Source organism: Nocardioides marmorisolisilvae (assembly GCF_003725775.1).
Classification (GTDB): Bacteria; Actinomycetota; Actinomycetes; order Propionibacteriales; family Nocardioidaceae; genus Marmoricola; species Marmoricola marmorisolisilvae.
The window spans coordinates 113307-343992 of the sequence record NZ_RJSG01000003.1 but is presented as its reverse complement, the minus strand read 5'-3'; the positions used below and the strand labels follow the sequence as shown (position 1 = coordinate 343992).

Here is a 230686-nt window from a genome sequence, read left to right as displayed (position 1 = left end):
CAGGTTCACCAGCACCCGCTGGCCCGCCCGCCAGTTGCGCTCCATCCACTTGTAGTAGGTGCCCTCCTGCGTGAGGGCGTCCGGAGCCGGCCAGTCCTTGAAGGTCGGCCAGCCCTTCGGGTCCGCACCCGGCTTGCCGGAGAGGAAGCCGCCGACCGCGCCGCTGCCGACCGCGTCGACACCGGTGCAGCCCTTGAGCGCGACGGTCACGCCCCACGGCGACCACGGCCGACCGCAGTGCAGGTCGCCGCCGAGGAACTCGAACGCCATCCCGTGGGTGTGGGCGTCGATGTAGCCGCGGGTCTCCTGGAAGCTGGTCACGCCGGCGGTCGGGTCACCGACCACGTTGGTGCTGATCTCCGGGAACGCCGTGCACCCGGTACGACGGACCGGGGTGACCTGCGTGGTCGTGCCCGGCGAGGCGGCGAACGCCGCGATCCCGTGCGAGTTCGCCAGGTAGCCGGAGCCCGGCAGCTGCAGACGGAAGGAGCGGGCGCCGACCTGGGTCACGGTCCAGTTCACGCTCGGACCGGGCTGCGCGGTGCTGAAGGTGGCGAGGCCCTTGCCGCCGAGGAAGGTGCTCGACTTGGTCATCACCAGGTAGTGGCCCAGCGAGCTCGGCTTGAAGTAGAGCGGCGCGGCCGAGTCGCGGCTGGCGCCCTTGAAGCCCGAGGTGGTCAGCCACTTGCCGGTCGCGGTCGACTGGAGGCCGTAGCAAGCGTTGAACAGGTTGTAGCGGTTCGTCGGGATGCTCGGCTGGGACGGGTCGACGGCGACGTGCTTGAGCGGCGCCGGGGTCTCGGCGCGCTGGGCGGCCGCGGCGCGCATGTTGCGGCTGGCCTGCGCCGGGGTCGTCGGGTCGGCCGAGTCCTTGTCGGTGGTCGGCGCGGACCGCGACACCGAGTTCTTGGTGGCCGGGTCGTTGTCGTTGTGCGGCGGCGTGCCCGGGTCGTGGGCGTGGGTGCCGTCGGCGTTGTAGACCGTGTTGTCACCGGTCTTCTTGGTGGTGTTGGCCGCCGTGGCGGCGTACGACTTCTTCAGCTCGTCGGCGGAGCCGCCGCCTCCGCTCTTGTTGATCGCGATGGTCGCGGCCACGACCACGATCGAGACCCAGACCACGAGGGCGAGTCGGAGGTTTCCGCGCATGACGACCTGTTCCCTTGTTTCCGCACCGGTGAGTTCCTCAACTCAACGACGTGTAGCCAATCAGGGTCACGCGGGAATGTGAACTGGTCTCACTTTCCGGGAAGCAGCTTGCGAGCGACGCTGACCGGTGCGGTCGCGAGATTCACCAGCGGCTCGACCTTGTCGACGATCTCGTTGAGCCGGATCGCGACCGAATTGAGCTGGTCCGCGGCGTCCGAGAAACGGTCGAGGGAGTCGTTGAACCGGTTGAGAGCTGCGTTGAAGTCCGCGAGGGCAGCGCTCAGGGCGACCGTGGTCTGCCCGATGTCGGCCACCGTCTCGTCGACGGTGAGCAGGGTCTTGGCCCGGGTGCGCAGGGTGCGCCGACCGGCCTCGATGGGGTCGTTGTCGGGCGTCTCCATGCGCGGAGTCTGCCCGATCAGTGCCCGCCGACGCGACGGGTCAGCGTCGCGGCGGTGGCGCGGACGGCTTCGGCGACAGCAGCCCGGTCCACCGGCCCGTCCTCGGCGAAGGTGACCGCCACCCCGGCGAGCGGCAGGTCGTTGTGGTCGAGCACGGGCGCAGCGACCGAGGCGAAGCCGGTGGTGACCTCGCCGTTCTCGACCGCGTAGCCGCGCTGCCGGGCCTCGGCGAGGATCGTGCGCAGGGCACTCAGCGACTGCGGGCCGATGCCGGTCCGCTCGACGAAGGAGTCCTTGTCCGGGTAGAGCGCCCGGACCTGGGCCTGGGGCAGCGAGGCGAGGATCGCGCGGCCGCTGGCGGTCAGGTGGGCCGGCAGTCGTACGCCGACGTCGGTCACCAGCGACGGCTTGCCGTGCGCCCGCTCCTCGATCACGTAGAGGACGTCGCGCCCGTGCAGAACCGCCAGGTGCGCGGACTCACCGACCTTGTCGGCGAGCGCGGCGAGCGGCCGGCGGGCCAGGCGCTGAAGCGGTGCCTGGCGGGAGTAGCCGCTGCCGACCTCGAACGCGGCGACCCCGAGCCCGTAACGGCGTTCGTCGACCAAGTGAGTGACGAAACCTTCCTCGGCCATCGCGGTCATCAGGTGGTACGCCGTCGAGCGCGGCAGCGAGCAGGCCCGCATGATCCGGTCCAGCGGCACCGGGTCGGGCTGGCTGGCCAGGAACTTCAGCACGCGCATCGCCTTGGTGGCGGCGGGGACCTGACTCATGGTTCGGAGCCTAGGGCCGGTCTGGGATCCGAGACCAGAGTCTTGTCGGCGGGACCTGCCAGAGTGCGGTCATGGAGGACTTCAGCTTCACCGCCGAGCTCTGGCAGTGGGAAGCCCAGACGACGTCGTCCTGGTTCTTCGTGTCCCTCCCGGCCGACCTCGCCGACGACCTGCGGATGGAGGCCGGTCCACCACGCGGTTTCGGCAGCATCCGGGTCGAGGTCGTGATTGGCTCGTCGGTCTGGAAGACGTCGGTGTTCCCCTCGGACGGGACCTTCGTGCTGCCGGTGAAGAAGCCGGTACGGGTGAAGGAAGGGATCGATCCGGGCGACACCGTCGAGGTGAGTGTTCGCCCGATCGACGACTAGCTGAGGTCCTTGCCCTGAGGAGGTCGCGCAGCGACCGTCTCGAAGGGTCGCTCGTCCTTCGGCACGAACCCGAGCGCCAGCAGCGGGAAGACCGCACACAGCGCGAACGCGGTCGGGTGTCCCCACTGGTCGATGACCACTCCGGCGACCGGACCGGTGATCGCGGCCGTGAGGTATTGGGCGGTGTTCTGCACGCCGAGCGCCCGGCCCGACCAGAACGGCCCGGCCCGTTCGGCGACCGCGGTGAACGACAGCCCGTTGTCGGCGACGGTGACCGCGGTGGCCAGCAGCATCAGGGCCACGGCGATCGACCAGTGGCGGCCGGCGGTGAGTCCGAGCGCGGCCATGGTCAGTGCAGCCGCCACGGTGACCCAGCGCAGCACGCGCGTCCGGCTGCCGACGCGATCGGAGATCGCGCCGACGAGGATCCGCGAGCCGGCGCCGAAGACCTGGGCGAGCGCGACCATCGTTCCGGCCGCTCCCGGCGACCAGCCGCGGTCGTCGATGAGCCAGACCAGCGCGAAGGTCCACACCATGAACTGCGGCACCACCAGCAGCACCGAGACCCCGTGGATCCGGGTCAGGAAGCTGTCCTCGCGGTAGGGGTTGGGTGCGGTGCCCGCGGAGCGCTCGGGGCGCGGCGGGTCGAGGATGACGATGAAGACGAGGACCGCGGCGATCGCCGCAGCGAGGGTGGGGACCCACAGCGCCGTGTCGATGCCGTGTCGGTCGGCGATCACGGCGATGGTGATCGCGGCGACGCCGACGCCGATCGGCTGGGCGGTCTGACGGATCCCCATCGCCAGGCCGCGTTGACGCGGGGGGAACCAACCGACCACGACGCGACCGCTGGCCGACCCGGTGCTGGCAGCGGCCGCTCCGCCGAAGAACAGCACGACGCCGAGCACCCAGGTGCTGTGCACCTGGGTGCTGATCAGTCCGGCGACGAAGGTCGCGCCCAGGCCCGCGAGCAGCGCGAATCGCTCCCCGAAGCGGTCGACGATCCAGCCCCACGCGACCAGCGTCGACATCACACCGAACATCGACGCACCGGCGACCAGGGCCGCCGTCGGCAACGACAGTCCGCGCTGCTCGTGCAGTGCGGGGATCAGGAAGGCCGGTCCGTGGATGGTGACCGCGGCTGCCCCTTGGGCCGTCGTGCTCACCGCGAGCATGGCCCACCGGCGTCGGGTGCCGACGCTGGCGGGGTCGAGGACCGTGGTCACGTTTTCACGTTAGGGCTCGTTCCGGGCCTGCTCGGTCCGGATCTTGCAGAGTGGCCGGTGACATGTCTCTCGTGACGGGGATCGAACCGATCTCGGGTTTGAGACGTAGGAGGGGACGCCGCACTGGCCCGGACCGGTGCCGTCGCAGTTGGCTTGAACCATGACACCCACGCCTTCTCCGGTTCAGGTCGGCACCGGTCCGGTTTCCTTCGCGGACGTGATCGCCGTGGCTCGGGACGGCGCTCCCGTGTCGCTCACCGCCGAGGCACTGGCCGCCATCGAGCAGGCGCGCGCCGTCGTCGACAAGCTGGCCGAGGAGCCGACGCCGGCGTACGGGATCTCGACCGGGTTCGGTGCCTTGGCCACCCGGCACATCCCCACCGAGATGCGGGTCCAGCTGCAGAAGTCGCTGGTCCGCTCGCACGCTGCCGGGTCGGGTCCCGAGGTCGAGCGCGAGGTGGTGCGCGCCCTGATGCTGCTGCGGCTCTCGACGCTGGCGACCGGTCACACCGGCATCCGCTCGGAGACGGCGCAGCTGATCGCCTCGTTGCTGTCGCACGGGATCACCCCGGTCGTGCACGAGTACGGGTCTCTCGGGTGCTCCGGCGATCTGGCGCCCCTGTCGCACTGCGCGCTGGCGCTGCTGGGCGAGGGCCAGGTCCGCGACGCCTCAGGCACGCTGGTGCCGGCTGCCGAGGCCCTGGCAGCGGCCGGACTGGCGCCGGTCGAGCTCGGCGCCAAGGAAGGTCTGGCTCTGATCAACGGCACTGACGGCATGCTCGGCATGCTGGTGATGGCGCTGACCGACCTCGAGGTCCTGATGCGGACCGCGGACATCGCGGCCGCGATGTCGGTCGAGGGCCAGCTCGGTACTGACCGGGTCTTCGCGCCCGAGCTCCAGGCGATCCGGCCGCACCCCGGCCAGGCCGACTCGGCCGCGAACCTGGTCGCGATCCTGCGCGACAGCGGTGTGGTCGCCTCGCACCGCGGTCCGGACTGCAACCGGGTCCAGGACGCGTACTCGCTGCGCTGCTCCCCGCAGGTGCACGGCGCCGCCCGCGACACGTTGGCGCACTGCTCGACCGTGGCGACTCGCGAGCTGGCCTCGGCCGTCGACAACCCGGTCGTGATCGAGGATCGCGTCGAGTCCAACGGAAACTTCCACGGAGCACCGGTGGCGTACGTCCTAGACTTCGCCGCGATCGTCGCCGCCGACGTCGCCTCGATCAGCGAGCGGCGTACGGACCGGTTCCTGGACAAGGCGCGCAACCACGGGCTGCCGCCGTTCCTCGCTGACGACCCCGGCGTCGACAGCGGGCACATGATCGCCCAGTACACGCAGGCCGCGATCGTCTCCGAGCTCAAGCGGCTGGCCGCACCCGCCAGCGTCGACTCGATCCCGTCGAGCGCGATGCAGGAGGACCACGTCTCGATGGGCTGGTCCGCGGCCCGCAAGCTGCGCCGGTCCGTCGACGGACTCACCCGGGTGCTCGCGATCGAGGTGCTGACCGCGGCCCGCGCCCTCGACCTCCGGGTTTCGACAAGCTCAACCAACGAGATGTTGCCCGCGCCGGCGACGGCTGCCGTGATCGCCCTGCTGCGTGACCGAGGCGTGGCCGGCCCTGGACCTGACCGGCACCTGTCGCCGGAGATCGAGACCTGCGTCGAGCTCGTCCGGAGCGGCGCCGTCCTGGCAGCCGTCGAGTCTGTGATCGGAGACCTGCGATGACCAACCACCGCCTGCCCATCCACGCCGCCCACGGCACCGAGCTCACCGCGCGTTCGTGGCAGACCGAGGCGCCGCTGCGGATGCTCATGAACAACCTCGACCCGCAGAACGCCGAACGCCCCGAGGACCTCGTCGTCTACGGCGGCACCGGCAAGGCGGCCCGTAGCTGGGAGGCGTACGACGCCCTGGTGCGAACGCTGACCACCCTCGCCGACGACGAGACGATGCTCGTGCAGAGCGGCAAGCCGGTTGGCGTGATGCGGACGAACGAGTGGGCACCCCGTGTGCTGATCGCCAACTCCAACCTGGTCGGCGACTGGGCCAACTGGGAGGAGTTCCGGCGTCTCGAGGACCTCGGCCTGACCATGTACGGGCAGATGACCGCGGGCTCGTGGATCTACATCGGCACCCAGGGGATCCTGCAGGGCACCTTCGAGACCTTCGCCGCGATCGCGGACAAGAAGTTCGGCGGCACCCTGGCCGGCACGATCACGCTGACCGCCGGGCTCGGCGGCATGGGCGGCGCGCAGCCGCTCGCGGTGACGATGAACGACGGCGTCGCGATCTGCATCGACGTCGACCAGTCCCGGATCAGCCGGCGCATCGAGCACCGGTACCTCGACGTCCAGGCCGACTCCCTGGAGCACGCGGTCGAGCTCGCGGTCGAGGCTCGCGATGCCCGCAAACCGCTATCCATCGGCGTTCTCGGCAACGCGGCCGTCGACTTCCCGGCGCTGCTCGCCAGCGGTGCGCCGATCGACATCGTCACCGACCAGACCTCCGCGCACGACCCGCTGTCCTACCTCCCGGCAGGCATCGCGTTCGAGGACTGGCACGACGCCGCCGAGCGGGACCCGGAGGGCTTCACCAAGGAGGCGCAGGCCTCGATGGCCGCGCACGTGCGGGCGATGGTCGAGTTCCAGGACGCCGGTGCCGAGGTCTTCGACTACGGCAACTCGATCCGCGACGAGGCCCGCAAGGGTGGTTACGACCGGGCGTTCGAGTTCCCCGGCTTCGTGCCGGCGTACATCCGGCCGTTGTTCTGCGAGGGCAAGGGCCCGTTCCGGTGGGCCGCGCTCTCGGGCGACCCCGCTGACATCGCCGCGACCGACCGCGCGATCCTCGAGCTCTTCCCGGACAACGAGCGGCTGCGCAGATGGATCAACATGGCCGGTGAGCGGGTCTCGTTCCAGGGCCTGCCGGCACGCATCTGCTGGCTGGGTTACGGCGAGCGCCACCTGGCCGGGCTCAAGTTCAACGAGATGGTGGCCAGCGGCGAGCTGAAGGCTCCGATCGTGATCGGGCGCGACCACCTCGACTGCGGATCGGTGGCTTCCCCGTACCGGGAGACCGAGTCGATGCTCGACGGGTCCGACGCGATCGCCGACTGGGCGATCCTGAACGCCCTGGTGAACACCGCGTCCGGTGCGACCTGGGTGTCGTTCCACCACGGCGGCGGCGTCGGCATGGGTCGGTCGCTGCACGCCGGTCAGGTCTGCGTTGCGGACGGGACTGCGCTCGCCGCGCAGAAGATCGAGCGCGTGCTGACCAACGACCCGGGGATGGGCGTCATCCGGCACGTCGACGCGGGCTACGACCGCGCCACCGAGGTGGCGGGGTCACGAGGCGTGCGGATCCCGATGCGGGAGAGTGCGGCTTTCGACCACGCGGACGCCCTGGTCGACGAGATGGAGGACGAGTCCTTCCCGGGCAGCGACCCGCAGTCGAACTGGGCCGGTCCGGACCACCACTGACGTCGGTTCTGATCAACTCGGTCGTACGGCGAGGCCCTGGGCAGCCATCTTGATCAGAATCAGCCGGTACGGCGGCCGCGCCAGGCGGCGACCTCGGCCTCGATGTCGCGCAGCGGTGTGATCACCGGTGGCCCGCCCTGGAGCTGGCGCCGGGCATTCACCACTCTCCTGTTGAACGCTTCGAGCTCCTCGCGCACGCGTGTCTCGGTCGCGAGCTTGTCGAGCCGTGCGTCCAGCTCCCCGTCGTCCTTGCGCAGCTGCAGCGCCTCGGGCAGGACACCGGTGATGTTCTCGCGCTCGATGAACTTCTTCAGCCACCAGTTCGGGTCCGAGTCCATCGGCGGCAGCGGCTTGCCGGCGCCCGGCAGGTTGTCGAACTCGCCGCGGGCCATCGCCCGTTCGATCTGCAGGTCGACCCAGCGCGCCTGCTCGCGGATCCGCGCCACGGCTGCCGCGTCGCCGGTGCGGTCGTCGCGGTCGCGGGTGCGGTCCTGTGTCTCGGGTCGGTCGTCGTCGTTCACGATGGCAACGACGGTACCGGCCGACCCGAGACCTCCGAAGGGTCAGCTCTTACGAGCCGAGAACAGCAGGTACTCCCAGGCCATGGTGCCGTCGGCCTCGAAGTGCGTGCCGGCGAGCTCCGCCAGCTCGGCGTCGAGCGCCGCGACCTTCGCCGGGTCGTCAGCGATGTTCTTGTACACGCCGATCGTCGGTCCGTAGCAGGCCTTGAAGTAGTCGCGGAACTCCTCCGGCGAGGCGAACGCGGTGACCCGCAGACGCTCGACGACGGCCTTCACGTCCTCGACCCGGTCGCCGAGCAGCGCCGTCACGTGGTCCAGGTCGCCCCACAGCGGAGGCGGCTGGGCACCGGCCGGCGGCGGGGCGGCGTACGGCTTCATCGCGGCGAACATCTGGCCGATGAACCCCGACGGCGTCCAGCTGAGCAGACCGAGGGTGCCTCCCGGGCGGAGCACCCGGACCAGCTCGTCGGCCGACTCCTGGTGGTGCGGCGCGAACATGACGCCCACGCTGGAGATCACCGCGTCGAAGGACGCGTCGGTGTACTGCAGGTGCTCGGCGTCCGCGACCTCCCAGGTCAGCGAGACGCCGGCGTCGGCAGCCTTCTTCTCACCGGCGACCAGCAGCTCGGGCGTCAGGTCGCTGGCGACCACGTCGGCGCCGAGGGCAGCGGCCGGGATCGAGGCGTTACCGGAGCCGGCGGCCACGTCGAGTACGCGTTGGCCCGTGCTGATGCCGGCGAACTCGACCAGGCGGGGGCCGAGGTCGCTGATCACGTCGACGGTGAGCCGGGGGTAGTCGCCCCACGCCCACATCGTCGCGTGCTTCTTCTTCCGCTCGCTGTCCGCGAGCTCTGCCTGGTTCGTCGTTGAACCGATGTCCGTGGTTGTCATGCCTCCAATCTGCTGTCCGCGGCGGTCCGCAACTAGTTCACGATCTGTACTAGTGCGGGCCTCGAGACGGCGGTGTACTGGTTGTCGAAGGAGGTCGACCATGCCGTCGTACGGACAGTTCTGCCCGGTCGCCAAGGCGATGGAAGTGCTCGACGAGCGCTGGACGCTGCTCATCATCCGCGAGCTGCTGCTGGGCAGCACGCGGTTCAACGAGCTGCGTCGCGGAGTGCCGAAGATGTCGCCAGCGCTGCTCTCCAAGAGGCTGCGGGCGCTCGAACGCGCCGGGGTCCTCGAGCGCACCGAGGACAAGGGCTACGCGCTCACCGAGAGCGGCTTGGAGCTCAAGCCGATCGTCGACGCTCTCGGTGCCTGGGGCGTGCGCTGGATCCCGCAGATCGGTGAGGCCGACCTCGACCCGCACCTACTGATGTGGGACGTGCGCCGGACGGTTCCGGTCCAGAACTGGCCGCGCGCCCGCACCACGCTCGCCATCGACTTCGACGACGTGCCGGTGAAGAACCGGCACTGGTGGCTGGTCGTCAACGGCGACGAGGTCGACTCCTGCGACGCGGATCCGGGCTACGAGGTCGACGTCCGGATCGCGACCAGCCTGCGCGCCTTCACCGCGATCTGGCGTGGCGACCTGGCGTGGCCGGCGGCGCTGCGCAGCGGGGCGGTCACGCTCGAAGGCTCTGCGTCGCTGCGACGGCAGGTTCCCGACTGGATCGGGTCGTCGTTGCTGTCCGCGACGCCTCGCCCGGTCAGCGCCTGAGGGTCAGGTCGCCGGCTCGGAGTCGCCGTACATCGGCGAGGCGTACCAGATGGTGCGGTGGTACCAGTTGCCCGGACCGAGCCGGGGCGGCGAGCAGACGATCAGCGCGAGCTGCGGCGGGCCGTCCTGCACGTAGTACTCGTAGGAGCCCTGGGACGCGACGATCACCGTGCGCTTGGTGACCTTGTAGCAGAGCGTCTCCCACTTACCGAAGACGACGATCCGGTCGCCGACGTGCAGGTTCGCGAGCAGGTGGTTGCCCATCGCGCTGCCGTCGGGCCAGGTGTGCGCGTTGAAGAGCGCGTTGCCCTTGCGCTCGCCCGGCTTGATCGTCGGGGCGTCCCAGGCGAACTCGGTCTTGCCGACGTTCGACAGGGGCGGGGCCTGGGGGACGTTGTTGCCGTCCCTCGGCAGGGCCAGCACGTTGGCGTGGTCGGCCACCCCCGCGATCGAGATCTGCTTGGGGACGAACGGCTTCTGGGCCGGGTTGCCGCACACGTTCGGGCGCAGCGTGGTGCCGGCGACGATGTCCTGCGCGGCGGGGACGGGAGTCGGCTTGGCGACCGGGTCGGCCTTCTTGGCGTCCGGCCAGAGCGTCCAGGCGAGTGCGATCACCGTGGCGACGATCAGCGCCACCAGCGCTGTGCGCCTGGCGGCATCGTCTCGTCGGCTCATGGAACAAGCGTAAGAGGTCGCCGAAGGTCCCGCGGACGAACCGGGCCGATCGAGACGATCTCGTATGTGAGACCGGCCCCCGGCACGGCGCGTTGACCGTCGCCGGTCCTGACGGTGGACTTGGGAAGTGCCCGGTCGCGCTTCAGCCCCAGCTGCCGCGGTGCACCACGTCGTCGAGCGGCTTGCGTGCCCGGCGCGCCGGGGAGCCGGCGTTGCCGGTGTCATCGACCCGGTGCCCGAGCGTGATCACCCCGACCGGGTCGAAGGCGTCACCGATCGCGAACTCTGCGCGGACCGCCGGCACCCGCTCCGGCGGGATCCCGAAGAAGCAGGCGCCCAGGCCCTCGTCGACCGCGGTCTGCAGGATCAGCAGGGAGGCCATCGCCGCGTCCATGTGCCAGAACGGAACCGTCCAGCGGGCCTCGTCCTCGTCGGTCCAGCCCTTGTCCGCCTCGGCGTAGCGCTTGAGGTAGGCGGCCTTGCTCGAGCACGGCACGATCACCACGGGCGCGCGCATCATGCCGGTCAGCCAGTCGTCGGGTGCGGCCAGCGACGCGGGGTCGGTCGTCACCGTCCACCAGCGGCGCACGTCCTCCGGGGTGTCGAGCACCAGGAAGCCCCAGCCCTGGCTGAAACCGGCGCTGGGTGCATGGGTGGCGTTGCGCAGGGCACGGTCGACGACAGCCGGGTCGACCGGCCGCTCGGCGTAGTTGCGGATCATCCGACGGCGGTCGACCACGTCCTGGAACTCCATGTGGGTGAGCATGCCTGACGACTTCGAGCGGATGTGGAGCGACCTCGCGCCTCTCGGGCGGTCGCCGTCGAGCGGCGGCTACTTCCGGCAGCCGTTCTCGGGCTCCGAGCGCGAGTGCCACGCGTGGTTCGTCGAGCAGTGCGCCGCCCGCGGGCTCCGGCTCGAGCACGACGGGAACGGCAACACCGTCGGCTGGTGGGACGCCGGCGACGGGCCGGCGGTGCTGACCGGCTCGCACCTGGACTCCGTCCTCGACGGCGGCGCGTACGACGGACCGCTGGGCGTGGTCTCGGCACTGGGCGCGATCGACCTGATGCGCGAACGGGGCATCACTCCGGCGCGACCGATCGGTGTCGCCGTCTTCGCCGAGGAGGAGGGTTCGCGGTTCGGGCTCGCCTGCCTCGGCTCACGCCTCGCCACCGGTACGACGACCCCTGACCAAGCGCGCGCGCTGACCGACCGTGAGGGCGTGCGGATCGAGGATGCGATGGTCGAGCGCGGTCTGGAACCCCAGCTGGGCAAGGCCGACTGGCTCGACGACGTCGGGTGCTACCTCGAGCTTCACGTCGAGCAGGGCCGCGACCTCGTGCACCGCGACGCACCGGTCGGTCTCGCCTCCGCGATCTGGCCCCACGGTCGGTACCGGTTCGACTTCGCCGGCGAGGCCAATCACGCCGGGACCACCGCGATGGCGGACCGGCACGACCCGATGCTCACCTACGCGATGATGGCGCTGGCTGCGGCCAAACAGGCCCGCCTCGCCGGGGGTCGTGCCACCTTCGGGAGGCTCGACGTCGGTCCCAACGCGACGAACGCGGTGCCGTCGCGGGTGACGGCCTGGCTCGATGCCCGCTGCGAGAGCGACGAGGTCCTCACCGAGCTGCTGGCGGTGATCGAGAAGCAGGCGGGTGAACGCGCCGATCGCGACGGCACCACGGTCGCGGTCGCCGCGGAGTCGGTGACGCCCGAGGTGCGTTTCGACGAGGACCTGATCGCCAGGCTGGTTGCCGGTCGCCCGGTGATCCCGACCGCCGCGGGCCATGACGCCGGAGTGCTGGCGACGGCGGGCATCCCCAGCGCGATGCTGTTCGTGCGCAACCCCAGCGGTGTCTCGCACTCACCGGCCGAGACGGCGGAGACGGCGGACTGCCTGGTCGGCGTCGAAGCCCTCGCCGATGCTCTGGCGGAGCTGGCCCGGTGAAGTACCTCCTCGAGCACGCACTGGTCGACGGAGTGGTGCTGCACGACGTCGGCATCGAGATCGAGGCCGGGACGATCACCTCGGTCGACACCGCGCCGTGCCCGGACACGCTGAACGAGGTGGTGCGCGGACTCACGATCCCGGCGCTCGCCAACTGCCACTCGCACGCGTTCCACCGCGCACTGCGCGGACGGACCCAGGCCGAGCGCGGCACGTTCTGGACCTGGCGCGACCAGATGTACGCCGTGGCCGCGGAGCTCACCCCGGACAGCTACTTCGCGCTCGCGCGGGACGTCTACGCCGAGATGGTCGCGACCGGCATCGGCGCGGTCGGCGAGTTCCACTACCTCCACCACCAGCCCGACGGCACCCCGTACGACGACCCGAACGCGATGGGGCGGGCGCTGCTGGCTGCCGCCGACGAGGCCGGCATCCGGATCCGCCTGCTCGACACCTGCTACCTCGCCGCTGGCATCGGTTCCCCGCCCGAGGGTGTGCAGGCGCGGTTCAGCGACGGGGATGCGGCGCGGTGGGCCGAGCGCGTGGCTGCGTTCGACGACGACCGGGTCGGGATGGCGATCCACTCGGTGCGCGCGGTCCCGCGCGACCAGCTGGCGGTGGTGGTCGAGGCCGCCGCCGGACGTCCGCTGCACGTGCACCTGTCCGAGCAGGTCGCCGAGAACGAGGCCTGCATCGCGGCGTACGGGATGACGCCGACACAGGTACTTGCCGAGGCCGGAGCGCTCGGCCCGCTGACCAGCGTCGTGCACGCGACCCACCTGACCGCCGGCGACGTCGTGCTCCTCGGCGACGCCCGGGTCTTCGCCTGCTTCTGCCCGACGACCGAACGCGACCTCGCCGACGGGATCGGTCCGTCGCGGGCCTTGCACGATGCCGGTGCGCGCCTCACGCTCGGGTCGGACAGCCATGCGGTGATCGACCTGTTCGAGGAGATGAAGGGCGTCGAGATGCACGAGCGACTGCGCACCCAGCAGCGCGGCCGCTGGAGCGCGGCCGAGCTCGTCAGCGCGGCCGCGGCCGACGGCCACGCCTCGCTCGGGTTCGCCGACGCCGGCCGGATCGCGGTCGGGCAGCGTGCCGACCTGCGGGTCCTGGACCTCGACTCGTGGCGGCTCGCCGGCACCGGTGCCAGCGTCGAGTCGGTGGCCTTCGCTGCCACCGGGGCCGACGTACGGCCGTTCCCCGGAGGTCGGTGATGGGCGCCCTGCTGCTGACCGGCATCGGTGAGCTGGTCACCAACGACCCGACTCTGGGCGACGGATCGGCGCTCGGCCTGATCCACGATGCCGCCCTGGTCACCGAAAGTGGCCGGGTGACGTGGGTCGGCCGTGCAGCCGATGCACCGGCGGCGGACGCTGCGCAGGATCTCGCGGGCCGGGCGGTCGTCCCCGGCTTCGTCGACTCGCACTCCCACCTGGTCTTCGCCGGCGATCGCGGTCCGGAGTTCGTCGCCCGGATGGCGGGGGAGAGCTACGCGGCCGGTGGGATCCGCTCGACGGTCGCCGCCACCCGGTCAGCTCCCGACGAGCTGCTCACCGCGAACGTGGCCCGGCTCGTCGCCGAGATGCGTCGCCAGGGAACCACGACCGTCGAGATCAAGAGCGGCTACGGGCTCACCGTCCACGACGAGGCGCGAGCCCTGGCGATCGCCGGCGCGTTCACCGACGAGACCACGTTCCTCGGCGCGCACGTCGTCCCGGCGGAGTTCGCGGACGACCCGGCCGGCTACGTCGACCTGGTGACCGGCCCGATGCTCGAGGCCGTCGTCGAGCACGCCCGCTGGATCGACGTGTTCTGCGAGACCGGCGCGTTCGACGCCGACCAGGCGCGCGCGATCCTGCTCGAGGGGCGCGCTCGCGGTCTCCAGGGCCGGTTGCACGCCAACCAGCTCGGGCCGGGCCCGGGGGTTCAGCTGGCCTGCGAGCTCGGCCTGGTCGCGGTCGACCACTGCACCTACCTCGACGACGCCGATGTCGCAGCGCTGGCCGGGTCCGGAACCGTCGCCACCCTGCTCCCGGGCGTCGAGTTCAGCACGCGCTCGCCGTACCCGTCGGGGCGCCGGCTGATCGACGCCGGGGTGCGGGTCGCGCTGGCCAGTGACTGCAATCCGGGCTCCTGCTACACCTCCTCGATGCCACTCTGCATCGCGCTCGCGGTGCGGGAGATGGGCATGACGCCGGCCGAGGCGCTGGGGGCCGCCACGCTCGGCGGTGCCCAGGCGCTCGGGCGGGACGACGTGGGGCGGCTGGCGGTGGGCGCACGTGCCGACTACGCCGTTCTGGACGCTCCGTCGTACGTGCACCTGGCGTACCGGCCCGGGGTTCCGCTGGTCGCGGAGACCGTGGGCGGCTTCCGCGCTTAGACCGGCCTCCTGAGGTAGGTAAGGCACCCTCCCGCGAGGAATAGGGCACCCGCCCGATGTGACCGCCTACCTCAGACGACGAATCTTGCTGTCATCGAGCAACGAACGAGGAGCAAGATCATGCAGAACGTCACCGTCTTCTACCGGGCAGAGGTCGACTACCGCCACGAGCAGGTGGCCCGTGAGTTCCGGCCGACGCGTTCCCGTCGCGCCGTCCGGAAGGCCGACCGCAACCCGGTCGGTACCCGCACCGACGCCGCCTGAGGGTGGCCCGTTCCGAGCGCGGCACTCCGCTGCGCCTGGTCGGCGAACCCACCCCGGGCGGCGTCGGTTCTGCGGCTTCGGCTACCGGAACCGTGCCGCTGTCCGTCGTACCGGTCATGATGGGGGGCGTGCCGCTTCCTGAGTTGTCCGGTGAGGTCCGCGAGCTGATCGGCCGGGAGGACGAGCTCGACGAGCTCGCCACCGCCATCGGCGTGCGTGGCAGTGCTGCGCAGCGCGCGGTCCTGCTGTCCGGTGACGCCGGCGTCGGCAAGACCCGGATCCTCACCGAGCTGCGCGACGTCGCCTTCGACTCCGGCTGGCAGGTCGTCGCCGGACACTGCCTCGACTTCGGTGACAGCGCGCTCCCGTACCTCCCGTTCTCGGAGGTGATGGGGCGGCTGGCGACTTCAGACCCGGCCCTCCTCGACGACCTGGCCGCCAAGCGGCCGGTGCTGCGTGCCCTCCAGCCCGGGCGCCGCACCATGCAGGGCTCGGAGCAGGACACCTCGGCCGCGGTCGGTCGGGGTGACCTCTTCGACGCCGTGCACGCTCTTTTCGACGCAGTGGCGAGCTCGACGCCCCTGCTGCTCGTGATCGAGGACGTGCACTGGGCCGACACCTCGACGCGCGACCTGATCCGGTTCCTGTTCTCGCGCCCGTTCGAGAACCAGGTCGCGATCGTGGCGTCCTACCGCTCCGACGACCTGCACCGCCGGCACCCGCTGCGCACAGCGGCGGCCGAGTGGAGCCGGATGCCCGGCGTGGCGCGGATGCAGCTCGAGCCACTGGGACCCGGCGCGGTGCGTTCGCTGGTCAAGCAGCTCCACCCCGCGCCGCTGCGGGAGAGTGCGATGGCCGGCATCGTCGCCCGGGCCGAGGGCAACGCGTTCTTCGTCGAGGAGCTCGTCGGCGCCGCGTCGATGGACGGGCACCAGGTGCCGGACGACCTCGCCGAGCTGCTGCTGGTGCGCCTGGACCGGCTCGGACCGACCGCCCAGCAGACGGTCCGGGCGGCGTCGGTCTCCGGACGCCGGGTCTCCCACGGCCTGCTGGCCGAGGTGGCCGGCGTCAACGCCGCGGAGCTGGAGGCCTCGCTGCGCGAGGCCGTCGAGCTGAACATCCTGGTCCCGAACAGCAGCGACTTCTACCGCTTCCGGCACGCGCTCCTCGCTGAGGCCGTCTACGGCGACCTGCTGCCGGGAGAACGGGTACGGATGCACGCCGCGTACGTCGAGGCGCTGGCCTCGGGCCGGGCGAACGGCACCGCGGCCGAGCTGGCCCGGCACGCCCGCGCCGCCTACGACCTGGCCACGGCGGTGGACGCCTCGATCCGCGCGGGAGACGAGGCCATGTCGGTCGGAGGTCCGGACGAGGCGGCCGACCACTTCCAGACCGCACTCGAGCTGCTGGCCGACCCGGCCGCCCGGACCGAGGTCGTCGTCGACCTCGGTTACCTGGGGCACCGGGTCTCCGACGCGCTCATCGCCTCGGGCCGTCCCGGCCGGGCGATCCAGGTCGTGCGCGAGGTGCTCGAAGGCCTGGCGGTGGACTGGCCGCCCGAGCAGCGCGGTCGGCTGCTGGTCGCGATGGCGACCGCGGTGATGGTCGATGAGACCAAGCTGGACCCGTTGGAGTTCACCGAGGAGGCGCTCCGGCTGGTGCCGGACGAGCCGTCGCGGCTGCGCGCCACCGTGCTCGCGGCCCACGCCCGCGCCCACGCGTTCAACGACAACATCGACCAGGCCCGGGAGTACGGCGCCGAGGCGCTGACCTTGGCCGAGAGCCAGGACCTGCCCCGTCTGGCGACGGACGTGATCACCACCCTGGCCGGGCTCGGCGCGAAGGGGTCGGAGGACGTCCGTTCCGGCCTGGAGGAGGCGGTACGCCGCGCCCAGGAGACCGGGGCCGCCAACGCCGAGATGCGTTCGCTCTACCTGCTCGGCCGCTGGCACCAGGACCGGGCGGCGTTCGCCCCGGCCGTGGAGATGTTCGAGCGTGCCTACGAGCTGGCGCTCCGGGTCGGTCAGCCGTGGGCACCGTTCGCCTTCGACAGCCGCCTCTTGCACGCGCAGATCGCCACGATCACCGCCGACTACGACGACGCGATGCGGTTGGCCGACGTCAGCGGTCAGGCGCCGCCGGCGGTCCCCGAGACGCTGCTCGCCGCGCTCGTCGTCACGGTGAAGGCGGTCAGGGGCGACAAGTCCGCGCTCGACGTGCTGCCGCAGCTGCGTGGTCACTGGCGCAAGGACGGTCTGATCCCGATCACCGTCGGACCCGCCGCGATCGAGCTGTACGCGCAGGACGGGAACGTCGAGGGAATCATCGAGGAGCACGACGCGGTCGTCGAGGCGGTGACTGCGCTGTGGCGCGAGTTCTTCCACGCCCGGGTCCGGCTCGGTGCCGTCGCGCTCGGGGCGCTGGGTTGCTGCGCGGCGGTACTGCCGGCGGCCGACCGCGAGCGGATCGCCGTCGAAGCCGCCCGCATCGTCGAGGGCAGTCGTCGGACCCTGACGCTTCAGGCCGAGGAGGCCACCCACTGGGGACCCGAAGGTGTCGCCTGGGCGGCCCGGCTCTCGGCCGAGTACCTGCGGCTGCGCTGGTTGCTCGGCATCGACCCGCCGGGCGAGCAGGAGCTCATCGACGCCTGGACCCGCGCCCTCGAGGCGTTCGAGGCCTACGGCCACCGCTACGAGATCGCCCGCACCCAGACCCGGCTCGCCGCGGTGCTTCAGGCCGCCGGCGACCAGGCCCAGGCACGCGTGTATGCCGACCAGGCCAGGGCTGAGGCCAAGCGCATCGGCGCCGAGCCCCTGCTCGAGGAGCTGCGCACCCTCGGTGCGGGATCGCGCACCCGCGCCACGGCCGGGAGCAGCGAGGCGCTGACGGCGCGCGAGCACGAGATCCTCGGCCTCGTCGCCCAGGGTCGTTCCAACGGCGAGATCGGCAAGCAGCTGTTCATCGCCACCAAGACGGTCAGCGTGCACGTCTCGAACATCCTCGCGAAGCTGGGCGCCAGCACGCGCACGGAGGCGGCGGCGATCGCCCAGCGCCGCGGCCTGCTCTAGCGGTTCTCCACAGGCTGCACGAACCGGTTGACCTCGCGTCTGCCGGTGCTCACAGTGGAACGATCTTCTGCTTTGTTCCCTGTGATGCCTTGGAGTGCCATGAAGCTGTGCCTGGACGGTCTGACCCTGACGATCAACGACGGCGTGACGGCGCTCGTCGCCTCCGACGAGCGCGGCCGCCGGCGTCTGCGCCGAGCGCTGGTGCAGTCGGTGCACGGCCGGTGGGACCGGTTGCTGCTCGACGAACGGACCAGTCGGGTCGACGCGGTCGAGGGGCCGCCACTGGTGATGATCTGCGCCCACCGGATGCGTGGGGTCAGTCGGCTCGCCGACCGGGTCGTGATGCTCGAAGCGGCCGGGGTCCGCTTCGAAGGATCGCTCGCAGACTTCTGCACCCGACCGGACGGGAGCAGCGACGAGCCTGAGGATGCGTTCCTGCGGAGGCTCTTCGCTGCCGGTGCCTAGCGGCGCAGAGCCCGGCGGATCCAGCCCAGGATCCCGTTGGACTCGCTGGATCCCTTCGAGTGCCCGAGGGCGATCGCCGTGGCGGTCGCGTCGCCTCCCGCCATCATGCCGACCGCAGCGCCCGTGAAGGCATCACCGCAGGACTGGCACAGCCGTCGTCCGGTGGCGGTCGTCATACCTCCCCGCAGCTTCGCCCCGCACTGCTCGCAACGCTCCATGTCGTCTCCTCTGGTTCTCCCCAGGATCTCCTACCGCGGTAGGTACTGCACCCCTGCGATCCGCGCCTAGCATGGACGGCGAAGGGACGTGACCATGACGATCGACATCGACCCCCGCACCGAGGCTCGGTTCACCAAGATGCAGCCGTTCGGCTCGGGCAGCACCCAGCGCCCGGACCCGGCGATGCTTCCGGACGGACCGCGGTTCAACGGCCTGCTGCAGAGCATCATGCTGATGCGGTTCCGCCACCAGTGGATCCCGCGCCTGCGGCGCAAGTACGGCGACGTCTTCTCGATCAAGATCCTCCCCGAGGGCCGGTGGATGGTCTTCTTCCACAAGCCCGAGCACGTCCGCGAGATCTTCGCCGGTGACCCCGAGGTCTTCCACGCCGGCAAGGGCAACGCGATCCTCGGCCCGGTGATGGGCGAGCACTCGCTGCTGCTCGTCGACTCCAGCCAGCACAAGCGGGCGCGCAAGCTGCTGATGCCCGCCTTCAACGGCCACGCACTGCGCGGCTACGAGTCGATGATCGAGGGCATCACCAAGACCGAGGTCGGCACCTGGAAGCCGGGAGTGGCCTTCGAGTCCCTGGAGCGGATGAACGCCCTCACCCTCGAGGTGATCCTCCAGGTCGTCTTCGGCGTCACCGACGAGGAGCGGCTCTCCGAGCTGCGCCCGCTGGTGAACCGCACGGTGAACGTCAGCCCGGCGGTGTTCCTCGGCTGGGGCTTCCCGAAGCTCCAGCAGTTCGGGCCCTGGCGGCGGGCCTTCGAGAACCAGGCCGCTCTGGACCAGGTGCTCTACCGGATGATCGCCGAGCGGCGCCGCGAGACCGACCTCGACCAGCGCAGCGACGTGCTGTCGCGGTTGCTGCTGGTCCGCGACGACGAGGACCCGGCTGACACCGGCCTCACCGACGAGGAGCTGCGCGACCAGCTGGTCACCCTGCTGCTCGCCGGGCACGAGACCACGGCGACTGCCCTGGCCTGGACCCTGCACGAGCTCGGCAAGGACCCGGCGCAGGAGGCGAAGGCTCGCGACGCGGCCACCCGCGGCGACAACGACTACCTCGAGGCCGTCCTCAAGGAGTCGATGCGGCTGCACCCGGTGATCCCGATGGTGGTGCGACACCTGATGGAGCCGGCCACGATCGGCGGCATCGACCTGCCCGCCGGGGCGAACGTCGCCGCCTCGATCATCCTGGCCCACGAGTCCGAGGACGCCCACCCGGACCACCTGGCCTTCCGGCCCGAGCGGTTCACCGAGGGTCACGTCGAGACCAACACCTGGATCCCGTTCGGGGGAGGGGTGCGCCGCTGCATCGGTGCCGGTTTCTCGCTGATGGAGGGCGTCGCGGTGCTCCGTGAGGTGCTCTCGGTCTACGACGTCGCGCTGCCGCCCGGCACCCGCGAGGAAGCCAAGGTCCGCAACATCACCTCGGTGCCGAAGAACGGTGCCAAGATCGTCGTCACGCGTCGCTGACGAAACCGTCCACCTGGGCCGTGCGTCTACTCCACGGCGACAGGAGGCTGGAGATGGACGGACTCGAAGAACCTGTACGGCGGCGATCAGGTCGCGCCGTGCTCGGGGTGCTCGGCGTTGTGGTGCTCGTCGGTGCGATCGTCGGTGGGGCGGTCGCGCTGGGTCACCGGGACGACGACCCGAAGACCACCGCGCCGATCGGGACGGCGCCCGTTGCTGACCCGACCCCGACCGCGACGCCCACCCTGACCACGAAGCCCGACGTCGAGGCGCCGAACGAGGACTGCGGTCATGGCGACGGACTGATCAACGTGTTCACCACCGAGCCGCCGCCGATCGATCCGGCGTCGCTGGCCGAGCAACGAGCGGTGATCGACCGGATCAAGGCGAAGGACTGGTCCGGGTTCCGGATCATCGGAGCCGTACCGACCCATCTCGGGGTGTTCGCTGCGGTCGACAACTACGACGCGGCCAAGAAGGCCCTCGAGCCCGAGGGGGTCCGTATGGTTTCGGTCGCGGCCGACGAGCTGGGCGACCTGAACGGCCAGGCGGTCAACGCCATCCAGGAGCTCCTCGAGCCTGCCGTGAACGACATCACCCGCGCCACCAAGGGCGTCCCCGGGTACGCGTCGTTGGCCCTGTGGCAGGACGCCGGCGCCGTGGTGGTCGACTGGAAGGCGCCGATCCCCACTGAGATCGAGGCGCTCGCCGGCGTCCGGGATGACGGGGTCACCGTGATGATCCAGTCCGTCCGGTACTCCGAGAAGGAGACCCGGGCTGCCCAGCAGCGCGTGTCCGACGCGTTCGAGCATCACCGGGTGGACGCGAAATGGACGATGACGGACCGCTGCCAGGACGGCTCCGGCGTCGTCGTCGGGATCGAGCCGGACTCGATCGGGACGCGGAAGGCCGCGCTGGAGACCGAGCTGTCCGACATCGCCGGCGTTCCCGTTCACGTCGTCGCCGCCGGGCCGATCGCCCCCGCGGTCGGCCGGCTCGGCTAGGTACTAGAACCAAAGGGTCATCGTCCGGACCGCTCGGCCGGAGTAGCGTCGAACCATGCTGGACACCTTCCAAGGTCTGCCGGTCCACGCGCTCATCGTGCACGCGACCGTCGTACTGCTCCCGCTGGCCGCGATTGCCGTCGCCCTCGCCGCGGTCCACGCCCGCTTCCGTGCCTGGATCGGATGGATTGCTCCAGCCGCAGCGGTCGCCTGCGTCGTCCTGACGCAGCTCACCGTGATGTCCGGCAACAAGCTCTACGCCCGGTTCGAGCGGGTGCACGGAGTGAGCAAGGACCTCGAGCACCACAAGAGCCTGGCCCACCTGCTGATCTGGCTGGTCATCCCGCTCGCTGTGATCGCGGTTGCGAGCTACTTCCTGCACCGGCGGGAGGACGCCAGCAAGGCGGTCCTCGGCCTGGTCGGAGCCCTGGCGGTGGCCTCCGCCGTGTCGGTCATGGTCGACGTCGCGCTGATCGGTCACGCCGGTGCCACCTCGGCCTGGAAGCCGATCGTGGAGAACACCAACCGCTAGCGGTCGCGACCCGGCCCGTACGCTTCGGCCGTGAAGTTCGAACGCAAGCACTCCGTCTTCCTGCTCGTCGTCGCCGTCTGGAACGTGCTCACCTACGCACGGTTCACCAAGGCGCTGATCGACACCACCGAGGATCGCCCGACCGGCTACTACGTCGCGCACTCGATCCTGATCGTGGTCAACATCGCCATCGCCGGCGTGCTCGGCCGCTGGGGCTGGCAGGCGCTCAAGGCTGGGCGAGCGACCGCGGACTAGGGCAGGATCCCTCCATGGACTTCACCCACGAGGAAGCGCACGAGCTCGCTCGCGAGAAGGGCAGCAACCCGGTGCTGTACTTCATCCTCCGGGTGATCCTGGTCCCGGTGATGAAGGTCTTCTTCGGCCTCCAGGCCAAGGGCGTCGAGAACATCCCGAAGACGGGTCCGGTGGTGATCGCCCCGAACCACAAGAGCTTCTGGGACGCGTTCTTCCTGGCCGCGGTCGTCAAGCGCCGGATGCACTTCATGGGCAAGGCCGAGCTCTTCCAGGGCTGGCGCGGACGACTCTTCGTCTCCCTCGGCGCGTTCCCGGTGCTGCGCGGGGAGTCCGACGACCTCGCGATCGGCACGGCCCGCGCGGTCCTCGAGCGTGGCGACGTGCTCGCGCTGTTCCCCGAGGGCACCCGGGTCTCCGACCCGGACAAGCTCGGCGACCCGAAGCGAGGAGCGACCCGCCTGGCCATCGAGACCGGCGCGGTGATCATCCCGACGGCGATGAGCGGCACCGAGAAGCGCAAGTGGCCGTTGCCGCGCAAGGTGCGGATCGTCTTCGGTGAGCCGGTCCCGGTCACCGACCTCCAGGCGACCCCCGAGCACGCCGGGATGCTGCTCGACCAGACGGTCTGGCCGACGATCTCCGAGGAGTACGCCAAGCTGCGCAACACCCCGGGTCTGATCGCCGGTGGTCTCGCCGCTGCCGGTATCGGCTACGCGCTGTACCGGCGCAGCAAGAAGAACTGATGCTGCTTCCGCCCAAGGTCTCCGCGGGTGTCGCCGACGGCTCGATCACGCTCGCCTTCCGACGCTGGCGCGCCCAGGACGTGAAGCCGGGCGCCACCTTCAAGTCGGGTGGTCACGTGATCCGCGTCGACAAGGTCTCGGTCGTCGACCCCGCGAAGATCACCGACGCGGATGCGCGACGGGCCGGACTCAAGGACGCCGCCGACGTGCGCAAGCGACTCGCTCCCGATGAGTCCTGGAAGACCTACAAGGTCACGCTCGGCTACGCGGGTCCGGACCCGCGGATCGCGCTGCGGGAGTCGGCCGAGCTCACCGATGCCGACGTGGCCGCGATCGACACCCGGCTCGAGCGCCTCGACAAGGCCAGCAGCCACGGCGCGTGGACGATGCGGACCCTCGAGCTGATCCGGCAGAACCCGCAGCGGCGGGCGCCGGACCTGGCCGCGATCGAGGGCCGGGAGACCGCGCCTTTCAAGATCGACGTCCGCAAGCTCAAGGGCATGGGTCTGACGGTCAGCTTCCCGGTCGGTTACGAGATCTCGGCTCGTGGGCTGACGTACCTGCAGCGCACGAAGCGGCGCTAGCCGACGATCGCACCGTGTCGTTCGGCGAGGAGCATCGCGCCGGCGACGTCCAGCCGGGTCCCGCGCAGCCGGGCCAGCTCGAGGTCGACCCCGTCGAGCCGGGTCTCGCGCAGGTCGGCCTCCTCCAGCCTGGCCCCGCGGAGAAGAGCGCGGGAGAGGTCGCAGCCGCGCAGCGAGGACTTCGTCAGGTCGGCGTCGGTGAGGTCGGCCTCAGCGAGGACGACACCGTCGAGGACCAGCTCGCGCAGCTTCGCCCCTTGCAGGCTGACGCCGAGCCAACGGCCACCGGAGACGGTCAGCGGGCGCAGGGTGCAGTCGACGAAGGCGCTGCCGTCGAGCTTGCAACCGTTCAGGGTCGCGCCGAAGAACGAGGTCCGGTTGAAGGTGCACCCGACGAGCGCGACTCCGTTCAACACGCTCGCGTTGAATCGGCCGCCGTCGAAGACGCAGGACAGGAAGGTCGTCCCCTCGAGTCGTGCCTCGGTCAGGTCGACATCGGAGAAGCGGCACTCGGTGTACGTCCGGGCGCCCCACTCCTCGCCGTACCAGTCCTCGTCGCGGAAGCGCTCGCCCTCGAAGGTCTCGGTCACCTGTCGCATGCTGCCAGGCCTCACCGACGGCCGGTGAAGGCGCCGTGAAACCGCCGTGAAACCGCGATCTCCTACGTTCGTGGCGTGGCACCGGCCGTCGGTGCCCGACGAAAGGAGGCCGACATGACCACCACCCCCGAAGCCACCGCCGCGTCGCGGACCTACCCGTCGCTGCGGGCTGCCTGGATCCCGTTGGCCGCCCTGTGCCTGGCCTTCTTCGTCGAGATGGTCGACAACACGCTGCTCTCGATCGCGCTGCCCACGATCGGGCGCGACCTGGGCAGCGGCACCACCGCGCTCCAGTGGGTCACCGGCGCCTATGCGCTGACCTTCGGCGGTCTGCTTCTCACGGCCGGCTCGCTCGCGGACCGGTTCGGACGCCGACGGGTCCTGCAGATCGGGCTGGCTGCATTCGGTCTGATCAGCCTGGGTGTCGTCTTCGTGAACAGCTCAGGTGAGCTGATCGCCCTGCGGGCGGCCCTCGGCGTCGCCGCCGCCGCGATGGCGCCGATCACCAACTCGCTGGTCTTCCGGCTCTTCGACGACAAGGCCCTGCGGATGCGGGCCATCACCGTGATGATGGTCGTCGGCATGTCGGGATTCATCCTCGGGCCGGTGCTCGGCGGGTCGGCGCTCGCCCACGTCCGGTGGGAGTGGCTGCTGGTCGTGAACGCGCCCATCGCCGTCATCGCCTGCATCGGCGTGCGGCTCGGCGTCGCCCCCGACCACCGCGACGACCTCACCGACGACAAGCTCGACCTGCCGGGTGCGGCGCTGAGTGTGCTGACCATCGGCCTGGCCTGCTACGCGGCCACCTCCGGCGTGCAGCACGGCTGGTCCTCGCTGGCGACGCTCGGATCCATCCTCGGCGCGATCCTCGGCGGTGTCGCGTTCGTCATGCACGAGCGCCGCACGGCCGAGCCGATGCTCGACCTGAGCCTGTTCTCCGAGGGCACCGTCCGCGGCGCGACGATCGCGCAGGCCGGTACGGCGATCGCGATGGCCAGCGTCATGTTCGGCCTGGTGCTGCACTTCCAGTACGCCTACGGGTGGTCACCGATGCACGCGGGACTGGCCAACCTGCCCATGATCGCCACCATGCTGTTCGCGACCCCGTTGGTCGAGGGGCTCGTGAAGGCGTACGGCCACCGCGTCGCCTGCATCATCGGCGCCCTGTTCCTGACCGGCGGCGTCGGCGGGATGGCCTGGGCCGTCGAGCACGGCTACCTCGCGATCGTGGTCGCGATGGTGGTGATGACGATCGGGATCCGTGCCGTGATGACGATCTGCGCCGTCGCCCTCGTCGATGCGATGCCGGCGAACCGCACCTCGATCGGGGCGGCCCTCAACGACACCGCCCAGGAGGTCGGCACCAGCGTCGGCACCGCCTTGGTCGGCACCATGATCGCCGCTCTGGTGACCTCGACCCTCCCGGCGGGCACCTGGAGCCACGCGCTGGTGCAGTCGTTCTTCCACGGCGAGCGCATCACCTTCGCGGTGCTCGCCGGAGTCGTCGGAGTGCTGGCGGTGCTCGGCGCCCGGACCCTGACGGACTCGCACTCGGTCGAGGAGCCGGCTGAAGCCTGAGCTGCTGGCCGCCGCTCTCGAGTTCGTTTGCTACCGCACGGCTCTCGCGAGGGCCGTCTGACAGCGCAGGTGTAGCAAATGGCGAGGAGCGCCTAGCGGTCGAAGGCGTCCAGGACCTGCTTCTCGGTGAGCCCGTAGTCCTTGAGCTCGTAGGAGTGCTTCGGCGCCGCCTTGCCCTCCTTGGCCTCCCGGTCGATCTCGGTGACCGCGGCCTCGACCTCCGGCGTCCAGTCCAGACCGAACTGGTCGTAGACCCGCCGCGTCACGCCGATCTGGTCCTTGACCAGGTCGCCGAAGGAGATGTCGATGAACTGGTCCTGGTTGTACTTGCCGCGGTTGTCGTGGAAGTTGTGGAACGCCCGCGACCACAGGTCCAGCTGGGTGTGCCCGATGACACCGCCGACGTAGGTGTCGGACTGGCCGACGGTGGTCTCCGCCGACAGCGAGCACGACGAGGCGATGCAGGTGACCGGCTCGCGGTGGGTGTAGACGATCAGCGCGTCGGGGTAGACGGTCATCAACGCGTCCAGGCCGCTCATGTGCGACGGGTTCTTCAGCACCCAGCGCTTGTCCTGGTCGTTGAGACCGAGCAGCTGCAGGTTCTGCTTGTGCCGGGCATAGGCGTCGGTCCAGTCCTGGCCGTCGAGCCACTGCGAGTACCGCGGCAGGTTCGCCAGCGACTCGTAGGAGTTCGACTTGCCGGTCTGGCGCAGCAGCCGCCAGCACTCCTCGACCGTGGTCGCATCCATGTAGTGGATGCCCATGAACTCGGGCTGCTCGACGTGGTGAGCCGTGAACGCCTGCTGCATCGCGTTGAAGATCGGGTCGGACTCCCAGGTCTCCCGGGGCGGTCGCGGCTGCGGGTACTGGGTCAGCCACATCTCCAGGCCCTGCGAGCTCGGGTCGGCGTGCAGGAGCCGGTGCAGGATCGTGGTGCCGGTGCGGGGGAGGCCCATCAGGAAGATCGGTCGCTCGATCTTCACGTCCCGGTGCTCGGGGTGCGCGGCGAACTGCGCCTGCGTCAGCAGGACGCCGACCAGCGCGCTCTTCACCTCCGAGCGGTGGAAGTAGTTGCCGCGCGGGGTCAGGCCGGCCTCGGGGGAGGCGAGGTCCTCGACGAGGACCCGCAGGCCCTCCTCGTGGACGCCGTCACCGAAGTCGGTCATCCCGGTGGTCCGGGACGCGGCGGCGGCGATGTCCTCGTAGCTGCCGACGTCCGGGCGCTCCCGGGTCATCACGTTGTCGTTCATCAGTCTGCTTTCGGCTCACCGGGTTTCGACAGGCTCAACCGACCAGGGTCAGTCGTGGAACTCGCCGCAGTCGATCGTCAGCATCTGGCCGGTCACGGCTGAGGCCAGGTCGCTCGCCAGGAACAGGGTGCCGCGCGCGACCTCCTCGGAGGACGCGAGGCGCTTGAGGTCGGTCGGCGCCGCCTTCTCGGCGTACACCTCCTCGTGCGTCTTGCTCTCGACCGCGCCGAGGAAGTCGAAGTAGCCGCGGTTGACGTCCTCGTAGATGTAGGACGGCGCGACGCTGTTCACGCGGATCCCGCGCGGGCCGAGCTCGGTGGCCAGCGACGAGGCGAGGTGGGCGAGGGTGCCCTTGCTCAGCTTGTAGCCGGCGTACTCCGGCTGGCTCGAGAACGAGACGCAGGAGTTGAGCATGATGATCGAGCCCTTGGACTCCGACAGCGCGTCGGCGAACAGCGCGGAGAGGCGCAGCGGCGCGAACACGTTGGTCTCGTTCACCTTCGCCAGCTTGCGCGGGTCGATGGTGGTGATCGGGTCCATCGGCGGGATCGCGAAGGCGTTGTTGATGACGCAGTCGACGCGGCCGAAGGCCTCCAGCGTCTTGTCGCGCAGGTTCACCCGCGAGTCCTCGTCGGTCACGTCGGTGACCACGGTGACGGCGCGGACTCCGAACTCGGCGACCTCCTTGGCGAGCTCGTCGAGGCGCGCCTCGGTCCGGCTGGCGAGCACCAGGTCGGCACCCATCCGGGCGGCTTCGATCGCCAGCGACCGGCCCAGGCCCGGGCCGATGCCGGAAACGACGATGACCTTGCCCTTCAGCAGCGGCGCCGCGGTGTAGCGCTCCTCGATCGAGGTGTCGTGGGCTTCGGCGTAACCAAGTTCGTTGCTCAAGAGATCATCCTTCGTGCGATGCCGACCTGGCGGTCGGCGATTCGGGCGGCGTACTGCTCCGGGGTGACCCGGTTGTCCTCGTAGTAGGGGAGGTGCTTGGCGACCTCGTCGAACGCGACCAGCTCGACGCTGGGCCCGTCCTGCTCGGTCAGGTCGCGGGCGACGCGCTGCCAGCGCAGCATGATGACGCCCTTGTCGTGGCCGGTGGTGTCCAGCCAGTTCGCGATCTCCGGGTTGCGGGTGGAGATCACGTAGCGGAAGAACCCGTCGGGGTCGGCCTGGCTCTGCGCGCCGGTCAACGACGACTGGTAGTGCTCGTAGTCGGTGGAGACGTACCACTTCGAGCCGATCTGGATGGCCTGGTACGGCGCGACGTCGCTGACCGGGACGGTCACGACCAGCGCCTCGTCCTCGGTCAGGTCGTAGTGGCCGAGCGAGGAGAACTGCGACGCCAGGCCACCGGGGGTCGACTTGGGCACGGTCAGGGTGTTGACCGGCTCCTTGTAGGTGAACCACTCCGGGAACGAGAACCAGGTCTTGATCTTGCCGATCAACATCTTGGCCGCGACGCCGTAGCGCTTGGCGACCTTGTCCATCGCGAACGGCTCGCGCGGGGTGCCGGCGGTGTCGAGGCGCTGGATCCGCAGGGTGCCGCGCTCCTCGGTCGTCCAGTCGTTGTAGACCTCGCGGACGATCAGGGTGGCGCCCTTCTTCAGACCCATCTCCGGCCCGAACTTCCAGCTGAACGAGCCGTCGGCGGCGACGTCGAGCTCACGGTCGTCGAACGCGGCCAGCGAGGTCGGCGAGCCGTCGGCGGAGTAGTTGCCGTCCATCACCTGGAAGGACAGGTCGGTCGTGGTGCCGCGCACCCCCGAGACCTCGTACGTCGCGCCCTCGTCCAGGTAGGCGTTGAAGTAGATCGCGTCCGGGTTGTCGAGACCCTGGCGGGCGTACTGGTGCGTCGGATTGATCAGCACCGGGTGGACCAGGTCGTAGTCGAACGCCATCTGCAGCGACGAGCGGATCGAGCCGGCGAGGTAGTCGTACCCCTCGGCGCGCTCCTGCTCGCTGATCTCGAACGGCGGGTTCGCGATCAGCCCCTCGGCCTCGGCGACCGCGTCGCTGAAGACCTTCGTCACCTCGCTGGTTGAGCCTGTCGAAACCTCCGTCACAGGCTGACCTTGCTGATGATGTCCTCGGCGTACCGGTTGATGTTGTCGATCTTGGTCTGCAGGGGCTCGAGGTCGGGGCCCATGATGTACGGCACCCGGAAGCCGACGATCGCGTCGGTGACGCCCTTGTCCTCCAGGCGCTTGATGCCGTCGAGGGTGTAGGCGTCGTAGGAGATCACGTGGATCTCGAAGTCGTCGCGGTCATCTCCCTCCTCCTTGCGGATCTCGGCCAGGCGGGTGAGCAGCCGGTCGAGCTCCTCGGGGTCGCCGCCGGCGTGCATCCAGCCGTCGCCCTTGAGGACCGCACGGCGCAGAGCCGCGTCGGCGTGGCCGCCGACCAGGACCGGGATCTTCTCGGTCGGGGCCGGGCACTGCTTGAGCGACTGGATGTCGTAGAACTCGCTGTGGTGCTCGTAGAACTCGCCGCTGGTCAGTCCGCGCAAGATGTCGATGCACTCGTCGAGCCGCTTGCCGCGCTTCTCCCACGGAACGCCCAGGGCGTCGAAGTCCTCGGGCCACGGCGAGATGCCGACGCCGAGGCCGAGGCGGTTGTTCGACAGGTAGGCCAGGCTGCTGGCCTGCTTGGCGGTCAGCACCGGCGGCCGGATCGGCATCTTGAGGACGAAGGGCGTGAGGCGCAGCGTCTCGGTCACCGCGAAGATGTGGGCGCAGAGGATCATCGTCTCGATGAACTCCTTGCCCTCGAGGAAGTGCCGGTCCCCGGTGTCGGTGTAGGGGTACTTCGAGTCAGACTCTTCCGGGAAGATCAACGAGTCCGGGATGGTCATCGAGGTGTACCCGGCGGCCTCGCACGCCTGGGCCATCGGCGCCCAGTACTCAGTCTTGGTCATGCCTTCGGCGAAAGAAAAACGCATGGGCCCAAGACTAGAACGTGTTCCAGTTTCGTGGCTAGAGTGATCCGGTAGCCGAAGTCGCCTTTTTTCTGAAGGCGCCTCTACCGCTCACGCTCAGGAGTGCTCCATGGACCTGCAGGAACTGGTCGACCGGACCGAGATCCGCGACGCCATCACCAACTACACCTTCGGGATCGACCTCGGTGAGTGGGACCGGCTCGACAAGGTCTTCACCCCGGACGCCGCGATCAACTACGTCGAATCCGGCGGGATCGAGGCGACCTTCGTCGAGATCAAGCCCTGGCTCCAGGAGAACCTCGCGGTCGCGCCGAACCGGGTGCACATGATCGGCCAGATCGACTACGAGCACCTCGATGGGGGCGACATCCAGGCCAACGCCTACTTCCACAACCCGATGACGTTCGACTTCGGGCCCGACTCGAAGTTCCCCGTCGAGGTCACCGGCATCTACCGGCACACCTTCACCCGGACCGAGGCCGGCTGGCGCTCGCGCAAGCTGCACGAGACCGTGCTCTGGAAGCGCGGCTTCGAAGCGCTCGGTATGTGACCTGCGGCCATCGAGCCTGTCGCGATGCAGAACAAACCCAAGGGCCTCGACGACCCGGGCACCGTGAAGTTCATGAAGGTCATGGCGGCCGTGAACGTCTGGCTCTTCCGGCGTACCGGCGGGCGCCTCGGGTCGCACTGGCGGATCGGAGCCGGCTTCCGCAACCCGGTCCCGATCTGCCTGCTCGAGCACACCGGACGGAAGACCGGGCTGGCCCGGACCACACCGCTGGTCTACCTCGAGGACGGGCCGAACGTGGTGGTGGTCGCCTCCCAGGCAGGACGGCCCGAGAACCCGATGTGGTTCCTCAACGTCGTCGCGAACCCGGACGTGACGGTCCAGGTCGGACGCTCGCGGCGCGCGATGCGCGCCAAGGTCGCCGACACGGCGGAGCGGGCTGTGCTGTGGCCGCGCCTGGTCGACCTGTACGCCGACTACGCCAGCTACCAGTCCTGGACCGAGCGCGAGATCCCCGTGGTGGTGCTGGAGCCGCGCTGAGCCTGGGCGAGACGGGGCGCGCAGTTACCCGTGGGTTGCCTATTCTTGGCGCGTGACTGATCGGGAGTCGGACCGCGAGCGCCGGGAGCGGATCCTCAACGCCGTCCTCAAGGTGCTCGGCGTCGCTGTCGCGATCGGTATCGCGATCGGCATCGGCACCTGGGTGATGGTCAAGTCCCTCGGCCTGGACAACGCCGACACCTCGACCGTCGGTCCCGCGCCGGTCACCCCGATCAAGCCGCTGCCGACCACGGCCATCACGCAGACCCCCGACGGAGGCTCGCCGACCGACGAGCCCACGGACGAGCCCACCGACATCCCGACCGAGATCGTCACCCCGAGTGCTGGCAGCGGCGACCTCTTCCTGAGCGCCTCACCGGTCTTCGTGAAGTCGATGGAGCGGATCAACCTGACCGGTCAGTGGCCGGGCAAGGACAACGTGTCCCTGCTGGTGCAGCGCTTCGAGAACGGCGAGTGGGTGGACTTCGGCGTCCAGGTCACCGTCCAGGTCGGCACCTTCGAGACCTACGTGATGACCGGGCGCGAGGGCGACAACAAGTTCCGGGTCTACGACCCGGAGACCGGCACGTCGTCCAACGAGGTCAAGGTCACCATCGAGGGCTGATCCCCTCAGTCGGGGATCCAGTCGAAGGCGTCCGGGTTCGGCCCGCGCCGTCCGGCCTCCCCACGGCCCAGCGCCGTGATCGCGGCGTGGTCCTCGGCGGAGAGCTCGAAGTCGAAGATCGCCGCGTTCTCGCGCATCCGCTCCGGCGAGAGCGTCTTGGGGAACACGATGTCGCCGCGCTGGACGTGCCACCGCAGCGTCACCTGGGACGGCGTGCGGCCGAGCCGGTCCGCGATCGCGGTGATCACCGGGTCGTCGAGGACCGCGCCCTGGGCGATCGGGGACCACGCCTCGGTGAGGATGCCGGCCTTCTCGTCAGCGGCGCGCACGTCCTCGTTGCCGAAGTAGGGGTGCACCTCGATCTGGTTGACCGCCGGCACCACATCGGTCTCGGCGGCGAGGCGCTGGAGGTGGGCGACCTGGAAGTTCGAGACGCCGATCGACCGGGCGCGTCCGTCGTTCTTGAACTCGATCAGCGTGTTCCACGTCGAGACGAAGTCGCCGTCGTACCGGGTCGGCAGCGGCCAGTGGATGAGGAACAGGTCGACGTGGTCGGTGCCGAGGTCGGCGAGGGACTGCTCGAACGCCCGGCGGGCGTCGTCGGGGCGGTGGAAGCCGTTGTTGAGCTTGGTGGTCAGGTAGACCTCGTCGCGGGCCAGGCCGGAGGAGCGCAGCGCCTCGCCGACGCCCTTCTCGTTGCGGTACATCTCGGCGGTGTCGATGTGCCGGTAGCCGGCCTCGAACGCGTCGAGGGTGACCTTCGCGGTGTCGGCCGGGGGCACCTGGAAGACGCCGAAGCCGAGCTGCGGGATGGCGTTGCCGTCGTTGAGGGTCAGGTTCGGGATCGTCATACAGAGGTCGACACCGCGGGGGCCTCGACTATTCCCGCCGGCTTCTTCTGGGCGCGGCCGCCGAGCCGCTGTCCGGCCAGGACGCCACCGAGGACCAGGGTCATGCCCAGCGCCTGGGCCCAGCCGAAGACCTCGCCGGCGAAGACGATCCCCAGGACGGTGCCCACGACCGGGTTCACGAGCCCGACCAGAGCAGCCGCACCTGCGGGCATCCGGGACAGGCCGCGGAACCAGCAGAAGTAGGCGAGGCCGGTGCCGGCGATCGCGATCCAGCTGAAGCCGGCCACGGCCTGGGCGTCCAGGGCCGGCGGGGCGCCTTCGACGATCAGCGCGACCGGCAGCAGCGCAATGCCGCCGACGACGAGCTGCCAGGAGACCAGCGTCAACAGGTCGGTCGGGGCCGGCCAGCGCTTGATGAGCACGAAGCCGACCGCCGAGACGAGCACCGAGCCGAACGCGCCGACCAGGCCGAGGGTGTCGATGTGGCCGGGGTTGCGCAGCACCAGCAGTGCGACGCCGAGGATGCCGACCAGGCCGGCCGCGACGCGGACCAGCGGAGCGCGCTCGCCGAGCACCGGCCAGGCGATGGCCATGACCGCCAGCGGAGAGGTGGCCTGGAGCGTGGCCGCCAGGCCACCGGGCAGGTGGTACGCGGCCAGGAAGATCAGCGGGAAGAAGAGGCCGATGTTGCACAGCCCGAGGACGACGGCCTTCAGGCGCCAGCCCTTCGGCGGCAGCTGGCGCCGCAGTGCCAGCAGCACCAGGCCGACGGGGAGTGCCCGCACCAGCGCGGCGAACAGCGGCCGGTCCGGCGGCAGGTAGTTCTCGGTGACGATGTACGTCGACCCCCAGGCGGCCGGCGCGACCGCGGTGAGCAGCACCGTGCCGATGCCGTATCCCTGGTCCTGGGATTTAGTTTCCATGGAAGGTATATTAGTTTCCATGGAAGATATAGTCAAGCCATGAGCACCAGGGAAGAGGACGCCGTGGACCGGATCGTCGCCCAGTGGGCCACCGAGCGCCCGGAGCTCGACAGCAGCCCGATGGCGGTCGTCGGCCGTATCCACCGGGTCGCCGACCTGCTCGACGCCGCGCTGCGTCCGCCGTTCGCCGAGGAGGGCCTCGGCAACGGCGACTTCGACGTGCTCGCCTCGCTGCGCCGGGCCGGCGCGCCGTACCGGCTCACCCCGACCGAGCTCACCGCCACGATGATGGTCACCTCGGGCGCGGTGACCAAGCGGATCGACCGGCTCCAGGCGATGGGCCTGGTCAACCGGAGCGTCGCCGAGCACGACGCCCGCAGCCGGCTGATCGAGCTCACCCCGGCTGGTGTCGCGGTCGTCGACCGGGTCGTGGAGAAGCACTGGGCGAACGAGGAGAGGCTCCTAGCGCCCCTGTCCGGCGCGGAGCGGGCGGCCCTGGTGGCGAGCCTGCGCAAGCTGCTGCTCTCCCTCGACGGGTGATCCGGAAAGAATTTCCGCCGACCCGGAACATTTCCCGCTCAGCCGTGCGTTACCTCCACTGACAAGAGTTGAGTTGAATCGACTCAACTTATTTGTCAAACTCGGCGAGCAGCAGCACGATGGGCGGCTGCAGCCGAGAGCGGCACCAGAACTTGGAAACAACCGCCCGGAGAACCCGGGCCCACCACGGAGGTAGAACAACATGGCACGTGCGGTCGGCATCGACCTCGGAACGACGAACTCCGTCGTCTCCGTCCTCGAGGGTGGCGAACCCACCGTCATCGCGAATGCTGAAGGTGCGCGTACGACCCCGTCCGTCGTCGCCTTCGCCAAGTCCGGCGAGGTCCTCGTCGGCGAGGTCGCCAAGCGTCAGGCGGTCACCAACGTCGACCGCACCATCCGCTCGGTCAAGCGCCACATGGGCACCGACTGGAAGGTGAAGATCGACGACAAGGACTTCACCCCGCAGCAGATCAGCGCGTTCGTGCTGCAGAAGCTCAAGCGCGACGCTGAGGCCTACCTCGGCGAGACCGTCACCGACGCGGTGATCACGGTCCCGGCGTACTTCTCCGACGCGCAGCGCCAGGCCACCAAGGAGGCCGGCGAGATCGCGGGTCTGAACGTGAGCCGGATCGTCAACGAGCCGACCGCTGCCGCGCTGGCCTACGGCCTGGACAAGGGCGACGCCGACCAGACCATCCTGGTCTTCGACCTCGGTGGCGGCACCTTCGACGTGTCCCTACTGGAGATCGGCGAGGGCGTCGTCGAGGTCAAGGCCACCAGTGGCGACAACCACCTCGGTGGTGACGACTGGGACCAGCGGATCGTCGACTGGATGGTCAAGAAGTTCAAGGACGGCAACGGTGTCGACCTGAGCCAGGACAAGATCGCCCTGCAGCGTCTGCAGGAAGCGGCCGAGAAGGCGAAGATCGAGCTGTCGAGCTCGTCGGAGACCACGATCCACCTGCCGTACATCACCCACGGCGAGTCCGGTCCGCTGCACTTCGAGGAGAAGCTCACCCGCTCGGAGTTCCAGAAGCTGACCTCCGACCTGCTCGAGCGCACCAAGGCGCCGTTCCAGCAGGTGCTCAAGGACGGCGGCGTCGCGGTCTCCGCGATCGACCACGTGGTCCTGGTCGGTGGCTCCACCCGGATGCCGGCCGTCACCGACGTCGTCAAGGAGCTGCTCGGCGGCAAGGAGCCCAACAAGGGCGTGAACCCGGACGAGGTCGTCGCCGTCGGCGCCGCGCTCCAGGCCGGTGTCCTCAAGGGCGAGGTCAAGGACGTGCTGCTGCTCGACGTGACCCCGCTGAGCCTGGGCATCGAGACCAAGGGCGGCGTGATGACCACCCTCATCGAGCGGAACACCACGATCCCGACCAAGCGCTCGGAGATCTTCACCACCGCGGACGACAACCAGCCGTCGGTGGAGATCAAGGTCGCCCAGGGCGAGCGCCAGATGTGGGCGCAGAACCAGGCGCTCGGCAACTTCGAGCTGACCGGCCTCCCGCCGGCGCCGCGCGGCGTGCCGAAGATCGAGGTCACCTTCGACATCGACGCCAACGGCATCGTGCACGTCTCCGCCAAGGACCAGGGCACCGGCAAGGAGCAGTCGATGACCATCTCCGGCGGCAGTGCGCTGTCGAAGGACGACATCCAGCGGATGGTCGCCGACGCCGAGCAGTACGCCGAGGAGGACGCCAAGCGTCGCGAGGCCGTCGAGGTCCGCAACCAGGCCGACAGCCTCGTCTACTCGACGGAGAAGTTCATCTCGGAGAACGCGGACAAGCTGCCCGAGGACGTGAAGACCGAGGTCACCGCCGACGTCGACGCCCTCAAGGCGCTGCTCGAGGACGCCGAGGCGGACAAGGACGCGCTGGTCGCGGCCATCACCAAGCTCGGTGAGTCCAGCCAGAAGATGGGCGCCGCGCTCTACGCGGCCGACGAGGCCGCGGGCGAGTCCGTGGCGGAGGACGCCGACGCTGCGGGCACCGACGACGACGTCGTCGACGCCGAGATCGTCGACGAGGCGGGCGAGGACGAGACGAAGTGACCTCCGAGGAGAACTTCCCGGAGATCCCTGACGACATCAGTGGGATCGACAACCTCCTCGAGGAGGGTGGCCCGCTGGAGCCGCAGGACGTGGTCGACGTGGAAGGGGGGTCCGCAGCGGCGGACCCCCTGACCGCGGCGCGGCAGGAGGCGGCCGAGCGGACCGCCGACCTGCAGCGGCTGCAGGCCGAGTTCCTCAACTACAAGCGTCGCGTCGAGCGCGACCGCGACCTGGTGCGCGAGAACGCGATCTTCGCGGTGCTGGCGCCGATGCTCGACGTGCTCGACAACATCGACCGTGCCCGCGAGGCGGGCGAGCTCGAGGGGGGGTTCAAGGGAGTCGCCGAGCAGCTCGGCCGGATCGTCGAGGGCCTGGGTCTGACCCGCTTCGGTGAGCCGGGCGATGCGTTCGACCCGACGCTGCACGAGGCGCTCTCGCACGTCGGCACCGACGCCGAGGTGCAGGTGCCGACCGCGAAGCACATCGCCAAGGCCGGCTACAAGATCGGCGACCGCGTCGTACGGGCGGCCCAGGTCCTGGTCGTCGACCCGGCCGAGGGCGGCGCAGCCGACACCACGAACGGCGAGTGAGCCGACCACGAACAGGAGAGGGGGTGGATCCCGATGAGTCAGGCCGACTGGGCCAACAAGGACTTCTACAAGGTCCTCGGCGTCGACAAGGACGCTGACGCCGGCGCGATCAAGAAGGCGTACCGCAAGCTCGCCCGGGAGAACCACCCCGACTCCAAGCCGGGTGACTCCGCCGCCGAGGACCGCTTCAAGCAGGTCGCCGAGGCCTACGACGTCGTCGGTGACAGCGACAAGCGCCGCGAGTACGACGAGATGCGCTCGCTCTACGCCGGCGGGTTCCCCGGTGGCTTCTCCGGCGGTGGCGGCTTCGGTGGCCAGAACATCAACTTCGGCAACGCCGGAGGTGCCGGCTTCGACATCTCCGACCTGTTCGGCGGTCTGTTCGGGGGCGGTGCTCCCGGCCCGCAGGCGGGGCGGCGACGTCCGGTGCGCGGTTCCGACCTGGAGACCGAGGCGACGATCGGCTTCACCGACGCCGTCGACGGGACCACGATCTCGCTGCGGCTCTCCTCGGAGTCGGCGTGCGAGACCTGCCGCGGCACCGGCGGCAAGCCGGGCACCAAGCCGCACGTCTGCCCGACCTGCGGCGGTGCCGGCATGGTCGTGAACAACATGGGCGGCGGGTTCGCGATGAACGAGACCTGCCCGCAGTGCCACGGCAGCCAGGTCGTCTACGACGAGCCCTGCCCGACCTGCCACGGCTCCGGTCGTGGACGCTCGAGCCGGAACATCCAGGCCCGCATCCCGGCCGGGGTGAAGGACGGCCAGAAGATCCGGCTCAAGGGCAAGGGCGCTCCCGGCGAGTCGGGTGGTCCGGCAGGTGACCTCTTCGTCACGGTGCGCGTTTCCGGGCACTCCGTCTTCGGGCGCAGGGGTGACCACCTCACGCTGACCGCTCCGGTGACCTTCGACGAGGCCGCCCTCGGCGCCGAGATCAAGGTGCCGACGTTGCACGACGGTCCTGTCACCCTGCGGATCGCCCCCGGTACGCCGAACGGGCGGGTGCTCCGGGTTCGTGGCCGCGGCGCGCCGACGAAGGGCGGCGGCAAGGGCGACCTGCTGGTTACCGTCGAGGTGCAGGTCCCGAGCACGCTGGACGACGCGGCGAAGGAGCTGTTGCTGGAGTACCGCAAGGCCACGGCGGGCACCGACCCGCGGGCCGGTCTGTTCGAGCGCAGCTCGACGGGCCAGCACAGTGAAAGGAGCTCGTGATGCCGCGATCCCAACCGCGAACTCCGGGCCCGAGCACGCCGGTCTACGTGATCAGCGTCGCCGCTGAGCTCACCGGCCTGCACCCGCAGACCCTCCGACAGTACGACCGGGCCGGCCTGGTCTCGCCCGGTCGCACCGGCGGTGGCGGTCGGCGCTACTCGCTGAACGACATCGAGGCGCTGCGCGTGGTCGCCGAGCTCACCGCTGCCGGCATCGGCCTGGAAGGCGTACGTCGGATCATCGAGCTGGAGAACCAGGTGGCCGCGCTGCGCGCCCGGAACGCCGAGCTGCTCGAGCGGGCCCGCGCGCTGCAGGCGGCTCTCGACCAGACTGCGGCCGCGCTCGCCGAGCGCAGGCCGATCCTGCCGGCGCTGCGCCCGCGGGGCACTTTGCACCCGTTCGGGGAGTGATCAATCCCGGTTCGTCCCGTTCTGGGTGTCCGTGGCTGTTCTCTCAGTGACTCCGGTGCTGGTGAGCCGTTAGTCTCAGCGTCGGTCTCGTAACGGGGGGCCCGGACAGCGAATGTGGGGAGCCGTGACGGTGCCGCTGGAGATCGACTGGTTCTTCCAGGACGTGAGCGCGCACGGGTGGATCCACATCGCGACGATCCCGGTCTTCACCGGCGTGATCGGCTTCCTGATCAACTGGACCGGCCTGATCATGCTGTTCTCCCCGGTGCGCTTCCACGGGGTCACGATCCCCGGCTTCAAGCAGCTCGCCCGGGTCCTGCCGCGCAAGCTCCAGGAGGTCCCCGGCTTCCTTCAGGGCGGCGTCGGCTGGCAGGGCATCGTCCCCGCCCGCGCGGCCAAGATGGGCAGCATCGCGGTCGACAAGGCCATCGCGAAGCTCGGCACGCCCGGTGAGTTCTACCAGCAGCTCGAGCCGGACAAGATCGCCGAGCACATCGTCCAGGTCTTCGAGCCCGACATGCCGCGCATGATCGAGGACATCATGGAGCGCGAGCACCCGAACCTGTGGCGCGACCTCCCGGTCCCCGCCCGCAAGGCGATCATCGCCCGCGTGCAGGCGCAGATGCCGACCGTGGTGCACGGCATCACCGGCGAGATCGGCGTGCACATCGACCAGCTGCTCGACCCGAAGATCATGGTCATCGACCACTTCGAGGCGAACCCGGCCCTGGTGGTCCGGATCTTCCGCGACTTCGGTCAGAAGGAGCTGAACCTGATGGTGGCCTTCGGGTTCATCTTCGGGTTCATCCTCGGCATCCCGGTCGCGATGATCGACCACTGGTTCGGTCTGTGGTGGCTGCTGCCGATCCTCGGCATCATCGTCGGCTGGGTCACCAACGCGCTCGGCATGTGGCTGATCTTCGAGCCGCCGGAGCCCAAGCGGATCCTCGGGATCCGCTTCCACGGGTTGTTCCTGCGGCGCCAGGACGAGGCGGCCGAGGTCTACGCGCAGATCATCGCCGACGATGTGATCACCCTCGAGCGCATCGGCGACTTCCTGCTCGACGGACCCCGCGGCGACCGCACCCGGCAGATGCTGGCCACCGCGATGCGACCCGCGATCGACCAGGCAGCCGGCCCCGTGCGCGGCGCCGTGCGGATCGCGATCGGCACCAAGAAGTTCGACAGCATCCGCGACGCCGTCGCGAACGAGGCTGTCGACCGGACCATCACGCCGTTCCGCGACCCGGAGTTCAGCAAGCGCCAGGCCGACAAGATCCGCACGCTCGTATCGGCGCGCACCAAGGAGCTGCCTCCGCGCGACTTCGTGGACATGATGCGCTCGGCGATCAAGGAAGACGAGTGGATGCTCTACGCCCACGGCGCGATCATGGGCTTCGCGGGTGGGGTCATCCACCTGCTTCTCTTCGGGGTGGGTGGCAAATGAGTGAGCGGCAGGACAGGACGCCGGCAGTCTGGGAGGGCGCGGCTGAAGCGCTTCCCGGGGTGGCCCGGATCGCCGGCACCGCCTGGCTGCGCTCGGCCAGCTGGGTGGCCGGGTCCAGCGCCCGTTCGGCCCGCAACCTGGCGCGTGCGATGACCGACCCGAGCGCCGCCGGCGAGCTGGTGCGCGGCGTCGCGCACGACCTGGCCGACGCAACCCGGGCGATCTCGAACGTCGCCACCAAGGTCTCCAGCGGCGTACCGATCCCGGTGGCGCTGTTCGAGGCCAGCGTCAGCCTGACCTCGGTCATCGGCTCGGACGAGCCCGAGCGCAAGCAGCGCGAGCTGTCCCTGCGCGAACGCGGCGAGGAGCTGCTCCGGAAGTCCCGCGACGTGTGGAGCGAGGACGAGGCGCACCCGGCGTACGGGCGCATCCTGGACGAGGTTGCCCCCGACGAGGCGCGGATCCTGCTGCTGCTCCTGCGCGGGGGACCGCAGCCGTCGGTCGACGTGCGCACCGGCGGACCGGTCGGCATGGTCAGCTCGAACCTTCTCTCCGCGGGCCTGACGATGATCGGCCCGCGCGCCGGCGTCCGCTACCTCGACGAGGTCCCCGCCTACCTGAACAACCTCTTCCGGCTCGGGCTGATCTGGTTCTCCCGTGAGCAGCTCGAGGACCCGCTGGAGTACCAGGTCGTCGAGGCCCAGCCCGACGTTCTCGCGGCCATGCACTCGGTGCGCTTTTCCAAGGTGGTCCGTCGCTCGATCCACCTCACCCCGTTCGGCGTGGACTTCTGCAAGACCTGCCTGGTCGACGAGGAGCACCTCGGCGAGCTACCGACGCACGAGCTGCCCGACGCCGAGCAGTAACCGGACGGCCGCCGCTCCGCGAGCGACGGCCGCCGGTTGCGCTCAGTGGTGAGCCGGGCTGAGTCGAGCGGATCCAGGCGCCACCCGGGATGCCGTTCCCGTGACCGGCTGTGCGACCTTGGTCAGCGTGAGCTGCATGGGAGCACCGAAGTAGGAGTTCCAGGCGAACGACGGCCCGTCGTGGCACTCGAACATCACGGTCTGGTCGCCCGTCAGGGTGATGGCGCCGGTCATGTTGGGTGTGTAGAACCCGTCCGGGTTGCCCGGAATCCAGGACCACCGCGCCGTTGAGCTTCCGTTGCCGACAATCTGGCACTCGAAGCCTCCCGAGTTGGTCGGGCCATAGAGCCACCCGCTGCCGGTCACGAGGTACGTGCCCTCCGGGATCGTGGTGGTGGTCAGCCCGAACGACGTGCCCGCGGACCCCAGGGCGATCGACTTCGTGAACATCAGCGTGCGGTTGAGCATCCTGCTGCTGTCGTAGCCGTCGACCGTGTCCGCGTTGAGGTTCGTGACCTTGCCCGTGCCGTTGACGGACAACGGCGCGTTGGTCGATGACTTCGACTTCAGGCTGAGAACCGTCCCGGACGTCGTCCGGGTGATGGAGGTGTAGGTGTCCGCGCTGTTGCTCTTGCCGAGCAGCAGCGAGTGGCCGGTAGTCGCCAAGGCGACAGTGTTGCCGGCTAGAACCAGCACGGTCACCGCGCCGAGAACGGCGAGGGTTGTCTTCAGATAGCGCATGCTCTCTCCCAGGACAGGCCCGAGCGCCCTGCGCGCCCGAGATGGCTGGTTCCAGCAAAACCATTCTTTTGGCTGATGAACATGGCACGTACGGACTACGGACGGGGCCAGGCCTGCCCTTCAAGGGACTCGATGGAGAGGTTGAACTTCTCGAGCACCTGGTGCAGGTGATCGATCTCGTCGGGGTGCCAGTCCTCCAGGACCTGACCGATCTGACGGTTCCGGGTGCTGCGATCGGCCCGGAGCTGGGACAGGCCCTTGCGCGTCGGGCGCAGCAGCTGGGCGACGCCCCCCGCTGGGTCGGCGATCCGCTCGACCAGTCCCTTGCGGCGCAGCGAGGCGATCTGCCGGTTGACCGTGGAGACGTCGAGCCGGAACAGCTCGGCGAGCTGCTTCAGCGAGAGCGGCTCGAGCTCGAGACGACCGAGCAGCTGGTACGCCGACCGGTCCAGGACCAGGTCGGGGTTGTGGTGCGCCGAGCTGAGCTGGTGGCGCGAGAGCAGGGTCAGCTCCTGCTCGAGGAGCTCGACGACGCCGGTGGTGCTGGTCGGCATGTGTGGTGCTCCTCTCATTGCTCGGCTCGGGTATGTGCATAGTACACATCATGTGTACGATACACATCATGACGCAGACCGCTGTGCCCCACGCCGACACGACCCGCAAGGTCGCGCACCCCGGCGTTGTGGTGGCCATCGGCTGCTTCTGCGGGATCGTGGTCGCACTGACCCAGACAATGATCGTGCCGCTGATCCCGCTGCTTCCCTCGCTGCTGCACGCGAAGGCCTCGAACACCTCGTGGGCCGTGACCGCCACTCTGCTCACCGCCGCGGTGATGATGCCGATCTCCGGCCGGCTGGGTGACATGTTCGGCAAGCGGCTGATGCTGCTGGCCAGCCTGTCGTCCCTGGTCGCCGGCTCGGTCCTCTGCGCGCTGGCCGACAGCCTGGTCCCGATGATCGTCGGACGGGCCCTGCAGGGAGTCTCGATGGGAGCGATCGCGCTCGGGATCAGCATCATGCGCGACGAGCTGCCGGCCGAGAAGGTCGGTCCGGCCGTCGCCCGGATGAGTGCCACCCTCGGCGTCGGTGGTGCGATCGGGCTCCCGGTTGCGGCGCTGATCGTCGAGAAGGCCAACTGGCACGCACTGTTCTGGATCACCGCAGCACTGGGCGCGGCCTGCTTCGCCGCGGTGCTCACCCTCATTCCCGAGTCCCCGGTCCGGACGCCGGCCCGGTTCGACGTCCTGGGTGCCATCGGGCTCGGCTCGGCGCTGGTGATGCTGCTGCTCGCGATCAGCAAGGGCGGCGACTGGGGCTGGGGCCACCACCTCACGATCGGCATGCTCGTCGGTTCGCTGGTGGTCTTCGCACTCTGGGGCTTCTGGGAGTCGAGGGTCTCCGCGCCGCTGGTCGACCTCAAGACCTCGGCCCGCCCGCAGGTGCTGTTCACCAACGTCGCGTCCGTCGCGGTCGGCTTCGCGATGTACGGGATGTCGCTGATGCCGATCCAGCTGCTGCTGGCTCCCGAGGCGACCGGCTACGGCGAGGGCATGACGCTGATCAAGGCCGGCCTCGTGCTCGCTCCGAGCGGTTTCATGATGTACCTGTTCTCCGACGTCGGCGCGAAGATCTCGGCCCGCCGCGGCCCGCGCACCTCGCTGGCCACCGGCATCGTGGTGCTGGCGATCTCCTACGTGTTCATGCTGTTCCTGCGTGACGCCTGGTGGCAGATCGGCGTGGTCTCGGTGCTCCTGGGCGTCGGGGTCGGCATCGCGTACGCCGCCATGCCGGCGCTGATCATGGGCGCGGTCCCGATCACCGAGACCGCTGCGGCCAACGGCCTGAACGCGCTGATGCGCTCGGTCGGCACGTCACTCTCCGCGGCAGTCGTCGGCACGGTGCTGGCGCACCAGACGATCACCCTCGGTGGGCACGTGCTTCCGTCGAACCACGGCTTCACGATCGCGATCCTGATCTCGCTGGCGGCGTCCGTGGCCGCTCTCGGCCTGGCCCTGGCCATCCCGGCGCGGAGATCCGCCTAGGCAGATCTCGGAAACCCTTGCCGGACGGGCTCGGCGGGGGCGATGGTGTGCCCATCTGGGTCACTTCTCGAGGGAGTCCGTCATGACGTTCAGCCGAGCCCGCATCGTTCCTGTCCTGCTGCTCGCCCTCGCCGGAACAGGAGTCGTGCTCCTGCAGGCACCGGCGAGCTCCGTGGTGCCGACCACGAACATCACCTCGCCGCTCGACGGTGCCCACTACACCGTGACACAGCAGAACGGGTCGGTCCCGGACGTCACCGTGACCGGGACCAGCAACCTGACGACCGGTGACTTCATCGACATCCGCTGCTACGAGGTCGGCTCAAGCTGGTACCAGGGCGGACCGTCGCACGTCGCGGTCCAGGCTGACGGGACCTTCTCGGCGCAGATGTCCATCGGAACTCCGTACGGGACCTGTCAGCTCCTGGCCGTGCCGTACGGCTGGCCCAAGGGCTCGGGTCTGTCCGGGTACATCGGTCCGCGGGTGACGACCGAGTACCGCCGGGACTTCAAGACGACCAGCGGCCCGAACGTGGGCAGGACCTACGACTACTCGGTCGCCTACCAGGGCGCCCACGCGCTGTTCGACCTGTCGTCGGCGACTCACGGCGGTTACTGGGAGTCGCGGCTCAACTATCCCGAAGGCTCGTCGAGCGACTACTTCTGGGACACCTACGGCGCCGCGCTGGGTGCCTTCGCCGATCTGCCGCGGAGCCAGATCCGGGTCGACGGCCGCAACGCGTTCGGCCCGAACTCGGCGCACAATCTCGCCTCGAACATCCCGGGGAACCCGAGCCTGACCTGGACCGTGTGGCGCGATGGCAGCACCGGCATCACCCGGATCAAGGAGCACGACCCCCTCGTTGCCTGCCCCAAGGGTGCGCCGTACCCGCCGGTGCTCGCGACCTGCCCGAAGATGACCGGAGTCGGTGTCGACCTCGACCGCACCTACGTCATCGTCGACGGCGGTCGTCAGGTGCACGTGATCGACATCTGGAGAAGTGTCGACGGGAAGTCGCACCTGATCTCGCCGTACTACATGAACCAGGTGCACGGGTTCGACTACGTCGCGAACGCCGAGACCGACGTCGCGGTCAACCGCCGTTGGACCTTCGGCGGCTTCACGACGTACGCCGGGCAAGCCGTGTACGCCGGGCCGACCAAGCTCGCGAACTCGATCCTCGTGCGGGACAGCGACACCGCGAGCGACCCGAACTCCCTGCTGCCGCGCGGGGCGCTCACGTTCGACTTCCCCGGCAAGGTGGACCGGGCCGGCTACAACAACCTGGTCCTGCAGGCGAACAGCTTCGGGGTCTCGGCGGACGGCTCGCGCACGACGCGGCAGAGCTTCGTGATCGCCAACAACGAGGCCGACATGGTGTCCAAGGCGGCCGCGCAGCGGGTCCGGATCAACCCGTACCGTGCTGACGCGCAGATCGAGAAGCTGGGCTCGGGGTCGCTCAAGGGCAACAACGTCTACAACACCACGGCAGCCGGCCAGTCGGTGACCTTGGGTGTGCACCGCTCGAGCACAGCGACGTTCCTGGTCGCGATCCAGAACGACGGCACCCAGCCCGACACCTTCGTGATCAAGGGCGGCTCGGCCCCTGCCGGCTTCACCGTCAACTACCTCCTGGGTCGGGGCGGGCGCACCTCGATCACCACGGCGGTCGTCCACGGCAAGCAGGAGCTGAGCATCAGCCCGGGGGTTCGGAAGTACCTCAGGATCGAGGTCTCGGTGAAGGCGGGGACGTCGCTGGGCAAGGTCGCCAGCTGGCTGGTCACCGCCACCTCGCTCTCGGACGCGACCCGTAAGGACGCGGTGAAGGCAGTGGTCGAGGTCAGGTAGCGGCCGTTTGCAGGTTCGGCCCGCACCGGCGAGGGTGGGAGCCGAAGCTGGTCCCGTTCTCGAGGAGCGTCATGAGGTTCACCCGCGCACGTGTCATCCCGGTGCTGATGATCGCCCTGACCGGGGCCGGTGTCGTCGCGTTGCAGTCGCCGGCCAGTGCTGACGTCAGCACGACGACGATCACCTCGCCGCTCGACGGAGCGCACTACCTGGTCGACGACGCCCACAGCGATCCGGTCGAGACCGTCACGGTGACCGGGACCTCGGACGGGACCACGGGTGACACCGTGGACATCCGGTGCTTCGGAGTAGCGGGCTCGCGCGACTGGAACGGTGGTGCGTTCGCCGTGCCGGTCCAGGTGGACGGAACGTTCTCGGCCGAGATGCCCATCACGGCGGCGAAAGCTTCCTGTCGGCTCCGCGCCGTGCCGGACAGCTTTACCGACGGCGCCAGCCTGGCTGCGTTCTCCGGACCGACGATCACCACGGAGTACCTGACCAGCACCAAGGTGGCCAGTGGTCCCCATGCAGGGATGACCTACGACTTCGACGCAGTCTTCCAGGGGTCGAAGGCCTGGAACGAGTTCCACTCGGTCGGCCGCGGTGGACTCTTCGGTAGCCAGCTCAGCTACCCCGGCGGGATCAGCTCGAACTACCTGTGGTCCGGCGCCGCCGCCGGGCTTCCGCACCGCTCGGGCGCGGTGCGGAGTGCGGTGCGTATCGACGGCAAGGACGCTTTCAGCCCGTACACCGCGCAGGCTGCCCTGAACTTCGTCGACCGTCCTGGCGCTCCCGCCCTCACCTACAGCGCGCAACGTGACGCGTCGGGCGTGGTGACGATCCGCGAGACCGACCCCTACGTGCTGTGCTCGTCGGTCACCACCTACCCGCCGGACCCGGGAGCCTGCCCTGAGTTCAAGACCGCAGGTGTGCAGCTCGAGCGCACGTACACCACCGCCGACTCGGATCGCCAGGTGCGCGTCCGGGACGTGTGGCGCAGCACCGACGGCAAGGCGCACTCGATCTCCGGTATCTACGTCGAGAACGTCAACACCGTCGACGCCCAGTCGGGCGAGAGCACCGTGGTCGGGATGAAGCTCGGGCACGGCGGCTACTTCACGGACCCTGACCCCCAGATCACGCTCACCGCGCCGTGGCCGCTCGCGAACTCGGCCGAGCTTCGCGAGAGCAACACCGCGCCGGACGGCGACCTGTACGTACCTCGAGGTGCCGTCACGTTCGGCTTCCCGACCGGGGTGCAGTGGGAGCAGAACGGCCTGATCAATCTGGTGGCGGCATCGATCCGGGTACCGGGCGGCGACTACCGATTGATCCGGCAGAGCTTCGTGATCGGGACGACGGACGCCGAGGTTCTCGCCAAGGCCAAGGTCAATCAGTCCCTGATCACTCCGTACCGGCCGGACGCCTGGATCAGGCCTGCCGGTGGGACGTACCAGGGCAACAACGTCTTCAACACCACCGGCGCAGGGCAGACGGTCGCCGGCAAGAGGACCTTCCTCATCGTGATCCAGAACGACGGCAGCGGGTCTGACCGGATCCGGATTCGAGGGGCCGCGCACGTGAACGGCTTCGGCGCGACGTACCTGAAGGGCGCCACGGGTCATACCTCCATTACCTACGCGGTGACCCACAGCGACTACGTGGTGAACCTCGCGCCGCGCTCGTTCAGCTACCTCCGCCTCGTGGTGAGGCCGCCGAGCAGCGCGCACGGACAGGGCGCGACGTTCCCGTTCACGTTGATGTCGCTGAACAACGCATACCGCAGGGACGTGGTCGCAGCCCAGGTTCAGATGCCGATCTCCTAGGTCCTGGCTGGTTGTCCCTGGGTCGCGGCCGGCGGTCGCCTGACAGCCAGCTCGCCGAGCACCGAGGCGACCACACCGAACCCGAAGTAGAGCGGCGGCAGCCACGGCCCGACGCCGAAGAGTGAGTCGGAGTCGGGGGAGTACTTGAACACGTCCGCCTTCACCAGGGCGATCTCGATCGCCGGTCCGACGACGGCGGCCAGCACTCCGCAGACGACCGCGAAGCGGTCCCCGATGAAGCACCACACCAGAACGGCCGGCGCCGCGATCAGGGTCACCGAGACCGCATCCGGGAAGCCGCCCAGGGCCGTGGTGAACGCGTAGCTCCCCAGCACGGCCGCGATCCCGCCGACGGCGTACCGGGGTTCGACCGAGGTGCGGGGCGCACCGAGCCGGAGCCGCAGGTCGGCCAGGCCGGCGGTCCCCGCGCCGACCAGCACCGGGAACCAGATTGGGCTGTCCCAGAGGAAGGGGACGTCGTGCGCCCGGTCGAGGTAGGCGGTGGTCAGCGTGCTGACGTGGAAGTGGTCGCCGAGGAGACTCGCCGCGGCTCCGAGCAGGAACAGGGCGCCGAGCACCGGGAGTCGCAGCTTCATGGCCGGAGACTAGCGGCAGAAAAATCTCAGAGTTGAGTGGAATGGACTCAACTTTACGTTCGTTGAACCGATGACGGATGCGAAGAGGTCCGTCACCATGACATCAAGGGACCGGGAGAGAGGACCGCATGGACGGCTCCAAGTTCACCTCGCGCAGCGTCGAGGTCATCAACGCTGCCCACACCGCAGCGGTGACCGCCGGCAACAGCCAGATCGAGCCGGTGCATCTGGCGCTCGCGCTGCTCAACCAGGAGAACGGGCTCGCCCCGTCCCTGCTCGAAAAGGCGGGGGTCGACGTCGTCGCGCTCGGCCACCTGCTGGAGAAGGACGCCGCCAACCTGCCGAGCGCGACCGGCGCCACCGTGGCCACCCCGACCGCCTCGCCTGCCCTGACCCGGGTGCTGGCCAAGGCCGTCGAGCTCGCGACCGCGATGAAGGACGAGTACGTCGCCACCGAGAATCTGCTGCGTGCACTCGCCGCCGTGGAGAGCCCGGTCAAGACGGCGTTCGACGCCGCTGGTGCGACCGAGGCCACGCTGACCGAGGTCGTGCAGAGCGTGCGCGGTGACCGCAAGGTCACCAGCGAGGAGGCCGAGGCCACCTACGAGGCCCTGGAGAAGTACGCCGTCGACCTGACCGCGCGCGCCGAGGAGGGCCGGCTCGACCCGGTGATCGGCCGCGACGCCGAGATCCGCCGCGTCATCCAGGTGCTCTCGCGTCGTACCAAGAACAACCCCGTGCTGATCGGTGAGCCCGGCGTCGGCAAGACCGCGGTCGTCGAGGGCCTGGCCCAGCGCGTGGTCGCCGGCGACGTCCCGGACTCCCTGAAGGGACGACGGGTGCTCAGTCTCGACCTGGCGGCCATGGTCGCCGGTGCCAAGTACCGCGGCGAGTTCGAGGAGCGGCTCAAGGCCGTCCTCGAGGAGATCACCGCGGCCCAGGGCCAGGTGATCACCTTCATCGACGAGCTGCACACCGTCGTCGGCGCGGGCGCCAGCGGCGACTCCGCGATGGACGCCGGCAACATGCTCAAGCCGATGCTCGCCCGCGGCGAGCTGCGGCTGATCGGCGCGACCACGCTGGACGAGTACCGCGAGCGGATCGAGAAGGACCCGGCTCTGGAGCGGCGCTTCCAGCAGGTGTTCGTCGGTGAGCCGAGCGTCGAGGACACCGTCGCGATCTTGCGCGGCCTTCAGGAGAAGTACCAGGCCCACCACGGCGTGAAGATCACCGACGCCGCGCTGGTCGCGGCCGCGATGCTCTCCGACCGCTACATCACCGGCCGACAGCTGCCGGACAAGGCGATCGACCTGGTCGACGAGGCCGCGTCCCGGCTGCGGATGGAGATCGAGTCCTCGCCGGTCGAGATCGACCAGCTCCGCCGCGACGTCGACCGGATGAAGATGGAGCAGCTCGCGCTCGAGCGCGAGACCGACGACGCGAGTCGTGACCGTCTCGACCAGCTGCGCATCACCCTGGCCGACAAGGAGGAGGAGCTCCGCGGCTTGGAGGCCCGCTGGGAGCGGGAGAAGTCCGCGCTCGAGGGTTCCGGTGCGCTGCGCAAGCAGATCGACACGCTGCGGGTCGAGGCCGAGAGGCTTCAGCGCGAGGGCGATCTCGCCCAGGCCTCAGAGATCCTCTACGGCCGGATCCCCGCGCTGGAAAAGGAGATCGCTGACGCGGAGACTGTCGAAGCGGTCGAAGACCCGATGGTCGCCGAGGAGGTCGGACCGGCCGAGATCGCCGAGGTCGTCGAGGCCTGGACCGGCATCCCCACCGGCCGGCTGCTCGAGGGCGAGACCGCGAAGCTGTTGCGGATGGAGGAGATCCTCGGCGAGCGGCTGATCGGCCAGAGCACCGCGGTCGCCGCCGTCTCCGACGCCGTTCGCCGTTCCCGAGCGGGCATCTCCGACCCCGACCGACCCGCAGGCAGCTTCCTGTTCCTCGGTCCCACCGGTGTCGGCAAGACCGAGCTGGCCAAGTCGCTCGCCGACTTCCTCTTCGACGACGAGCGGGCGATCGTCCGCATCGACATGTCGGAGTACTCCGAGAAGCACTCGGTGGCGCGCCTGGTCGGTGCCCCGCCGGGCTACGTGGGGTACGACGAGGGCGGCCAGCTGACCGAGGCGGTACGCCGTCGTCCGTACTCGGTGGTGCTGCTCGACGAGGTCGAGAAGGCCCACCCCGAGGTGTTCGACATCCTGCTGCAGGTGCTCGACGACGGGCGGCTCACCGACGGGCAGGGTCGCACGGTCGACTTCCGCAACACCCTGCTGATCCTGACCAGCAACCTCGGCTCGCAGTTCCTCGTCGACCCGACCATCGACGACGCGGTGAAGCACGAGTCGGTGATGAGCGTGGTGCGGCAGTCCTTCAAGCCGGAGTTCCTGAACCGGCTCGACGAGGTCGTCATGTTCGACGCGCTGGGCAAGGACGAGCTGGCCCACATCGTCGACCTCCAGCTCAAGGCGCTGGAGTCGCGGCTCGTGGTCCGTCGGATCAGCATCACCGTGACCGACTCGGCGCGGGCGTGGCTGACCGACCACGGCTACGACCCGGCGTACGGGGCCCGTCCGTTGCGCCGCCTGGTGCAGACGGCGATCGGTGACCCGCTGGCGCGGATGCTCATCGGTGGCGCCGTCGGCGACGGCCAGCACGTGGTCGTGGACAGCGAGGGTGAGGGCCTGGCTCTCCGAGTCACGGACTGAGCCTCCTCGATCGGTCAATGAGCAATTCGGGGGGCGCGTCCGTCGCGCCGGATTCCTAGAATCCCGTCAGTGAGAGCAGCGGGGACCTACGCGAACCTGGTGGGCCGGGAGGTCGACCTGGCGGCTGCAGCCGCCCTGCTGCGCGAGTCGCGCGTGGTGACGCTCACCGGTCCGGGCGGTGTGGGCAAGACCAGGATCGCGGAGCAGCTGGTCAGCCAGCTCGCCGAGGACGAGGACGCCGAGCTGCTCCTGATCCGGCTCGAGGAGATCAGCGATCCGACCTTGATCGGCCACGCGGTCGCCGCCGCGGCAGGACTGCAGGCGCCGGGCGACCCCGGAGACCCGGAGTACCTGGTCGCCCATCTCAAGAGGCGCCGATTGACCGTCGTGCTGGACAACTGCGAGCACCTGATCGACGGCGTCGCGGCCCTGGTGGCCGCGCTGGTGGTCGGCTGTCCCGAGGTCCGCGTCCTCGGGACGAGCCAGATGCCGCTCGGCATCGGCGCGGAGGTCCTGTTCCAGGTGGAGCCGCTCACTCTCCCGGCTGCCGGGACCGAGCGCGAGATCGACCACCCAGCACCCGCGGTCGCCATGTTCGCCGACCGCGCCCGGTCCGCGGTGGCGGGCTTCACGCTGACGCCGGAGAACGTGGAGGCGGTGGAGGCGGTGGTGCGATCGGTCGACGGTCTGCCGCTGGCGATCCAGCTGGCCGCTGCCCGGCTGCGGGTGCTTCCGTTGGATGCGTTGGCGCAGCGGCTGACCGAGGCCCCGGCGGACCTCGCGCACGAGTTCCGCGACGCACCGCCTCGGCACCACTCGCTCGAGGCGTCCATCCGGTGGATCGAAGATCTGTGCAGTCCTGCCGAGCGAACCCTGTGGGAACGCTTGTCGGTCTTCGTCGGCGGGTTCGACCTGGGCGATGCCGAGCGGGTCTGCTCGGGCACCGGGATCGCGCACGAGGAGGTCCTCGGGCTGCTCGCCGGTTTGGTGGACAAGTCCGTGGTCCAGTTCGCCACCGACGGTTCCGACCGCTACCGGATGCTGGAGAGCGTGCGCCACGTCGGTCGGGAGCGGCTCGTCGAGCACGGGAGCCTCGGTGCCGTGCGGGACCGGCACCTGCAGTGGGTCGAAAACATCGCCGCCGACTTCCTGGCGACCTGGATCGGGCCGGAACAGCTTCGCTGGCTGCAGCGATTGGACGCCGAGGTGGGCAACGTCCGCGCCGCGTTCGAACACGCACTGGAACAGCCCGACACCGTTCCGGTGGCGCTGCGGATGGCTGCCCAGCTGAAGCACTTCTGGGCGATCGGCGGACACGTCGGCGAAGGTCGGTACTGGGCTGACCGGGCCCTCGCCGCGGGTGAGGGGTCCTCCCGGGACCGGGCGATGGCGGCACAGACCAGCGGGTTGATGGCGATGCAGCAGGGTGACCCGGCCCATGCCCGCGCCATGGTCGATCTGGCCCGGTCCTGCGACGTCGACGAGGCGGATCACCTGGTCCAGGGGGCCGTTGACCTCGTCGAGGGTCAGGTCCTGCTGTGGGAGGGCAGCACCTCGGACGGGTTGGACACCCTGCGCGAGTCGGTGCGCCGCCTCGACCTGGTCCCGTTCAGCAACGAGCTCGCCGGCACGCTCGTCCACGTGGGCGCGCACCTGGCGGAGTTCGAGGCGCGGGCCGAGGGTCGCGCGCTGCTCGAACGAGCCGTCGAGCTCGGTGAGCGGACCGGCGAGCGGGCGCTGCGGGGGCACGCGCTCGCCTGGCTCGCGATGCAACCGAGTGTTGACCCGGCCGAGGCCGAGCGCTTCGCGCTCACCGCGCTGCGCCTGTCCTGGGGGCTGCAGGACCCGAGGGCGATCGGAATCCAGATCCTCGCGCTGGCCCAGCTCGCACACCGGACCGGCAACGAGCAGCGTTGTGCGCTGCTCCTGGGTGCGGCAGCGCGGCAGTTCCGGCGGGCCGACCTCGGGTTCGAGAGGTTTCCTGCTGTCCGGAGAGATGGCTTCGAGCGTTTCGCGTTCCGGAAAACGGCTCCGCGGGAGCATCCCCAGGCGTACGAGCGCGGGTTGAGCCTGTCGTTGGAGGAGGCCGTGGAGGTCGCGCTCGACCTGTCGGCCGCGCCTGCGGAACTCGTGCCGGAGGTGACCGACGTGCTGGAGCCGCTCACCCGTCGCGAGACCGAGGTCGCCCGCCTGGTCGCGACCGGGCTCGGCAACCGCGAGATCGCCGGGCGCCTGTTCATCTCAGAACGCACCGCCCAGGGTCACGTCCAGAACGCGCTGCGCAAGCTGGACTTCGGCTCGCGGGCCCAGATCGCGACCTGGGTGGTGCGGCAGGACGGCTAACGCCCCCGGCTCAGACCAGGGCACGACCGTCGTGCAGGGCGAGCCTCTGCGCGACGGTCCGCTGGTCGGCCAGCCAGTTCTCCTCGGGCGTGGCCGGGAGCATGTCGTCGTACTCGATGGCGAACGAGCCCAGGATGCTGCCGAACCGGGCCGGTCGCGCGATGAACCAGACGTGCAGGTGGGCCGAACCGTCCCCGATCCGCATCACGTGGGCCCGGCCGACGTGGTCCAGGTGCTCCATGATCCGGGCGATCCACAGCGAGAGCCGGCCGAGCTCGGCGGCCTGCTCGTCGGACAGGTCGGTGTAGTCGAGGTGCTCCTTGGGCTCGAGCATCAGGATCAGCGGGAGACCGCCGCGCGCCATCGGGCGCAGCGTCCAGGCCTCGTTCTCCCAGATGGGCACGCTGTGGTTGCCGCCGGAGCACAGCGCGCAGGCCTTTCCGCCGGGATCACCCTCGCGCGGGTTCTCGACGGGCAGCGGTGCGGCGAGCACCTTCGGCACGATCGCTCCGTCGACGACCTCCCACGGGAATACGTCCCAGTCGACAGCCGGCGTCATCGGCAGCCGGCCGCCTTCGCCCACCTGCTCGGTGATCCGGGCGAACAGGTCCTCGGGTGACTCAGCCATGCGGCCACCCTGCCAGAGCGTCGAACCGATCGACCGATTGCCCTCAGGTCGGCGGCTTCGGTGCCGATAGGTGCGGGACTACGTGCACCCCAAGGACGGGGTGCCGCCGGGAAAGGAATCCGCATGCACCTCCTCGACGCTCCACTCGCGCGCCGTGTCCAAGGGGCCTTCTGCGCCCTCGCCGTGACCGCTGGGCTGATGTTCGTCCCGTCGCTCGCCGGTACGGCGAACGCCACCGACCTGCCGCCGGCACCGATGTCCTGCAGCGCCGCGAAGGCCCTCTGGAAGAAGTCCGGCCACCTGCAGAACCAGGCACGTCTGGACGCGCTCAAGGCGGCCAAGCGCCTCGCCAAGGCGACGGCCACCCACCAGGGCGCCAAGACGCGGGCCGCCCTCAAGGCATCGGCCGTGAAGGCGGCCAAGCACTACCGGTCGTTGGTCGCTGCCACCAAGGTGCGGCACACGAAGATGGGCGAGATCTGCTCGGCCGAGAACTCCGCGGCCAAGGCCTTCGGCGCTGGCAAGAAGCTGGCCCTGCTGGCGGTCGCGAACGGGCTCGACCTGTCGGCGATCAACACCGACCAGCTCACCGCGCTGCTCGAGGACCTGCTGCCCGGCGTCACCGATCACCTCACCGACGGTCAGCTGACCGCGCTGCTGAACGGCTTCAACGCCGCCTCGGCACTGTCGCCGACCGACGTGCTGGCCTTGTTCGGCGGGCTGTTCTCGACGGACCAGGTCACCGCGATCCTCGGGGGCCTGGCCTCGCCCGAGGTGCTCACGTCGTTGGTGAACAGCCTGGTCGGCCAGCTGAGCGGGATGGGCGGCGGACTGCCGATCCCGGGAGGACTCGACCTGTCGGCGATCCTCGAGACCGTGACCGGCATCCTCGGCAGCGACGGCGGCCTGTCGACGCTGTGCGGCCTGGTGCCGATCCCGGTGCTCTGCGGCTGACCTAGCCGGTCCGGCCACCCGCGAGGAGTGCGTCCAGCTTGGCCTCGAGCCGAGCGACGTCCGCGCGGGTGGCCGACTGCAGGTCCTCCCGGAGGGTCGCGATGATCGAGCCACCCGGCTCGATGGTGACCTCCTCGGTCTCGCGGACGTTGTTGGCGTTCTGCCGCCGTAGGGCCGCTTCCACCTCGGCGGTCCGCAGGCCCTCGCGCGCCAGCGCCTCCTCGTCCCACTCGCCGTCCTTGGCCAGCACGGTCGCCGTTCCCTCCAGGGCTCGGCTCACCCGGTCGCTGCGTCGCGACAGCCGGACCACCCCGGCGTTGAAGCCGAGCAGCACGACCGCGCCGATCAGCCCGCCCAGCAGGCTGTTGTCCGGGCCGATGATGGCGTTCTGGACGACGTTGCTCAGCAGCAGCACGACCACCAGGTCGAAGGCGTTGAGCTGGGCCAGGTCTCGCTTGCCGGCCAGGCGGATCAGCACCGCGATCGCCAGGTAGACCGCGATCGTGCGGACCACCTTCTCGGTCACCGACAGGTCGAGGTGCATCAGGTCGTTCCACATGGGGTTCATCCTGCTCCTGCGGCCACCGAGTTCGGGTCAGCCGGCGAGCGCGCGTCCGAGGCTGGTGAAGTACTCGGCGCGCAAACCCTCGCGGGCCCGGAGCGAGAGCTGCGCCGCTGCGTTCGGGCTGAGTCCCAGCGCCTGGGCGGTCTCGGCAAGGCTCCAGCCCTCGATGGTGCGCAGCCGCAGGACCTGCCGCCAGCGCTCCGGGAGCCGGCGGTACGCCTCTGCGGCTTCGCCGTGGGCCAACCGGTCGAGCCAGTCCTGGCTCTCCTCGGCGGTGTCCGCCCAACGAGCCACGTCCTCGACCAGGTGGACCGGGCGCTGCTTGCGCACGTGGTCGATGTTCAGGTTGCGGATCGTGGTGACCAGGTACGGGAGGAAGGACGCCTCCGGTCCGAGACCTCGGCGCAGCAGCTCGAGCACGCGGGTGAACGCCTCGGCTGCGTGCTCCTCGGCCAGGCCGTGACCGACGGTCGCCCCGGCGATGCGGACCGCCGTGCGGTGGTGCCGGCGGAACAGCACGCCGTACGCCGTCGGGTCGCCGCTGCGGACCAGGGTCAGCAGCTCGGTGTCGGTGAGGTCGTCGAGGTCGCGACCGGGGACAAGGGGTGAGGAGTTGTGCATCGGCTTCCAGACGGGTCGGTGGGTCGCGACCACTGTCGTGTTTTCCGGGTTCGTGCGGATGCGCCGAATTGCCTGTTTCTCATACCTGGTTCGCCGGACCGGCCGGGAGACCTGACACCATTCCGGGTGTGAGCGAAGTCCGCCCGAGGTCGGTGTACGCCGTCTGGCTGGTCGCTCTCGGCGTCTACCTGCTCGCCGTCTTCCATCGCTCCTCGCTGGCCGTCGCCGGCCTGGCCGCCACCGACCGGTTCGGCATCTCCGCCTCGCAGCTGGCGACCTTCACGATGCTCCAGCTGCTGGTCTACGCGCTGATGCAGATACCCGTGGGACTGCTCGTGGACCGGTTCGGCTCGCGCAGCGTGCTCACCGCCGGCGCTGTGCTCCTGACCTGTGCGCAGACCGGGTTCGCCTTCGCGGACAGCTACCCGCTCGCGCTGCTGGCCCGCGTCTTCGTGGGCATGGGGGACGCGATGACGTTCATCTGCGTGCTGCGCCTGGTCAACACGTGGTTCGAGCCGCGCCGGGTGCCGGTGATGATCCAGTTCACCGGTGTCCTCGGTCAGCTCGGCGCGATCATCGCGGCGGTGCCGATGACCTGGGCGCTCGGCCACCTCGGCTGGACGAAGTCGTACCTGATCGCCGCCTCGCTCGGCATCGTGATGACCACGCTCCTGCTGCTCGTCGTGCACGACGCCCCGGCCACCCGGAACCTGCGCGGCCAGGCGATGAACCTGACGGCGATGCGGGCCAGCCTGGCCGAGTCGTGGAGCCACCCCGGCACCCGGCTCGGTTTCTGGATGCACTTCACCACCCAGTTCAGCGCCACCGTCCTCGGGTTGCTGTGGGGGTTCCCGTTCCTGGTCAAGGGAGAGGGCCTGAGCAAGGACGCGGCCGGCGTCCTGCTGACCGTGATGGTGGTGGCGATCATGGGAACCGGTCCGCTGCTCGGCTGGCGCATCACGATCCGGCCGTGGCACCGCTCGACCCTGGTGCTGGGCATCGTCGCTGCGATCGTCACGGTCTGGACGATCGTGCTCAGCTGGCCCGGCGAGGCCCCGCTCTGGTTGCTGGTGGTGCTGGTCGTGGTCACCGGCGTCGGGGGCCCGGCCTCGGTGATCGGCTTCGACCTCGCCCGGACCTCGAACCCGCCGCACCGGCTGGCGAGCGCCACCGGGATCATCAACCAGGCCGGTTTCTTCGCGAGCCTGACGCTGGTGATCGCGATCGGAGTGATCCTCGACTGGCGCACCCCGGGGTCGTCGACCGACTACACGCCCGACGCGTTCCGCTGGGCGATGAGCTTCCAGTACGTCCTGTGGTCGGTCGGCCTGGTCCAGATCTGGCGCTACCGGGTCAAGGCACGGGCCCGGCTGCTGGCCGATGACCCGGACCTGTACGACGAGATGAAGCGGACGTTCTAGGCTCCACCGCATGCCCGTCAAGCCGCTCCTCGCCGCGCTCACGCTCGTCCTCGCCGTGGGCGCCACCGGCTGCGGCAAGGACGACCCGCAGCCGAAGGCCGATCCGACCTCGAGCAGCTCGGACCAGCCGACCGGCACCCCGACCGCGACCGACGAGCCGAGCGACGGCAGCACGCCCACCTCACCGGCAGTCGGCCTGCCGACGGACTTCCCGGCCCAGACGGAGGTGCCGGTGGTCTCGGGGGTGGTCACCAGCAAGAACAGCGGCACCCAGTCGACCGGACGGATGGGCTGGCAGATCGAGCTGCAGGCCGTAGGCACCCGGAAGGGCTGCTTCGACCGGGCTGCCGCCGCGCTGGTCGCCGCCGGGTTCGCCAAGCAGGCCGCGATGACCGCGGGCGACACCCTCCAGGCGCAGTACACCACCAAGAAGTGGGCGGTGATCATCTCGTCGCGCTCCGACGGGTCGAGCTGCCAGCTCGGCTACGAGGTCGGACAGCTCGCGGACTAGGTCGTCCCGCTTTGTAGGCTCGCTCCGTGAGCGGCGACCTGAACATCCCAACGGCCCCGGCGATCGACGGCGCCCAGCACATCCACTCCGGCAAGGTCCGCGACCTGTACCGGATGACCGAGGGCCCGCAGGCCGGTCGGCTGCTGATGGTCGCGAGCGACCGGATCTCGGCGTACGACTACGTGCTGGACAGCACCATCCCGGACAAGGGCACGATCCTGACCCGGATGTCGCTGTGGTGGTTCGACCAGCTGGCGAGCCTGATCCCGAACCACGTCGTCTCGACCGACGTGCCGGAATCGGTGCGCGGACGTGCGGTCTTCTGCGAGGAGCTCGCGATGTTCCCGGTCGAGTGCGTGGCACGCGGCTACCTGACCGGATCGGGCCTGCTCGACTACCGGGCCACCGGCGAGGTCTGCGGGATCGCGCTGCCCGAGGGGCTCGAGGACGGCAGCGCCCTGCCCGAGCCGATCTTCACGCCGGCCAGCAAGGCGGCCGTCGGCGACCACGACGAGAACGTCTCCTTCGACGCGGTGGTGACCGCGGTCGGAGCCGGAACCGCAGCGGCGCTGCGCGACCTGACCCTGTCGATCTACGGCCACGCCGAGGAGCTGGCCCGGATGCGCGGCATCATCCTGGCCGACACCAAGTTCGAGTTCGGCGCGCGTGCCGACGGGAGCATCGTGCTCGCCGACGAGGTGCTCACCCCGGACTCCAGCCGGTTCTGGCCCGCCGACCTCTGGCAGCCCGGCCGCGCCCAGCCGTCCTACGACAAGCAGATCGTCCGGGACTGGTTGACCTCTCCCGAGAGCGGCTGGGACCGGACGAGCGGCGAGCGTCCGCCGGCGCTGCCGCAACAGGTCATCGACCACACCCGGGCCCGGTACGTCGAGGCGTACGAATTGCTCACAGGCGAGTCGTTCTGATGGTTCTCCACAGGTCCGGTATCCGTGGTGGCCGAGCCCGACTGCCCGAACTTACGGTCCTGCCATGAACGACGCCCAGACGTGGACCTCACTCATCTTCCTGATGACGGCACTCATCAGTGTTCTCGGCTATGCGGCACGCAACATCGACCAGCGCTTCACCGAGGTAGGCCTCCGCTTCACCGAGGTTGACTGCCGCTTCACCGACGTTGACCGCCGCTTCACGGAGGTTGACCAGCGGTTCGACCTGGTCGACCAGCGGTTCGACCGTCTGGAGGCGCGCTTCGACCGGTTCGAGGCGAAGCTCGACGCGCGTTTCGATCGGCTGGATGCGCGGGTCGAAGGGCTGGATCGGGATGTCACTGCTCTGATGCGTCGAGGGCTCGGCGACCAATGATCTCGGTCCGCTTCGGCGTTCCCGCAGAGGTCGCCTTCGCCTTCCTCGTCGACCCGGCCAACCGTCCGCTCTGGCAGTCCTCGTTGCGCCGCGTCGAGGACGTCACGCCCGCCGAACCCGCCGTCGGTCAGACCTGGACCGACGTCACTGCGGCCGGCGTACGGCCTGCGATGGAGACCACCGAGCTGGTTCCGTCGACCCGCTGGACCGAGCGCGGCAGCTGGCACGGGATCATCGCCGAGCTGACCCTTCACGTCGAGCCTGTCGCGAGCGGATGCATCGTCACACCGGAGTTCCGGGTCCGCGGGAAGGGGCTGCTGAGTCCGCTCGGCCCGATGCTCACCTCGCTCGCCCGGCTCGCCGTACCGGGGGACCTGCGGCGCGCGGCTGGGCTGCTGGCACGCGAGCACGGCTGAAGATTGTTGCCGCTGCCCAAAGACTCCCGCCCCCTGCGTGGCTAGGTTTACCTCCATGCTGAACCTTTCGATCCTGCTCGAGGACTCCGCCCGCCAGTACCCCGACCGCGACGCCCTGGTTCTCGGCGACACCCGACTCACCTACGCCCAGGTCAACGCTGCTGCGAACCAGGTCGCGAACCTGCTCGTCGAGCGGGGGATCCAGCCCGGCGACAAGGTCGCGCTCAGCTGCCCGAACCTGCCCTACTTCCCGATCGTCTACTACGGGATCCTCAAGGCCGGCGGCGTCGTGGTGCCGCTCAACGTCCTGCTCAAGGGGCGCGAGGTCGCGTTCCACCTGACCGAGGCGGACGTGAAGGCGTACTTCTGCTTCCAGGGCACGCCGGACCTGGCCATCGGCGCCGAGGGTCACGCGGGCTTCGAGCAGGCCAAGGCCGACGGCAGCGGCATCGAGCACTTCTTCATGATCATGGCCGACCCGGCGGCGGCGTCCTCGATCGACGGCACCGAGACCCTCGGGCAGGCCCTCGCCGGGAAGTCGCCGGTCTTCGACGCGGTCGTCACCGAGGCGAGCGACACCGCGATCATCCTGTTCACCTCGGGCACCACCGGCCGGGCCAAGGGTGCCGAGCTGAGCCACTCGAACACGATGATGAACGTCGTCACGATGAACCGGCTCTTCGGCAACCAGCCGGCCAGCGACACCCACGTGCTCACCCTGCCGCTGTTCCACACCTTCGGCGCGACCGTGCAGATGCACGCCGGCTTCGCGACCGCGGCGACGCTGCTGCTGGTGCCGCGGTTCGATGCCGAGCAGGTGATCGGGCTGATGCAGAAGGAGGACGTCACCTTCTTCGCCGGGGTGCCGACGATGTGGTGGGGCCTGCTCGCCGCACTGGAGCAGGCCGGCGGCAGCGTCGACGTCGAGCGGATCGCGCGCAACCTGCGGATCGGTGCCTCGGGTGGTGCGAGCCTCCCGGTCGAGATCATCAGCAAGGTCAAGGAGAAGCTCGGCGTCACGATCCTCGAGGGCTACGGCCTCTCGGAGACCTCGCCGGTGGCGACGTTCTCCGACCCGGAGCAGGAGCCGCGGCCCGGCTCGATCGGCGTTCCGATCTGGGGCGTCGAGGTGAAGCTGATCAACGACGACTGGTCCGAGGTCACCGGCGTCGACGAGATCGGCGAGATCGCGATCAAGGGCCACAACATCATGAAGGGCTACTACGGGCGTCCCGAGGCGACCGCGGAGGCGATCCAGAACGGCTGGTTCCGCTCCGGCGACCTGGCCCGCCGCGACGCCGACGGCTTCTACTACATCGTCGACCGGTCCAAGGACATGATCATCCGCGGCGGCTTCAACGTGTACCCGCGCGAGATCGAGGAGGTCCTGATGACCCACCCCGACGTCTCCCTGGCAGCGGTCGTGGGCATCCCGCACGAGTCCCACGGCGAGGAGGTCAAGGCGTTCGTGATCCTGAACGCCGGGGCCGCGGTCACCGAGGAGGAGCTGGTGGCCTGGGGCAAGGAGCAGATGGCGTCGTACAAGTACCCGCGGCTGGTGACCTTCGTGGAGAGCCTGCCGATGACCGCCACCGGCAAGATCCTCAAGCGGGAGCTCGTCGACTGAGCGAAGGTTCGGACGACGCTTGGTCGAGCACTTAGGATTCTGGCGTGTTCTGGGGCTCGCAGGACGTCCCCGCGCACGTGGGGCGTCACAAGGCACCCCGTCCTGACCAAGTAGGGCGGGCGCTTCGGCGAGCCCTGATCGTGACGGTCGTACCGGGGCTCTTCCTCGGCCTGATCGGCTTCGGGGTGTTCTCGCTCAAGCGCGACAAGATCATCGACGTCGCGCTCGACCCGACCGCCCTGCTCTGGGTCGTCGTGGTGATCGGCGTGGTCTGGTCGCTGTGGGTCTCGCTGATCTGGAAGATCTACGCCCGCAACCGCTCGCGCACCGCGACGCTGCCGTTCCGCGTCCTCGGAGCCGCCGGCGTCGGCCTGATGTGCCTCGCGGTGAGCGCGCCGATGGCCGTCGGAGCCCGGTACGCCGTGGTGCAGCGCGACGTCGTGCACACCGTCTTCGGCACCCACGAGAGCGCCACCACTCCCAAGCAGGTCACCAAGGCCAACCCGTGGGGGCACCGCGACCGGGTCAACGTGCTCCTCCTCGGCGGGGACGGCGGCATCGACCGCCAGGGCATCCGCACCGACTCGGTGATCCTGGCGAGCATCTCGGTGAAGACCGGGAGCACCACGCTGTTCAGCTTCCCGCGCAACCTGCAGAACGTGCCCTTCAAGGCCGGGTCACCGCTGGCGAAGCTCTACCCCAGCGGTTTCACCGACGGGACCCCGAACAACGCCGAGTACTTCCTCAACGCGGTCTACCGGAACATCCCGGCCCTGCACCCGGGCGTCCTCGGCAAGACCGACAACGAGGGCGCGGACGCGGTCAAGCTCGCGGTCGAGGGTGCGACCGGCATCCCGGTCGACTACTACGTGCTGGTCAACCTCGACGGCTTCTCGAAGCTGGTCGACGTGCTCGGCGGCATCACGGTGAACATCAACGAGCCGATCCCGATGGGCGGCAACACCGACCTGCACATTCCCCCGAAGAAGTACCTCCAGCCCGGCCCGAACCGGACCCTGAACGGCTACCAGGCGCTCTGGTACACCCGCGGACGCTACGGCTCCACCGACTACAAGCGGATGGCCCGGCAGCGCTGCGCGATCAACGCGATCGTCAAGAAGGCCAGCCCGGCGCTGATGTTGCGCAAGTACGTCGCCCTGGCCGAGGCCAGCAAGGACATCGTCCGCACCGACATCCCGTCCCGCCTGCTCCACGCGTTCGTCGACCTGGCAGGCCTGGTCAAGGGGAAGCCGATCCGGTCCGTCGGCTTCGAGCGCAGTGCGGCCTTCGACCCCAACGACCCGGACTTCGCCTACGTGCGGGCGGCGGTCTACAAAGCGCTGCACCCGACCGTGCACCACTCCTCGACGGGCGGCGCGACGTCCTCGGGAGGATCGGGCGACAGCGTGGCGGGAGACCCGGGGGACACGACCCCGAGCAAGGCCAGCGACACCAACGCGGACTGCGCCTACCACCCGGTGGCCCAGTAGACCTAGGGTCGGGCCATGGGCAACGACTACTTCGTCTCCTCCTCCACGGTGGTACCGGTCACGCCGGACGTGGCCTTCCAGGGTCTGCTGGACGCACCGCTCGAGCGGCTCTTCCCGCACCGGTCCGGCCCACTGCCCTCGATCGCCCGGTGCGAGGGCCAGGTCGGCGCCTGGAGCGAGGTCGGCCAGACGCGCAACGTCGTGCTCTCCGACGGCACCGGCAACCTCGAGACGCTGGTCGGCCTGTCCCGCCCGAGCGACTACCGCTACCGGATCACCGGCATCGAGGGGCCGTTCAAGCTGCTGGTCTCCTCGATCGACGGGCGGTTCACCTTCGAGCCCGAGGGCGACGGCACCCGCGCCACCTGGAGCTGGACGCTGCACGGCCGGAACGTCGGGGCGCGGCTGGCCTATCCCGCGCTCGGATTCTTCTGGCGCCGCTGGGCCGCCCGGATGTGGCCGAACTTCGCCGGCCTGGTGACCACCTGACGGAGTGACCCCGCGGCGACCCTTAGACTTGGCGCGTCGCCCGTGTTCGTCCCTCCAAGGAGTAGCCCCGTGGCCCGTGTCGTCGTCGACGTCATGCCCAAGCCCGAGATCCTCGACCCGCAGGGCAAGGCCGTGCTCGGCGCGCTTCCCCGGCTCGGGTTCTCCGGAGTCACCGAGGTCCGCCAGGGCAAGCGGTTCGAGCTCGAGATCGACGGCGAGGTCACCCCGGAGCGGCTGGCCGAGGTCGAGAAGATGGCCGAGACCCTGCTCTCCAACCCGGTGATCGAGGACTTCGCCGTCCGGGTCGTCTCGTGAAGGTCGGGGTCGTCACCTTCCCCGGTTCGCTAGACGACGCCGACGCGCGCCGCGCGGTCCGGCACGCCGGCCACGACGCGGTCGCGCTCTGGCACGGCGACCACGACCTCAAGGGCGTCGACGCGGTGCTGCTCCCCGGCGGCTTCTCCTACGGCGACTACCTGCGCTGCGGCGCGATCGCACGGTTCGCGCCGGTGATGTCCGAGGTCGTCGACGCGGCCAAGGGCGGGATGCCGGTCCTCGGCATCTGCAACGGCTTCCAGATCCTCTGCGAGTCGCACCTGCTGCCCGGCGCGCTGATCCGCAACGACCACCGCAAGTTCGGCTGCCTCGACCAGCGCCTGGTCATCGAGAACAACAAGACCGCCTGGACGAACTCCTACGAGGCCGGCCAGGAGGTCACCATCGTCCTGAAGAACGGCGAGGGGTCCTTCGTCGCGGACGAGAAGACGCTGGACATGCTCGAGGCCGAGGGCCGGGTCGTCGCCCGCTACGTCGGCAACCCGAACGGATCGCAGCGCGCGATCGCCGGGATCAGCAACGAGGCCGGCAACGTCGTCGGGCTGATGCCGCACCCCGAGCACGCCATCGAGGACCTCTGCGGTCCCGGCAGCGACGGGCTCGGGTTCTTCACGTCCCTGTCCTAGACGCGCCCCTTCGCCAGGTAGCGCCAGGTCTTGGCCCCGACGGTTCCGGTCGCCCGGATCCCGACCCGGCGCTGGTAGGTCTTCACGGCCCGCTGCGTCGCGCGGTCGTAGCGCCCGGTGATGTAGACGCCGTACACCCCGGCAGCGTGCAGGGCGCGCTGCACGCGGACGACGTCGGCACCGCGCACGCCGCGCCTGAGCCACGAGGTGTGGTTGCCGGTGACGAGGAGCGAGACCCAGTCGCCGCGGGTCATCGTCGTACGCACCTTGCGGTCCGAGCCGGACTGCAGCTTGTTCACGCTGAACGCCGTACGACGTCCCCAGTAGCCGTTGACGTCGTGCGGGTACAGGCCGTTCTGCTTGAGCACGCACTGGAGCCGGGCGTGCAGGTTCTCGCGCCGGAACACGCCCGTCGAGAAGTAGGTCGCGAGGTTGAGCCGCCGGGTCGTGCAGAGGCGGTCAGCCACCGGGTTCTGCACCTCCGGGGTGCTGCCGCCGGGCAGGTAGACCCAGTGGGCCTGGTGCTTCCTCGTCGCGTGGTGCTTCGGGTGCTGCGCCTTGGTGTGGTGCTTCGTGGTGTGGTGCACCTTCGCGTGGTGGGTCGCCTTCCGCGTCCGGTGGACCCGCAGGTCGACGTAGTTGCTGTCGATGTTGATGGCGACGCCGCCGTGGCGCTCGGTGTGGCCGCCGCGGTACTGCTTGACCCGGGAGTTGGTCCAGCTGCCGGCGTGCAGGTAGGACGAGTGCGTGTTCGCCCGGCCGTTCCAGTCGGCGACCCAGATCTGCTGGGGGAGGGTCAGCCCGGAGCGAGCCCACCGGGCGCGGTCGAGGAGCTTGATCCCGGAGGATGCGCTGGAGTAGACGCCGGAGACGTACCCGTGCGACCGCAGCCCCTGCGTCCAGGACGACAGGAAGCGCAGCGAGGAGTTGCGGCACGACGCCGAGCGGGTGCTGAACGCCTCCAGGTCGTAGAAGATCGTGCTGCCGCGCGACAGCCCGAGCCTCCGGGCGGCGCGGACGGCCGACCTCGCCTCGGCGCGACCCTGGGCCCGGGCCCTGGCGTAGCTGCGGCGCGGGTTCGCGCTGATCCGGTGACCGCGCAGGTGGGCGTGCCGGTTGCACGAGGCCTGCGGGCCGACGTGGATCGGCAGCAGCTTCCACCCGTGGGCGAGCTGCTTCCGCACCCAGGTCCGGGTCAGGTGGCGCTGGTGGCAGGCGCGGGAAGCACCCGAGATGTAGACGCCCACGCCGCGGTACGGCGAGTGCCGGCGCCACACGTTCATCGCACGCTGCGATGGTGCGGAGCACTGGTCGAAGGCCTTGCCCGTGAAGTTGCCGGGCGTGGCCGGATTGCCGCCGGCGTCGGCGGTCGAGATCCCCGGTCCGAGCAGGACCGATCCGACGAGCAGGACGATGACGGCGGCGGAGATCCGCCGCGACGGTGTGAAAGACACTGTTCCCCCAAAAGCGACAAAAGCGCGTTCACGCTATGTCGCGTTCCGGGGTGCGGCTGAGGAATCGGCTATCTCGTCGTTATAACTCGGCCGCTCCGGAATTCGGTGACTGTCACCAGTGGCCGGCGACCAGGGAGCGCCAGGTGATCGCGGCGATGATGCCCGCGGACGGCGAGATGTGGTTCGCCTTCTGGTAGGCCGCCGCCGCCCGCTGGGTCGCCGCGTTGTAGGTGCCCGTGATCGACAGCTCCGCCGAGGTCGCGGCGTTCAGCGCGCGCTGGGCCCGGATCACGTCCCAGCCCTTCACCCCGGGCTTGAGCGTCGTGCGCTGGGTGCCGGCGCTGAGCAGCGCGACCCAGTCGGACCGGCTGAACGACGCCGCCTGGGTGTGGTGCACCTTGACCTGGAACGCCTGCACCGCGGTGGTGGTGGCGTTGTTCCAGGCGCCGGTCACGGTCGCGGTGTAATAGCCGTTCTTCTTCAGCAGGCACTGCAGCGGCGTGACCAGGGTGCGGTTGATGTCGGGGGTGGTGAACCGGTAGCTCGACCGGTTCATGTCGCTGCTCGTGCACTTCGGGAACCCGTGCAGGTCGAGGTAGTTGCTGTCGACGGTCATGGTCACTCCGCCGTACGACGCGCTGTGGCCTCCGTGGTACTGGTGCAGCCGCCGTCCCGGCCAGCCGTCGGAGCGGATGTAGGTCGAGGACGTGTTCCGCTTGTCGTTCCAGTCCGCGATCCAGATGTAGGTCGGGAGCGGGACGGTGTTGCTCGCACTGACCCGGGCGTCGTCGAGCATCTTGATGCCCGTCGATGCGCTGGAGTACATGCCCGAGGCGTAGCCGAGGCTCTTGAGCTCGGAGGTCCAGGCGCCGATGAACCGGAGCGCCGAGCTGCGGCAGGCCGAGTTCCCGATGTTGAAGCTCTCGAGGTCGTAGAAGATCGTGCTGTGCCGCGGGAGCGCGAGCTTCTTCGCGGCCGCCACCGCGGTCCGCGCCTCGTCGATCCCCTGGGAGCGCGCGTAGGAGTAGTTGTTGGCCGGCAACGCGCTGATCCGGTGAGCCTGGTAGCGCTCGACCGTGGTGCAGTTGGCCTGGCGACCGAGGTGGATCGGCAGCAGGCGCCAGCCGGCGGCGAGCTGGGTGTGCACCCAGGTGGGCGTCAGGTTCGGCTGGTCGCTGCAGTAGCGCAGCACCCCGGACATGTAGACACCGACGGCGCGGAAGGGCGAGGACTTGCGCCAGGCGGTCATCGCCGACTGGCTCGGGGTCTCGCAGCGGTCGAAGCCGTAGCCGGTGATCGGGCCGGGGGTGACCGGGTTCGCGTAGGCCACCGGAGCGAGCTCCGGGGTCGAGCCGGACAGCGCCAGGGCGGCTGCCAGGACGGCAGCGCCGACGACGGTCGTGGTGGTGGCCTGCCGCACCGAGGCGAACAGGGATGTGGGGGAAAGCACGAACCAGCTCCAAGCGGGGGAAGTCGCGGGGATCCCGGCCACGATAACCCGGGCCCGACCGGATAGATTTGGTGCGACATCCCCCGAGCCCGGAGCACTTTTTCGTGTCTGTAGCCCGCACCGCCCTCGACACCGTCGCCGCCGCTTCGCAGGATCCGGACCGGGAGCAGCCCTGGGCCGACCTCGGGCTGAAGGCCGACGAGTACGCCCGTATCCGCGAGATCCTCGGTCGCCGCCCGACCAGCTCCGAGCTGGCGATGTACTCGGTGATGTGGAGCGAGCACTGCTCCTACAAGTCCACCAAGGTGCACCTCAAGCAGTTCTCCGAGATCCCGCAGGAGACCCCGGTCGGCAAGATGCTGGCCGGCATCGGCGAGAACGCGGGCGTGATCGACGTCGGTCAGGGTTACGCGGTCACCTTCAAGGTCGAGTCGCACAACCACCCGTCGTTCGTGGAGCCGTACCAGGGTGCGGCCACCGGCGTCGGCGGCATCGTCCGCGACATCCTGGCGATGGGTGCCCGTCCGGTCGCGGTGATGGACCCGCTGCGCTTCGGCCCGCTCGACGCCCCCGACACGCACCGGGTGCTGCCCGGGATCGTGGCCGGCGTCGGAGGCTACGGCAACTGCCTCGGCCTGCCGAACATCGGCGGCGAGGCCGTCTTCGACTCCACCTACCTGGGCAACCCGCTGGTCAACGCGCTCTGCGTCGGCGTGCTCAAGCACGAGGACCTGCACCTGGCCAAGGCGTCCGGTGTCGGCAACCAGGTGATCCTGTACGGCGCCCGCACCGGCGGCGACGGCATCGGCGGTGTCTCGGTGCTGGCCTCCGAGACCTTCGACGCGGACGGTCCGGCCAAGCGCCCCAGCGTCCAGGTCGGCGACCCGTTCATGGAGAAGCTGCTCATCGAGTGCACCCTGGAGATCTTCGCGGCCGGTCTGGTCGCGGGCATCCAGGACCTCGGCGGCGCGGGCCTGTCCTGCGCGACCTCCGAGCTTGCCAGCGCGGGCGACGGCGGCATGCACGTCGAGCTCGACCGGGTGCCGCTGCGTGACTCCACGCTCGCCCCGGAGGAGATCCTGATGAGCGAGTCGCAGGAGCGGATGATGGCGGTCGTCGAGCCCGCCGACGTCGACGCCTTCATGGCGATCTGCGAGAAGTGGGACGTGGAAGCGGTCGTGATCGGTGAGGTCACGGACTCGGGCCGCCTGCACATCGACTGGCACGGCGAACGCGTCGTCGACGTGCCGCCGCGCTCGGTCGCCCACGACGGTCCGACGTACAACCGGCCCTACGCCCGCCCAGACTGGCAGGACGCGCTGCAGGCCGACGGCGCCGAGGCGCTGGCCCGGCCCGTCACCGGCGACGAGCTGCGCGCGACCGTGCTGACGCTGGCCGCCAGCCCAAACCTGTGCGACAAGTCCTGGATCACCGACCAGTACGACCGCTACGTGCTCGGCAACACCGTGCTCGCCCAGCCGAGCGACAGCGGCATGATCCGTATCGAGGAGGAGACGAACCTCGGCGTCGCGGTCTCGACCGACTGCAACGGCCGCTTCGCCAAGCTCGACCCGTACGCCGGCGCGCAGCTCGCCCTGGCCGAGTCCTACCGCAACGTCGCCACCGGTGGCGCCAAACCGCTGGCGATCAGCGACTGCCTGAACTTCGGTTCACCGGAGGACCCGGACGTGATGTGGCAGTTCGCCGAGGCGTGCCGGGGCCTGAAGGACGGCTGCCTCGAGCTCGGCATCCCGGTGACGGGCGGCAACGTCAGCCTCTACAACCAGACCGGCGAGACCGCGATCCTGCCGACGCCGGTCGTCGCCGTCCTCGGCGTCATCGAGGACGTCACGAAGCGCACGCCGACCGGCTTCCAGGCCGAGGGTGAGGTCGTCTTCCTGCTCGGCGAGACCCGCGAGGAGCTGTCCGGCTCGGAGTGGGCGCACGTCGTGCACGGACACCTCGGCGGCACGCCGCCGACGGTCGACCTGGCCGGGGAGAAGGCGCTGGCCGAGCTCCTCGCCGCCGGCGTCGGGATGCTGACCTCCGCGCACGACGTCTCCGAGGGTGGGCTCGCGCAGACCCTGGTCGAGTCGACGCTGCGCCACGACATCGGCGTGGTCACCACGCTGTCCGGGGACGCCTTCACCGCGCTGTTCAGCGAGTCGGCCGGCCGCGTCGTCGTCACCGTCGACTCCGGTGACGCGGACGCGCTGCGGACGCTCGCCTCCGACCACGGCGTGGTCGCGACCCCGATCGGTGTCACCGCCGGCGGTGCGCTGGTCGTCGACGGTCAATTCGAGATCCCGCTCGCCGAGCTGCGTGCTGCCTGGTCGGCGACCCTGCCGGCCGCCCTCGGCAGCTGACGTCCTGCGCTGGTTGAGCCTGTCGAAACCATGGACCGCGACGAGCAGAAGCGACTGACCAAGCACTACCTCGCCGTGCTCGCGGCCCGGGCGCCCGGCTACTCGGTCGAGGTGCGGGTGCCGCCGTTCGGCGCCGTGCAGGCCGTCGAGGGCGGCCGGCACACCCGGGGCACCCCGCGGGCAGTCGTCGAGACCGACCCGGAGACCTGGCTGGCGCTCGCCGAAGGAACGCTGTCCTGGGCAGAGGCGATCGGATCCGGCAAGGTGCACGCCTCGGGCGAGCGCACCGACCTGTCGGGCTACCTGCCCCTCAACGAGTGACGCGTCACTCGAGCACGTCGGCGTCGGAGTTGAGCGCCAGGTAGTCGGCGATCCGGTCCTGGCGCAACGCGTCCCACAGGGCCTGGTCCTTGGCCGGGTCCAGGTGGATCACGTCGGCGCCGTTCACCGTGCCGTTCGGCTTGGCCGCGACCGGCACCGTCAGGAACGTCGTGTTGGTGGTGCGCAGCTTCCGCATCGACCAGATCTGGCCGATCATCCCGGGGTACCCGAAGCCCTTCTCCAGGGTGAGGTGACCCGCGGTCGAGCGCAGCACCTTGTTGACCCGGAACGGGTTGGTCAGCTTGCCGCCGTCGACGGCGCCCCGCATCAGCGCGCGCATCACGCCCTGCTCGCGCTCGACGCGGTCGAGGTCCTTGCGCGGCAGGCACGGCTCGAGCGCCATGTAGTCCAGCGCCTGCTGGCCGTCGAGCCGGCGCAGCCCGGGCGGGATGCCGCACGCCTCGCGCGGAACGTCGACCACGATGCCGCCGACCTCGTCGGTGATCTCGCGCAGCCCGTTGAGATCCATCACGGCGACGTGGTCGAGGCGGACGCCGGTGAGCTGCTCGATGGTGCGGACGTAGAGCTTCTCGCCGCCGGTGTCGTAGGCCTGCCCGAGCCGGCCGTCGCCGTGGCCCGGGATCGGCACCAGGCTCGAGCCGGGGATCGAGATCACGAACATCGCCCGGTTGTTGCGGGTCAGGTGCAGCAGCATCACCAGGTCGCTGCGGTGCAGGGCGGCCTGCCAGCCGGTCCCGGTGGTGACGGCGTCCGGCTCGCTCGGGTTGCTGCCGACGAGCAGGATCGTCTCGCCCGGGGTGTTCAGGCCGGCCTGACCGGCGACCGCCGGCATCCGGCTGAGCCCGCCGAAGGTCCAGTAGAACCAGAAGCCGAAGAGCACCAGGAAGGTGGCGAAGCCGACGCCGGCGATCTTCCACCAGCGGCGGTGCCGGCGTTGGGCGCGGACCTTCGCCTTGTGCCGCTCCTTGCGCTCGTGGCGACGGTCGCGCTCCTCGTCGGAGAGCTGCGGGGCGTCGAGCCACTTGAGGTCGGCGTCGTTGATCAGCTCGACCTGCGGCGGGGCCTCGGGGAGCTCGTCGGCCACCGACGGTGTCGGTGCGGCACTGGCCTCGGGAGCGGCGTCGGGCTCCGGTGCCGGGACCTCCGCGTTCGGGGTCGGCTCAACGCCGTCCGTCTCCTCCGGCGGATCTTGCGTCACGGTGAGTGCCCCCCGTTGGGCGTTCAGGGTGGTGGTTTTCTGTCCGACGAAACCCTACGGCCTCGGGTGTGCGCGGTCGGTGAGGCCGTCCCGACCACAGCGAATCTCGTACCAGCACCTAATGTGTCGGGCATGAGTCTCGACGATCTCCGCGCCCGCGTGTCCGCGGTCCTTCCCGGCATCCGCAGCGACCTCGAGGACCTGGTCAGGATCCAGTCGGTCAGCGCGGACCCGGCCCGCTCCGGCGAGGTCGAGCGCAGCGCGCAGGCCGTGCTGGCGCTCTTCGAGGCGGAGGGCTTCACCGCCCGGATCGCGCGCGCCTTCGACGGCGCGCCGCCGGCCGTGATCGCGCACAAACCCGGCCCGGAGGGCTCGCCGACGGTGCTGCTCTACGCGCACCACGACGTGCAGCCGGAGAACGACCCGGCCGAGTGGGACAGCCCGCCGTACGAGCCGACCGAGCGCAACGGCCGCCTCTACGGCCGCGGCGCCGCCGACGACAAGGCCGGCATCGCCGCGCACCTGGCGGCGATCCGGGCCCTCGGCGACGACCTGCCCGTCGGCGTCGTGCTGTTCTGCGAGGGCGAGGAGGAGGTCGGCTCCGACACCCTGTCCGACCTGCTCGCGCAGGAGAAGGACTCGCTCTCGGCCGACGTGATCGTCATCGCCGACAGCGGCAACTGGGACATCGGCATCCCGGCGCTGACCACCAGCCTGCGTGGCCTGGTCCGGGTCGACGTCGAGGTCCGCACCCTGACGCACGCGGTGCACTCCGGCATGTGGGGCGGCCTTGTGCCGGACTCGCTGATGACCCTGGCGCGGCTGATCGCCAGCTTGCACGACGACGAGGGCAACGTGGTCGTCGAGGGTCTGAAGTCCGGCCCGGCCGACGACGTCGAGTACCCGGAGGAGAAGCTGCGCGCCGAGTCCGGTGCGCTGGCGAGCATCCGCTGGATCGGCTCCGGCCCGATCGTCGAGCGGCTCTGGACCAAGCCGGCGATCAGCATCACCGGTCTGGACGCCCCGCAGGTCTTCGGCGCCAGCAACACCCTGGTCCCCTCGGCCAGGGCCCGCATCACGCTGCGGACCGCTCCAGCGGACAACACCGAGAACGCGCTGGCCCGGCTGCTCGAGCACCTCGAGAAGCACACTCCGTGGGGCGCCGAGCTCACCGCGACCGTCGTCGACACCGGCGAGGCCACCGCGATCAAGGCCGACGGACCGGCGTACGACATCGCCCGGGACGCCTTCACCCAGGCCTGGGACGGGGTCCGGCCGATCGACATGGGGGTGGGCGGCTCGATCCCGTTCATCGCCGAGTTCCTGGACGCGTTCCCGCAGGCCAGCGTGCTGGTCACCGGGGTCGAGGACCCCGACACCCGGGCCCACGGAGCCAACGAGGGACTGCACCTGGCGGAGTTCGAGCGGGTCTGTCTCGCCGAGACGCTGCTGCTGTCCAACCTGGCCTCGCTGAGCAAGTAGACTCACTCCCGTGGCCCGCGGGGATGGACGACTGACGCACGAGCTCGACCCGACCGACCGCGGACCCCAGGACGCCTGTGGCGTCTTCGGTGTCTGGGCTCCCGGCGAGGACGTCGCCAAGCTCGCCTACTACGGCATCTACGCGCTCCAGCACCGCGGCCAGGAATCAGCCGGCATCGCCGTCAGCAACGGTCGCCAGATCCTGGTCTACAAGGACATGGGCCTGGTCTCGCAGGTCTTCGACGAGTCCACGCTGTCGTCGCTGAAGGGTCACCTCGCGATCGGCCACGCGCGCTACTCGACCACCGGCGCGAGCACCTGGCACAACGCCCAGCCGACGTTCCGGCCCACGGCGCACGGCTCCATCGCGCTCGGTCACAACGGCAACCTGATCAACACCCGCGACCTCGCGCAGATGGTCGCGGACCTGCCGAGCGACACCGGTGAGCTCGACATCCACGCCCGCAACCTCGAGACCAGCACCAACGACACCTCGCTGGTCACCGCGCTGCTCGCGTACCACCCGGACCAGTCGCTGGAGGACCGCGCGGCCGAGCTGCTGCCGCAGGTGAAGGGTGCCTACTCGTTCGTCTGGATGGACGAGGGCACCCTGTACGCCGCCCGCGACCCGCAGGGCATCCGACCGCTCGTGCTCGGACGTCTCGAGCGCGGCTGGGTGGTCGCCTCGGAGACCGCGGCGCTGGACATCGTCGGCGCCTCCTACATCCGCGAGATCGAGCCGGGCGAGATGGTCGCCGTCGACGAGGACGGACTGCGCAGCCGCCGCTTCGCCGACGCCGCGCCGAAGGGCTGCCTCTTCGAGTTCGTCTACCTGGCCCGACCGGACACGATCATCTCCGACCAGCGGGTGCACAGCGTCCGCGTGGAGATCGGCCGCAAGCTGGCCCGCTCGTTCCCCGCCGATGCCGACCTGGTGATCCCGGTGCCGGAGTCCGGTACGCCGGCCGCGATCGGCTACGCCGAGGCGAGCGGCATCCCCTACGGTGTCGGCCTGGTCAAGAACTCCTACGTCGGCCGCACCTTCATCCAGCCGAGCCAGACGATCCGCCAGCTCGGCATCCGGCTCAAGCTGAACCCGTTGCGCGACGTGATCGAGGGCAAGCGACTGGTCGTCGTCGACGACTCGATCGTGCGCGGCAACACCCAGCGCGCGCTGATCCGGATGCTCCGCGAGGCCGGCGCCCGCGAGGTGCACGTGCGCATCTCCTCGCCGCCGGTGAAGTGGCCGTGCTTCTACGGCATCGACTTCGCCACCCGCGCCGAGCTGATCGCGAACGGGCTCTCGACCGAGGAGATCTGCGCGTCGATCGGCGCCGACTCCCTCGCCTACATCTCCCTGGAGGAGCTCACCGAGGCGACGACGGTGGCCTCGCCCAACCTGTGCCGCGCCTGCTTCGACGGCGAGTACCCGATCCCGCTCCCCGAGCCCGAGCTGCTCGGCAAGCACCTGCTCGAGGTCGAGGCCGTCGTGCCCGACCGCGCCCTGGACGTCGACGGGCTGGCAGCGTCGCTGGCCGGCGGCGGCGCCGCTGACGCTCTCGAACGACCGTAAGGGAACCCATGTCCACGTACGAAGCCGCCGGCGTCTCGATCGAGGCCGGCGACAAGGCCGTCGAGCTGATGAAGGTCTGGATCGAGAAGGCGCGCCGACCCGAGATGATGGGCGGCATCGGTGGCTTCGCCGGCCTCTTCGACGCGAGTGCGCTGAAGGCCTACGACCACCCGGTCCTGGCGACCTCGACCGACGGCGTCGGCACCAAGGTCGCGATCGCCCAGGCGCTCGACAAGCACGACACGATCGGGTTCGACCTGGTCGGCATGGTCGTCGACGACCTCGTCGTGTGCGGTGCCGAGCCGTTGTTCATGACCGACTACATCGCGACCGGCAAGGTGATCCCGGAGCGGATCGCCGCCATCGTCCAGGGCATCGCGGAAGCCTGCGTCGAGGCCGGCTGCGCGCTCTCCGGTGGTGAGACCGCTGAGCACCCGGGCCTGCTCGCCGCCGACGAGTACGACGTGGCCGGCGCCGCGACCGGCGTGGTCGACAAGGACAAGATCCTCGGCGCCCCGCTGGTGAAGCCGGGCGACGTCGTCGTCGCGATGGCGTCCAGCGGCCTGCACTCCAACGGCTACTCACTCGTGCGGCACGTCCTCCTGAACACCGCCAAGCGGTCGCTCACCGAGCACGTCGACGACCTGGGCCGCACGCTGGGGGAGGAGCTCCTTGAGCCGACCCGGATCTACGCGAAGGCCTGCCTCGACCTGGCCCGGCGTACCGGGGTGCACGCGATGTCGCACATCACCGGCGGCGGCCTCGCCTCCAACCTCGAGCGGGTGCTGCCCGAGGACGTCACCGTGACCCTGGACCGCTCCACCTGGGCGCTGCCGCCGATCTTCTCGCTGGTCGCCGAGACCGGGAACGTGCAGCGGGCCGACCTGGAGCAGACGCTGAACTGCGGCGTCGGCATGGTGGCACTGGTGCCCGCTGACGAGGCCGACGCGGCCGTCCGCCTGCTCGCCGAGCACGACCTCCCGGCCTGGGTGGCCGGCGAGGTCAGCGCGGCCGTCGACGGCGCCGCAGGGGCGGTTCGGCTGGTCGGCGACCACGCCTGAGACGCGGATCTCACGAAGCGGGCGCGCCGCATCGCGGATCCGGTGTGCGGGAATGGTGCTCGGGCAGGTACGGTTGGCCCCACGAGAGATGAAACCCGCCGGCTGCGAGAGCGCCGGCCATGTGCGCGAGGGGGTCGACCCAATGGGACGCGGCCGAGCTAAGGCAAAGCAGACCAAAGTTGCCCGTGATCTGAAGTACCGCACTCACGAGACGGACTTCGGTGCGCTCGCGAGCGAGCTTCACGGCGAGGAGCGCACCTCCTCCGAGGCCTCCGAGACGGAGACCGACGGCTACGACGACTGGGCGGACTACTCGCCCTCGTCCTCGCGCGACTGACCCCAGGTCAGTTCCCGGGTGTGCCCGGGTCGTGCGGGACGTGCCGAAATAGGTACTGACCGGGCCCGTACGATCCATTACCGCCTGGGTTACGCGTGGTCTGCCCGTTTTGTTCCGCGGTCTAGACCGAAAACCCGATGTCCGTTTGGTCTGCTTTACACAAGTTCCCGCGAGTGTCATGCTCGTCGTGTCGTTCAGTAGTACAGACCCAGACGAGGTGCCCAAAATGCAGCACAACTCCGAAACCGAGACCCTCCTGACGCCTGCCGAGGTGGCCGCGATGTTCCGCGTCGACCCGAAGACCGTCACCCGCTGGGCCAAGGCCGGCAAGTTGAGCGCGATCCGCACGCTCGGCGGCCACCGTCGCTACCGCGAGGCCGAGGTCAAGGAGCTGCTCGGCGGCGTCATCCCGACGCAGCGCGGCGCAGCGGACTGATCTGCCAGCAACGCTCAAGTTCTTCAGCCGGACCCGACACCTGGTGGTGTCGGGTTCGTGCGTTTCAGGACGTAGGTCCCGGCCAACCTGTCCGCCGAAAGGTCACCCGCGTACGTCGAGAAGTCACCCGGGTACGTCGAACGGTCACCTCGCCGGACCTCCCGGCACCAGCACTGCCCTTGAGTCGTTGACGACGATCGACGTATACAAGTGACCGCTCGCGCGTACGCGACCGACCGTTCGTGCGTGCGCGAGTGACGGTTCGACGTCAGAACGTGCCGTGCCGACCGCTTCCGCCGGCGAAGCGCGCCGCACCGTCGAGCGCCTCGGCGAGCACCGTCGGGATGCCGTGCTCCAGCTCGACCGTGATGGCTTCGGCCTCGGTCATCGACCACTGCCCGCGGGCGCTGGCGCGGTCGCTGCGGACGCACAGCTGCGGGAACGCGGCGATCTCCAGGGCGAGGCGACGCGCTGCCTCGAGCGCGGTGCCGGTCGGCACGACCCGGTTCACCAGGCCGATGGCGAGCGCCTCGTCCGCCTCGACCGGGCGACCGGTGAGGATCAGGTCCATCGCGCGGGACTCGCCGATCAGCCGCGGCAGCCGGACGGTGCCACCGTCGATGAGGGGGACGCCCCACCTCCGGCAGAAGACACCGAGCACCGCGTCGGCAGCCGCGACCCGCAGGTCGCACCAGAGTGCGAGCTCGATGCCGCCCGCCACCGCGTAGCCCTCGATGGCGGCGATCACCGGCTTGGAGAGGTCCATCCGGCTCGGGCCCATCGGCCCGTCACCGTCCCGTTCCAAGCGGTTGCTGTTCTCGGTGCCCATCGCCTTGAGGTCGGCGCCGGCGCAGAAGGTGCCCCCCGCGCCGGTGAGGATCGCGACCGACAACGAGTCGTCCGCGTCGAAGGCCCGGAACGCGTCCGCCAGCGCCTGCGCCGTGGGCCCGTCCACGGCGTTGCGCGCCTCGGGCCGGTCGATGGTGACGACGGCGATGCCGTCAGCGGTGTCGAAGTGCACGCTCATGCGTGCTATTCAACAGGCGCGGAACGCCCGCGTCATGCAGCGCTCTTGCTGAACCGGTCCCAGAAACGGTGCGGGCGGTCGGTCAGCGGTGCGGGCTTCACGCCGAGACTCTCGACGAGCTCGGCGGCGACCTTGCGCCCCAGCGCGATGTGCTCGGCGCTCCGGCTGAAGTCGATCATCCCGGTGCCGAGGTCCGGAGCGGTCAGGTGGTGCACCTCCACGTCCGGGCCGAGGTCCGGCATCGGACGGACCCGGACGGCGATGCCCAGGCTGGCGATCAGGATCTCGATCGGCGTACGGGCGCGCGGGATGCGGACCGGCACCGTCGCGTCCAGCACGAAGACCCGGGTGGGGGCGAGCGCGACCGTCCCGGCGACCGGGATCAGGTCCGCGACGCCGCCGTCGACGTGGGTGCTGCGGGCACCGTCCTCGTCGACGAGCTCGACCGGTTCGAACACGCCGGGAACGGCGGCCGAGGCCAGCAGGATCTTCTCGATCGGACCACGGTCGTGGTACTTCGCGGCGCAGCTGGCCAACGGCGTCGTGGTGATCCGGACCGGGACGGTGAGCTCCTCCAGGTTGCGCACCGGCACCCAGGCGTGGATCAGCGAGCTCAGCGCGTAGGAGTCGAAGAGGTAGGAGTGCCGGCGGGCCAGGTGGGAGAGACGCGTCCAGTTGCCGCCCGGAAAGATGTCCCGGGTCTGCAGGCGCAGCCACTGGTCGGCGAGCTTGCTCACCCGCTCGGGGCCCGGCTGCCAGCCCATGAACGCGGCGTTCAGCGCGCCGACCGACGAGCCGACCAGACCGTCGGGGACGATGCCCGCCTCGATCAGGGTCTGCATCATCCCGACCTGCACCGCGCCGCGGGACGCGCCACCGGAGAGGACGAAGACGTCCCGGGTGTTCTTGGTGACCTTCTGCTCGTTCATGGCACCTCCTTGTGCCGTGGTGCTGCTCGGATCCTCCGTGGTGATAACAGAGTTCATCGGTTTCCCTATGTCCGAATTGAGCCTTTTGATACTATTCCCCACAGATGTATCAGTCGTCGGCCGATAGGTCTCATGAGAAGAGTGACCGCCGAGATGCTGCATCCAGGGACCTAGGGGAGGGGTCGACATGAACGAGAACGGAACAGTTGCGGAACCGGGCGGCGTAGACGTCGCCACCTGGGACGGCGAGGCAGCCGTCAGCTACCACGACGAGGTCTGGTCGGCCTGGCTCCACGGCACGGTCGCGGCGGTGCACGACGCCGGACGCCTGCTGCTGCTCGTGCCGGTCGCGATCCTCACGCCGGCGGCCGTTGCGCTGGCGATGCGGCTGTACAGCGTCGGGTCCGTGAAGGTCCTCGACTGAGCCGAACCTAGGCTCGTCGTCATGGACGACAGCCCGAGGCGCGACCTGCGCGCCTTCATCCCGGGGTTCGCGTTCATCGTCGTGCTCGCAGGCGCACTCGCCCTGGCGCCCTCACTGGTGCCCGGCCCGATCCGCGACGCGCTGGGGTTCGGCCACCACCGGCTTCTCCCCGAGGTCGAGGTCACCGGCACCGGCAGCTACGCCTTCCTCTCCCACCAGAAGGGCGATCGGGACGACCCGGTCGGGTACGACCCGTGCAAGCCCGTGAAGGTGCGCATCAATCCGCAGGACGCACCCACGGGCTACCTGGCGTTGGTGAAGGACGCGATGGCGGAGGTCAGTCGCGACACCGGCCTCGAGCTCGAGTACGTCGGCACCACCGAGGACCGGCCGCACTGGGAGAACGAGTACATCCCGTCGTTCCTGGGCGAGCCACGGCGTACGCCGGCGCTGGTGTCCTTCGCCAGCCCGAGCGAGGTGCCGCAGCTCGCCGGCCGGGTCGCCGGCATCGGGGGCAGCGTCGCGGTCTCGGTCCAGGGTGGTCGCTTCCGCTACGTCACCGGCGGCGTGACGCTCGACCGTGCGGTCTTCCGCGACCTCGCCAGGACCGCGGACGGCCGCCGAGAGGCGCGCGCGATCGTGCTGCACGAGCTCGGCCACCTGGTCGGACTGGCGCACGTGAAGGACAGCGGCGAGCTGATGAACGCCGAGAACGTCGGGCTGCTCGACTTCGGGCCGGGCGACCTCGCCGGCCTGGCGAAGGTCGGCGCTACGCCCTGCGCGTAGCTCTGCCGAGCAGGTTCCAGGTGAGGGACAGCGCCACCAGCAGGAAGGCGCCGATCATGGTGGCGACCACTGCTGTCTGGCTGAAGAACATCCCGATCCCCGGGTCGGGCGCGTTGATGCCCGCCGCGACTCCGGACGCGAGGGTGAGCCCGACGACCACGACCAGGGCCCGTACGCCGAGCGCCGGCACGGCGACCGGGTGCGGCCGCGGCTCGCGCCCCCGCAGCACGAGGGCGCCCCAGAGCGCGCAGATCGTCATCCCGGCGACGCTCGAGACGTACTGCGCCCAGTGGTACCCGTGCAACCGTCCGTGCTGCTCCTGCAGCCACGCGATGTGCCGCACCCCCCACCGGTTGTGGTGGGTGAACAGGTCCCAGACGACGTGGGTCACCGATCCGGCGAGGACGGCCGGGACCGCTAGCCGCCACTGCTGGCGGGAGTAGCGGGCACGCGGGTCGAGACGGTCGCGGATCGCGGCGGGCATCACGTCGACGAGCGGGTCGCGCAGGACCGCGAACCAGAACGCCACGGCGAGCAGGCCGAACGCCAGGTCGACGGTGACGATGCCGGGCGCGCTGTGCGTGAAGTTGTACGGGCGGCCGTAGGCGTCGAAGAACACCGGTACGTCGGGCGACATCGCCCCGGCCACCATCGCCGCCACCGGGAGCGGGGTGCGCGGCAGCAGCAGGACCGCTGCCGGGTGGGCGAGGGTGAAGGGCACGCTGGAAGCCTAGGAGCAGCTACCCGCGCTTGCGGGGTTCCATGGTCTTCACGGTGGCCTGCGCCATCATCTTGGCCATCAGGTTGCGACCCATCGGGAAGAACGCGCGGGAGCCCAGGCGCAGCTTGCGGTCGGCCATCCGGATCGGGCCGTTGCCCAGGTTGGCGAGCCCGTCAGCGACGACCGCAGCCGCGGAGGCGGCAGCCGGAGGTCGTTCGTCCGCGGTGGCCGCGAGCCCGAGCTGGTGCCGCATCCGGCGCAGTGCCGGGGTGTCGGTCTCGCCGAGGACCAGGCCGAGGACGTCCACGCCCTGCGGCTTCAGCTCGGCCCAGAGGCCTTCGGCGAAAACCATGTCGAACGCCTTCGTGCCGCCGTACGTCGCGAGCTTCGGCGCCCCGGCGAAGCTGCTGCCCGAGCCGAAGATGACGATGCCGCCGCGGCCGCGCGCGACCATCGGGCCGGCGAACGCGTGGCAGAGCTGGACGAGCACCGTGCAGTTGCGGTGGATCAGGGCCTCGGCGGTGCTGACCGGCTTGTCGAGCAGGGCGGCGTAGTCGGCGTCCGCTCCCGCGCAGTAGACGAGCATCCCGATCTCGAGGTCGGCCAGTGCTGCGGTCACCTCGGCGGCTGCGCCCGGCGTCGCGAGGTCGACCGCCAGCGTCCGGGTCTGCACCCCGCTCCGCTCGCGGATGCCTGCGGCGACCTCGTCGAGCGTCGCCTGGCGGCGTGCCAGCAGGACGACGTTGAGACCGCGCGCCGCCAGCTCCTCGGCGAACAACGCGCCGACGCCCTCGCTCGCGCCGGCGACGAGCGCCCACGGACCGTACTTCTCCTCGAGCCCCATCCGACCCACCGTTCTCGTGTTGATGCGGCAACAGCCGCAGGTCGATGACCTGCGGCTGTTGTGTGTGGTGGCCAGGGGCGGGGTCGAACCGCCGACCTTCCGATTTTCAGGCAGATCGAAAGCGCAGGTCAGAGCGCCATAAGCCGTCTGCGTGCAATCTACGTGCAACATCACTTCATCGTCACCGACTTCGGGAGCTTCGACGCGTCGCCGTACTCGGCGATTGCGCTGAGGGCTTCGGCAATGGCCTCGTCCCGCCCGTTCACCGTGTGGAGGTACCGCATTGCTGCGGCCGGCGACGAGTGGCCTAGGCGTTTCATGAGGTCCGCCAGCGTCGCCCCGGTCGCCGCCGCGAGCGTCTGACCCGTGTGGCGGAGGTCGTGGAAGCGGAAGCCCTCCATGCCCAGCCGATCCCGCGCCCGGGAGAAGGCTTGGGTGAGCGAATCTCCGGGCATCGGGCCACCGGTGCTGGATACGAACAACCTCGTAGCGCCGGCGTACAGGTTCAGATGCTTCTTCAGCACCGGGATCACGTGGGGCGGCAGGGCGACGGTCCGGTAGCCGGCATCCGTCTTCGGCTTCGCGTCGAAGCGGGATCGGCGAGCGAGCAACTCGACCTGGTTTCTATGAACGCTGACGGTGCCCGCTTCAAGATCCAGGTCTGCACGACGCAGCGCCAGGATCTCTCCACGACGCAGACCGCCCCATGCGGCGAGCAGGACGGCAGCCTTGTACGGACCGGGGATCTCGTCGATGAGAGCTGCTACCTGCTTCGGCGTCGCCACCGTCCGCCGTTTCGCTCGCGGGGCTCCGGCACCGGGGATCTGGCAGGGGTTCTTGGCCAACAGCCCCTCCCGAACAGCGGTGTTGAGTACTGCTCGTAGAAGCCGGTAGGCCTGATCGATCGAAGTGTTGCCGCCGCGACCACGGATCGCTGTCGAGTACCAACTGCGAACAGCTGTCGGGGTTAGTGCCCTAAGCGGTACCCCGGCGAGCGGGGCCAGGTGCAGACGCAGGTTTCGTTCGTTGGTTTCACGTGAGCGGGGTCCCAGGCGGGTGTTGTCCTCAAGCCACTGCTCGGCGTACTCCTGAAACGTGGTCCCGGCCGCCCGATCGTCGAGCCAGGTGCCTCGGCTGATCTCAAGTTCGGACGCGGCGAGCCACCGATCTGCGTCGGCCTTGGTAGCGAAGGTGCGGGGTGCAGTCGTGCGATGCCCTGTCGGACCGATGAATGATGCCTGCCACCGCCCTGAAGGCAGCTTCCGGATCGCGCCGAAGCGCCGTCGTGAACTCATGCGGACGCCCTCGCCACAAGCCGCCCGTCCGACGCCACGCGTCCTGCGGCCACGAATGCCTCGAGATCTGGCTCGGCGATCCGAACGTGCCGGCCGACATGGTGAAAGGAGATTCGGCGCTCGGCCACCAGGCGTCGTACGAACCGCGGCGTCGTGTTGAGCGCGTCTGCGGCTTCGTCCACCGTGAGGAGCTTCGTCATCGTCATGGCGAGACCTCACGCTCCACAGCCGCGACGTCCGAGCAGCATGTGCCGCAGTTGGGCGGTCACTACGTAAACTCGTCCGCCGAGGTGAGCCGTCGGCAGATCCCCGCTGGCCGCGCAGCGGTACGCCGCGGAGCGGCTGATACCCAGAAGCTGCGCGGCCCGCGGTACCGAGACCAGCACGGGCAAGCCTTCGAGACCAGCGGAGTCGGAGTTCTCCGCAATGGCGGTGGAAGCGGCCTCGACCTTGTCCATGGTTCCTCCTGGTCCCGGAGCATCGACTACCCCCTGACGGTGCCCGTGGTTCTGGGGACGTCTCAACCACGTAAATGGGACATGTCGGGACGTCCTGCTACCGTGAAGACGTCCCATGAGGTCTCGGGAGTTCTCATGACAAACGAACGGTTACGCGACGCAATGCTCGGCTCCGGCCTGACGCCGGGGACGCTCGGCGAGCAGATCGGTGTTGACCCCAAGACGGTCGAGCGCTGGATCACGCAGGATCGAACGCCCTACGCGAGGCATCGGCTGCGCGTCTCTGAGCTCGTCCACGAGCGCGAGGGCTATCTGTGGCCGCACGCGATAAGTCCGGAGCGCGCGGAGGCCGCGTCTCGAGGCGAACTGGTGGAACTCCATCCCCATCGATCGCTGATCCACCCGGACGAGTTCAAGCGGTTGTTCGGGGATGCGGAGACATACATCGACATCCTCGTTTACGCGGGCCTGTTCCTTCCCGAACATAACCCCCACCTGATTGATCTCCTTCGAGACAAGGGTGCCGACGGCGTGCGAGTTCGAGTCCTTGTGGGTGATCCCAACTCGCGAGCGGTGATGGTTCGTGGCGGGGACGAGGGCATCGGCGATGCAGTGGCGACCAAGGTTCAGAACTCGATCACCTTGCTTAAGAAGCAGCTCGCCGGCGCGAATGGCGTCGTCGTCCGCACTCACGGGACGACTCTGTACACCTCGATCTACCGCGGGGACGACGACATGATCGCTAACCCGCACGTCTACGGCCTCCCGGCGGCCCAGGCTCCTGCGATGCACTTGCGGCGACTCACCGCCGGAGGGTTGTTCGATACGTACGCGACGATGTACGACAGAGTTTGGGACGAAGCCCAACCCGCCTGGAGCTAGGAGCCGTATGGGTCGCAGGGAGTACTACGACGACCCAGCTGCGCCGCCGGCAAACAGCCTGGTTCCGGCCGCCACGGTGTTCGTTCAGGACGATGCCGGCCGCGTGCTGCTCGTCCAGAGATCCGACAACGGACTTTGGGCGCTGCCGGGAGGCGGAATGGAGATTGGCGAGACGCTCTCTGGTGCGGCCGAGCGCGAGGTGCTCGAGGAGACCGGTTACCGGGTGCGTGTGGTCGACGTGGTTGGGATCTACTCCGATCCGAAGCATGTAATCGCATACGACGATGGGGAGGTACGCCAGCAGTTCGCCGTCTCTTTCAGAGCTGAGCTGCTCGGAGGCTCCCTAGGCACTAGTGGCGAAACCCCTCGGACAGGATGGTTCGACAAGAGCGAGATCGCCGATCTGGCGATGCATGACTCGAGCCGTCTGCGTGTGCGGCACGGCATGTCCAGGTCGAGCCAGCCCTACCTGGGTTAACCCTGAGGCAGCGGATTGACGCAGTTCCGGGTCGAGAACAGGCGGTTGAGCAAGTCGCGACTTGAGGTCATCCGTCTCGCCGAGGTTGCGGCGGCCGCCACACTGCTCGTCAGGGCCCAACAGCAGATAGATGAGCTGCCGTCGACGAGGAGGAGTTCGATGTGTTTACCGCTCACTGCACGATCCTGTCAGCTAGGACCGAGATGAAGCGGGCTGTTCGGCAGGAATCGTCGGACGGTGCTGGAAGAATGCCCCGGTGAGCGCTACGAACAAGGAGTCCGAGCGGGCAGAACTCCACAAGACCATCTGGCGGATCGCCAACGACCTGCGCGGCAGCGTCGACGGGTGGGACTTCAAGACCTACGTGCTCGGGATGCTCTTCTACCGCTTCATTTCCGAGAACCTGACGGTGTACCTCAACGAGCAGGAACGACTGGCGGGCAACGAAGGTTTCGACTACCGCAACCTGGATGGTGCCGACGCGGAGTTCGGCCGTGACGAGACCGTCAAGGAGAAGGGGTTCTACATCCTCCCGCAAGACCTCTTCGCGAACGTCCGGGAGAAGGCTCGCCACGACGAGAACCTCAACGAGACCCTGAGCCGCGTCTTCAAGAACATCGAAGCCTCCGCCATCGGTGCGAACTCCGAGGAGGACATCAAAGGACTCTTCGATGACCTTGACGTCAACAGCAGCAAGCTCGGTCCGACCGTCGCCAAGCGCAACGAGAAGCTCGTCAAGCTGCTCGACGCCATCGGTGACCTTCCGCTCGGTGGTGCCTTTAGGGAGAACAGCAACGATCTCTTTGGCGACGCCTACGAGTACCTGATGCAGATGTACGCATCGGCGGCTGGCAAGTCGGGTGGCGAGTACTACACGCCGCAGGAGGTCGCCGAACTCCTGGCCAGGATCACAGTCGTCGGCAAGACCGAGGTCAACAAGGTCTACGACCCGGCCTGTGGGTCCGGATCGATGCTGCTGAAGTACGAGAAGGTCCTGGGCCACGGCAAGGTGCGGCAGGGCTACTTCGGCCAGGAGGTCAACCTGACGACCTACAACCTGTGCCGGATCAACATGTTCCTACACGACATCCCGTACGAGAAGTTCGAGATCGCCCACGGCGACACGCTGATCGACCCTGCCCACTGGGATGAGGAGCCATTTGAAGCGATCGTGTCCAACCCGCCTTACTCGATCAGATGGGACGGCGACGCCAACCCGCTGCTCATCAACGATCCGCGATACGCGCCGGCCGGAGTGCTCGCCCCGAAATCGAAGGCTGACCTGGCGTTCACGATGCACATCCTGAGCTGGCTCGCGGTTAACGGCACCGCTGCGATCGTCGAGTTCCCCGGCGTGCTCTACCGCGGAGGTGCTGAGCAGAAGATCCGCAAGTATCTCGTCGACAACAATTACGTCGACACCGTCATCCAGCTCCCGCCGGATCTCTTCTTCGGTACGACGATCGCGACCTGTGTGATCGTGCTCAAGAAATCCAAGGCTGACAACAAGATCCTGTTCATCGACGCCTCCGCAGAGTTCACCCGCCAGGGCAACAAGAACAGACTCGCCCACGAGAACCAACGAGCAATCCTTCACGCTTTCACCTCTCGTGAGGACGTCGATCACTTCGCGACTTTGGTCGACTTCGACATCGTGGCCGCCAACAACTACAACATCGCAGTTAGCGCCTACGTCGAGGATGAGGACACCCGCGAGGTAGTCGACATCGCGTGGCTCAACGCCGAGATCGCCGGCATAGTCGCGAGGCAGGCCGAGTTGCGCACGCAGATCAACGCGATAGTTGACGACCTCGAAGGGGGTGCTGTGTGAGCGGAATCGAGGAATTGATCAACGAACTGTGCCCGGACGGCGTCGAGTTTCGGCCGCTTCGCGACGTAGGAACTTGGCACGGCGGGGGAACGCCCTCCAAGAGCAACGCCGAGTTTTGGCAGGACGGGACGGTGCCCTGGCTTTCGCCCAAAGACATGGTGGTTGAGACGATCCGTGCGACAGGCCTTCGTGTGTCCGTAAAGGCGCTGGAGCAATCCCCGTTGAAGCTCGTGCCAGCAGGATCGGTCGCCTTCGTCGTGCGCTCTAATGTCCTCCGCCGTCGTCTTCCAATCGCACTGGTCCCTTTCGACGTCACGCTCAATCAAGATATGCGCGCCGTCATCCCCCACGAAGATGTTCTCCCCGAGTACTTGCTTCAGGCCTGCCGGTCGCGCGCAGAGTCGATTCTCGCGGTTGCTGGTCGAACCGATGGGTCGATGGCTGCCATCAAGTCATCGACGTTGTTGGACTTCAGAGTTCCGATTCCGCCGATCGAGATCCAACGAGAAGTCGTCGGCGTACTTAGCCGTTTCAGTTCGTTGCAGGCGGAGTTAGAATTGCAGCTTCAGGCTGAGTTGGAACGGCGTCGTCAGCAATACGGCCACTACCGTGATGCGATCCTCAGCTTCTCCGACGGGGAGAAAGTCAGGTGGGCGCCGTTGAGCGACCTGGGTCGGTTCATTCGGGGCAAGAGATTTACGAAGGCCGACTTTGAGGACGCCGGCATCCCCTGCATCCACTATGGCGAGATCTACACCCACTTCGGCACCTCGGCGACGTCGGTGGTTTCGCACCTCCGCCGGGACAACGCTTCGGGCCTTCGGTACGCCCAGCCGGGTGATGTCGTGATCGTGGATGTCGGTGAAACTGTCGAGGATGTCGGGAAGGCCGTAGCGTGGCTCGGGGATGAGCCCGTTGCGATTCACGACCACAGTTACGCCTTCCGGCACGCACTCAACCCCGCGTTCGTCTCTTACATCATGCAGACGAGTTGGTTTCGCCGCGAGAAGGCGAAGTACATCGCCCGAACCAAGGTGAACACCTTGCTTGTTGCTGGGTTCGGCAAGATCGAGATCCCTGTGCCAACGATGAAGGAGCAAGAGCGGATCGTCGACATCCTCGATAAATTCGACGCTGTCGTGAACAACTTGTCGGTCGATCTGCCGATTGAGATTGCCGCGCGCCGCCAGCAGTACGAGCACTACAGGGACAAGTTGCTCACGTTCAAGGAAGTCGCGTGACCGAGTTTTCCGAGCTTGGCGCGGCGGGCAGCGCCACCCACTTCGAGCCAATCTCTGTGAGTGACGAGAGCACGGTGGTCGCGGAGTTTCGGCCGGAGGAATACAAGGAGAGCGGTTACCAGAGCGAGGCCGAGCTGGAAGCTGCGTTCGTCGAGCTGCTCCAGGGGCAGGCGTACGAGTATCTGCCGATCGTCAGCTCCTCCGCTCTGGAGACCAACCTGCGCGCCCAGCTCGAAATGCTGAACAAGATCAAGTTCACCGACCCAGAGTGGCAACGGTTCTTCAACGAGTCCATCTCGTGCAAGAACGACGGGATCGTCGAGAAGACCGCCCGCATCCAGGAAGACCACATCCAGGTCCTCAAGCGCGACGACGGCACGGCCAAGAACATCTTTCTGATCGACAAGTCCAACATCCACAACAACCGACTCCAGGTCGTCAACCAGTACGAGGTCGAAGGCGTTCGCTCGAACCGCTACGACGTGACCGTGTTGGTCAACGGACTGCCTATGGTGCACATCGAACTCAAGCGCCGCGGCGTCGACATCCGGGAGGCGTTCAACCAGATAAACCGCTACCAGCGGGAGAGCTTCTGGGCCGACTCCGGCTTGTTCCAGTACGTCCAGTTGTTCGTGATCAGCAACGGCACCCTGACGAAGTACTACTCCAACACAACCCGCGAACGACACGTTAACGAGACGGTCGGTGGCAAACGCGGCAGGAAGCAGTCGTCCAACACCTTCGAGTTCACGAGTTGGTGGGCCGATGCGAGCAACCGGGCGATCGCCGACCTGACCGGGTTCACCAAAACGTTCTTCGCCAAGCACACCTTGCTCAGCATCCTGACGAGGTACTGCGTCTTCGACGTCGACCGCAACTTGCTTGTGATGCGCCCGTATCAGATCGTCGCGGCCGAGCGGATCCTTCAGCGCATCGAAACGTCGACCAACTACAAGAGACTCGGCAGCATCGGCGCGGGCGGCTACGTGTGGCACACCACCGGCTCCGGTAAGACGCTCACCAGCTTCAAGGCCGCCCAGCTGGCGAGCAAGCTGCCGAGCGTCGACAAGGTGCTGTTCGTCGTAGATCGCAAGGATCTCGACTATCAGACGCAGCGGGAGTACGACCGTTTCGAGAAAGGTGCGGTCGACGGCACCACCAACACCGCGCACCTCAAGCGGAGACTCGAAGACCCGGCCTCGCGGATCATAGTCACGACGATCCAGAAACTTGCCAGATTCGTGAGCTACGAGCGCGGGCACGAGGTCTTCCACGCACATGTGGTGGTGATCTTCGACGAGTGCCATCGCAGCCAATTCGGGGACATGCACCTGGCCGTCACGAACGTCTTTCGCCGCTACAACCTGTTCGGTTTCACCGGCACGCCGATCTTCGCCGAGAATGCCGGATCGAGTGGTAACCCGCAACTGCGCACAACCGCGCAGGCATTCGGCGACAAGCTCCACACGTACACCATCGTCGACGCCATCAACGACAAGAACGTTCTGCCCTTTCGGATCGACTACGTCAACACGCTGAAGATCCCGGCGAACCTGACCGACAAGCAGGTCGCTGCGATAAATACCGAGGCAGCGCTGCTGAGTCCGGAGCGAGTCGGAGCAGTAACGTCCTACATCCTTGACCACTTCGACCAGAAGACGCGCCGCAACTCGACCTACCGGCTGGGGGAGAAGCGCGTTGCCGGCTTCAACTCGATGTTCGCGACCGCGTCCATCGACGCAGCGAAGCGCTACTACAAAGCGTTCGAGGAAGCGCAGAGCTTGAGGGAGGAGACAGTCCCGGGGTACCAGCGCCTCAAGGTCGGCCTGATCTTCAGCTACGCCGCAAACGAGGACCTCGATGGCGGCATCCTGGACGAGGAGGAGTTCGAGACCAGCGACCTTGATGGCGGCTCTCGCGACTTCCTCGAAGGCGCGATCCAGGACTACAACCGCATGTTCGGCACGAGCTTCGACACGTCGGCCGGCCGGTTCCAGAACTACTACAAGGACCTGTCGCAGCGACTGAAGAACCGCGAGCTCGATCTCGCGATCGTCGTCAACATGTTCCTGACGGGCTTCGACGCCACGACCCTGAACACACTTTGGGTCGACAAGAACCTCCGTCAACACGGCCTGATCCAGGCGTACTCGCGGACCAACCGGATCCTCAACTCGGTCAAGACCTACGGCAACATCGTCAGCTTCCGCGACCTGGAGCAGGCGACCAACGACGCACTGTCGCTCTTCGGCAACAAGGAGGCCAAGGGCATCGTCCTGCTCAAGCCATACGCCGACTACTACGCCGAATACACCAAGCTAGTAGCCGACCTCGCGGCTCTGTTTCCTCTAGAACAGCCGATCTTCGGCGAGGCAGCGCAGAAGGAGTTCATCGCACTGTTCGGTGCGATCCTGCGACTACGCAACATCCTGGTGTCCTTTGATGACTTCTTTGGTCATGAGATCTTGACCGAGCGCGATTTTCAGGATTACCGGAGCATCTACCTCAACCTGTACGCGGAGTTCCGCGGCCAGAACGCGGCCGAGAAGGAGTCGATCAACGACGATGTCGTCTTCGAGATCGAACTCATCAAACAGATCGAGGTCAACGTCGACTACATCCTGCTGCTGGTCGAGCAGTGGCGAGGGGCCCGCGGGAACGGTTCCGATGTCGAGATGAACGCGTTGATGAACATCCAACGAGCCATCGACTCCAGCATCACCCTGCGCAACAAGCGTGACCTCATCCTTGCCTTCGTTGACTCGGTCAACATCACCGGTGACACCGGCGACGACTGGCGCAGGTTCGTTGAGGCGAAGAAGGCGAAGGAGCTCGAGGCGCTGATCGTCGATGAGGACCTCAAGCCCGAGGAGACCCGCGCCTTCATTGTCGACGCATTCCGCGACGGCGCAATCCCCACCGCGGGAACGGCCGTCACCAAGATCCTGCCGCCGGTCTCCAGGTTCGCGGCCGGGGGAAACCACGCCATCAAGAAGCAGACTGTGCTCGCCAAGCTGGCGACGTTCTTTGACCGGTACTCCAGCTTGACCTGAGGCCGACAGGGGCAGGACTGCGTGTTGGTCCTCTGTGCGCATCACTCTGGGCGGTGCGCAGCCGGCTAGCCAAAGGTGATCGCGACGATCGTGACCAGGATGCTCCTTAGCGCGACGAGCCCAGCGACCGAATGTGCCTAGCGCTCGCGTTTGTACCGATCGCGTGGAAACTCCCGCTCTATGACTGGCGCGATGAGGAACATCGCTACAAACATCGCACAGGCCACGATCGTTCCAGCTGATCTTGATGGGCCGACCCCACCTGCCACTACCGCGAGGGCGAGCGTGTCACCGATCACCATCAAGATGAGTAGCCACGAACGAGCGACCCGATCGAAAGCCGCTTCAGACTCGCCGGCTTGAAGTCGTTCCTCGACAACCAACGCCATGAGCAGAACCGGATCAGCTGAGCGGACACCTCGAAGTAGGAAACCGAGAACTCCTTGAGTTCGGTCTGCCTCTATCCGGACTGGTACGACGAGAGAACGACACACCTCTTGCACCTCGGATGGGAGTCGACGGTGGCCCGCGGCCTGTAGGCAGGGCTGACCTCCCAGAATGACCCACCCGCTCCGGTTGGTCGCGCGATCGTGTGCCGGTTCCATCCCTAGGACGTGAATCGCCATTCGATCTGGTGGGAGTACGTCTCTCCAGGTTGGAGCAGCGCGCTGGGGAACTCGGGCCTGTTGGGCGAATCTGGGAGAGCCTGGGGCTCAAGAGCGATTCCCGCACCCGAGTGATAGGGCAGACCGCCCGTCCCTGTAGTTAGGCCATCGAGGTTGATTCCGCTGTACACCTGCAACCCGGGCGCGTCGGTGAGCAGACGTAGGGATGTCAGGGTCTTGACGGATCGAAGTACCGCAGCTGTCCTGAGGCCCGTACCTGGTAGCACGAAACAGTGGTCGAGCCCTCCTCGCGCCCGGATTTGGGGGTGGTCGCGCGCGACTAGGTCACCGATCTTTGCGGGGGCCCGCAGGTCGAACGGCGTGTTCACCACTGACTCGAAACCATTGGCGGGAATTCCCTGGAAATCGACCGGTAGGTATGACTTAGATTCAACCCTGAGCAGATGATCGTGAACTGTGCCGGACGATTCGCCGTTGAGATTGAAGTAGGAATGGTTGGTGAGGCTGACAACGGTTGGAGCGTCGCACGTTGCTGACATCGAGATGCAAACGCGATTTCCCCTAACGCTGTAGCGCACTTCCGAGCGAAGCTCGCCGGGATACCCCTGGTCGCCGTCCGCACTCGTCAGCTGGAACACCGCGTCCTTAGTCGAATGGCTTTTCAGCGACCAATGACGAGTGTGAAATCCCCCTGGGCCTCCATGTAGGTGCTCCCCGGATCCGTCACTCTCTAACTCGATAGCCTTGTCGAGGATCTTGAGGCGTCCACCAGCTATCCGATTGGCGAAGCGGCCGATCGTCGCCCCATGGAACGCCCCGCATTGCAGGTATGCGGCTTCGGTCCTGTGGCCCAGGACGACATTGCGGCGCTTCCCGTCGCCTCCGGTGACGTCGAGTCGATGGACTGCAGCACCCAGGGCGAAGAGGCCCAGCCTTATGCCTGGCTCGTTACCTATGGTGATGACGTCCATACAACGCCGGTCCTCTCGATCTCATGGAGCTGCATCCTGGGTCGAGGGCCGCTAATCGTGCGGCAGATGGTTTGCGCAAGTCCATTTCGTTGCCACCCGGGGCTGGGCAGAGCGCGCGCCGCCGATGACTCCGGATCTTCCTGGCCTCAGGGCATTCACTTTCGAGCAGCGTTGGGATAGCGTCCTCCTTTAAGGCAACCATTAAACTAAAGACTTGCCTGGGACGCCAGGAGTGAAGCGCATGCCGAAGCTCTGAAGCGTCCGGCACTCATCACCGACTGCCATGCGGTTCGGTCGTACTGCCTTGAAATCGGTGGGGCAGATCAACCCGTCCGAATTGAAATCCGTGAGGTGGCTGCACGGGTCGCCTGGCCGGCGGCTCATGCCGACACCCGCACCCGGCGCAGTCAACCAACACCGGTAAGGAGAAAGTACATGGCCGAAGTCAAATATGTAGATGCGAGTTGCGTGTATCCCGGCAACCCCGTGCCGGCAGTCGACCGCCTCAACCTCGATATCAAGGACGGCGAGTTCATGGTGCTGGTCGGTCCGTCCGGATCGGGAAAGTCGACCGCGCTACGCATGCTGGCAGGACTCGAAGGCGTCACTGACGGAGAGATTCGGATCAATGGCGCAGATGTCTCACAGATGCCGCCGAAGGATCGAGACATCGCGATGGTCTTCCAGAACTACGCGCTCTACCCGCACATGAGTGTCGCCGAGAACATGGGATTCGCACTCAAGCTGAAGGGCCTACCGAAGGCCGAGCGTGAGGCAAAAGTTGCGCATGCGGCCGAGCTCCTCGACCTCACCCCGTACCTCGCTCGGAAGCCGAAGGCGCTGTCCGGTGGGCAGCGGCAACGAGTCGCGATGGGGCGCGCAATCGTCCGCGAACCGAGCGTATTCCTGATGGACGAACCTTTGTCGAACCTGGATGCCAAGCTGCGCGTGGAAACGCGGGCGAATATCGCCGCGCTCCAGGCACGTCTCGGCATCACGACGGTCTACGTGACACACGATCAAGTTGAGGCCATGACCATGGGCCATCGGGTCGCAGTCCTCAAGGATGGGGTCCTGCAGCAGGTCGACACCCCCCGGAACCTCTACGATCGCCCGAGGAACGCGTTCGTCGCTGGGTTCATCGGCTCGCCCGCGATGAACCTTCGGACCGTGCGCCTAGATGGCAACGGTGCACATCTGGGTAGCGTCATCGCCCCGTTGTCCGAGCGGATTCTTCACGCCGCACGATCCGCCGGGATCGACTCGGTCACCCTCGGGATTCGGCCTGAGTCCTTCCATGTTGCCGGTGATCAGACCGGGGGGCTTAAGCTCGAGGTTCGACTTGTCGAGGAACTCGGTGCCGACGCGTACGTATATGGCACGCTCGCGGGCGATGCGCCGGGCGAGAAACCGTTGATCGTCCGGTTCGACGGTCGCGTGCCGCCTCGCATCGGGGAAATCGTTGGCGTCGATATGCGCACAGGTGAGGACCACGCTTTCCATCCCGAGACCGGCGAGCGCCTCGGCTGACACCAGCCGGACCGGCGTCTGAAGTCCTTGGCGAACCAGACCACGGCGGCCCATCCATCGAGGTGCGCCGCGGTCTGCGTTCGTCACTCGGGAGACCTTCACTTTTCGAGTCCGCTGGGCTATCGTCGTTTTAATCCAATCATTGAACTAAAGAGGCAATCGTGGGTAGCGAAGCTCCGAACGACCAGTTCACTTTCGGCCTCTGGACCGTCGGCTGGCAAGGCCGCGATCCCTTCGGCGAGGCAACCAGGCCCGCTGTCGACGTAGTCGAGTCGGTACACCAGCTCGCTGAACTCGGGGCGCACGGAATCACCTTCCATGACGACGACCTGATCCCGTTCGACGCTTCGACCGGCGAGCGTGACAAGCAGGTCGCACGTCTCCGTGACGCGCTCGATGCGACGGGGCTGGTTGTCCCGATGATGACGACCAACCTGTTCACACATCCCGTCTTCAAGGACGGGGGCTTCACCAGCAACGACCGCAGCGTGCGGAGATTCGCTATCCGGAAGGTGCTGCGCAACTTGGATCTTGCAGCTGAGTTCGGTGCGCAGACCTACGTGTTCTGGGGTGGTCGAGAGGGTGCCGAGTACGACGGAGCGAAGGACGTGCACGCGGCGTTGGACCGGTATCGCGAAGCGATCGATCTGCTCGCCGGTTACGTCAAGGAGAAGGGTTATGGCATCCGCTTCGCGATCGAGCCAAAGCCGAACGAGCCACGCGGAGACATCCTGCTACCCACTGTTGGGCATGCGCTGGCGTTCATCAAGGAGCTTGAGCACGGCGACATCGTCGGGGTGAATCCCGAGGTCGGTCACGAGCAGATGGCGGGCCTGAACTTCGCGGGCGGGATCGCCCAGGCGATGTGGGCCGGCAAGCTGTTCCACATCGACCTCAACGGCCAGCGCGGCATCAAGTACGACCAGGACCTCGTCTTCGGTCACGGCGACTTGCTGAACGCCTTCTTCTTGGTGAACCTGCTCGAGGGTGGCACCGGCGCGCCGGCGTACACCGGTCCTCGTCATTTCGACTACAAGCCGTCCCGGACTGAGGACATGGGCGGCGTGTGGGCTTCCGCGGCAGCGAACATGAAGACCTATCGCCTGCTCAGGGACCGGGCAGCCGCTTACCGAGCTGACCCCGAGGTTCAGGCAGCACTTGCTGTGGCGGGAGTTGCGGGCTTGGCGGAGCCGACGCTTGCGCCGGGCGAGACCCTGGCAGCGCTTCGGCTGGACCGCACCACGTTCGAGGACTTCGATCCGGACGTTGCGGGCGCGCGCGGTTACGGTTTCGTGCACCTCAACCAGTTGGCGCTCGAGCACGTGCTCGGCGCTCGCTGAGTCGGAGATGCCGCTCGTCGCTGGTGTCGACTCCTCGACGCAGTCCTGCAAAGTCGTCGTCCGGGACGCGACGACTGGCGCCCAGGTGCGTAGGGGACAGGCGCCACACCCTTCGGGCACCTCTGTCGATCCGGAGGCGTGGTGGAACGCCCTGCAACTGGCTGTAGGCGAGGCTGGGGGAATCGACGACGTTGCGAGTGTCTCGGTCGCCGGCCAGCAGCACGGCATGGTTTGTCTCGATGACCGCGGATCGGTTGTCCGAGAGGCGTTGCTGTGGAATGACATGCGCTCTGCTCGCGCGGCGCAAGACCTCGTCGACGAACTGCCGGGTGGGGCGGCAGCGTGGGCAACGTCGACGGGCTCGGTGCCGATGGCGTCGTTCACCGTGACGAAGTTGCGGTGGCTGGCCGAGAACGAGCCCGAAAATGCGGCGTCGACGGCTGCGGTGTGTTTGCCGCATGACTGGCTTTCATGGCGACTCCGCGGGACCTCGGACATCGGGGAGCTCTGCACCGATCGCAGCGAAGCGAGCGGCACCGGCTACTGGTCTCCGGCCGCAGGGGCTTACCGAACCGATCTCCTCGAGCTGGCATTCGGAAAGACGCCTGTCGTGCCGAGCGTGGGAGCGCCTTCGACGGCCGTCGGGCAGGTAACTTCCGGGGCGCTCCTCGGAGCTGGCGCCGGCGACAATGCCGCGGCTGCCCTCGGCTTGGGGACCCGGCCCGGGGACGTCGTGATCTCGGTCGGCACCTCTGGTGTCGCGAGCGCTGTCAGCACGGTGCCGACGGCCGATCCCTCTGGACTGGTTGCGGGCTTCGCCGATGCGACCGGTCACTTCCTGCCACTCGCGTGCACCCTCAATGGCGCGCGGGTTCTACTGGCAGCCGCGACGATCCTCGGGTGCGACCTGGACGGCGTGGCGGATCTGGCGCTCGCCGCGCGCGAGGGTGCCGACGGCTTGGTGCTCGTTCCCTACTTCGACGGTGAGCGAACCCCGAACCGGCCGGAGGCTTCGGCAGCCATTCACGGTCTCCGGCTCGACAACTCCACCCCGACGAACATCGCGCGAGCGGCAGTGGAGGGGCTGCTGTGCGGTCTCGCCGACTGCCTCGATGCCCTGCGTTCGCAAGGAGTGACCGCGGAGCGGGTGCTCTTGGTGGGCGGCGGGGCACGGAACGAGGCCGTGCGTCGACTGGCCCCGGGCATTCTCGGACTTCCCGTGTACGTGCCCTCCGCGGGTGAGTATGTTGCCGACGGCGCGGCTCGCCAGGCTGCATGGGCGCTCGATGGTGAGTCTAGGCCGCCCGACTGGGCAACCGCTGACCTGCGCAGGTTCGATGCCGACCCGCAACCGGAAGTGCGGGAGAGGTACGCCGAAGCCCGGGAACTGACGATCCGGAGGACTCGTGGATAGCAGGACGGCAGGGGTCGCCACCGCAAGCCAACTGACGGTTCGACAGCACAATCGTGCGCTTCTGCTGGGCAACGTGGCCCGCAGGCCCGGACGGACCCGGGCCCAGCTCGCGAGGGATGTCGGCCTGACCAAGGCGACCGTATCGACCCTCGTTGACGATCTGATCTTAAGCGCGCTCGTTGTTGAACGAGAGCCCACCGCCGGGCTCCGTGGACGTCCCGGGAGCCGCCTGGAACTGAACCCCGACGGTGCCGCCGCGATCGGGGTCGAGATCGACGTAGACCGCACGTCGGCATGCCTCCTCGACCTGACCGGTGCCGTTCGAGACCGCAAGTCGATCGCCTATGACAACCGTTCGGGAACGCCACGGGTCGCCCTTCGTCGGGTCGCACAACTGGTAGCGGACCTCTCGGCGGACACACTGGTCGCCGGCGTCGGAGTGGCGTTCCCCGGTCTGGTCACGGTGGACGGACGCGTCCTCCGCGCGCCGAATCTCCCGCGCTGGGAGGGATCGAACCTGGGGGAGATCCTGGGTGACCTGCTCGACGTACCGGTCCACAGCATCGACAACGAAGCCAACATCGCAGCCCTCGCCGAACACTGGTACGGATCGGGGATCTCTGACTTCGTCCATGTCTCCGGTGAGATCGGCGTCGGCGGCGGCATCATCGTCAACGGCGAACTCTTTGTCGGACCGCGCGGCTACGCCGGCGAGATCGGCCATGTACCCGTCGATCCCCGAGGACCGCTGTGCGGTTGCGGAAACCGCGGCTGCCTCGAGCAGCTGGCTGGCCGAACGGCCGTCCTGGCCCACGCTCAAGCATCCTCGGACGCCGAGTTGGTGTTTCGGTGTGACCACGGCGACCGGGAGGCACTCCTGGCCGTCAGGTCTGCCGCAGCTGCGCTGGCCGTCGCCCTTGGAGCTGTCATCAACACGCTGGATCTCCCGGCCGTGTCGCTCGGAGGGTTCTATGCACGCTTGGCACCTTGGCTGGTGGAGCCGCTGGCAACTGGATTGAAGAAGCGGATTGTCAGCGGCGCCCCAATCGACGTCCGCGTGTCTAGCTTGGGCCAGGACGCGGCCGCCCTCGGTGCAGCCGGCCAGGTCATCAACCACATCGTGCGAACTGGCGAACGGCCGGCGAGTCGCCGGATCAGGGTGTCATGAGGATCGCCGAGGTGACGGACCGCGCCGCAATGGCCGTCAGTGACAGTCACGCGTGCCCCGGCGACTTTGACCCGCTGACGCAGGCCACCAGAGACGCGGAGGAGTCATGGCATTCAGCCCGCGGCTGAGTCCGCTCACCGAGACACAGGGTCGGCTGCCAGCGCTCGGACTCGGATGCGCGCCGATCGCCGATCTGTTCGGAACGGTCTCGGAGGAAGATGCTCTTGGGACTGTTCGCGCAGCGCTGGAATGCGGTATCCGGTTCCTCGACACCGCCCCGCACTACGGTGCCGGGCTCAGCGAGCGCAGAGTCGGTGACGCTATCAGGGGCGTCCCGCGGGACACGATCACGATCGCCTCGAAAGCCGGCAGGCGCATCGTCGACGCCGACGACCGAGATGTGCCCGTCGGCGCCGTCGGCGTCCGTACCCTGCCCGACCTCAGCTACGACGGCGCGATGCGCAGTCTCGAATCGAGCCTTGTCCGAATCGGGGTGGATCGGATCGACCTCGTCTACATGCATGACCCCGAAGACGTCGACGCTGCGCTCGACGGTGCGTTTCGCGCCCTGGTGCGCATGCGCGAGGAGGGAGTGGTGCGCGCCGTCGGAGTCGGGATGAACTACTGTGCCCCGCTTGCCCGGTTCGTGCGGGAGTCCAGCGCCGATGTCGTGATGGAAGCCGGTCGGCTTACGCTGCTAGACGATTCGGCGAGGGATGAGCTGCTGCCTTCGGCGCGTGACCACGGAGTCGACATCGTGGCGGCAGGGGTGTTCAACTCGGGGATCCTCGCCGACCCCGCTGTCAACGACAGGTTCCACTACGCGGCTGCACCCGACGAGGTCGTGCGCCGCGCGCGCGCCCTGCAGGCCCGTTGCGCTGGTTACGGCGTGCCGCTCGCCGCCGCAGCCGTCCAGTTCCCCTTGAGGTTCGACCCGGTCGCCGCCGTGGTCGTCGGAGCGACGACGCCTGGTGAGGTTCGCGAGCTGGTGCGAAACGCGGCGGTGGACGTGCCCGACGACCTGTGGGATCAGCTGGGTAGGTGAATATTCGGCCCGGTGCTCGCACCGACCGCTCGATGCATGAACTCCCGCGAGGCGAACGCCTTCGACCGTGCTGCGGGTGCCAGAGGTACTTCACCTGCGAAGGCAGGTGCGAGCCGGAGGCCCGCGTACTGGGGCGGACGACTTGACCCGGTCGTTGCGCTGTCCAGGGGCTCTGCTGCCGACGTAGCGAGCGGCGTAAAACTTCGGCTTCAAGGGAAGGTTGTAATCGATAACCGATTAGCCTAATGTGACGCACACCCCGAAGCGGGACCGATTTCTAACGGAGGTCCAAAAGTTGATCACTCACCGTTTCTTTATGACCGCGGCAGCGTTGACCGCTGCCGCACTGACCCTCACCGGATGCGGGGGAGGGGGAGGACAGTCTGCGGACAGTGGGAAGAAGGTCGAGCTGCGCATGTTGGCCAACATCTCCCTCACCCAGACCGAGGACTTCTGGAACAAGACCGTCGCACCGTTCGAGAAGGCCAACAACGTCGATGTGAAGATCGTCGCTCCCGGGGCTGACGGCCTTGCTGGCACGCTGACTCAGCTTCTCGCCTCGGGCGACGTGCCCGACGTGGTCGAATGGCTGGCTCCGAGTGCGAAGCTTGCGCCAGAGCTTGTCGATCTCTCCAAGTACGACTGGGCCAAGAACGGGCCCCTCGCTGAGCAGAACAAGGTCGACGGCAAGTACTACACGGCCGGAGTGGGCGAGAACCTCCAATCGACGTTCTTCTACAACAAGAAGGCGTTCGCTGACGCGGGCATCACCCAGGCCCCCGCGACCATGGATGAGTTCGAAGCCGACCTTGCCAAACTCAAGGCCGCGGGCTGGGTTCCGCTGCAGACCGGTGGTGAGTGGTTCTCCAACATCCTGTTCCAGTACATCAGCCTGCCGAACGTGCTGGCTGCAAACCCGGATTGGCACAAGAAGATGTCCTCGGGTGACCTCACTTTCAGTCAGACGTTCGCAGGTTCGGCCAAGCGCTACGCGGATTGGCTAAAGGCGGGATACGTGCCCAAGGATGCTGTCGGCGTCAAGTACGCCGATGCCGAGGCCAACTTCCTCGCCGGCAAGGTCGCGATCTACCCGATGGGAAGCTGGTTCGCTGCTGCCGAGAAGGCTGCACCCAAGAAGCCCGATATCGGTGTCTTCTCGACCCCGGTGGAGCACGAAGGTGATACCCCGCGCGTTGCCGCTGCGCTCGCGAACACCTACCTCGCCATGAAGGCGTCGAAGCACCAGGATCTCGCGATCAAGCTGATCAAGTTCATGACCACCGACAAGACCGCGATCACGGAGCAGCTTTCGGGAGACGGGATCTTCCGTGCTGGCTACGACGACTACCCGATGGACCAGGTGAGTAAGGACCTCCAGAAGCTCATTTCGGACACCCCGGCCGAGGATTTCGTTTCGCCCGGTGAGGGGAGCGGGGACACGATTGTGCCTGCTGGCTTCACGAATGAGCTCAATACCGACGTCCAGGCGATGATGACCGGTAAGAGTGCCGATGACTTCCTGCACTCAATGGACGACTGGTTCGCAAGCAACCGATGACACCCGGTGGCCTTCGGGCCGCCACCGTCGCCGGGGCGACCACACGGTCGCCCCGGCGACGCCGCGAAACAGTTTCGACGAAGGGAGAGTGATGGCTAACGCGCATCCTGCCGGGCTTGTCTGGAAGCGTCGTCTTCCCGGGCTCGTCATGGCCTCACCAGCGGTCATTGTCTTCTTGGCGATGTTCATGGTTCCGATGGTTCTTGCGTTCGTGCTGAGCCTCACCGACTGGAACGGCTTCAGCCTGAGGTTCGAGTGGGTCGGGTTCGACAACTACGCCACTGCCTTCAAGAATCCTCGAGTGGTCCATGCGGCCACCTTCACGTTCGTCGTTGCGTTGATTGGGACGATTCTTTGCAACGGGATGGGCTTGGCTGTCGCCTGCCTGATCAGCGGCACCGGCGCATTGAACACGGTGGCGCGAACGGTGTTCTTCTACCCATACATCATTAGTGCGTTGATCATCGGCTTCCTCTGGTCGGCGCTACTTGCGCCACAGGGAGTCGTCAACAACATCCTCACCCAGTTGGGGGCCCCGCCCGTACCGTTCCTTTCGGACCCAGGGTTCGCCAAGTGGACGCTGATCTTCACCATTGTCTGGTCCACGTTCGGCTTCAACATGATTCTGTACATCGCCGGTTTGAAGTCGATCCCCGCGGAGTACTACGAGGCCGCGATGGTGGACGGCGCCACGCCATGGCTGAAGTTCCGCCACATCACCTTTCCGTTGCTCGCTCCGGTGACGACCGTGAACCTTGTGCTGACTATCGTCGGCTTGCTCAAGTCGTACGACATCGTCCTGGCGTTGACCGATGGTGGCCCCGCCGGATCTACGCAGACCGTCGTCTACGAAATTCTCAGAGATTCGTTTGTGAATGCACGGCTCGGATTCGGCTCGGCCCAGGCCGTGATCCTTCTGATCGTCACCGGCGCGATTGCTGTGGCCGTGACGCTCACCCGTCGTGGGGCCGAGATGAGGGTGTCCGAATGAGTAACTGGGCCAGGTCCGCTGAGTCGACCGCTCCGGTCAGAGCGAATCCGACGCTGACATCCGCGCCCTTCGCGGTCGATGTCGGTGCGGCATCGTCAGGTGGAGCGGCAGGAGTCGACGCGACGCGTTCGCGCTCGCCACGTCGCCGTCGCCACCGTCCGCCGTCCGCATCGTCGACTGTCGGCTCGATCGCCAAGTGGGCGGTTCTCCTCGCCGTGGGCGTCCTCATGCTGGTGCCGATGTACGTCATGGTGATCAGCGCGTTCAAGCCCCAGGCGGACATCATTCTCCATCCGCTCGCGATCTCTCCGCACAACTTCACCCTCGAGTACCTGCACAAAGCCCTGACGAGTGAGAAGTTCAATGTCGTTCGCGCGTATGGAATCACTCTCCTGTTCGTGGTCCTCGTCAACGTCTTCTGCATCGTTCTGGCGGCGCCGGCTTCCTACGTCATCGCACGAGGACGCAGCAAATGGCACCTGACGCTCCTGCTGTTCTTCGTCTCGGGCATGTTCATTCCAAGCCAGGTGACGGTGATTCCCGTTATTTTCGTGCTCCGGGTGCTCGGCCTCATGGGGACAATTCCGGGTTTCGTCCTGTTCGAGACCGCGCTCACCTTGCCGGTCACGATCTTTCTGTTCGTCGCGTATCTGCGCACCGTGCCCCGCGACATCGACGAAGCTGCGGCACTTGATGGCGCTGGCAAGATCCGCGCCTTCTGGTCCTGCATCTTTCCGATCATGAAGCCGGCAGTGGCGACCATCGTGGTTCTCAACTCGATCGCGGTCTGGAACGACTTCGTCAACCCGCAGGTCGTGCTGGGCACGAGTTCCGGTATCTACACGGTCACCACCGGCGTGTACGCGGCGGTGGGGAGATACACGACCGACTTCACGCTGTTGTTCCCAACGCTGTTGCTGGCGATCGCACCCGCCTTCATCTTCTTCATTCTCATGCAGCGCAAGATCATCGGCGGCCTCGTCGCCGGCGCCACGAAAGGCTGAGCACGATGTCGTTCTCGAGCTCGTCCGGGGTACCTCACGTTGCTGACCCCGAGCCGACGACGCTCGTCGTCATCCGCGCCACTGCCCCCAGCGGGATGCCTCCAGCGTGGGCGGTCCTCGAGCGTCACCTCTTTGACTTGCTCGACGTCTCGTGGCGGCGCTTCGAGGAGCGCTACTGCGACCCGGATGGACGGCTCAGATTTGAGGGGACGCTTGTCACGCGCGACGGGGTGGACGACTTCTACGAGGCATTCTTCAACTGGCCGAGTCTGTACTTCCTGGGAGGAGCGTCCGACCTGCTCGATGCCTGCAAACGGCACTGGACCGGAGTAACCGCCCAGTTGACGGGGATGGGCTTCCTCACCAACGAGTACGAGAACGGATACGACTGGTTCCACCAAGGCGAGTCACTGCTCTTTTTCTACGCGATCTGTGCGGCGGACCCGGCCGATGGGGCGTTTCGCGAGCGGGCGAAGAAGTTCGCCGATCTTTACCTGGCCGGTTCCCCGAGCGGAAACTTCGATGCCGAGCGCAACATGATCCGAGCGCCTCACAACGGTGCCCGCGGCCCCCTACCCGGGTTGGGTGAGGATCTCAATACCTACGGCACCGACCTTTGGTACATGGAACCGTACGGCCTACCGGTTGCGGGGCTGCCCGGGATCGAGAAGTGGCGAGACCTGGACGATCCGCAGAAGGCCGCGCTCATGGGGCAGGAGATCCAGCGCCGGCTTGGGACCGGCGACACCGCCGTAAACCTCTGTGCGACCAGCTTGATGGCCAACGCCTGGCTGTACGACAACGAGTCCGAGTACGCCGACTGGGTTCAGGCTTACGCCGGAGCGTGGAAGACGCGCGCCGAGGAGCTGCACGGGCTGATGCCAGACAATGTCGGCCCATCGGGTGAGGTTGGCGAGCTCCACGACGGACGCTGGTACGGCGGACACTACGGATGGGCCTGGCCGCACGGCATCTACAGCGTTGGTGCGGCCGCGCTCATCGCAGCCATGAACGCTCGGTTGGTGGGGTCGGATGATTCGATTCTCGAACTCGCCAGGATCCCGCTACGACAGGTCCAGGAGCAGAAACGCCTCGGGCACGTGGGTGAAGAACGCGGCACCATGTACCGCGAGTGGACGGCTCGACTAGGCGATGACGCCCAGAACGCCACGATGCTGGTCCCGTACCGCCATTCCGTAGACGGCTGGTTCGACTATCACCCGATGCAGACTGCGTTTCCGGTGTGGCTCTGGTGGACCTCGAGGGATGCGGCGGACCTCGCCCTGCTCGAAACGCTTCGCAGCGAAGCGGGATATGACTGGTCCGCCGTGCACGAGTTCCGCGACAAGGAAGAAGCCGGCCATGAGGCGCCTTGGTATTCCTACTTGCAAGGCGAGAACGCCGACTACCCCGAGCGTGCGTTGCGAATGGCGATCGCCCAGGCCGCACGACGCTTGACCCTCATCGCCGAAGATGATTCGACGCCTGACCAGATCGACATCCACTGGTGGCAGCGGATGAACCCGGTCGTGACTGAAGTGCTGACGCAACTCACCACTGGTGCGCCTCACATGCTTTACAACGGCGGGCTGCAATACGCCCGGATCCGCTACGCCGATGCTGACGCGGGTCGTCCCGGGCTGCCGCCGGACATCTCGGCTCTGGTCGGCAGGATCGAGGACAGCCTGCTCGGTATCACGTTGGTCAACCTCAGCGCGACCCAGGAACGCAACGTGGTGATCAGTGGCGGCGCCTTCGGCGAAGACCGATTCGACACGGTCACCTATTCAGTTCTCGCCAGTGACTTCCCCGGCAGCTCGACTTCCTTCTTCTCCGATCCCGTCGATGTAGCACTTGGGTCGCTGGAGGTGAACGCGGGTCGATTCGTAGTGCAACTACCACCACTGACCATCATCCGCCTCGACTGCCAGATGACGTTGGGCGCCTACACGCCGCGTCACCAGCGGTTCGACGCAGCAACTCGCGCAACCTGACCCGACCACACCGGCTTGGTCCTCTCCGAGAACCGCCGTGTGCCGAGAAGTCTCATTTCCCACCGAAAGGAACGTCCATGACCCAGACCGGCGCCGCAACGACACCACCCGTGCAGCTTCCGATCCGCGGCGAGGCCTGGTCGCGACCGAACGCGGATCAGATGGCGGCCATGCAAGAGATCGGGTCCGCGACGGCCTGCGCGAAGCTCCACCAGGTCGGCATCCGCCGGTCGTTCGTCGAGGGACCGGTCTCACTTCAACCCGGCCAGAAGGTCGTCGGCTCCGCACTAACGCTGCAATTCATGCCCCAGCGTGAGGACCTCGCATCCGGTGTGGCTCAGGAGTATGTCGAGCGGAACACTGCCCTGTGGGCAGTGATGGAGACGGTGGAGCCGGGCGACGTCCTGGTCATCCAGGCGTACGGCAGCAAATTCTCCGGATGCATCGGCGACATCCTCGCCCGCTACTTCCAGCGCAAGGGCGGTGCCGGCATCGTCGTCGACGGCCGGATCCGCGATGCCGGCCGCATCCGCGAGCTAGGGATCCCGGTCTGGAGCACCGGAACAACTCCGCACTACGCCTCGCAGTCGGAGCTGTTCCCGTGGGCATATGACGTGCCTGTCGCAGTCGGCGGCGCCCTGTGCCTGCCGGGCGACTTCGTCGTCGCCGATGACGACGGCCCGGTTATCGTGCCGCAGGCGCTCGCGCCGGAGGTTTGCGCAGCCACGAAGGACCATCAGGACTGGGAGGTCTTCAGTCGAACAAGGCTCGACCAGGGTGCGCGCCTGAGCGACTACTACCCGCTCACACCCGAGACGCGGGCGGAGTACGAGGCGTGGCTCTCGGCTGGCTCGCCTCGCTGACGCGGTGGCACGAGCTTGATTCCTGAAGCCGATTTCGGGCTCGTCGACGCCCACATCCACCTCTGGGACACCCGCTCCTTCGACTTGCCGTGGCTCAACGCGGTTCCACAGCTCAGAACGCAATACACGGCAGCGGAGTTCGCCGACGGACTGGACGGCGTCCGCTTGCGTGCCGCGGTCGCCGTGCAAGCCGGGAACACAGCCGCCGAGGCGACCTGGTTGCTATCGAGCGCTCGTGCCGCGTCCGCGCTGACGCAGGCACAGATCGGGGTGGTGCTGCAATATGCGCGGTCGCCAGATCGGCCGCTCAGCCCCTGGCACCCGCTCGTCTTCGCGGACGGCCGGTTTCCCCAAGGTGTGCGCCTTCCGCTGGTCGAACTGCCCACCGACTGGACGGCGCTCGGCGGAATCCAGGAGCTGGTCGGCTACGTCGAGCATCACGGACTAGTCCTCGAGCTGCTTCTGCGTCCTGATCAACTTCGTGCCGCAGGCGAGCTTTCGGCGAGACACCCTCGACTCACCGTCGTTCTCTGCCACCTCGGGCTGGGTGAAAATGAGCCGGACGGGACATGGCAGAACGAGATCGCGCGGCTCGCGGCTCGCAAGAACGTCGCTGCCAAGATCTCCGGACTCCACACCAGTCATCCGCCGGTGCCCGAGGATCATCGCCGTGCCCGCCTTGCCGCTGAATGGGCACTGGAGCAGTGGGGCCCGGACCGCCTCATGTTCGGCAGTGACTGGCCGGTCTCGACCCGTGCCGGTCGTTACACCGACGTGCTCGAATGGACGAAACAGGCCCTCGGCGCGTCATCGCCGACAGAGCTCCAGGCGATGCTGGGGCTGACGGCCGCCTCGATCTACAAGCTCGCGGGCTCTGAGCCGGACGTACAAATCGATAAGCGGTAGGTGATGAGGTAGCCTCTAATAATGACCGACTCAGTGGCCAACGGACTCCACCTGGATCGAGCACTGCTGTCCGAGCAGATCTACACGCACATCAAGAAGATGATCAAGGACGGCACCTTGGAGCCGGGGGATCAGGTCGTGGAGTACAAGCTGGCACGCGAAATGGGTGTGAGCCAAGCCCCCGTTCGCGAAGCGCTGAAGCGCCTCGTGCACGACGGGATCGTCACCAACATCCCGCGCAACGGCAACTTCGTGTCGCGATTCTCGACGCAGGAAGCCGAAGACGCGAGAGTCGGCCGGGTCGCTCTCGAGGAGATGGCCGCAAGGCTGGCCTGTGGCCGGCTCCAGGAACAGGATCTGGTCAACCTCAACGACCTGATCGAACAGATGCGGGAAGCCGCCGAACGGCGCGATCTGAGCGCATTCCGTGAGCACGACTTCGCCTTCCATCGTGCGGTGGTGCAGGCGACCCGGAATACCTACCTGCCACGGATGTGGGACATCGTCGAACCCAGCCTGCGCTCTTTCGACATCTTGTCCGATCCTGCGTTCAAGGGAGACTGGCGGGTCGCGGCCGAGTGGCACCAGGACCTACTCGATGCCTTGGTCTCGTCGACTCCGGGGGAGGCTGCGGCGCTGTTCGCCCGGCATGCCGCGAGTCTGGCAGGCAATGCCGAAGGCGACCTCGAGGATGTCCTCCGCGGTGGGCAGCCCGCTGCTGGCGCGCCGTCCTGAGCCAGGGAGCAGCGCGGTGGAAGTCACAGTTCAACGAGCTCGGTTGCGTCCAGGTGCCGGCGCCCGCTACAGCGAGGTCCATTCCCGGATCCCGGCCAGGATCGAGGCGGCGTTGCGTTCGTGCGGCGTCATCCGCTGGCAGATCTGGCGCGATGGCGACGACTCGCTCTTCCACCTGATCGAAACGGCCGATGGCTTCGACGTGATGCTGGAACGGATGCGGCTTCTCGGGCCGATTGACCCGGAGTGGGACCAGTTGATCGATGCGCTTGTGGATTCCGCCGACGATTCGTTCGCCACGCTGGAACACGTCTGGACGATGACGCCCGAGGGTCAGCACGGTGGCGAGGACGGACTAGCTGTTCCGAGTTCGGATCGGGCCGACATCAGCCCTCGCCCGACTTCGTCCTGACGCGAGTCTTTGCCTGGCCGAGGTAGTGCCTGACTGGCCCCTGGAACTACACCAACCTCGGTCGACGAATCCGAATCTGCTGAGACCGGCACCGTTCGTTATTGCCCAGCGGCCGCACGACCCGCCAACCGAACGGTCGCCCAGCGGTGCCGCCCGCTGTCAATTATTGTTTATCGATTAACGCTTGACAATAGATACTCAGGCTGCGAGCGTCGTATTCGGCTAGTGGCTGTATCCGTGTGGAGCGCAGATCCGCGGCCGTCGGTGTGACAACGAACGACGAGCATCGTCGTGAACCTGGAGGGCGGATTCTCGGTGAGGCAAGCATTCCGGTCGGTTTCGCGAGCAAGGGCGCAATTACCAGAACAAAGGACTTTGGTGAAGATGATCAACAACCCGCGTGGAAGAACTTCTCAACTGTTGTTCGGCCTCTCGTTGGTCGTGGCCATGTTGATCTTCATCCCAGACCCGGCAAGTGCGACAGGCACGAACTACTACGTGAGCGACGCAACCGGATCGGATACGAACGCCGGAAACTCGACGAGCGCCCCGTTCAAGACCATTCAGAAAGCCGCAAGCGTCGCCGTGGCCGGTGACACGGTCAATGTCATGGCCGGTACCTACCGGGAGACCGTGACGCCCACGAACAGCGGCACCGCCACCAACCCGATCACCTTCCAGAAGTACAACAACGACGATGTCACCATCAGTGGCCTGGACGTCGTGAGTTCTACGGGGTGGCAGGTCGATTCCGGAAACATCTACAAGCACACCTCAACTGCTTCACCGTTGGAACTCGAGAATTCTCAGGTGTTCGTCGATGGACAAGAGATGACGCTGGCTCAGTGGCCGAACAAGGGCAGCGGTCGTGCAACGTGGACATCGGCGGGAAGTTCAGAGACCCCGGGAAATGCCTGGGTCACCGGCGCCACGATCCCCGGTGGTGACGATGCCTGGAAGGGCGGCGTCATCTACGCCGCTGCCCGGCAGGACTGGGGGTTCTACTCCTGGAAGGTCACCGGTTACACGGCGAGCACCCACCGAGTCGCTTACTTGGACCCCGGCATCGCGGGGTCCGAGTACAAATGGGAACTGCCGACCGACAACTACGCCAGCTCTAAGGGCTTCGTCATGGTGGGCGCGCGCGTCGCCCTGGACGCTCCGACCGAGTTCTACCCTGACAAAGACACCAACACGCTGTATCTGTATGCGCCGGCCGGCGACAGCCCAGCCAATCACAACGTGGAGATCAAGACCCGCAAATGGGGCTTCGACCTCGGCGCCTCGAACTACATCAACATCAAGGGACTCAAGTTCTTCGGAGATGGGATCAGGACGTGGGATTCGCATGATTCCGTTATCGACGGCATCGTCGCGGACTACCCGGCCGTATCGCGGATTCATTACTCGACTCCCGCGGACCTGGAATACCCCTACGCCGACTGGCAACTGAGCACCGACAGTGGCGTGGTCCTTGGCGGCATCAAGGGAAGCAACCACTTCGGGAAGGCGAATACCCTTGAGAACAGCATTGTGAGCCACGCGTCGACCACAGGTGCTGTCGCTCTCGGCGGCGAGGGAGACAAAGTCGTGAACAACGAGATCTCCGATGTCTCCATGGGTGTATGGGCGAACGGCAGCGACTTCCTGATCAGCTACAACACGATCTCGAATACCGGAATGAATGCGATCCACGGCCTGTACCACAACACGATCATTGAGCACAACGATCTCTCGAGCATGCTCCTCGACGGGCAGACCGACGACGGAGCGACGCACACGTTCGCCGCGGATCTAGGGAATTCTGTCTGGCGCTACAACATCATTCACGATTTCTCCGCCGGCCACCTCACCGCGGGACTGTATGCCGACAACGCGACGCTGAATCTGGGGATCTACAAGAACGTCATCTACAACCTCGGGGGGCCCAGCCAATGGGGAACCCTGGTCAATGGCTTGTCGGAGAACGTGGAGGTCGACAACAACACCTTCGTGAATCCAGGTTTCGCCGGGTTCAACAGCTATGGCGGAGCTGGCTACAACAACTTCGGCGCCAACAACATCACGACCAACTCGACGTTCTCCACGGCAATGGCAGGGAGCAGCAAGAGCAACAACCTGGAGAACACAGATCCGCTCTTCGTCAATCAGTCGACACATGACTTTCATCTTCAGAGCACCTCTCCGGCGATCGATGCAGGCATGCTCATTCCGGGCATCGCTGATAGTTACAACGGGTCTGCCCCGGACGACGGTGCTTACGAATACAACGGCGCGAACTGGACCGCTGGACGTAACTTCGCCAACCCGCCCCCGACGACTTCTACTCCAGGAGTCTGGCCGCGCATGAATCTCGTCAAGAACAGCAGCTTCGAAGCGAGGCTCTGGGGCGGGGCGATCCAGAACCTGAACTGGTACGACGGCTGGACGATCAGCGACAGCTCGGTCGACGTGCACAAGTCGTTGTCCAGCTGGGACGCCGATACCGTCAACACGCGAACGTCAGCGATTCTTAACCAGGGCGACTGGATTTCGCAGACGATCACCGGGCTCTCGCCAAACACGACCTACGATGCCGGCGCCTACCTGAGGATGGAAACCGCGGGCGTCGGCTCAGCCAGCATGACGGTCGAGAACTTCGGCGGCCCCGCAGTCACGCCGGTCACGGGAAACGCGGGTTCTATGCAGCACCGCATTCTGGAGTTCACGACCGGTCCGACCAGCACTAGCGCAACCATCAAGGTCTACAAGGACAACACCACCGCGAATGCGGCGTACGTCGACAACGTGTCGCTGATCGATGCGGGGAAGCCTCGGGGCCCGATCGGGCACTGGACGCTCGACGAGAGCAGTGGAACGGTGGCAGCCGATTCATCAGGAAGTTCTGCCAACGCCACCGTCAGCGGGACGACGAGCTGGGTCCCGGGCAAGTCGGGCAACGCGCTCAACCTGGGTACCACGACCAGTCACGCCGATATCGGCCTCCACAATGTGGGAAGTCCTAGTGGAGTGACATTGAGCATGTGGGTCAAGACAACGTCGACTGCCTCAAACTCCTATTTGTTCGGCGGATGGGACGAAGGCCCCAACGTGCAGTTCACCATGAACAACGGGGCAGCGGGGAAGATCAATCTCTACCATCCCTCGTTCGGACGGATCAGCTCTACGACCAGCGTCAATGACGGTAGTTGGCATCTTGTTACCTGGAGGTACGTGAAGGGTGGCACATTCAAGATCTACATCGACGGCACGGAAGAAGCCTCGGCGGCCGTCGGCACGATCAACTGGGACAACTGGTACTGGATCATCGGTGCCGAAGGGTCGACGAAAGCATCTGGCATCAATGGCTCGATCGACGACGTTCAGGTGTATGACCGCGCCCTCGATCCTTCCGAAATCCAGAGCCTGTATTCCACGACCGCTCCCATCGCGTACTGGAAGCTCGATGAAAGCAGCGGAACGGTAGCTGCGGACTCGTCGGGCAATGCTGCCAACGCCACGGTGAGCGGGACGACTGGCTGGCTCACGGGCCACACCGGAAACGCATTGAATCTGGGTAGCGCGACTAGTCACGCCGATATCGGCCTCCACAATGTGGGGAGTCCTAGTGGAGTGACGTTGAGCATGTGGCTCAAGACAACGTCGACTGCCTCAAACTCCTATTTGTTCGGCGGGTGGGACGAAGGCCCCAACGTGCAGTTCACGCTCAACACCGGCGCCACCGGCAAGGTGAATCTTTACCATTCCTCGTTCGGAAGGATCAGCTCCACGACGAGCGTCAACGATGGCACCTGGCATCTAGTGACGTGGCGGTACGAAAAGAACGGGACGTTCAAGATCTATATCGACGGCGCTGAAGAAGCCTCGGCGGCCGTAGGCACGATCAACTGGGACAACTGGTACTGGATCCTGGGTGCCGAAGGGTCGACGAAGGCGTCGGGCTTCAACGGTTCGATCGACGATGTGCGGCTGTACAAGCGTGCCCTCAGTCCGTCCGAGATTCAGAGTCTGTACTCATCCCCGGGAAACCTTGCACAAACGAATTTTGCACAAGGCAAGACGGCGATCCAGTCGTCGACGTATGGCGCCGCCGCCGCATCGCGGGCGGTGGACGGAAACACCGACGGCAACTACTTCGCCGGTTCGGTCACTTCTACGCTGCAGGAGGCCAACGCGTGGTGGTCGGTGGACCTGGGTCAGACCCGGGCCATCGGCAACATCGAAGTCTGGAACCGCACCGACGGCGTTCCCGAACGGCTCTCCGACTATTGGGTCTTTGTGTCCCCGGTCCCGTTCACAGCGAACCTGACGCCCGCTCAGCGCGTCACCGAGGGGGTGGCCACGGGGTTCCACCAGACCACTCAGGCCGGGAGCCCCACCTCGATCCCGGTTAACCTCAGCGGCCGGTATGTCATGGTCCAGCTCTCCGGCACCAACTACCTCAGCCTCGCGGAGTTGAAGGTGCTCTCCGCCCCATGACCGCCGAGAGACGCGGCGCGGGGGTCACCCGCGCCGCGTTTCTCGGCGCTCCGCGCCAGATGAGCACGGCGCGCTAGTCGGGCAGGTTCGTGGAAGCCTCGGCGGAAAGGCCGATCCCCAGCGTTCTCGTCCCGAGTCGCTTGGCGGCAGTGGCCTCGCTCCCGGCCACCGCCTCGAACGGCATCTCCGAGACGCGTGCCATGGTCCGCTCGATGATCACGCTGCCTGCACCAGTCAAGGGGACGGTCAGGGTGGCAGCGGTCGACGCCGCAGCCACGACGGCGCCAGTGTTGCCATCGATCGCGCGGATCTGAGTACCGGGCCAGGGGTTGGCGATCACCACCGTGTCGTTGGTGGCGTCGACCGTCGGGGCGGCCTCGATGCCGACGTACTGGACGACCTGGTTCCGCACCTGCACGCTCACCTTGTGACCGCCCAGGATGTGGACTGAGCCGTCGACGTCCCAGTTGGCCGGCCAGGCGGAACCCACCTTGAGCACCCTGTCGGTCGGCATCAGGTCACCGGATGCGTCGAGCTGCGGGGCTCCCTTGTCGTAGTACGAGACCAGAGCCTCCTGCAGGCCGGAGCTGACGACCGCACCGAACTCGCTGTAAAAGCTCGGACTATCGGCGTCCTCCGCCCCAAAGTTGGTGTAGCCATTCGAGTAGTGCTGGAACGACAGTGCGCCGTTGACCAGACTGCTCCGCACGTCGTCCGGCAAGCCGAGCCGTGCGGCCTGGGTCGCCTCCATGGACCAGTCGTAGCCCATCGGGTACACCCTGCGGTGGAAGGTCGTCCGGGCCAAGGTCGAGTCCTCGCCGAAGATGCCCCAGGGCCAAATGGGTTCCAGGTCGGGGTTCTGCGCGTTCTTCGACGTCTCGTCAGTCCCCGCCCAGGCGATCACGGTGTCGGTTCCTCGAGTCTCGGTCCGGAAGTCGGCGATCTGCGGCACCGCTGCCCGGAGGTCTGCAGCCAGGTCGTCGTCGCCCCGACCTTTGGCAAGAGCGGCGACGAGCGGGAAGAGACGCTTCATCGCCGCAAGGTCTGTAGCCGGATTGTCGACGTCCCACTGGTTCTCCAGTGCATTGACGTGAGTGAGGTGGCGCATGCCCTGGGCGTCCACGGGGTCGAGGCGGGTGAGGTAGAAGCGGCAGACGTCAGCGAGGAACTCGTAGAATTCCTGGTCGAGCGGCTGGTGGGTGTACTGAGAGTGGAGCCACATGTTGTACGCCACCTCGGGGCCAGAGGACAGGATCCGGGTCGTGTACGACATCTCTGGTTCGGCCGGGGTCTTACATGCCTCCGACGTGCTGTCCTCGCCGTAGAGGGAGAGGCCGGTGCCGTTGAATCTCATCGTCTCGGGGATGCACACACCTGCCATCCCTGGCATCCACCGCGCGGTCTCGGCCTTCCGGAACGCATGGTTGCTCGTGTAGAGGTTGAAGTACGGCGCGTTGAAGTCGGCCATGTTGGCGCCGAAGTTCTGGGAGACCTGTTGGCGCATGTTGAAGTGCCAGTAGTGCGAGGCGAACCACATCACTTCGTCCTTGAACGCCGAGAGCATGTTTGCGACCCCGCCGTGCGTTGCGGGCAGGGCGCCTCGCTCTGTCGCTGCGGTGGTGTAGAGCGAAAGCGTCCGTAGGTTCTCGAGGTACTCTCCCTCGCCATCGCTCGAGGTCAGCTTCATGATCGCGGTCCGGTTCCACAGCGCGTGCCACCACTCAAGGTGGGTGGCAGCGAGATCATCTGCGGTCGCGCCGGCCACCGCGGCTGCGGCAGCGGACGGCAGTTCCTTCGCACCGTCGTAGGCGGGTGCGCCGACGACCACCCGGAAGCTGCCGTCAGTTCGAGGCCGCACCGTCAGCTTGACACTGGTCCCGTCCACGGCCGCGGCCGTCACCGACGCGCCGAACGCTGTCAGAGCCGCCATCCACCCGAATGTCTGGCCTGACTGATCGTTGCGGTAGGGCCTGGGGTCGTTGCCCACCGTGTCGACCCACGACTCGCTCAAAGCGGCGATCGGTCGCGAGGCATAGATCTCCGGACTGCGACCGGGCCACAGGTTCAGCTCGACTGTCTGTTCGACATCTGGAGCCGCCCCGGTCACATCAACGACCAGCTGATCGGAATCAGCCCGCACATAAGTGATTGCGGAGATGCCGGCACCCGACTGTACGAACTGGCCGTCGTACAACCGTAACCGCCCGGCATAGTCGGCTGCCGACGTCATGGCGGCCAGGCCCGGCATGACCAGTTGACCGGGCGACTTCAGCTCCGGAAAGGTATCGCCTCGATTGAGCTGTGCGGTGAGCCCACGATCAGCCCACACGGCGGCCCCCAAGGTCCCATTCCCCAGCGGAACTGCTTGGCTGTCGAGCAGAGGTGGTCGGTCGTAGACGAGGTCCGAGCGCGATACGACTTGGCCCGCGTCCACGTCGAACTTGCCGGCGGTGAAGTTCCACGCCCTGGTCTCGCCGGTGGCGGTGGTCACCGAGGCATTCGCATCGTTGGTCATTGAGGCATTCCCTTCCCGGCGCCAAGCTCGGGTCACGTCCAGTTAGCCATGGATACTATCCATTATCGATTAGAACGGCTGCTCTGCCATCTTCGAGGATGTCAACAGCCCTGCCTGAGCCTCGCCGTACTCGCTAGCGGCCAGCACACGTTCGTCGCATAACGTCGAGTTCGAATCACCGAGCCTAGAGAGTTTCGAGGTTGCTGCGCAGCCACGTCTCGATCCCGGCGACGTGGGCAAGGGCGCAGGCAGCGGCGATGCTCGGTTGTCGGTGGCTGATCGCGTTGGCGATTGCGAGGTGTTCCCGCTGGGTGCGTGTGAACGAGTCCTCCTGGGTCACGCCCCGCCAGATCCTGGCGCGATGGGTGCGGTTGGCGATGCTGTCGGCAAGCGAGCACAACACCGCGTTGCCCGAGGCAACCGCGATCCGGTGGTGGAACTCCAGATCGTTCTCGACGATCAGGTCCATGGATGATTCTTGTGTGACGCTGTTGACCAATGCGACAAGGTCCGCAGCTTCGGGCTCCGACATCAGCAGAGCGGCCTTCTCGGCGGCCATCGGTTCGAGGGCTCGCCGGACCTCGAACAGGTCCAGGATGCCTGCGTCCTGGTGGAAATCGATGACGAACGTGAGTGTTTCCAGGAGTAGTTCGGGTTCGAGGCTGGTGACGTACGTTCCGTCGCCCCGCCGTACGTCGAGAATGCGGATCATCGACAGGGCGCGGACCGCCTCGCGCAGAGAGCTGCGAGAGAGCCCGAGTTGCTCGGCGAGATCCGCTTCGCGTGGAAGCCGGTCACCCGGCTTGAGCTGACCGGAAAGGATCATCTCCTTGATCTTGGTGATCGCCTCATCGGCCAGTGCCATCGCGCTGCCCTTCCTCGGTGCTCGTTGTGTCTTGCAGGATCCTACGAGTCGGAGATCAGGTCGCAGGGCGTAGACGCAGGCCACTCATGCCGCCGTCAACAGCGAGCGATGTACCAGTCGTGGAGCCGGAACCGCGGCCGGCCAGGTAGGCCACTGCGCCCGCTACCTCCTCCGCCGTCACGAGCCGGCCGTGCGGCTGGCGCGCAGCTAGGGCCGCCCGCTCTGCAGCAGGATCCGTGGCGCTGTCGAGCAGTCGATCGACCCAGGGTGTGGCCACGGTTCCCGGGTTCACACAGTTGACCCGGATTCCCTCGCGGACGTGGTCGGCCGCCATCGCCACGGTCAATGATTGAACGGCACCTTTAGTCGCGGAGTACAGCGCGCGCTGTTGGAGTCCCGCAGTGGCAGCGATCGAGGAGACGTTGACGATGGCTGCGCTTGGGGAGAGGCGCAGGTACGGCAGTGCGGCACGAGTGGTGCGGACGACACCGAGCACATTCACGTCGTAGACGCGGTGCCAGTCCTCGTCGGAGTTGTCCTCGACTGTTCCCTGAGCACCGATGCCGGCGTTGTTAACCACGATGTCCACCCGCCCCCAGGTACTGGTGACGGTGTCGATCGCCGCTCGGACGCTCGCGTCCGAGGTCACGTCGGCTGTGACCGGCAGCGTCCCTTCCGGGGCAGTGCTCGGATCCAGGTCCAGGACGGCGACGTCCGCGCCTCGGTCCCGAAGCATCGAGGCGATCGCTGCTCCGATACCGCTGGCACCACCGGTGACGATCGCGACCAGGCCGTCGAACGTGTCTGAGCTCATCGCAGCGCCTCGTAGGCGACCACGTCCTGACGTTGGCGACCTAGTCCCTCGATCTCGAGCTCGACGACGTCGCCGGGAGCGAGATACGGGAACCGGCCCGACAGGGCGACGCCCTCGGGGGTCCCGGTGAGGATGACATCGCCGGGGTCGAGCACCATGTACTGGCTGAGGTGGTGGATCACGGTGGCCACGTCGAAGATCTGGTCCGCGGTCGTGGAGTCCTGTCGGATCTCACCGTTGACCCAGCTGCGCAGCCTCAGGTTCTGGTGCTCCACCTCGTCGGGAGTGACGATCCACGGGCCGAGCGGGCTGAAGCCTGGCGCGATCTTTCCCTTGCTCCACTGGCCGCCGGAGACCTCGAGCTGGAAGGCGCGTTCGGACAGGTCGTTCGCGACGACGAAGCCGGCCACGTGGTCGATGCTCTCTTCGGCCGAGTCGAGGTAGGACGCGCGTCGTCCGATCACGATGCCCAGCTCGACCTCCCAGTCGGTCTTCGTGCTGCCGCGCGGGATCGTCACGGGGTCGTTCGGACCGGCGATCGTGTTGGCTGCCTTGAAGAAGATCACCGGGATCTCTGGCGGCTCGGATCCCGACTCGGCAGCGTGAGCGGCGTAGTTCATGCCCACGCAGACGATCGTGCCCGGCTTCGTCAGTGGAGCGCCAGTGCGTCGTGAATCGGCATCGGGGACCAGGGGCAGGGTCCCTTCCTCCAGCGCCGACCGAACGCGGTCGATTCCGTCGGTCTCCCAGAAAGTGGCGTCGAGATCATCGGTCACCGAGGTGAGGTCGAAGGTCGCGTCGTCCTGGATGACGACCGGGATCTCATGGCCGAGCGGGCCGAGTCGGGAGAGTCTCATGGCAGTCCTTGTGGTGAATAGATCAGATCTATACGTCGACGTGAAGGATCGTTTCGGCTGAAACAGGATCTTGACGCATCAAACATCAGATGTCTAGCCTAGGCGGTCCGACGTCGATGGAGGTGATCTGCTTGCGCGTAGCACTGATGGTCACCTGCTTGAACGACGCCCTGTTTCCGGAAACTGGTCGGAACGTGGTGCGTCTGCTCGAGCGGCTCGGCGTCAGCGTCGACTTCCCGGCGGCCCAGACCTGCTGCGCCCAGCCCATGATCAACACCGGCTATCTCGATGAAGCAGTCCCCGTGGTGCGCAACTTCATCGACGCGTTCGCCGGCTACGACGCAATCGTCACCCCGTCCGGTTCGTGCGCCGGGTCCGTGCGCTATCAGCACGGCATCGTCACGCTCCGCAGTGGCGACGTGGGACTGGCCGACGCGTCCAGGATCATCTCTGCCCGGGCCTACGAGCTGTCGGAGTTCCTCATCGACGTCCTGGGCGTCGAGGATGTCGGTGCGTACTTCCCGCACCAGATCACCTACCACCCGACGTGCCACTCGCTCAGGCTGCTGGGGGTCGGGGACCGCCCGCTCCGGCTGCTCAACGCGGTGCGTGGCGCAACGCTGGTGGACCTCCCCGATGCTGATCAGTGCTGCGGGTTCGGAGGGACCTTCGCGGTCAAGAATTCCGACACGTCGGTCGCGATGGGTCTGGACAAGGTGAAGAACGTACGCGCCACTGAATCCGAGGTGCTGGTCGCAGGCGACCGATCCTGTCTGATGCACCTCGACGGTCTGCTCGCACGGCAACGATCCGGCATACGGGTGATGCACCTGGCCGATGTCCTGGTCTGTACCGAGGCCGACCGATGAGCCGCACCTTCGTCGGGATGCCCCCGTTCCCCGAGGCTGCGCGAAAGGCGCTCGGCAACGCCCAGCTCCGAACGAACCTGGCACACGCGACCAGCACGATCCGAGCCAAGCGCGCCGCTGCCGTCGGCGAGGTCGGCAACTGGGAGAACCTGCGTCTGGCCGGTGCTGCGATCAAGGACGACGTCCTGCTTCACCTAGACGAGTACCTGGTCCAACTGGAGGAATCCCTGACCGCAGCAGGCGCGATTGTCCACTGGGCACGCGACGCCAGCGAGGCTTGCGAGATCGTGGCGTACGTCGCGCAGGCTCACGGGGTCTCCGAGGTCGTCAAGATCAAGTCGATGGCGACCCAGGAGATCGGTCTCAACGAAGCGCTTGCCGAACGCGGGATCAGCGCCTGGGAGACCGACCTGGCCGAGCTGATCGTGCAGCTCGGCGACGACCTGCCCAGTCACATCCTGGTCCCGGCAATCCACCGGAACCGCGCCGAGATCCGCGAGATCTTCACCTCGACTATGGCTGCAGTCGGACGACCGGCCCCGGAGGGCCTGACCGACGACCCGGCTCAGCTGGCCGAAGCGGCTCGGCTGCACCTGCGCGAGAAGTTCCTGCGCGCGAAGGTCGCCGTGTCCGGAGCAAACTTCGCGATCGCAGAAACCGGCGACCTGGTCGTGGTCGAGTCCGAGGGCAACGGCCGGATGTGCTTGACGCTGCCCGACGTGCTGGTCAGCGTCGTCGGGATCGAGAAACTTCTGCCTACCTGGTCCGACCTCGACGTGTTCCTGCAGCTGCTGCCCCGGTCGGCTACCGGCGAGCGGATGAACCCGTACACCTCGACCTGGTCCGGGGTCACACCCGGCGACGGCCCGCAGGAGGTGCACGTGGTCCTGCTCGACAACGGTCGCAGCCGTGCTCTCGCCGACGAAGTCGGACGCCAGGCTCTGCGCTGCATCCGCTGCTCGGCCTGCCTCAATGTCTGCCCGGTCTACGAGCGGACCGGCGGCCATGCCTACGGTTCGGTCTACCCGGGACCCATCGGCGCGATCCTGAATCCGCTGCTCAAGGGCGTCGGGGTCGATGACCAGACGGATTCGCTTCCGTACGCCTCGACGCTCTGCGGAGCCTGCTTCGAGGCCTGCCCGGTGCGGATCGAGATCCCCGAAGTGCTGGTGCACCTGAGGTCGCAGGTGGTCGACGCGAAACGATCAAAACCTGGCCGCTCCCCCGAGCAGTTCGCCATGGGAGTCGCCGCCCGGGTGCTCAGCTCGGCGCGTCGGTTGGACTGGGCGGAGAAGGCTGCAAGTGTCGGCGCTCGGCTGCTCGGAAGTCGACGTCAACTGCCTGGTCCTGCAGCGGCATGGTCTCGCTCGCGCGATCTGCCGCTGCCGGCTCGTGAGTCGTTCCGAAGCTGGTGGCGGCGTACCGGAGGTCAGTCATGACGACTGCCCGTGACCAGATCCTCGGGGATGTGCGCTTGGCGCTCCGCCATGCTGATCGTGCGCCAGTCCGTATCGACCGCGGCTACCGGGACCAGAGCGAGGGCGTCGACCCGGTGGCTCGCTTCATCGAGCGCGTCGCCGACTACCGTGCAGTCGTCGAACGGTGTCCGGCTGCTCGGGTAGCAGCGTGCATCGCCGCGGCGTTGCCGCCCCGTGCGCCGGTGGTCGTTCCCGCTGGGTTGCCGTGGCAGATCGAGACGGCCGTGGTCGATTCCGGGTTCTCCGCGGCGGAACTCAATCGGTTCGAGGCTGCGGTCACCGGTGCGACTCTCGGTGTCGCTGAGACGGGCACCCTGGTGCTCACCCACGGAGACCAGGAAGGCCGGCGGGCGATCTCGCTGGTCCCGGACCTGTACGTGTGCGTCATACTCGCCACGCAAATCGTCGCGACCGTGCCCGAAGCGATCGCGGCGTTGCGCGGTGGCGCCGTGACCACCTGGATCAGCGGCCCGTCGGCTACCAGCGACATCGAGCTGAAACGGGTCGAGGGCGTGCACGGTCCGCGCCGGCTGCATGTAATCGTGGTCGAGGAAGCGCCGGCGAACTGATGTTCGAGAAGACTCTGGTCGCCACTCCTGGCGAGATCGCCGTGCGTGAGCCCCGTGCTGCGTTCGAACTGGGTTTCGGCACTGTGGCTGCCACGATCACCGCCCCGGTTGCCGGAACCGTGTTCCGATTGGTGATCGACGGCATTCGGCAGGTCGACGGTGGCGATCTTGTGCAGGTGATCGCATGAAGATCGAAGGTGACTGGAGCAACAGCGCGGCCTGTCTGGAGGCGGACCCGGAACTGTTCTTCCCAATCGGCGAGAGCCCGACCGCCCAGCGCCAGATCGAGGAAGCGCGAGAGATCTGCGCAAACTGCCCGGTGCGCAGGCCCTGTCTATCTTTCGCGCTGAAGACGAACGTGCAATACGGCATCTGGGCAGGGACGGTCCCGGTCGAACGAGCCCGATTGCGCAAGCGGATGACCATCCTCGGCGCCAAGCCACGCCGACTGATCAAAGCCAAGGCAGTTCGAGCAACGTCCCAACAAGCCAAGGAGCTGCAACCTTGAGATCGCACCGACATCGAGATCCGCGCCTCTCGCCAGGAGGTCCAGGACGAGCGGGAGCGCGGGAAGCTGGCTGGAGGCCGAGGCCCGATTTCGTGGGCGGGGTCAAACGTTTTAACGAAACCCTTGCCTTTTCGCCGAGACCTCGCCTAAGGTCCGTTCAAACGTTTGAATAAGCGAGAGCGCAGTGCTCACGAAATCGCGGGGTCCCCGAACTTGCGGGACGGAGTGGGCGGGGCGAAGCCCGGCGTCCGAGGACATCTTCGGGCCGGGCTCTTGCCGAGGAAGGCACGTGATCCAGCGCCCGCCGGTGCGCGAAGCGCTTGAAAGGTGGAAACCATGTTCGGATCGACCAAGTCCGCGTCGCACCCCCGCTGGGTCGTCGCGGCAGCGCTGGGGGCGGTGGCCCTCCTGGTCCTGTCAGGCTGCGGCAGCACCAAGGCGTCGGGATCCAAGGAGCCCGCAACCAAGTCCCTCAAGCTCATCAGCATGGTCACCACTGGTGCGCCGTTCCCTGCCTCGGTCCTTGCCGGCATCCAGAAGCAGGGGAAGGCCGAGGGCGTCTCGATCAACAATATGAACACGAAGTTCGACACCTCCGAGGAGGCCACGGCGGTCCAGAACGTCATCGCCCAAAAGGTCGACGGCGTGATCCTGATGGCGAACGACGGGGCAGCCGCCACGACGCTGGTCAAGCAGTTGCATGACGCCGGGATTCCCGTCCTCGCGGTGCACACGCAGGTGGGCACTGGCAAGTTCGATGAGCCTGACCCCAACCTGGTGGCGTTCGTCACCCAGAGCGAGTTCGACGCCGGTAAGCAGGCGGGTCAGCTTGCCGCCGCTGCGCTGCCGGGCGGTGGCGACATCGGGATCGTCGAGGGCTCGGGCTGCTGCTACGAAGCCGTTAAGGACCGCACCGACGGGTTCAAGGCTGGCGCCGAAGCGGCCGGCGCGAACTTCACCGTGGTCTCCAAGCAGCCTGGCAAGTGGACTGCGGATGACGCCCAGGCGGCGTGCCAGAACATGGTGCAGGCGAACCCGGGCATCAAGCTCTTCTACGCCCAGAGCGACGACATGGCCGCTGGGTGTGCCAGTGCGTTGAAGAAGGCGAAGTCGACCGCCAAGGTCATCGGCGTTGGCGGATCCAAGCTCGGCGTCGACGACATCAAGGCCGGTTCCATCTACGGCACGGTCTGCTACAAGCCGGAGGACATGGGAGTTCTGGCCGCCAAAACGCTCATCGACACGCTGCGTGCTGGCAAGACCAAGGCGGACTCGACCTTCATCACCTACACGACCCCTGCGATCACCGCCGGCAACGTCGGCGACTGCACGCCGCAGTGGTAAGGGTCTGAGTCGATGAGCCTGCTTTCGTGCGCTGGTCTGCAGAAGACCTTTCCCAACGGCACCGTTGCTCTGCGTGGGGTTGACCTCGAGATCGAGCCCGGCGAGATCAGGGCGCTCGTGGGCGCTAACGGCGCAGGCAAGTCGACGATGATCAAGATCGTGTCCGGAGCCGTCCCCCCTTCCGCCGGTGAACTCCGGTGGAAGGGGAGGCCGGTGACCTGGCACTCCCCGCGGGACGCGAATAGAGATGGTCTGTCCACGCTGCACCAGCACGTCGAGCTGGTCTCGACGCTGAGCATCGAGGACAACGTGTTCCTCCGCGACGCCGGGCTCTGGCGGAACTCGCGGGCGCGACGCCGGCGGTTCGTCGAGTTGGCCGACTCGGTCGGTCTGGCCCACCTGGACCCGGGAAAGCCGGTTTCCGAGCTCGCGGTTGCCGAACGCCAGATGGTCGGCATGCTGCAGGCGCTCGAAGGTGACCCGCAGCTGATCATCATGGACGAGCCGACCGCAGCCCTCGCAGGGCACGAACGCGCGCTCGTCTTCGACGTCGTCCGCAGGCTCAAGGAGGCGGGTCGGGCAGTCGTCTACGTGAGCCATCTTCTCGACGAGGTCCGTGACCTCAGCGACACGATCACGGTGCTCCGGGACGGAAGGGTGGTCTGGGACGGTCGCAACTCCGACATCTCGGATGCGGAACTGGTCCGCGAGATCGTCGGCCGCGACGTCAGCGAGCTCGACCACTACGACTCGGTCCTCCGGGCGGACGCGCCGGTCGTCGTGCGCGCTGCAGACGTGGGTGCGCGTGCCGAAACCAACCGAGTGTCCCTGGAGGTTCGCGCCGGTGAGGTCGTCGGCATCGCCGGCCTGCTCGGTTCGGGACGAAGCACCTTGCTGCGCTCGATGTTCGGAGACGTCAAGCGAGTTGGGGAGCTTCGGATTCTGGACAAGCCTGTGGGCCGTACGCCGGCCGCGGCGATGCGGTCGGGGGTGGCGCTGGTCCCTGAGGATCGGGTCGCAGAGGGGCTCGTGTCGGACTGGTCGATCGCTGCGAATACGAGCCTGCCTTCTCTCGCCCGGCTCTCCCGCGGACGGGTGCTTCCCAAGCGCAGGGCTGAGCGTGAGCTGGCAGAGACCGCCGTCCGGGCGCTCGGCATCCGCGCCCAGAGCACGGCGACCCCTGTCAACTCGTTGAGCGGCGGCAACGCCCAGAAGGTGCTGCTTGCCAAGTGGCTTCTGTCGAAGCCTGCGCTGCTCCTGCTCGACGAACCCACCCAAGGAGTCGACGTCGGGGCGAAGGCCGAGATCAGAGCCTGCATCAAGGATTCGGCCTCGGACGGACTCTCCGTGATCGTCGTCAGCAGCGAGTTCGACCAGCTCCTCGCGATGTGCGACCGGATCCTCGTACTGCGGCGCGGCGCGATCGTCGCTGACCTTCCCAACAACCGCGAGGTCACCGAGCCCCTCCTGATGGCCCTCGCCAGCGGGCTCTGAGGAGCCCCTGCCATGACTCACGAACGGAACCGCATGACGAACCTCATCCCGGCACCTGTCGCGGCCGCGCTCAAGGTCAAGAACGCCGGCGTCGCCTACGCCTTGGCGCTGCTGGTTGCCGCGCTGTCGGTGATCGCGTCGCAGCGCGGCGTCGGGCCGTACCTGTCGGCCACCAACACGACCAACATCATCGACCAGTCGGCCCTCATCGGATTGTTGGCGATCACGACGACCATCGTCCTAGTCAGCGGGAACTTTGACCTGTCGATCGCCAGCAACGCCGCGCTGAGTGCTGTGGTGTTCGTCAAGGTGATCAACGCCCACGGCCCGGCGGCCGGAGTCTCGGCTGCTCTGCTTGTGGGCTTGTTCATCGGGCTCCTCAACGGCGTACTGGTCCAGCTGGTCGGCATCAACGCCTTCATCGTGACGCTGGCGACCCTGACCGCCGCAAGGGGAGCGATGCTTCCACTCACCAACTCGCAAACCGTGCAGGCGGTGGGGAATCCACTGGGTTCGTGGACGAACGGTGAGTGGACCACGCCGGATCTCTTCATGGTCGGGGCCGTGCTCGCGTTCCTCGCGGCCGCCGTCCTGGTCAGCCCGGCCCTCGGGCGTGGGCTTCCGCTCGCTGCGTTCGTCGCTGGGCTCGGCGCCATGTCCTTGCTCGCAAGCACGGTCGGAGGGTGGACGATCACCCTGACCCGGCCGAGTTGGTACATGCTCGGACTCGCGGCGGTCGTGGGCTTCGTCTTCACCTGGACGATCGTGGGTCGTCGGTTGTTCGCCGTGGGTGGAAATGCTGTCGCAGCACGCCTCGTCGGGATCAGTGTCACCCGCTACAAGATCGCCCCGTTCGTGGTGAGCGGCGTGGTCTCGTCGTTCGTCGGCGTGCTGTTCGCCTCGCGTCTGGGTGCGGTCAACCCGGAGGCCATGAGTGGCTGGGAGCTGACTGCTATCGCGGCCGCGATCCTCGGTGGAACCTCACTCTTCGGGGGCTCGGGAAGCGCGTTCAAGTCGGTCGTCGGAGCGTTGATCCTGGCCGTGCTCACCAACGGCTTCAACATCCTGAACGTGGGTTCGGAGTGGCAACAGCTCGTCCAAGGAGCAGTGATCCTTACCGCGGCCGGGACCTATACGGTCGCCGCCCGCCGAGCTAGCCGTCACACGGCCCCAGCCGCCCTGGTTCCCGAAACAACTGGTTCGCAGAACAATCTCGGTGTCGACGCTCGTGCGGCCGAGACCGTCATGGAAGGAAGTGTGCGATGACCATGTTTCGACCCGTCGTCCTGGTGAGCGTCCTGCGTGAGGGCCAGGAGGCCGCCTACGAGGTGGCGCACCAGCGGATCCCGGAAGACCTGTACCAGTCCCTGACCCGGGTCGGCGTCCGTGACTGGGCGATCTGGCGTGACGGCCGGACGCTCCTGCACCTCGTCGACGTCGATGACTACGACGCCGTCGGACAGGGTTTGGCCGATGACCCGGTGAACGATCGCTGGCAGGCCCAGATGGCCGCTTTCGTCGACCACTTCGAGGACGTCACTGACATTCCCGCCCTCGCTGCACCGACGCTGGTGTGGTCGATGCGGCAGCAAGCAGCCAACAATGCGGACGAGAGGTAGAGCCATGATTGACGGAACACGCGTGGTCGACGCGCACCAGCACTTCTGGGACCTGGACGCCGGCTACGACTGGCTCGGACCGGAGTACGGCCCGATCAACCGGTCGTTCGGTGTCGACGACGTCGAGCCGCTGGCAGCGGCTGCCGGCGTGGACGACGTGGTGCTGGTCCAGGCCGACGACACCCTGGCCGACACCGAGGCGATGATCGCGATCGCGGACGCCTGGCCGCGGGTCGCCGGGATCGTCGGCTGGGCGCCACTGGCGGACGACGTGGCACTGCCTCCTGTACTCGACTGGTTCGCAGGGGACTCCCGCCTCGTCGGGGTCAGGCACCTGATGCACACCGAAGCCGACCCTGACTGGGTTGTGCATGCTGACGTCGGTAGGGGTCTCGGCGCGCTCGAGGAAGCCGGCCTGTCCTTCGACCTGGTCCCGGTGCTTCCTCGGCACCTCGAGCACGTCCCGACGCTGGCCGAGCGGTATCCCGAGCTAACGCTGGTGATCGACCACTTGGCTAAGCCGCCGATCGCCGACGGAGAATTTACGGTGTGGTCCGAGCTGATCGCTGTTGCGGCGAAGTACCCGAACGTGAGTGCGAAGATCTCTGGCCTGGACACGGCAGCCGGACCCGACCGCTACACCGCTGCAGAGATTGGCCCGTACGTCGAGCACGCCCTGGCGCACTTCGGTCCTTCGCGGCTGATGTTTGGCAGCGACTGGCCGGTCAACGTCCTCGCGGAGGGCTATGCAGCCTGGTGGTCGACCGTCAATGAGATCCTGGCCGGCCTCAGCGCGGACGAACGCGGGCTGGTGCTCGGTGGGACGGCGACCGCGATCTACAAACTCGGAGCGTCGTCATGAACGGCCTGGACCGATGGTCGCCGATCGCAGCCGAGGTCGACATCACCATCCCAGAGGAGCACAAGCTCCCGATCGCCATCGTCGGAGCCGGCGTGATCGTCGACGTCGCGCACCTTCCGGCGTACGCAGCCGCTGGACTGGAGGTCGTCGGCCTGTACGACCTCGATGCGGAGCGTGCGTCGATGGTCGCCAAGAAGCACGGCATCCAGACCGTGTACCCGTCGTTGGAGGCACTGCTTGCCGACGAGCGGGTGCGCGTGGTCGACATCGCGGTGGTCGCGGACGCTCAGCCGGACATCGTCGAGGCAGCCATCGCAGCGGGCAAGCACCTGCTGTGCCAGAAGCCGTTCGTGCGCGATCTCGCCCGGGGTCGTCAGCTGATCGCCCAGGCCGAGGTGGCCGGGGTCCACCTGGTGGTCAACCAGCAGATGCGCTCGGACGAAGGGATCGCGGTCACTCGTGCAGTCTTGAGGGCAGGTTGGATCGGCGAGCCAGCGGCGATGTCGTTCAACGTCGACATCGGCACCGACTGGTCGGCCTGGCCGTGGCTCGTCAGCTCGGAGCGGCTGGAGATCAACTTCCACTCGATCCACTACCTCGACTCGATCCGATCGATCCTCGGAGACCCCACCAACGTCTTCTGCGCCGGTGGTCGGCGTCCCGGGCAGATCGTCCACGGCGAGACCCGGACCATGAGCACGCTCGTGTTCGACAACGGAGTGAACGCCGTGCTGCACGTCAACCACGAGAACCTCGGCGGCGACTACCGGGCCGAGTTTCGCCTCGACGGTTCCGAGGGATCGGTCCGCGGCACGCTCGGCCTGCTCTACAACTACCCGCACGGCCGGCCGGACACGGTCGAGGTGTTCAGCAACACGCTGCCGACCGACGGCTGGCTGTCCTACCCGGTCACCAAGCGATGGCTACCGGATGCCTTCCTTGGTCCGATGGCTGGTCTGTTGCGCTGGATCGCGACCGGCGAGCCCTCCATGACGGCGGCTGCCGACAACCTGCGCACCCTAGCGCTCGTCGACGCGCTCTACCGATCGATGGACACCGGGACCGCCCAGCCGGTGGCGCCGTGACGAACCTCGACTTCACCGGTCGCACCGTCCTGCTCACCGGCGGAGCCGGCGGCCTGGGGCGCGCCTGTGTGGAAACGTTCCTCGCCGGCGGTGCGACGGTCGTGGTCTGCGACCTACCGTCGGCGCGTCTCGACGCTCTGGTCGACGAGCTGGGGGCAGGAACCAGACTGCATGTGGTGCCGCTCGATCTCTCCGACCGGGCGAACTGCGCGCGGTTGCCCGCGCTGGCCTGCGACGCGGCCGGAGTGAGCACGCTCGACGTCCTGGTCAACGCCGTCGGGGTGATGCGCACGGTTCCGTTCGTCGACATCACAGCCGAACAGTGGACCCGGACGCTGGAGATCAATCTCAGCGGCGTCTTCGCCACCATCCAGGCTGCGGCGCAGCTGATGCCGGACGGCGGCTCGATCGTCACCCTGTCGTCGGTTGCAGGCAGATCCGGACGACCCAATGCAGCCGACTACGCAGTGACGAAAACCGCGCTGCTCTCGCTCACGAAGTCGGCCGCCCTGGCACTCGGCCCGGCAATCCGGGTCAACGCCGTCTGTCCCGGGTTGTTCCTCACCGAGATGTGGGACGGGATCATCCGGGACCGCGACGCTGAGTTCGGACCAGGTGCCGGGCAGGCGTACCTGGACGAAGTGGCGTCCAAGGCGCCGCTGGGACGTCCCGGGGCACCGTCGGAGCTGGCCGCCGCCGTCGCGTTCCTAGCCAGCGATCTGGCGTCGTTCGTGACCGGGCAGGCGCTCAACGTCGACGGCGGATTGGAGATGGACTGATGGTCGTCCGGAGAGCACCGTTCGACCTCCTCCGGGAGCTGTACGGCGACCAGGAGATGATCCACATCTTCTCGCCCGAGTGGATGATCGACTCCTGGTTGCAGGTCGAGTCGGCCCTGGCGAACGCGCAAGCGACCCTGGGCCTGGTCGACGTCGAGAAAGCCCGGGCCATCCAAGCTGTCTGCGCCGAGCCGGGCACGATCAATCCGTTCGAGCTCTGGGAGAGCGCGCGCAACGTGGGCTATCCGATCCTCGGACTGGTCCGTCAGATCGATGCGGCCCTGCCGGAGCGGCTGCGCGGCAGCGTGCACCTCGGCGCCACCACCCAGGACATCATGGACAGCGGGCTGGCCATCCAGCTCGACGCAGCGATGGCCGTCATCGAGCAGCGCCTGAACTCGCTGGGCGAAGAGCTCCGCGGGCTCGTGCAGGAACACACCCTCACCGTCATGCCGGGTCGAACCCACGGTCAGCAGGCGGTGCCGACCACTCTCGGTGCGAAGCTCGCCGTCTACCTCGAAGAGGTGCGCAGGCACCGGGTGCGGTTGCTGGCCGCGCGCGATGACGTCCGCCAGGTTTCACTGTTCGGGGCCGGTGGAACGTCCGCCGCCTACGGCGAGCACGCCCCGAAGATCCGGGCGCTGGTCTCCGAGCAGCTCGGGCTGGTGGATACCGCAGTTCCGTGGCACGTGGCGCGCGACTCCCTGGTGCACATCAGCTCGGTGCTCGCAGCGACGTCCACGACAGCCGCTCGTCTGGCCCGGGAGGTGGCGGACCTGGCCCGGACCGAGATCGGCGAACTGGGCGAAGCTGTCGGGCACCACCGCGGGGCGTCCTCGACGATGCCGCAGAAGGCCAATCCGATCACCAGCGAGTCGATCATCGGCTTCGCGGTGGCGGCGCGGTCGGCGATCCCGGGGATCTCGAGGGCCGCCGAGGCCGGCCACGAACGCTCGGCCGGTGAGTGGCAGGTCGAGTGGGTCCTGATCCCGGCACTATTCGTGAACGTGAGCTCTGCCCTCAACCTGGCGGGCGAGCTGGTCCGGACCCTCGCGGTCTACCCCGAGCGGATGCGCGAGAACCTCGGCGCCGACGGCGGGCTGATCATGAGTGAGTCGGTGATGATCACGCTCGCCGCCCACCTGGGCCGTGAACGTGCTCACGACGTCGTGTACCAGCTGGCGCGGGAGTCCCGCGAGGAAGGGACTTCGTTCGTGACCGTGCTCGACCGCTGGATGAAGGTCCAGCCCGATCTGCCGGAGATCCGCGTGGCCGCCGACGAGACCTCGGTCGGCCATGCCGTCGAAGCCTGCGAGGCAGCGGTCTCGGCGTGGCGCGCCACTCTCTCCACCGAACCCAGCCCCTGGAAGGAACTCTGATGAGTGAGTCACCGGTCGCCGTGAACGACCGACTGCGCGACCTGCACGCGATGTGGCGGATCCGCGCCCTGGAGGAGAAGGTCCGCGACCTGCGGCTTGAGGAGTTGATCGTCGGCTCGGTACACCTCTCCAACGGACAGGAGAGCATCGCAGTCGCAGCCTGCTCCGAGCTCCGACCGCAGGATGCGCTTTACGCGACATACCGAGGACACGGTTGGGCCGTTGCGCGCGGCGTCCCGCCGCGCAACATCCTTGCTGAGCTGCTCGCACGGAGCACCGGCGTCAACGGCGGTCGCGGAGGTTCGGCGCACTTTTCGGCCCCGGAGTTCGGATTCCACGGGGAGAACTCGATCGTCGGCGCCGGCGCGCCGACCGCCGTCGGGGCAGCATTGGCGGCACGTTACGACGGCTCCGGCCGGGTGGCGGTCTCGGTCTTCGGCGACGGCGCGATGAACCAGGGCGCGGTCACCGAGGCGATGAACTTCGCCGCGGCCTTCGGTCTCGGGGTGATCTTCATCTGCGAGAACAACCGCTACTCCGAGCTCACGCCGATCAACGACATGGTCGCCAACCCGGATCTGTCGCAACGGGCCACTGCGTTGGGAATCCCGGCAGTCCGGGTAGACGGCAACGACCTCAGCCAGGTGCGCACGGCGATGAGTCTGTCGGTCGCCTCCGCGGCTGCCGGCCGTGGCCCGTCGTTCATCGAGGCACACACCCAGCGCATCGTCGGCCACTACATCGGTGACGCCGAGCAGTACCGGCCAGCCGGCGAGCTCGACGCCGACATGATCGTGGAGCCGATCGCGCGACTGGCGCGTGAGCTCGAAACGGCAGGCGTCGGCAGGCATGCCATCGACCGCTGCGAAGCGCGAGCGCGGGACGAGATCGAACGCGCAGCGAGCCAGGCGCTCGCCGATCCACTGGTCGACCCGTCGACTGCGAAGGAGCACCTCTATGCCTGAGGCCGTCAAGCTCAACGTCGGTGGAGCCGTGAACGCAGCGCTGGCGCGCTGCCTGGAGGAGATGCCGGAGACGATCCTCTACGGCGAGGATGTCGGGAAGCCCGGGGGAGTGTTCGGGATCAGCCGCGGCTTGCAGAAGCGGTTCGGCGACCGGGTCTTCGACACCCCGATCAGCGAGACAGCGATGCTCGGCGCGGCAGTCGGAGCGGCCTCGTTCGGGCGCCGGCCGATCGTCGAGATCATGTGGATCGACTTCTCCCTGGTTGCCCTCGATCAGATCGTCAATCAGGCCGCGAACGTCCGCTACGTCTCCGAAGGGCGCACGACGGCTCCGCTGACGATCAGGACCCAGCAGGGTAACTCGCCCGGGGCGTGTGCCCAGCACTCACAGAACCTGGAGGCGCTGCTGCTGCACATCCCGGGGATCCGGGTCTGCATGCCGCGTACCGGCCAGGATGCCTATGACCTCGTGCTCTCCGCAGTCGCCTGCGAGGACCCAACGGTGGTGATCGAGAACCGCACGCTGTACGCCGGTGCCAAGGAAGAGGTGACCATCGGCGGGGAGATCCTGCCGATCGGAGGTCACCGCCGCCGTCGCGACGGGGATCATGCCACCGTTGTCACCTGGGGATCGATCACCACTCGGGTTCTGGACGCGGTTGACCGCCTCGCTGCGGACGGGCTGACGGCGGATGTCTTGGAGATGGTGTGGTTGAACCCGTTCGACCATTCGGCCGTGCTCGAGAGCGTGCGTCGCACTGGCAGGCTGTTGGTGGTCCATGAAGCAGCCAGGACGGGCGGTTTCGGAGCCGAGGTGGTCGCTCGTGTCGTCGAGAGTGGGACTGTCCTGCTGGCTCCACCGCGACGGCTCGGCCTCAATGACTCGCGGATTCCGTCGGCGCCGCAGCTGGCGGCGGCGCTGATCCCGCAGACCGAGCAGATCGCGTCCGAGCTGCGCGAGGTCATCGGCTGGACGCATGCCGGGGACGGATCGTGAAGGGAGTGTGGCACTTCAGCTTCACGGTCTCCGACATGGATCGTTCGGTCGACTTTTACAGCCGGGTCCTTGGCCTTGAGCTGGTGCACCGCCAGGAGCAGTCGAACGCCTACACAGCCGCGTTGGTCGGGTTCGCCGGGGCCTCGCTGCGGATCGCGCAGCTGAGAGTGCCCGGTCAGCCCCGGGGGGCATCGAGCCACGACCTCGAACTCGTCGAGTACGTGGAACCACGCGGAATGCCCTATGGCGGCGGCCGGAACTGTCCGGGCGCGTCGCATCTGGCGTTCGCCGTCGAGGACGCGCACGCCGAGTACGAACGACTTCGAGCCGAGGGGGTGCAGTTCGTCTCGCCACCGCAGGCAATCACCGCCGGCGTGAACGAAGGGGGCTTCACCTGCTATTTCGTGGACCCGGACGAGATCACCCTCGAACTGGTGCAACCGCCGGTGCATACTTCCCAGGACTGATCCGGACGAGAGTGAGGCGCAGTTCCCGATGGCCGGTCGCGTGACCCTTGCCGACGTCGCCCGGGCCGCGGGTGTCGACATCTCCTTGGTGTCTCGCGTCCTGCGTGGCGAGGACGTCAAGGTGCGCGAGGAGACGCGTGCCCGGATCATCGAGCAGGCGCGGGTGCTGGAGTACCGTCCTAACGCGATCGCGCGCAGCCTGAAGAACGCGAAGGCAGGCGCGTTCGGGCTTGTCATCCCGACCTTCAACAACCCGGTATACGCGCAGATCATCATCGGGGCGGAGGCAGCCGCGGCCCGGCTGGGCAGCGTCATGCTCACCACGAGCGGCGAGGGCTGGGACCGGACGAACTGGTTGGAAGCGCTGGACGGCGGTCGGGTGGACGGTCTGCTGATCGCGGGCGGCTCCGGGATCGATCACAGCCGCCTGAGCGTGCCGTACCTGATGGTCAACCGTGCGGTCCCCGGCGTGGACAGATACGTCGTGCTCGATGACGAGAAGGCGTCCCGGATGGCCGTCGACCACCTGGCTGGCCTTGGGCATCGTCGGATCGCCTTCATCGGCGGTCCGGCCGGCGCGGACACATCGGTTCGCCGGTTGAGCGGCTTCGAGCAGGCCTGTCGTGACCGTGGCCTCGAGCAGATAGCCGAACCGATCCCAGGTGAGTACACCGCTGTGGGCGGACGTGAAGCGATGCGCCGGCTCCTCGAGGCCGATCTCGGGTTGTCCGGGGTGGTGGTGGCGAACCTGCCGTCAGCTGTCGGTGCCCTGCAGGCGCTGGACGATGCCGGAGTCCAGGTGCCAGAGGACCTCTCGGTCGTCGCTATTCACGATGCTGAGCTCGCCGGCTTGGTCAGGCCGAGCCTGACGACCGTGCAGATGCCGTTGACGCAGCTCGGCGCGCGTGCGATCGAACTGCTCGCGACGAGTTCGCCGTCAGCGTCGATCAACGAGGTCGTGGCTAAGCCGATGCAGGTGGTGGTCAGGGACTCGACCGGCCCCGTTGCCTAGCCGATGGCCTTCCGGATGCGACCTAGTCCGGCGGTCAGGTGGGCGCCCATCGCATGTGCGGCGGCGTCCGGGTCTTTCGCCGGGATCGCTTCCGAGATCAGTTGGTGCTCTTCCCAAGCTTCCACCGGCGCACCGGACTGACCGTAGCCGCTGTACAACACCATCCGAATGAGCGTCTGGTCGAGGTTCTCGACCACGACGGTGTTCGTCGCCGGGCGGGTGATGCGAGGTGGAAGTCGACGTCACGCTAGTCGCGTCGACCTGAGGCACCCTCTTGCCAATCGGGGGGCCGTGACATACGGTCAGTTCAAACGTTTGAATAAGCATCATTCCCGCGAGAGGAACCACTGATGACCAGCACGACGGAGCAGCCGACCCGGACCGGGGCTGACCTCAGCCCGGGGTTCATGTGGCCCCCGTTCAGTCCGCCGACGAACGAGCTGGATCCGAACGGCCTTCCGATTCTCACGTCCGGAGAGGGCGTCTGGCTGACTGGCAAGGACGGCACTCGGTACCTCGACGGTGTTGGTGCGCTCGAAGCCATGGCCGTCGGGCACGGCCGCACCCGCTTGGTCGAGGTTGCCGCCCGTCAGATGCAGCAGTTGGCGTTCCTCGACGTTTTCCGGTACAGCTCGGAGCCGGCGCTAGAACTTTCTGAGAAGCTGATCGAGCTGACTCCTTCGGGCATGAAGAAGGTGCACTTCACTCCGGGCGGTAGCGAGGCTGTCGAGACCGCGCTGAAGCTGGCACTTCAGTACCACTGGGTCCGCGGCGACAAGAACCGGCGCAAGGTCGTGACCCGGTTCGGTGCGTACCACGGAGTCACTTTCGGTGCGATGAACTGCGATGGGCGCTACTACGCGACCCGCAACGACATCTACCTGGGGGACAACCGGTTCGGCGTCGTTGCTGAGGGTCCGGCCACCGGACCCGGTTGGGGTCTGGGTGCGCGCTACGCCGCCGGCGCGCCAGAGTTCGCAGCGACGATCGAACGGGAGGGTGCTGAGAACATCGCCGCCGTCATCGTTGATGCCTGCGCCACGGCCTCCGGGGTTGCTGCCGCCCCGCCCGAGGACCTGGTAGCGCTGCGCAAGCTGTGCGACGAGAACGGGATCCTGCTGATCGTTGACGAGATCATCACCGGCTTCGGGCGCACCGGGAAGATGTTTGCCCACGAGCTTTCCGGCGTCACTGCTGACTTCTTCACCTTCTCGAAGGCGTTGTCGTCCGGCTACATGCCGATCGGCGCCACGGTCGTGCACGAGCGTGTGGTGGACGAGATCGCCGCCGCGGAGCGTGCCGACCGGGTGTTCGCGCATGGTCACACTTACGGCGGGCACCCAGTGGCATGCGCCGTCGCTCTGGAGAACATCAAGATCCTCCAGGAGGAGGCCCTGCCGACGCGCGCGAGCCTGATGGGGGAGCGGCTCCGCGAAGGCCTGAGGACGCTAGCCCGACACGATTCCTTCGTGGATGCGCGGGGCGTGGGCATGTTGACCGGTCTCGAGCTGTTCGCAACCGATTCCGAGGCTGGAAACTTCGGGAGCGGGGTCGCAGCTTGTGGTTGGCTGCGGCGCGAGCTGCGCGACCTCGGGCTTGTCACGCTGACAGTGCACCCCGGGACCGTGTTCCTGCTTGCTCCGCCGCTGATCATCGAGCCGCACGAGATCGATCGGATCGTGGAGATCTTCGACGAAGGTCTGAGCCGTTTCGAAGCACGGCGATAAGGACTGATCGCGAATGAGTCGTACCGAGGTCACGTCCCGTCCCGGGCCAGCGGGAAGTCCTGTGCTGTGGTCCGATCTGCTCGGTCGTCGGATCCGACAGGACGGCATGGATACGTTGGGAGTCTCCACTCAGACACTGGCAGAGCAACACCTCGCCAAGGGTGAGTGGGAGATAGCCGGCGATCTCGCTGAGTATTTCCTCGACGAGATGACCCGGATCAACAATGCCTTGTTCACCTGGCTGGAGGTGATCCTGGCCTTCCCTGGGTCGGGTGTGTCGGTGGACGGCGTGGCAGAGCCTCGCCAGGTGATCGCAGCGATGCGCAGCTTCGGGCCGGGCGATGGAGATCTGGTGGCCGTCGCGCTTGCCTGCGATGCGCAGGACTTGGACGCTGCGAGTGCGCGCATCGAGACCATGCGTGTCCGCATGGCCGCCGTCCACGACCAGTTGGTCTGGTGGATCCAGCACCTGCTCGCCGACATCGCCGAGCGGCACAGCGAGGAGGCAGTGCGGGATGTTGTCATCCGAACGTACGAAGAACTCTGGCGCGATCGCTACGCTGCGTGGCCGCAGATGACGCCGGTCGAGCGACTCCAGATCTCAGTCGAGGGTATGCGTGGGCATCTCTCGGGGCCTCGTCACCGGGGAGATGTAGGAATCATCGAGGAGGACGACCGGTTCAGAATGGTCCTCGACCCGTGCGGCAGCTGCGGGGTCCTTCGGCGCGGGGATCCTGACAGCGGACGGCCTGGTTGTGACCCGGCGGGGACGCGGACCGCGCACGACTGGTCGTGGAATCGCGTGGGCGTGGGTTGGTACGCCGTGCACTCGGCGATCGTGATGGAGTGGCTACCCCAGCAGGAGGGGCGGCCGCCGATGCGTCCGCTAGACGGCTGCGACACCTCGGGGCCCTGCAACTGGTTCATCCACAAAGATCCCAGCGCCGCTCCTGCCGGAGCGCCTTGAGCTAGATCGGATCGGATCGAATCTCAGATACGCGGGCTGCCCGCGCCGCGCGACCGAAACTGCGCCCAAACGCTGCGAAACTGATGGATCCGGGCAGGACGTCCCGAGACGCGTGAAACGCAAACCTGCAGGTCAGGCGGCATATCTGGGCTGGAGCGGGATGCCGTGCGACTTGTCTGAACAGGCTCAGACCCCAGAGGTCGCAGGTTTCACGGCGCTGCTCACCACGGCGGAGGCCCTGTGTCCCGACTACTGAGGACTAGTCACGCTGTCTGATGGCGCATAACAGCTTGCCGGCCGTGAATGGTGGGAGTCGCTGCAGTCCAGCGCAAACGGCCCGTGCTCGAGGCGATGGAGAAGCCCTGGGAGCCAGCGGTCATGCCATTCAGCCGCTGCCGTCAAGGATGGGTCCCGCTCTTCGTATGCGGCCTGCCAGGCAACCCAGAGCGCCGTCAACTCCTCGACGACCTCCGGATGCTCCTCCCAACAGCTCGGCACCTTCTTGGCTAGCGGGTAGCGTGCACGGATCCATCGCACCCACCGCCGAAGTTCGGTTGAGAGTTCCTCCTGCGCGTTCGGTCCGATCGTTCGCCATGACCACGGCGTGCTTACGGAAGTTCGGCCAGTCGCCAACTCGTCCAGCCGCGAATGCACGTCCGCGTACGTATCGGCAAGCTCGCTTGCCAGGCGATCGAGGTCGCGACGCAACTGACTCAGGGTCTGGGCGTGCTGGACCACCTGGCGGCCTACGGGGTCGAGCTCGATTTCGGTCATGGTCGGCCTCGAAGGTAGCGATAGCGGCGGTCCACGTACCAGGGGATGAGTCGGACCTTTGTGGGCGCGAGGTTCTCGTACAGGAGCACTGCCTGGCGCGCCGGCAGTTGTTGAAGTTGGTGGAGAGGCGCGAGGAAGTCGCTGTGCTCGCTACTGGATCGGCTCCTCTTCCCGTCGAATCCTGTGGTCACGCCATGGGTTTGGGTTCGAGTCTGTCCCATGAGCTCGGACCAGTATCGAAGAGTTTCCAGGTCGCCCACGCCAGGCAACAGCATTCGCATCTTCGCGTTGGACAGGACGGTCCGCGCCACCTGTCGTCCGCCGTACAGGTGCTCAACCTGTGCGAGATCGTGGTAGATGAGCATGAGCTGGACACCGTTCCCTCGCGCGGTCGTGAGGAGGTGGGGGAGCCTCGGGTAGCGGAAGACGTTGCCAGCCTCGTCAAGCGCGAGGAGAAGACGTGGGGTGAGCGGGCCTCCGTGGCGCGCAGCGCGCTCCTCGGCCTCGTGGATGATTGCGGTGACTAGGGCCGTGAAGTACGGCGCGTAGCGATCGCCTTCCGAATTTGGTGTGACGATGCACAGCGTTCCCGCTTCTTCGAAGAGCGTCGCTGGGTCGAAGCCGCCGTCGTCGGCGCTGGTTGCCACTCCAGGTCGCGAGTAAGTGTCGGCTAGGCCAAGTGCAGTGAAGAGAACCGAGCCTTGTCCTTCCTCGTGGATCTGCCAGGTCGACATGTACTCGCGGCTGGCATTCGGGAAACCTGCGCTGTCCAGGATCTCGGCGATCCGGTCTTTGGCCCGGTCACCGGAGTGGATCCAGGTGATCCATTGCGCGAGGTCGCTGCCCGATGCATTGGCTGCCAGCAGCAGGCCTTTGAGGTACTTGCGCGCTTGTGCGTTCCAAGGTCGAGCCTTTGGGTCGTCGGTCATGCCCGAGGACTCGACCATCCACTCGGCAAGGCGGTCGGCTGCTTCCTCGCTGGTCGCGGCCGGAAGGGGTGACCAACCCACACACTTGTAGCCAGGTGCACCCCCAGGGGCGATGATCCACACGGGCCCGCGCTCTGCCCTTGCTCTGATGACGGGAGCGAGATCCTGGGACTTTGAGGTCGTGACGACGACTGGTCCGTCCCAATCGATCGCGTTGGGGACGATCAGGCTGGTCGTCTTGCCGGACCCGTTCGGCCCGAATGCGACCGCAGAGACGCAGTCCTTGCCTGCGAGGAGTTTCCCACTTGCGAGGCTGCGTCCCGCTGTTAGCTGCCAGCGCCGTCTGTCGGGCCGGGCTGCAACTGCGAGCATCCTCTCGGTCGCTCCGGTTGCCCATCGCGCTGGAGCGTCGATTTCTCGGCGCGTTCGGTAACGCCGGCCAAGGGCAACGACAACGGTCAGCAGAGCAGCCATGCCGAGGACAAGCACGGCCCAGAAGGTCGGCGCGTGGAGCGAAGCGGCGTGGGGGTTCGCTGCGTGCCAGGCGCGCGAGGGGCTCCTCGACTCAACAAGTCCGGTCACAAACTTAGGCGAACGGCTGAACGAGGCCGCGCCGAGCGGTTCTCCCCTGACGAACAAGGACGTGAGAGCCGTTAACCAGCTCCAGGCGCCGACGGCGAGAGCAATGAGGAGCAGCCAGCCGAGGTGCCTGACGCCGTCGTCTGCCTGATTCCTCTCGTTACTCATGAGGAATCACCCCTCATCCGACCGTCGGTGTCGATGACCGGCCATTCCGCGCTTCCGAGAATGTGGTCGACGATCGCAGCGTGCCGGCCGATTCGCCATAGTCCTCGCCCCCGCGGAAGGTGGACGAGTTGATCGGCCTCCACATCCGAGAGCCCGAGGGCATGTGCAGTCATCTCGACCTGGTCGGACTCCTGGGCGTAGACGATCCGGGTCGAGCAGTCCGCGAGAAGACCTTGTGCCAGGGCGACTGCCTCCGAGCCGGTTGCTCCTACTGCACCGAGATCGGAGATGCGGTGTACGACGGCCAGGTTTGCAACGCCCAGTGCCCTCGATAGCTTCCACTGGGACTGCATACGACGAACGAGTGCCAGGTGGCGCAGCATCCTCCATGCCTCGTCGTACACAACAAGCCGGCGGCCGCCGCGGTCTGAGGCGAGCGTGGTCTCCATCCAGGCCGACGCGCAGGTCATCAAGAGAGCGATGGCTGTGTCGTCCCCGGCCAGCCGAGACGTATCGAGCACCTGAATCGGGGCATTGAAGTCCAGGTGGTGGGTGGTCGCACCGTCAAAGAGTCCCGCCAGGTCCCCAACCACGAGCCTGCGGAGTTCGAGGGCCAGGTTGCGTGAATCAAGCGCCAGTTCGCGCTCCGTCATGCTCAGTGTTGCCGCTGTCTCCGGTGTCGGGTTCAGCAGCGCAGTAACGATCTCGGGAAGCACTGGTGCCGGCCCGCGTTCCGGATCACGTGCTCCGGTGACGGCCGTCAGCGCGACAAGGAGTGCGTTCCTCTCCACCGGCAGCAGTCGGCGATCAAGAGCTGTCTCGGCGAGAGAGGCCAGCAGGTTGTTGCGTCGAGCGAGTACCTCTCGCTGCCACTCGTCCGCGGAGAGGCCTTCTGGCCGGTCGCCTGGGTCGAGCGGGTTGACGCGCGCCGGCAGGCCTCGCCCCAAGACGATCGGCTCTGAGCCGAGGGCTCGCGCGACTTCGCCCCACTCGCCTTTGGGGTCACCGGGCACATACACGCGAACGCCGAATGCCGTCATGCGAAGCGCCAGTGACTTGGCCAGGGCGCTCTTCCCGCGACCGATGACACCGGCAAGCAGGATATTCGGGTTGGTGATGACGTTCTCGGTATAGAGCTCCCAGGGATCGAAGACGAAGCTGGCGTCCGAGCCCGCCTGCCGGCCGATGTAGATCCCTCGGGATCCGAGGGCTGAGTCGACGGTGAACGGGTAAGCAGCCTGAAGGTTCCGGGTGGTCGCGCGATGGACCGGAACGCGCATGGATCGAAGGCTTCTCCCAGTCGCCCTGCTGGCAACGGCGAACGGTTTCTGATCCCGCCGTACCTTCGTCTGCCTCATCGCTCGACTCCTGCTGTCAGCGGGAGGCCACCGCGTAGGAACGCTTGGTCGACTTCGCCGTACACGCGCCGGAGCTCGAGCGCGCTCCGAACCGCTGCCTGCTCGACTGTTGCGCACGCGCCTTCCAGGTCCTCCCGGCTAGTCGCCGTAACCGTGATCCAACCCGTGTAGCGGTACTCCGTGTGCCCGCGTACGAGCTCACGCTCACGCCTGTCGATCGCGGCGTACTCCTCGTCGTCCTGGGCCGTCTCGACTTGGCCGATGCGTTGGCGCTGCGCCTCGTCGGCGCGCTTTGCCACCCGCTGGCTCCGTAACTCGCGCATGGACCGGGACGGTGGGATGGGCTCAGCGGTCACCGAAACGGTGCGTCTGATCCCGCCGAGCGAAATGAGGGGGTAGATCCACGCCGCTTCGACCGGCACTGATGGCCACTCAGCAATCCAGAAGACCGCGTGGAATCCGCTGTCTGTGCGGTAGTGATCCCAGTGGTTCTCAGCAGCCATCGGGCCGGCCGTCTCGGGCTGGGGACGTCGTGCGTGTTCCTCGAGGAGAGTTGAGGTCTTCGGGTCGTACTGGCTACGAACGATGGCCGCGAGGTCATGCGCGCTCGCAGTTCCCAGTACATCGATGTCTGCTCGTGCCAATGCCTGTTTGATCCACGTCAGCTCCCCAAGCAATACCTTCGTCGTGCCTTCAGGGCCCCCGCCGGCCTGGCGGACCGCACGGCGCACCTTGTGTGCATCGATCGAGACAGCGAAGTAGCTCTCGTGCTGGGTGGCGGCCGGTCCTGCATGGTCGACCAATTCTTTGTACGCGGCCGCGTACGCCGATGCGGTGTCACCTCGCTCGTCCCACCAGTTCGCCAGGTCGTGCCCGCTGTCGGGAACCGTGCGCTCGAGCCACTGGACCGCAGCGATTCGTGAGCCTTCCTGACCGCACTGCGCAAGAAGCGCGCCCCAGTCCGCGATCCGGCGTTCCTGTGTCGCTCGATCTGCGAGCACGTAGTTGCGCCCGCGAACCTTGAGGACAACCGTCCAGCGGTTCCCCATCCGCAACACGGCGACGGGACCTTCGAAAGGTCGGGCCTGGTAGAGGCGCAGATGCTGACCGAGGCCCGGAAGGTCGAGCCGGAGATCCTTGCACCGACGAAGTGCGTTCGCTCCACCGAGGTAGCGGGAACCTCCGACCAGGCGGCCGTGGATGTAGTTCGCAATGGGCCGCGCCCAGTCGACGACCGCTCGCCCCTGGATCGGGTACAAGGCAAGGAACGCGCACGCGGCAAGCGTGCTGAACCCGACGACCCCGCCCGGAGTGCCCGCGGCCAGCAATCCAATGAGTACTGCTCCGAACCCGGCTGCCAGCACGGACAGCTGTGTGCCTTTGAATCCAAGAAGCAGTCCGCCGCGATCGCGGCGCCCGAAGGTGTACGTGGGCGGTTCCTTCAGTACGGCGCTCATCATGCATCTCCTTCGCTGTTGCCGTCAGATGGGGCTGGTCCATGCAGAGGCCGTTCACTGTCACGGTCGAGGAGTGCCGTCGCGGAACCCTGGGCCGAACCAGCTGCCTTCTGCGAGCCTGTCTTGGCGGCTCTGGCGGTCTCGGTTGCAATCAGCGCCGCGGTCGCGGCGCCGCCAGTCGCCACTCCGGCCGCTGCGGCTTCAGCACCGCCGGCACCTCCGGCACTGGGATTGAGCGCGCCGGCCGTCGACGGACCGGGGCCTTCGGGCACCGGCGCGGTGGCCTGGGACCGGGCGAGATCGCCACGTCCCATCGATGCCCCGGGAGCAAGCCGTCCCAATCGATCCGAGACGGGCCGGATGCCACCGTTGAGGGAGGACATGGCGTCGTGAGCCAGGTGGGTATCGCCTGCAAAATGAACGAGCTTCAGCATGACGAGAGGTGTGAAGCATGCCCCGCACATGAGCACCGTGGTACCGACGAAGTCGCTTAAGGACTGGTCGGATCCACGGGACATCAGTGCAAGACCGATTCCAAAGAGAGTGAAGATGGCGGTCTTTGTGAACACCAAGGCGATGAGAACCTCCGTCGTCTTACGCACCCAGGAACGCGTAGGCGCCCATCCGTAGCCCGCGATCAGGAGGGGCGCGAACGCAACGACGACCAGGATCGCGATCTTGCGCAGAACCAGGACGAACCAAAGGATCAGCCCCGAAACCAGCATGATCAGCATCAGCAGGATGAGCAGCATGTTGGCCGCCATCTCACCCGGAGCGCCGGCAATGTTGTGGAACCCGACCGCGATCTGACTGATCGATTTGGTCAGGTCGTAACCGGTGACCTCGACAACTCCGTGTGACAGCCAGTCGTCTACTGCGACGAGTAACTGGGCGAACACGATGTACAAGGCGCCGCCCAGTGTTGCGACTCCGACGCCAACTGCCGCCCGTCCGAGCGTGGCTGCGTCGCGTTTCAAGCTAGCCACGATGAGAGCAACAAGCAGGACGACAGCTACGAGAGTTGCGGCCAGACCTAGGAAGCCGAAGTAGACGTGCCGGTAAACCGGGTCTGCAAGCGGAACCTTGGACGACTCGTCGATGACCTTCACGATCTGTCCGAGCAGATCCTCGGCGCCGGAGGCGATCGACTTAGTTATCGCACTCAGCCCGGAGTTGGCGACCTGCTCACCACCCTTGCAGGCTAGGTTCCACCAGGAGCAGCCAGTCGGTACGCCGACGGTCGGAGGACGCGCCGACTCTGCAACTACCGTCAACATCTCTGATCACCGGATCTGGGAACCGAGATTGGCGAAGAAGTTGATGATCGGCGCAGCACCACCTGCGACCATTGCCGCCGCTCCGCAGACCAGAACTCCGGTCTTCCCGCGCGAGACGGCGTGATAGTTGCCGCCGTTACTCCCGACGGACCAAACGATCACGCTCACAAGCAGGCCGCCGAGAGCTGCGAGCAGCGCCCAGGCTGCGAGTCCATCCAGGACCTGTTGGATTTGAATGCCGCCAGGAAGCCCGTTCGAGTTCGGGTTCACGTGGACGTCGAGGGGGATCAACATGGCTGTGCTCCTTCTTCGTTGGTGTCACAGGACGTTGTGGCTGTGTAGCCACGGCAAGGGGTCGATCGGAGTGCCTTGGTCGGAGGCGGATGCGTTGGTGCGGACCTCGAGATGGAGGTGAGGGCCCGTGGTGTTGCCTGTCGCACCGGAAAGGCCGATGAGCTCGCCGGGGCTCACGTGTGATCCGACCTTGGTGCGGATCTCGCTCAGGTGGCCGTACCAGGTGGCGATTCCGTCGGCATGGAGGATTCGCACGAGCAGCCCGTAGGGCCCTGACCGGCCAGCGAAGACGACGAACCCGGTGCTCGCCGCTGAGATCGGCGTGCCGATAGGGACGGCAAAGTCTTGACCGGTGTGACAGTGGGCCCAACGGCCGCCGCACTCGCCGAAGCCGGCTGTCAACACGTACGGGGTGCGCCCCGTCGGCAGCACCCACGCGCCATGTGCGATGCACGAGCCGTCCCTGTGGGCTAGGCGCCTAACGATCTGGACGGAAAGTCCTTCCCACTTCGCGTAGTCGTCCGGGTAGGCGCTGTGCTGTACGGCCTGGGCCGCGGCCGTCAGGGGCAGAGATTGCCAGTCGACGACCTTCAGTAAGCCTTTCTGGCCGTGCCGTCCCCCGAGGAAGAACATCCTTGCCGCGGAACGCGGGTTGAGTCGCTCGGCGGCCTGACCCCACCCCGCGCGCTGTTGGAATACGCCCAAGGAGTCTCGATCGCCGAAGTTAATCGGCCGCAGCCCGGACTCCTGGAGTCCCGCCGCGATCGCGATCGCCCAGCCGCGTGGAGGGGCACCGACTGACTTACCGACGGAGATGATCGTTCGGGCTACCGCAAGCTGTTCGCGGTCCAGTCGAACGTCGGCGGCGGAATCGTCTTGGGTGCTGATGCACCCAGATGCGGCGAGAGTTAACGACGGGTTCGGGTCGGCGGGCGCCAGGACGACAACAACAGCGAACAGCATCGCTATCACCGCTAGGAGCGGCGTTGAGAACAGAACTAGTGCCTTCACAGTCCCACTCCGGTTGCGGACGAGACCTTCCAGTCGCCGTTCAGCTGTACGACTCCCACCACTACCTCGATGAAGTCAGTAACCTCCCCGAACGACGTGCGGGTCGTTCGCTCTGCTTGTATCCGGATCCTGGACGCGGAGAGGTCACTTGAGGCTCCGGTGATCCGAATCCTCGTGCTCTCGTGCCGGGACCGTAGCGCCGGCCAGTTGAGGGCGGCCCGCGAAGAGTGTTGGAGTCGCGACAGTTCTGCAGTCGTGGATAGGGGTCGGACCCTCTTTAGGAACGCGAGCTTCTCCTGCGCCAAGGCGTCGTAGGTGAAGGTCGTTCGGACGAACCGCTTGCTGACCACGACGGCCTGCTGTTGCGGATTCCCGTACGGCGTGGGGTCTACGAAACTTGGTGTCGCTGCTGGCTCCGAGCTAGGTGGTTGTGGTGCAGCGTGATCGATTGGCCCGCCGCAGGCAGCACACGCGGCAAGTGCGCTGGCTGCCACCAGTGCTCGAACTGGCATCGGGACCACCGGCCTCGGCTAGGTGAAGGGGCTGAACTCCTTCACCGTCGGCCAGTCCGACGGGAGTGCACAGGCACGCCGTCTGTTCTGTGGATAACTCAGCCATTTCGTCGCCATTGCTCGGCGAGGCCTAGGGCACTGCGCCCAGAATGACGCGGGTCAGCAAGACGGCTTTCAGGACCTGGACGACCGAGCAATGGGCAAGCTCGGCCCACTTGGGTTGACGCACCCCTGCACGACCGCGGCCGTTCCCTTCAGAGAGAACCCAGTGATTCCATCCCCAAAGAACCGGACACCGATTCGAACTCACCTGAGGCGCTGCACGAGAGCATCGGCGCCCTTCTTGGCCTCTTCCCGAATGACCTGTGACAACGAGTTCGCACCCGACCAACCCAGTTTCATCTGATACCTGACCGAACCGTCCTCGAGCACTTCCCCTATGTTCCCTTGGGCCTCGAGATCCTGAAGGTCCGTGCTCATGGAGACGAGTGTTCCCAGGTCCTGGTAGGCGTTGACCATCCTGGCCAGGGCATCCTCCAAGAGCGGAAGATTCACGGTGCTGCCGGCATCTGCCCACGGGTCGAACGTAGGGTCCAAGGACGCATGCCCCGCCCACTTGTTTCGCAGGTGACGAACGTACTTGAGGGACAGCACGTTGTTCGCGTTCGTCATCGACACGATGTAACTGAGGAGCTCGAGAGCTGTCTGGGTCTCGTCGTCCGGTGCCACTTGAAGACGTGTGGTCAGGTCCCGCTTGAGTGCGTCCAAAGCATCTGGCAGCGACGCGGTCCGGCCGGTGGTCACGTCGATGGTGGTAGCGATGCCGATGATTGCTTGCTTGAGCAGGGTCGTCCTGACCGACTCGATGGCGTAACTAAGCCCGGCAGGCTGATCACCTGCGATTGCGGCCAACCCAGGAGCAGCTTGCTTAGCGAAGTAGTACGAGTACACCGCTTCACTCAGCAAGTTGAGGAGGCTTTGATCCACCCGCTCAGCCGGGAGCACCGAGCCGACCTGGGCGTTCAATGGACCCTTCTCCATCGGTTCACCGACCACCGTTGGCAGGTCCTCAGGGCCGAACTCGGACGCAAAGGCTCTCATCTTCATGCGTGAAACACTAGAGACCCCGGGCGCGGTGTCGCGCCCGTTCTCTCACCAGGGAGGTGGAAGCCGTGACCACTCCACCCACACCCCTGTTCCCCGATCGCGCCCGGGCCGAGAACCGGAGTCGACGCGTCGGGGACCGATGTGTGAGTACCTCGACTCATCCGTCGCCCAGCGAGAGTCCCGGATCCAGGACCAGTTGAACCAGATGACCGCAGCAATCCCGACCGCACACCAAAGCGAACTCATCTCACGACTCCGTGACACGGACGACCGACGAGCAAAGGACGCACTCACCGAACTAGTAGTCCACGAAGGACTGCTCCAAGCGGGCCGCACCGACATCGAGGTCGCACCGACAACGGCAGAGGGAGCGACCGATTACCGCTTGACCGACCTCGGGCTCCACCTTGAGGTGACACGGGCTGGGGTCAGCGACCAGAAACACGGCGAGCAACGCCGCCGGCTCCAGGTGCTGCAGGGCCTGAACCAGGTGAACTGCGGCCGCTTCTCCCTCCGCGCCGCCATCCACGGCGCCAAGGGCACACCCTCAGTCAAGACCGTTCGAGCCGACATCGAAACCTGGATCGCGACCCTGGACCCGGTCGCAGAGCGAACCAAGCTCGAAACGGACCAGTGGTACGAACCCCCGTCACAGGCATTCACTTTCGACGACTGGAAGGTCACCATCTCTGCCACACCACTTCGAGCGGACGCCGAAACCGAACCGGTCCTTTCCACGATTCTGGAAACCCTCGACATCAAGAGCGTGTCAGCTGAGTCCGTCAAGAATACCCTGAAGAAGAAGCGCACCCAGCACGCCGCTCTGACCGAGCCGCTCCTCATCGTCATCGACGTCTCCGCCGGCCATCTTTCGGACGCGCAAGTAGCCGACGCGCTCTATGGCCGACGCCCACTCATCGGCTGGGACCCGCCCCGCGAAACTGGCCTCTGGAACGTTCCCGAGCGAACGCAGACGCCGACCGAGCCACCAGGAACTGGGCCCGACATCGTCGGTGTAATGGTCTTGGACCACCTTCACTTCACCGGACTCGACGCTGTCGAAGCAACCCTGTGGCTCCCACCCGACTCACCCTCACCACTCCCGGACAGCCGTTGGCGCACAGCTAGATGCGACCCGAAAGCACAGTGGCATCGCCCAGAGTGCCGATGACGGCAATCCGAAACGAGACCACGCGCCTCATGTCAACCTCGCGTTCGCTCGCACGGCGAGCCCGCCGCGCCAACCTTCGAACGCCTGCGACGCGGTTGAGGTGCAGAGGGCTTCGCCGGCTCCAACCCCACTGCATTCGATCGTTTGGCCGAGCACGAGCTCGTCGACAATGCCTGGACTCTGTCGTCCGCGAACTGCGATGTAGTCATATCGGCGTCCCTGCCACTCCAGGCTGTTCGAGAGGCGCACCAAGATGGTTTCGACGCTCGCACCCGAGACGAACGAGTCAACGCTGATGACCTCGCACTCGAGGACCTGTGATAGCTCGAAGGGGTCGGAGATCTCCAGCCTGAGCGTGGTGCCCGGATTCAGTCCCATACGCACACCACCCGGCATTGGACCGGCCCGGTCGCTGTTCGCTCGAGCCCCCCGCCCGGCATGTTGAAGTCGGAATGAACCGTCTTCGGCGACGAGAAGAAACCTCGGGGAACCTCGAGTTGGACCCGTACCTCGGGGGTCTGAGGCAGCGCCAGTCGTTGTCTAGCGCGTAGTGGATCATGGTTGGCAAAGTCGGTGACGTAGTGGGTTCCGTCTCGGCCGCCGCGAACCAAACCGGTCGATCTGGTGGCATCGAGTTCAGCTTGGGACATCCAGCGCTGAACCAGCTCGGTCTCAGACTTTGCGGCCCTACCAAGTCGGGCATAAGCGCCGATACCCGTGGCTCCGAGCGCGGCCAAACCGGCTGCAGTCAGGACCGCGGTTCCGCAAGAGCCCTTGCCTGAAACGCAAACGGTGTATGCCTCGTACAGCGCGATCCCGGCTGTGGCGATCGCCCCGATCGGGCCTGGGGTGAAGCTCAACAGTGTGCCAGCGACCGGGAGTACCTTCTGCCCGTAGTACTGCAGGCCAGACCCGTAGCCTTCACCGAACAGGCCTGACGGATCGCCTTCGACCATCGGATTGTCGTCGGCGTAGGAGTACGCATTCGCCGAGGCTGTGGCCACCATGTCGGGGGCCAGGAATCTTCCACTGGCCGGGTCGTACTGGCGGGCACGGAGGTGCTGCAGGCCGGTGGTGTCGGAGTATTGCCCGGAGAACCCGAGGGGGCTGCCCGACGTGCCGGTGGAGGAGCGCGATAGACCGTACGGCTCATAGCTCGCTGCATAGGTGGTCGTGCCGCCTGAATCGGTGAGCGCCCGTACCGAGCCTTGGGAATCGGCGTGAACGCTGCTGAGGGCACCAGCTCCAGAGGTGATCGAAACCAGACCTAGCCCGTAGGTGTATTCGCGTTGGGTGCCGGAGGACGTGGTCTCGTCGAGCAGGTTGTAGGACTGCGGATCCCAGAGATAGTTGAGGGTCGACCCCGATTTGGTGCTGGTCAGCCTGCGGCCGTCGCCGTCGTAGGCGTAGGTTGTGCCGTCCGAGTCTGTGACGACTCGGCCGGCCAGGTTGTAGGTGTACGTGTTACTCCCAACCTGGGTGACCTGACCCCGACCGTCGTAGGTGTAGCCGACGCTGGGCCCGCTCGGCGGCGTGACCGTCGTCAGCCGACCGGTCGTGCTGTTGTAGGTGTAGGTGTAGGTGCCGCTGGGGCGGGCCTCGGACAACCGGTTCCCGAGCGCGTCGTAGGTCCAGCCGACGTAGTCGGTTGAGCCCGTGCAGGTCGTCGTGCCGAAGCAGGTCTTCGTCAGGCGGTCTAGAACGTCGTAGGTGTAAGAGTCGGAACTGCCGCCGTTGTGCGTGATCCGCGTGGGGTTGTCGGTGTTGTCCAAGAAGTAAGAGTCGTCCAGCAGCACCGCGCCACTGGACATCACGTCCTGCAATCTCGTGACCCTGTCGGCGTCGTCGTAGGTGTAGGTGCGCGTGGAGGCTCCGAGCCCGACGCCTGTGACCGCGGTGGCTGGCAGCCCGTCATCTGTCCAGGTGTAGGTACCTTGCGTCGTGTAGGTCGAACCCCCCGACGGCTTCGTGGCGACCGTCGAGATGTTCCGGTCCAGGTCGTAGGTGTACCTTGCCTTCGTCCCGGTGGGATAGGTGACCTCGCTCAGCGACCCGTCGCCCAGGTAGGTGTAACTGGTCGCGGCGGTGCCGGCGCGCTGAACGCTCGCAACCTGATTAAGTCGATCGTAGGCGTAGGTGACGGTTCCGGAGCCGTCGGTCATCGATGACCGATTCCCAGTTGAGTCGTACCTGTAGCTGACGTCAGCGGTCGATGAACCGGGATAGTCGACGTAGTCCAATCGCCCGGCGGTGTCGTACGACAGCGTCGTCGTGAGTGCGTCCGGCGTTGTCACGGTCTGGATTTGGCCGAGCTTGGTCCGGGTGTAGGACGTCGAGCCGGTCGGGCTGGTGGTACTGCTGACCTCGTTGTCACCGTTGTAGGCCGTGGTGGTGATCCGCCCGGCCGGGTCGGTCACCTTGTTCTGGTTTCCGTTCGCGTCGTACTCGTACAGCACGGGCAGCGCCGACGTATCCGGGCTGGTCACCTTGACGATGTGCCCTGCCGCGTCGTAGTCGAGCACGGTGGTTCGGCTCTTCGCATCGGTCGACGATGTCAGCCATCCGGCCGAGTTGTAGGCGTTGGACGTCGTTGTGCGGTTAAGCGGATCGACGGCGGTCAGCAGTCGTCCGACTTGGTCATAGGTGTAGTTCGTTGTCTTGGTCCGGGGCGTGGTGGTCGAACCAAGGAGTCCGTGGCCGCTAGCGCCACCGAGGTAGGAGTAGGTGGTCGTCTTGCCGCCGGGGGTTGTCACCGTGGCAAGGTCACCGGACGCGGTGTAGGTGTAGCCGGTCGTGTGCCCGAGCGCGTCGGTGGCGGTGTTCAAGGTCCCGTTCGCGTTGTAGGTGAAGGACTCCTCGATGAGCGGCGCTCCAGGGTCCGTTGGCCGCGTGATCTTCGTCAGATCCCCGGCGCTGTTGTATGCCATCAGCGTGACGATGTGCCGAGAGTCGACTGTTCGGGTTGGGAGGTCGAGGCTGTTGTACTCGGTCGAGATCGTGCCGAGCGGGCCGGAGGACCCGATCACGTTCCCCCGCTCGTCGTAGTCCAGGGTCGTAATGGCCTTGTTGGGGTCGACGAAACTCGTCACTTGGAGGTTGGCGTCGCGGGTGTACTTCCAGGTGCGACCCTCGGGGTCGGTCCGCTTGAGGAGGGTCGTTCCGGAGTAGACGTCGGTCCATGGGTTGCCGCGCGGATCGGTCATGACCGCCGTCTGCGTGGTCGGATTCCACGCGAAGGTGCTGTGGTTGTTCAGCGCGTCCCACTGATCGGTGACACGACCGCTGGAGACGTCGTAGGCGAGTGTCATGACGACGTGGCCAAGCGGGTCGGTAGTCGAGGCGAGGCGGCGTTGCGCGTTGTAGGTGTAGCGCGTGGTGGCGCCGTTCTGGTCGGTGACGCTGCTGAGTTGCTCGTTGGTGTAGCCGTAAACAACGGACTTGTCGTCTGCGGTTCCGGTGGCGCCTGGTTGGAAAACCTTGGTCAGGCGGTCACCGGTATAGGTAAAGGTGAGTTGACGTGCGCCGTTGCTCGCGGAGGCGAGATGGCCGGTGGCGTCGTAAGTGAGCGCCACCGCGTTTGTGTGCCTGTCGCTGATCTGGGTTAGGCGCCCGTACTGCTCGAACCGGTAGGTCAGACCTGGCTTGGTCTTGATCAGGTAGTCGGTGCCGTCTCGTTCGAGGTCGGCGGTCACGCCTGCGGTCGGTGTGAAGGTGTTCCCGGACCTTCCAAATTCTAGGACTTGACCGTCGCCCGCGGAGAACCGGACGAGAGCCGATGACGGGAAGCTCAGGTGTTCGTCGTATCCGAAGCTCCATCCGACGCCGAACGAGCCGGTGGCAGTCCCGAGTGAGTTGTAGCTGCGAGTCGCGACGACGTCCAGCCCTACTGAGGGCTCGACGGCGTCGGTGTGCTGTTCGAAGTAGGAGCCGGTGGCGGAGTTGACGGGATCCGCTTGGGTGCCGGTCGGCGTGTAGGCATACTCGCCGTTACCTGATCCCAGGAGTGCGTCGGGGCTCATGTTGGGCATGGCTGCCGGGTTGGACTCGAGTCCTGGATTCAGCCAAGCCGGTGGAGCTTCCAGGGCCGGCAGAACCGCGAGCGCGTACTTGTGGTCCGTGTATGTGTTGATTCCGACGCACTCGGTGAAGTTCGAGCCGGCGTTCTTGTACGCGGGATAGTTGACCCCAGGGCCGTACCAGCAGGCGGGCGGCGAGAGCAGAACGTGGCCCCACCAGTTGTTCGACAGATCTTCGGGCTGGTCGAAGAACTGGTTGTTCTCTCCTAGCCATCCATGAAGGATCGCGTTGCCTTCGAAGTTGATCTTGTCGCGAGGGTAGAGCGGCTGGCCGAACCCGTCGATGTTGAGCGTGATCGGACCGAAGAACCAGTTGTCGACGAAACTTAGGTGGTATCCGGTCGTTGAGGTCGACAGGGAATCGACGTTGCCGTGGTTGGGGTCCTGAAAGACGTTGCCGTAAAAGGTTCCCGCCCCGACTTGCGACAGCGCACATCCTGAAGTGTTCGGACCGAACCTGGAGAACCGAACGGTAAGTGAGTTGAGCTCGGGGTCGGGACCCGGGTTCATGATCGCGTTCTCGGCAAGCGCGGAGAACTCCGAGTGCTCGATGCGCACCCGGCTGAGCGAGCTAAGACTGATCAGTGAGTTGCCGGCGAAGCACGGACTACCTGAGGTGTCTCCGGCGCCGTAGCGGAAGGAAACATTCTTGAGAACACTGTCACCTCGAGTCTTGACGCTTTCGCGATCGAGGCCCAGGCTCGGAAGGGTGGGGTTCCAGAATCCGATGGCTCGACCGTAATCACCAGGGGTGGGCAACGAAGTCGTACCGTCTCCGTTGCTGTCGCCGCCGACTGAGTCGTCCTTGTAGGAGGTGAACACGATCGGGTCAGCCAAAGTGCCTTCGGCAGAGATCAAGCCGTAGACGTCAATGGGGTTGATGACCTTGACGACGACTCCTGGCTCAAGCGTCAACGTTGCCCCAGAGGCGACGGTTACCGGACGCGAGAGCACGTAGGGAGAGTTGGCCTTGGTCCAAGTGGTGTCTGTCGAGATGGTCAGGTCGCTGCTGATCACCGTGCCACCACTTGCGGCGGCTGTGACACTCAACCCTGTCCAGGGTGACCAGGTCGTGCTGGAGCTGTCCGCGGCTCCCGTCCTGAACTCGTAGGTGGTCGACGGACTGAGAACGCCTGGGCCCACCCGGATTGCGTTCTGTCCCGAGGACGGCGTGGGGCCTACGGAGAGGTCGGCGAGGTTCCCGCCGCCCCCAGTCGGGCGGATTTGAAGCCGGTAGGTGAGATCTGCACCCTCGGGGTCAGAGGCCTGCATCAGGAACTCAGGAGTCGTGCTCGACGTGGTGAAGCTGGAACACGCACCAACGCAGGGTGAAAGCGTCACTCCGTTGGGCGCGGATGGCGCCAGGTTATTGGTCAGCGTGACGACAACACCGGCCGTGCACCGCGAGGTTCCGCCGGAGTAGTTGAAGCAGGTTCTGGTCTCGATGTCGGACGGGTCGGCGATCCCCGGCTCATCCTTGGCAGACCAGGTCAAGGTTGGGGTTTTCGCGATCGCGCCCGTACTTGTGACGGTTCCGGACCAGGCTGTACCGCCCGCTGTTACTTGCGTTGCGTTGGTCCAGGTGGACCCGCCGCTGGGGCGCCATTGGAGCGCTCCGCTCGTGGCCGCAGCCTTGGAGCCTGCCGCGACTGCGAAGCTGGTCTTGCTGAACGTGCCCGGGGTCGGGCTCAGCAGTCGGCCCGCGCCCGTTCCGGTCGTGAAGGAGGTAGTGGCCTGGTTGCCAGCCAGGTCCTGCGCTGTCACACCAAGCTCGAACACGTCGTCGGTTGCTATGTCGAACGACTTCGCAGTTGACCCTCCGGACAGCGGGGGCATCGTGACCTGATTGCCGTTGAGGGTCACCGAAACGGCGGTGGCGTCACCTGACGTCGTCACCGTGCAGGTCGTGGAGGCTGCCGGCCGAGTGTCGTACCAGGTGCCGTTGGTGTAGCTCGGGCAGGTCACCCCGGGGCTAGGTGGTGCTGCGAGATCGACCAGGACGTTTTGGACGGTCGACCAGGGCGATGTGAGGCTTGCGTCCTTGGCCCGCCAATAGGCTTTGTAGGTGCTCCCGTTGGTCAGGTTTGTCGGCACCTGATGGGTCACCGTTGAGCCTGAAGGCACGATCGGGCTGGTCCAGCTGTCCACCACGGTGCCGAGAATGCCTTGGCGGAGCTCGAAATCGCCGCTGACCGGGGAGCCATCGGGGTCGGAGAGAACTGCAGAAAACTCCGGCCGCGCAGCGTTCGTCACTTGGTTTGTCCCGCTCGTCACGCTCGGGTTCACCACCGAGGGCGCAGGTGTTGATGGCGGGAAGTTGTAGGTGACGACCAGTTTCGGCGCCTTGCTCGGGTCTCCGTTCTCCATCGAGCGCAGCTTGCGGTAGCCGGTTGCGTTCGACTCGGTATCGGCCTTGAGCTGCACGCCGTAGTTCTGGGTCGGATTCGCCAGCCAGTAACTCACGATGGCACTGGCATCCCAAGTCATCGGGCCTTCAGCCGCGCAGGGAGAGCTTGCGCCGTGCGACTCGTTGGTTGTTGTCGAGTCGGTAGCAGTGGTCGTCGGCTGCGTCGACCACGTCATCGTGGCGACGTTGTAAGAACTTGTAACTCGCGACATGCGCACCGCACTCGCGCTGCAGGTCGAGGCGTCGAAGTTGGACACGACCAGATTCGCCGAAACGGCCGCACCAGACAGACCAGCCAGGGACGACAGGTCGAACGTCAAATAGGAACGATCTTTGTTGAAGCCAAGATTCACCGATCCGATCCGGAGTTCACCACTATTGATCTGACTCGTGTTCGGGCTGACATTATCCAGCCACGTGTCGGCACTGACATTTGGATAGACAGTCGGGTCCACCGTGACCGGGTAGGTCGTCTGCGGGTCCTGAAGGAAGCCCATGTCCGGCTTTAACACCAACGTGCGCGACATCCCGGCCCCCTCAACGGAGGCCTCCACCGCATGCCGTTCGCCGTCCACCGACGCGTTGGCCGCATCCCACATGACCGGCGCGGTCAAAGTCGCCAAGGTCGTGGATCCATCGCGGAAAACAATCGATCCGTCATCCTGGACCTGCGCTGTGCCACCTGCAAAGGTCAGCGGGATTCGGTACACAATCGGTGCCGCATCGGCGGCAGGCGCCTGATCCAGCACGATCGAGTAGTTGAAGCCACTCACTAGCGACGAAACCACCAGGTCGGTGTGGCTGGCCACGTCAGAGTAGATCAGCTGATCATCATCAACCTCCGGTGCAGGCAGACTCGTCGGCCAGCCAACTGTCACCGAGGAGCCGTCGCCGGTATCCACGGACCCAATCGTCTTGTCACCACCATCCGAGTAACTCGCATCGAAGGCAGTGGCAACAGGCTCGAAAGCCCCCGCCTCTTTCTCCAGACTTGGATCGATGGCAACCCACTTGCCCTGGTCGTCCTTGGAACGGACGACACCCGAGTACAGCTCGGTCGTCCAGGTCCCATCCGGATTCGCGTAGGTAGCCGTCGACGCCGTAGCACGCGACGCGTCCTCGACCCGCGAACCTCGAGCCATTGCAGCCGCCATCGCAGCATCTTGATCCTCCGCAACGGTCGGGCCGTCGGCATTAGAAGCAGCAGTGCTCGACATCGGCGCGAGGAACGAACCCACAGGCACAGACGCCGCAGCCGGTCCCCCCAGCGCGCCCAGGAGTGAGAGAACAACGCCGGCAGCAACTACCTGGAACCAAGTACGACTCGACACGTGCACCTCCGACAACCCGAAAAGAGCGCAGCATTCAAATCCACAAAAGAGAGGGCGCAAGATCTACCAGTTCGGATGGCGCCGTGTCACTGCTATCTAGACCAACGAGGATCGCAAGTCGCCCGCTAGTCCGACCAAGGGGTTACCCGGTAACTCAGGTGGGTCGTCACCTGGCCAAGCCAAACCTCCAATCAGCCCCGAGGCTTACGCAACGGGCTGGTGAGACCCATTGTGGTCTCTTGGCCATCTGGCGCTCTCAACTCTCTGGTAGTCAACCCCAATTTCGACAAGGTCTGGCTCACTGATGGGTGCGACGCTCGCTGAATCGACCGCCAGAGCCCTGGCTCGCTAGTCGAGCATGACCTGGCAATAGAGAGCGTGAGAGATCCACCGCTTGAGCAGCGAGTGGCATCCATGTGCGTCTTGCCGTCGGCGATCTTGCGGGCTCTGATCGACCCGATTGTCGAGTTACGCGCTGACCACGACGTGATCAGTAAGGCGAATCAGGTACGGGGCGACTAGGTCTGCCACGAAGGTCACCTGGTAGCTCTTGCGGCCGGAACCGAGCGCGCAGGCGACCCGCCGCACTACGGACGTTACCTGAGATGCGCCCACTCGGGAGCCTGATCGAAGGTTGACGACGTGCGCAGCTTCAAACCCTTCTTCAGCGCTTCGAGTACCACCATCAAATAGTGGTTCAACGCTTCGGCATACCAGGGCGTAGTGGGCGCGGCCGGAGTTTGAGAGTCGACTCGTCACTCGTGAATGCTCGGGCAGCTCTACTTCGGTCCCATCCATGCCTACGCCGCGGCGCCACATGCCGACCGCGGGCGGGGCGATGTCTTTGGCGGCTGGCCGAGAGAGCATCGGAGTGAACACCACCCGCGGCGTCGACGTCTCTTCCAGAAGATGCTCGATCGACGGGCCGATCGCGTTGCCAATCCCCCACAGGAACACGCCGCCATTGAGATTCCGCTCGGCTTCCTTACGTCGCAAGATTGTCTCTGCAGTCTCGCCGGCCTCTGTCCCGTACTTTGTCCAGCAGAACATCGGCGGGAGCCCCATCGGCGTATCTACCTCGAATTCTTGCCGCATATCTGGACAATAGATCACAGTCGCTTCCCGATTTGGGACGGGGCCCACGCGTGTTCCCCCGGCCATAGGAGGCATCCAGTGGTGCAATCTCCAGAGCAACTTCGGGTTGAGTTACGGCGTGCCGGAATCGCGAACGCAGCCATCGATGCCGCTTGGCCGCAGTGGTGGAGTTCTGAAGCTGAGGGATCGCTGTCCGCTACGGCTGAACTGACGTTCACCGTCGCGCGGCGTCTGGGCCTTTCGCCCCGAGCGCTTCTCGAAGGCGAGGCGCGCTTCGTTTGGCGCGACGAGACGAAGTTCAAGCATCTAACGTCCGCCATGACCGAGGAACAGGCTGCGTTGTCTTCCTTCGGTCGGGCTGTTGGCGGCGCGCTCATGCAAGGCGTCCCAAGCGTCCAGCATCAACGATTTGCGTCGCATGAGATTCGAGAGTCGATTCTCGCCTCGAGCCCGGTTGTGGACGCGGACTCGTTGCTAGTCGTTTGCTGGGGTCTGGGAATCCCAGTGGCCCAGCTCAGGGTGTTCCCGCTCAACGCGAAGCGGATGCACGCGATGTCTGTTGGCATCGATGATCGGGCCGCAATCTTGCTCGCGAGGTCGGAGTCTTACCTCGCTCCAACTGCGTTCACTGTTGCCCACGAGTTGGCGCACATAATGCTCGGGCACGTCGATGGTGGGGAAGCGGTTGTGGACATGGAGGACCCACTGCAATCGGCGGACGACGGCGACGATGAAGAGGCCGCCGCGGACGAGTACGCCCTCGAGTTATTGACCGGCCAATCCAACCCCAGCGTCGTTGCTGACACCGAGCGATTCTCTGCGAGCCAACTGGCTGACGCGGTCATGGCGCAGGGACCTCAGCTCCAGATCGATCCGGGTGTCCTCGCGCTTTGCGCAGGTCACGCCACCCAGAAGTGGGACAAGGCATACGGGGCGTTGAAGATCATTCCGCCGGGCAACCAGGACGTGTCCTCGTACATCAACGAACTCGTTCATCGTGAAGTCGATTGGGCTTCTGTTGCAGATGACGTTCAGGACTATCTCTACGCAGTTCTCGGGATCGCTGATGCCGATGTGTGAGTTGCTCGTAGATACCGACGTGCTCATCAAGCTCGCGGCCTACGGGCTCCTCGAAGCCATCGCCCATCCCGGATGCGAGACCGACTGCGATCGGCGGACAGGGCTTATCGGTGCTGCAAAGTTCACGTCAAGGCGAGCCCTCAAGCGAAAGGCGTCGGATCCCGCCGCAGCGACTGCTCACCTCGATGCATTCGTCAATCGCGCTGCGGTTCTTGAGCCGACCGAGGCAGAGATCGCACTCGCAGCGGAGTTGGAGGAAGCCGCGGCTATGTCCGGGGGGTCGCTCGATGTCGGAGAGAGTCAGTTGTGTGCGATCGCCATTAGCCGGGGCTGGCCGACGATTCTGACGGGTGACAAACGCGCAGTGATTGCGGCGGAGCAGCTGATCGGTCCGATTGAGCTGATGGGCAGACTGAACGAGCGGATCGCTTGCCTCGAGCAGGCGTTCGTTCTCATCACCGAACGTCTCGGGGTTAGCTCGACTCGGGCCGTGGTCATTGCCCAGCCCGCAGTCGACACCGCGTTGAGCATCTGTTTCCAGTTCACCAATCCGGCCGTTGCGGCCGACTTCTACCCTCACGGTCTGCGCAGCTACATCGAAGACCTACGGAAAGCTGCGCCGACGGTCCTTCTTCCTGGGCTGATGCTCCGGCTGGTTCAGTAGCGCAGGAAGACCGCGTACGGATCTGCCAACATCGCCTGGAAGCCGATCTCGATCGTTTGGGCTTCACCCTCCGGCGCTTCGACGACTTCGAGGCACGCCTTGTCGACGCGGGCCTTGATGTAGTTCGTTCCAACCTTGCCCCGACTTGGTCCGAGCGCAACCCGAGTTTTCGAGAGATCGAGGTCGAACGAGGCCGGTTCGAGTGAGTCGATAAGCAGTGCATGTCGTGAGCCAACGCAGTTGATACCAGAAGGGACGTCCGTCCAGGTAATGCCATCTGGGGAGTATTGCTTCGCCCTAATCGGGTCGGCGAAGTGGTTAGACACCATGGGGTGCATCGCTAGGACGATCGGGCCAGTCGTCGAAAGTGCGAAGGGTTGGACCATCCTCGTCGGGTGGCAGGTGTTCCCGCCATAGCCCCAAAAAGCGAAGCCCTCATCCCGGATCTCGGCTCGCTTTCGTTCGATGATCGACTCAAGGGACTCGCTGGCGTGGATCCCGATCTTCATGAACAAGACCTTGTCGCCGGGTTCGATGGCCATTAGTCCTGCCCTTCCAAGAGTTCGAACTCGTACTCAGACTCATTGGCCTTGCCGTAGTCCAAGCGTCGTGTTTCGCGAACGTACCTCACGTACGGGCTCGCAGACTTGCCATAAAAGTGCTCGAGCACCTCGGCGTCACGGATTGCTTCACTGGCCGGCGCGCGACCGCTCCCAGGCAGCGAGGAGATGATCAGGTTGCACGATTTGAGGTCCGGTGCATCGTCCAGGTGGTACGAGTGCAGCTGCGGCATCATCCGGCTGACGAAGAAGTCATTCTCGATCGCGAACTCCTGCACGCTGTGCAGGACCTGCTTGGGCCAAGCAAGGTCCGAATCATCAGCGATGACGATTGCGCCTTCGCCTTCGAAATGAAGTGCCTCCATTCCGCGCTGTGTGAAGACCTTCACGCTCTCGCCGTCATTGCTCGCACCCCACGGAGGGTTCGTGTAAAAGCAGTCAAACGGTTCTGCATCCGGGAACGCGTCTAGGCAGTTGTAGAGAACTGCGTCGAGATTCTCGATCCCCTCGTGTTCCGCGAACCGGTGGATACCCCGGACGATCCGTTCGTCGAAGTCGAACACCGTGATGTGTCGGGGTCCGGTACCCAGGATTTCCTTTGCCGAGAAGTACGCGGTGCACACACTGATGGCGTCGCCGTCTCCGATGAATGCAAGGCGTTTCCCATCTGCCCATCGGGAGACAAACTCGCTCTGCATAACCATGTCGCCGGTCTTCATATAGATCTGGTCAAACTCACGGAGGGGCCGTGGGCGGTTCTGCACCACGTCCGACACCGCATTGATTGCGGCCTTCAGGTCGATGTCGTTCGCCACAAGGCACTCATCTCTTTGGGTTCTTCCCCGCCCGGACAACGTACCTGCGGATTGCCCTGGTGCTCCGAAGATCGGTTGCCGAGGTCGTGGGTGTCGCTCGCGGGAGTGCGCGCTTGCGTTCCCGAGGAAACGATCGGATCAGAAGTCCGATGCTGTTCGGCTTCACAGCGAGCGCAACTCGACCAGCGTCATGTCGCCGCGTTCGATGGCTCAGGGAATCTGCCACGAAAGTATCGATTGGTCCGACGATCGCGTAGGCCGCCGAGTGCGCTGCCGACAGCAAAGAGGCCGGCCTCCGCTTCCCGGTGGTAGTTGGGACGGCGAGGTGGGCATCGCTACTACGAGCTGGGCAGTCCCCTCTTGAGCCACGCCTCGTCACAGCGCCCGGCGGTCGCAAACCGAAATGTAGCCACACCCAACCAGGGGTGGGCAGCCCAGATGGAGCGTTCCGCCGGCGCCTAGACCGAGTCTGGCCGGACGCCGGTCCTGGCGGAGATCCTCTAGTAGCCCAGAGTGACGCGGGCCAGTCCGTCGGGGCGTATCGGAGGTGGCAACCGATACGCCCCCAACGTGTCTCGGGCTACCCCTTCGTGCACTCGATCCACCATGATCGCCGAAGTGTGCGTCGCGCAGGCCGGGTCGCTCAGGACGCTCAAGGCCTTATGTACCTGTCATCGCCATCACGCAAACACCTTCAATGGTTGTCGCAGTGACAGGGCGCGCCATCGAGTTCACCGGGTTCCACCTAGGCCGAACCGCGTGCACAAACGTCACGGGGAACTACATCTAGGGCGCGACGAACTCGGCCAGTTCACGGCGTGCCGTCATGGTTCGCGCCACCTCAAAGCACGCCGCCGCGACCTTTGGCTCGACACGCACAACCTTCTCCAACGCCACCTCGAGGAGTTCGGTGGCATCTGGGGAGAGGGCTGTCGCTTCCAGCTTCGTCCGCTCGTCGCTGGTGAGTGGCCTCGTCCGCGCGGCCAGGAGCGCCGCCGCGGCGTCAGCCACATCGGCGCTCACGTCATCGGGTGCCAGGTTCTCCAGTGCGTCGTTGAAGTACTCCCATGCTCCGACGGGGTCGGGCCTGGCCGACCGTCCAGGCTCGGGCTTGACCTGGGCCAGCAGGCGCACGTCGGGGTGGGCCGGGACCGCATCGGTGTACGCGCCGACCCCTGTCATGAGCGACGTCGCGTTCACGCGGCTGCTCGTGTCGCCAATCAACGACGCTTTGAGGGAGTCGCGAACGCGGATGCGGAGATCGTCGCGGAACTCGCTCATCCTTACGGCCAAGGAAATGAAGTCCTCGACTGGTTGTGGCGCTGGGTAGTCAATGGCGGTCATGCCGAGATCGACCAGTCTGCGCAACCACTTGGGCTTGGCCGAGGCCATGCCGTCGTCGAGCATGTCCCAGGCGAGGTAGGGCCCGACGGGGGCGATGCTCGAGAAGCGGTCAACGACACCGGCGTCTATGTTCTCGACCAGGTCGATGAGTCTCTCGTGCTGATGGTCTTGAGGTTCGGAGAAGATGCGCCCGGCGGCGAAGAGCCAGGTGTTACGCCAATGCGGGCTCGGGGCAAGTAGCTGCAGTCGTTCCAGGACGGTATCAAGGGCACCGGTCGTGAGGCGGCGCGCAGCCATCATCTCTTGCAGGGAGCGCACGTCGAACCCGTAGCCTTCGGCGCGAGGCACAAGGAGAACGAGCCGGTGGGTGGCGGCCTGGACGATACGTTCTAGGAGCCGCGAATCCTTGCCGGCAGGGTCGAACTCGTCGTCAAGGAGGACATGCCACGCGATCGCTGCCAGATCCTCCTCTGACATGGTCGCGGTGCCTCCGTCAGCCGATTCGCTGCGACGCTGGAGCTCGAGGCCGACGCGTTCGTGGAGGTCGAGGACCTGTTGACCGTGATCTCGCAATATCTCTGCGAATCGGGTGTGCTCCTTGGCTTGCTCTCGTCGGGCAACTACGTCGTAGTAGCGCCAGAACAATCGGAAACGGTCAGGATCGAGCGAACCGGCGCCCTCGGCGATGATGGACATGATCTGCACCTGAAGGGGCGTGCGGAGCAGGTGTCTCAGGTTGTCGTTCGCGGCGGCGCTACGCAGCAAGGAGTCAACACGTTCGATGCGGGCGGAGTCCGTGTGCAGACGAATCTCGGTTACCAGGTGGCCGTAAGCGAGGGCCTCCGCGGTGGTGAGGTCGGTTAGGTCCAGACGGTCGAACTGAGACTTGGACATCTCGTCCACGTACCCGGTCGGACGGGTGGTGACCAGGCAGAGCAGGTCCGCATAGTCGGCCTCGGCGTCGGCAATAAACTCGTGCACGCAGCTGATGACCCACTTGCGGACAACAGGCTCTGAAACCTCGTCGAGTCCGTCGAGAGCGATGAACCAGGGCCAGGTGGCCATCCAGTCCTTCATCTGCCACGGCTCGAGCTTGCGCGAGTAGGTCTGCGACGTCACCTGGCGGGCGATGAACGACATCAACGACTTTCGCTCGTTGTCGATGTAGCCCTTTGCGAACTCGGCCAGGTCGATCCGTATGGCCCAGCGCCGATGACTTGGAAGAGTCCGCCGAAGTTGCTTGAGCTTCTGCTCGGTGCCGTTGATGACCTCCGAATGGTCCTCGCCGAGGCTTGTCATCTCGGCCAGCATCGCCGCGCGGTAGGCCTGGACTAGGAATCGGGTGATCGTCGTCTTGCCGTTGCCGGGGGCGCCTGTGAGCACGATGTGGCGCGGCTTGTCGATGGTCGAGATCTTGGGGCTGAGTACATGCTCGCCTCGGTCGAGGGTGTACGCGATGGTGCGAGCAGCCTCACCCGTGGCGCGCACGCGGACAGGAAGGTCCACTGCAATTCGGTCTAGTGGCACCCCCGCCCCTTCGCCGCCAGCCTCGTCGAAGTAGATGTTCCTGTCTCTCACCAAGGAGTTGCGTGCGTGAACCCGAAGGGCAGGCTCGAGCTTGTCGGCGGGTAGCTCTGGGTTGAGCCGAATCAGGTCGGCAAGGACGTCGCCCGAGGTCAGGAATGCTCCGTACGCGCGGCGAACGCCGTCGTGTACGTCGAGCCAGGCATCAAGCTGGTTGCCCTCGACGACCTTCCACCTCTTCAGCGCGCTGAGCCGTTGGCGGCGAGCCCGCCGTTCGCTCGCAACGGGATCGACATCCTGACTTGTGTCGGCCAGGTCAGCGAAGAACTCCTCGATTCTGGTTCCCACGTACTCCAAGCCGCCAGCGCCGGGCTCCGGGGACAGACGTACGTTCGTGACGAACACCAGGTGCTTCGGAACCTGCGCACGGTTGGAATCTGGGTCAGCCCACGCCATCAGTTCCTTGCGAATCTCAGCCCACAGCCACTGAGCGTCGGCCTTGGAGCGTGACGGGCGCTCGTGATGCTTGACCTGGAAGACGCTGTAGCCATCCCAGGCTTCGCCGGGACTGCCGTCGGTACCCGACCACACCAGTACGCCGTTGGCCTCCATGTCGCGGCCACCGTCCTTGCCGCGACCCAGGCGCCTAACGATCGGCCCGAACTGCGCCACGGCGAGCGCGGCAGCAGCGTCCTGGAAACCAAGGGCGCTCATCCGGTCGAGGTCGTACGGCAAGTGCGCTCCTTGTCCAGTTCAAGTCCGCGGTGAGTCTCTCACGACGCGGCGCGGCCAGAGGGCTTCGGCGAGCGCGACCCGTGGGGCCGCCGGCACCGCGGGCAAGCCTCGACGGCGATGCGAGGGCAGCGGAAATCCGTTGGGTTTGGCTGTCCCGAGCGGCCTACGCTGGAGCCACGAAGCGACAGGAAGTTAACCATGAGCGTCACCGCGATCTACGAGTTGCCGGTCCCCATCTGGATCTCGACGGAGGTCCTCGGCGAGCGCATCGGCACCGGCATCGGCAACCTGACTTTCGACGTCGTGATGCCGGGCGCCGCAGGGCCGGTCGGAAGTCCTCCGCAGATCGAAGGCGTGAACGTTCCTACAACTGTCGACTCCTCGTCGGACCTCATCGTGTGGACTCAGCAGTTCGCGGCGTTCTCCTCCGACCCCGAGTCGACCGCGCTGTGCCGGATCGTCGTGCAAACGACCACCGAAGTTGGCGACCCCCTAAACCTTCCATACGAACTGGCGCGTGTAATCGACCTGTGGTTCGACGCAGTCCGAACGTGGTCCGAGGCAATGACCGGGCAGGACTTGGACCCGAACCACCGGGTGTACAGCGCTACGTCGCATGGGGCACAGCTCACGATGCTCGACCCGGAACCCACGACGGACGGGCCCCTCGCGCTCACACTGACCACGCCGCGGGTCATGCCGGTCCCGGCGCAAGCGTGGCGGAAGCTTCTCGAGCTCGTGGCTGCCGGCCACGAGCCGCCGCTGGAGGAAACCCTCAGTCGAGACTCCCGCAACGCCTACGGGCGCGGGCACTACCGTCGCTCGGTCATCGACGCAGCCTCTGCGGCCGAGATCGTTCTGCACCGCCTCATCTCGACCTCGCTCACCGCAGCCAACATGCCCAACGGCGACTACCGCAAGAAGTTAGAGAAGCTGGGCAAGCAGCCACTCGGAGAGCTCGTCGCCATTGTCGAGAAGGCCGACATCGACCTGGACGTTGACACAGCTGGCCTCCAGGAGCTTGTTGACATGCGCAACGACGCCATCCATCGGGGCATCACGCCCGGCTCGTTTCAAGCCTTCGCGCCGGTGCAGGCCGTCATGAACCTCCTCGGCCGGCACGGACAGTGGAAGCGAAACGCAGAGCAGCCCGACTTCGGCGATGGGTGGGAGATTGTCGAGGACACTGCTACCGCCTGAGCCGCAGGGATCTTCGTGGTTCGTGCGTGAGAGACACCTGGGACTTCGACGACGGCCCAGCGCTGAATCACGCTGCCCAAGTCTCAGGCCGACAGCGGTGTGCAGGCCTCATCTCGAGTCAGGACTACATCCCTGACCGTGCCGACAGCCGCGATGGTCCGATGAAGGTGCCACGGAACTCACGTGAGATCTACTCGAGAACGCCTGATGTCGTGTCGGATCAGGACTCCGATACGCGTCATACCGCCGCGTCGCGGGCGCGTCTGGATCTGTCGATGACCGCGGGGCTCCTAAGGGCCACCGATCAGGTCGTAGCCCCAGACCTTGTTGCCCTTGCGAACCCAAAGCACAGTTGGAGTTCCGTTGAAACCCGCAGGCGTGTAGATCGTCCCTCCGCCCGAGGTGGTGCCTCGCCTCACCCAGTCGGTCGGCTGCTTATCGAGATCACCGCGCCTGTAGTCGCGACCGTCTACCGTCAGGCGGTCCGGGGAAACGGACGGGACCAGAGCCCACTGGCCGTCTTGGTGATGAATGTGCACCGCCTGTACGAGACCGCCCAGGGCAAGCAGGACGACCAAGGCGAGTGCTGCGCGACGCCAGCGAGGATGCCGGACTGGGCTTCGTCGGATCAGGCCGCCCGTGTTCAGGGTGTCCACCGTCGCACTCTATGTGCTAGAGCGGCCCGCGTCCGGATCTGCCGAGATCCGCGGTGCGGAGGCTCGTCCAACGCGAGGTCATGCTTCAAGTCGTGCAAGGGTTTCGAGGATTCGTTCGCGTACTTGCTCGATCACGGCAAGGTCGCGGGCTGGTTCAGGGGTTGTCGTGTCTGCCCAGGTCTCTACCAGTGTTTGTGCTGCTTCCACTCCGCGCAGCTCGCCCTCGGCGTGGCCTTCGGTGAGGAGGAGGGTGGCAGCGATGATGTGTAGCCGGCCAGGAAAGGGTCCTTGGTTGGCGAGGTAGCCGTCGGTCAGGGCGAGTGCCTGGCGGTAGTTCTCGATGATTTGTTGGCGCCTGATCTCAAGCTGTCGCTGGAGAGATTCCAGGCTTCCCTGGTCCGAGAAAACCAGGCGGAGGCCGATCTCGGAGGAGATGCGGGTGGTCTCGACGTCGGTGCTTAGCCATTTCCTGAACACGGCGCGACCGGTTTCGGTGGCCGCCCAGCGCTTAGATGCTCGGCTCCCGGGCGCGGGCGGCAGGGTCTCGACAAGCCCGGCCTCGGCGAGCTTCTTGGGCTGACCCAGGAGGAGGCTGCGGCTGACCGGCCACAAGAAGCTGAGGGCGCGTTGGATCTGTTCGGCGAGCCCGTAAGCAGTCATGGGAGCGACCGAGAGCAGTCCAAGAACAGAGAGGGCATTGATCGACGTCAGCGTCTGTCCGTCAGAAGTTTCTTCAGGTGGGGTCTTGCCAACGTCCTCCATGACAGTCCATTCTACACTGTGAAGCGACAGTCTAAGTTGGACTGTCCGGAGGTGGTCCGATGAGTCTAATTTCAACGTCCTTCGAGGAACTGCAGCGGCGCGAAGCGCTGGCATTCGCACGGTTCGCGACCGTGGTGTCCGAGGTGTCGGACAACGCACGCGTCGGCGATGGGGATTGGACCGTGGCGCAGGTTGCGGCACACGTCTTGACGGTCTTCCGTCGTTACACAGAACGCGACCTGACCTCCGCTGAGGGCTTGAGTCTGACGATGTCGGGGGTCGATGAGCAGAACCGTGTCGAACTCGCTGCCGAGGCGCACCGCTCTCTGGCCGAGGTCCTCGAGGAACTGCGCCACCAGCAGGCTCTGATGCAGGACCTGAAGCTGGACGCTGAAGCAACCTACCCATTCCATTTCGGGGGGCGCATCGACGCGTTCGGTGGCTGGGGGAACATGCTCGGTGAGCTGTTGATGCACGGCTACGACGTTGCTCGGACCGGCGGTCGACCGTGGCCGATCGAGCCGCGGGACGCCCTTCTGGTGTTGAACGCGAACTTCCAGATCATGCCCGGTGTCGTGAGCACGGAGACAACCCAGGACATGGAGGCGTCGTTCGAGTTCCGGGTCAAAGGCGCGCGACCGCACACCCTTCTCGTCAATCACGGGTCCGCGCGGGTCGTCGACAGCAGCCAGGCCGGCGCACCGCCCGACGTGGTGCTGGGCGGACCTGCTCCTGCGTTCCTGCTGAACATCTACGGCCGAATGAGCACCCCGCACGCGGCCTTGCGAGGCGTGCTGATCCGCGGAGGCCGCCGGCCCTGGCTCGGATTGAAGCTCGCATCCATCTTCGACACACCCATGGGTTGACCAAGCGCAGCCCGAACGACCCGCCATCACTACCCCTGGAGGAACCATGAAGATGACCCGTTGGGCAGCGGTCGCCGTGACCGCCCTGTTCGCCCTGATGAACTTCGGTGCTATCGGGGAGACCGACGCACCGACCTGGCTGCGGGTGGGCGCCGGTGTCCTGGCCGTGCTCGGAGCCGTTGCCGCTGTCGGGCTGGCTCTGGACAGGTCCTGGGGACGCACCGCCGTGCTCGCTGTCGGGGCCCTCAACGTGGCCGGCGGGATCGGAGCGATCATCGCCGACGAGCAGGGCGGCGTCATCGGCATCGTCGTGGGTGGGCTCGCGGTCGTGCTGGCCTCCCTGACCCCCCAGACGTCCCTGACTCGGGCGCACGCATGAACGGCAGGCGGAGACCCATGAACACGACGCGTGTCTCCCTCATCATCGCCGCGATCCTCGCGCTGGGTTCCGCCGCGGCGTGCGGCTCGGATTCGGGCTCGGACTCCGAGCCCACGGCATCCCACGGCGTGCAGCTGCCCACCGTTTCCCAGGCTGTCTTCGCCGAGCGCGGCAACGAGGTGTGCCGCTCCAGCAGTGCGGCCATCGGCGACAAGTTCCGCGCTATGAGCACGCCCCCGAAACCGGCCGAGCTGACCGCGGCCTACGACAACATGCTCAAGGAGAGCTACAAGGTCGTCGGCGAGATGCTGGAGATCGGTGCGCCGAAGGGCAAGGAGCGAGAGCTGCTCGACCTGCTCGTCGAGCAGTACAAGATCACCGCCGACGTGGAGAAGCACGGCCAGGAGCCGTTCTTCGCGAATGAGGACAGCGACCCGTGGGCCGGGGTCACGACCAAGTTCGCGAACGACTTCGGGCTGACCGACTGCCACCACGACGGCTAACCGCCCTAGGGAGCGACCATGAACCTCAGCACGACCACCTCCACCTCCGACCCGGGCCACCACGTCCCGCCCGACGTCCCGATGCCCCTGCTGGCCCGGCTGAAAGCGTTCAAGGAGTTTCACACCGGCATCGAGCGGATCCGCGACGCCGGGGGGCCGGTGACGATGGTCCGCCTGGGCCCCTCCCGTCTCGTGCCCACCTTCGCGATCGTGACCAGCCCCCAAGGCGCGCACGACGTCCTCGCCGCCTCAGACGCGTTGGACAAGGAGATGGTGATCCAGGTCGAGAACCGGATCTTCGGCGACAACCTCTTCAACATGAACCACGCCGCCTGGCTCAGCCGCAAACGTGCCCTGCAGCCGGTGTTCACCAAGAAGCACGTCGCCGCGTACGCCGCCGGCATGGCCGCCGCCGCCGACCGTACGGCCGGCCGGCTGGTGGACGCTGGCGAGGTGGACCTCGACGGCGAGATGCGCCGGCTCGCGCTCGGGGTGATCACCAGCTCGGTGTTCGGCCTCGACGCAGGCGACCAGGCCCGTGAGCTGGCACCGGCGATCCTGCGGATGCTGGAGTGGAACACCAAGCGGGGACTGCGCCCGGTTCGAGCGCCCATCTGGCTGCCCACACCGGCGCGCAGCCGTCTGCGGCGCGCGGTCGCACAGGTGGACGCCTACATCGACGACGCCATCGACGCGACGAGCGACCCCGACCATCCCGCCGACCTGATCCGTCAACTCCAGCAGGCCCTCGACCCGACCACGGGGCGGCCGCTGACCCGTGAGCAGATCCGCAGCGAGCTCTACGTGTTCTTCCTCGCCGGCCACGACACCACCGCCACCACCCTCACCTACGCCTTGTGGGCGCTGGGCCGCGACCAGGACCTCCAGGCCCGCGTCGCCGCCGAGGTCACGGCCCTCGGAGACCGTGAGCTGACCGTCGCTGACGTCGAGCGCCTGCCCCTCACGATCAAGGTGCTGCACGAATCGATGCGCCTGTGCCCACCGGCAGCCGCGATCGGTCGCCTCGCCCTGCGGGACGTCACCGTCGACGGGTACCGCATCCCAGCAGGCACCAACGTGATCGTGGGCTGCTACGCGATGCACCGCGACCCGCAGCTGTGGGAGGACCCGCTGCGTTTCGACCCCGAACGCTTCGACCCGGAACGCAGCGCGGGCCGTAGCCGCTGGCAGTACCTCCCGTTCGGAGCCGGGCCTCGCTCCTGCATCGGCGACCACTTCGCGATGCTCGAAGCCACCCTGGGCCTTGCCAGCATCATCAGGACAGCCCTCATCGAGTCCCTCAAGGACGACTTCCCGATGGCCATCCCGTTCACCCTCTGCGCCGCAGAACCGATACCTGCTCGGATCAGCCGCCGCACCGGCGCCCCCGAGAGGAGCCCCCGATGAGAGGCCACCGACTCTGGTCCACCGTGGTGACGTCCACCATCGCAGTCCTCACCCTCGCCACCGGGTGCGGCTCCTCGACCCCGGACCGGGCCGACTCGCCCCCAGCGTCCACGCAGACCACCCGTGCGGCGATCTCCGGCACGTTCACCGCCAACGGCCACGAGCTGTACCTCGAGTGCGTCGGGAGCGGCACCCCGACGATGGTGCTCGAGGTCGGCGAAGCGCGGCTCCATGGCGACCTCGTGAAAATTCAGGACGCCTACAAGCCACGGCTGCGGGTCTGCAGCTACGACCGGGCCGGCAAGGGCGCGAGCGGACCAGCTGCCACCCCACGAAAGGGCGCCGACATCGCCGCCGACCTGCACGACCTGCTGGAGGTGGCGAAGGTACCCGGCCCGTACCTGCTCGTCGGACACTCAGCCGGCGGTCTCATCGCCCAGGCGTACGCCGCCCGGTACCCCGACGACGTCGTCGGCCTCGTGGCGATCAATCCGGTGGCTCCCTGGAAGCCCTGGATCCCGGTGATGGCGAAGATGTCGGCAAAGGACCGTCGCAGCGAGGTCGCGTTCCTCACCGGCAACAACGGTGAGTCGCTCGACTACCGCGACATCGGCCGGCCGGTCGAGGCCGGCTTGGCGAAACAGATCCCGAGCTACGTGCTGGTCTCCTCACCGGCCGAGTGCCCGCCCGACCAAGAGTCATGCCCGACCATGATCCGGCAGTACGACACCGTCGAGCGCCAACTCGCCCACCACTGGGGGGCCGGATTCAAGATCGTCGACGCCTCCCACGACATCCATTTCGACGACCTCGACGCAGTCACAGCGGCCATCGACTACGTACTGGTGCGCACGAATTAGACGCGCGGATCTGCCGCGACAGTGCGCGGATCTGCCGAGAACCGCGCTATGGCCCCAAGGAGATTCAGTCCTATGGGCCGGTAGTCAGGCGATCTGATTCGTACTTTCCCACCGCTGGCGTGCCTGGCCCAAAGAACGGTCAATCGCTGTTCGCCCCGAACATCTCCGCGTCTTCGTCAGTCACGGAAGCGCCACACGTAGGAACCGGGGTCGGTAGCGGCGTGGGTCGTTCTGAACTACCCGAAAGTCGGTGTTGTTGACGCTGTAGCTGACGACGACCGTGCCCGGTTCAGGCAACAGATCGGGGTGGGCGAGCGGCATGTAGCGCAACGTGCCGGAGACGGCATCGGACGGGATATCCGCGGAGGGCGGAGCCTCCACAAACGGGCCGGTGGGCCCGGGCGCGCTCCAGATGGTGAGGTGCCTTCCGAGTACCTCGTTCTTCTTGCTGAGTGCGTACCAGGTCCCGCCGACCCGGAACACGCTCAAGGTCTGGGACACGCCGCCCTGGTGGCCGATGAGCTCGACCGCCGAGGAACTGTTCCTGGACCAGGCCTGACCGTTCCAGTATGTCCACGTTCGAGGTTCGCCGACCGTGTCCGGCTTTGTACGTGCAACTCGGAGGGCGAACCCGCTCAAGCCTGCGTTGGCCGGCCGCGAGGTCCCGTACAGGTACACCCATCCGTGGTCGACAACGGCCGCAGCCCCCCACATCGGCGTGCTCGTGTCTACCCGGTCTGCCCCGATGTCGCGTACCGACTGCAGCTCCGGAACGCCACCACGCGGAACCTCGAACCGGGCGACCGCCGGGCCCAGCACCTCGAAGTCGAAGACGTCGGTCCCGCCGGTCATCCGGACTCGCTGGAGCCCGACGCCGACGATGTCGTAGCCGGGGCGTTCGATGCGCGCGATCGACATCGGCCAGTACCCGACTCCGTCACTCCGGTCCGGGACCAGTGCTCCGCGGGCGCGTGGCAGGACGACCCGACCGCACCCTGCGGAGAAGACGAGCATCGAGTTGTGCACGAACCGTTGCCCCTTGAAGTTCGCGGACCGGAGCGTGTCACCGAAGACGAACAACCGGCGCGCGTCCTGGAGTTCGACACTGGCGCCGACGTCGCCGCCTGCGAATCCGTCGTCCCCGCGGACCTTCGCAACGAACCGGTTCAGGGCCTCCACGGAGTCCAGTGCTCCCGTGCGGATGCAGGTTCCGAGGGTCGCGGTTGGTTCCGGCAGTGGTACGACGCGGCGCTCAGGGGGCTCGTCGAGCAGCACCACCACCCCCGCGGCAGCCACGATGAAAACGACCGTGACGGGTAGGACTCGCCAGGGAGAACACTTCACGGACTGACTCGACCTACTTCCGTCCGGGATCCTGACCTCGCTTGGGTGCGCGAAGAGCCGCGCCGGCTGCGGCGACCACAAGGATCGCGCATATCACCAGGATCGAGGCGGACAGCCCGTCGATGAACGCGGTCTGGACGGCGTGAGCGAGACCGGCTGACTCCGGACCTCCCAGCTGTTCGGCAACGTGCAGTCCGGCGGCGGGAGAGTCCTCCACTGCTCCGCGCACAGCAGCGGGTAGTTGGCTCAGGTCGGACAGCTTGTCCGCGTAGACACGCCCGAAGACCGAGCCCATGATGGCGATGCCGACGGCAGACCCCACCTCGCGGGTGGCGTCGTTGACCGCAGACGCCACTCCTTGCTGGCCCGTCGAGAGGGATCCGACGATTGCGCTTGTTCCGGTCGAGCTGCAGAGGCCTATTCCGAGGCCGGCAACGATGATCCCGCCGAGGAACGGGAGGTAGCCGGAGTCGACGTCCAGGCGGGCCACCCAGAACAGGCCCCCGGCGAGAAGGACGAGGCCCCCGGACATGACGACGTTGGTGCCGAGGCGTTCGACGAGCCAGGGTGTGACCCGGGCGGTCGGCATGACGACGAGGGCGACCGGCACTAGGGCTATTGCTGCCTTCAGCGGGCTGTATCCGAGAAGCAGTTGTAGGTATTGGAGGCCCACGAAGAAGAAACCGAACACAGCCATGAACTGGACCAGGACGGTGATAGCGCCGCTCCGGAACCCGGGTATGCCGAACAGCCGGGGGTCGAGGAGAGGTTCGTCGTTGCGGGCGCCGAGGAAGGCGTAGCCGGCGAAGCCCAGCAGGGCGATGACGCCGGTGACGACGACGGCCGGTTCGGTCCAGCCCTTGTCGTTGCCTTCGATGATGGCGTAGACCAACGTGCCGATGGCGACCGAAGAAAGAAGAGCGCCGGCGAAGTCCGGTCGGCCCTGGTCTTCGTCGCGGGTGTTGGGCGCCCAGACCAGGGCTGCCAGTCCCGCGATGACGGCGACGACTGCGGAGGCCACGAAGATAGACCGCCAGGTCCACTGCTCGAGCAGCGAGCCGGCCGCCAGCATGCCGATGATGGCGCCAGCCGCAGCGAAGCCTGACCAGACAGCGACACCGCGTGCGCGTTGCTCGGCGGGAAACGCCGCGGTGATGGTCGACAGGGTGCCGGGCATGATCATGGCGGCGCCGAGCCCCATCACAACGCGCCAGACGATGAGTTCACCGCTGCTGTCCGCGAACGAAGCGATCAGTGACGCGACGCCGAACACGACGGTGCCGACGATCAGGATGTTGCGTCTTCCCCACCGGTCGCCGAGTGCGCCGAGCGGCAGTACCAACGCCGCGAGCGCGACGGTATAGCCGTCAGCGATCCACGTCAGGGCAGCGTTCGAGGCGCCCAGGTCGATGGCGACATCGGGGAGAGCCAGGTTTAGCGCCGAGACTGAGGCGACCACCAGCACCAGGGACAGGCACATCGCCAGCAGAGTCAGGTTGGTGGACCTGGCCTGACTTGGTGAGTTCTTCATGGACACGGGTCTGCTCCATTCTTCGATGTCGAACTGACCTCAGTTGACGGGAAGCGCGGCCACAGGGCAGGAGGCCACGGCCACCCTTCCACTGAATTCCGGTGGTGCTCCGGGGCGCTTGCTGCGAGTCGTCGGATGCTGATGTTGATGAGCACGCTGCTGAACGCCGCCCAGACGCACCACAGCGACACCAAAGCAGACTGCGCCAGCCAGACCAGCAGTGCCACCACGACCAGGTTCGTCCCGCCAAACAACTGCATAGCCCGCACTCGTGAGAGCAGGGCAGGGGCGCAAGCAGCGATCACGTACAGCCCGAGCGGTAGCGGGTTGAGCGGTACGTCGACGTTGTAGGCGATGCGGTGGCCCTGAATCTGCGGATCCCATCCGCGTGCCATGCCGACGATGTCGAACATCGCTGCGCAGACACCGGCCGCTATGAAGAGGCGACCCAACGCCGGAGGAGCGCCGACGCCAGTTGCCTGAACCGCGATAGGGACGACGATGGGTACGACGAGGAGCGCTATCGCGACGTAGACCCATGAGGCCGTGTCGCCGCACGACTGCGAAACGTGACCTTGAAGGCGCCACCACACGAACGTCTCGACGAGCTGGTGCGTGCCGAAAAGCAACGGCAGCGCAGCGAACGGCACCAACTCCTTGCGGTCTGCGCGGCGCAGAGCGTCAATGCCGACCAACGTGATCACCGTGCCGGCCGCCAGGTCCATCTCAGGGGAGAAGCACACCCGAGGACTCTTTTCTGTTGCTGTGGGGCATACGACTCAGGACGTGAGTCAAGGTTCCGGCGGCGAGAACCGTACGGTCGGGGCGAACGAGAGCGGCCTGCGTCCGACCGAGCCAGCCAGCGAGCTCGGGCGAGACGTCTGCATCGACGACAATGACCTCGAGAGCACTCACGCGGCGGGCGGCCTCGACAGCGAGCGAGCCGCGGACCACGAGCGCATATCTGTGCTCGACGACGCGGTCGAACCGATCACCGAGGCCGAGGTCCGGGTTCGGACAGAGCGTGCCTGCGAGTCCCTTGCCGAACCGCTTCCGGTTGTTCAGGGCAGACTTCGTGAGCACCGGTGTGGCGCTGTCGAGGACCCGTCGGCGCAGACCGGGCAGGTGTACGACGAGAGGCAGAAGAGCACAGCGCAAGCGGTCCCCGGCCGCCCCTCCGCCAGTCATGGAACGGCCGACGGTCATGGCAAGTCGAATCATGGCTCGGGCGTGGGGCCGCCGCTCGACTTCGTAGCTGTCCAGAACCCTGGCAGGCAGGGTGTTGCGGATGACCCCGGCTGCCTTCCAGGACAGATTCACCGCGTCGCGGATGCCGGCGCCCATGCCCTGCCCGATGAAGGGCGGGGTGAGGTGGGCAGCATCGCCGAGGATGAAGACATCTCCGCTGCGCCACTTGTCGGCCAACTGGGCACGAAACGTGTACTCGGCCAACCGAACCACCTCGAAGCCACTGAGGTCGGTCTCCCAAGGCGCCAGGAGCGGAGCGAGCGCGTCGAGGGTCTCGAAAGTGGCGGTGTTCTCCCCGTCGAGGAGCTCAAACTCCCATCGATGTCTGGTCTCTCCGATGCGCATGTAGGTCGCGGCTCGCTTGCTGTCGCAGACCTGATGGACGCCGCCCCAATGGCCGAGGTCTCGGTCGGTGGCGATGTCGACAACGAGCCACCGTTGTTCACCGAATCCGAGCTGCTGCATCGACGAGCCGATGGCCTGGCGCGTCAGGCTGTTCGCTCCGTCGCAACCGAAGACGAAACGGGGCCGTGCCACATGGCTGTGTTGGGTGTCCAGGTCCACGTACTCGACCTCCGGTCCGGATCCTGTCTCCGGGCGGACGGCAGTCACTTCGACGTTGCCTCGGAAGGTCACTAGCTCGAGCTCGTGCATCCGGTTTCGCAGGATCGTCTCGAGGTCGGGCTGGTCGAACATGTTGGCCTGGGGATAGCCGTTTGAGGTTTGAGGGTCGGTTCGGTCGAACTGAGCCAGTGTCTGGTGAGACGGCGAGAGGAGCCGGAGCCCGGCGCCGGGGATCGAGACTGCCTCGAACTCCTTCGCGACCCCGAGGTTGCCCAGGACGCGGTAGATCTCGTCGTCGAGGTGGACGGCGCGTGGTTGCGGGAACACATCGCGCCACCGGTCCAGGATGAGGGTGCGTACTCCGGCTTGAGCCAACAGGATTGCGGCGGTGACGCCAGTGGGGCCAGCGCCGATGATGACGACGTCTGGGTGCGGTGTCGTGTTGTCGATGTTCATCGGGCAACTCCTAGGGCGACGAGGTAACAGACTGTGCCGGTGGCGAAGAGCGCAGCTGGTGCGAGCTCGGCCGGGCCGTCGCCCTGCCGGATGTGTACAAGAGCTGCGCCGGCCAGCAGGGCGAGCAGACCGGTGGCGGAGGCGTACCCGACAGGGGTGTACGCGAGTCCGGCGAGGACACCCGCTGCACCGATGAGTTCCGCGCCTCCGATGAGCTGGTAGCGCTCGACGCGGAAGCCGACGTGCTGCGCACGGGCGCGCATGAGCCGGGTCTTCATGACTTTGGCCGTTCCGAGAGCAGCGAAGCCGGAAGCCACGCCCGCCGCGGTGATGATGGTGAGATCCATGTCAGTCCGCTCAGCCGATGATTGGACGACGGGAGGCGACGAGTTCGTCCATCCGCCTCTGCATTGACGCTTGGACGTGCTCGGCGAGCGCTTCCGGGGTGTCCGCGCTGGTCGGGTCGACCGGCGCTAGGACAGCGGTGCTGAGCTTGCTCGGCAGCGGGATGTAGGGGACGAGGCCCGTGACCCCGAAGCTGATGCCCCACGGGATGGAAACGCTGATCGGGAGGGCCTTGATACGAAGGGCCTTGTCGAGACCGAAGCGACTCGCGAGATCGGTGCCGTCGCTGTGGACATAGAGCGACTCCCCGGCGCCGGCGGTCACGACCGGAACCATCGGGACGTTCAGCCTGCGCGCCAGGCTCGCGAAGCCGCTGCGCCCGGCGAACGTGACGGTGTTGCGGTCCTTGAACGCCTTGCCCGCGTCGATGTCACCTCCGGGGAACACCACGATGTGGTGCCCCTCGGCAATGGCCTGTTCGGCAGCCGCGCGGGTGGCCTTGCGTCCGCCGCCGATCTCCACGAGCTTGCCGATGCCGAGAGTCCAGGCGATCTGGTGGACAAGGAACGTGACTGGTCGGTCCTGCCCCGTCTTGCGCAACGCAGCGGCGAAGGCCATGACGTTGAGGTCGACGATGCCGCCGAACCCGTGGTTGCACACGAACATGACTGGCTCGTCCGGGATGCGCGCGTCGATCGTGACGTCGAGCCGGTGGTAGCGCTCGAGGTACTCGGTGGCGACGACGTCCCAGACACCTTTTGCCGCCCGGAGGAAGTCCTCTGTCTCGTTCATGACTCGACGACCTCGCTGGCGATCGCGTACTCGTCCAAGCGCTTGCGGACCTCAACCGGGTCGGCATCCGGAGCCGTGTGCACCGTGATGTGCACCGACCCGTCGACGACACTTCCGTCGACTGCGGTGATACCCGCCGATTCTCGGAGCGCGTCCTCGATGGCTCTGATCGCCGCATCGGCGCGCAGGGCGAGCTTGTACGGCTTGCCGACGTCGGTGACGGGCAGCGCATCGACGATGGTCACGGTTTTCGGCTTCGCCGCTGGTTCGAGGTCGGAGACCGCGATGAACGCTTCCAGTTCGGTCTCGGTGGCTTCGATGCCGGCCGTCAGGGTCACGTAGGCGACCGGGATCTCACCCGCGCGTGGATCTGGGCGCCCGACTGCCGCGGCGTCGGCGACCGCCGGGTGCAGGAGGAGCGCATCCTCGATGGCAGCGGGCTCGATGTTGTGTCCGCCACGGATGATGAGGTCCTTGGCGCGTCCGGTGAGGTAGACGAATCCGTCTTCGATACGGGCCAGGTCACCCGTATCGAGCCATCCGTCGCGCACCTTGTCCAGGTAGTCGAGAACAAACCCGTCCGGGTCGTGGCCGGTCACGTACCCGGCGAAGACCGTCGGACCTCCGATGAGAAGCGTGCCGACACCGCCGGCTGGTACGTCGACCCAAGAGCCGTCCGCAGCCACGTCGACTACGCGCATCGGCTGGTACGGCAGGCGCTTGCCGACCGAACCGGGTCGCGGGTCAGAGACGAACGATCGGGCACTGGCGCAGGTGCCCTCGGTCAAGCCGTATCCCTCGAGGAGCGGGACGCCGGTGTGCTCTTCGAATGCCGTGCGAACTGCGGCTGGGAGCGCGGACGCGCCGACGACCGCGACCCTCATCGACGAGATGTCGGCGTCGACCGGGCACGCGGCCATGACGGCGTAAACGGTCGGGACGGCGCTCATCGTGGCTACGGAGAAGTGCTCGATGATCTTCCAGATCTCGCTGTACAGCGACGGGTCGCGGAACCCGAGCGGGCCGGCCCAGACGACTCGCTGTCCCTTGAGCATCGGGGCGAGCATCGTGACGTGGAGCGCGTTGACGTGGAAGAGAGGCAGGGCAGCGAAGATCGTTGCCTGTTCGTCGCCGTCGGTGGTGGAGTCGGCGGCGATGAGCCAGGCGTCCGTGACCTGGTTGGCGTGGGAATGAGCCGCAAGCTTCGGAATCCCTGTGGTCCCGCCGGTGTGAAAGACGGCCGCGACGTCACCCGACCGGTGCGGGTCCTCGAACCCGGGTGCTTCGGTCTGTGCGGCTTCGAACAGGTACTCCGTGGCGACGCGGTCCAGTCTCGCGTCCTTCGCTCGGGTGCCTTCCGTGGGGTCGAGCAGGTACAGGTTGTGCGCGAGTCCGTTGGCGGCGAGCTCGACGACTTTCGCCCAGATGGCCTCATCCAGGTCCGGGGAGGCGACGATGAGGTGCGTGACGCCGCTGCGTTCGATGAGCGTTGCCAGATGCTCGCTGGTGAGCCCGCCGTTGAGCGGCACCGCGATCCCCGCGGCCTGCGCCCCGAGCATGGCCGGGACGAGCTGGAGACAGTTCGGCGCGATGATGCCTACCGGTGTGGTCGGAGTGACACCTCGCCGTACGAGAGCTTTGGCGACCCGATCGGTCATCGTCAGCAGGTCGTCGTAGGTGGCATTGACAACTTCGGACCACCGAGCAGCCTCGGGCATAACGGTGACCGCGATCCGGTCGGGCCAAGCTTCTGCCGCCCGCTTGAGCACTTGGTAGGTGGTCGCGGGCAGATCGCGCTCGGCCAGCGGGACACTCTCGATGCGTTCGACGTCGCTGGGTGCAGCGAACGTCGGCCACTCGTTGACGCCCTTGGCCGCTGTGGCCTCTGAAGTGCCCGTGGTCACTGCGGGGCCTTGGAGGCGTAACGGACGGTGGTGCGCTGCCGACCGAGATCGAGCTTGCCGTCCTCGGTGGCGATGTGGACCTCGACGAAGTCACCGTCCGCGAGGTAATTGGGGTTCTTCGCCTGCGCCTTGAAGAAGGCCTTCCACTTGGTGGCTGCCGGCAGCAGAGCACCGATGATCTCGACAGGCTTGGGCGGGGCCTTGAGAGCGGTGCCTCCGGGCGTGCCTGTGAGGACGAGGTCACCGGCGACCAGCGGCTGGAACTGCGCGAGGCCCTGAAGAGCCTCGAGCGGCTTGTAGAGCATGTCGTCGCCGACAAGGGCGTCCTGGCGGATCTCGTCGTTGACCCAGAGCTTGAGGCGCAGTTCCTCGAAACGTACCCAGTCGCCGGGTTCGAGGACCACCAGACGCGGGCCGGTCGGGGTGAACGTCGGGTAGGACTTGGACTCGAAGAACTGGGTCTTCGGTAGCTGCAGGTCGCGGGCGGAGACGTCGTTGGTGACGACCAGGGCCGCGACGTGATCGGCGATGTTGTCGTTGGTGATGGTGGCCCCGACCGGGATGCCCTTGCCGATGACCAGCCCGATCTCGACCTCGTAGTCAAGGAAGCGGACGTGGGCGGGCTTGATGATGTCCTGAACCGGACCACTGATGGAGTGCGAGGTCTTCCGGAAGAACGTCATGGGGACGGTCTCGGGGTTGAACCCAGAGTCCTTGATGTGGCTGACGAAGTTCGTCATCTGGGCGACGACGCGGCACGGGGCGGTGACCGGGGATTGCAGCTCACTGCTGGGCAGGCCGGTTTCGGCTCCGGCAACGGCGGCGTTGATGGCGTCACGGTCGGCGAGCAGCTCGCCGGTGGTCGTGGCGAGGGTGTCGATGCGGGTGCCCGTTGTTGCGAACTTCTCGACGTACCACCGGTCGTCGGTGCGGATGATGTTGATGCTCATGAGTTGGCCACCTTCAGGAGCCCGCGCAGGCGGGCGATGTCGAATTCGTTGTCGGACTTCCGCAGGGCGGAGAGGATGGAGCGGGCTTCGGCGAGCGATTCCTTGCCTGGCTTGACGCCCAGGAAGTCCGCCGACGCCGGTGGTCCCCACTGGGCGAGGCCCGAGGCGGTCATCGGCGCCCAGCCGGGGTCGAGGGTGTTGTCGAACATGTCGCCGTCGGTGAAGTGCTCGACGAGGAACCCCTTGTCGTCGCGCCAGTAGTCGAAGATCTGGCTTCCCTGGATGTGCCGCCCGATGCCCCAAGACCGGTGGTACCCGGCATCCTTGAGGAACTCCCCGCCTGCAGCCAGTGCGTCGAGGTCGGCGACCTGGTAGGCCGAGTGCACGTACCGGGTGCTCGGACCGAGGGTCATCGCGAGGGTGTGGTGGTCGGCGGGCTCGCTGCCACGGTCGCACCGGATGAAGCTCATGGTCGGGCCCTTGGCGCGCTGCCCGTCGTAGTACAGGAAGTCGCTGACGATGAGACCAAGATGCTCCAGGTACCAGTTGAGTGCTTCCTGGTAGCGGGTGGACTGGAGCACGACGTGGCCAAGGCGTTCGACCTTGGCCGGCTCGCGCAGCGGACGCTGGGTGGCGTTCTCGCGGACGACGTGCCCACCGAAGTTGTGGACCAGCGGGGTTTGGCGCGGCAGCGCCGGGAGTTGGTGGCAGCCGGTGACGACCCGGACCCGAGCACCGCTGGGGTCGAGGGTGTCGACGGTAAGACCGCCGAGGTTCTCCGGCAGCGAGGTCAGGGCCACGCCGAGGTAGTCGGCGAGTCGCAGCAGGTCGGAGTCATCGGCTGCGAGGAACGCAGGTCCGGTGAACCGCGACTTGGCTCCGCGGCGGATGATGACCGCCGGACTGCCGGGCAGCGTGCCGCGCAGGTGCAGCTCGTTGGCGTCCTTGTAGCTGGTAGCGAAGCCGAACGCGTGACCGAAGATCTCCGCGCCCTCGAGGTCGGGCTTTTCGAATTCCAGCCACGCCAGGTCGCGCACCTTGATGACCGGGTTGGTAGCCCGCCCCAGGTGTTCGCCGGGCAGTGCCCCCTGCTCACTGTGCAGGTCGTTGTGCGTGTGGTGAGTGCTCATGTCTGCCTCGTTCGCTTGTACTTGACGAAATCCTCACCTACGAGGAAGGTGTCAGTCAAGTCTCTCTGACGAATTCGTCAAAACTGGCGGAGACTTGTTACGCTTTGCGTCCTATGAGGAGGAAGTTCGATGTCTGAAGCAGTTGCAGCAGCGGCCCGCAAACGTGGCGAGCGTCGGAAGGCGCAGACTCGTGCGTCGCTGATTCGGGCGGCCCAGCAACTTCTGGCCGAGGACCGCACGAGCGTCCCGATCTTGGAGATCACCGAGCTCGCCGATGTCGGTATGGGCTCGTTCTACAACCACTTCGAGACCAAGGAAGAGCTCTTCCAGGCGGCGGTGGAGTCGGCCTTGGACTTACAGGGCGCAGTTCTGGACGCATGGACTGAAGACATCGAGGACCCGGCCGAAGTGTTCGCTCGGAGCTTTCGCCTGACCGGACGCATCCACCGGGTCGAGCCCCAGCTCAGCAGGGTCATCATCTCGCGCGGCATGTCCATGATCTCGTCGGAGCACGGGCTAGGCCCGCGGGCTCTGCGCGACATCACGCGCGGCTGCGAGTCCGGCAGATTCACCATCGCTGACCCCTACCCTGCGCTACTGATCGCAGCTGGCGCGGCGCTAGCGTTGGGCCAGGCCATCCACGACCACCCTGAACGCGACGACGCGCAACTGGCAGACCAGGTCGCCGAGGACATCTTGCGGATGTTCGGTGTGCCGCCCGGGGAAGCCGCTGCCATCTGCCGGTCGCCGCTGCCGAGCGTGGTCGACCTCCTGGAGCAGGCCCTTCCGAACCTGCCGCACGTGCCCCAGCCTGACTCCGCCTGAGCCGGCGTGGCTCCCGCACCCCAACAGAAGAGGGCACACAGCCGCGCTGCATAGGGGCGTGCCGAGCGCGGCTACTCGCATTGGCTAGACGCGCGCCCATCTTCGTCCTACTCTTGTGCGCACTCTTACCTGACGAATCCGTCAGACAAGCCGAAATCATCATGGTGGGTTCGCATGTTCCAGAATCGCTCCGTACTGCCACTCCCGTCGGGCCGTGGCGTGATCACCGCACGCACGAAGCAGCAACTGCTCGTCTTCGCCCTCATCGGACTGTTGGGCATCTCCTACGTCGGCGCCCACTACGCCCGACTGGACCGCTTGTTCTTCGACTCCACCTACGAGGTCACCGCGCACTTCGACCAGTCCGGCGGCATCTTCGTCGGTTCTGAGGTTGCGTACCGAGGTGTCCAGGTCGGCAAGGTCACCGACATGCGCCTGACTCGTTCGGGCGTCGACGTCATCCTCGAGATCGACCACGGCCACGACGTACCCGCCGACACCCTCGCGGTCGTCGCGAACAAGTCGGCGGTCGGCGAGCAGTATCTCGACCTGGAACCGCGACGAGACGGCAGACCGTACTTGCGAGACGGGTCGGCCATCGACATCAAGGACACCCGCGTCCCGGTTTCGACGACCGAACTACTGACCAACACCGACCAGCTGGTCACCTCCTTGCCGCAGGAAGACCTGCGCACTGCCATCACCGAAATGGGCGACGCCTTCGCGGGCACCGGACCGGACCTGGCGCGCATCATCGACACCAGCAACCAATTCATCCAGACCGCCAACGACAACTTCGACGTCACGACCGCCCTTATCCGCGACTCGAACGTCGCACTGCGCACCCAAGCACTCAAGGGTTCAGCCATCCGGAACTTCTCCCGAGACCTAGCCCTGTTCTCCGGCACCCTGGCCGACAACAACGACGCGCTCATCAAGCTCATCGACAACGGATCCGCGACCGCAACCCAACTCCGAACCTTCCTTGAGCAGAACGGTGTCGACCTCGGCGGCCTCATCAACAACTTGGTGACGACCGGAGAGGTGGTCGAGAAGCACCTCCCGGGGGTACGCCAGATCCTCGTCCTCTACCCGTACGCGGTCGCGGAGGGCTTCACCATCGCCGAGAAGGGCCCAGACGGGTACTACCAGCGCTCTGGTCTCGTGCTCAACGCATTACCACCGGTATGTCACGCCGGTTACGACCCCAAGGAGCGTCGCTCCCCCACCGACCGATCCGAGCGCCCAATGGACGCCGACGCTCACTGTTCTGAACCCGCCACGAAGTCGAACCCGCGAGGTTCACAGAACGCGCCGCGACCAGCGGCCAACGCGAACGATGCAGGTCCAACGGTGGCCGCCTACGATCCCGTGACCGGTCGCGTCACCTGGTCGGACCGAGAAACGACACCACAGCCTGGCGTACCCGATCAAAGCGACGGCCTCGCCGCCCTGCTGTTCGGCCCGCTCTACTCGTAGCGCCTGCTGGGTGGGCGAAGCGCGGATCTGCCGCGATGCGTGCGTCATTCCGCCGCCTGCGCGTCGAAGCTCAAACCGGGATCAATCCCACCTGGTACCCAGATCGCCCCACTGCGCCCGGGTGCGAGGCCTAACGTGATCCTGTGTTTGTGCGTTCTGGCGCTCTCGCGCTCGCGGGCCTTCTCCTGGTGTCGTGCTCGACCGGATCTCCAAACCGGGAATCCCGAACCGCGGCACTTGCCGCGCCTGCAACGCCAGACGCCGGCACCTTCGACCCCGACTTTGGTCGCGAAGCGCCCTGCCGAGCAGCTGATGGCTTGGCCGAACAGAACGCCGACCTATTGGCAGGCATCAAGTCGGGTGGCGACAATCCTGCTCTTGCGCTTCAGAGTTACGCCGCTGACCTGGCGCGGATTGCGAACGATCAGGGGTCAGAGCCGCTTCCAGGCGCGACGAAAGCCGGCGGACTGATACGAGACCTGGCGTCAGAAACCGATGACCTCGCCATCGTCTTCCTCGGCGCGCAGACCGCTGGATTCAGCCATCAGTATGTCCAAGCGCAAATGGACAAATGGGCTGTCTCGTCACGTGCACTCTCGACCTACTGCCACGGCGCCGCAGCGCCGTCAGCATCACCAACTTCAACGGCTGGCTCCGGTGGCGGAATGCGTTCTCTCATTGAGGAGGGACGGGGGCTGCCAATGAGTATCAAATTGCGGCCCGTCGCGTGGCGTGAGGTCGCAACACTCCAGGCGCTGCTTACCTACCTTGGCTTCGGCGAACTAGAGCCCGACGGTCATTTCGGCCCTGCTACAGAGGCGAGTGTTAAGGCGTTTCAAGGGACGTACGCGCTGGAGCCTGACGGAGTAGTCGGACCCAACACGCTCCAGACCCTTCTGAACCTTGGTAACGACGAGGCCCCCGAAACAGCTCCCAATTCCAATCCGATGCCCATATACGGCGGATCGCTCTGTGCGGATGGATGGCTGTCGCGCTCGACAGGATCAGGAACCTGCTCGTGGCACGGCGGGGTTCGCTAGGAGGTGTCGCGAGCCCTGATTCCCGTCAGCCCGAGCGATTCGGGAACGTAATGAGGCCTCACCAACCGCCGAAGAGCCCACTGGCTGTGCTGTGCCGTTCCACCGCCTACGACGTATGTGGCCGCGGCGCCGCCCTACCGAACGTTTCCCGATGAGTTGATGCCCGGACGACCTGACCCTGACTGCGAGTCCTAGGAGGACCTTGCAGCCAGTTCGCCGATAAGTGCGATCAAATCTTCACGCTTCTTCACGAACACTGACGGTTCGAAGATGACCGCGTTGGAATTGCTCCCGGCCGGGTTACCCCCGGCGACCAGGCTGATCTTTTGGCAGAATTCGAGAATGGCCGGCTCAATGCTTGGGTGATTCTTCAACGTGCTCGGGTCGACGCCGAACGTTACGTGCTTGGCCCACGTCCACTGGTCGCCCTCTAGGAAGACCCAACCGACCGAGATGGGCTCTTGCTGGTCTGGTGACTTCAACCTGATGGATGCCCCCTTCGAGCCCCACTCCATCGTCAGACCCAGCGCTTTTACCGATGCGAACAGCTCATTCATTGCCTCGTGGTAGTCAAGGTCTGCGATCGCAGCCAAGAACGCCGCCTCTGACGCCTTCGCAGCGGGGCTAGACCCGGCACCTCCTCGAACCTCGGGTTTGTGGACCACTTGCGCGGCATACGCCGTCAGTCCCGCGCCGTCGAGCCGGACTACCTCGACGAGGAAGTACCGCCCGGCCTGAGTGGTCTCGTTCAGGTAACTGACCGAGACCTTCATCGGGTCGACGAAGCGCTGGGCGGCGACTACAAAGTGGAAGTCGCCCTTCTTGATGACCTGGTCGAGTCGATCGGTGAGCACCTCCCATTCCTCGGGATTAAGTGCCCACGCCTTGGTGGCTGCGGCCTGTAGGCCGTCACAGGACGCGTAGGTCGGCTCGACCCACTTGCTGCTTAGGTAGCGATGAACGACACCCTGGTCGAACGCAGTCCACCCGCCCAGCTTCCAAATATCCGAGCCGTAGTCGATGACTTGAGCGAGTGCGTGCCTGAAGTCAGGGTTCTTCGGCCCCGTCTTGAACTCGATGATGACGAGTTCCCCCGACCTCGACAGGCAGAGCAGGTCGATAGCGCCGGATGCAAGCTGGGTCTCTCGGCCGACAACGAGCAGGTCTCCGGAAAGACCTAGGTCCTCTGCCGGGATCAGCTGGGGATGCGCGCGAAGCGTTTCCTGAAGCTCGTGTTCGTCTGCCGCAGGGACCTCGACGAAATCGATAGGCCCGGCGGAGCCTCCCTTAACCAGGATCTTGCGCGGCACTCACCACAGTCTGCCAGGACGGGCCGAGTCGCTTCGCCCTTTACGGTTCAGGTCCGCTGACAGTGTGCGAGAGCGTTTGCCGGGTAGCGAGCATGCGTCACTCCGCCGCGAGTCGGCGTCGTCAGCTAGCGGCCAGTTCTGGGTGGCTTGCTGGCGAGTTCAATCTGCAGTTCGTGGACTTGCTCCTCGAGTGTCAGCACTCGCTCGATACCCGCGATGTTCAACCCAGCATCAAGCAGCGTCCTGATGCGCGTAAGCCGTTCGACGTCGACTTCGCTGTAGCGACGCGTCCCGCCCTCGGTGCGCTGTGGCTCGAGCAGGCCGCTGCGTTCGTACGCGCGCAAGTTCTGCACCGTGGTCCCGGACAACTCTGCCGCCACAGAGATGGCAAAAACCGCCCGGTCTCGATCCAACACAGCCCACCACCTCCTCTTGCCTCTTACTCCGTCTCTTGCTATATAAAACCTATATCGGCCAGCACAGATCTGGCTACCCGTGAGACAAGGAGGATTCGTCATGTTGCTGCGTACCGCAGACCCGTTCCGTGAGTTCGACCGACTCAGCCAGCAGCTCGCCGGCACGACCAATCGTCCAGCCGTGATGCCGATGGATGCTTGGCGCGAAGGCGACGCCTTCGTGCTCGAGTTCGACCTCCCCGGCATCGCCAAGGAGAGCATCGACCTGGACATCGAACGCAACGTCTTGACCGTCCGAGCCGAGCGTGTCGTGCGCAACGGCGACTGGGAGATGCTGGCCACCGAACGGCCCCGGGGGTTGTTCAGCCGGCAACTGGTCCTGGGTGACAACCTGGATCTGGAGCACATCGACGCCGCGTACGCCGACGGTGTCCTGCGGCTGACCATCCCGGTGGCGGAGAAGGCCAAGCCGCGCAAGATCGAGGTCCGCAGCACCGCTGCACCCGAGACCGCTGCCATCACTACTTGAGCCGAGCCGAAGCCCAAGACTCGGGCTGCCCAGAGCCAAGTGGCTCTGGGCAGCCCTGCACGACGTTTACCCAGCCTCCCGCCTGAACGTCGATTCCGGCACCTTCGAGAATCCCCAAGGAGGACCGATGCTGCGCGCGGGAGACGCCCGAGAACTTTCCACCCTGCTCCGAATCAGTAGCGAGCTCGACATCCTCGGCGATGTCACCGCGACTGTCGACAACCCCTCTGAGCTCCTCGCCTGGGCCAGAACCTTGGACCAACCCGCCGTCCTGGCCTGGCGGGCAAAAGACTCCGGTCATCGCTTTGTCCAAGTCGCCTCCGAGCACCACAAGGCACCGGTTCGCGGTCTTGTCACCGCCGTACTGGAATGCGACCGGCATGCCGATTTCTGGGACGCACTGACGCTCACCGAGCTCGCCAACGGCCAATGCAGCAGGTTGACGCTCGACGACCTCGCCAAAGCCTGGACAGAAATGCCACTCGCACCTCCAACAACCAGTGACGGCGAGTAACCGTCGGCCCGCCGGGGAGGAGATCACGCCCGAACGCGGCGAACAACCTGAGGCGCCGACACGGGCGAGAGTCGCCTCATTCCGCCGCGTCTGCCCGCCTAACGCCAGCCCTGTACGAGCACAACAAACCAAGCAGAAATCACCAGAGCGAGCAGAAACATCCGCGGGCCGGCGAAACGGCGGCGCTGCCGGACTACGACTCTGATCGGTCGATCTCGGCTGCTCAAGCCGTCCCGCACCCCGGCTTTGTAGGCGCTTCGGCGCTCCTCGTCCAGGATGCGTTCGTGGTCTTCGCGCCAGAAGAACTCCCCTTGAATCTCCTCCATGGGGTTGTCTGCATCGACGATCACGACCCGCTTGGGTCGAACAGACTCTGACATTGCACCCACCTCCCGAGTCGGCGGAGAGTCTCCAACAACAGTACGCCCATCTACGGACACCTGCCTTGAGCCACTTTCCGCTCAGGCGGGGCGAGCGGTGCAGTCAGCCGTGACGGCGCTTCTGTGCGAGCCGATTTTGAGTCGTCAAGGTCGACCAGTTCCTCCGTGATCTGCGCGGGTGTGAACGGGAGCGCCTCGGCGAGCCGTGCGACCTGTCGCGCTACCTGCTCTTTCGGCATCCGGCGGACATCGGTCAGAACCTCACGTAGCAGGCAGACCGTTGCTTCAGCTCCAACCTGGTCTGATCTCCACGAACGGAAGTGCTGGTCGACCACCTCGTCGGCGGCGGGCCTTGCCCTCTTGATTGATTGGCCGAGCACGGTCGGGCCAAGCGCTGCCAACGCGCCCGCGGGATCAAGGCGCGAGGGTAGATGCGCCGCAAGGACGTCGGTGGTGCCAGCGAGGTGGTGAAACGCGCATGCAATCGCACGTCCGCCAGCGGCGTCCGGGTCGAACGCAAGAACGACGTCCTTCGCTCCCAGCTGGCTGATCGTGCTGGCGTGCTCGGCAGTCAGGGCGGTCCCGCAGACCGCCAGAGCAGCAGTCTCGCCTCCCGTGGCCAAGTCCGCGGCGATTGCATCGAACGGTCCCTCGGTCACTACGACCCGCTCGGGTACGGCCGTCGAAAGTTCGGACAAGCCGAATAGGGCGGTCCCCTTGTTGAAGATCTCTGTCCGCCTCGTGTTGAGGTACTTCGGAGACGAGCCCGGAGCGTTGGGCGCCTTTCGCGCGATGAACGCGATCACGTGACCGGCCGCATCTCTTACGGGCAGCGTGACGCGGTCTCGAAACGTGTCGTACATCTGTCCCTTCGCGCCAGTTGAAAGGAGACCCGAGGCCAACATGACGTCATCGGAGTACCCCAGACCAGCCAGGTGGTTTCGTAGCCCAACCCAGGTTCCTGGCGCATAGCCCGCGGCCCATTTCGATTCTTCAACGAGAAACCCGAAGCCCCTTTCGATCAGGTAAAGGCGCGGACCGGGTTCGACTCTGCCGAGAAGGTGACGCCTGAAGAAGGCGGCGGCGTCCTCGTTGGCCGCAATGAGCTGACGCTGGAACGAGTTGTAGGCGGGCTTAGACATGCGAGCGGCCAAGCCCATGATCACGACCAGCTTCCAGGTTCATCGTTGGCACGCCAGCAGGTCGAGTCGGCACGGTTCGAGTCGCGGTCAGCACCGCGCTACCCACTCGGAGTGACGCTTGCTCCGCAGCGAGGAATCGACCAACTAGTTCTCGTCCCTGGCTTGAGGTGATCGGCCTCCAGGCATCACGGGTTGCGAGCGCATCGCGCTGGACAGTGACCAGATCTCGCGACGCGGCAAGCCGTTCAACGGTGTGGGCTGCGTCGCGTGCCAGGGCTGGCAGAGCAAGGACCAAGGCGCTGTGTTCAGAGCGTGCGAGCTCTGAAGTCAGAAGGTCGTTCGCGGCTGCCTGGTAGACAGCTGGTGCGCGCGTCACGCCACGAACCTTGGTGGTTAGGCCGCTCCGTGCGTCTGTCCATGCGTCCTGAGCAAGCTGGATGAGGTCAAGTGCGTGCGCGCGGCGAAGTCGTGCAAGTCCCGTCTCTGCCGACTGGCTAGCGGTCCTTTCAGCGGCCTGCGCCAGGATGCGGCTGCTCACCAGAGTGAGGTCGCGCAGGCTTGCTGGACTGGCCTGTGCCTGAGCCAGGGCTTGGCGGTGGGAGATTTCCCGCAAGACGCGGAGTGCCGCCAACGACGACTCGAAACTGTTGGTTCCGAACTCGATTGCCGGTGAGTACGCGGTCAGCAGATCGTCGAGCCGCGGGCCGTCGCCATTGATCACATGGCGCAGTTCCCACAGGGTCGAGCGTCCGGAGAGCCCCGCGCCGCGGTTTGCCCTTCGGATGCGGGTGAAGACCTGGGGCGGGATGGGCTTGGGGCTCACATGCTTCTGCGCGAGAGAGGCGCGGTGGATCAGCGAGTCGGACGAGGCGACCGCCGCGAGAACGAAGGCCGTGACGTCAGCGCAGCTACCGGCCGCAGCGGGGCCGAGTACGAGTCGTTTCGCCTCGGCTGTGACCGGCACCATTACGCCGTCGAAGTGGCTCGCGACAAGGTCGTGAGCGGCACCAAGAGTGTCAGCGGCTCTGTGCCAGTGGCCGGCTCCGCCCAGGTGACGCTCTCGCCGGGGTAGCCGGACGTCGTTCTCCCAGTGCTGACCAACCGGGATGCCGGCGATATCAAGCAGCGCGTGGATGTGGCGAGTTGCAGTGACCAGGAACCGTTCGTAGCCATCCAACTCGAGCCTCACGGTTGCGACGTCCAGGCCTCGCGTCGACGCGGTCTGGTCGGCATCGCTTGCTGCTTGCTTCGAGGCGGACAGCAGGTCGCCGTACGTAGCAGCCCGGGTTCGAGCCGAAGAAGAATGCGCATTTGGGCGCGCCAGGACAGGCTGCAACATCGCACCTCCCGAGAACGGTGCAGCAGATGAGTATGGGGTCAGCGGGTCAGCTGTGGATGCGTTCGCCCGTGGCCAGGACGATGCACGGGGACCGGCGACGTAAGGGCGTCGTGAGTCGGACTTGTTGTCTTCTGCAGGGACGCGAGGGCGGCGTCGTAGGCCTCGGCTTGTCGGGTGCCTTGGGCGGGCACCGGACCGAGGTCGTCATAGGTGGTGATTCGAAACGCTTCGCGATAGATCGCAGCGGGCGATCCGAGGCCGTTTGCGCGGTCCCTGATCAGAGCGGCTCTTCCGACCAGGTATTCGTCCCACGCGGGGTGACCGACCGTCGGCGGATCCAACCACGGGAGCGGACGACTAACCTCCGAAGTCTGGGCGCTCGGTCTCCCGGCTAGTTCGCCCACGCGGGTGGGCAGTTCCGAAGGGGAGCTACATCCCCATGCCTCTCGCAAGAGTTTCGCCCGGTCAATGGCGGCGGGGGCTGAAGCCAAAGCACGAGCCAACCGCGGTGCCGACCGATCGGCGAGGATAGCGGCACGAGCTCGGGGTGGCAGTCCCGTCGTGGCGAGCTCAAGGCAGTTCGCGGCAGCGACTCCCAGGGCGTGCTCGTAGTGGCTGATCAACGAGGGGAGTGACGCCGCGTCATCGATGACGGACCTGATCGTTTCTGTGGCCGAACGTTCTGCACCGGACCGCTTGAGGACTCCGCTGATCACTTCCCTAGCTGTGCTCGGCGTAGCCGGATCCGAATTGCACTCGACGGAAATCGCCTTCTCGACGGCGGTGTACCAGGTCGTGCTCTCTCGAGCGCGGGTCGAGGCAACGTAGAGCGATTCCCGGGTCATCTCGGGGGTAACGAGTGCGTGAGCCGTATCTGTCGTCGAGCCCTGGGCTCGATGTGCCGTCGAGGCATACGCGAGCTCGACCGCTTCCGCTACGTAGGCCGAAGGAAGGCGGACGCGTCCCTGGCCAGCCAGTGGGCGAACGGTCAGCGAGCCGTCCGCATGCGCGCGGTCGACGCGCCACGTGTCTCCGTTGTGCACCCAGCGTCCCCGAGCCCAAGTGAGGGTCCGCTGATTGCGTCGAGTCACGACCCAGTCACCGGCAGCAGCAATGTTTCCGTCGCTGATCTCGGTTCCGTCGAGGTCGACCTGCCCGGCAAGGACTCGTTCGGTTCGCGCCCTGGCGTTAAGAGCGCTGACGTCCTCGCTGGTCGCGGCGACGAGGACCGAAACCTTGCCGCCGCGGACGTCCTGCGCCCAGCCCTCGTACGCCGCTTCGAGCATTGCATCGCGCCCGCCGCTGCGAATGCGATCGCGGTCCTTGTAGAAGTCGAGCGCTGACTCGTCCCCGTTGCGCAGCCTCAGCGTCGCGTTGCCTTCTGCCGGATCTGCAAATCGATGGAGGTCGGTCAGGTAGGTGGCGCCCGCCTCTTGTTCGATAAGGCGGAGAGCCCCGCCAGCGTCCACGGACGCGAGCTGCGCCGGATCGCCAAGCAGCCGAATGATCGCTCCACGGTCCTCGGCCACGCCCAGGAGAGCGGCGAGCTGCATCGTGCCCGCCATGCCTGCTTCGTCGACGAGGATGACGTCGCCTTTCCGGACGTCGAACCACGAGTCCGGTTGCGAGGTCGCAGTCGATCGATCCTGCTCATACAAGAACTTGTGCAGGTTTTCGGCCCGCGTACCTAGCTCGAGCGCCAGCACTTCGGCCGCCCGGGCGCTGGTTGCGAGCGGGACCACGCGCCCACCGTTGGCGATCCAGACGTCTGCAAAGGCCTTCATCGCAGTCGTCTTGCCGGCCCCAGCGGGACCGATCCCGACGACGATTCGGTTCGGGTTGCCAGCGAAGGCGTGCACGAGCGACCGCTGTCCCGGGTCGAGATGCAGACCCGAGGAAGATTCGTGAACGGCGAGAGCTGCTTCCAGAACGATCTCGTCGACGCAGGTCTGCGACTCGTCTCGCGCAGCAGCGACGAGTGCGTCCTCTGCGAGCAGCACGCGTCCAGATGTGTAGCGGTCGCCTCCGTGAACCACGAACACGCTCTCGCCATCGCTTGAACGAACAAGCTCCGAAGGTTCAGCGATCAGCTCGGGTGGGCGGATTCGAATGGAGAGGTCCGGTCCGGTGGCCTGCTCCACAACGGCGGCCGTTAGCGCTTCTCGCTGTGCGGGTGTCCCGAGGCGCGTTGAACGAAGCAACCGCTCGGCCTCTGCCTGGACGTTCCAGATGGTCCACGTGGACCGCTCGCTGGACACGCAGCGCACAACCTCCGTCGCCAATGCGGCGGTTTCGGCAGGGGACGGCCGGCGCACAGCGTCAGCCTGCCCACGACATGCCGACACAAACCGACCAAATCGTCTTGAACCCAGCAAACCTCGCGCTTCGACCTCCCAGTCTTCGACCTGCTCTGCGAGTGTTCGCGCCCGTTCTTTGCTGTCTCTGGTCTCCAAGGTGGCCTGTTGTGCGAGCTGGAGCTGGGTGGCGTTGTCGGGCTCCCGGCCGTGCTCGTCGCGGTAGACGCGCCGCAGTTCGGCGTAGCGCGACTCGATCGCGGCGCGACGCCGCGAGAAGTGCTGAATCAGGTCGGGTGGCACTCCTTCGATCTCGCGGACCTGGCGCTTGTCGGCCCTGGCCCGGCTGTCGACGAAGCGGACGTCGAGCCTTTGCGCCAGTTCGTCCTCAATGCGGGTGTTGTAGCGCTCAGAAGCGGCGACGCCCAGCGCGTACAGGATTCGGGCGTCTAATGAACGCCATTTGCCATCGACTCCGCACACCTTGTTGGCAACTGCGACGTGGGTGTGCAGATCCGGGTCGCCGGCCCGCGATTCGCGGTGGTCGAAGGCGGCGCAGATCAATCCGGTCGTGTCGATCTGTGCCGTTCCGCCGCGACCGACCCGCGTGTAGGCGGCGTGCTCCTCGATCCATGCGAGCGCGTTCGCCACCGCGGCCTGGTGCGCCGCCTCGACCTGCTCGCGGACTTCGGGACCGCCGAGAGCCCAGAGGAGGGAGACGGACTTCACCGGGGTGAACACGAGGTCGTAACCCGAGACGGCGCGTCGACCGCGGCGAGCTTCCATTGCGGCCAAGCGGTTTCGCACGGTCTCTGACGGTGGCCGACCGTTCGCCTCCTCCCACTCCGCGAGCCGACCCGCGAGGCGCTCTGTGTACGGAGCTAGGTCGGAGTAGTTCGGGTAGGCCGACCCCAGTTTCTGTTTGCCGTCCGGGTGCATTCCCCGCCCGAACAGCGCCTTCATCTGCGACTCGGTGACGACGCTCCCGGCGATCTCGAGCTGGGCAGCGCCGTGGCCCATCCAGACTCCTGGTGGGTTTCCGCGCGCGACGTAGTACTCCGCCAGCGACTGACCATGTGCCCGGAAGTTGTCCGCAGAGGCGACCTGCCGAGTCAGGTACGTGTAGCCGTCGCCGGCGCTGAGCTTGTGCACGGTCATCACAGCGACCACCCGCTCAGAGACGGATCGCCGTGCAACCCCCGTGCGACATAGGGCGGCAAAAGGCAGGTTTCCGCGGGTAGCCGCGGTATCTGGCGGTCAAATGCTCGTCCCGATGCGAAATGGCGAAGCCGCAGGTCAGAGCTGATCTGACCTGCGGCTTCGGTCGTGGCCAGGGGCGGGGTCGAACCGCCGACCTTCCGATTTTCAGTCGGACGCTCGTACCAACTGAGCTACCTGGCCAACGAGCGAGAAGCATACCGGGATCACTCGGTGCCACCGAATCGGGTCCACCTTCACAGGACCCCGCCGTTCTCGTTTCCGTTGCTGTCATTTGCGTAGTGCTGCACTGCGTACTGCTGCAGATCCGAATCTCTTGTCGGCACGGCATGAGGAGGAAGAGATTTCACTCGGTTCGTGTGTTCTCGGGAGTTCATCCGTCCCGTGGTGCGGCGGGCCGTTGTTTGTCCCATCCAACCGGCCCGGATCGGGCCAGGACAAAGGAGTGTCGAGTGAAAAGACTCGTCGCTGGGGGCGCGGTAGCCGCCCTCATCACCGCCGCGGTGGTCGCGGTCGTGCCCACAGGCGCGAACGCCACCTCCACGGTACGAACCGACCGGCCGAGCCCGAGTGCTCGCGCCAAGGCCGAGCACACCGCGGCCGCTCTGGTCGCCAGTCGGGCGCCCGCCCTGCACATCGGCAAGGAAGACACGATGGTCGCGCAGTCGACGATCTCCTCGACCGGCGGGCTGCAGTACGTCCCGTACCGGCGCAACTACCACCACCTCTCGGTGGTGGGTGGTGACGCGGTCGTCGTCACCGACTCCCGTGGTCAGGTCCTGGCGACCTCGTCCGGGCAGAAGTACCGCACCGACGGATTGTCGACCAAGGCGACGGTGAGCGCGGCGCGTGCTGCCTCCGTGGCCAAGCGCCTCGTCGCGAAGCAGGCCCGCAACGCGACGCCGACGCGGGTCGTGTACGCCCTCGGGACGCCGCGCCTGGCGTGGAAGGTCCAGGTCGCGGGCATCAGCACGAAGGGCGAGTACACCGCGATCGACGCCTACGTCGACGCGAGGACCGGGAAGCTCATCAGCTCGCGCGAGAAGGTCGCCTACGGCACCGGCACCGGCAAGTGGAACGGCCCGAGCCCGCTCAGCCTGTCCACCACCTTGTCGGGGTCGACGTACTCGATGAAGCACCCGACCATCACCAACTTCTCCTGCCAGAACATGAGCTTCGTGACGCTCACCGGGTCCGACGACTCGTGGGGCAACGGGGTCGGTACCAACGTCGAGACCGGCTGTGTCGACGCGTACTTCGGCATCCAGCAGGAGAACTCGATGCTCTCGACCTGGTTGGGTCGCAACAGCTTCGACGGCAACGGCGGCGCCTGGCCGATCCGGGTCGGGCTCGACGACGAGAACGCCTTCTACTGCGACGGCAGCTTCGGTTGCCCGTCCGGTGGCATGCAGGTCCAGATCGGCCACAACACCGCCGGTGAGTGGATCGGCAGCCTGGACGTGCTCGGCCACGAGATGGGTCACGGCATCGACGACCACACGCCGGGCGGGATCTCCGGATCCGGGACCCAGGAGTTCATCGGCGACGTCTTCGGCGCAGCCACGGAGGGCTTCGCCAACGAGCCGTCCGGCTACGACACCCCGGACTACACCGTCGGTGAAGAGGTCAACCTGGTCGGCAGCGGTCCGATCCGGGTGATGTACGACCCGTCGCAGGTGGGCGACCCGAACTGCTACAGCAGCTCGATCCCGAACGCCGAGGTGCACGCCGCCGCGGGTCCGGGCGACCACTTCTTCTACCTGCTCGCCGAGGGTTCGAACCCGGGCGGTGGCAAGCCGACCAGCCCGACGTGCAACAGCTCGACGGTGGCCGGCATCGGTCTGCAGAAGGCGACCCAGATCATGTACAACGCGATGCTGATGAAGACCTCGTCGGCCTCGTACCTGAAGTACCGGACCTGGACGCTGACGGCGGCGAAGAACCTGTACCCGGGCAGCTGCACCGAGTTCAACGCGGTGAAGGCGGCGTGGACAGCGGTCAGTGTCCCGGCGCAGTCAGGTGACCCGACGTGCACCACCGGCGGCAACACCGTCACGGTGGCGAACCCGGGCAGTCGGACCGGCACGGTCGGCACGGCCACCAGCCTGCAGATGACCGCGACCGACTCCCAGGCGGGCCAGACCCTGACCTGGTCGGCCACGGGGCTGCCGGCCGGGCTGTCGATCAACGCCTCCTCCGGCCTGATCTCCGGTACGCCGACCACGGCGGCGACGAACAGCGTCACCGTGACGGCGAAGGACACCACCAACGCCCAGGGCTCGACGTCGTTCACCTGGACGATCAGCACTTCCGGTGGGGGTGGTGGCAGCCAGCTGCTGCTCAACCCGGGCTTCGAGTCCGGGGCGGTGAACTGGACCGGTACCGCCGGCCCGATCACCAACAACACCGGGCGTCCGGCCCGGACCGGCAGCTGGAAGATGTGGCTCGGTGGCAACGGCACGACCGCGACCGAGAACGAGGCGCAGTCGGTGACGATCCCGGCCTCCGCGACGTCGGCGACGCTGACGTTCTGGATCCGGATCGACACCTCGGAGACGACCACGTCGACGGCGTACGACACGGCCAAGGTGCAGATCGTCAACGGCAGCACCACCAGCACGCTGGCGACGTACTCCAACCTCAACAAGAACAGCACCTACGTGCAGAAGTCCTTCGACGTCTCGGCGTACAAGGGCAAGACCATCTCGGTGAAGTTCCTGATGAACGAGGACTCCAGCCTGCAGACGAGCTTCGTGGTTGACGACACCGCGTTGAACGTGAGCTAGCCGGTCCTTCGACAGGGGCGGCCGTCACCTCCGGGTGGCGGCCGCCTCTTGTCATTCCTGGGCTGGCAGGGGTATAACTGGACACGTGTCTAATCAAGTGTCCAGTGAGCGGCTGAGCTGATGCCGAAGCCTGTCCACCCCGACCGCCGCCCCGCCGTGGTCACCGGTGCCTCCTCGGGCATCGGCGCGACCACCGCGCTGACTCTCGCTGCTGCCGGTTACCCGGTCGCGCTCGGTGCTCGACGGGTCGAGAAGCTCACCGAGCTGGTCGAGCAGATCAAGGCCGACGGCGGCGAGGCGGTCGCCCACCCGCTGGACGTCACCGACCAGGCCTCCGTCGACGCCTTCGCCAAGGCGGTCACCGACGACCTCGGCGACATCGAGGTGCTGGTGTCCAACGCCGGCCACGTCTCGCCCGGGATCATCCACGAGGTCTCCACCGAGCGCTTCGCCTCCGAGATCGACCTGAACCTGCTCGGCGCCCACCGCCTGGTGCGGGCCTTCGTCCCGGGGATGCTCGAGCGCCAGCGCGGCGACGTGCTGTTCGTCAGCTCCGACGTCGCGGTGCGCGCACGGCCGTTCATGTCCTCCTACGCCGCCGGCAAGTGGGGCCTGGAGGGCATGGCGCACGCGATGCAGATGGAGCTCGAGGGCTCCGGGATCCGGATCTCGATCGTGCGCCCCGGCCCCACCTGGAGCGAGATGGGCACCGACTGGGAGGACGCCGCCGCGGCCGACGTGCTAACCGGATGGATCAAGTTCGGCCTCGCGCGCCACTCGCACTTCCTCAAGCCGCAGGCTCTGGCCGACGCGATCGCGAACGTCGTGAGCCAGCCGCGCGGCATCCACCTGAACCTCGTCGAAGTGAACCCCGAAGCCCCCTTGGAGAAGAAGTGACTGAGGTTTCGACAAGCTCAACCAGCACGAGCCACGGCTCAACCAGCACCAGCGGGATCCACGACATCAAGGAGGTGTCACGCCGGTTCCCCGAGTCCGAGCACGGCCACCTCGAGGACCTGCGCGACGACCCGATCGACCTGCTGCACCGCGTCCGCGCGGAGTGCGGGGACATCGGCCGCTTCCGGCTCGCCGACCGCGACGTCGTCCTGGTCACCGGAGCCGAGGCGAACGAGGTGTTCTTCCGGGCCCCCGACGAGATCCTCGACCAGGCGGCGGCGTACCCGTTCATGACGCCGATCTTCGGCAAGGGCGTCGTGTTCGACACCACGCCCGAGCAGCGCTCGGAGGCGCTGAAGAACCAGGCCCTCAAGGGCGAGATGATGCGCGGCCACGCGTCGACGATCGAGAACGAGATCAACCAGATGGTCGCCGGCTGGGGGGAGGAGGGCGAGATCGACCTGCTCGACTTCTTCGCCGAGCTGACGATCTACACGACCTCGGCCTGCCTGATCGGGATGCCGTTCCGCTCCGAGCTCGACGGCCGGTTCGCCGAGTACTACCACGAGCTCGAGCGCGGCACCGACGCCCTGGCCTACGTCGACCCGTACATGGAGGGCGTCGAGTCCTTCCGCATCCGCGACGCCGCCCGGCTCAAGCTGGTCGACCTGGTGCAGGCGATCATCGACAAGCGGCACGTGCGCGGGAAGGTCGCCCGCGAGTACCGCGACCTGCTCGACGTGCTGATCTCGCTGAAGAACGAGGACGGCACCGACCACTTCACCGCCGACCAGATCACCGGCATGTTCATCTCGATGATGTTCGCCGGGCACCACACCTCCTCGGGAACCGCCGCGTGGACGCTGATCGAGCTGCTGCGCCACCCCGAGGCGATGGCCGACATCGTCGCCGAGCTCGACGACCTGTACGCCGACGGCAGCGAGGTCTCCTTCCAGGCGCTGCGCTCGATCCCGCAGCTCGAGGCCGCGCTCAAGGAGACGCTCCGTCTGCACCCGCCGCTGATCCTGCTGCTGCGGGTGGCCCAGGAGGACTACGAGATCGGCGGCCACCTGCTGCCGGCCGGCACCATGGTCGGCGCCAGTCCGCGGGTCTCGAACCGGATCGCCGAGGACTTCCCGAACCCGGACGCCTTCGACCCGAGCCGCTACATCGACCCGAACCAGGCCGACCTGCAGAACCGCTGGACCTGGATCCCGTTCGGCGCCGGCAAGCACCGCTGCGTCGGCAACGCGTTCGCGATGATGCAGCTCAAGGCGATCTTCTCGGTGATCCTGCGCGACTACACCTTCGAGATGACCCAGCCGTCGGAGTCCTACGCCGACGACACCTCGAAGATGGTCATCCAGCTCGCCAGCCCGGCCAAGGTCCGCTACCGCAGGCGCGCTCGATGAAGGTCAGCGCCGACCTGGAGCTGTGCCAGGGACACCAGATGTGCCAGTTCGAGGCGCCCGACGTCTTCGGCCTGAGCGGCGACGAGGACAAGGTCGTCCTGCTCGACGCCAACCCGCCCGAGGACCTGCGCGCGCAGGTCACCCAGGCGGTCAAGTACTGCCCCGCTATGGCTCTCTCACTGGAGGACTGATGGTTTCGACAAGCTCAACCGCCGAGGCGATTTCCCGCGCCGAGCTCGAGGAGTTCTGGGACTCCTGGCTGGCGGTCAACCGCGAGGCAGAGCGGATCGGCGACTGGCGGATCATGGCCGAGCACTACGCGGTCGACGCGACCTACGGCTGGATGTACGCCCCCGACGAGCACTTCATGGCGGTGGGTCGCGACCAGATCCGCGACTGGGCGATCGGCATCGAGATGGACGGCCTCGACGGCTGGCACTACGACTACCAGGCCTCGCTGATCGACGACCAGAAGGGCATGATCGTCGGCTTCTGGAAGCAGAAGTCCGGCATCAACGACGACAACGGCAACGAGTTCGAGATCCTCGGGATCGGTGGCTCGTGGTTCGGCGTCGAGCGCCAGACCTCCGGTCCGGACGAGGGTCTGCTGAAGTTCGCGTGGCAGCGCGACTGGTTCGACATGCCGTCGACCGCGCACACGTTCCTCGAGATCATCAAGGCGAACAAGGCCCCCGACACGCTGCTCAAGCGGATGTCCGTCTCCGGCCTCGGCGTGCCCGGTCACTACACCTACGAGAACATCCCGTCCTCGGTCTGGCCGCCGCCGGTCGAGCGCGGCGACTACCTGACGCAGACCGAAGCCCCGGAGGCCAATTAGCCATGACGACCCCTGCTCCGCTCCAGCTCATCGACGGCAAGCTCGTCCCGGCGAGCGCCGGTGCGACGTACCCGATCCTGAACCCGGCCACGGGACAGGAGATCGGTCAGGCTCCGGACAGCTCGGCCGACGACGTCGAGGCCGCCATCGCCGCAGCCCGGCGCGCGTTCGACGAGACCGACTGGTCGACCAACCACGAGCTCCGGGTGCGCTGCATCCGCCAGCTCCAGAAGGCGCTGTACGACAACGCCGAGGACTTCAAGGCGCTGACCACGGCCGAGGTCGGCATGCCCGGCTTCATGATCGGTGCCGCCGGCTTCGACGGTCCGGTCGACGGACTGACCTTCGTGGCCGACACCGCCGAGTCCTACGCCTGGGAGACCGACCTCGGTGTCGCCGAGCCGATGGGCATCCCGAGCCGGCGCACGGTCCGCCGTGAGCCGGTCGGTGTGGTCGCCGCGATCACGCCGTGGAACGTGCCGACGCAGATCAACCTGGCGAAGGTCGCTCCGGCCCTCGCCGCCGGCTGCACCGTGGTGCTCAAGCCGGCTCCGGACACCCCGTGGCTCGCCTACGAGCTCGGGCGTCTCGCGGCCGAGCACACCGACATCCCGGCCGGCGTCTTCAACGTGGTCGCGCCGCGGTCGAACGAGGTCGCTGCGGTGCTGACCAGTGACCCGCGGATCGACATGGTGTCGTTCACCGGTTCGACGCAGACCGGCCGGGCGATCATGGCCGCGGCCGCGCCGACGCTGAAGAAGGTGTTCCTCGAGCTCGGCGGAAAGTCCGCCGCGATCGCGCTCGACGACGCCGACGTCGCCTCGGTCGCGGGTGCCACGGCGTTCGCCGCGTGCATCCACGCCGGTCAGGGCTGCGCGATCACGACCCGTCTGGTGGTGCCGCGCGAGAAGTACGACGAGGCCGTCCAGGTCGCCGCCGCGACCATGGAGTCGATCGGGGCGAAGGACCCGACCGACCCGGGCGCGATCTGCGGACCGGTGATCTCGGCGGTCCAGCGCGACCGCGTCGAGGGCTACCTGAAGCTCGCGGTCGAGGAGGGCGGCACCTTCGCCACCGGCGGCAAGGTCATCGACCAGGACGGCTACTGGATCGAGCCGACCGTGATCGCCGGCCTCGACAACTCCTCGCGCCTGGCGCAGGAGGAGATCTTCGGACCGGTGCTCGTCGTGATCCCGCACGACGGCGACGACGACGCGGTCCGGATCGCCAACGACTCGGCGTACGGGCTCTCGGGCTCGGTCGACTCCGGTGACCTCGCCCGTGCGAAGGCGGTGGCCGCGCGGATCCGCACCGGCACCCTGGCGGTCAACGGCGGTGTCTGGTTCTCGCCCGACGCCCCGTTCGGCGGCTACAAGCAGTCCGGGATCGGCCGCGAGATGGGTGTGGCCGGTTTCGAGGAGTACCTGGAGACCAAGACGATCGCCGAACCGGCGTAGATAGGAACTGACATGCGTTTCGAGAACAAGGTCGTCGTCGTCACCGGCGCCGCACAGGGCATCGGCGAGGCCTACGCCAAGGCGCTGGCTGCCGAGGGAGCCTCGGTCGTCGTCGCCGACCTCAACGAGGAGTCCGGCGAGAAGGTCGTGGCCGCGATCCAGGAATCCGGCGGCAAGGCCATCTTCGTCCGCACCGACGTCTCCGACGCCGCGTCCGCGACCGCGATGGCCGATGCAGCCGTCGAGGCCTTCGGCGGCATCGACGGACTGGTCAACAACGCCGCCATCTACGGCGAGATGGCGTTCGACCTGCTGATCACCGTCGACTGGGACTACTACAAGAAGTTCATGTCGGTGAACCTCGACGGCTCGCTCGTGGTGACCCGCGCGGTCTACCCGCACATCGCCAAGCGCGGTGGCGGCGCGATCGTGAACCAGTCCTCGACCGCGTCCTGGCTCTACTCGGGCTTCTACGGCCTGGCGAAGGCCGCGACGAACAGCCTCACCCAGCAGCTCGCCCACGAGCTCGGCGGCCAGGGCATCCGGGTCAACGCGATCGCGCCCGGCCCGGTCGACACCCAGGCCACCCGCACCCAGGCCGGCGACGCCGCGCACGACATCGTCCGCAACAGCCTGGCGATCAAGCGGATCGGGCAGGTCGAGGACATGGTCGGCGCCTGCCTGTTCCTGCTCTCCGACGAGTCGAAGTGGGTCACCGCGCAGATCCTGGCGGTCGACGGTGGCCAGGTGTTCCGGTCGTGACGGGTCGCGTCGGCTTCATCGGCCTGGGCAACATCGGCAAGCCGATGGCGCTCCGGCTGACCAAGTGGGAGGGCGGCCTGACCGTCTTCGACATCGCTCCCGAGCCGCTCGCCGAGCTCGAGACCGCCGGCGCGAAGGTGGCCGGCTCGGTCGCCGAGCTCGCAGCGGACTGCTCGGTCATCTCGATCATGGTCAACACCGACGACCAGGTGCGCGACGTGATGGGCCAGATCCTGGGCGCCGCCAAGCCGGGCACGGCCCTGGTCGTGCACTCGACGATCTCCCCGGACCTGCCGCCGCGGCTCGAGGACCTCGGCGGTCGCCACGACCTGCTCGTCGTCGACGCCCCGGTCAGCGGGGGAGCGATGGGGGCCGCGGACGGCACCCTGGCGATCATGGTCGGCGGCAGCGACGCGGCGTTCGACGCGGTCCGCGGACCACTCGGCCTGATGGGCACCGAGGTGGTGCACTGCGGCCCGATCGGCAACGGCACCGCCGCCAAGCTCGCGCGCAACCTGCTGCACTTCGTCGCCTTCACCGCGACCGGTGAGGCGCTGCGCCTGGCCGAGGCCGCCGGCATCGACCTGCAGGCTCTCGGACGCATCGTCCGGCACACCGACTCGATCACCGGTGGCCCCGGCGCGATCATGCACCGCGACACCACCCAGGAGCTCGCCCCGGACGACTTCTGGGTCTCGATCTTCAGCCACGTCCGCGCGATCGGCGAGAAGGACCTCTCGCACGCGATCGAGCTGGCCGACCGTCTCGGTGTCGACGTACCGATGGCGCATTTCGCGCTCGACCACCTGAGCGCCGCGCTCGGGCTTCCTAAGGAGGACTGATGGGCAAGTTCGACGATCTTCCCGAGATCCGCCGCCAGGGCCTGGAGAAGATGGAGCAGGTCTACGGGTTCGAGATGAACGACATGGACGGCGACTTCTTCCGCTATACCGCCGACCACCTATTCGGCGACATCTGGAACCGCCCGGGGCTGAGCGACCGCGACCGCCGACTGCTGCTGATCGGGATGCTGTCGACCCACGGCGCCCAGGACGTCCTTTCCATCCAGATCCCGGCTGCGTTCAAGGCCGGCGAGCTGGACGAGGATGCGCTGCGCGAGATCGTGATCATGGTCTGCCACTACGGCGGCTGGCCGGTCGGGGCTCGCCTGAACAGCCTCGTCGAGGACACGATCGCCAAGGGTCGCTGACATGGCCACCGAACCGGTTACCTCGCACCTGCGGCTCGGTCTGAACCCGCGTCAGACCGAGACCGTGGAGAAGCTCCTCCTCGCCGGCGAGGAGGAGCTGGAGGCGGTCGGACCGGAGGCGCTCACGATCCGGATGGTCGCGCAGCGCGCCGGGGTCTCGCCGGCGACGGCCTACACCTACCTGGCCAGCAAGAACCACCTGTTCGCCGAGCTGTTCTGGCGCCGCATCGTCACCGAGCCCGGGCCGGAGCCCGACGGTGCCACCGCAGTCGACCGAATCCGGACGGTGACTCGCCACTTCGCGGCGCTCCTCGGGAGGTCCCCGCACCTGGCCACCGCCGCCAACATGGCGCTGCTCGGGACCGACCCCGAGGTCGAGCGGCTGCGGCTGGTGATCGGGGCCGAGTTCGTGGACCGGTTCCGCACCGCGATCGGCGAGCCCGCCGACCCGCGCGTCGTCGAGGCGCTGACCCTGGCGTTCTCCGGCGCCCTGCTCCAGGCCGGGATGGGCCTGATGACCTACGAAGAACTCTCCGAGCGGCTCGACTCCGTCGTCGCCGTGATCATGGAAGGCCACTGAGGATGACTGCCGAGCCGCAGGCCGGGTGCCCGCTCACGTTCGACCACTACGACCACGCACTCCAGGACGACCCGTACCCGACGTACGCGCGGCTGCGCGCGGAGGCGCCCCTCTTCCACAACGAGGAGCACGACTTCTGGGTGATGTCCCGGCACGCCGACCTGCACAAGGCCTGGCGCACCGACGACGTCTACTCGAACAAGATGGGCGTGACCCTCGACAAGAGCGCCTGGAACGAGAACGCGCACATCGTGATGTCGTTCCTGGGCATGGACCCGCCGGACCAGACCCGGCTGCGCAAGCTCGTCTCCCGCGGCTTCACCCCGAAGCGCGTCGCCGAGATGGAGCCGCGGATCACCGAGGTCAGCCTGCGGCACCTGGAGGCAGCGCTCGCCAAGGGCGAGGCCGAGGGCGGCTTCGACTGGATCGTCGACTTCGCCGGCAAGTACCCGATGGACGTGATCTCCGAGCTGCTCGGCGTCCCGGAGGCCGACCGCGACGAGGTACGCCGACTGGCGGACCTGCTGGTCGTGCGCGAGGACGGGCTCCGCGACGTTCCGCAGGCCGGCATGGACGCATCCCTGCAGATGTTCTCCTACTTCGCCGACCTGCTCGCTGCGCGCAAGAACGCCCCTGCGGACGATCTGGTCACCGCGCTCCTCCTCGCTGAGGACGAGGGCGACCGGATGACCGACGGAGAGCTCACCGCGTTCCTGTTCCTGATGGTGGTGGCCGGGAACGAGACCACGACCAAGCTGCTCGGCAACGCGGTCAGCAACCTCGCCCGGCACCCCGACCAGCTCGCGGCCGTGTTCGCCGACGCCGACCTGATCGCCCCCTGGATCGAGGAGACGCTGCGGTACGAGGCCTCCAGCCAGCTCCTCGCGCGCCACACGTTGCAGGACGTCACCATCGACGGGATCACCTGCCCTGCGGGTTCGCAGCTGCTGTTCAACGTCGGATCGGCCAACCACGACGAGACCGTGTTCACGAACTCCGAGGAGTTCGACATCCACCGCGACAAGGCCGAGCTCGCCAAGCACATCGCCTTCGGCGGAGGTCGGCACTTCTGCCTCGGTGCGAACCTGGCGCGGATGGAGGCGCAGATCGCGCTGAAGCAGCTGGTCGAGCGGGTCTCCACGATCGAGGTCGACCAGGACCGCGCGGTCCGGATGTACTCGGCGAACGTGCGCGGTTACGCCTCGCTGCCGGTCAGGGCCACCCTGCGATGACCTCGCGGTACGCATCCCTCACCCGTGAACAGCTCGCGGTGCTGCTGCCCGAGCTGCTGCTGATCGGCCAGCTCATCGACCGCTCGGGCATGGCCTGGTGCATCAGCGCGTTCGGTCGCGAGGGGATGCAGGAGGTGGCCATCGAGGAGTGGATGGCCTCGAGCCCGATCTACACCCGGCGGATGCAGAAGGCCCTGCGCTACGAGGGCGACGACGTCATCACGATCTTCAAGGGTCTCCAGCTCGACATCGGGGCGCCGCCGCAGTTCATGGACTTCCGTTACACCGTTCACGACCGCTGGAACGGGGAGTTCCACCTCGACCACTGCGGTGCGCTGATGGACGTGGAGCCGATGGGTCCGGATTTCGTGAAGGGCATGTGCCACGACATCGAGGACCCGACCTTCGACGCGACGGCCGTCGCCACCAACGCCCACGCGCAGGTCCGCCCGATCCACCGGCCCCCGCGCATGCCGGCCGAGCGGAACCCGCACTGCGCCTGGACCGTGAAGATCGACCCGGCCTACCCGCCGGTGAGCGAGTCTGAGGGCTGCGTCGCGCTGCAGTCCTCGAAGGCGGCACTGACCGTCCTCGATGACATCGACGCGTCCGACGACGGCCAGTCCGACTACAGCGGCGAGCTGATGGCCGACTTCGACTTCAGCGCCTACTCGCACTCAGCCCTGGTCCGGATGGCCGACGAGGTCTGCCTGCAGATGCAGCTGCTCAACCTCGGCTTCCTGCGGGCGGTGCAGGCGCGCACCGATGCCGCCGCGGCCGAGGAGATCGCCACCAAGCAGCTCGTCGGGATCGCGGGCGTCGCTGCCGAGCGGATCCGCGCGGCCCTCGACCTGCCCGCCGACGAGGTCGGCGCCCTGCGCGTCCTGGAGCTGCACCCGCTGCTGAACCCGGCTGCCTACGTGGCCGCGTCCTTCGGCGAAGGCCTCACGGTCACCCCCGGGCCGGCGCACGAGGACGGCGGCTGGATCACCCTGGTCGGACCGGACCGGATCGCCCCGCTTCAGGCTGCTGTCCGCGCCGTCGACCCGCACCTCGACGTCCAGGTCACGGCGGCTTCACGGGTTGAGCCTGCCGAAACCTGGACTGCGTACGTCGAACGGCGCGGCGAGCCCGCCGCAGAGGCGAGCGAGGTCGCCGTGACCCGCTTCAGCACCGGGACGTCGTTCCAGTTCCAGCCGCGGAAATCGATCCCCATCAGCGTGGTCTGAGGGCCGGCGGTTCGAGATCGCGACTACGCCAGGCTTGGCGTCCGTCCCAGATGGTTCGCGACATCGAGTAGCGGCTGGATGGCTGCGCCCGGCTCGCCTTGGACACGGATCAGGTAGTCGCCGCGTACCACGAGGATCTCGGGAATCGCCTGAGCGTCTGCTGGGTCAGCCGGATCCACCAGTGCCGGGTCCCCGTGGAAGGTCGTGACGTATGGTCGCCCGTTCTCTCGACGAATGCGTTCAGCCCAGCCCTTGTCCAGATCGACGTGGACCCATCCGGTCTCGTACGTGAGGTAGACGGCGCCGTAGGCAAGGGCTGGTGTAGCCGGACCGCCGGAGCAGAAGTAAGCAGCAGTGAACTGAGAATGATCGGGCGTCGCGGTCGTGACCGGGATCGTTGCCAGGCGACGGACCACGTCGAGGGGTGTCTCTTCTGCACCGTCACAGGGCTGATCGAAACTGCGCCCTGGCCCGTCGCCCATGCGTCGTGTGGCCGCGGACGTGTCTGCGCCAGTACGTACGGCTCGTCCGGCCGACGGTGCTGGCGTGAGCGCATTCGCTGCGACGATCAAGGCAGACGCGGCCGCTGCGCCGAACCACAGGCCGCGAAGCGCGGTCTGACCTTCTCTGCGGGATTCAGATGAGTTCATCGGTGCGCTCCTTTGCTAGCTGATGTCGTCGATGTACGGGTACTTCCACCAGTTGCTGAAGTCCGGATCCGTGTCGGAGTACGTCGTGCCGTGATCCCAACGACTCCAGGCGCTCGAGCTACCAGCTTCTTGGATCTCGTGGAATCGTCCGAGTCCCGCGTCGGACTGGTCTCCACGTTCCTGGTTGACGCCGTCGCTTCCGCTCGTGAAGCTCAGGTAGATGCCGTCCGGGACCTTGGATCTGACGGGGCGCATCTGCTCGCTGACGAGCGACCAGGCTGGCGCTTACGCGCCTCCCGGATCATCACCGTGTCGTTCGACCGTGTTCCGCCCTGAGACCCGGCGCGCGCGACCGGGTCCGGCGGCATACGGTGGTTCCATGAAGGCCCTGCTCCTGGAGAACATCCACCCCGCTGCTGTCGAGCTGCTCGAGCAGCGCGGCTGCGAGGTCGAGCTGCGCACCGAGTCCCTGTCCGAGGACGCGCTGATCGAGGCGCTGCCCGGCGTCGACATGCTCGGGATCCGGTCGAACACCAACGTGACCGAGCGGGTGCTCGACGCCGCGCCGGGCCTGCAGACGATCGGCTGCTTCTGCATCGGCACGAACCAGGTCGACCTGGCTGCCAGCACCGCCCGCGGCATCGGTGTGTTCAACGCGCCGTACTCCAACACCCGCAGCGTCGTGGAGCTGGTGATCGGCGAGATCATCGCGCTCGCCCGCCGGCTGCCGGAGAAGACCCAGCGGATGCACGAGGGCACCTGGGACAAGTCGGCCCGAGGCAGCCACGAGATCCGCGGCCGCACGCTCGGCATCGTCGGCTACGGGAACATCGGCACCCAGCTCTCGAACATGGCCGAGGCGATCGGCATGCGGGTCGTCTTCTACGACACCGCAGACCGTCCGGCCCACGGCAACGCCCGCAAGGTGCGCTCGCTGCGCGAGCTGCTCTCGATCTCCGACGTGGTGAGCCTGCACGTCGACGGGCGCCCGGGGAACGCGGGCTTCTTCGGTGCGGACGAGTTCGCCGCGATGAAGTCGCGGTCGATGTTCATCAACGCCTCGCGCGGCATGGTCGTCGACTACGAGGCGCTGCGCGAGCACCTGCTCTCCGGCCACATCGCCGGTGCTGCCGTGGACGTGTTCCCGGTGGAGCCGAAGGCAAACGGCGACACCTTCACCTCGGTGCTGCAGGGCCTGGACAACGTGATCCTCACCCCGCACGTCGGCGGTTCGACGCAGGAGGCGCAGGAGGAGATCGGTGGCTTCGTCGCCGGCAAGCTGGCCGGCTTCCTGTTCGAGGGCAGCACCGCACTGTCGGTGAACCTGCCGGGTTTCGTGGTGCCGCCGCTCGTCGACGTCCACCGCATCGGCTTCCTGCACCGCAACGTGCCGGGCGTGCTGGCCGAGTTCAGCGCACTCACCGCCGAGGGCGGCAACATCACCTTCCAGCAGCTCGCCACGAACGCTGACCTCGGCTACGTGGTTGCCGACGTGGTCGACGCGTTGCCGGACAGCGCGATCCAGAAGCTGCGCGGCTCCGAGCACTGCCTCTGGCTGCGGACCTGGTCCTGAGCCTTGGCTGCCAGCGAGTCGTTCAGTGACCGCGACTCGTGGGAGCGCCGGTGGGAGCAGGCACTCGCGCAGCACGGTGACGCCATCGTCTCCAAGCCGCCGAATCCCTTGCTGGTAGGGGAATTCTCCGATGTGGAACCGGGGCGCGCGCTCGACGCCGGCTGCGGCCACGGTGCCGAATCGATCTGGCTCGCGGGCCTCGGATGGCGGGTGACCGCGGTCGACTTCTCAGTGGCGGCGCTCGAGCGTGGTCGAGCCACCGGGACGGCTCTGGACCTCGGTGAGCAGATCGAGTGGCTCGAAGGAGACCTCGGTGTCTGGACGCCCGAGCCGGCGGCGTACGACCTGGTGAGCTGCCTCTACGTGCACGTCGCAGGTTCGGCAGTCGAGATGGTGCAGCGACTCGCCAGCGGGGTGGCGCCGGGCGGCACGCTGTTCCTCGTCGGCTATCCGGCGACCGACCCGGAGACGGGGGAGCCGACGATGGCGGCCGGCCAGAATCAGGTCACGGTCCCGGACGCGCTCGCAGCGCTGACCGACGGCTGGGAGATCGAGATCGCCGAGAACCGTCCGCGCGAGGTGGGCGGTGGCGTCGATGCTGTGGTGAGAGCGAGGCGGTGGTGAGCGAGCACGAGGACCGGCACTCGGCGGAGTACTGGGACGAGCGCTACTCCGCGGAACCGGTGTGGAGCGGCAACCCCAACGCCGCCCTGGTGGCCGAAGCGAGCGACCTCGGACCGGGACGCGCTCTGGACGTCGGCTGCGGAGAGGGCGCGGACTCGGTCTGGCTCGCGCTGGGTGGCTGGGACGTGACCGCCCTGGACATCTCAGCCAAGGCTGTCGAGCGCACGGCTGCCGTCGCGGACCAGGCCGGGGTCGCGGTCGTCGGTGTCGCCGCCGGGATCCTCGAGGCTGAGCTCGCGTCGGGCTCCTTCGACCTGGTCAGCGTGATGTACCCGGCGATCCTCCGTACGCCGACCCGCGACGCCGAGCGCCGGCTGCTCGACCTGGTCGCGCCGGGCGGCACGCTGCTGGTCGTGCACCACGCGGACGTCGATCGCGAGCACGCGCTGAACCGCGGCTTCGACCCCGACGACTACGTCTCGCCCGAGGACGTCCGCATCGCGGCGGTCGAGCAGGGCGGCTGGTCGGTCGTCGTCGACGAGCGACGCGACCGGTCCGTCGAGCACGGCGCCGGCGCGCACCACAAGGCCGACCTGGTGGTCCGGCTCCGCCGAGGTTGAACCCGGGCGAACCCGGTCAGCCGACGTACGCCGTCATCCGGATCGAGACCAGCAGGCCCGGCAGGTCGACGCCGAGCTTGGCGACGTAGCGGGTCGGGGGATCGGTGGGGAACCACCGGGCGTACTCCTCGTTCAGCCCGGTGAAGTCGTTCGGGTCGGTCAGCAGGATGCCGACCTCGGTGACGTCGTCGAGACTCGCACCCGCGGCCTCGAGGATCGTCCGGCAGTTCGTGAGGGCCGGCTTGGTCTGATCGCCGATCGACTCACCGGCGAGCGCGCCCGTGCTCGGGTCGATCCCGACGGTCCCGGAGACGAAGACCTGGGATCCGGCCCGCACCGCTTGGCTGTACATCGGCGAGTTGGGAGCGTCCGCCGTGCTGATGATCGTGCGTGGCATGGCCCGAGCGTCTCAACGATCGAGCCGGCGGGCAACGGGTCGGTAAAACACGATAAAGTCACTCGACTAAAGATAGATAGCGAGTTGACCGTGACCACCACGACCACCGCAGCGGAACTGACGCTCACGCCGCTGCAGCTGCCACCGGCACCGCCGGTGGTGCGTGCGCGTGCGCCGCGGTCCCCACGACGCCGGTGGCCCGCGGTCGTGCTCCTGGTCCTCGGCGCCGCCCTGGTGGTGGTCCCGGTCGTCGGCGGGCTCTTCACCAAGTCGGCCTCGGGCCAGCAGCTCATCGATGCCTTCGCCCCGCACCTGACTCCGGACTCGCTCGGCCGCTACGACACCGACCTGCACACCTTGCGCACCGGCACCTCTGCGCTGGACCGCGTCTACGCGCGGGACCACGTCGCCCCGGGCCGGTACCCCGGGATCGACGCCTACCGATCGCAGTCGGAGGCGGTCCAGGCGCGCGCGACGACCCTGCTCGACCGGATCCGGGCGGCCGAGCCCGACTACCGCAAGGTCGCCGGCATCGGCGGCTTCGACCGGCTGCCGTTCCTCCTGGTGACGGCCGGCCTCGGACTGGCGTACGCCGGCGGGGTGCTGCTGTCGGGACGGCAGCGCGCCGGGGGAGCCGCAGCCCTGGCGCTGCTGGCCTCGGTCGCCCTGGCCGGCTACCCGTTGATCAGCAGCCTGCCGGAGGGTTCGCGTGCCGGGCACCGGCTCCAGCACGCCCTGGCGCCGGTGATGACCGACGCCACCGTGCTGCGCGAGCAGCGCGACTTCGTGCTGCTGGTGCATGCGGTCGGCGAGCTCGACACCGCGTTCCGCGTTGACTCCCGCCGCGGCGAGGGCGGCAGGCAGCTGCGCGCGCTGGTGGCGGCCTGGCCGACGATCTCCTCCGACCTCGCGAGCCTGGTCGGGGCCATCGAGGACAACCTCGACAACGATGCGGCGCTGGCCGACCTCGACGACCTGGGCCGACCTCTCGGGGTCTCCGGTCTGATCGCGATGCCGTGGCTGCTCGTCGGCGCCGGCGGAGTCGGCGCCGTCGCCGCACTCTCAGCTCTGCCCCGTCGTAGGAAGGAAGCACGATGACGACCTCGTTCCGCCGTACCGGAGCAGTCCTCGCGGCGGTGATCGCCGCCGGAACGCTGGCGGGCTGTGGTGGCGGCAGCAAGGAGGACGACAGCCGGGGCACCGAGCTCGTCGGCCTGCTCAAGCTCGCGCCGGGAGCAGTGAAGGGCGGCAAGGTCAGCGGAACGTGGTTCCGGATGGTCCAGGTCGGCGGCACCGTCAAGAACGGCCCGTTCATGAAGAACGCCGACTCGAAGGCCGACGGCGGCGAGGTGACCCTGCTGCGACCCGGCACGTCCGGAGGTCTCCGTCTGGAGGGCTACCAGTCCCAACCCGTCCCGGCGTTCGCGGCCAACGGTGACTCGTTGGCGAACGCCATCGTCAAGCCGGCCCGGTTCTTCGCCGTGGCGTTCAGCATCTCGACCAACCCGGTCGACCCGCAGACCAAGCGCCAGGTCGCTCCGCCCACCGTCTACGTCAAGGACGGCCGGTTGAGCGCAGACCTCTCCTCCTGGGGTGTGACCTGGAACAAGCAGGTCTTCAACCAGGGCGCGCCGAAGCCGGTTCCGGACACGGCTGCGAAGGCCCCGGGTCAGGAGAAGGCGGCGAAGGTCTGGGACTGGGTGGCCGGCAAGTACTTGGAGTCGGCCCCGGCGCCGACGTTGACCGGCACGTCAGCGACCGGCACGTTCGACGCCAAATCCGGCCGGTTCACGCTCGAGTGGACCAGCCTCATCGAGGGCGGCCCGTTCAACCGGTTCATCGGGCGCTGGCACCTGGAGGGCACGTTCGTGAAGGACGGGCGCGCGCCCGATGCCTGAGCGCTCCGGGTCGGCGATCGAGGTCGAGAACGCGTCGAAGGTCCTCGACGGCGTCCGGGTGCTCGACCGCGTCTCGTTCACGGCCGAGCCGGGACGGGTGACCGCCTTCCTCGGGCCGAACGGAGCCGGCAAGTCGACGACGCTGCGCGCGATCCTCGGGATCGACCACCTCGACTCCGGGCGGGCGGTGATCGGCGGGCGGCCGTTCCGCGAGCACCCGCAGCCGTTGCAGGTCGCCGGGGCACTCCTCTCCCCGGACGCCGCCCATCCGGCGCGCAGCACCCGGGGTCACCTGCGGATTCTCGCGGCTTCCAACGGACTGTCCCGCACGGCGGTCGATCGCGCCCTCGAGCTGGTCGGTCTGCGCGACCTCGCCGACCTGCCCGCGGGGCAGATGTCGCTCGGCATGAAGCAGCGCCTGGGGCTGGCCACCGCCCTGATCGGGGACCCGGCGGTGGTGATCCTCGACGAGCCGCACAACGGCCTGGACACCGCGGCGATCCGGTGGCTGCGTGGCGTGCTGCGCTCCCTCGCCGATGCGGGCCGCACGGTGCTCGTCTCCAGCCACCTGATGGCTGAGGTCGAGCTGATCGCCGACGACGTCGTCGTCATCGACGAGGGCCGGATCATCGCGGCTGACACCCTGGAACGTTTCCTCGGGATCAGCGGCTCGCTCGAGGACCGCTACCTGGGCGAGCTGAGCTCGCGATGAGCCGATTCACCGACGCCGTCGCCGCCGAGCTGGTCAAGGTCCGCACCGTGCGCGGCCTGGTCGTGGGTGCTGTGCTCGCGACCCTCGCACTTCCGCTGACCTCGTTGCTGGTGGTCACCAGCGGTGGCCTCGGCGAGCAGGACACGCTGACCAGCGGCGCTGCCACCGGGACCGTGGTCGGCCTGCTGGCGTTCGGGGCCTGGGGCGCGTCGGTGGCGGGGAGCGAGTACGTGCACCGCACCATCACCGTCAGCCTGGCCGCGGTCCCGCACCGTCCGACCCTTCTCCTGGCCAAGCTCGCCGCGGCCGGTGCGATCGCCGCGGTCGGGGGAGCCGCCGCGGCGCTGCTCTCGGTGCTGCTGGTGCACTCGGCCGCGCCCCCGCACACCCATCACCTCGGGAACCCGTGGTCCCTGGTCGGGATCGTCCTCGCGTTCGTGGCGGTGACCGTGGTGGGGGTTGCCGTCGGCGTGCTGGTTCGTTCCTCGACGGCGTCGATCGCCGTCGTCGCGGCCGCGGTGCTCCTGCCCAAGGCAGCGGCCGGGCTGCTCGGGGGGCTCCAGCCCTGGGTCGTCGGGGCGAGCCCCGGCACCGTGGTCACCCAGCTCGTGCACGGCGGGCAGCTCGCGGACGACCAGACCTTTCCCGGCGGGACGGCGCTGGCGCTGCTGAGCATGCTGGCGGTGGCGACGGCCGTCGGGTCCGTGAGCGCTCTGGCGTTCGGGCGTCGCGACGGCTAGCTCTCAGGTGACGTCAGGAATGCCCAGCTCGGCCATCAGCTTCACGCCCGCGGTCCGGTGCCGTTTCCCGGCGAGCAGGAGCGTGCGGGCCTCCTGGTAGCGACACCCGGCGGCCCGCATCGCCTCCTGGGTCGCCAGCACCGCGTCGAGGTCACCGGCGGCCAGGGCCGCCGCGCGGTCCAGGATCGCTGAGGCGATCGGGTTCGCGGTCACGTGGGGACGAGTGCGCTCGACCCGCTCGAGGGCGTCCGGCAGGTCCGCGAGCACGGACGCCTCGGCCCAGTACGCCGTCCACCACGGCCGCCACAACCCGAGGTGCCAACCGTTGGCGCCGGCACCGCCCACGGCCTTCCCTTCGGACGGGTCGTCCGGGAGGAGGGCCAGGACGCCGTGCGGGTCGTCGCGGTGGAGCAGCACCAGGGCGTCGAAGGAGGGGGACGAGGTGGACGGTTCCGGGAAGCCGCCCCGGAGGTCCCGGCACAGGCTCCTCCAGGCAGTCGCGCGGTCGTCGTCCCCACGGAGAGCGTGCGCCGCTGCCACCGACAACGCGCTCGGTCCGAGCTGGCCGATGGCGGGCCGTCCGGCGCGGTCCCAGGTGCGCTCGAACCGCTCGCCGCCCTCGACGACCTTGGCGATCTCACCCACCGCGAAGTCGACGCGGAGCTGCCGGGAGATGGCGACGTACTGGACGCCCTCGTAGAACGGAAGTGCAGCGAGCCGGTCCGCGGACTCGGCCGCGCCCCGCAGGTCCCCGGCTGCGATGAGGACGTCGGCGCCCATCAGGTAGCAGTCGTTGAGTTCCATCGCTGCCGGGATCTCCTCGGGGACGGTGGCGAGCAGCTCCATCCGGGTCTGCACCGTGCGTGCTGCGCCCGCGAGATCGCCGTGCACGAGGATCTCGGCGGTCACGGCGTCCAGCCCGGCGCTCAGCAGGAGTGGGTCACCCGAGGCCCGCGCCAGCTCGACCGCTGCCTCGGCTCGGTCGAGGCCGCCCTCCACCCCGACCTCGGCGAGCGCGACCGACGCGCGGACGCCCAGGTCCGTGGAGCCGACGGCGATCGCGGCGTCGAGGTAGCGGACGGCGTCGTCGCGGGTCAGCGGTTCGGGGAAGACGCCCTGGAACCGCATGATCACCTCGGCGGCCCGTGCGGAGAGCACGGCTGCCGTGGTCCGGTCGTCGACCTCCTCGGCCAGGGCCACGGCCTGGTCCAGGAGCCGCAGGTAGTCGTTGCCCGACTGGCGCGCGAGCGCCGAGTTGGCGGCGTCGATCAGTGCCGCGAGCTGGTCGGCCGGGCGCTGGGCCAGCTGCGCGGCCTGGGCGAACCCGCGTTGCGCAGCGGCCGGTTGGCCCCGGGCGAAGTCGAGCCGGGCCAGGAGCACGGCCAGCCGGGAGGCGACGTCGTCGGTGACGTCGTCCCCCGCGGCGGCCATCAGCGCTGCCCGCAGGTCGTCGCTGACCTGGTCGAAAGCCGTCCGCCAGGTCGGGTCGCCGGTTTCCTGCCGCTCGTGCAGGGCGCTGGCCGTGCCCAGGCACCAGCGCAGGTGACGGGAACGGAGCCCGTCGAGCTGGCCGCGTTCCTCGAGAAGCTCCTGCCCGTACTGACGCACGGTCTCCAGCGCGCGGTACCGGGTCCCGGTCGGTGAGGGTCGGGCGATCAGCAAGCTGTTGTCGACCAGGTGCGCCAGACCCTCGACGGTGGCAGCCACCGAAGCCTCGGGCTCGACCACCGCGGCGGCATCGGCGGCGGAGAACCGCATGGCGAAGACGCAGACCTGCTCGAGCAGCGCGCGCCGGTCGTCGTCGAGCAGCGACCAGCTCCAGTCGAGCGTCGCGCGCAGCGAGTGGTGCCGCTCGTGCACCCGGGTCCCGCCGGAGAGCATCAGCAGCGGTTCGGTCAGCCCGGCCTCCAGGCCGTCGAGGCCCAGGCTCGGCAGTCGTGAGGCCGCCAGCTCGATGGCGAGGGCGACCCCGTCGAGCTGGAAGCAGATCGCGGCGACCCGGTCGCGGTCCGCTTCACCCAGCGCGGCCCCGACGGTGGTCGCTCGTTCCTCGAAGAGCCGGACCGCGTCCCCGGGGTCGTCCCCGGCAGGAAGCGACAACCCCGGCACCGCGAAGACCCGTTCGAAGGGCAGCATCAGCCGGGTGCGGCTGGTCGCGAGGAGGGTGAGCTTCTCGCACCCGGCGAGCATGCGCTCGGCGAACGCGGCCGCGCCGTCCAGGACGTGCTCGCAGTTGTCCAGGACGATCAGGAGGCGGCGCGATCCGATCCAGGCCGACAGCGTCTCGGTGAGCGTGCGACCGGGGATTTCCTTGACGCCCAGGACGCCGGCCACCGCGGCGGCGATCGAGTCAGGATCCGCGACCGGCACCAGGTCGACGTACCAGACGCCGTCGAAGACCCCCACGAGGTCGCCGGCCGTCACGGTCACCAGCCTCGTCTTGCCGACGCCGCCAGGTCCGAGGAGCGTGACCAGGCGTTCGTTCTCGACGAGCTCGACCAGGGCCCGGCGCTCGTCGTGGCGGCCCACGAAGGAGGTGAGCGCTACCGGAAGGACCGCTGTTCCGAGGTCTGCGGCCTCGAGATCCTCGTCCGCGGCTGCTCCGGAGCCGGATCCTCCGGTAGCGGCGACGGCATGGGCAGCGAGGGCCCGCTTGTCGGGGAGGTCGAGCTTGCGGAGAAGCGTGGCGACGTGGGACTCGACGGTGCGGACGGAGATGAACAGCCGCTCGGCGATCTCCGCATTGGTGAGGTGCTCGCCGACCAGCGCGAGGACCTCACCTTCACGCCGGGAGACCCCGGCCGGTGGCGGTGGCAGCTGCACCCCACCATTCTGCATTTTCGGAGGCCGGGCGTGCGCTCGTTGCGCCCCGGACGAGCCGGGAGAACAGGCTGCGCTCGCCGCGGCAGGCGCGGGCGGTGCGCCGGCGGTCGGCCTGGGCGCGCAGGTCGTCGATGCGGGCGGTGGTCATCTGGCGGGTGATGTAGGTGGTCATCTCGGGCTCCTCGGGTCGGTTTTCCTGATGACCCGATCGTCCGATCTGCGGGGGTACCCCGACATCCGCAGCGACTACGGAACCGACTACGGAAACCGGGGCTCAGTACCCGTATCCGCGCTCAGCGGACGGCAGCGAGGGCGGCGCGGACGTACCCGTCGGTCCGCGGCGAGGAGACCATGTGGTCGGCCAGCCGGTTCGGCGCGTACGCGACCGTGGTGCGGGTGTCGAGGTCGTTGACGACGATCGCCCCGCCGTACCCGGTCCACCAGCAGATCCGGCCCTCCGGGATGACCGGGGCGGTCGGCATCTGCAGGGCGTAGCCCATCCCGAAGCGCACCGGGACCAGCAGCATCAGGTCGGGTCCCTCGGCCTGGACCTCGAAGATCCGCTCGACGGTGCCCGCCGAGAGCAGCTCCAGGCCTCCGTACGAGCCGCCGTGGGAGATGAGCGCCTGGGCCTGGGCGATGCCGCGGGCGTTCCCGTGTCCGCCGGCGCCCCCGACCGCGCTCCGGCGCCAGGCCGGGGTGTTGCACACCGTCTCCGGCGCGACCAGCGGGTTGAAGATCGTCCGCAGCAGGAACGCGTCCGGCGACATCGCGCTGTAGTCGGTGTTCGACGGCGGCGGGTTCGACAGGTCGGCGCACAGGTCCAGCTCGTCGTCGGGGACGCCCAGCCGGAAGCCGCCGCCCAGCGGCTCCATGATGTCGGTGTGCAGGATGTCCGCCACGGTGCGGCCGGTCGCGCCGCGGACGATCCCGTCGACCAGGTGGCCGTGGTTGACCAGGTGGTAGGCCGGCGCGGAACCGGGCTCGTACCACGGTGCCTGCTCGGCCAGCAGCGCCTCGGACTTCTCCAGGTCGCAGATGTCCTCGATGCTGACCGGCTCGGTCCAGCCCGGCACACCGCTGGTGTGCCCGAGGACCTGGCGGACCAGGACGCTCTCCTTGCCCGCAGCCCCGAACTCGGGCCAGTACGTCGCCACGGGCGCGTCCAGGTCGATGAGTCCCTTCTCGACCTGGGTCAGGAGCGCCAGGGCCACCATCGTCTTCGTGACCGACCAGACCTGGGTGATGGTGTCCCGCTCCCACGGGACGCCCGGACGGGCCTCGCCACCCCAGAGGTCGACGACCAGCTCGCCGTCGTGCACCACCGCGACGCTGGCGCCGCGGTCCTCGCCGTTGGCGAGGTTCTCCTCGAGGAGGTCCCGGAGCGGGCTGAACTCGTCTGCGCAGGTGCCGTCGACCACGGGGTCACCTTAGGGGTCCGCGCACGGGCGTGGAGCGCGTCCCGAACGCAGAACAGCCCGGACCTGGTGGTCCGGGCTGTTTCACTTGCGACCCCGACGGGACTCGAACCCGCGGCCTCCGCCGTGACAGGGCGGCGCGCTAACCAACTGCGCTACGGGGCCTGGTGCTTGCTTCAAGGTGGTGCATTTGCGAAGCCACGGAATGCTAACGCATCGGGACCTCAGCACTGAAATCGCACCCCCAACGGGATTCGAACCCGTGCTACCGCCGTGAAAGGGCGACGTCCTAGGCCACTAGACGATGGGGGCTTGGGACCGACCAAGCATAGGGCACCGGTCACTACGCTCGGACCGTGGACCTGGACGACGACGCCTTCGAGGAGCTGGTCGCGGACGCCCTCGACCGCATCCCCGGCCCGCTCGCCGGCCTGATGGACAACGTCGTGGTGCTGATCGAGGAGGAGCCGCCCGAGGACGAGCCGGACCTGCTCGGCCTGTACGTCGGCACCCCGCTGACCGAGCGGGACAGCGGCTACACCTTCCAGGCTCCGGACCAGGTCTTCATCTACCGGGGGCCGCTGCTGCGGATGTGCGAGGACGCCGAGGAGCTGGCCGAGGAGGTCGAGATCACCGTGGTGCACGAGCTCGCGCACCACTTCGGGATCGACGACGAGCAGCTGCACGCGTGGGGCTGGGGCTAGCTCCGTGTGCTGGTTGAGCTTGTCGAAACCCGGCGAGGTTTGCGCGAACGTCACCACGTTTCGACAGGCTCAACGAGCAAGGGCGTAGCCGAGCCAGGCGACGCCCAGGCAAGCCACCACCGTGATCACGGCGTACGCGAGCCCGCGCCAGCCACCCTTGTTCACCGACTGGACCGCCACCGCCGAGTACGTCGTGAACGCACCGCAGAACCCGGTGCCCCACAAGGTCATCGCGTCCGTGCCGACGCCGTGCCCGACCAGCCATCCCAGCAGTGCCGACCCGAGCAGGTTGACCAGCAGGGTGCCCCAGTGGACGGTCCGGTCCAGGGCGCGGCCCGCGAGCAGCCGGGCCGGTGCACCGACGGCCGCCCCGAGGGCCACCAGCAGCGCGCTCACTCGTCCACCCCGGACTCCTCGGCATCGGCGCGGGCAGCGGCCGTGCTCCACCGGTCGACGACCGCGACCGCGACCAGGGCGGCGACCAGCGTCCCGGCGACGTAGCAGAACGCGGTGAGGTCCCGGTTGTGCTCGAAGAGCGTGACGGTCTCCGCCGATGCGGCCGACATCGTGGTGAAGCCGCCCATCACCCCGGTGCCCAGGAACACCCCGAGCAGGGGCGAGCGGCGTACGACGGCGAAGGCCGGCAGGGCCGCCAGCAGCGCACTGCCCACGACGTTGATCGCGAACACGGTCCACGGGAAGCCGGTCCCGACGGCGTGCCACTCGGTCAGGCCGTAGCGCGCCAGCGAGCCGAGCACGCCCCCGACCGCGGCCGCCGCGAGTGCACGGCCCAGCGGGGGTGGGGTCACGAGACCTCCTGGCGCCCGACCAGGCGGGTCGGTCCGACCCACGGCATCGGCCGGTGCCCGTTCGCCTGGCGGCTGAACTCGCCGAGGTACCAGCGCTGCAGCGACATCAGCTCCGGGGACGGCCGTACGGCGAGCAGCTTCTCCTGCGCGAAGCTGCGGTAGATCTCCTCGAGGAGCACCGCCACCCGGGACATCGACTCCGGGGCGGTCGCCGGCACCCGGTAGGCGAGGTCGACGGTGTCCTTGTGCGCGTCCATCGCGCTGTCCAGGTCGTCCAGCCCGACGACCTGGCGGCGCTCGTGCTCGATCTGCAGGTAGGTCTCGGCGAACTCGACGGCGATCGGGTACCGGTCCGGGTCGGTGATCGCGAGCAGGCGGAGCTCGCGGCCAAGCTCGTTGAAGTGCAGCCGCAGGTGCGAGAACAGCTCGGTCGGCATGCCCAGCAGCTCGATGGTGAGCATCGACTCGGGGTCGGCGGGTTCCTCGCCGCGCTGCGCGATCGCGTCGTCGAGGTCGAAGAGCTCGCCCTCGGCCGGGTTCTCGCGAACCTCGGCGGCCGGCTCGAACCAGACCACCTTGCCGAACCCACGGGGGTCGATGTCGGCGCCCCAGCGGCGGGCGAAGCTCGCCACCAGGTCCAGGCCCCGACCGACGGTGGTCCAGGTGAGCTCGTCGTCGGCGTTGACCAGTGGCGTGGAGTGCCGCGGCTGCGGCGGCACCATCGACTGGTCGGTGACCTCGATCCGCGGGTGCTCGACGGTGCCGCGGACGTGCACGGTCATCGGCGGTTCGGCGTGCAGCAGGGCGTTGGTGACGAGCTCGGAGACGGCCAGTCGCGCGCTCTCGGCGAGCTCGGTGCGGCCGATCTCGTCGAGGACCCCGGAGACCCACTCGCGCGCCATCCTGACCGACGGCGCTCCGGCCGGCAGTGGAAGCGTGCGCTTGTTCCAGGGCACAGGGATTCGACTCCTGGGGACGAGAGTGGGTTCATCAGGGCTGTTGCCCATCCCTCCGGTTCGATGAAACCACATCGGGTACCCGAAGTTGCGGAGGGCACCTGAGCACCGGGACCCGGTGTGACGTACCAGACGGCCCCTCGATTGTGGCGGGAGAACCCAATCCGAGACAATGGACACATGGCTGAGAAGACGACGAAGCAACCGCACCGCGTTGTCGTGATCGGCTCCGGTTTCGGCGGGCTGTTCGGGACCAAGGCGCTGCGCAACTCCGACGTCCAGATCACGATGATCGCGAAGACGACGCACCACCTGTTCCAGCCGCTGCTGTACCAGGTGGCCACCGGCATCCTCTCCGAGGGCGAGATCGCGCCGCCGACCCGCGAGGTGCTCTCGTCGCAGGACAACGTCTCGGTCCTCCTGGGTGAGGTCACCGACATCGACCTGACCGCCAAGACCGTCACCTCGCACGTGCTGGGCCGCGAGCTCGAGACGCCGTACGACTCGCTGATCGTCGCGGCGGGTGCCGGCCAGTCCTACTTCGGCAACGACCAGTTCTCGACGTTCGCCCCGGGCATGAAGAGCATCGACGACGCGCTCGAGCTGCGCGGCCGCATCTTCGGCGCCTTCGAGCTCGCCGAGGTGATGGCGGCCCGCGGCCAGGAGGTCGACCACCTGCTGACCTTCGTCGTCGTCGGTGCCGGGCCGACCGGCGTGGAGATGGCCGGCCAGATCGCCGAGCTCGCCCACAAGACCCTGAAGAGCGACTTCCGCTCGATCAACACCCGCAAGGCCCGGGTGATCCTGCTCGACGCCGCGCCGCAGGTGCTGCCGCCGTTCGGCGCGAAGCTCGGCGGCTGGACGCAGAAGAAGCTCGAGGAGATCGGCGTCGAGGTCCAGCTCGGCGCGATGGTCGTCGAGGTCGACGAGCGCGGCCTCGAGGTCCAGGACAAGTCCGGCGAGCGCCGCCGCATCGAAGCGGTCACCAAGGTCTGGGCCGCCGGTGTCCAGGCCAGCGGGCTGGGCAAGACCCTCGCCGAGCAGACCGGTGCCGCCCTGGACCGTGCCGGCCGGATCGCGGTGAACCCCGACCTGACGCTGCCGGGTCACCCGGAGGTGTTCGTCGTCGGCGACATGGTCGCGCTCGACAACCTCCCCGGCGTCGCCCAGGTCGCGATCCAGGGTGCCCGGTACGCCGCCCGCGAGATCGACGGCCGCCTGCGCGGCAAGGCTCCGCAGACCGGCTTCAAGTACTTCGACAAGGGCAGCATGGCGACGATCTCGCGGTTCAGCGCGGTCGCCACCGTCGGCAAGCTCCGGCTGTCCGGGTTCGTGGCCTGGCTGATGTGGCTGGCCGTGCACCTCTTCTACATCACCGGGTTCAAGAACCAGGTGACCGCGCTGCTGCACTGGACGGTGACGTTCATCGGCAACGACCGCTCCGAGCGGACCGTGACCGAGCAGCAGATCTTCGCGCGCGAGGCGCTCAAGCGGCTCCAGGGCGGTACCGCCGACCTGGTCAGCGCGCCGAGCCCGGTGCCGACCCGCGAGGAGCTGGAGGAGCGGGCGCAGGAAGAGGTCAGGTTGACCGACTCCAACCGGCGTGGTGTGAAGGTCGGCTGACCGACCTCGGCGTCACTCGTACTGCGGCGGGGTCTCCCCGGACGCGGCGAGCTGCTCGCGCGCCCAGCGCGGCAGGATGAACAGGCCCTCGGCCTCGACGGTGACGTTGCCCTCGGCGTCCTTCAGCGCGCCTTTCACGATCGTCTTGATCCCGGCCGTCGAGTCCACCCAGGCCTCGGCCGAGCAGGCGCCCAGCGGGGTCGGCTGCCGGTAGCGCAGCGTCAGCGTCCCCGTCATGCCCGGGGTGCCGCCGGCCGCGGCCGCCTCGCCGAAGATCTGGTCGAGCACCAGCGCCAGCACGCCGCCGTGCACCTTGCCCGGCGGACCCTCGTAGAGCGCGTTGAGGAAGAACTCCGAGCTGGCGCCGCCCTTGACGTGGTCCTGCACGATCTTCAACGGGGGAGCGATCGCGTTGCGCATCCCGACGACGGTGTTCCCGTAACCGCGGACGTGACCGCTGGTGGTGACCACGACACCGAAGTTGCCCGGGATCATCTCGGCGCTGAGCAGCTCGGAGAGCTCCTCGACCTTGCGGGTGGCCTCGAGGATCACGTCGTGCGGCATCGTGGTGCGCAGGCTGACCTCGTTCAGCCGCCGCAGCGCCTCGGTGAGCCCGCCGTACACGGCCTGCTCCTCGGCGAACTCCTCGTCGGTCATGTCGACGGTGCGGTACTCGAACGGCGGCGTCATCCAGCCAGACTAGAACGAGTTCCAGTTCTGTGCACCGTGAGTCGCAGCACTTCCGCGCGGCGCTGCGGCGGGCCATGATCTGCGGATGGCCGACACGCTCGTACCGCCGAACGACCCGCACCAGGTGAAGGGCGCCGTCGCGCGCACCGCCGAGCGGCTCGCGCAGCTGCGGGTGGTGACCTGGTACCTGGTGCACATCGGGCGGGTCCTGGACCCGTTCCTGATGCGGATCAGCAAGGGACGGTTCAACAGCACCGGGTCGGACGTCCTGGTCGTGCTGACCACCACCGGCCGGAAGAGCGGACTGGCACGGCAGACGCCGCTGGCCTACTTCACCGACGGCGACGACGTGGTGCTGATCGCGTCGAAGGGCGGTGCGCCGGAGGACCCGACCTGGCTGCTCAACATCCGCGCGAACCCGGAGGTCGGTCTGCACGTCGGACCGCACGGTGGTGCCTACACCGCGCGCGAGGCCGTAGGCGCGGAACGGGAACGGCTCTGGGGGCTCGCCAACGCGCTGTACAGCGGGTACGACGGCTACCAGGCGCGCACCGAGCGGCAGATCCCCGTGGTCGTCTGCTCGCCTAGGCGCTGAGCACGGCCCCGACGGTCTCGGGGGCGAAGCCGGGGAAGACCGCGGCCGAAGAGGCGCCGAGGCGCTTGACCACGATCTCGGAGAGCACGCTGCGGTAGTCGGTGGTCACCGCGAGGTCGGCGTCGAGGCTGTTCTGCAGGCCCGGCCAGGTGCCGTAGTAGCCGCCCTTCACGCCGGCGCCCACGATGAACATCACGTTGCCGTGCCCGTGGTCGAGCCCGTAGTTGGCGTTCTCCTTCACCCGGCGGCCGAACTCGGAGATCGTCACCAGCGTCACCTTCGAGGCCTGGGAGCCGAGGTCGGTGAAGAAGCCGGAGATCGAGGTGGCCAGGGCCGCCGCGTTGTCGATCATCCGGCCCCACTCCAGGGTGCCGAGCCCCACGTGCATGTCCCAGCCGTCCTCGTGGTCGACGGCGATCACCTGGGCGCCGACGTCGCCCTTGATCGTCCTGGCTGCCGCGTGCAGTGCGCGGCCGAGGTCGTCGTCGGAGTAGACAGCCCCGTTCCAGGGCGCTTCCGCGGTCTTGCGGACCGGCGTGAAGTCGGCGACCGCGGTCAGTGCCGAGCGAGCGCCCTTGCCGAGCACCCCCGGGGCCGAGGACCACATGGTGTGCATCGAGGTCGTGCGCCGACCCGTACCGTCGTCGGCGCCGGACACCTCGAGGTCGTCGACCGACGTGGTCGTCACCGTCGGCTCCGGGCCGTAGAGCGCCGTGATCGGCACGGACATGCCGAGGCCGATCCCCTCCAGCGGGTGGGTGTAGGTGTCCTGGCCGATCAGGCGGTTCAGCCACCCGACGCGGGCGGTGGACCCGGGGTCGGCGTCCTCGAGCTCCTCCATCGCCGAGAAGTGCGAGCGGTTCGCGACCGGCAGCCCGGTGGCGTGCACGGCGGCCACCTTGCCGGCGTTCCACAGCGGAAGCATCGCCTTCATCGACGGGTGCAGCCCGAAGAACCCGTCCTTGGCCAGCAGCTTGTCCGAGGGGATCGCGATGTGCGGGCGGGCGGCGTAGTACGCCGGGTCCGCGTGCGGAACCACCAGGGAGAGGCCGTCGGCGGCACCGCGCAGGGAGAGCAGCACCAGCACGTTGTCGGCCGACTGCGTCGCGGCGTACGAGGTCTGCATGAAGGTCGCGCCGAAGACCGAGGTGGCCGCGCCGACGCCGAGGACACCCGCAGCGCCTCGCAGCAGGCCGCGCCGGGAGACCTGGCCGAACTCCTCGCAGCAGTCGTTCATGGTCACCTTCCGATGTGGTTCGGGTTGTCCAGGAACACCGTCAGCAGCCGCGGCATGTTCCAGCGGATCAGCGCGTGCTCCTTGGTGATCACCGTCGCGGGACCGATCCCGGTCGCCTGGCAGGCGACGCGGAGCAGGAGCGAGGTCGAGGTCCGCCCGAGGATCGTGCGCGACATGTGGTCGACCAGGGCGTCGAAGCGGATCGAGGACTTCGGCAGCCAGGACGCCGGTGACTTGTAGGTGATGTCGACCTTCGGCCACCAGGTGCCGGCCATCTCGTAGTGCACGGCGAACGATCCGAGCACGCGGGACACCGAGGACCAGGCGCCGGCGTAGTCCGGGCGACCGTCGGGGCGCGGCCACTCGAACGGTCCCTGGCCGATCTGGTGCGCCTGCCAGAGCATCAGAACCGCGGCGGACGAGTTGGACTTCGGCGAGCCGACCTTCACCCCCAGGGCCCGGTACGTCGCGATCACGTCCTCCTCGGGCGTGCGCACCTTCTTGCCGGCCGACGAGCGGAACTCCTGGCTCGCCACCAGGGCCTTGAGGACCGGCGCGATCGCGGTGTCGTTCGCCAGGAACACCGTGGCCAGGTGGTCGACCAGGGCCTGGCTCGGGTTGTCCGAGACGAACCGGACGGCGAGCTTGCGCGCGATCCGCTGGGCGGTCGACGGGTGGTGGGCGAGGTAGTCGAGGTAGGCCTTCGTCACCGCACGCCCGTCCGAGGACGTGTTGGGGCTGGTGAAGCCGAGCACCTTCACCGCGCCGGTCCAGTGCGAGCTCGGCTGGTAGCTGGCCACCCAGGTGTTCCAGACGTCGACGCGGTAACCGGTGAGGATCCGCGCCGAGCTCTTCACGTCGTCCTCGGTGTAGCCGGCGGCGCGACCCACGGTGTGCAGCTCGAGCAGCTCGCGGCCCAGGTTCTCGTTCGGCGCCGACTTCGTCGAGGACGCGTTGCCCAGGTAGCAGCCCATCGCCGGGTGCGTGATCGCCGCGTTGAGCAGGGTGTCGAACCGGCCTAGGGCGTGGCTGCGGAGCACGCGGCCGTACTCCATCCGGTGCCCGCCCGAGGGTCCGCCGGCGGTCGGGACGTGGAAGTGGTGCTCCCAGAAGGCGGCCATCGTCTCGAGCACCTGGCGCTTGGAGTACATCCGGCGCAGCATCGACCAGCGCTGGTAGTTCGCGTTGGCGGCCCAGACGTTCTCGATCCCGGCGTCGTCGCGTTCCCAGACCTTCAGGGGGTCGGCCTTGTTGGCGTACCACCACGAGGCCGACCCGGTGTAGAAGGTGTCCGAGATCGAGCTCGGGGACAGCTGGTGGGCGAACCAGCGGTCGATGCCTCCGGCGGCCTTGACCTCGTCCCGGGTGGCGAGGTTCCACCCCCCGGTGAAGCGGTTGACGACCAGGCGCGAGCGCGCGTCGAGGATGCGGGTGCCGGCGTAGGTGGCCGGGACAAAGCTGGCTGCCATCGTGGTCTTCGACGCCCTTCTCGGTTCCCTCGTCCGGTGCTTCATCGGCACCGGGGAGCGCAACCTGAGCGGAACGGTCGAAAAAGTTCGCGCCAGGTAGAGACAAGGGCGCGCGCGGTCGGTGAACCTGGGAGCCATGACCTCCCACCACGTCGACGTCCTCATCATCGGCGCCGGTATCTCGGGCATCGGCACTGCGTGCCGGCTGCGGCGCGAGCACCCCGAGCGGACCATCGCTCTGATCGACCGCCGCCAGGACATCGGCGGCACCTGGGACCTGTTCCGCTACCCGGGGATCCGTTCTGACTCCGACATGTACTCGATGGCGTTCGAGTTCCGGCCGTGGCAGCAGCCCCAGCTGCTCTCCGACGCCGGCTCGATCAAGGAGTACCTGCACGAGACCGCGGTCGAGTACGGCGTCGAGCGGCTGATCACCTTCGGGCGTCGCGTGCTGCGCGCCGACTGGTCGAGCGCTGATGCCCGGTGGACGGTCGCGGTGGAGGACGTGGACAGCGGCCGGATCGAGATCTGGACCTGCGGTTTCCTGGCCACCTGCACGGGCTACTACAACTACGACTCCGGTTACCTGCCGGAGTTCCCGGGCTCCGCCGACTTCCGCGGCGAGCTGGTGCACCCGCAGTTCTGGCCCGAGGACCTCGACTACGCGGGCAAGCAGGTCGTGGTCATCGGCAGCGGCGCGACCGCGGTGACCGTGGTGCCGGCAATGGCGCCGACGGCCGGTCACGTGACCATGCTGCAGCGCTCGCCGACGTACATGTACAACGTGCCGGTCCGCGACACCCTCGCGGCCGCGCTGGCCCGGGTGCTGCCCGAGCGGGCCGTCTACCGGTTCGTGAAGTGGCGTTGGGTGACCTTCCAGCGGATCACCTTCAAGGCCTGCCGGCGCTGGCCGAAGGTGATGCGCTGGTGGCTGCTGCGCAGCGTCCGCAAGCAGGTCGGCGACGGCGTCGACATGGCCCACTTCACGCCGCGCTACAACCCCTGGGACGAGCGGGTGTGCGCGGTCTCCGACGGGGACCTGTTCGCCGGCGTGGCCGACGGGTCGATCTCGGTCGTCACCGACACGATCGACCAGTTCACCGACAGCGGTGTCCGGCTGTCCTCGGGAGCCGAGCTGCCGGCCGACGTGATCGTCACCGCCACCGGCCTGCAGGTGCAGATGCTCGGTGGCTTCGAGCTGTACGTCGACGGCGAGCGCCGCGACCTGCACGACCAGCTCGTCTATAAGGGCGTGCTGATCGAGGGCGTGCCGAACCTGATCTGGGTCTTCGGCTACACCAACGCGTCCTGGACGCTGAAGGTCGACATCGCCGGTGAGTACCTGTGCCGCCTGCTCAGCCATCTCGACGACCACGGCAAGGCGGTGGTGGTGGCGCGTGACCACGGCGACAACCTGCTCGACGAATCCATGCTCGACATCCTCGACTCCGGGTACGCCCGTCGGGCGCGCGCGGTGGTGCCGCGGCAGGGCAAGCGCGACCCGTGGCGGATGGAGATGAACTACAAGCTCGACGTGAAGGTCCTGCTGCACGACCCGATCGCCGACGGCGTTCTCGAATTCCGTGATGCGCCGGTGAACGCCGACGCGGTCGCATAACCTCCCCCGCATGGAGATCGGTGTCGCGCTACCCCAGATGGCGCCCGGCTACGGCCCGGGGACGACCGTCGAGTGGGCCCGTCGCATCGACGCCGGCCCCTTCTCGAGCGTGTCCGCGGGCGAGCGGGTCACCTTCGACAACCCGGAGATGGTGGCGACGCTCGGGGCGTGCGCCGCGGTCACCGAGCGGGTGCGGGTGCTGGCCAACCTGTGGGTGCTGCCGCAGCACCCGATGGCGATGGTGGCCCAGCAGATCGGCACCCTCGACCAGCTCGCCGACGGCCGCCTCGAGGTCGCGGTCGGCGTGGGGGGTCGTGAGCACGACTACCGCGCGCTGGACGCCGAGTTCACCGCCCGGCACAAGCGCCTCGACGAGAAGGTGCTCGAGCTCAAGGCACTGCTGGCAGGCCAGCCGCCGTTCCCCGGGGCCGACCCGGTCGGTCCGCCGACCGTCCAGCCCGACGGCCCGGTGATCCTCGCCGGCGCGATGGGTCCGAAGGCGATGACGCGAGCCGCGACCTGGGCCGACGGCATCAGTGCGTTCAGCATCGCCGGCGACCGCGACGAGATCGAGCGCACCAACCTGCTGGCGGAGAAGAGCTGGGCGGAGGCCGGACGGGAGTCCGGTCCGCGCAAGGTCAGCGGCTGCTTCGTCGCGCTCGGTGTCCCCGCGGCCGAGGAGGTGCTGCGGTCCTTCACCGCGCGCTACCTGGCGTTCCTGGGGCGGGAGCTCGCCGAGGCGATCGCCGCCACCGCCCGGACCGCCTCGCCCGAGGCGCTCGCGGCCGTACTCGACGGCGCCGAGGCCGCGGGCTGCGACGAGTTCATCCTGGTGCCGGCGACGACCGATCCCGCCTTCGTCGACGTGGCCGCGGAGGTCGCCGCCGCCCGCGCCTGACCGGTCAGGGTCTTGACGCTCGTTCGCTAGAACGTGTTCTATTCCTGGCATGACGCTGAAGGTGATCCAGTGGGCGACCGGTGGGGTCGGCCGCGCCGCGATCGAGCACATCCGGCTGCACCCCGATCTCGAGCTCGTCGGGTGCTGGGTGCACTCGGAGGAGAAGTCCGGCAAGGACGTCGGCGAGATCATCGGCACCGACCCGATCGGGGTCACGGCGACCAGCAGCATGGACGAGATCCTCGCGATGGAGGCCGACTGCGTCCTGTACTCGCCGCTGATGCCGAACCCCAAGGAGGTCGCGGCGATCCTGCGCTCGGGCAAGAACGTGGTCACCCCGCTCGGGTGGTTCTGGCCGAGCGCCGAGGAGAAGGCCCGGATGGAGCCCGCCTGCCTCGAGGGCGGCGTCACCCTGCACGGCACCGGCATCGACCCGGGCGGTGCCACCGAGCAGCAGCCGCTGTTCTTCGCCGGCCTGTCCTCGGCGATCACCTACGTGCGCGGTGAGGAGTACTCCGACATCCGCACCTACAACGCCCCCGACGTCGTCCGGCACATCATGGGCTTCGGCCAATCGCCGGAGGAGGCGATGAACGGCCCGATGCTGGCACTGCTCGCCAACGGCTTCGAGCAGTCGGTGCAGATGTGCCTGGACACGCTCGGGTTCGCCGACGCCGAGATCCGCGCGACCCGGGAGATCGCGGTGGCCACCGCACCGATCGACTCGCCCATCGGCACCATCGAGCCCGGCCAGGTGGCTGCCCAGCAGTTCGCCTGGGAGGCCTTCGTCGGCGACACCAAGGTCGTCCGCGTCGCGGTGAACTGGCTGATGGGCGACGAGCACCTGGACCCGCCGTGGAAGTACGGCCCGGACGGTGTCCGGTTCGAGGTCGAGGTCAAGGGCGACCCGGACTGCCACGTGACCATCCACGGCTGGCACCCGACGACCGTCGCCGCCGGGCTCGAGCGCAACCCCGGCATCGTGGTCACCGCCGCGCACTGCGTGAACTCGATCCCCTACGTCTGCGCCGCCGACCCGGGCATCCTCACCTTCGTCCAGATGCCGCTGGTCACCGGCCGGGCCCACCCCGACCTGGCGCGCTGATGGACGTCAGCCAGTTCCCGTCGCTGGACCCGGAGCTCGCTCCGATCGTCGAGCTGATTCCGGACACCAGCGGCGCGTTCGACGACATCCCTGCCGCGCGGGCGATGTTCGATGAGTGGCTGCCGGCGGGTCCGGTGCCCGGCGAGGAGTCGGTCGAGATCCGCGACGAGGTCGCCGACGGCGTGCCCGTGCGCATCTACCGGCCGCGCGGCGTCGCGGGTGACCTGCCCGGGATCCTCTACCTGCACGGCGGCGGGTTCTGCATCGGCAGCATCGACACCGAGCACGGCGGCGCGGTCTCCCTGGCCAACGCGGTGCAGGCGGTCGTGGTCAACGTCGGGTACCGGCTCGCTCCCGAGCACCCCTACCCAGCCGGGCTCGAGGACTGCTACACCGCGCTGAAGTTCCTGGCCGCGCTCGAAGGTGTGGACACGAACCGGCTGGCCGTACACGGACAGAGCGCCGGAGGCGGCCTGTCGGCGGCGACCGCCCTGCTGGCCCGCGACCGCGGCGGCCCGGCGCTGTGCTTCCAGGCGCTCGGGATCCCCGAGCTCGACGACCGGCTCGAGACACCGTCGATGACGGCGTTCACGAACACCCCGATGTGGGCCCGTCCCCAGGCGATCAAGTCCTGGGAGTACTACCTCGGCGGACAGCAGGCCGACCAGTACGCCGCCCCGGCCCGCGCCGAGGACCTCTCCGGCCTCCCGCCGACCTACCTGGTCACCTGCGAGCTCGACCCGTTGCGCGACGAGGGCCTCACCTACGCGATGCGGCTGCTCGCGGCCGGCGTACCGGTCGAGGTGCACAACTACCCGGGCGCGTTCCACGGTGCGCAGCTCGTCCCGGGTGCGGCCGTCGTCCAGAGGATGAATGATGACCTGGTGGGCGCGCTCAAGCGGGCCCTGCACGCCTAGGAGGGTCGATTGGGGTTCTACGGCGACAGGATCGTGCCGCGGATCGTGAACCTGGCCTGCGGCACCGGCGAGATGAAGAAGTACCGCTCCCGGGTCTGCGCCGGCCTGCACGGTGAGGTCGTCGAGGTCGGCTTCGGCTCGGGCCTCAACGTCGCCTTCTACCCCGAGGCTGTGACCCGGGTCGCGGCAGTCGAACCCTCCGACGTCGGCTGGCGCCTGGGTGCCGACAACGTCGCGTCGACGTCGGTGCCGATCGAGCGCGCAGGCCTGGACGGCCAGCGGCTGCCGTTCGCGGACGACTCGTTCGACACCGCGCTGAGCACCTGGACGCTCTGCACGATCCCGGACGGGGTGGCCGCGCTGAAGGAGCTGCGCCGCGTGCTGCGTCCCGGCGGGACGCTGCACTTCGTCGAGCACGGCCTCGCGCCGGACGAGAAGGTGCAGCGCTGGCAGCACCGGCTCAACCCGATCGAGCGGGTGGTCGCCGGCGGGTGCAACTTCAACCGCGAGATCCCGCGGATGATCACCGACGCCGGCTTCACGATGGCCGAGCTCGACCAGTTCTACGCCGACGGCCCGCGGTTCGCGGCCGCCTTCTCGCTCGGCACGGCGAGCGCCTGACGTTTCCTCTCGGCCCGGTCGGGCACGTGTCTTCCGAGAGCTCGCGGCACCGCGCTGCGGGAACGGAAGGACGTGCGACATGTACATCGGACTCGGCATCGTGCTGCTCGTGCTCGGCCTCATCCTCGCCTTCGACGTCATCACCGTCGACCTGAGCTACGTCAACGACAACGCCCTGGGCGTCATCCTGATCGTCTGCGGCATCCTCGCGATCGTGCTGTCCTTCGCGCTGACCGACCGCTACCGCCGGCGTCACGTGGTCGTCGACAGCGCGGCTGTGCACGACCGGCACTACGTGGACGACCCGATCGTCGAGGAGCGCCGCTACCGCTGACGGTGTGGGCGCTGTGGTGGGCCCCCAGGGGCTCGAACCCTGAACCCGCGGATTAAAAGTCCGCTGCTCTGCCAGTTGAGCTAGAGGCCCGCACGGACGCCCGTCGCGCGGTCGGTCCGTACCGGCGCAGCCTAGCGGTCGGTCGGAGCGAAGGTCCGCGCTGACCCGTCGGCCAGCACCGCGACGCCGGTGCGGCCGCGGGCGGTCAGCCAGTCGATCCCGGACGCACCCATCACGAACGCGGCGGTGGCGTCGATGTCGGCCCAGGTCAGGTCGTCGCCCACGACGGTGATCGAGGCGAGCTCGCTCGGTGTACGTCCCGTTCGCGGGTCGACGATGTGCGCACCGCGGTGCGCGAGCCCTGAGGTGGCCACCCCGCCGTCGAGCACCGGGACCACCGCGATCACCCGGGAGGGGTCGTGCGGGTCCTCGATGCCGATCCGCCACGGATCAGCGTCCGGGCGCCGGGTCACGCAGACCAGGTCGCCACCGGCCGAGAGGCAGACGTCGGTGTCCTCGAGGACGTCGAGCTCGGCGACGGCCCGCTGCACCGCCCACCCCTTGACCACTCCGCTGGGGTCGAGGCCGCCCGCCTCCTCGGAGCCGGCCGACCAGACGTCGAAGGCTCCGCCCGACTCGAGGCGCGCCTGCTCGGCGAGCACGAGCACCTCGCCGACCATCGCCGGGCACTCCTGGACGGTGACCTCACCGCGGCCGAGGCGGGAGACCCAGCTGTCCGATCGGTACGTCGAGAACACCGCGTCCACCGCGCGCAGCGAGTCGACGACCCGACCCCACGCGCGATCGGCGACCGGAGTGCCCGCCCACCGTCCGCGCAGGGCGAGGCTGATGGGCATGCCCATCACCTGCTCGACGTACCGGACGGGGGTGGTCATGGCTCAGAGCTGGTCGAGCGCGCTCTGCAGCGACTTCAGGTAACCGACGCTGGTGACCGTGGCACCGGAGACCATGTCGATCGAGGCGCCCTGGGCCTGGAGCGTCTCGTTGATGAGGATCGGCAGCGCCCGGTTGTTGATGGTGATGTCGCGGGAGTTGGCGTTCGGGTACTGGAGCACGGTCACGCTGGTGATCGTCGTGCCGGTGACCTTGAGCTGGACCTGGACGGGTCCCCACCGGGTCGACGCGACCGACCCGGTCAGCGTCCTGCTGCTCGGCGGCTTCGGGGTGGGCTTGGGGGTCGGCTTGGGAGTGGGTTTCGGGGTCGGGCTGGTGGTCTTGACCGGGGTCGGCGTGGAGTGGTGCGTCGGAGCCGAGCTCGGCTTCGGCGCTGCGCTGGTCCGCGACGGCTTCGAGGTCGCGGTCGGCCGGTGGGCTGTCGGCGTGGCCGTCGCCGACGGGGTCGGCTGGGTGGCGCGCCGGTGTGCCTTCGGGTGCGCGCGGTGCGTCGGCCTGCTCGTGGGGGTGCCGGTCGTCCTCGTCGGCGGAGGGGGTTCGCCGCCCGCGCCGGCGGTGGGCACCGAGGCGGTGAACTCCCGGTGCACGGAGCTGTCGCTGCTCGCGAGCATCGGGCCGGCCGTCGAGGTGTGGTAGCCGAACAGCAGCACGAGGACGGACACGGTGCTCAGGGCCCAGTAGACGATGCGGTTCACGGGGTCACCACGCAAAGCTCTCGAGGTGCAGGCGCTCGTCCGGGAGCCCGGCTCGGGCGAGGGTGGTGCGGACGAGGTCCGTCCACGGCCGCGGCCCGCACAGGTACACGTCGCGCTCGGCGACGTCGGGCAGCCAGTGCCGCAGTGCGGCCAGGTCGTCGACGTCCGCGGGGATGCCCTCGCCCAGCCACGAGTCGGGGGCGCGGCGCCGTCCGGGGAGTCGCAGCACTGCGAGCCCTCGGGACGTCGCGAGGGCGTCGACCTCGTCGGTGAACAACGCGGTGCTGGTGAACCGCTCGAGGTAGAACGCGTCGCCCGCGGCGTACGGGAGCTCTCCGGCCAGGGACCGCAGCGGGGTGATGCCGACACCGGCGCCGATGAACGCGACCTTCGGGGCGGTCCGCGCCCGCGAGCTCAGGCGGCCGTACGGGCCCTCGACGAGGACGCGGGTCCCCGGCCGGAGCCCGGCCACCCGGCGGCTCCCGTCACCCGCGTCGGCGACGGTGATGCGCAGGCGGCGGCCGTCGGGCTCGGCCGAGAGCGAGTACGGGTTGCCCCGGGTCCAGCCGGCACCGTCGAGGAACCGCCAGGTGAAGAACTGGCCGGCGCGGACGTCCAGGTCCCCGAGGTGGCGCCCGGTCACGTGCACCGACCACACCCCCGGAGCCTCGGTAACCACGCCGTCCACCACCAGCCGGTGTCGGAGGTTCCGCCACACCGGTACGCCGACCCGCCAGGTCAGCACGACCCCGGCCACCACGCCCCAGGCCGTCCACCAGAACAGGGTCTTGCCGGGGGAGTCGGTGAACTCCTGCCCGGTCCAGAGCTGGTGCGGCAGCGCGAGGCCGACACCGAGGTAGCCGTAGAGGTGCAGCAGGTGCCACGACTCGTAGCGCAGGCGTCGGCGGGCCGCCTTGATGCTGGTGACGACGACCATGACCAGGCAGGCGGTCCCGACGACCCCGAGCAGCATGCCGGAGTAGTGCACGGTCAGGTCCCAGAAGGTCGCTGGTGTCGCGGAAAGACGCGCGGCGGCGTACCCGTCGGTGATCGTCAGGACGTGCACGAGCATGAGGGTGAACGAGGTGAACCCGACCAGGCGGTGCAGCCGCGCGAGCTCGTCCTGGCCGAAGGCACGCTCGAGCGCCGGGACGCGGGTCATCAGCACGACCTGGGCGAGCAGCAGAACCGAGGCGACCAGGCCGGACAGGCGTCCGATCGACATCATCGCGCCGGCGAGCGTGCCGAGGTCCTGCACCCCGCCGTCGTGGGCCCACCAGAAGGTGACCAGGAGCAGGCTGGCGCAGAGCAGCGCGACCGCCGTACGGCGGGTGCCGGCGTCACGCCGGGCAGCGCGGCCCAGCGCGAGGTTCCGGGTCGGGTGGGGCTCGAACAGTGCCGTCACGCGGACTTCCTCCTGGTTGAGCCCTCCTGATCGGCAGCTACCGCGGAAATCTCAGCCCGAACGACCTCCGGGTTTGCCAGGGTGGTCGGTGTGAAACGCATCGGACTCCTGGGCGGGATGAGCTGGGAGAGCAGCGCCGAGTACTACCGGTTGGTGAACGAGCTGGTCCGGGACCGCCTCGGCGGGCTGCACTCGGCGGACTGCTTGCTGCGCTCGGTCGACTTCGCGACCGTCGAGGAGCTCCAGGTCTCCGGACGCTGGGTTGAGGCCGGCGCGATGCTGGCCGACGCTGCGCGCCAGCTCGAGGCCGCCGGAGCCGAGGTGATCGTGCTCTGCACCAACACCATGCACAAGGTCGCGGACGCGATCGAGGAGGCGGTCGGGATCCCGCTGCTGCACCTAGCCGACGCAACGGCCGCGGCCGCCACCGCAGCCCGGCTGACCCAGGTCGGGCTGCTGGGCACCGCGTTCACGATGGAGCAGGACTTCTACCGCGACCGGCTCGCGGGGCACGGTCTGGAGGTCCTCGTACCCGACGCCGAGGACCGGGCCCTGGTCCACCGGGTCATCTACGACGAGCTCTGCCTGGGCATCGTGAAGGACGAGTCCCGGGCTGCGTACGTCGAGGTGATCGGGCGCCTGGTCGCGGCCGGCTGCGAGGGCGTCATCCTGGGTTGCACCGAGATCGAGCTGCTGATCGGTCAGGACGACAGCCCGGTGCCGGTGCTGCCGACGACCCGGCTGCATGCCGAGGCGGCCGTGGACTGGGCGCTGGCGTAGCGGCTAGTTCTCCGGGCCGAGTGCCCGGTAGTGCTCGACGATCGACACGAACTGCTCGGGCTCCACGGTCGACGAGGTGATCGTGAACTGCTTCCCGACGTCGTTCCGCAGGGTCGCCTTCCAGGAGCGGGTGACCTTCTCGGGCATCGTGAGCTCGGTCGCCGGGTCGCGCAGGTCCCAGCTCTCGCCGGTGGATCCGCGGGAGATCTCCAGGGTCCCGTTGCTGATCGAGACGATCGCCGGGGTCCAGTTGAGCAGTGCCCACCAGCTCGCCATCGCAGCGAAGGTGGCTGCTCCGGCGGCGATCAGCGCGGGCCGGCCGCCGTTGGAGACGGCCCAGAAGATGCCGATCACGGCGCCGACGAAGAAGATCGCGAACAGGGTGCCGAACAGGTAGCTGAGCGAGTTGCCCGGACGGAACTCGACGAAGCGCGGGACCGGTTCGGTGGACGCCCGCGCGGCGGGGGCTTCGAGGCGCTCGGGCTCGGGGGCCGGCTCGGGTTCTTCCTCGTCCTCGATCTCGGTCTCGTCCTCGACCGGCTCGGCGACGTACGGCTCCTCGACCGGGAGGTCGACAACGTCCTCGGACGGTTCTTCCGCCGGCACCTCGTCAGTCGTCGGCTCGTCGGCTCGCTCGTCCTCCGCAGGCTCGTCCTCGATCCAGTCCTCGATGACGACCTCGTCT

General features: G+C 67.4%; 218 protein-coding genes, 4 tRNA genes and 1 pseudogene (1 of these 223 running past the window's edge). 133 read left to right on the top strand and 90 right to left on the bottom strand.

Features of this window, described 5'->3' with window-relative positions:
* The 3 genes from EFL95_RS17095 to EFL95_RS17085 all read right to left on the bottom strand — a co-directional run.
* On the bottom strand, positions 1–1146 hold the start of the coding sequence (locus tag EFL95_RS17095) for an amidohydrolase family protein (RefSeq protein WP_123235303.1). It extends 1407 nt beyond the left edge of the window; the window shows 1146 of its 2553 coding nt (coding positions 1–1146); the start codon lies at positions 1144–1146; its stop codon lies beyond the left edge, outside the window.
* An 89-nt stretch (positions 1147–1235) separates the two neighbouring features.
* Positions 1236–1547, bottom strand: coding sequence for a hypothetical protein (locus tag EFL95_RS17090; RefSeq protein WP_123235302.1), 312 nt, complete (start codon positions 1545–1547; stop codon positions 1236–1238).
* A 17-nt stretch (positions 1548–1564) separates the two neighbouring features.
* Positions 1565–2317 (bottom strand): IclR family transcriptional regulator, encoded by a 753-nt coding sequence (locus EFL95_RS17085; RefSeq protein ID WP_123235301.1) that lies wholly within the window; start codon positions 2315–2317, stop codon positions 1565–1567.
* A gap of 71 nt (positions 2318–2388) precedes the next feature.
* Here EFL95_RS17085 and EFL95_RS17080 point away from each other — a divergent pair, with 71 nt between their 5' ends.
* Complete coding sequence (locus EFL95_RS17080) at positions 2389–2685, top strand: DUF1905 domain-containing protein (protein WP_123235300.1); 297 nt, start codon at positions 2389–2391, stop codon at positions 2683–2685.
* Here the strand turns inward: EFL95_RS17080 and EFL95_RS17075 are convergent.
* Positions 2682–3911 carry an MFS transporter gene (locus tag EFL95_RS17075; RefSeq protein WP_246005013.1) on the bottom strand — a complete coding sequence of 410 codons (1230 nt, stop codon included), beginning with the start codon at positions 3909–3911 and terminating at the stop codon, positions 2682–2684. The genes EFL95_RS17080 and EFL95_RS17075 overlap by 4 nt on opposite strands.
* Before the next feature lie 160 nt (positions 3912–4071).
* Here EFL95_RS17075 and hutH point away from each other — a divergent pair, with 160 nt between their 5' ends.
* Positions 4072–5640, top strand: a complete 1569-nt coding sequence (gene hutH, locus EFL95_RS17070) for a histidine ammonia-lyase (protein WP_123235299.1) — start codon at positions 4072–4074, stop codon at positions 5638–5640.
* Positions 5637–7394 (top strand): urocanate hydratase, encoded by a 1758-nt coding sequence (hutU, locus tag EFL95_RS17065; RefSeq protein WP_246005012.1) that lies wholly within the window; start codon positions 5637–5639, stop codon positions 7392–7394. The genes hutH and hutU overlap by 4 nt, the downstream gene beginning before the upstream one ends.
* Positions 7395–7453: 59 nt before the next feature.
* Here the strand turns inward: hutU and EFL95_RS17060 are convergent, their stop codons facing one another.
* Positions 7454–7915 carry a DnaJ family domain-containing protein gene (locus EFL95_RS17060; protein ID WP_246005011.1) on the bottom strand — a complete coding sequence of 154 codons (462 nt, stop codon included), beginning with the start codon at positions 7913–7915 and terminating at the stop codon, positions 7454–7456.
* Positions 7916–7957: 42 nt separating this feature from the next.
* On the bottom strand, positions 7958–8806 hold the full coding sequence (locus EFL95_RS17055; RefSeq protein ID WP_123235298.1) for a class I SAM-dependent methyltransferase: 849 nt from the start codon (positions 8804–8806) through the stop codon (positions 7958–7960).
* A gap of 100 nt (positions 8807–8906) precedes the next feature.
* On the opposite strand from EFL95_RS17055, the gene EFL95_RS17050 reads away from it, so the two are divergent.
* The gene (locus EFL95_RS17050) at positions 8907–9578 is read left to right on the top strand and encodes a winged helix-turn-helix transcriptional regulator (RefSeq protein WP_123235297.1); all 672 of its coding nucleotides are present in this window, start codon (positions 8907–8909) and stop codon (positions 9576–9578) included.
* A gap of 3 nt (positions 9579–9581) precedes the next feature.
* Here the strand turns inward: EFL95_RS17050 and EFL95_RS17045 are convergent, their stop codons facing one another.
* A complete protein-coding gene (locus EFL95_RS17045) occupies positions 9582–10253 on the bottom strand; it encodes a class F sortase (RefSeq protein WP_183407237.1) in 672 nt (223 codons plus the stop codon).
* Positions 10254–10395: 142 nt separating this feature from the next.
* A complete protein-coding gene (locus EFL95_RS17040) occupies positions 10396–11019 on the bottom strand; it encodes a nitroreductase family protein (protein WP_246005010.1) in 624 nt (207 codons plus the stop codon).
* On the opposite strand from EFL95_RS17040, the gene EFL95_RS17035 reads away from it, so the two are divergent.
* From EFL95_RS17035 to EFL95_RS17015, 6 genes are all read left to right on the top strand, one after another.
* Complete coding sequence (locus tag EFL95_RS17035; RefSeq protein ID WP_123235295.1) at positions 11018–12208, top strand: allantoate amidohydrolase; 1191 nt, start codon at positions 11018–11020, stop codon at positions 12206–12208. The genes EFL95_RS17040 and EFL95_RS17035 overlap by 2 nt on opposite strands.
* A complete protein-coding gene (locus EFL95_RS17030; protein WP_123235294.1) occupies positions 12205–13425 on the top strand; it encodes a formimidoylglutamate deiminase in 1221 nt (406 codons plus the stop codon). Before EFL95_RS17035 ends, EFL95_RS17030 begins: the two co-directional genes overlap by 4 nt.
* Positions 13425–14591, top strand: coding sequence for an imidazolonepropionase (hutI, locus tag EFL95_RS17025; RefSeq protein WP_123235293.1), 1167 nt, complete (start codon positions 13425–13427; stop codon positions 14589–14591). The genes EFL95_RS17030 and hutI overlap by 1 nt, the downstream gene beginning before the upstream one ends.
* A 120-nt stretch (positions 14592–14711) precedes the next feature.
* The gene (locus tag EFL95_RS19645) at positions 14712–14855 is read left to right on the top strand and encodes a hypothetical protein (protein ID WP_183407236.1); all 144 of its coding nucleotides are present in this window, start codon (positions 14712–14714) and stop codon (positions 14853–14855) included.
* A gap of 128 nt (positions 14856–14983) precedes the next feature.
* Positions 14984–17923, top strand: a complete 2940-nt coding sequence (locus tag EFL95_RS17020; protein WP_183407235.1) for a helix-turn-helix transcriptional regulator — start codon at positions 14984–14986, stop codon at positions 17921–17923.
* A gap of 99 nt (positions 17924–18022) precedes the next feature.
* Entirely contained in the window at positions 18023–18388 is a 366-nt protein-coding gene (locus tag EFL95_RS17015) for a hypothetical protein (RefSeq protein ID WP_123235291.1), read from the top strand.
* On the opposite strand, the gene EFL95_RS17010 is transcribed toward EFL95_RS17015, so the two are convergent.
* A complete protein-coding gene (locus EFL95_RS17010) occupies positions 18385–18564 on the bottom strand; it encodes a hypothetical protein (RefSeq protein ID WP_148045094.1) in 180 nt (59 codons plus the stop codon). The genes EFL95_RS17015 and EFL95_RS17010 overlap by 4 nt on opposite strands.
* 136 nt (positions 18565–18700) lie before the next feature.
* On the opposite strand from EFL95_RS17010, the gene EFL95_RS17005 reads away from it, so the two are divergent.
* From EFL95_RS17005 to EFL95_RS16980, 6 genes are read left to right on the top strand one after another with little or no spacing between them, the layout of a single operon-like run.
* On the top strand, positions 18701–20089 hold the full coding sequence (locus EFL95_RS17005) for a cytochrome P450 (RefSeq protein WP_123235289.1): 1389 nt from the start codon (positions 18701–18703) through the stop codon (positions 20087–20089).
* Positions 20090–20142: 53 nt separating this feature from the next.
* Positions 20143–21093, top strand: a complete 951-nt coding sequence (locus EFL95_RS17000) for a hypothetical protein (protein WP_148045093.1) — start codon at positions 20143–20145, stop codon at positions 21091–21093.
* A 55-nt stretch (positions 21094–21148) separates the two neighbouring features.
* Positions 21149–21625, top strand: a complete 477-nt coding sequence (locus tag EFL95_RS16995; RefSeq protein WP_123235287.1) for a DUF2231 domain-containing protein — start codon at positions 21149–21151, stop codon at positions 21623–21625.
* A 30-nt stretch (positions 21626–21655) separates the two neighbouring features.
* Positions 21656–21880 (top strand): SCO4848 family membrane protein, encoded by a 225-nt coding sequence (locus EFL95_RS16990; protein ID WP_123235286.1) that lies wholly within the window; start codon positions 21656–21658, stop codon positions 21878–21880.
* A gap of 14 nt (positions 21881–21894) precedes the next feature.
* Positions 21895–22623: a lysophospholipid acyltransferase family protein gene (locus tag EFL95_RS16985; protein ID WP_123235285.1), complete on the top strand. Its 729-nt coding sequence runs from the start codon at positions 21895–21897 to the stop codon at positions 22621–22623.
* Entirely contained in the window at positions 22623–23207 is a 585-nt protein-coding gene (locus EFL95_RS16980) for an ASCH domain-containing protein (RefSeq protein WP_123235284.1), read from the top strand. Before EFL95_RS16985 ends, EFL95_RS16980 begins: the two co-directional genes overlap by 1 nt.
* Here the strand turns inward: EFL95_RS16980 and EFL95_RS16975 are convergent.
* A complete protein-coding gene (locus EFL95_RS16975) occupies positions 23204–23797 on the bottom strand; it encodes a pentapeptide repeat-containing protein (RefSeq protein WP_425463973.1) in 594 nt (197 codons plus the stop codon). The genes EFL95_RS16980 and EFL95_RS16975 overlap by 4 nt on opposite strands.
* 123 nt (positions 23798–23920) lie before the next feature.
* Here EFL95_RS16975 and EFL95_RS16970 point away from each other — a divergent pair, with 123 nt between their 5' ends.
* Positions 23921–25384, top strand: coding sequence for an MFS transporter (locus EFL95_RS16970; protein WP_123235282.1), 1464 nt, complete (start codon positions 23921–23923; stop codon positions 25382–25384).
* A gap of 92 nt (positions 25385–25476) precedes the next feature.
* Here EFL95_RS16970 and EFL95_RS16965 read toward each other — a convergent pair whose 3' ends face one another.
* Genes EFL95_RS16965 through EFL95_RS16950 form a run of 4 tightly spaced genes read right to left on the bottom strand, consistent with a single transcriptional unit; the run spans position 25477 to position 29548 of the window.
* Positions 25477–26634 (bottom strand): sulfotransferase family protein, encoded by a 1158-nt coding sequence (locus EFL95_RS16965; protein WP_246005009.1) that lies wholly within the window; start codon positions 26632–26634, stop codon positions 25477–25479.
* Positions 26635–26682: 48 nt separating this feature from the next.
* Complete coding sequence (locus tag EFL95_RS16960) at positions 26683–27525, bottom strand: SDR family oxidoreductase (protein WP_221176481.1); 843 nt, start codon at positions 27523–27525, stop codon at positions 26683–26685.
* Positions 27522–28697 carry a hypothetical protein gene (locus tag EFL95_RS16955; protein ID WP_221176480.1) on the bottom strand — a complete coding sequence of 392 codons (1176 nt, stop codon included), beginning with the start codon at positions 28695–28697 and terminating at the stop codon, positions 27522–27524. The genes EFL95_RS16960 and EFL95_RS16955 overlap by 4 nt, the downstream gene beginning before the upstream one ends.
* Positions 28694–29548, bottom strand: a complete 855-nt coding sequence (locus EFL95_RS16950) for a TIGR03619 family F420-dependent LLM class oxidoreductase (RefSeq protein ID WP_246005008.1) — start codon at positions 29546–29548, stop codon at positions 28694–28696. The genes EFL95_RS16955 and EFL95_RS16950 overlap by 4 nt, the downstream gene beginning before the upstream one ends.
* A 130-nt stretch (positions 29549–29678) precedes the next feature.
* On the opposite strand from EFL95_RS16950, the gene EFL95_RS16945 reads away from it, so the two are divergent.
* From EFL95_RS16945 to EFL95_RS16935, 3 genes are read left to right on the top strand one after another with little or no spacing between them, the layout of a single operon-like run.
* Complete coding sequence (locus EFL95_RS16945) at positions 29679–30119, top strand: nuclear transport factor 2 family protein (RefSeq protein ID WP_123235279.1); 441 nt, start codon at positions 29679–29681, stop codon at positions 30117–30119.
* A gap of 24 nt (positions 30120–30143) precedes the next feature.
* Entirely contained in the window at positions 30144–30617 is a 474-nt protein-coding gene (locus EFL95_RS16940; RefSeq protein ID WP_123235278.1) for a nitroreductase family deazaflavin-dependent oxidoreductase, read from the top strand.
* Between the two features lie 52 nt (positions 30618–30669).
* A complete protein-coding gene (locus EFL95_RS16935; protein ID WP_123235277.1) occupies positions 30670–31242 on the top strand; it encodes a hypothetical protein in 573 nt (190 codons plus the stop codon).
* 5 nt (positions 31243–31247) lie between these two features.
* Here EFL95_RS16935 and EFL95_RS16930 read toward each other — a convergent pair whose 3' ends face one another.
* Positions 31248–32093 carry an aldo/keto reductase gene (locus EFL95_RS16930; RefSeq protein WP_123235276.1) on the bottom strand — a complete coding sequence of 282 codons (846 nt, stop codon included), beginning with the start codon at positions 32091–32093 and terminating at the stop codon, positions 31248–31250.
* Entirely contained in the window at positions 32090–33016 is a 927-nt protein-coding gene (locus tag EFL95_RS16925; RefSeq protein WP_123235275.1) for an EamA family transporter, read from the bottom strand. Before EFL95_RS16925 ends, EFL95_RS16930 begins: the two co-directional genes overlap by 4 nt.
* A 39-nt stretch (positions 33017–33055) precedes the next feature.
* Here EFL95_RS16925 and EFL95_RS16920 point away from each other — a divergent pair, with 39 nt between their 5' ends.
* The 7 genes from EFL95_RS16920 to EFL95_RS19765 all read left to right on the top strand — a co-directional run bounded on the left by EFL95_RS16920 (position 33056) and on the right by EFL95_RS19765 (position 40134).
* Positions 33056–33556 carry a MarR family winged helix-turn-helix transcriptional regulator gene (locus EFL95_RS16920; protein WP_123235274.1) on the top strand — a complete coding sequence of 167 codons (501 nt, stop codon included), beginning with the start codon at positions 33056–33058 and terminating at the stop codon, positions 33554–33556.
* A 202-nt stretch (positions 33557–33758) separates the two neighbouring features.
* Positions 33759–35609 carry a molecular chaperone DnaK gene (gene dnaK, locus EFL95_RS16915; RefSeq protein WP_123235273.1) on the top strand — a complete coding sequence of 617 codons (1851 nt, stop codon included), beginning with the start codon at positions 33759–33761 and terminating at the stop codon, positions 35607–35609.
* Complete coding sequence (grpE, locus tag EFL95_RS16910; RefSeq protein ID WP_123235272.1) at positions 35606–36199, top strand: nucleotide exchange factor GrpE; 594 nt, start codon at positions 35606–35608, stop codon at positions 36197–36199. Before dnaK ends, grpE begins: the two co-directional genes overlap by 4 nt.
* A gap of 33 nt (positions 36200–36232) precedes the next feature.
* On the top strand, positions 36233–37411 hold the full coding sequence (gene dnaJ / locus EFL95_RS16905; protein WP_123235271.1) for a molecular chaperone DnaJ: 1179 nt from the start codon (positions 36233–36235) through the stop codon (positions 37409–37411).
* Positions 37411–37821, top strand: coding sequence for a heat shock protein transcriptional repressor HspR (locus EFL95_RS16900; protein ID WP_123235270.1), 411 nt, complete (start codon positions 37411–37413; stop codon positions 37819–37821). Before dnaJ ends, EFL95_RS16900 begins: the two co-directional genes overlap by 1 nt.
* Before the next feature lie 124 nt (positions 37822–37945).
* On the top strand, positions 37946–39268 hold the full coding sequence (locus EFL95_RS16895) for a DUF445 domain-containing protein (protein ID WP_246005007.1): 1323 nt from the start codon (positions 37946–37948) through the stop codon (positions 39266–39268).
* Complete coding sequence (locus EFL95_RS19765; protein ID WP_123235268.1) at positions 39265–40134, top strand: Abi-alpha family protein; 870 nt, start codon at positions 39265–39267, stop codon at positions 40132–40134. The genes EFL95_RS16895 and EFL95_RS19765 overlap by 4 nt, the downstream gene beginning before the upstream one ends.
* A 42-nt stretch (positions 40135–40176) precedes the next feature.
* Here the strand turns inward: EFL95_RS19765 and EFL95_RS16885 are convergent, their stop codons facing one another.
* Together EFL95_RS16885 and EFL95_RS16880 are read right to left on the bottom strand one after the other, a co-directional pair.
* Positions 40177–40875, bottom strand: a complete 699-nt coding sequence (locus tag EFL95_RS16885; protein ID WP_123235267.1) for an LPS-assembly lipoprotein LptE — start codon at positions 40873–40875, stop codon at positions 40177–40179.
* Between the two features lie 95 nt (positions 40876–40970).
* Positions 40971–41429: a MarR family winged helix-turn-helix transcriptional regulator gene (locus tag EFL95_RS16880; RefSeq protein WP_123235266.1), complete on the bottom strand. Its 459-nt coding sequence runs from the start codon at positions 41427–41429 to the stop codon at positions 40971–40973.
* Positions 41430–41497: 68 nt separating this feature from the next.
* On the opposite strand from EFL95_RS16880, the gene EFL95_RS16875 reads away from it, so the two are divergent.
* The 3 genes from EFL95_RS16875 to EFL95_RS16865 all read left to right on the top strand — a co-directional run bounded on the left by EFL95_RS16875 (position 41498) and on the right by EFL95_RS16865 (position 46591).
* Positions 41498–42916, top strand: a complete 1419-nt coding sequence (locus EFL95_RS16875; RefSeq protein WP_123235265.1) for an MFS transporter — start codon at positions 41498–41500, stop codon at positions 42914–42916.
* 82 nt (positions 42917–42998) lie between these two features.
* The gene (locus tag EFL95_RS16870; RefSeq protein WP_123235264.1) at positions 42999–44765 is read left to right on the top strand and encodes a hypothetical protein; all 1767 of its coding nucleotides are present in this window, start codon (positions 42999–43001) and stop codon (positions 44763–44765) included.
* A gap of 71 nt (positions 44766–44836) precedes the next feature.
* Positions 44837–46591: a hypothetical protein gene (locus tag EFL95_RS16865; RefSeq protein ID WP_123235263.1), complete on the top strand. Its 1755-nt coding sequence runs from the start codon at positions 44837–44839 to the stop codon at positions 46589–46591.
* Here the strand turns inward: EFL95_RS16865 and EFL95_RS16860 are convergent.
* A complete protein-coding gene (locus EFL95_RS16860; protein WP_123235262.1) occupies positions 46588–47187 on the bottom strand; it encodes a diacylglycerol-binding protein in 600 nt (199 codons plus the stop codon). The two genes, EFL95_RS16865 and EFL95_RS16860, sit on opposite strands and share 4 nt — an antisense overlap.
* 128 nt (positions 47188–47315) lie before the next feature.
* On the opposite strand from EFL95_RS16860, the gene clpB reads away from it, so the two are divergent.
* Both clpB and EFL95_RS19945 read left to right on the top strand, forming a co-directional pair.
* Entirely contained in the window at positions 47316–49895 is a 2580-nt protein-coding gene (clpB, locus tag EFL95_RS16855; protein WP_123235261.1) for an ATP-dependent chaperone ClpB, read from the top strand.
* 69 nt (positions 49896–49964) lie between these two features.
* Positions 49965–52238, top strand: coding sequence for an ATP-binding protein (locus EFL95_RS19945; protein WP_148045092.1), 2274 nt, complete (start codon positions 49965–49967; stop codon positions 52236–52238).
* 10 nt (positions 52239–52248) lie between these two features.
* On the opposite strand, the gene EFL95_RS16845 is transcribed toward EFL95_RS19945, so the two are convergent.
* Entirely contained in the window at positions 52249–52866 is a 618-nt protein-coding gene (locus EFL95_RS16845) for an HIT family protein (protein ID WP_123235259.1), read from the bottom strand.
* Positions 52867–52989: 123 nt separating this feature from the next.
* Between EFL95_RS16845 and EFL95_RS16840 the strand changes: the two genes are divergently transcribed.
* The gene (locus tag EFL95_RS16840) at positions 52990–53820 is read left to right on the top strand and encodes a hypothetical protein (RefSeq protein ID WP_123235258.1); all 831 of its coding nucleotides are present in this window, start codon (positions 52990–52992) and stop codon (positions 53818–53820) included.
* A 1-nt stretch (position 53821) separates the two neighbouring features.
* Here the strand turns inward: EFL95_RS16840 and EFL95_RS16835 are convergent, their stop codons facing one another.
* Both EFL95_RS16835 and EFL95_RS16830 read right to left on the bottom strand, forming a co-directional pair.
* Positions 53822–54379: a DUF421 domain-containing protein gene (locus EFL95_RS16835; protein ID WP_123235257.1), complete on the bottom strand. Its 558-nt coding sequence runs from the start codon at positions 54377–54379 to the stop codon at positions 53822–53824.
* A 36-nt stretch (positions 54380–54415) separates the two neighbouring features.
* Positions 54416–55039, bottom strand: coding sequence for an RNA polymerase sigma factor (locus tag EFL95_RS16830; protein ID WP_123235256.1), 624 nt, complete (start codon positions 55037–55039; stop codon positions 54416–54418).
* Between the two features lie 95 nt (positions 55040–55134).
* Between EFL95_RS16830 and EFL95_RS16825 the strand changes: the two genes are divergently transcribed.
* The 10 genes from EFL95_RS16825 to purQ all read left to right on the top strand — a co-directional run bounded on the left by EFL95_RS16825 (position 55135) and on the right by purQ (position 63245).
* Complete coding sequence (locus EFL95_RS16825) at positions 55135–56427, top strand: MFS transporter (protein WP_123235255.1); 1293 nt, start codon at positions 55135–55137, stop codon at positions 56425–56427.
* A gap of 10 nt (positions 56428–56437) precedes the next feature.
* Positions 56438–56938, top strand: a complete 501-nt coding sequence (locus EFL95_RS16820; protein WP_123235254.1) for a hypothetical protein — start codon at positions 56438–56440, stop codon at positions 56936–56938.
* A gap of 26 nt (positions 56939–56964) precedes the next feature.
* The gene (locus EFL95_RS16815; protein ID WP_123235253.1) at positions 56965–57864 is read left to right on the top strand and encodes a phosphoribosylaminoimidazolesuccinocarboxamide synthase; all 900 of its coding nucleotides are present in this window, start codon (positions 56965–56967) and stop codon (positions 57862–57864) included.
* Between the two features lie 64 nt (positions 57865–57928).
* Entirely contained in the window at positions 57929–58261 is a 333-nt protein-coding gene (locus tag EFL95_RS16810; RefSeq protein WP_123235252.1) for a hypothetical protein, read from the top strand.
* Positions 58258–58677 (top strand): SRPBCC family protein, encoded by a 420-nt coding sequence (locus tag EFL95_RS16805; RefSeq protein WP_123235251.1) that lies wholly within the window; start codon positions 58258–58260, stop codon positions 58675–58677. Before EFL95_RS16810 ends, EFL95_RS16805 begins: the two co-directional genes overlap by 4 nt.
* A 55-nt stretch (positions 58678–58732) precedes the next feature.
* Positions 58733–60304 carry a long-chain-fatty-acid--CoA ligase gene (locus EFL95_RS16800; RefSeq protein ID WP_123235250.1) on the top strand — a complete coding sequence of 524 codons (1572 nt, stop codon included), beginning with the start codon at positions 58733–58735 and terminating at the stop codon, positions 60302–60304.
* A gap of 140 nt (positions 60305–60444) precedes the next feature.
* Positions 60445–61794 carry an LCP family protein gene (locus EFL95_RS16795; RefSeq protein WP_123235249.1) on the top strand — a complete coding sequence of 450 codons (1350 nt, stop codon included), beginning with the start codon at positions 60445–60447 and terminating at the stop codon, positions 61792–61794.
* Positions 61795–61809: 15 nt separating this feature from the next.
* Positions 61810–62283: an SRPBCC family protein gene (locus EFL95_RS16790; protein WP_123235248.1), complete on the top strand. Its 474-nt coding sequence runs from the start codon at positions 61810–61812 to the stop codon at positions 62281–62283.
* A gap of 69 nt (positions 62284–62352) precedes the next feature.
* Positions 62353–62598, top strand: a complete 246-nt coding sequence (purS, locus tag EFL95_RS16785; RefSeq protein ID WP_123235247.1) for a phosphoribosylformylglycinamidine synthase subunit PurS — start codon at positions 62353–62355, stop codon at positions 62596–62598.
* Entirely contained in the window at positions 62595–63245 is a 651-nt protein-coding gene (gene purQ, locus EFL95_RS16780) for a phosphoribosylformylglycinamidine synthase subunit PurQ (RefSeq protein WP_123235246.1), read from the top strand. The genes purS and purQ overlap by 4 nt, the downstream gene beginning before the upstream one ends.
* Here the strand turns inward: purQ and EFL95_RS16775 are convergent.
* Positions 63242–64699 carry a glycoside hydrolase domain-containing protein gene (locus EFL95_RS16775; RefSeq protein WP_123235245.1) on the bottom strand — a complete coding sequence of 486 codons (1458 nt, stop codon included), beginning with the start codon at positions 64697–64699 and terminating at the stop codon, positions 63242–63244. The genes purQ and EFL95_RS16775 overlap by 4 nt on opposite strands.
* Before the next feature lie 112 nt (positions 64700–64811).
* Positions 64812–66149, bottom strand: coding sequence for a glycoside hydrolase domain-containing protein (locus EFL95_RS16770; protein ID WP_148045091.1), 1338 nt, complete (start codon positions 66147–66149; stop codon positions 64812–64814).
* Between the two features lie 104 nt (positions 66150–66253).
* On the opposite strand from EFL95_RS16770, the gene purL reads away from it, so the two are divergent.
* Together purL and EFL95_RS16760 are read left to right on the top strand one after the other, a co-directional pair.
* Positions 66254–68515: a phosphoribosylformylglycinamidine synthase subunit PurL gene (purL, locus tag EFL95_RS16765; protein ID WP_123235243.1), complete on the top strand. Its 2262-nt coding sequence runs from the start codon at positions 66254–66256 to the stop codon at positions 68513–68515.
* A 30-nt stretch (positions 68516–68545) separates the two neighbouring features.
* On the top strand, positions 68546–68836 hold the full coding sequence (locus EFL95_RS16760; RefSeq protein ID WP_183407234.1) for a sterol carrier family protein: 291 nt from the start codon (positions 68546–68548) through the stop codon (positions 68834–68836).
* Positions 68837–68840: 4 nt separating this feature from the next.
* Here EFL95_RS16760 and EFL95_RS16755 read toward each other — a convergent pair whose 3' ends face one another.
* Entirely contained in the window at positions 68841–70055 is a 1215-nt protein-coding gene (locus tag EFL95_RS16755) for an LCP family protein (RefSeq protein ID WP_123235242.1), read from the bottom strand.
* Between the two features lie 132 nt (positions 70056–70187).
* Here EFL95_RS16755 and EFL95_RS16750 point away from each other — a divergent pair, with 132 nt between their 5' ends.
* From EFL95_RS16750 to EFL95_RS16730, 5 genes are all read left to right on the top strand, one after another.
* Positions 70188–71537, top strand: a complete 1350-nt coding sequence (locus EFL95_RS16750; RefSeq protein WP_123235241.1) for a dipeptidase — start codon at positions 70188–70190, stop codon at positions 71535–71537.
* Between the two features lie 10 nt (positions 71538–71547).
* On the top strand, positions 71548–73110 hold the full coding sequence (purF, locus tag EFL95_RS16745; RefSeq protein ID WP_123235240.1) for an amidophosphoribosyltransferase: 1563 nt from the start codon (positions 71548–71550) through the stop codon (positions 73108–73110).
* An 8-nt stretch (positions 73111–73118) separates the two neighbouring features.
* Entirely contained in the window at positions 73119–74171 is a 1053-nt protein-coding gene (purM, locus tag EFL95_RS16740) for a phosphoribosylformylglycinamidine cyclo-ligase (protein WP_123235239.1), read from the top strand.
* A gap of 142 nt (positions 74172–74313) precedes the next feature.
* Complete coding sequence (locus EFL95_RS16735; protein WP_123235397.1) at positions 74314–74508, top strand: DUF3073 domain-containing protein; 195 nt, start codon at positions 74314–74316, stop codon at positions 74506–74508.
* 226 nt (positions 74509–74734) lie between these two features.
* A complete protein-coding gene (locus tag EFL95_RS16730) occupies positions 74735–74944 on the top strand; it encodes a BldC family transcriptional regulator (RefSeq protein WP_123229164.1) in 210 nt (69 codons plus the stop codon).
* Positions 74945–75212: 268 nt separating this feature from the next.
* On the opposite strand, the gene EFL95_RS16725 is transcribed toward EFL95_RS16730, so the two are convergent.
* The gene (locus EFL95_RS16725) at positions 75213–75971 is read right to left on the bottom strand and encodes a crotonase/enoyl-CoA hydratase family protein (RefSeq protein WP_123235238.1); all 759 of its coding nucleotides are present in this window, start codon (positions 75969–75971) and stop codon (positions 75213–75215) included.
* A gap of 32 nt (positions 75972–76003) precedes the next feature.
* On the bottom strand, positions 76004–76900 hold the full coding sequence (locus EFL95_RS16720) for a patatin-like phospholipase family protein (protein ID WP_183407233.1): 897 nt from the start codon (positions 76898–76900) through the stop codon (positions 76004–76006).
* Positions 76901–77087: 187 nt separating this feature from the next.
* On the opposite strand from EFL95_RS16720, the gene EFL95_RS16715 reads away from it, so the two are divergent.
* Together EFL95_RS16715 and EFL95_RS16710 are read left to right on the top strand one after the other, a co-directional pair.
* Positions 77088–77324, top strand: a complete 237-nt coding sequence (locus tag EFL95_RS16715; RefSeq protein ID WP_123235236.1) for a hypothetical protein — start codon at positions 77088–77090, stop codon at positions 77322–77324.
* 21 nt (positions 77325–77345) lie between these two features.
* Positions 77346–78110 carry a zinc metalloprotease gene (locus EFL95_RS16710; RefSeq protein WP_123235235.1) on the top strand — a complete coding sequence of 255 codons (765 nt, stop codon included), beginning with the start codon at positions 77346–77348 and terminating at the stop codon, positions 78108–78110.
* On the opposite strand, the gene EFL95_RS16705 is transcribed toward EFL95_RS16710, so the two are convergent.
* The 5 genes from EFL95_RS16705 to EFL95_RS16685 all read right to left on the bottom strand — a co-directional run bounded on the left by EFL95_RS16705 (position 78094) and on the right by EFL95_RS16685 (position 81428).
* Complete coding sequence (locus tag EFL95_RS16705; protein WP_123235234.1) at positions 78094–78831, bottom strand: DUF4184 family protein; 738 nt, start codon at positions 78829–78831, stop codon at positions 78094–78096. The two genes, EFL95_RS16710 and EFL95_RS16705, sit on opposite strands and share 17 nt — an antisense overlap.
* Before the next feature lie 19 nt (positions 78832–78850).
* Positions 78851–79675: an SDR family NAD(P)-dependent oxidoreductase gene (locus tag EFL95_RS16700; RefSeq protein ID WP_123235233.1), complete on the bottom strand. Its 825-nt coding sequence runs from the start codon at positions 79673–79675 to the stop codon at positions 78851–78853.
* Positions 79676–79845: 170 nt separating this feature from the next.
* Positions 79846–80970, bottom strand: a complete 1125-nt coding sequence (locus EFL95_RS16695; protein ID WP_123235232.1) for a site-specific integrase — start codon at positions 80968–80970, stop codon at positions 79846–79848.
* Positions 80967–81176: an excisionase family DNA-binding protein gene (locus tag EFL95_RS16690; RefSeq protein WP_123235231.1), complete on the bottom strand. Its 210-nt coding sequence runs from the start codon at positions 81174–81176 to the stop codon at positions 80967–80969. Before EFL95_RS16690 ends, EFL95_RS16695 begins: the two co-directional genes overlap by 4 nt.
* A gap of 9 nt (positions 81177–81185) precedes the next feature.
* Entirely contained in the window at positions 81186–81428 is a 243-nt protein-coding gene (locus EFL95_RS16685; protein WP_123235230.1) for a helix-turn-helix domain-containing protein, read from the bottom strand.
* A gap of 135 nt (positions 81429–81563) precedes the next feature.
* On the opposite strand from EFL95_RS16685, the gene EFL95_RS16680 reads away from it, so the two are divergent.
* The 5 genes from EFL95_RS16680 to EFL95_RS16660 all read left to right on the top strand — a co-directional run bounded on the left by EFL95_RS16680 (position 81564) and on the right by EFL95_RS16660 (position 88913).
* Positions 81564–82310, top strand: a complete 747-nt coding sequence (locus EFL95_RS16680) for an XRE family transcriptional regulator (RefSeq protein WP_123235229.1) — start codon at positions 81564–81566, stop codon at positions 82308–82310.
* A 7-nt stretch (positions 82311–82317) separates the two neighbouring features.
* Positions 82318–82788: an NUDIX domain-containing protein gene (locus tag EFL95_RS16675; RefSeq protein WP_123235228.1), complete on the top strand. Its 471-nt coding sequence runs from the start codon at positions 82318–82320 to the stop codon at positions 82786–82788.
* Between the two features lie 256 nt (positions 82789–83044).
* Complete coding sequence (locus EFL95_RS16670) at positions 83045–84619, top strand: type I restriction-modification system subunit M (protein ID WP_123235227.1); 1575 nt, start codon at positions 83045–83047, stop codon at positions 84617–84619.
* Positions 84616–85860, top strand: coding sequence for a restriction endonuclease subunit S (locus EFL95_RS16665; protein WP_123235226.1), 1245 nt, complete (start codon positions 84616–84618; stop codon positions 85858–85860). The genes EFL95_RS16670 and EFL95_RS16665 overlap by 4 nt, the downstream gene beginning before the upstream one ends.
* On the top strand, positions 85857–88913 hold the full coding sequence (locus tag EFL95_RS16660) for a type I restriction endonuclease subunit R (RefSeq protein WP_123235225.1): 3057 nt from the start codon (positions 85857–85859) through the stop codon (positions 88911–88913). Before EFL95_RS16665 ends, EFL95_RS16660 begins: the two co-directional genes overlap by 4 nt.
* Before the next feature lie 607 nt (positions 88914–89520).
* On the opposite strand, the gene EFL95_RS16655 is transcribed toward EFL95_RS16660, so the two are convergent.
* Positions 89521–90510, bottom strand: a complete 990-nt coding sequence (locus tag EFL95_RS16655; protein ID WP_123235224.1) for an aldose epimerase family protein — start codon at positions 90508–90510, stop codon at positions 89521–89523.
* Between the two features lie 435 nt (positions 90511–90945).
* Here EFL95_RS16655 and EFL95_RS16650 point away from each other — a divergent pair, with 435 nt between their 5' ends.
* The 14 genes from EFL95_RS16650 (at position 90946) to EFL95_RS16585 (ending at position 109949) form a co-directional block, all read left to right on the top strand.
* Positions 90946–92040 carry an ABC transporter ATP-binding protein gene (locus EFL95_RS16650; protein ID WP_123235223.1) on the top strand — a complete coding sequence of 365 codons (1095 nt, stop codon included), beginning with the start codon at positions 90946–90948 and terminating at the stop codon, positions 92038–92040.
* 161 nt (positions 92041–92201) lie between these two features.
* Entirely contained in the window at positions 92202–93380 is a 1179-nt protein-coding gene (gene xylA, locus EFL95_RS16645; RefSeq protein WP_425463972.1) for a xylose isomerase, read from the top strand.
* Positions 93381–93387: 7 nt separating this feature from the next.
* Positions 93388–94794 (top strand): xylulokinase, encoded by a 1407-nt coding sequence (locus EFL95_RS16640; RefSeq protein ID WP_123235221.1) that lies wholly within the window; start codon positions 93388–93390, stop codon positions 94792–94794.
* Positions 94787–95962 (top strand): ROK family transcriptional regulator, encoded by a 1176-nt coding sequence (locus EFL95_RS16635; RefSeq protein ID WP_123235220.1) that lies wholly within the window; start codon positions 94787–94789, stop codon positions 95960–95962. Before EFL95_RS16640 ends, EFL95_RS16635 begins: the two co-directional genes overlap by 8 nt.
* Before the next feature lie 106 nt (positions 95963–96068).
* Positions 96069–97007 carry an aldo/keto reductase gene (locus EFL95_RS16630; protein ID WP_123235219.1) on the top strand — a complete coding sequence of 313 codons (939 nt, stop codon included), beginning with the start codon at positions 96069–96071 and terminating at the stop codon, positions 97005–97007.
* Positions 97008–97323: 316 nt separating this feature from the next.
* Positions 97324–98565, top strand: coding sequence for an ABC transporter substrate-binding protein (locus EFL95_RS16625; protein WP_123235218.1), 1242 nt, complete (start codon positions 97324–97326; stop codon positions 98563–98565).
* 91 nt (positions 98566–98656) lie between these two features.
* Positions 98657–99556, top strand: coding sequence for a carbohydrate ABC transporter permease (locus EFL95_RS16620; RefSeq protein ID WP_123235396.1), 900 nt, complete (start codon positions 98657–98659; stop codon positions 99554–99556).
* Positions 99553–100560: a carbohydrate ABC transporter permease gene (locus EFL95_RS16615; RefSeq protein ID WP_123235217.1), complete on the top strand. Its 1008-nt coding sequence runs from the start codon at positions 99553–99555 to the stop codon at positions 100558–100560. Before EFL95_RS16620 ends, EFL95_RS16615 begins: the two co-directional genes overlap by 4 nt.
* 5 nt (positions 100561–100565) lie before the next feature.
* Positions 100566–102554 carry a DUF8034 domain-containing protein gene (locus EFL95_RS16610; RefSeq protein ID WP_123235216.1) on the top strand — a complete coding sequence of 663 codons (1989 nt, stop codon included), beginning with the start codon at positions 100566–100568 and terminating at the stop codon, positions 102552–102554.
* Between the two features lie 77 nt (positions 102555–102631).
* Complete coding sequence (locus tag EFL95_RS16605) at positions 102632–103417, top strand: RraA family protein (protein ID WP_123235215.1); 786 nt, start codon at positions 102632–102634, stop codon at positions 103415–103417.
* Positions 103418–103432: 15 nt separating this feature from the next.
* Complete coding sequence (locus tag EFL95_RS16600) at positions 103433–104323, top strand: amidohydrolase family protein (RefSeq protein ID WP_123235214.1); 891 nt, start codon at positions 103433–103435, stop codon at positions 104321–104323.
* 21 nt (positions 104324–104344) lie between these two features.
* Positions 104345–105058, top strand: a complete 714-nt coding sequence (locus EFL95_RS16595; RefSeq protein ID WP_123235213.1) for a GntR family transcriptional regulator — start codon at positions 104345–104347, stop codon at positions 105056–105058.
* A complete protein-coding gene (locus EFL95_RS16590) occupies positions 105027–105470 on the top strand; it encodes an L-rhamnose mutarotase (protein WP_183407232.1) in 444 nt (147 codons plus the stop codon). Before EFL95_RS16595 ends, EFL95_RS16590 begins: the two co-directional genes overlap by 32 nt.
* Before the next feature lie 384 nt (positions 105471–105854).
* Entirely contained in the window at positions 105855–109949 is a 4095-nt protein-coding gene (locus EFL95_RS16585) for a LamG-like jellyroll fold domain-containing protein (RefSeq protein ID WP_246005022.1), read from the top strand.
* A gap of 73 nt (positions 109950–110022) precedes the next feature.
* Here EFL95_RS16585 and EFL95_RS16580 read toward each other — a convergent pair whose 3' ends face one another.
* From EFL95_RS16580 to EFL95_RS16565, 4 genes are all read right to left on the bottom strand, one after another.
* A complete protein-coding gene (locus tag EFL95_RS16580) occupies positions 110023–112464 on the bottom strand; it encodes a hypothetical protein (RefSeq protein ID WP_148045090.1) in 2442 nt (813 codons plus the stop codon).
* A gap of 184 nt (positions 112465–112648) precedes the next feature.
* Complete coding sequence (locus EFL95_RS16575; protein ID WP_123235209.1) at positions 112649–113329, bottom strand: FadR/GntR family transcriptional regulator; 681 nt, start codon at positions 113327–113329, stop codon at positions 112649–112651.
* A gap of 55 nt (positions 113330–113384) precedes the next feature.
* Positions 113385–114143, bottom strand: a complete 759-nt coding sequence (locus tag EFL95_RS16570) for an SDR family NAD(P)-dependent oxidoreductase (RefSeq protein ID WP_123235208.1) — start codon at positions 114141–114143, stop codon at positions 113385–113387.
* The gene (locus EFL95_RS16565; protein ID WP_123235207.1) at positions 114140–115000 is read right to left on the bottom strand and encodes a fumarylacetoacetate hydrolase family protein; all 861 of its coding nucleotides are present in this window, start codon (positions 114998–115000) and stop codon (positions 114140–114142) included. Before EFL95_RS16565 ends, EFL95_RS16570 begins: the two co-directional genes overlap by 4 nt.
* 89 nt (positions 115001–115089) lie before the next feature.
* Between EFL95_RS16565 and EFL95_RS16560 the strand changes: the two genes are divergently transcribed.
* From EFL95_RS16560 to EFL95_RS16485, 17 genes are all read left to right on the top strand, one after another.
* A complete protein-coding gene (locus EFL95_RS16560; RefSeq protein WP_221176478.1) occupies positions 115090–115869 on the top strand; it encodes a (Fe-S)-binding protein in 780 nt (259 codons plus the stop codon).
* The gene (locus tag EFL95_RS16555; RefSeq protein ID WP_123235206.1) at positions 115866–117308 is read left to right on the top strand and encodes a LutB/LldF family L-lactate oxidation iron-sulfur protein; all 1443 of its coding nucleotides are present in this window, start codon (positions 115866–115868) and stop codon (positions 117306–117308) included. Before EFL95_RS16560 ends, EFL95_RS16555 begins: the two co-directional genes overlap by 4 nt.
* On the top strand, positions 117305–117916 hold the full coding sequence (locus EFL95_RS16550) for a LutC/YkgG family protein (RefSeq protein WP_123235205.1): 612 nt from the start codon (positions 117305–117307) through the stop codon (positions 117914–117916). Before EFL95_RS16555 ends, EFL95_RS16550 begins: the two co-directional genes overlap by 4 nt.
* Positions 117916–118104: a hypothetical protein gene (locus EFL95_RS16545; protein WP_123235204.1), complete on the top strand. Its 189-nt coding sequence runs from the start codon at positions 117916–117918 to the stop codon at positions 118102–118104. Before EFL95_RS16550 ends, EFL95_RS16545 begins: the two co-directional genes overlap by 1 nt.
* On the top strand, positions 118101–118424 hold the full coding sequence (locus EFL95_RS16540) for a WhiB family transcriptional regulator (RefSeq protein ID WP_123235203.1): 324 nt from the start codon (positions 118101–118103) through the stop codon (positions 118422–118424). Before EFL95_RS16545 ends, EFL95_RS16540 begins: the two co-directional genes overlap by 4 nt.
* Positions 118425–118760: 336 nt before the next feature.
* A complete protein-coding gene (locus tag EFL95_RS16535) occupies positions 118761–119768 on the top strand; it encodes a sugar ABC transporter substrate-binding protein (RefSeq protein ID WP_123235202.1) in 1008 nt (335 codons plus the stop codon).
* Between the two features lie 12 nt (positions 119769–119780).
* On the top strand, positions 119781–121262 hold the full coding sequence (locus EFL95_RS16530) for a sugar ABC transporter ATP-binding protein (protein WP_123235201.1): 1482 nt from the start codon (positions 119781–119783) through the stop codon (positions 121260–121262).
* Positions 121263–121295: 33 nt separating this feature from the next.
* Positions 121296–122528 (top strand): ABC transporter permease, encoded by a 1233-nt coding sequence (locus tag EFL95_RS16525; RefSeq protein ID WP_123235200.1) that lies wholly within the window; start codon positions 121296–121298, stop codon positions 122526–122528.
* The gene (locus tag EFL95_RS16520; RefSeq protein ID WP_123235199.1) at positions 122525–122881 is read left to right on the top strand and encodes an L-rhamnose mutarotase; all 357 of its coding nucleotides are present in this window, start codon (positions 122525–122527) and stop codon (positions 122879–122881) included. Before EFL95_RS16525 ends, EFL95_RS16520 begins: the two co-directional genes overlap by 4 nt.
* Positions 122882–122885: 4 nt before the next feature.
* Positions 122886–123743, top strand: a complete 858-nt coding sequence (locus EFL95_RS16515; RefSeq protein WP_183407231.1) for an amidohydrolase family protein — start codon at positions 122886–122888, stop codon at positions 123741–123743.
* Positions 123740–124828: a Gfo/Idh/MocA family protein gene (locus EFL95_RS16510; RefSeq protein WP_123235197.1), complete on the top strand. Its 1089-nt coding sequence runs from the start codon at positions 123740–123742 to the stop codon at positions 124826–124828. The genes EFL95_RS16515 and EFL95_RS16510 overlap by 4 nt, the downstream gene beginning before the upstream one ends.
* Positions 124825–125607, top strand: coding sequence for an SDR family NAD(P)-dependent oxidoreductase (locus EFL95_RS16505; protein ID WP_183407230.1), 783 nt, complete (start codon positions 124825–124827; stop codon positions 125605–125607). The genes EFL95_RS16510 and EFL95_RS16505 overlap by 4 nt, the downstream gene beginning before the upstream one ends.
* Positions 125607–126986: a class-II fumarase/aspartase family protein gene (locus EFL95_RS16500; protein ID WP_123235195.1), complete on the top strand. Its 1380-nt coding sequence runs from the start codon at positions 125607–125609 to the stop codon at positions 126984–126986. Before EFL95_RS16505 ends, EFL95_RS16500 begins: the two co-directional genes overlap by 1 nt.
* Positions 126986–127951, top strand: coding sequence for a thiamine pyrophosphate-dependent dehydrogenase E1 component subunit alpha (locus EFL95_RS19635; RefSeq protein WP_183407229.1), 966 nt, complete (start codon positions 126986–126988; stop codon positions 127949–127951). Before EFL95_RS16500 ends, EFL95_RS19635 begins: the two co-directional genes overlap by 1 nt.
* Complete coding sequence (locus EFL95_RS19630; protein ID WP_183407228.1) at positions 127944–128948, top strand: alpha-ketoacid dehydrogenase subunit beta; 1005 nt, start codon at positions 127944–127946, stop codon at positions 128946–128948. The genes EFL95_RS19635 and EFL95_RS19630 overlap by 8 nt, the downstream gene beginning before the upstream one ends.
* On the top strand, positions 128945–129415 hold the full coding sequence (locus tag EFL95_RS16490) for a VOC family protein (protein WP_342773219.1): 471 nt from the start codon (positions 128945–128947) through the stop codon (positions 129413–129415). Before EFL95_RS19630 ends, EFL95_RS16490 begins: the two co-directional genes overlap by 4 nt.
* 28 nt (positions 129416–129443) lie before the next feature.
* Positions 129444–130427: a LacI family DNA-binding transcriptional regulator gene (locus EFL95_RS16485; RefSeq protein ID WP_123235193.1), complete on the top strand. Its 984-nt coding sequence runs from the start codon at positions 129444–129446 to the stop codon at positions 130425–130427.
* Here EFL95_RS16485 and EFL95_RS16480 read toward each other — a convergent pair.
* On the bottom strand, positions 130424–130651 hold the full coding sequence (locus EFL95_RS16480; RefSeq protein WP_123235192.1) for an FCD domain-containing protein: 228 nt from the start codon (positions 130649–130651) through the stop codon (positions 130424–130426). The genes EFL95_RS16485 and EFL95_RS16480 overlap by 4 nt on opposite strands.
* A gap of 126 nt (positions 130652–130777) precedes the next feature.
* Here EFL95_RS16480 and EFL95_RS16475 point away from each other — a divergent pair, with 126 nt between their 5' ends.
* Positions 130778–132154 carry an aminotransferase family protein gene (locus EFL95_RS16475; RefSeq protein WP_123235191.1) on the top strand — a complete coding sequence of 459 codons (1377 nt, stop codon included), beginning with the start codon at positions 130778–130780 and terminating at the stop codon, positions 132152–132154.
* A 13-nt stretch (positions 132155–132167) separates the two neighbouring features.
* Entirely contained in the window at positions 132168–133121 is a 954-nt protein-coding gene (locus EFL95_RS16470; RefSeq protein ID WP_148045088.1) for a hypothetical protein, read from the top strand.
* 249 nt (positions 133122–133370) lie between these two features.
* Here the strand turns inward: EFL95_RS16470 and EFL95_RS20155 are convergent, their stop codons facing one another.
* The 9 genes from EFL95_RS20155 to EFL95_RS16425 all read right to left on the bottom strand — a co-directional run bounded on the left by EFL95_RS20155 (position 133371) and on the right by EFL95_RS16425 (position 142587).
* The gene (locus EFL95_RS20155) at positions 133371–133895 is read right to left on the bottom strand and encodes a DUF4913 domain-containing protein (protein WP_123235189.1); all 525 of its coding nucleotides are present in this window, start codon (positions 133893–133895) and stop codon (positions 133371–133373) included.
* The gene (locus EFL95_RS16460; protein ID WP_123235188.1) at positions 133892–135571 is read right to left on the bottom strand and encodes a type IV secretory system conjugative DNA transfer family protein; all 1680 of its coding nucleotides are present in this window, start codon (positions 135569–135571) and stop codon (positions 133892–133894) included. Before EFL95_RS16460 ends, EFL95_RS20155 begins: the two co-directional genes overlap by 4 nt.
* Positions 135568–136929 carry an ATP-binding protein gene (locus tag EFL95_RS16455; protein ID WP_123235187.1) on the bottom strand — a complete coding sequence of 454 codons (1362 nt, stop codon included), beginning with the start codon at positions 136927–136929 and terminating at the stop codon, positions 135568–135570. Before EFL95_RS16455 ends, EFL95_RS16460 begins: the two co-directional genes overlap by 4 nt.
* Positions 136926–138386, bottom strand: a complete 1461-nt coding sequence (locus EFL95_RS16450; protein ID WP_183407226.1) for an SCO6880 family protein — start codon at positions 138384–138386, stop codon at positions 136926–136928. The genes EFL95_RS16455 and EFL95_RS16450 overlap by 4 nt, the downstream gene beginning before the upstream one ends.
* The gene (locus tag EFL95_RS16445; RefSeq protein ID WP_183407225.1) at positions 138386–139495 is read right to left on the bottom strand and encodes a type IV secretion system protein; all 1110 of its coding nucleotides are present in this window, start codon (positions 139493–139495) and stop codon (positions 138386–138388) included. The genes EFL95_RS16450 and EFL95_RS16445 overlap by 1 nt, the downstream gene beginning before the upstream one ends.
* A gap of 174 nt (positions 139496–139669) precedes the next feature.
* On the bottom strand, positions 139670–139957 hold the full coding sequence (locus EFL95_RS16440; protein WP_123235184.1) for a DUF6112 family protein: 288 nt from the start codon (positions 139955–139957) through the stop codon (positions 139670–139672).
* A gap of 24 nt (positions 139958–139981) precedes the next feature.
* On the bottom strand, positions 139982–140920 hold the full coding sequence (locus tag EFL95_RS16435) for a M23 family metallopeptidase (RefSeq protein WP_148045087.1): 939 nt from the start codon (positions 140918–140920) through the stop codon (positions 139982–139984).
* Between the two features lie 44 nt (positions 140921–140964).
* Positions 140965–141318, bottom strand: a complete 354-nt coding sequence (locus EFL95_RS16430) for a hypothetical protein (RefSeq protein WP_123235182.1) — start codon at positions 141316–141318, stop codon at positions 140965–140967.
* A gap of 468 nt (positions 141319–141786) precedes the next feature.
* Positions 141787–142587: a hypothetical protein gene (locus EFL95_RS16425; RefSeq protein ID WP_123235181.1), complete on the bottom strand. Its 801-nt coding sequence runs from the start codon at positions 142585–142587 to the stop codon at positions 141787–141789.
* A gap of 205 nt (positions 142588–142792) precedes the next feature.
* Between EFL95_RS16425 and EFL95_RS19300 the strand changes: the two genes are divergently transcribed.
* Entirely contained in the window at positions 142793–143758 is a 966-nt protein-coding gene (locus EFL95_RS19300) for a hypothetical protein (RefSeq protein ID WP_148045086.1), read from the top strand.
* Between the two features lie 27 nt (positions 143759–143785).
* Here the strand turns inward: EFL95_RS19300 and EFL95_RS16410 are convergent, their stop codons facing one another.
* The 3 genes from EFL95_RS16410 to EFL95_RS19295 form a co-directional block, all read right to left on the bottom strand.
* On the bottom strand, positions 143786–144136 hold the full coding sequence (locus EFL95_RS16410; protein WP_123235178.1) for a hypothetical protein: 351 nt from the start codon (positions 144134–144136) through the stop codon (positions 143786–143788).
* Positions 144127–151479 carry a DNRLRE domain-containing protein gene (locus EFL95_RS16405; RefSeq protein WP_123235177.1) on the bottom strand — a complete coding sequence of 2451 codons (7353 nt, stop codon included), beginning with the start codon at positions 151477–151479 and terminating at the stop codon, positions 144127–144129. The genes EFL95_RS16410 and EFL95_RS16405 overlap by 10 nt, the downstream gene beginning before the upstream one ends.
* 561 nt (positions 151480–152040) lie before the next feature.
* Positions 152041–152667 (bottom strand): hypothetical protein, encoded by a 627-nt coding sequence (locus tag EFL95_RS19295; RefSeq protein WP_148045085.1) that lies wholly within the window; start codon positions 152665–152667, stop codon positions 152041–152043.
* A gap of 81 nt (positions 152668–152748) precedes the next feature.
* Here EFL95_RS19295 and EFL95_RS16400 point away from each other — a divergent pair, with 81 nt between their 5' ends.
* The gene (locus EFL95_RS16400; protein WP_148045084.1) at positions 152749–153747 is read left to right on the top strand and encodes an ImmA/IrrE family metallo-endopeptidase; all 999 of its coding nucleotides are present in this window, start codon (positions 152749–152751) and stop codon (positions 153745–153747) included.
* A gap of 19 nt (positions 153748–153766) precedes the next feature.
* On the top strand, positions 153767–154411 hold the full coding sequence (locus EFL95_RS16395) for a hypothetical protein (RefSeq protein WP_148045083.1): 645 nt from the start codon (positions 153767–153769) through the stop codon (positions 154409–154411).
* Here the strand turns inward: EFL95_RS16395 and EFL95_RS16390 are convergent.
* The 3 genes from EFL95_RS16390 to EFL95_RS16380 all read right to left on the bottom strand — a co-directional run bounded on the left by EFL95_RS16390 (position 154405) and on the right by EFL95_RS16380 (position 159389).
* The gene (locus tag EFL95_RS16390; RefSeq protein ID WP_123235174.1) at positions 154405–154953 is read right to left on the bottom strand and encodes a hypothetical protein; all 549 of its coding nucleotides are present in this window, start codon (positions 154951–154953) and stop codon (positions 154405–154407) included. The genes EFL95_RS16395 and EFL95_RS16390 overlap by 7 nt on opposite strands.
* Complete coding sequence (locus tag EFL95_RS16385; protein ID WP_123235173.1) at positions 154953–155786, bottom strand: bis-aminopropyl spermidine synthase family protein; 834 nt, start codon at positions 155784–155786, stop codon at positions 154953–154955. The genes EFL95_RS16390 and EFL95_RS16385 overlap by 1 nt, the downstream gene beginning before the upstream one ends.
* A gap of 786 nt (positions 155787–156572) precedes the next feature.
* Positions 156573–159389, bottom strand: a complete 2817-nt coding sequence (locus EFL95_RS16380; protein WP_123235172.1) for an NACHT domain-containing protein — start codon at positions 159387–159389, stop codon at positions 156573–156575.
* Positions 159390–159587: 198 nt separating this feature from the next.
* Between EFL95_RS16380 and EFL95_RS16375 the strand changes: the two genes are divergently transcribed.
* Positions 159588–160589, top strand: coding sequence for a hypothetical protein (locus tag EFL95_RS16375; protein ID WP_123235171.1), 1002 nt, complete (start codon positions 159588–159590; stop codon positions 160587–160589).
* Between the two features lie 290 nt (positions 160590–160879).
* Here EFL95_RS16375 and EFL95_RS19290 read toward each other — a convergent pair whose 3' ends face one another.
* Positions 160880–161245, bottom strand: a complete 366-nt coding sequence (locus EFL95_RS19290) for a hypothetical protein (RefSeq protein WP_148045082.1) — start codon at positions 161243–161245, stop codon at positions 160880–160882.
* 78 nt (positions 161246–161323) lie between these two features.
* Positions 161324–162007, bottom strand: a complete 684-nt coding sequence (locus EFL95_RS16370; RefSeq protein ID WP_123235170.1) for a PadR family transcriptional regulator — start codon at positions 162005–162007, stop codon at positions 161324–161326.
* 59 nt (positions 162008–162066) lie between these two features.
* Here EFL95_RS16370 and EFL95_RS16365 point away from each other — a divergent pair, with 59 nt between their 5' ends.
* From EFL95_RS16365 to EFL95_RS16345, 5 genes are read left to right on the top strand one after another with little or no spacing between them, the layout of a single operon-like run.
* On the top strand, positions 162067–162873 hold the full coding sequence (locus tag EFL95_RS16365) for a maleylpyruvate isomerase family mycothiol-dependent enzyme (protein ID WP_123235169.1): 807 nt from the start codon (positions 162067–162069) through the stop codon (positions 162871–162873).
* Between the two features lie 46 nt (positions 162874–162919).
* Entirely contained in the window at positions 162920–163252 is a 333-nt protein-coding gene (locus tag EFL95_RS16360; RefSeq protein ID WP_123235168.1) for a hypothetical protein, read from the top strand.
* Positions 163253–163269: 17 nt separating this feature from the next.
* Positions 163270–163755 (top strand): hypothetical protein, encoded by a 486-nt coding sequence (locus EFL95_RS16355; RefSeq protein ID WP_123235167.1) that lies wholly within the window; start codon positions 163270–163272, stop codon positions 163753–163755.
* Positions 163756–163773: 18 nt separating this feature from the next.
* Positions 163774–165162: a cytochrome P450 gene (locus tag EFL95_RS16350; protein WP_221176477.1), complete on the top strand. Its 1389-nt coding sequence runs from the start codon at positions 163774–163776 to the stop codon at positions 165160–165162.
* Complete coding sequence (locus EFL95_RS16345; protein WP_123235166.1) at positions 165159–166022, top strand: alpha/beta fold hydrolase; 864 nt, start codon at positions 165159–165161, stop codon at positions 166020–166022. The genes EFL95_RS16350 and EFL95_RS16345 overlap by 4 nt, the downstream gene beginning before the upstream one ends.
* A 180-nt stretch (positions 166023–166202) precedes the next feature.
* Here EFL95_RS16345 and EFL95_RS16340 read toward each other — a convergent pair whose 3' ends face one another.
* The 9 genes from EFL95_RS16340 to EFL95_RS16300 are packed head-to-tail and all read right to left on the bottom strand — an operon-like array spanning position 166203 to position 176286.
* A complete protein-coding gene (locus tag EFL95_RS16340; RefSeq protein WP_221176476.1) occupies positions 166203–167447 on the bottom strand; it encodes a DUF4185 domain-containing protein in 1245 nt (414 codons plus the stop codon).
* Complete coding sequence (locus EFL95_RS16335) at positions 167380–168897, bottom strand: MFS transporter (RefSeq protein WP_123235393.1); 1518 nt, start codon at positions 168895–168897, stop codon at positions 167380–167382. Before EFL95_RS16335 ends, EFL95_RS16340 begins: the two co-directional genes overlap by 68 nt.
* Positions 168894–169640 carry a DUF6629 family protein gene (locus tag EFL95_RS16330; protein ID WP_148045080.1) on the bottom strand — a complete coding sequence of 249 codons (747 nt, stop codon included), beginning with the start codon at positions 169638–169640 and terminating at the stop codon, positions 168894–168896. Before EFL95_RS16330 ends, EFL95_RS16335 begins: the two co-directional genes overlap by 4 nt.
* Positions 169624–171165 carry a bifunctional 3-(3-hydroxy-phenyl)propionate/3-hydroxycinnamic acid hydroxylase MhpA gene (gene mhpA / locus EFL95_RS16325; protein WP_123235163.1) on the bottom strand — a complete coding sequence of 514 codons (1542 nt, stop codon included), beginning with the start codon at positions 171163–171165 and terminating at the stop codon, positions 169624–169626. Before mhpA ends, EFL95_RS16330 begins: the two co-directional genes overlap by 17 nt.
* Positions 171162–171512, bottom strand: a complete 351-nt coding sequence (locus tag EFL95_RS16320; protein ID WP_123235162.1) for a DoxX family protein — start codon at positions 171510–171512, stop codon at positions 171162–171164. Before EFL95_RS16320 ends, mhpA begins: the two co-directional genes overlap by 4 nt.
* A 10-nt stretch (positions 171513–171522) precedes the next feature.
* Complete coding sequence (locus EFL95_RS16315; protein WP_123235161.1) at positions 171523–172302, bottom strand: 1-acyl-sn-glycerol-3-phosphate acyltransferase; 780 nt, start codon at positions 172300–172302, stop codon at positions 171523–171525.
* Positions 172299–174206 (bottom strand): acyl-CoA synthetase, encoded by a 1908-nt coding sequence (locus tag EFL95_RS16310; protein WP_123235160.1) that lies wholly within the window; start codon positions 174204–174206, stop codon positions 172299–172301. The genes EFL95_RS16315 and EFL95_RS16310 overlap by 4 nt, the downstream gene beginning before the upstream one ends.
* Positions 174203–175156, bottom strand: coding sequence for a fumarylacetoacetate hydrolase family protein (locus tag EFL95_RS16305; protein WP_123235159.1), 954 nt, complete (start codon positions 175154–175156; stop codon positions 174203–174205). The genes EFL95_RS16310 and EFL95_RS16305 overlap by 4 nt, the downstream gene beginning before the upstream one ends.
* The gene (locus EFL95_RS16300; protein ID WP_123235158.1) at positions 175153–176286 is read right to left on the bottom strand and encodes a VOC family protein; all 1134 of its coding nucleotides are present in this window, start codon (positions 176284–176286) and stop codon (positions 175153–175155) included. Before EFL95_RS16300 ends, EFL95_RS16305 begins: the two co-directional genes overlap by 4 nt.
* A gap of 129 nt (positions 176287–176415) precedes the next feature.
* Here EFL95_RS16300 and EFL95_RS16295 point away from each other — a divergent pair, with 129 nt between their 5' ends.
* The 3 genes from EFL95_RS16295 (at position 176416) to EFL95_RS16285 (ending at position 179630) form a co-directional block, all read left to right on the top strand.
* Positions 176416–177111, top strand: coding sequence for a TetR/AcrR family transcriptional regulator (locus tag EFL95_RS16295; RefSeq protein ID WP_123235157.1), 696 nt, complete (start codon positions 176416–176418; stop codon positions 177109–177111).
* 219 nt (positions 177112–177330) lie between these two features.
* Positions 177331–178590, top strand: a complete 1260-nt coding sequence (locus tag EFL95_RS16290; RefSeq protein WP_183407224.1) for an MCE family protein — start codon at positions 177331–177333, stop codon at positions 178588–178590.
* A gap of 317 nt (positions 178591–178907) precedes the next feature.
* Complete coding sequence (locus tag EFL95_RS16285; RefSeq protein WP_221176474.1) at positions 178908–179630, top strand: peptidoglycan-binding domain-containing protein; 723 nt, start codon at positions 178908–178910, stop codon at positions 179628–179630.
* 191 nt (positions 179631–179821) lie between these two features.
* Here EFL95_RS16285 and EFL95_RS16280 read toward each other — a convergent pair whose 3' ends face one another.
* The gene (locus tag EFL95_RS16280; protein ID WP_123235154.1) at positions 179822–180940 is read right to left on the bottom strand and encodes a PDDEXK family nuclease; all 1119 of its coding nucleotides are present in this window, start codon (positions 180938–180940) and stop codon (positions 179822–179824) included.
* A 125-nt stretch (positions 180941–181065) separates the two neighbouring features.
* Positions 181066–181356: a MerR family transcriptional regulator gene (locus EFL95_RS16275; RefSeq protein ID WP_246005006.1), complete on the bottom strand. Its 291-nt coding sequence runs from the start codon at positions 181354–181356 to the stop codon at positions 181066–181068.
* A 100-nt stretch (positions 181357–181456) separates the two neighbouring features.
* On the opposite strand from EFL95_RS16275, the gene EFL95_RS16270 reads away from it, so the two are divergent.
* Both EFL95_RS16270 and EFL95_RS16265 read left to right on the top strand, forming a co-directional pair.
* Positions 181457–181885: an Hsp20/alpha crystallin family protein gene (locus tag EFL95_RS16270; protein WP_123235152.1), complete on the top strand. Its 429-nt coding sequence runs from the start codon at positions 181457–181459 to the stop codon at positions 181883–181885.
* Positions 181886–182012: 127 nt separating this feature from the next.
* Positions 182013–182399: a hypothetical protein gene (locus EFL95_RS16265; RefSeq protein WP_123235151.1), complete on the top strand. Its 387-nt coding sequence runs from the start codon at positions 182013–182015 to the stop codon at positions 182397–182399.
* 98 nt (positions 182400–182497) lie between these two features.
* Here EFL95_RS16265 and EFL95_RS16260 read toward each other — a convergent pair whose 3' ends face one another.
* From EFL95_RS16260 to EFL95_RS16245, 5 genes are all read right to left on the bottom strand, one after another.
* The gene (locus EFL95_RS16260) at positions 182498–182779 is read right to left on the bottom strand and encodes a hypothetical protein (RefSeq protein WP_148045079.1); all 282 of its coding nucleotides are present in this window, start codon (positions 182777–182779) and stop codon (positions 182498–182500) included.
* 50 nt (positions 182780–182829) lie between these two features.
* Complete coding sequence (locus tag EFL95_RS16255; protein WP_183407223.1) at positions 182830–183921, bottom strand: DNA primase; 1092 nt, start codon at positions 183919–183921, stop codon at positions 182830–182832.
* Complete coding sequence (locus EFL95_RS19285; RefSeq protein WP_148045078.1) at positions 183914–185260, bottom strand: hypothetical protein; 1347 nt, start codon at positions 185258–185260, stop codon at positions 183914–183916. Before EFL95_RS19285 ends, EFL95_RS16255 begins: the two co-directional genes overlap by 8 nt.
* Before the next feature lie 38 nt (positions 185261–185298).
* Entirely contained in the window at positions 185299–188712 is a 3414-nt protein-coding gene (gene mobF / locus EFL95_RS16250) for a MobF family relaxase (protein WP_123235392.1), read from the bottom strand.
* A 169-nt stretch (positions 188713–188881) separates the two neighbouring features.
* Positions 188882–188955 (bottom strand) — tRNA-Phe (locus EFL95_RS16245).
* 269 nt (positions 188956–189224) lie between these two features.
* Between EFL95_RS16245 and EFL95_RS16240 the strand changes: the two genes are divergently transcribed.
* From EFL95_RS16240 to EFL95_RS16185, 12 genes are all read left to right on the top strand, one after another.
* Positions 189225–191558 carry a M4 family metallopeptidase gene (locus EFL95_RS16240; RefSeq protein ID WP_246005005.1) on the top strand — a complete coding sequence of 778 codons (2334 nt, stop codon included), beginning with the start codon at positions 189225–189227 and terminating at the stop codon, positions 191556–191558.
* A 120-nt stretch (positions 191559–191678) separates the two neighbouring features.
* The gene (locus EFL95_RS16235) at positions 191679–192455 is read left to right on the top strand and encodes an SDR family oxidoreductase (protein ID WP_123235147.1); all 777 of its coding nucleotides are present in this window, start codon (positions 191679–191681) and stop codon (positions 192453–192455) included.
* Positions 192452–193867, top strand: a complete 1416-nt coding sequence (locus EFL95_RS16230) for a cytochrome P450 (RefSeq protein WP_281272234.1) — start codon at positions 192452–192454, stop codon at positions 193865–193867. The genes EFL95_RS16235 and EFL95_RS16230 overlap by 4 nt, the downstream gene beginning before the upstream one ends.
* Positions 193864–194058 (top strand): ferredoxin, encoded by a 195-nt coding sequence (locus EFL95_RS16225; RefSeq protein ID WP_123235146.1) that lies wholly within the window; start codon positions 193864–193866, stop codon positions 194056–194058. Before EFL95_RS16230 ends, EFL95_RS16225 begins: the two co-directional genes overlap by 4 nt.
* Positions 194058–194705, top strand: a complete 648-nt coding sequence (locus tag EFL95_RS16220; RefSeq protein WP_183407222.1) for a nuclear transport factor 2 family protein — start codon at positions 194058–194060, stop codon at positions 194703–194705. Before EFL95_RS16225 ends, EFL95_RS16220 begins: the two co-directional genes overlap by 1 nt.
* Before the next feature lie 2 nt (positions 194706–194707).
* Positions 194708–196162, top strand: a complete 1455-nt coding sequence (locus EFL95_RS16215; protein WP_123235145.1) for an aldehyde dehydrogenase — start codon at positions 194708–194710, stop codon at positions 196160–196162.
* A gap of 12 nt (positions 196163–196174) precedes the next feature.
* Positions 196175–196924: an SDR family oxidoreductase gene (locus EFL95_RS16210; RefSeq protein WP_123235144.1), complete on the top strand. Its 750-nt coding sequence runs from the start codon at positions 196175–196177 to the stop codon at positions 196922–196924.
* Positions 196921–197766, top strand: coding sequence for an NAD(P)-dependent oxidoreductase (locus EFL95_RS16205; protein ID WP_246005004.1), 846 nt, complete (start codon positions 196921–196923; stop codon positions 197764–197766). Before EFL95_RS16210 ends, EFL95_RS16205 begins: the two co-directional genes overlap by 4 nt.
* Entirely contained in the window at positions 197766–198134 is a 369-nt protein-coding gene (locus tag EFL95_RS16200; RefSeq protein ID WP_123235143.1) for a carboxymuconolactone decarboxylase family protein, read from the top strand. The genes EFL95_RS16205 and EFL95_RS16200 overlap by 1 nt, the downstream gene beginning before the upstream one ends.
* A gap of 1 nt (position 198135) precedes the next feature.
* Entirely contained in the window at positions 198136–198714 is a 579-nt protein-coding gene (locus EFL95_RS16195; RefSeq protein ID WP_123235142.1) for a TetR/AcrR family transcriptional regulator, read from the top strand.
* A gap of 2 nt (positions 198715–198716) precedes the next feature.
* Positions 198717–199946, top strand: a complete 1230-nt coding sequence (locus tag EFL95_RS16190; protein WP_123235141.1) for a cytochrome P450 — start codon at positions 198717–198719, stop codon at positions 199944–199946.
* Positions 199943–201175: a hypothetical protein gene (locus tag EFL95_RS16185; RefSeq protein ID WP_123235140.1), complete on the top strand. Its 1233-nt coding sequence runs from the start codon at positions 199943–199945 to the stop codon at positions 201173–201175. The genes EFL95_RS16190 and EFL95_RS16185 overlap by 4 nt, the downstream gene beginning before the upstream one ends.
* Positions 201176–201198: 23 nt before the next feature.
* Here EFL95_RS16185 and EFL95_RS19280 read toward each other — a convergent pair whose 3' ends face one another.
* Together EFL95_RS19280 and EFL95_RS16180 are read right to left on the bottom strand one after the other, a co-directional pair.
* On the bottom strand, positions 201199–201825 hold the full coding sequence (locus EFL95_RS19280; protein ID WP_148045077.1) for a hypothetical protein: 627 nt from the start codon (positions 201823–201825) through the stop codon (positions 201199–201201).
* A gap of 15 nt (positions 201826–201840) precedes the next feature.
* A complete protein-coding gene (locus EFL95_RS16180) occupies positions 201841–202080 on the bottom strand; it encodes a hypothetical protein (protein WP_123235139.1) in 240 nt (79 codons plus the stop codon).
* A 124-nt stretch (positions 202081–202204) separates the two neighbouring features.
* On the opposite strand from EFL95_RS16180, the gene serA reads away from it, so the two are divergent.
* Genes serA through EFL95_RS16165 form a run of 3 tightly spaced genes read left to right on the top strand, consistent with a single transcriptional unit; the run spans position 202205 to position 204642 of the window.
* Positions 202205–203398, top strand: a complete 1194-nt coding sequence (gene serA / locus EFL95_RS16175) for a phosphoglycerate dehydrogenase (protein ID WP_123235138.1) — start codon at positions 202205–202207, stop codon at positions 203396–203398.
* Between the two features lie 3 nt (positions 203399–203401).
* Positions 203402–204022: a class I SAM-dependent methyltransferase gene (locus tag EFL95_RS16170; RefSeq protein ID WP_123235137.1), complete on the top strand. Its 621-nt coding sequence runs from the start codon at positions 203402–203404 to the stop codon at positions 204020–204022.
* Entirely contained in the window at positions 204019–204642 is a 624-nt protein-coding gene (locus tag EFL95_RS16165) for a class I SAM-dependent methyltransferase (protein WP_221176473.1), read from the top strand. The genes EFL95_RS16170 and EFL95_RS16165 overlap by 4 nt, the downstream gene beginning before the upstream one ends.
* 16 nt (positions 204643–204658) lie before the next feature.
* Here EFL95_RS16165 and EFL95_RS16160 read toward each other — a convergent pair whose 3' ends face one another.
* A complete protein-coding gene (locus EFL95_RS16160; protein WP_123235135.1) occupies positions 204659–205039 on the bottom strand; it encodes a RidA family protein in 381 nt (126 codons plus the stop codon).
* Positions 205040–205129: 90 nt separating this feature from the next.
* On the opposite strand from EFL95_RS16160, the gene EFL95_RS16155 reads away from it, so the two are divergent.
* From EFL95_RS16155 to EFL95_RS16140, 4 genes are read left to right on the top strand one after another with little or no spacing between them, the layout of a single operon-like run.
* The gene (locus tag EFL95_RS16155) at positions 205130–206137 is read left to right on the top strand and encodes a hypothetical protein (RefSeq protein ID WP_148045076.1); all 1008 of its coding nucleotides are present in this window, start codon (positions 205130–205132) and stop codon (positions 206135–206137) included.
* Entirely contained in the window at positions 206134–206937 is an 804-nt protein-coding gene (locus EFL95_RS16150; protein WP_123235133.1) for a hypothetical protein, read from the top strand. The genes EFL95_RS16155 and EFL95_RS16150 overlap by 4 nt, the downstream gene beginning before the upstream one ends.
* Entirely contained in the window at positions 206930–207649 is a 720-nt protein-coding gene (locus EFL95_RS16145) for an ABC transporter ATP-binding protein (protein WP_123235132.1), read from the top strand. Before EFL95_RS16150 ends, EFL95_RS16145 begins: the two co-directional genes overlap by 8 nt.
* Positions 207646–208389 (top strand): hypothetical protein, encoded by a 744-nt coding sequence (locus EFL95_RS16140; RefSeq protein WP_123235131.1) that lies wholly within the window; start codon positions 207646–207648, stop codon positions 208387–208389. The genes EFL95_RS16145 and EFL95_RS16140 overlap by 4 nt, the downstream gene beginning before the upstream one ends.
* Positions 208390–208392: 3 nt before the next feature.
* Here EFL95_RS16140 and EFL95_RS19625 read toward each other — a convergent pair whose 3' ends face one another.
* From EFL95_RS19625 to EFL95_RS16115, 5 genes are all read right to left on the bottom strand, one after another.
* Complete coding sequence (locus EFL95_RS19625) at positions 208393–211212, bottom strand: ATP-binding protein (protein WP_246005003.1); 2820 nt, start codon at positions 211210–211212, stop codon at positions 208393–208395.
* Positions 211172–211384 carry a hypothetical protein gene (locus EFL95_RS16130; RefSeq protein ID WP_123235130.1) on the bottom strand — a complete coding sequence of 71 codons (213 nt, stop codon included), beginning with the start codon at positions 211382–211384 and terminating at the stop codon, positions 211172–211174. The genes EFL95_RS19625 and EFL95_RS16130 overlap by 41 nt, the downstream gene beginning before the upstream one ends.
* Before the next feature lie 121 nt (positions 211385–211505).
* Entirely contained in the window at positions 211506–212633 is a 1128-nt protein-coding gene (locus EFL95_RS16125) for a serine hydrolase domain-containing protein (protein ID WP_123235129.1), read from the bottom strand.
* A gap of 88 nt (positions 212634–212721) precedes the next feature.
* A tRNA-Asp gene (locus EFL95_RS16120) sits at positions 212722–212795 on the bottom strand.
* A 74-nt stretch (positions 212796–212869) separates the two neighbouring features.
* Positions 212870–212942: transfer RNA gene (locus EFL95_RS16115), tRNA-Glu, on the bottom strand.
* A 44-nt stretch (positions 212943–212986) separates the two neighbouring features.
* Between EFL95_RS16115 and EFL95_RS16110 the strand changes: the two genes are divergently transcribed.
* Positions 212987–213334 (top strand): metallopeptidase family protein, encoded by a 348-nt coding sequence (locus EFL95_RS16110; protein ID WP_246005002.1) that lies wholly within the window; start codon positions 212987–212989, stop codon positions 213332–213334.
* A gap of 69 nt (positions 213335–213403) precedes the next feature.
* Here the strand turns inward: EFL95_RS16110 and EFL95_RS16105 are convergent, their stop codons facing one another.
* Genes EFL95_RS16105 through EFL95_RS16095 form a run of 3 tightly spaced genes read right to left on the bottom strand, consistent with a single transcriptional unit; the run spans position 213404 to position 215099 of the window.
* Positions 213404–213730: a fluoride efflux transporter FluC gene (locus EFL95_RS16105; RefSeq protein ID WP_123235128.1), complete on the bottom strand. Its 327-nt coding sequence runs from the start codon at positions 213728–213730 to the stop codon at positions 213404–213406.
* The gene (locus EFL95_RS16100) at positions 213727–214143 is read right to left on the bottom strand and encodes a fluoride efflux transporter FluC (RefSeq protein ID WP_123235127.1); all 417 of its coding nucleotides are present in this window, start codon (positions 214141–214143) and stop codon (positions 213727–213729) included. The genes EFL95_RS16105 and EFL95_RS16100 overlap by 4 nt, the downstream gene beginning before the upstream one ends.
* The gene (locus EFL95_RS16095; protein WP_123235126.1) at positions 214140–215099 is read right to left on the bottom strand and encodes an ATP-binding protein; all 960 of its coding nucleotides are present in this window, start codon (positions 215097–215099) and stop codon (positions 214140–214142) included. The genes EFL95_RS16100 and EFL95_RS16095 overlap by 4 nt, the downstream gene beginning before the upstream one ends.
* Positions 215100–215279: 180 nt before the next feature.
* Between EFL95_RS16095 and EFL95_RS16090 the strand changes: the two genes are divergently transcribed.
* Positions 215280–216722 (top strand): NAD(P)/FAD-dependent oxidoreductase, encoded by a 1443-nt coding sequence (locus EFL95_RS16090; protein WP_123235125.1) that lies wholly within the window; start codon positions 215280–215282, stop codon positions 216720–216722.
* Between the two features lie 12 nt (positions 216723–216734).
* On the opposite strand, the gene EFL95_RS16085 is transcribed toward EFL95_RS16090, so the two are convergent.
* Positions 216735–217412 (bottom strand): PaaI family thioesterase, encoded by a 678-nt coding sequence (locus EFL95_RS16085; protein WP_123235124.1) that lies wholly within the window; start codon positions 217410–217412, stop codon positions 216735–216737.
* Positions 217413–217497: 85 nt separating this feature from the next.
* Between EFL95_RS16085 and EFL95_RS16080 the strand changes: the two genes are divergently transcribed.
* On the top strand, positions 217498–218007 hold the full coding sequence (locus EFL95_RS16080; protein WP_123235123.1) for a nitroreductase family deazaflavin-dependent oxidoreductase: 510 nt from the start codon (positions 217498–217500) through the stop codon (positions 218005–218007).
* On the opposite strand, the gene EFL95_RS16075 is transcribed toward EFL95_RS16080, so the two are convergent.
* On the bottom strand, positions 217997–219244 hold the full coding sequence (locus tag EFL95_RS16075; protein ID WP_123235122.1) for a DUF1501 domain-containing protein: 1248 nt from the start codon (positions 219242–219244) through the stop codon (positions 217997–217999). The two genes, EFL95_RS16080 and EFL95_RS16075, sit on opposite strands and share 11 nt — an antisense overlap.
* A 2-nt stretch (positions 219245–219246) precedes the next feature.
* Positions 219247–220713 (bottom strand): DUF1800 domain-containing protein, encoded by a 1467-nt coding sequence (locus EFL95_RS16070; protein ID WP_183407219.1) that lies wholly within the window; start codon positions 220711–220713, stop codon positions 219247–219249.
* A 136-nt stretch (positions 220714–220849) separates the two neighbouring features.
* Here EFL95_RS16070 and EFL95_RS16065 point away from each other — a divergent pair, with 136 nt between their 5' ends.
* The 6 genes from EFL95_RS16065 to EFL95_RS16040 all read left to right on the top strand — a co-directional run bounded on the left by EFL95_RS16065 (position 220850) and on the right by EFL95_RS16040 (position 226206).
* Positions 220850–222331, top strand: coding sequence for a flavin-containing monooxygenase (locus tag EFL95_RS16065; RefSeq protein ID WP_123235387.1), 1482 nt, complete (start codon positions 220850–220852; stop codon positions 222329–222331).
* Between the two features lie 10 nt (positions 222332–222341).
* Positions 222342–223229 carry an LLM class flavin-dependent oxidoreductase gene (locus EFL95_RS16060; protein ID WP_123235121.1) on the top strand — a complete coding sequence of 296 codons (888 nt, stop codon included), beginning with the start codon at positions 222342–222344 and terminating at the stop codon, positions 223227–223229.
* A gap of 49 nt (positions 223230–223278) precedes the next feature.
* Positions 223279–224334, top strand: coding sequence for an NAD(P)H-dependent amine dehydrogenase family protein (locus tag EFL95_RS16055; protein ID WP_123235120.1), 1056 nt, complete (start codon positions 223279–223281; stop codon positions 224332–224334).
* On the top strand, positions 224334–225251 hold the full coding sequence (locus EFL95_RS16050; protein ID WP_123235119.1) for an alpha/beta hydrolase: 918 nt from the start codon (positions 224334–224336) through the stop codon (positions 225249–225251). The genes EFL95_RS16055 and EFL95_RS16050 overlap by 1 nt, the downstream gene beginning before the upstream one ends.
* Positions 225252–225260: 9 nt before the next feature.
* The gene (locus tag EFL95_RS16045; protein WP_123235118.1) at positions 225261–225872 is read left to right on the top strand and encodes a class I SAM-dependent methyltransferase; all 612 of its coding nucleotides are present in this window, start codon (positions 225261–225263) and stop codon (positions 225870–225872) included.
* A gap of 79 nt (positions 225873–225951) precedes the next feature.
* Entirely contained in the window at positions 225952–226206 is a 255-nt protein-coding gene (locus EFL95_RS16040; protein ID WP_123235117.1) for a DUF6458 family protein, read from the top strand.
* Positions 226207–226220: 14 nt separating this feature from the next.
* Here the strand turns inward: EFL95_RS16040 and EFL95_RS16035 are convergent.
* From EFL95_RS16035 to EFL95_RS16020, 4 genes are all read right to left on the bottom strand, one after another.
* Positions 226221–226296 (bottom strand) — tRNA-Lys (locus EFL95_RS16035).
* A gap of 41 nt (positions 226297–226337) precedes the next feature.
* Positions 226338–227102 (bottom strand): FAD:protein FMN transferase, encoded by a 765-nt coding sequence (locus EFL95_RS16030; RefSeq protein WP_123235116.1) that lies wholly within the window; start codon positions 227100–227102, stop codon positions 226338–226340.
* A gap of 3 nt (positions 227103–227105) precedes the next feature.
* Positions 227106–227816, bottom strand: a complete 711-nt coding sequence (locus EFL95_RS19620) for an FMN-binding protein (RefSeq protein ID WP_246005001.1) — start codon at positions 227814–227816, stop codon at positions 227106–227108.
* Between the two features lie 4 nt (positions 227817–227820).
* Positions 227821–229221: a ferredoxin reductase family protein gene (locus tag EFL95_RS16020; protein WP_221176472.1), complete on the bottom strand. Its 1401-nt coding sequence runs from the start codon at positions 229219–229221 to the stop codon at positions 227821–227823.
* A gap of 90 nt (positions 229222–229311) precedes the next feature.
* Here EFL95_RS16020 and EFL95_RS16015 point away from each other — a divergent pair, with 90 nt between their 5' ends.
* Positions 229312–230001 (top strand): aspartate/glutamate racemase family protein, encoded by a 690-nt coding sequence (locus EFL95_RS16015; protein WP_123235384.1) that lies wholly within the window; start codon positions 229312–229314, stop codon positions 229999–230001.
* Positions 230002–230004: 3 nt separating this feature from the next.
* On the opposite strand, the pseudogene EFL95_RS19615 reads toward EFL95_RS16015, so the two are convergent.
* Positions 230005–230686: pseudogene (locus EFL95_RS19615) on the bottom strand (hypothetical protein); the annotation flags it as partial.

Coding starts and splice junctions, on each gene's coding strand:
- EFL95_RS16925 (WP_123235275.1), bottom strand. CDS start 33,016: ATGGAAACTAAATCCCAGGACCAGGGATACGGCATCGGCACGGTGCTG.
- EFL95_RS16355 (WP_123235167.1), top strand. CDS start 163,270: ATGAACACGACGCGTGTCTCCCTCATCATCGCCGCGATCCTCGCGCTG.
- EFL95_RS16865 (WP_123235263.1), top strand. CDS start 44,837: ATGAGGTTCACCCGCGCACGTGTCATCCCGGTGCTGATGATCGCCCTG.
- EFL95_RS16150 (WP_123235133.1), top strand. CDS start 206,134: ATGACGACCTCGTTCCGCCGTACCGGAGCAGTCCTCGCGGCGGTGATC.
- EFL95_RS16555 (WP_123235206.1), top strand. CDS start 115,866: ATGAGCCGCACCTTCGTCGGGATGCCCCCGTTCCCCGAGGCTGCGCGA.
- EFL95_RS16435 (WP_148045087.1), bottom strand. CDS start 140,920: ATGCTGTTCGCTGTTGTTGTCGTCCTGGCGCCCGCCGACCCGAACCCG.
- EFL95_RS16265 (WP_123235151.1), top strand. CDS start 182,013: ATGCTGCGCGCGGGAGACGCCCGAGAACTTTCCACCCTGCTCCGAATC.
- EFL95_RS16650 (WP_123235223.1), top strand. CDS start 90,946: ATGGCCGAAGTCAAATATGTAGATGCGAGTTGCGTGTATCCCGGCAAC.
- EFL95_RS16965 (WP_246005009.1), bottom strand. CDS start 26,634: ATGAACGACAACGTGATGACCCGGGAGCGCCCGGACGTCGGCAGCTAC.
- EFL95_RS16225 (WP_123235146.1), top strand. CDS start 193,864: ATGAAGGTCAGCGCCGACCTGGAGCTGTGCCAGGGACACCAGATGTGC.
- EFL95_RS16760 (WP_183407234.1), top strand. CDS start 68,546: ATGGACCGCGACGAGCAGAAGCGACTGACCAAGCACTACCTCGCCGTG.
- EFL95_RS16130 (WP_123235130.1), bottom strand. CDS start 211,384: ATGACCACCTACATCACCCGCCAGATGACCACCGCCCGCATCGACGAC.
- dnaJ (WP_123235271.1), top strand. CDS start 36,233: ATGAGTCAGGCCGACTGGGCCAACAAGGACTTCTACAAGGTCCTCGGC.
- EFL95_RS17080 (WP_123235300.1), top strand. CDS start 2,389: ATGGAGGACTTCAGCTTCACCGCCGAGCTCTGGCAGTGGGAAGCCCAG.
- EFL95_RS16410 (WP_123235178.1), bottom strand. CDS start 144,136: ATGGGACTGAATCCGGGCACCACGCTCAGGCTGGAGATCTCCGACCCC.
- EFL95_RS16190 (WP_123235141.1), top strand. CDS start 198,717: ATGACTGCCGAGCCGCAGGCCGGGTGCCCGCTCACGTTCGACCACTAC.
- EFL95_RS17050 (WP_123235297.1), top strand. CDS start 8,907: ATGCCGTCGTACGGACAGTTCTGCCCGGTCGCCAAGGCGATGGAAGTG.
- EFL95_RS16455 (WP_123235187.1), bottom strand. CDS start 136,929: ATGAGGCAGACGAAGGTACGGCGGGATCAGAAACCGTTCGCCGTTGCC.
- EFL95_RS16085 (WP_123235124.1), bottom strand. CDS start 217,412: ATGACGCCGCCGTTCGAGTACCGCACCGTCGACATGACCGACGAGGAG.
- EFL95_RS16235 (WP_123235147.1), top strand. CDS start 191,679: ATGCCGAAGCCTGTCCACCCCGACCGCCGCCCCGCCGTGGTCACCGGT.
- EFL95_RS17045 (WP_183407237.1), bottom strand. CDS start 10,253: ATGAGCCGACGAGACGATGCCGCCAGGCGCACAGCGCTGGTGGCGCTG.
- EFL95_RS16195 (WP_123235142.1), top strand. CDS start 198,136: ATGGCCACCGAACCGGTTACCTCGCACCTGCGGCTCGGTCTGAACCCG.
- EFL95_RS16735 (WP_123235397.1), top strand. CDS start 74,314: ATGGGACGCGGCCGAGCTAAGGCAAAGCAGACCAAAGTTGCCCGTGAT.
- EFL95_RS19285 (WP_148045078.1), bottom strand. CDS start 185,260: ATGTTGCAGCCTGTCCTGGCGCGCCCAAATGCGCATTCTTCTTCGGCT.
- clpB (WP_123235261.1), top strand. CDS start 47,316: ATGGACGGCTCCAAGTTCACCTCGCGCAGCGTCGAGGTCATCAACGCT.
- EFL95_RS16880 (WP_123235266.1), bottom strand. CDS start 41,429: ATGCCGACCAGCACCACCGGCGTCGTCGAGCTCCTCGAGCAGGAGCTG.
- EFL95_RS16805 (WP_123235251.1), top strand. CDS start 58,258: ATGATCTCGGTCCGCTTCGGCGTTCCCGCAGAGGTCGCCTTCGCCTTC.
- EFL95_RS16680 (WP_123235229.1), top strand. CDS start 81,564: ATGACAAACGAACGGTTACGCGACGCAATGCTCGGCTCCGGCCTGACG.
- EFL95_RS16565 (WP_123235207.1), bottom strand. CDS start 115,000: ATGAGACTCTCCCGACTCGGCCCGCTCGGCCATGAGATCCCGGTCGTC.
- EFL95_RS16840 (WP_123235258.1), top strand. CDS start 52,990: ATGCACCTCCTCGACGCTCCACTCGCGCGCCGTGTCCAAGGGGCCTTC.
- hutH (WP_123235299.1), top strand. CDS start 4,072: ATGACACCCACGCCTTCTCCGGTTCAGGTCGGCACCGGTCCGGTTTCC.
- EFL95_RS16560 (WP_221176478.1), top strand. CDS start 115,090: ATGTCTAGCCTAGGCGGTCCGACGTCGATGGAGGTGATCTGCTTGCGC.
- EFL95_RS16090 (WP_123235125.1), top strand. CDS start 215,280: ATGGCTGAGAAGACGACGAAGCAACCGCACCGCGTTGTCGTGATCGGC.
- EFL95_RS16060 (WP_123235121.1), top strand. CDS start 222,342: ATGGAGATCGGTGTCGCGCTACCCCAGATGGCGCCCGGCTACGGCCCG.
- EFL95_RS16475 (WP_123235191.1), top strand. CDS start 130,778: ATGACCAGCACGACGGAGCAGCCGACCCGGACCGGGGCTGACCTCAGC.
- EFL95_RS16350 (WP_221176477.1), top strand. CDS start 163,774: ATGAACCTCAGCACGACCACCTCCACCTCCGACCCGGGCCACCACGTC.
- EFL95_RS16050 (WP_123235119.1), top strand. CDS start 224,334: ATGGACGTCAGCCAGTTCCCGTCGCTGGACCCGGAGCTCGCTCCGATC.
- EFL95_RS16450 (WP_183407226.1), bottom strand. CDS start 138,386: ATGAGCGCCGTACTGAAGGAACCGCCCACGTACACCTTCGGGCGCCGC.
- EFL95_RS17010 (WP_148045094.1), bottom strand. CDS start 18,564: ATGACGACCGCCACCGGACGACGGCTGTGCCAGTCCTGCGGTGATGCC.
- EFL95_RS16580 (WP_148045090.1), bottom strand. CDS start 112,464: ATGACCAACGATGCGAATGCCTCGGTGACCACCGCCACCGGCGAGACC.
- EFL95_RS19645 (WP_183407236.1), top strand. CDS start 14,712: ATGCAGAACGTCACCGTCTTCTACCGGGCAGAGGTCGACTACCGCCAC.
- EFL95_RS16200 (WP_123235143.1), top strand. CDS start 197,766: ATGGGCAAGTTCGACGATCTTCCCGAGATCCGCCGCCAGGGCCTGGAG.
- EFL95_RS16345 (WP_123235166.1), top strand. CDS start 165,159: ATGAGAGGCCACCGACTCTGGTCCACCGTGGTGACGTCCACCATCGCA.
- EFL95_RS16700 (WP_123235233.1), bottom strand. CDS start 79,675: ATGGGGCTCGAGGAGAAGTACGGTCCGTGGGCGCTCGTCGCCGGCGCG.
- EFL95_RS16545 (WP_123235204.1), top strand. CDS start 117,916: ATGTTCGAGAAGACTCTGGTCGCCACTCCTGGCGAGATCGCCGTGCGT.
- EFL95_RS16845 (WP_123235259.1), bottom strand. CDS start 52,866: ATGGCTGAGTCACCCGAGGACCTGTTCGCCCGGATCACCGAGCAGGTG.
- EFL95_RS16390 (WP_123235174.1), bottom strand. CDS start 154,953: ATGGCCATCGAACCCGGCGACAAGGTCTTGTTCATGAAGATCGGGATC.
- EFL95_RS16870 (WP_123235264.1), top strand. CDS start 42,999: ATGACGTTCAGCCGAGCCCGCATCGTTCCTGTCCTGCTGCTCGCCCTC.
- EFL95_RS16470 (WP_148045088.1), top strand. CDS start 132,168: ATGAGTCGTACCGAGGTCACGTCCCGTCCCGGGCCAGCGGGAAGTCCT.
- EFL95_RS16940 (WP_123235278.1), top strand. CDS start 30,144: ATGCAGAACAAACCCAAGGGCCTCGACGACCCGGGCACCGTGAAGTTC.
- EFL95_RS19635 (WP_183407229.1), top strand. CDS start 126,986: ATGAGTGAGTCACCGGTCGCCGTGAACGACCGACTGCGCGACCTGCAC.
- dnaK (WP_123235273.1), top strand. CDS start 33,759: ATGGCACGTGCGGTCGGCATCGACCTCGGAACGACGAACTCCGTCGTC.
- EFL95_RS17015 (WP_123235291.1), top strand. CDS start 18,023: ATGAAGCTGTGCCTGGACGGTCTGACCCTGACGATCAACGACGGCGTG.
- EFL95_RS16315 (WP_123235161.1), bottom strand. CDS start 172,302: ATGAACGAGACAGAGGACTTCCTCCGGGCGGCAAAAGGTGTCTGGGAC.
- EFL95_RS16460 (WP_123235188.1), bottom strand. CDS start 135,571: ATGAGTAACGAGAGGAATCAGGCAGACGACGGCGTCAGGCACCTCGGC.
- EFL95_RS17035 (WP_123235295.1), top strand. CDS start 11,018: ATGCCTGACGACTTCGAGCGGATGTGGAGCGACCTCGCGCCTCTCGGG.
- EFL95_RS16180 (WP_123235139.1), bottom strand. CDS start 202,080: ATGCGCCCCGTCAGATCCAAGGTCCCGGACGGCATCTACCTGAGCTTC.
- EFL95_RS16860 (WP_123235262.1), bottom strand. CDS start 47,187: ATGAAGCTGCGACTCCCGGTGCTCGGCGCCCTGTTCCTGCTCGGAGCC.
- EFL95_RS20155 (WP_123235189.1), bottom strand. CDS start 133,895: ATGACCGAAATCGAGCTCGACCCCGTAGGCCGCCAGGTGGTCCAGCAC.
- serA (WP_123235138.1), top strand. CDS start 202,205: ATGAAGGCCCTGCTCCTGGAGAACATCCACCCCGCTGCTGTCGAGCTG.
- EFL95_RS16300 (WP_123235158.1), bottom strand. CDS start 176,286: ATGAGCACTCACCACACGCACAACGACCTGCACAGTGAGCAGGGGGCA.
- EFL95_RS19300 (WP_148045086.1), top strand. CDS start 142,793: ATGACCGCAGCAATCCCGACCGCACACCAAAGCGAACTCATCTCACGA.
- EFL95_RS16885 (WP_123235267.1), bottom strand. CDS start 40,875: ATGCGCTATCTGAAGACAACCCTCGCCGTTCTCGGCGCGGTGACCGTG.
- EFL95_RS16710 (WP_123235235.1), top strand. CDS start 77,346: ATGGACGACAGCCCGAGGCGCGACCTGCGCGCCTTCATCCCGGGGTTC.
- EFL95_RS16370 (WP_123235170.1), bottom strand. CDS start 162,007: ATGGAGGACGTTGGCAAGACCCCACCTGAAGAAACTTCTGACGGACAG.
- EFL95_RS16145 (WP_123235132.1), top strand. CDS start 206,930: ATGCCTGAGCGCTCCGGGTCGGCGATCGAGGTCGAGAACGCGTCGAAG.
- EFL95_RS16720 (WP_183407233.1), bottom strand. CDS start 76,900: ATGAACGAGCAGAAGGTCACCAAGAACACCCGGGACGTCTTCGTCCTC.
- EFL95_RS16070 (WP_183407219.1), bottom strand. CDS start 220,713: ATGGCAGCCAGCTTTGTCCCGGCCACCTACGCCGGCACCCGCATCCTC.
- EFL95_RS16695 (WP_123235232.1), bottom strand. CDS start 80,970: ATGAGTTCACGACGGCGCTTCGGCGCGATCCGGAAGCTGCCTTCAGGG.
- EFL95_RS16930 (WP_123235276.1), bottom strand. CDS start 32,093: ATGACGATCCCGAACCTGACCCTCAACGACGGCAACGCCATCCCGCAG.
- EFL95_RS16615 (WP_123235217.1), top strand. CDS start 99,553: ATGAGTAACTGGGCCAGGTCCGCTGAGTCGACCGCTCCGGTCAGAGCG.
- EFL95_RS16360 (WP_123235168.1), top strand. CDS start 162,920: ATGAAGATGACCCGTTGGGCAGCGGTCGCCGTGACCGCCCTGTTCGCC.
- EFL95_RS16730 (WP_123229164.1), top strand. CDS start 74,735: ATGCAGCACAACTCCGAAACCGAGACCCTCCTGACGCCTGCCGAGGTG.
- EFL95_RS16215 (WP_123235145.1), top strand. CDS start 194,708: ATGACGACCCCTGCTCCGCTCCAGCTCATCGACGGCAAGCTCGTCCCG.
- EFL95_RS16610 (WP_123235216.1), top strand. CDS start 100,566: ATGTCGTTCTCGAGCTCGTCCGGGGTACCTCACGTTGCTGACCCCGAG.
- EFL95_RS16690 (WP_123235231.1), bottom strand. CDS start 81,176: ATGACGATGACGAAGCTCCTCACGGTGGACGAAGCCGCAGACGCGCTC.
- EFL95_RS16820 (WP_123235254.1), top strand. CDS start 56,438: ATGCCCGTCAAGCCGCTCCTCGCCGCGCTCACGCTCGTCCTCGCCGTG.
- EFL95_RS17085 (WP_123235301.1), bottom strand. CDS start 2,317: ATGAGTCAGGTCCCCGCCGCCACCAAGGCGATGCGCGTGCTGAAGTTC.
- EFL95_RS16375 (WP_123235171.1), top strand. CDS start 159,588: ATGAGCGTCACCGCGATCTACGAGTTGCCGGTCCCCATCTGGATCTCG.
- EFL95_RS16550 (WP_123235205.1), top strand. CDS start 117,305: ATGACGACTGCCCGTGACCAGATCCTCGGGGATGTGCGCTTGGCGCTC.
- EFL95_RS16800 (WP_123235250.1), top strand. CDS start 58,733: ATGCTGAACCTTTCGATCCTGCTCGAGGACTCCGCCCGCCAGTACCCC.
- EFL95_RS16515 (WP_183407231.1), top strand. CDS start 122,886: ATGATTGACGGAACACGCGTGGTCGACGCGCACCAGCACTTCTGGGAC.
- EFL95_RS17040 (WP_246005010.1), bottom strand. CDS start 11,019: ATGCTCACCCACATGGAGTTCCAGGACGTGGTCGACCGCCGTCGGATG.
- mobF (WP_123235392.1), bottom strand. CDS start 188,712: ATGACCGTGCACAAGCTCAGCGCCGGCGACGGCTACACGTACCTGACT.
- EFL95_RS16030 (WP_123235116.1), bottom strand. CDS start 227,102: ATGACCACCCCCGTCCGGTACGTCGAGCAGGTGATGGGCATGCCCATC.
- EFL95_RS16725 (WP_123235238.1), bottom strand. CDS start 75,971: ATGAGCGTGCACTTCGACACCGCTGACGGCATCGCCGTCGTCACCATC.
- EFL95_RS16510 (WP_123235197.1), top strand. CDS start 123,740: ATGAACGGCCTGGACCGATGGTCGCCGATCGCAGCCGAGGTCGACATC.
- EFL95_RS16210 (WP_123235144.1), top strand. CDS start 196,175: ATGCGTTTCGAGAACAAGGTCGTCGTCGTCACCGGCGCCGCACAGGGC.
- EFL95_RS16365 (WP_123235169.1), top strand. CDS start 162,067: ATGAGTCTAATTTCAACGTCCTTCGAGGAACTGCAGCGGCGCGAAGCG.
- EFL95_RS16075 (WP_123235122.1), bottom strand. CDS start 219,244: ATGAACGACTGCTGCGAGGAGTTCGGCCAGGTCTCCCGGCGCGGCCTG.
- EFL95_RS16540 (WP_123235203.1), top strand. CDS start 118,101: ATGAAGATCGAAGGTGACTGGAGCAACAGCGCGGCCTGTCTGGAGGCG.
- EFL95_RS16980 (WP_123235284.1), top strand. CDS start 22,623: ATGCTGCTTCCGCCCAAGGTCTCCGCGGGTGTCGCCGACGGCTCGATC.
- EFL95_RS17005 (WP_123235289.1), top strand. CDS start 18,701: ATGACGATCGACATCGACCCCCGCACCGAGGCTCGGTTCACCAAGATG.
- EFL95_RS16835 (WP_123235257.1), bottom strand. CDS start 54,379: ATGTGGAACGACCTGATGCACCTCGACCTGTCGGTGACCGAGAAGGTG.
- EFL95_RS16630 (WP_123235219.1), top strand. CDS start 96,069: ATGGCATTCAGCCCGCGGCTGAGTCCGCTCACCGAGACACAGGGTCGG.
- EFL95_RS16920 (WP_123235274.1), top strand. CDS start 33,056: ATGAGCACCAGGGAAGAGGACGCCGTGGACCGGATCGTCGCCCAGTGG.
- EFL95_RS16305 (WP_123235159.1), bottom strand. CDS start 175,156: ATGAGCATCAACATCATCCGCACCGACGACCGGTGGTACGTCGAGAAG.
- EFL95_RS16985 (WP_123235285.1), top strand. CDS start 21,895: ATGGACTTCACCCACGAGGAAGCGCACGAGCTCGCTCGCGAGAAGGGC.
- EFL95_RS16655 (WP_123235224.1), bottom strand. CDS start 90,510: ATGGACGTCATCACCATAGGTAACGAGCCAGGCATAAGGCTGGGCCTC.
- EFL95_RS16810 (WP_123235252.1), top strand. CDS start 57,929: ATGAACGACGCCCAGACGTGGACCTCACTCATCTTCCTGATGACGGCA.
- EFL95_RS16640 (WP_123235221.1), top strand. CDS start 93,388: ATGCCGCTCGTCGCTGGTGTCGACTCCTCGACGCAGTCCTGCAAAGTC.
- mhpA (WP_123235163.1), bottom strand. CDS start 171,165: ATGAACATCGACAACACGACACCGCACCCAGACGTCGTCATCATCGGC.
- EFL95_RS16530 (WP_123235201.1), top strand. CDS start 119,781: ATGAGCCTGCTTTCGTGCGCTGGTCTGCAGAAGACCTTTCCCAACGGC.
- EFL95_RS16055 (WP_123235120.1), top strand. CDS start 223,279: ATGACGCTGAAGGTGATCCAGTGGGCGACCGGTGGGGTCGGCCGCGCC.
- EFL95_RS16970 (WP_123235282.1), top strand. CDS start 23,921: ATGACCACCACCCCCGAAGCCACCGCCGCGTCGCGGACCTACCCGTCG.
- EFL95_RS16220 (WP_183407222.1), top strand. CDS start 194,058: ATGGTTTCGACAAGCTCAACCGCCGAGGCGATTTCCCGCGCCGAGCTC.
- EFL95_RS16570 (WP_123235208.1), bottom strand. CDS start 114,143: ATGAGCTCAGACACGTTCGACGGCCTGGTCGCGATCGTCACCGGTGGT.
- EFL95_RS16900 (WP_123235270.1), top strand. CDS start 37,411: ATGCCGCGATCCCAACCGCGAACTCCGGGCCCGAGCACGCCGGTCTAC.
- EFL95_RS16875 (WP_123235265.1), top strand. CDS start 41,498: ATGACGCAGACCGCTGTGCCCCACGCCGACACGACCCGCAAGGTCGCG.
- EFL95_RS16185 (WP_123235140.1), top strand. CDS start 199,943: ATGACCTCGCGGTACGCATCCCTCACCCGTGAACAGCTCGCGGTGCTG.
- EFL95_RS16585 (WP_246005022.1), top strand. CDS start 105,855: ATGATCAACAACCCGCGTGGAAGAACTTCTCAACTGTTGTTCGGCCTC.
- EFL95_RS16040 (WP_123235117.1), top strand. CDS start 225,952: ATGTACATCGGACTCGGCATCGTGCTGCTCGTGCTCGGCCTCATCCTC.
- EFL95_RS17000 (WP_148045093.1), top strand. CDS start 20,143: ATGGACGGACTCGAAGAACCTGTACGGCGGCGATCAGGTCGCGCCGTG.
- EFL95_RS16260 (WP_148045079.1), bottom strand. CDS start 182,779: ATGTCAGAGTCTGTTCGACCCAAGCGGGTCGTGATCGTCGATGCAGAC.
- EFL95_RS16485 (WP_123235193.1), top strand. CDS start 129,444: ATGGCCGGTCGCGTGACCCTTGCCGACGTCGCCCGGGCCGCGGGTGTC.
- EFL95_RS16605 (WP_123235215.1), top strand. CDS start 102,632: ATGACCCAGACCGGCGCCGCAACGACACCACCCGTGCAGCTTCCGATC.
- EFL95_RS16625 (WP_123235218.1), top strand. CDS start 97,324: ATGACCGCGGCAGCGTTGACCGCTGCCGCACTGACCCTCACCGGATGC.
- EFL95_RS16685 (WP_123235230.1), bottom strand. CDS start 81,428: ATGGACAAGGTCGAGGCCGCTTCCACCGCCATTGCGGAGAACTCCGAC.
- EFL95_RS16335 (WP_123235393.1), bottom strand. CDS start 168,897: ATGAAGAACTCACCAAGTCAGGCCAGGTCCACCAACCTGACTCTGCTG.
- EFL95_RS19280 (WP_148045077.1), bottom strand. CDS start 201,825: ATGAACTCATCTGAATCCCGCAGAGAAGGTCAGACCGCGCTTCGCGGC.
- EFL95_RS16140 (WP_123235131.1), top strand. CDS start 207,646: ATGAGCCGATTCACCGACGCCGTCGCCGCCGAGCTGGTCAAGGTCCGC.
- EFL95_RS16160 (WP_123235135.1), bottom strand. CDS start 205,039: ATGCCACGCACGATCATCAGCACGGCGGACGCTCCCAACTCGCCGATG.
- EFL95_RS16945 (WP_123235279.1), top strand. CDS start 29,679: ATGGACCTGCAGGAACTGGTCGACCGGACCGAGATCCGCGACGCCATC.
- EFL95_RS16950 (WP_246005008.1), bottom strand. CDS start 29,548: ATGACCAAGACTGAGTACTGGGCGCCGATGGCCCAGGCGTGCGAGGCC.
- EFL95_RS16675 (WP_123235228.1), top strand. CDS start 82,318: ATGGGTCGCAGGGAGTACTACGACGACCCAGCTGCGCCGCCGGCAAAC.
- EFL95_RS16535 (WP_123235202.1), top strand. CDS start 118,761: ATGTTCGGATCGACCAAGTCCGCGTCGCACCCCCGCTGGGTCGTCGCG.
- EFL95_RS19295 (WP_148045085.1), bottom strand. CDS start 152,667: ATGCGGCAAGAATTCGAGGTAGATACGCCGATGGGGCTCCCGCCGATG.
- EFL95_RS19765 (WP_123235268.1), top strand. CDS start 39,265: ATGAGTGAGCGGCAGGACAGGACGCCGGCAGTCTGGGAGGGCGCGGCT.
- EFL95_RS16595 (WP_123235213.1), top strand. CDS start 104,345: ATGACCGACTCAGTGGCCAACGGACTCCACCTGGATCGAGCACTGCTG.
- purM (WP_123235239.1), top strand. CDS start 73,119: ATGTCCACGTACGAAGCCGCCGGCGTCTCGATCGAGGCCGGCGACAAG.
- EFL95_RS16080 (WP_123235123.1), top strand. CDS start 217,498: ATGGCCGACACGCTCGTACCGCCGAACGACCCGCACCAGGTGAAGGGC.
- EFL95_RS16320 (WP_123235162.1), bottom strand. CDS start 171,512: ATGGATCTCACCATCATCACCGCGGCGGGCGTGGCTTCCGGCTTCGCT.
- EFL95_RS16520 (WP_123235199.1), top strand. CDS start 122,525: ATGACCATGTTTCGACCCGTCGTCCTGGTGAGCGTCCTGCGTGAGGGC.
- hutU (WP_246005012.1), top strand. CDS start 5,637: ATGACCAACCACCGCCTGCCCATCCACGCCGCCCACGGCACCGAGCTC.
- EFL95_RS16525 (WP_123235200.1), top strand. CDS start 121,296: ATGACGAACCTCATCCCGGCACCTGTCGCGGCCGCGCTCAAGGTCAAG.
- EFL95_RS16715 (WP_123235236.1), top strand. CDS start 77,088: ATGAACGAGAACGGAACAGTTGCGGAACCGGGCGGCGTAGACGTCGCC.
- EFL95_RS16270 (WP_123235152.1), top strand. CDS start 181,457: ATGTTGCTGCGTACCGCAGACCCGTTCCGTGAGTTCGACCGACTCAGC.
- EFL95_RS16425 (WP_123235181.1), bottom strand. CDS start 142,587: ATGAAGATGAGAGCCTTTGCGTCCGAGTTCGGCCCTGAGGACCTGCCA.
- EFL95_RS16995 (WP_123235287.1), top strand. CDS start 21,149: ATGCTGGACACCTTCCAAGGTCTGCCGGTCCACGCGCTCATCGTGCAC.
- EFL95_RS17055 (WP_123235298.1), bottom strand. CDS start 8,806: ATGACAACCACGGACATCGGTTCAACGACGAACCAGGCAGAGCTCGCG.
- EFL95_RS16255 (WP_183407223.1), bottom strand. CDS start 183,921: ATGTCTAAGCCCGCCTACAACTCGTTCCAGCGTCAGCTCATTGCGGCC.
- EFL95_RS16620 (WP_123235396.1), top strand. CDS start 98,657: ATGGCTAACGCGCATCCTGCCGGGCTTGTCTGGAAGCGTCGTCTTCCC.
- EFL95_RS16575 (WP_123235209.1), bottom strand. CDS start 113,329: ATGGCACTGGCCGATGAGGCGATCACCAAGATCAAGGAGATGATCCTT.
- EFL95_RS19630 (WP_183407228.1), top strand. CDS start 127,944: ATGCCTGAGGCCGTCAAGCTCAACGTCGGTGGAGCCGTGAACGCAGCG.
- EFL95_RS16440 (WP_123235184.1), bottom strand. CDS start 139,957: ATGTTGATCCCCCTCGACGTCCACGTGAACCCGAACTCGAACGGGCTT.
- EFL95_RS16500 (WP_123235195.1), top strand. CDS start 125,607: ATGGTCGTCCGGAGAGCACCGTTCGACCTCCTCCGGGAGCTGTACGGC.
- EFL95_RS16790 (WP_123235248.1), top strand. CDS start 61,810: ATGGGCAACGACTACTTCGTCTCCTCCTCCACGGTGGTACCGGTCACG.
- EFL95_RS16295 (WP_123235157.1), top strand. CDS start 176,416: ATGTCTGAAGCAGTTGCAGCAGCGGCCCGCAAACGTGGCGAGCGTCGG.
- EFL95_RS16065 (WP_123235387.1), top strand. CDS start 220,850: ATGACCTCCCACCACGTCGACGTCCTCATCATCGGCGCCGGTATCTCG.
- EFL95_RS16750 (WP_123235241.1), top strand. CDS start 70,188: ATGAGTCTCGACGATCTCCGCGCCCGCGTGTCCGCGGTCCTTCCCGGC.
- EFL95_RS17090 (WP_123235302.1), bottom strand. CDS start 1,547: ATGGAGACGCCCGACAACGACCCCATCGAGGCCGGTCGGCGCACCCTG.
- hutI (WP_123235293.1), top strand. CDS start 13,425: ATGGGCGCCCTGCTGCTGACCGGCATCGGTGAGCTGGTCACCAACGAC.